The following is a 226929-nucleotide window of genomic DNA, read 5'->3' on the forward strand; positions in this document are numbered from 1 at the left end:
CGTCTCGAGCGTAGACCACAAACGGTCTGCATTAACGCGGATCATGCTTTGTCCTTCGTGCTGCGGTAGCGGAAGTCGCAGCATGCGCCGCCCTGCATAATGGTGGTGGTGCGGGTCAGCTCCACGTCCGGCGCGTAGCCGACGATGAATTTCTCATCCCGGGCGCACGACAGCAGATGGCCGATCTCGCCGAGGCCCATCTCGTGATACATCTCGGCATAGCGGCAGCGGGTCACGTTGTAGTTGTACTGCTGGTCGTCGGCGTCGATCACCTTCACGTCGAGAGCGTTATCCTTCTCCCACAGATACTGCAGAGCAATAAAGCTCTTCACGTCCGCGCCGTTTGGCTCCTTGCGGGCAAATTCTTTGCCCGCATTAATGGCGGCCTGCTCAATGGCCTCGCCAATCACCGCCTGGGCGCGGGACTTGCCGATCTCACGCACCAGGATTTCATAAATTGGTTTAATAATTTCTGCTTCAATTTTGCGGCGGGCAAGAATGCCCAGCTCATTATTATCACTCATCACATTGCCTCACTGCGTTACTTAGCTTTTGCGCCGCCGAGCACGGTCTGCGGCTGCCATTTGCCATCGACCACTTTATAGACGGTGAAGGACGGGGCCTTCAGGTTGCCCTGATCGTCAAAGGCGATCTGCCCGGTGACGCCGGAGTAGCTGATGGCGCGCAGGGCAGGCAGGTACTCTGCCGGATCAACCGAGTCGGCTTTTTCCATCGCGGCAACCAGTACGCGGGTGGCGTCATAGGCGAACGGGGCATGAAGTTCAATATGGGTGTGGTAGCGGGACTGGTATGCCTGCTCGAAGGTCTTGCCGCCCGGCATCTGATCCACCGGCAGGCCCGGCTCCAGCGCGACAACGCCTTCACCCTCTTTCTGCGCCAGCTGCAGGAAGGTCTGGCTGACAAAGCCGCCTGCGCCCATCAGGGTCGTCTTCATACCCAGCTGTTTGATACGACGTGCCAGCGGTGCCGCCTGGCTGTCCACGCCGCCGAAGAAGATCAGATCGGCGTTCTTACTGCGAATGGCGGTCAGTACGGCGCTAAAGTCGACGGTTTTGTCGTCAACGTACTGGCGGTCAACAATCTTCACGCCCTGGGCTTCCAGCGATTTAATAAACTCATCCGCCAGGCCCTGACCAAAGGCGGTACGATCGTCGATGACCGCGATGCGTTTGGCTTTAAGGGTATTTACCGCGTACTGTCCGGCAAACTGGCCACCGTCATCGTCGTGACCCATCACGCGGAAGCTGGTGTCGAACCCCTGTCTGGTATAGGCATGACCGGTAGCAACGGGGGCCACCTGAGCGATACCGGCATCGTGATAGACGCGGGCCGCCGGGATGCTGGTGCCGGTGTTCCAGTGGCCGACTACGCCTGCCACGCCGGTATCCACCAGACGCTGAGCCACAGCCACGGCGGTGCGCGGATCCGACTGGTCATCTTCCGACTGCAGCTTGAAAGTCACCGCCTTGCCGCCGATGCTCGGGTGCTGTTTGTTGATATCGTCAATCGCCAGCTGCGCGCCATTCTCCAGATCTTTACCGATACGGGCAGACGGGCCGGTCAGCGGACCCGCCAGGCCGATCACCACGGTTTCGCTGTCGGCGGCCCAGGCGCCGGTAGAGGCAAATCCGCTGAGCACAATGGCCGCGCTGAGCGCGCTGATTTTAATGGTTTTCATTATTTTTCCCTGATATTGGTTGGTGTGTTAAGCGGGCATTTCGCCCAAATAAATCTGTGCAATCTGGTCGTCGTCGAGCATCGCCCTGGACTCGCCGTGATGAACGATGCTGCCGCTGTCCATCACCCAGGCCTGATCGGTCACCTCCAGCGCCAGCCGGGCGTTTTGCTCGATCAGCAACAACGCCACGCCGCGCTCGCGCAGTCCGGCGATGACGGCGAAAATGTTCTCGACCATTTTGGGCGCCAGGCCCATCGAGGGTTCGTCGAGGATCAGCAGGCGCGGGCGGCTGAGCAGGGCGCGGTTCAGGGCTAAGAGCTGCTGTTCCCCGCCTGAGAGCAGTCCGGCCAGCTGGTGCTGGCGTTCGCCCAGACGCGGGAACCGTTCGAAAATCGCGTTCATCTCCTGCCGGACGGTGACAGTGTCACGGCGGAGCCAGGCGCCCATCTGCAGGTTTTCCAGCACCGTCATACGGGCGAAGATGCCCCGGCCTTCCGGGACCATCACCAGCCCGTCGCGCAGCAGCGCTTCGGCTTTCTGTTTGCGGATCGGTTTGCCATTAAATTCGATGTTACCGCCAAAACGCTCCAGTCCGGTGATGGCCCGCACGGTGGAACTTTTGCCTGCGCCGTTAGCCCCAATGAGCGTGGCCTGTTCGCCTTCACCCAGGCTAAAGGAGACATCCCGTACTGCCTGGATACCACCGTAATGCACGTCCAGACGTTCCACTTTCAGTAATTCAGACATGGGCATTGCCTCCAAGCCAGGCGGCGATCACCGCCGGGTCGCGACGCACGCTGTCAGGGGTACCGCTGGCCAGCGTTTTGCCGTAATCCAGCACCGTGAGCCGATCGCAAATCCCCATCACCAGCTTGACGTCGTGTTCAATCATTAGCAGGGTTTTGCCGTCGTCACGAATACGGGTCAGCAGCTCACCCAGCGCCACTTTTTCCGCCGCGTTCATCCCGGCGGCGGGTTCATCCAGCGCCAGCAGCAGCGGATCGGTCGCCAGCGCGCGAGCTATCTCCAACCGCCGCTGATGGCCGTAAGCCAGATCGCAGGCGCGGTAGTGGGCAAACTTCGCAATGCCGGTGTAGGCCAGCCAGTGCCAGGCCTGCTCGAGGGTCTGAGCTTCTTCTGCCCGGGCGCGTTTGTGACGGCTCAACGCCGCCCAGAGTCCGTTGTGGGTGCGCACGTGGCGACCCACCATCACGTTCTCCAGCACCGACATCTCGTTAAACAGACGCACGTTCTGGAAGGTACGGGCGATGCCCGCGGCAGTTACCTTTTCGATCTGGTTCGGGAAGTAGGGCTTATCGGCAATGGCGAACTCACCGCTGTCAGCGGGATACAGGCCGGTGATGAGGTTAAAGCAGGTGGTTTTTCCCGCGCCGTTGGGGCCAATCAGGCCGTAGATCTCGCCCTTATTAATCGACAGCGAGACGTTATCCACGGCGGTAAGGCCGCCAAAGCGTTTGGACATATTGCGCACGGTTAACAGGCTCATGCTTTTACCTCCTTGTGGCGCTTCGGCCAGATGCCCGACGGGCGAACCAGCATCACCAGCACCAGCGCCAGGCCGTAAAACAGCTGACGCAGGATCTCCGGATCAATCAGTACCGAACCAAACAGCGCCTGCTGCACCGGGGCCGCCTGGCTGCGCAGCAGCTCCGGCAGGGCGGTGAGCAGTACCGCGCCGAGGATCACCCCCGGGATATGGCCCATCCCACCCAGCACCACCATCGCCAGTACGGCTATGGACTCCTGCAGGGTGAAGGATTCCGGCGAGACAAAGCCCTGGAAGGCGCCGAACAGCGCCCCGGCCACACCGCCAAAGGAGGCACCCATGGCAAAGGCCAGCAGCTTAAAGTTGCGCACGTTGATACCCATTGCCCGGGCGACATCTTCGTCTTCACGGATAGCGTGCCACGCCCGGCCAATACGTGAGTGTTGCAGGCGAAGGCAGACAAAAATGATCCCGACAATCACCAGCATCAGCAGGTAGTACCAGAGCCACAGGGCGGGCACTTTGACGCCGAACCAGTGGTAAACGCCGCTGAACTTCAGGCCGAACAGGTTGAGGGTGTCAACGCCGGTAATGCCTTTTGCGCCGTTGGTGATGTTCACCGGGCGGTCGAGGTTACGCATCAGAATGCGGATGATCTCCCCGAAGCCGAGGGTCACAATCGCCAGGTAATCCCCGCGCAGCTTCAGCGTCGGGGCACCCAGCAGAATGCCGCATACCGCCGCGACCAGCGCTGCAATCGGGATAATCAGCAGGTACGAGGTGTGCAGCCCGTGCGGGAACCAGAGGTTCAGGATCGGGAACACCTCTGCGAGATGCGGTGACGCCATAAGCGCCGCCAGATAGGCGCCAACGGCATAGAAGGCGATAAAGCCCATATCCAGCAGGCCGGTGTAGCCGACAACGATATTCAGCCCCAGCGCCAGCATGATGTAGAGCAGGGCGAAGTCGATCACCCGCACCCAGTAGTTGCCGCCCAGCTGGGTAGCCACAACCGGCGCAAGCAGGAGGGCAAGCACGAAGAGGGTCATGCCGGACCAGAATTTACCGCTGGCCGCCGGGGTTTTGATTTCAATGGCAGTCATGATTTCTCCTTACGCCCTGTGCGCCACGCGCTCGCCCAACAGACCAGCCGGACGGAAGACCAGCACCAGAATCAGAACGATAAAGGCGAATACGTCCTGGTAGTTACTGCCGAACACGCCGTGAGTCAGTTCGCCGAGATAACCGGCGCCCAGCGCTTCGATAATCCCGAGCAGGATCCCGCCAATCATCGCCCCGCGAATGTTGCCGATGCCGCCGAGCACCGCCGCGGTAAAGGCTTTAATGCCGGGCAGGAAGCCCATCGAGAAGCTGGCGTTGCCGTAATTGCTGGCCATCATCACCCCGGCGAGTGCGGCAAAAACGCCGCCGATGGCAAAGGTCAGAGTGATGATGGCGTTCGGATTAACGCCCATCAGGGTGGCGACGCGTGGGTTTTCAGCCACCGCCCGCATACCCCGGCCAAGGCGGGTATACTCCACCAGCAGCCACAGGCCGGTCATGACGATCAGTGCCAGCGCCACGGTGACGATGCCGGTGACCGTGACAATCGCCGGGGGATGCGCCTCGCTGCCCGCCGTGATAGCAATCGGGTCCATCGGCAGGATCTGCGGGAACATCAGCGGATTACGCGACCAGATAATCATCGCCACGGTTTGCAGCAGCACCGATACGCCAATCCCGGAGATCAGCGGTGCCAGCCGCGGCGCATTTCGCAGGCGGCGGTAGGCAAAGCGCTCAACGGACATCGCCAGCAGGGCGCAGACCGTCATGGCGATCAGCAGCGCAAAGCCGAGCTGTAACAGCTGCGGCATGGCGGGGAAATAGCCGGTCAGGAGATTCAGCGCCGACAGAGTGGTCAGCGCGCCGACCATCAAAATATCGCCATGGGCGAAGTTAATAATGCGCAAAATGCCATACACCATGGTATAGCCCAGCGCGATCAGCGCGTAGATGCTGCCCAGCATCACGCCGTTGATCAGTTGTTGTATGAGTGTGTCCAACGTTGTTACCCGACAAATTGCTCTTTTCAGCGGCTAACATCTAATAATTGAATTAAATTGTGAAATACACATATATTCTTTCTTATGATTTTTGGAGCTTGCTTTATCTGATTGATTTTAATGATGATGATAAATGGCTGATTAACCGGATTATCCATAACAGATCAATATATGAATAAAACAGAACAATCCCTGGCGTTGTCGGCCTTTGCCGAGAGCCGACTGGCGAACGATCCGCCGCTGCGGGCGGTGCGGGCCTTCGAGGCGATAGCGCGGCTGGGAAGCGTGACGCAGGCGGCTCAGGAGCTGGACATATCGCCCTCGGCGGTGAGTCACCAGCTGAAAGTGCTGGAAGGATACTTACAGATGCCGCTCACCGAGCGTCAGGGGCGCGGGCTGATCCTGAGCCAGCAGGGGCGGGATTATTACCGTTCCATCCGCGCGGCCTTTAACGTGCTGCGCCAGGCCACCGGGCATCTGCTGGAGCAGGTGCAGACCCGCCAGGTGACCATCAGCCTGATCCCGCTTTTCGGCATGGGGTGGTTTATCCCGCGTCTGCCCGGGTTTATGCGCGCTAACCCACAGACCGAGATCAACGTGGTCTACGCCAACCACCGCAACTACCTGAGTGACGCGTCGGATATGTCCATCCGCTTCGGCAACGGCCAGTGGGCGGGCTACCAGAGTGAAAAGCTGATCTCCGGGCAGATGGTGCCAGTCTGTAGCCGGGCATTTTTGCGCCTTCACGGGCATGTTGATACTCCCGAACAGCTATTACAGATGCCGCTGTTGCATGATGAAGAGCGCGCCACCTGGCAGCAGTGGTTTATCCAGCAGGGGGTGAAACGCCCGCTGCGGCGCAGTGGCCCGATGTTTGAAGACGGGCTGTTAACCCTGGCGGGCGTGCAGGCAGGGCTGGGCTGCGCGTTGATGCGCGAACCGTTGATTGCGCCCTATCTGGAGAGCGGTGAGCTGGTGAAGATCTTCGATCTCCCTATCGACGATGGCCGGGATTACTACCTGTGCGTGCGTCAGGATGGAGAGATGAGTCAGGACGGGAAGTTGTTGCAGAGCTGGTTGCGGCGGGCGGCTGGGCAGGAATAGTCTTCGCCGGGTGGCGGCTTCGCCTTACCCGGCCTACAAAACTCACTCCCTACGTGCCCGGGTGGCGTACCAGCACAATAGCGATCCGGCGCACACCATCATCGCTCCCTGCCAGAAGCTGAACGACAGCGGCGCATTCAGCAGCACCGCTGCCAGTGCCGCTGACAGTACCGGGGTGAAATAGGATGCTGCCGCCAGCAGCGTCACGTTGCCGTGCAAGATACCGATATTCCACGACGCGTAGCCAAACCCCAGCGCCACGCCGCACATCAAAAGTTTGATCACCACCGGCACGCTAAACACCATCTCCGGCTGCGGGCTGAAAGCATATTTCAGCCACAGGGTCAGGGCGGTGAGCAATACAAACAGGGTGATCCCGTTCTGGCCGTTGGCGTATTTACTGGTCACGGTGCAGTAGGCTGCCCAGATGAAAGCGCCAACGAACGCCAGGCCGTAACTTAGCGGGTTGGAGGTGATGTTACGGGCGATATCCGTTGGGTTCAGCCCATTTTCGCCGCCTAATACCCAGCTTACCCCCAGCAGGGCGATGATCAGGCCCGGGATCACCCATAGGGTGGTTTTCTGGCTGTTGAACAGGATGGCGAACAGAATGGTCAGGCTCGGCCAGAGATAATTCACCATTCCCACCTCAATCGCCTGGTGGCGAGTGGCGGCATAGCCTAACGAGAGGGCAAGACAGATTTCATAGCTGACAAACAGCACGCTGCCGGCAATGAGATAGCGGGGCGAGAAACGTCGCAGCCTGGGGAAACCCACCGTTACCAGACAGAGTAAACCGCTTAGCGTATAGATTGCCGCCGCCCCCCCAACCGGACCTAATCCCTCGCTAACGCCCCTAATCAGACCCACCATCGTGCTCCAGAGCACGATCGCGGCCAGACCGACCAGGGTGGCTTTTTTTCTCTCCATCGCATTTCCACCGGCTATCAATTTAAGGGGCAAATTTATAGCACTGTTTCAGTACTTTCCGCGAATTTATCTGTGCCGAAGTAACCCTTTAGCATTAGCAAAAGCCGCCAGCGCTGACTATTAAGAGGGCGAAGATCGGCGATATTGATTTGCCGCAAAAAAAACAGGGGCTTTGCTGTTAGTTTTCTGCCGGATTTCTCAATGATCTAACGAGGACAACGATGGACGTCAGTCGCAGACAGTTTTTTAAAATCTGCGCGGGCGGTATGGCCGGGACAACAGTAGCCGCTCTGGGGTTTGCCCCCAAAATGGCGCTGGCTCAGGCGCGCAACTATAAGTTGCTGCGCGCCAAAGAGATCCGCAACACCTGCACATACTGCTCCGTGGGATGCGGGCTATTGATGTATAGCCTGGGTGATGGCGCGAAGAACGCTAAAGCGTCGATTTATCATATTGAAGGCGATGCGGATCATCCGGTCAGCCGCGGGGCACTCTGCCCGAAAGGGGCAGGTCTGCTGGACTATGTTCACAGCGACAACCGTCTGCGTTACCCGGAATACCGCGCGCCGGGCTCCAATAAATGGCAGCGCATCTCCTGGGATGAGGCTTTCACCCGCATTGCAAAATTGATGAAAGCCGACCGCGACGCCAACTTCGTTGAGACGAACGAACAGGGTGTAACGGTCAACCGCTGGCTCTCCACCGGGATGCTCTGCGCCTCGGCGGCGAGCAATGAAACCGGCATGCTGACGCAAAAATTTGTGCGCTCACTCGGCATGCTGGCGGTAGACAACCAGGCGCGCGTCTGACACGGACCAACGGTAGCAAGTCTTGCTCCAACATTTGGTCGCGGTGCGATGACCAACCACTGGGTTGATATCAAAAACGCTAACGTCGTGGTGGTGATGGGCGGTAACGCCGCTGAAGCCCATCCGGTGGGTTTCCGCTGGGCGATGGAAGCGAAAAATAACAACGATGCGACGCTGATCGTCGTCGATCCGCGCTTTACGCGGACGGCATCGGTGGCCGATATCTATGCGCCGATCCGCTCCGGTACGGACATTACGTTCCTCTCCGGCGTGCTGCTGTACCTGATCGAAAACAACAAAATTAACGCCGAGTACGTTAAGCACTACACCAACGCTAACCTGCTGGTGCGGGAAGACTTTGCCTTTGAAGACGGGCTGTTCAGCGGCTATGACGCCGAAAAACGCCAGTACGACAAATCCTCCTGGAACTATCAGTTCGATGAAAACGGCTATGCGAAGCGCGATGAAACCCTGACCGATCCGCGCTGCGTGTGGAACCTGCTGAAGCAGCACGTCTCCCGCTATACGCCGGAGGTGGTGGAGAACATCTGCGGTACGCCGAAAGCGGACTTCCTGAAAGTGTGTGAAGTGCTGGCCTCCACCAGTGCTGCGGACAGAACCACCACATTCCTCTACGCGCTGGGCTGGACGCAGCATACCGTCGGGGCGCAGAACATCCGTACCATGGCGATGATCCAGCTGCTGCTCGGCAACATGGGCATGGCCGGAGGCGGCGTAAACGCATTACGCGGTCACTCTAACATTCAGGGGCTCACCGATCTGGGGCTGCTCTCCACCAGTCTGCCGGGTTATCTGACCCTGCCGTCGGAAAAACAGACCGATCTGCAAACCTATCTGACGGCGAACACCCCAAAAGCGACCCTGCCGGACCAGGTGAACTACTGGAGCAACTATCCGAAGTTCTTCGTCAGCCTGATGAAATCGTTCTACGGCGATGCGGCGCAGGAGGAGAACGACTGGGGCTTTAACTGGCTGCCAAAATGGGACCAGGCTTACGACGTCATCAAGTATTTCAACATGATGGCGAAGGGCAAGGTCACGGGGTACATCTGCCAGGGCTTCAACCCGGTGGCGTCGTTCCCGGACAAAAACAAGATTGTCGCCAGCCTCAGCAAGCTGAAGTACATGGTGGTGATCGATCCGCTGGTGACCGAGACCTCTAACTTCTGGCAGAACCACGGCGAGATGAACGATGTGGATCCCGCCTCCATTCAGACCGAGGTGTTCCGCCTGCCGTCTACCTGTTTTGCAGAAGAAGACGGCTCCATCGCCAACTCCGGGCGCTGGTTACAGTGGCACTGGAAGGGGCAGGATGCGCCGGGTGAAGCGCGTAACGACGGTGAAATTCTGGCCGGGATTTACCATCGCCTGCGTGAGATGTACCGCACCGAAGGCGGGAAGGGCGTTGAGCCGCTGCTGCGGATGAACTGGCACTACAAACAGCCGGATCACCCGGAATCGGAAGAGGTGGCGAAAGAGAACAACGGCGTTGCACTGGCGGATCTCTATGACCCCAATGGCGTACTGATTGCGAAGAAAGGCCAACTGCTGAGCAGCTTTGCTCATCTGCGTGATGATGGCACCACGGCATCGTCGTGCTGGATCTATACCGGCAGCTGGACCGAGCAGGGCAACCAGATGGCTAACCGCGATAACGCCGATCCGTCGGGCCTTGGCAATACGCTGGGCTGGGCCTGGGCGTGGCCGCTTAACCGTCGCGTGCTTTACAACCGTGCCTCGGCGGACATCAACGGCAAGCCGTGGGATCCAAAACGGATGCTGATCCAGTGGAACGGCACGAAGTGGACCGGGAACGATATTCCGGACTTCAACACCGCCGCGCCGGGCAGCAACACCGGGCCGTTTATCATGCAGCCGGAGGGGCTGGGACGTCTGTTTGCCATCGACAAGCTGGCGGAAGGGCCATTCCCGGAACACTACGAACCGATGGAAACGCCGCTCGGCACCAACCCGCTGCACCCGAACGTGGTCTCCAGTCCGGTGGTGCGTGTCTATCAGGAAGATGTTGTGCGCATGGGCAAGAAAGACAAGTTCCCGTACGTCGGCACGACCTATCGCCTGACCGAGCATTTCCACACCTGGACCAAGCATGCGCGACTGAACGCCATCGCCCAGCCGGAGCAGTTTGTGGAGATCAGCGAAACCCTGGCGAAGGCCAAAGGGATTGCCAACGGCGATCGCGTTAAGGTCAGCAGCCAGCGCGGGTTCATTCGCGCCGTGGCGGTGGTCACCCGTCGTCTGCAGGCCCTGAACGTTCACGGTCAGCAGGTGGAAACCGTGGGTATTCCGCTGCACTGGGGCTTTGAAGGGGTGGCGCAGAAAGGCTATATCGCCAACACCCTGACGCCATCGGTGGGGGATTCCAACTCGCAAACGCCAGAGTACAAGGCGTTCCTGGTCAACATCGAGAAAGCATAAGGAGCGAATAAATGTCGATGGAAACACAAGACGTCATCAAACGCTCCGCCACTAACGGCTTTACCCCCGCGCCTCGTGCGCGGGACTACAAGGCGGAAGTGGCAAAGCTTATCGACGTCTCCTCCTGCGTGGGCTGCAAAGCCTGCCAGGTGGCCTGTTCCGAGTGGAACGATATCCGCGACGAGGTAGGGCATTGCGTTGGGGTTTACGATAACCCGGCGGATCTGAGCGCCAAATCCTGGACGGTGATGCGTTTTAGCGAAACCGATCAGAACGGCAAGCTGGAGTGGCTGATCCGTAAAGACGGCTGTATGCACTGCGAGGATCCGGGCTGTCTGAAGGCCTGTCCGTCTGCCGGGGCGATCATTCAGTACGCCAACGGTATCGTCGATTTTCAGCAAGAGAACTGCATCGGCTGCGGATACTGTATCGCCGGGTGTCCGTTCAACGTGCCGCGCCTCAATAAAGAGGATAACCGGGTCTACAAATGCACCCTGTGCGTGGATCGCGTCAGCGTCGGCCAGGAGCCCGCCTGCGTGAAGACCTGTCCGACCGGGGCCATCCACTTCGGCACCAAGAAGGAGATGCTGGAGGTGGCGCAGCAGCGGGTCGATAAGCTGAAAGCGCGCGGCTATCCCAACGCGGGCATTTACAACCCGCAAGGGGTGGGCGGGACGCACGTGATGTATGTTCTGCACCATCTCGACCAGCCGGAGCTGTATCGCAACCTGCCGAAGGACCCGGCGATCGATACCTCCATCAATCTCTGGAAAGGGGCGCTGAAGCCGCTCTCTGCGGCGGGCTTTATCGCCACCTTTGCCGGGTTGATTTATCACTACGTGGGTATCGGGCCGAATAAAGAGGTGGATGACGATGAGGAGGAACATCATGACTAAATCGAAAATGATTGTGCGCACGAAGTTTATCGACCGCGCCTGTCACTGGACGGTGGTGATCTGTTTCTTCCTGGTGTCATTGTCGGGGATTTCGTTCTTCTTCCCAACCCTGCAATGGCTGACGGAGACCTTCGGCACCCCGCAGATGGGCCGTATTCTGCATCCGTTCTTCGGGGTGCTGATCTTCGTGGCGCTGATGTTTATGTTTGTGCGTTTTGTGCATCACAACATCCCGGACAAGCAGGATATTCCCTGGCTGAAGGGTATTGTTGAGGTTCTGAAGGGCAACGAGCATAAAGTTGCGCGAGTGGGTAAATACAACGCCGGGCAGAAGATGATGTTCTGGACCATCATGAGCATGATTTTTGTGCTGCTGGTGACCGGCGTCATTATCTGGCGTCCGTACTTTGCCCAGTATTTCCCGATGCAGGTGGTGCGCTATAGCCTGCTGATCCATGCGACCTCGGCCATTATTTTGATCCACGCCATTCTGATCCATATGTATATGGCGTTCTGGGTTAAAGGCTCGATTAAAGGGATGATCGAAGGGAAGGTGAGCCGCCGCTGGGCGCAGCAACACCATCCCCGTTGGTATCGTGATGTGGAGCGTATGGAAGCGCAGCAAGAAAGTCGTGAAGGGATGAAGTAAGGTGCTCTGTTGCCCGGCGGCGCTGCGCTTGCACGGGCCTATGGAGTTATTCCCCGCTCCGGATGATTTTGGAGCGGGGAATTTGGCGAGTCAGGTGTTGGTGACTAGTGCATCTATTGCTGCAACCACCCGGGCTCTTGCCGCCTGCATATTACAGACGAAATACTTGCTGGTGAGTTTCCTTTTCTCCACGCTGGTTATACCGGGCGTATTCATAAATAACGTCTGAAAATCAATATTAATGACAGCGGATGCCGGATTAATATGCCCTGAAAGATGATTACGATAACTTAACGGCAGGATTAAACGGGTCGATAAATCATCATAATAATCATGTTGAATCACCATCAGGTAGGGGTGTAATTCACTGGTTCTGCCCGACGGATTACGGTAAATGTCAAACTGGAAGCACATTAAATCCCTCCGAAAAAGGGATCGTCAGACAGCAAACCGGCTTTCGCAACAAACTCATTCATAGCTTGCATGAATTCCTTATCACGTTTGCGTTGCTCGATACGCTCTTCTGTCGTTAATTCCGGGCGTGGTGCCACTCCGGTTAGATGTTCTTTAACTGCATTGTTCTGCAGGGTGTCCAGTTTCATTATTATTGTCTCCTGTATTGGTACTGCCATTATCAACCGCCAACCATAAAAAACAATACTGATTCACCTGGTTATTCAGGAATTGCGAGCAGGCTTCCAGACAAAAGCAACAGGGTGAAAATAACGGAATTATTGCGAGTCGGCCTCCCGATAAATAACCGGGAGGCCGATACTCAGAACTTCTCTTTAATATAACGGAACGGATAAGCGGTCGGCTTAATTTTGCCAATTTTTCGTTTCGGTAATTTCACCGGTTCTTCTGGAATATCTTTATAGGGAATCTGCGACAGCAGATGCGAGATAATATTCAGCCGCACGCGCTTTTTATCTTCGGAGCGGGCGACAAACCACGGGGCCCAGGCGGTGTCGGTGGCGGCGAACATCGCATCGCGCGCTTCGGTGTAATCATCCCAGCGGGTGAAGGATTTAATGTCCATTGGGGAGAGCTTCCAGGTTTTCCGCCCGTCGTTAATGCGGTCGCGCAGACGACGCTCCTGCTCTTTTGGCGTCACTTCCAGCCAGTATTTAATGAGAATAATGCCCGCATCGACCATCGCTTTTTCAATGATGGGCGCACCGTCGAGGAATTTCTCTACCTGCTCTTCCGTACAGAACCCCATTACCCGTTCCACCCCCGCGCGGTTGTACCAGCTGCGGTCGAAAATCACGATTTCCCCCGCCGAGGGCAGATGCGGGACGTAGCGCTGGAAGTAGAGCTGGCTTTTCTCTTTTTCCGTCGGGGCGGGCAGCGCCACCACCCGGAATACGCGCGGGCTGACGCGCTCTGTCAGAGCTTTGATCGTGCCCCCTTTGCCGGCGCCGTCGCGGCCTTCAAAGACGACGCACACCTTCAGGCCCTTACTCACTACCCAGCGCTGAAGCGTTACCAGCTCCTCATGCAGGCGATGCAGCTCTTTTTCATACTCCTTGCGTTTAAGGGGGACGGGAGGCGTGTTAGTCGCAACGGGTTTGCTTTTCTTTTTATCTGCCATGATGCGTTCCTTTCAGGGATTCTGCCGGGACGGTGTGACATAACACTTTGAAGTGTAATCACCGACACGGGGATTGGTGGAAAATATTCACACCCCACCCGAAATAATGGATGAAGCTGCCAGCGGCGCGATTTGAACTGGCTCACCATACAAGATTGTTCAATAATGTCTGTCGCAATTTTTTAACAAGTGGCTGTGGTATGAAAAAGACGGTGTTTTCGTTAGCGCTTGGCACGTTCGGTCTGGGGATGGCCGAATTTGGCATTATGGGTGTATTAACCGAGCTGGCGCGGGATGTGGGCATTACCATTCCCTCTGCCGGGAATATGATCTCATTTTATGCCTTCGGGGTAGTGATTGGCGCGCCGATTATCGCGCTCTTTTCCAGCAAGTTTTCGCTTAAAACCATTCTGTTGTTTCTGGTAACACTCTGTCTGATCGGCAATGCGATTTTTACTTTCTCCAGCTCATACACCATGCTGGCGATCGGACGGCTGGTCTCCGGCTTTCCACACGGTGCGTTCTTCGGCCTCGGCACCATTCTTCTCTCCCGCATTGCGCCCCCGGGCAAAGTGACGCTGGCGGTAGCGGGGATGATTGCCGGGATGACGGTCGCCAATCTTGCCGGCGTACCGCTTGGCACCTGGCTTGGGCACCAGTTCAGCTGGCGCTATACCTTCTTTCTGATTGCTGCATTCAATCTGCTGGTGCTGCTCTCTGTCGCCCTGTGGGTGCCGCAAACGTTCGATAAGACGCAGACCCGTCTACGAGAGCAGTTTCTCTTTCTGAAAAAGCCGGAGCCCTGGTTTATCTTTGCCGCCACCATGTTCGGCAACGCTGGGGTCTTCGCCTGGTTCAGCTTCGTTAAGCCGTTCATGATCAACGTGTCGGGCTTTTCCGAAGGGGTCATGACCGCGATCATGATGCTGATGGGGCTCGGCATGGTGCTGGGGAATCTCTTTAGCGGCAAACTGTCCGGGCGCTACAGCCCGCTGCGGATTGCAGCCTTCACCGATCTGGTCATTGTGCTCTCCCTGCTGCTGCTGTTTGCCTTCGGTGCGTTCCCTGCGGCCTCGCTGGTGATGGGCTTTATCTGCTGTGCCGGGCAGTTTGCGTTGTCGGCACCGTTGCAGATCCTCCTTCTGCAGAATGCGCAGGGCGGGGAGATGCTCGGTGCGGCAGGCGGGCAGGTGGCGTTTAATCTCGGTAGCGCCATTGGGGCTTACTTTGGCGGGATGATGATTACCCTGGGCTATAGCTGGAGTTACGTCACATTACCGGCGGCGCTGCTTTCATTCTGCGCCATGTCGTCGCTATTGATTTATGGCCGTCTGAAATCGCGGCGGGGAGAGGCTAACGCACAGGCGATAGCCTAAGCAACGTGCGCGCAGATGCCCGGCGGCGCTTCGCTTCCCCGGCCTACAAAAGCCAGACCGGGGAAAACGTAGGCCCGTGCAAGCGCAGCGCCGCCGGGCAAAAAGCACTCACATCACGCTTTCGAGGTTTTTCAGGAAATCTTCAACCTGCTCTGACGAGGCAGTGTCTGCCTCGTAAAGAATATCCAGCGTGACATCCTTCAGGCCGCAAAAACCGAAAACGCCTTCAACCAACTGGGTTCGTATCGCCGTCGAATAGCCGTGTTTATCAAAGCCCTTGAGATCGCTGCCCGCCGTCGCGACAAGGCGTACCGGTACATCACGTAAGTTACCCACAATCCGACCATCTTCCGCCACCTTGTACGCCCAGTTCAGGGTGAGTACCCGATCAAACCAGCCTTTCAGCAGACCCGGAACGGACCACCAGTAGATCGGGAAGACAAACACCAGCATATCTGCCCGCTCCACGCGCTGTTGTTCACGCCGGATATCGGCAGGCGGGGCGCTGGTCTCCCGGTGATACAGCGCAAGATCGGGACGCAGCATTGCCGGTGTAAAGGCTTCAGCGTGGAGATCGGCAATCTCGACCTGCGTACCTTGTTCACGTAAGCGGGCGGCAATTCGCGCCGCCAGTGTGTGGGATAACGAATTTTCGACAGGATGAGCCGTCACGATCAGCGCATTATCTATGACATGTGTTACAGACATAACCACCTCAGCACGCAGTTAACCTGTCACTTATCTTACTATTGGTAACTTACATGTCAATCCGGCAACACCACTCATTTTGTGCTGTCGGCACAGGTGTTCAGTACGCCAAACATCGCGCCGCAGAGCATATCTTCTGCGACGTTACGGGCCAGTGCCCCGTTGCTCGCGGCGGTACTAAGCGCCTCCGCCGCACCGATAATGGCCGTTAGCGCCGCTTCACCCTGCACCCCTTTCAGGGTGATATAGGGGGAGAGCGCCATGCGCAGGCAGTCTGCACATTCGGCAACGCAGGCTTCCCGAAATGTCAGCAGCGCCCGGGAGCCGGACAGGGCAGCAGCGATAGGGCCTGTCTCTGGCCCGGCGCTGATGGCGCAATCAATATAGGCGGCACTGAAAAAACTGACGGTGTTTTCCAGCGTTTTATTGTCGACATTCAGCGTTTCACGGAATTTTTTTAACTGCCGATCGCTGTAATCCTGATACAGCGCCATCAACAATCCTTCACGATCGCCGAAGTGATCGTAGGGAATGGGCTTGGTGACGTTTGCCCGCTCGGCCAGATAGCCCAGCGTCAGTGCCTCGGTGCCTTGCTGACGCACGATCCCACGTGCCACTTCCAGCAACTGTACCCGTCGATCCTCTTTTCTTAACCGTTTAACGACCATATTGTCCTCGCGCCAGTGTCTACTAAAGGTAGTTTACACGGTTTATTCGCGAGGCTGTATGCTTTGCAATAATATCGCCGTCTCGTTGCTCCATACCAAATGGTTCCCTGGATTAACATCAAACGGTTAACGCTCGCGAGGACCGCGGCGGCAGGATATGCTTCATATTACGGTGCAGAAGTGGATAGCGGGGTGTTGTGGCCGTAGGCCCGGCAAGCCGGGCATGCGAGAGTTATGAACGGAAATCAATCACCATACGGCCACGGATCTGGCCTTGCTCCATCTCTTTAAAGATGGCGTTGATATCCCCCAGCGGACGCAGCGCCACTTTCGGCACCACTTTGCCTTCGGCGGCGAACTGGAAGGCTTCGGTCAGATCCTGACGGGTGCCCACCAGCGAGCCCACCACCTGAATGCCATCCAGTACCAGACGTGGAATATCAAGGCTCATTGAATCCGGCGGCAGGCCAACGGCCACCACGCGACCACCGGCACGAACGGCATCTACCGCCGAGTTAAAGGCCACTTTCGCCACCGCCGTTACCACCGCAGCGTGGGCGCCGCCGGTTTTTTCCTGGATGAATTTCGCGGCATCCTCCGTGCGGGAGTTAACCACCAGATCGGCGCCCATGCTCTCGGCCAGTTTCAGCTGTTCATCATTGATATCAACCGCAATCACTTTGGCGTTGAACACATTTTTGGCGTACTGCAGCGCAAGGTTCCCCAGCCCGCCGAGGCCATAGATAGCGATCCACTGGCCAGGCTTAATCTCAGAGACTTTTACCGCTTTATAGGTGGTTACCCCGGCGCAGGTGATACTGCTGGCGGCGGCGGAGTCCAGGCCGTCCGGCACTTTTACCGCATAATCGGCGGTGACGATGCACTCTTCCGCCATCCCACCGTCCACAGAGTAACCGGCGTTCTTCACGTTTCGGCACAGGGTTTCGTTACCGGAGTTACAGTATTCGCAGTGGCCACAGCCTTCGAAAAACCATGCCACGCTGGCACGATCTCCCGGTTTGAGCGAGGTGACGCCCGGGCCAATCTCTTGTACCACACCAATGCCTTCATGCCCGAGGATCACCCCGGTTTTATCCCCAAAATCGCCGTTTTTGACGTGAAGATCGGTATGGCAGACGCCGCAGCAGTCCATCTTCAGCAGCGCTTCCCCATGTTTCAGCGGGCGCAGGGTTTTCTCGGTCACTTCTACCTGATGGTCTTTGGTCACGACAGCAGCTTTCATATGTTTCTCCATTTTCATATTGCGGATCTGCGGGGCAGGTTCGACAGAACGAAATACCCATTAAGGATTAGGTTATTTAATGATTGTGACAAGGCCATAGCAACATAATGTAATAATTTAATTGATTTTTTGCGGCCCGGGTCGCGCAAAATGAGTAATGGGCATGATAATAGAGGGGTTATTATTTCTGCAGTAAATGTGTAATGTTTCTGACATAACCAGACCGTAAGGTGTTGTCTTCTCAATAACCGAAGAGTTAAAAAGACAATGCATCTGGTAAAAAAACTTCTCGCAGTGAGCGTTCTTTTGTCCGCTTCCGTACAGGCGCAAAACATCCTCGAATTCCCTCAGCCTGACAACAACCCGGAAGAGTTCTACGCCGTCACCGAAATTCCGGCGGGCGGGATCATTAAGTATGAAACCGACGCCAAAACCGGCTTTATCATCGCCGACCGTTTCCAGTCGATGCCGGTGGCTTACCCGGCAAACTACGGCTCGCTGACCCAGTCGCTGGCGGGGGATGGCGATCCGCTGGATGTGATTTTCTACACCCGCGCGCCGATGGCCCCGGGCACCCTGATTAAACTCCGCGCCATTGGCGTGCTGAAGATGATCGATGGCGGCGAGAAAGACGATAAAATTGTGGCGGTGCCAGCCAGCAAAATTGACCCGACCTATGACGACATCAAAGAGTTGAGCGATCTGCCGAAGATTGAGCAGCAGCGTCTGGAGTCGTTCTTCCGCGTCTACAAGCAGTTGCCGGAAGGGCGCAAGTCGGTGGAACTGAACGGCTTTAACGATGCCGCCACCGCGAAGCAGGAGATCAAACAGGCATGGGATGCCTGGAAAACCCGTCAGCCGAAGTAAAAATTGCCCGGCGGCGGCTACCCGCCGGGCGATCTCCTACAGCTGCGCCGTCAGCGCGGCAATCTCCTCCAACCACTGCGCCTGAAGCTGCGGCTTCTGATGTTTAGGCTTACGCAGCCGATCCTCTTCCAGCAGTCTCTCCAGCATTATCAGCCGCTCCAACAGATCGTCAGCGGGTTCAGCCTGGCTGACGCACGGGGTAGCGGGGACCGGTTGGGCTTGTAATCCGCTCTCCTCACGCAGCCGGGCAAACACCGCGTCGGCATCGTGCCATTCGCTGAGTTTGCCCTTTTCAATCAGCCAGAAGCGGTTACAACTCTGACTAATTAACTGCCGATCGTGGCTGACCAGCAGCACGCCGCCTTCAAACTGTTGTAGCGTCTCCGCCAGCGCCTCTTTGCCTTCCATATCCAGATGGTTGGTTGGCTCATCAAGCATCAGCAGACTGAAGCGGGCCAGCGTCAGGCCAATAAAGAGCAGGCGAGAACGCTCTCCGCCGCTGAGGGTGCTGACCTTTTGTCCGTGGCGCGCCCAGGCGAACCCGGCGGAGATCAGCGCCATCTTGCGATCCTGGATGTTCGGTGCGAAGGGCTCCAGAGCATCAATCAGCGTGGCGTCATCCGCCAGCTGATGCAGGGTCTGGTCGTAATAGCCCAGCGTCACGCGCGGATGGATAGTCAATCCGGCGTGGCTTGCACTGGCGATAATCTGCTGCCAGATAAGCCGCATTAACGAGGATTTACCGCAGCCGTTACGCCCGACAATGGCGACCCGATCGCCGCTTTTTAAGCGGACGTTTTCTACCGAGAAGAGCGTCGGCAGCCCTGGAGCAGGCGCCACACCCAGCCTGTCGATCTCCAGCAGACGGTCGGCCCGCAGGGCATCGCCGCGCAGGGTTAAGGTCCAGGGGCTGCCCGAGGTCAGCGCCGTCTGGCTCTCCTTCAGCCGCTCTACCTGGCGCTCCATCTGTTTGGCTTTGCGAGCCAGATCTTCGTTGTCGTAGACCTTGCCCCAGGTCGCCAGCCGTTTCGCGCTGGCGGTGACCCGGTCGATCTCCTTTTGTTCCGCTTTATGGCGCAGGGCGTCGCTCTCGTCTTTCTCTGCCAGCGCCTGACGCGCGCGGGTGCAGGGAAGGGCGAAGTAGTGCAGCGTTTTGTCGCGCAGGATCCAACTGCCGTTGGTAACGGCATCCAGGAGCTGTCTGTCGTGAGACACCAGCACAAAGCTGCCGGACCAGCGCTGGAGGAACTGTTCCAGCCACAGCAGCGTAGGCAGATCCAGGTGGTTGCTGGGTTCATCGAGCAGGAGCAGATCCGGCTCGCTAATCAGCGCCCGCGCCAGCAGCAGACGGGTATGCTGGCCGCCGCTGAGGGTCGCCGAGGGCAACGCCATATCGTCCGGGGTAAAGCCCATGCTTGCCAGCAGCGTTTCTGCCCGCCAGCGCAGGCTTTCACGCTCGGCTACCGGCAGCTGCGCCAGCACCGCATCCAGCATGGTTAACGGATAGCTCGTCTCCGGAAGATGCTGTTCCACCCGCGCCATCAGGCAGTGGCCGGCCAGCGCCACCGTGCCGGAAAGCGGCGTTTCGGTGCCATCGAGGATCTTCAGCAGGGTACTTTTGCCGCAGCCGTTATCGCCCAGCAGACCAATGCGGTCGCCTTTTTTCAGGCTAAAGGTGAGGTCGTTAAACAGCGTGTCAAAGGCGGTATCAACACGAAGAGAAAGTGCAGTCAGTAATGTGCTCATTTGCTTACTCAAGAGTTACAGGCATGGAAATGCCTCGTCAATCAACGCTGACGATAACCCGGTAAGCCCGAGAGAAGGGATGTCTTAGGTGTCTTCGCTCAAGCCGAAGTTATCGCAGCACGAAACCGATAACGCTTGAGCAGGTGCGATCACCAAGGTGGAATGAAATATCAAAGATTTCATTGCACAGCATAATTAGCCTCCTTTTTATTCAGTGGGTTGATGGATGAAGCGAGTGTAGCGGGGAAGGTGTCTTTCAGCAAGGAATGTTAGTTGGTTGCATTTTAAAACCACATCATCTAGCCTTTATTTGGTTTTACTTTAAAACCAATTGAGAGGATGTGAGAGCATGAAAGTGGAAATGGCGTTATCGACAGGGGAGGCGAAACCTGCGGGTCTGTCGCGTAGCCTGGTATGGCTCTTCGCAATCGCCAGCGGAATGAGCGTGGCGAATGTCTATTTCGCACAACCGCTGCTGGATGCGCTGGCGCAGGATTTTGCTATCAGCCAGGCGGCGGTCGGCGGCGTTGTCACTGCTACCCAGGCCGGTTGTGCGCTGGCGCTGCTCTTTCTGGTGCCGTTGGGCGACGGGATGGATCGCCGTCGATTGATGATGATCCAGCTTCTGGCACTGGTGGCCGTGCTGGTGGCGGTGGGGATGGCACAATCCGCGCCTGTGCTGCTGACGGCGATGCTGGCTGTCGGCCTGCTCGGTACGGCGATGACCCAGGGGTTGATCGCTTATGCGGCGAATGCGGCTGCGTCTCACGAGCAGGGGCGTGTGGTGGGGGCGGCGCAGGGCGGAGTGTTTATTGGTTTACTGCTGGCGAGGGTTTTCGCCGGGAGCGTGAGTGATCTCGCGGGCTGGCGCGGGGTCTATTTCTGCGCAGCGGGCCTGATGCTAATGCTTGCGATCCCCCTGCTGCGAGGGCTACCTGCCACACCCGCGGTTAGCGGTACGCTCAGCTATCCGCGTCTGCTCGCCTCAATGGTGACGCTGCTTCGTCAGGAAAAGGTCTTACAGGTCAGGGGCATTCTGGCGCTGCTGATGTTTGCAGCGTTCAACATTTTCTGGAGCGCGTTGGTATTGCCCCTGAGCGCGCCACCCTTTAATTTCTCCCATACCGCCGTTGGCGCGTTTGGGCTGGTTGGGGTAATTGGTGCCCTTGCCGCAGCGCGGGCCGGGCAGTGGGCCGACCGGGGACTGGCGCAACGCACCAGCGCGATGGCGCTTCTGGCGCTGCTGCTTGCCTGGTGGCCGCTGTCGCTGATGGAGGTGTCGCTGTGGGCGCTGGTGATCGGCATCGTGTTGCTCGATCTGGGCGGTCAGGCATTGCATGTCACCAATCAGAGCCTGATCTTTCGCACCCGGCCAGAGGCGCACAGTCGGCTGGTTGGCCTCTATATGCTGTTTTACGCCGTCGGCAGCGGGCTGGGGGCGATTGGCACCACTTTTACCTGGGCTCATCTGGGCTGGCAGGGGGTCTGTTTGCTGGGGGCGATGGTCAGCCTGCTGGCGCTGGGGTTCTGGTGGGTGACGCGGGGCAGGTAAGGTGCGGTCGGTTCGCCGGGCAAGCGTAAGCGCCGCCCGGCGATGCAGGAGGTTAGATCGAAGTCCGACGGTAGCTGCGGTATTCCGGCTTCCAGAAGTTCTCGTCAATCGCCTGCTGCAGGGCGTCAGCAGAGGTTTTCACCGCCACCCCTTGCTGCTGCGCCATCTTACCCACCGCAAAAGCGATCGCTTTCGACACCACGTGAATATCCTTCAGTTCCGGCAGAACCAGCCCTTCACCGTTATTGACCAGCGGAGAGTGCTTCGCCAGGGTTTCGCTGGCGGACATCAGCATCTCATCGGTGATGCGCGAGGCACCCGAGGCGATAACGCCAAGGCCAATCCCCGGGAAGATATAGGAGTTGTTGCACTGGGCGATGGGGTAGATTTTGTCCTTCCAGACCACTGGCGCAAACGGGCTGCCGGTGGCGACCAGCGCATTGCCTTCGGTCCAGGCGATGATGTCCTGCGGGGTGGCTTCCACGCGCGAGGTCGGGTTCGACAGCGGCATCACGATTGGGCGGGCGCAGTATTTATGCATCTCGCGGATGATCTCTTCCGTGAAGAGCCCGGTCTGGCCGGAAACGCCGATCAGAATGTCCGGCTTCACGTTGCGGACCACATCCAGCAGTGAAAGCACTTCGTTATCGGTATCCCAGTTTTTGAGGTTCTCGCGCTTTTGCACCAGTTTGGTCTGGAACGGCAACAGGTTCGGCATGGCGTCGGTCAGCAGGCCGAAGCGGTCGACCATAAAGACGCGGGAACGCGCCAGCTCTTCGCTGAGCCCTTCGCGCTGGGTCTGGGCGATGATCTGCTCGGCAATGCCGCACCCGGCGGAACCGGCGCCGAGGAAGACGATCTTCTGGTAGCTGAGCTGGTTGCCCGCCGCGCGGCTGGCCGCAATCAGCGTGCCGACCGTTACCGCTGCGGTGCCCTGAATATCATCATTAAAGGAGCAGATTTCGTCGCGATAGCGATTCAGCAGCGGCATGGCGTTTTTCTGGGCGAAATCTTCAAATTGAAGCAATACGTCCGGCCAGCGGTGTTTTACCGCCTGGATGAAATCATCCACGAACTGATAGTACTCGTCGTCGGTGATGCGCGGGTGGCGCCAGCCCATATAGAGCGGATCGTTGAGCAACTGCTGGTTATTGGTACCCACATCCAGTACCACCGGCAGGGTGTAGGCCGGGCTGATGCCGCCGCAGGCGGTGTAGAGCGACAGCTTACCGATCGGAATGCCCATTCCGCCGATCCCCTGATCGCCGAGTCCCAGAATACGTTCCCCGTCGGTTACGACGATCACTTTGATGTTATGGTTGGAGACGTTCTGCAGAATGTCATCCATGTTGTGACGGTTCTGATAGGAGATAAACACGCCCCGTGAGCGGCGATAGATTTCCGAGAAACGTTCGCAGGCGGCGCCGACGGTTGGGGTGTAGATCACCGGCATCATCTCGTCGAGATGGTTTTGCACCAGGCGGTAGAAGAGGGTTTCGTTGGTGTCCTGGATATTGCGCAGGTAGATATGTTTATCGATCTCGGTTTTGAATCCCTGGTACTGGATCCACGCGCGTTCGGCCTGTTCTTCAATGGTTTCGACCACTTCCGGCAGCAGGCCCAGCAGGTTGAAGTTGCTGCGCTCTTCCATGCTGAAGGCGCTGCCCTTGTTCAGGAGGGGAAACTCCAGCAGTACCGGACCGGCGTAAGGAATATAGAGGGAGCGATTTTTTTTGGCTTTGTTGTCCATGTTACTCACTTAATTTTTTGGAAATCCGTCCCTGGCACTGGTGTTGATCATTGTCGCTGTCGTGCCCGCAGGGGATGTCAGGCGCATAGTATAGAGGAGGTGAATGTTAAAAACTGCAACATACAAATAAAAACACCATCGGTTTTGCCGATGGTGTCGGGGATCTTTAGGGAGAACTTACTTTGGTTGCTGGCGTTTTCTGCCGGTGGCGTGGGTGACCTGCGTTTCGCTGCCTCCCTCAATGACCACTTTGCGCTGGTTAGACACCTTGTAGTTCATTCCCAGAATATGGCGTGCCTGACGGTTCGATTTCATATTGACTCCTCCATCCTGTTGATAGTGATAAGGTGATCGAAATATAACCCTTAAGGTTGCCTCTCCAGCATAGCAGGTTTTCAGAAACTGTCGTGCTGGCCGCTTACGACGTAGTTAATGGTTTGCTGGTAGATATCACTGAGGATGTCATTGTCTGAGGCTTCTACCCACTTTGTCAGTTCCATTAAAATGTCATCTTCAGTGACCGCGCCCATTTCAGCGCGTAAACCCTGTGCGATAGCGTTAACCAATTCCGGCTGTGCGGATGTCGTATTTGCAGAATAATAATTAAACATGTTGCCTCCGTGTCGTTTTCTGTTTAATGGTCCGGCTCGCAAAAACATCGTGATATTCAGAATGACAAATATTTTTGCCGCTGTGTTTAAGAATCCTCTCAGAAATATTGCTGTCATAAAATCATGCTTTTTCATGATCTTAGAAAATAGAATATATTCTTTAGACTCCTTAAAAATAATCCTGTGTCAGTTGGCCCCGAATTAAATATTATTGAAGACAGATTTAAATTACACGGAAAAATCCTGGTTGCAATAGTCATAACCTCTCCGATTTCACAGATTAATCCTGATATATCACACTTTCGGGCTCTCTCTTCAGCGTGGTCTATACTGAAGGCTTTGTAAGCCAACAAGGAGAGCAAGAATGACAATTCATAAGCACGGTTCAGCACACTGGTCTGGTGATATTAAACGCGGCAAGGGGACGGTTTCGACTGAGAGCGGCGTTCTTAATCAGCAACCTTACGGCTTCAATACCCGCTTTGAAGGGGAAAAAGGCACCAACCCGGAAGAGTTGATTGGTGCTGCGCATGCGGCCTGTTTCTCTATGGCCCTGTCGTTGATGCTGGGTGAGGCGGGCTATACTGCGGATTCCATTGATACCAATGCAGATGTCTCTCTGGATAAAACCGACAGCGGTTTTACCATCAGCAAAGTCGCTCTGCAGAGCAAAGTAACCGTTCCGGGCATCGACCCGCAGCAGTTTGACGGCATTATCCAGAAAGCGAAAGCGGGATGCCCGGTTTCACAGCTGCTGAAAGCGGAAATCACCCTCGACTATCAGCTGAACTGATTGTCCTGCCGGGCGTTGCGCCCGGCTATCCCTTCACCGCGGCGGGAAAGACCTCCGCCAGCCACGCGATAAATATCCTCAGACGATGCGTCATATGCCGGTTTTGCGGATAAACCACGTAAAATGGGTAGTGCGGCGGGCGCCACCTGTCGAGGATCTCTACCAGCGTGCCCGCTTCCAGCAGTGCGCCTGCTGAGTAACGAAACGTCTGTATTATCCCCATCCCGGCCACCGCTGCCGCCAGATGACCGTTGCTCTCGTTCACACCTATATGATGCACCAGATTAATGTCGCGGATCTCATTCTCATGGGTAAAGCGAAACGGCACGGCGCGTCCGGTTACTGGCGACAGGTAACTTACCAGCTTATGGCCGTTGCGCAGCTCCTCCGGATAAGCGGGGATCCCGTACTGCTTCAGATAGCCCGGTGTGGCACAGGTGACCATCTCTGCATTGCCAATATGCCGGGCAATAAGCGAAGAGTCCTCCAGCGCGCCGCCGCGGATAACGCAGTCCACGTTGCCGCTGATCAGATCCACTGGCCGGTCGGCCACACCAAGATCGATACGGATAGCGGGGTAGCGGCGTATAAAATCCGGCAGCGCAGGGATCAGCACGTCTCGCGCCGTAGAGCCGCCCACATCGATGCGGAGGTGCCCCTGGGGCTGCTGTTTCGCCTGGCTGAAAGAAGTGTCTATCTCTTCGATATCAATCAGCACCCGGCGGGCTTTTTCGTAATAGTCCTGGCCCTCTGGCGTCGCCGTCACCCTGCGGGTTGTGCGTTGCAGCAGCCGCACGTCCAGATGGGCCTCCAGCGCTTTCACCAGCTTGCTGAGGCTGGCGATGGGCATATTCAGTGAGTCCGCCGCCCGGGTAAAGCTGCCGGTTTCCACTACGCGCGTAAAGGCGCGCATGGCCTGTAATTGATCCATAGAGGGGCGCTCCGCCACAGAGATTATTCCCACAGGGAAAAAGTGATTTCCATTTTTGCTAATTTTTCACTAATGCCGCAAGGGCTACAGTGCTTCCACACCAACAATGTGGAAGGAAAAGCAAAATGAACACAGCATTAACAGATAAAATCGCACTCGTCACCGGCGGCACCAGCGGCATCGGTCTGGCAACGGCAAAAGAGCTGCAAGCCCAGGGGGCGAAGGTCTATATCACCGGTCGCCGCCAGGCGGAGCTGGACAACGCCATCGCCACCCTCGGCGGGCAGGTCACCGGCATTCGCGCCGACGCCTCCGTACTCGCCGATCTTGATACCGTTTATGCCCAAATCGCCGAACAGTCCGGGCGGCTGGATGTGCTGTTCGCGAACGCCGGCGGGGGCGATATGCTGCCTCTGGGGGCGATAACCGAAGAACAGTTCGACCGCATTTTTGCCACCAACGTCCGCGGCGTACTGTTTACCGTTCAAAAAGCGCTGCCGCTGCTGGCCGACAAAGCCTCGGTGATCCTGACCGGCTCCACGGTCTCCATTAAAGGCACCGCTAACTTCAGCGTCTATAGCGCCAGCAAGGCGGCGGTAAGAAACTTCGCCCGCTCCTGGGCGCTGGATTTGCAGGGGCGCGGTATCCGGGTGAACGTGGTCAGCCCGGGCCCGATTAAAACCCCGGGGCTGGGAGAACTGGTGCCAGAAGATCAGCGGCAGGGGCTGTTTGATGCCTTAGCCGCTACGGTACCGATGGGGCGTATTGGCGAGCCGGAAGAGGTGGGGAAAGCGGTGGCGTTCCTCGCCTCCGATGCCGCCAGCTTCATCAACGCCGTCGAGCTGTTTGTGGACGGCGGGATGGCGCAAATCTGACGCAAACAGGACTGACTGAACGTGCCGCGGACGGCATGTCTGTCTGCAACAACAAGGATGTTTCTCTACTTTATAGCATCAATAAGCATTCACACTGATTATTTTTGAGCCGAATCGATCTTTTCTGAATATATCCTCGTAATACTATTAGGCCACGAATGTAATTTATGCTAAACAATAGCTTAAAAGCCCTAACATTCGAACAGGAACACTAGCTGTGCTGACGACTCTTATTTATAAAAGCCAGTTAAATCCATCCTGCCAATCATTATCTCTTATTTCACTTGTTGAAAAAGCCAGGCAGCGGAATTCCGCCCTGGATGTGACGGGCATTTTGCTGTTTAACGGCGTCGACTTTTTGCAGATCCTTGAAGGATCGGAAGAGGTCATTGAAAAACTGTTTTGTAAGATCCGTAGCGACAAACGCCATCACAGCGTGGTAGAGCTGATGCGCGATTATGGCCCGCACAGACGCTTCGAAAATGTCGGCATGCTACTCTTCGACCTGCTGGTTGATAGCCAGAAATCGGTGCTCTCATCGGTGCTGCGCTACAGCAAGCTGGACTACTATCTGGCAGCGCAGGATCGGGTGTTCAAGTTTATTCAGTCGTTTATTACCCGGGAACAGCCCACCCGCGACCGGACGGTCTTCCTGCCGGAGAGATGGAGACTGGCCCCGGAGCATGCCCCGTTTGGGCAAGGCATCAACGCGCTCATCGAAAATCAGGTCTGCCAGTTTGCCCTGCAACCCATTATTGAACCCACCGAGGGGAAAATCTCCTCGCTGGAGGCGTTAATTCGCGGTAACGACGGAGGAAGTCCGGAACGCTTCTTTAGCGCCATCGATCAGGACAAAATGTACGAAGTGGATCTCCAGACGAAGGCATATGCTTTTGCCCTGGCGGAGAAAATCGGCATCGGCAATCATAAAATCGCCGTCAATCTGCTGCCGATGTCGCTGGTGAATGTCCCTGGTGCTGTTGATTTTCTGATGGACCAGATCCTCATCCACGGCCTGCAGCCGGAGCAGGTGGTGATTGAAGTCACCGAAAACGAAATGATCTCCGGGTTCAACCAGTTTAACAGCGCCATTAAGCAGCTTCGGGCGGCAGGTATTGGCCTGGCGATCGATGATTTTGGCTCCGGGTATGCCGGGCTGTCGCTGTTAACCCGTTTCCAGCCGGATAAGCTCAAAATCGACCGTGAGATTGTCAGCGACATCCATTTGAGCGGCCCGAAGCAGGCAATTGTGAAGTCGATTATCAGCTTTTGTACAGACCTTGAAATTGCGCTGGTGGCCGAGGGCATTGAGAAGATCGACGAGTGGTGCTGGCTGGAGTCGGCTGGCATTAAGCGTTTTCAGGGCTTTCTCTTCTCCCGGCCAAAATTAAACGGGGTAGGAGAGATCCACTGGCCGCAGTTGTCCAGCCACCTTTCCTGAGCGATTAAATATTCAGCAATAAGGATTGGGTAAATAGTTGAATATTTACAATGCTTCGCAGGTTAAATTATTAGCAAATATTTTGTAATGCAGTGATTTTAATAAATTTAATGTTTTTTCGGCTTTTTTATTAATAAATAACTTTAACTCAATGTTAATTTTGCGCTGCCGATAATACCTCAGACCGTATTGTTTCTGAGGTATTTATGTCATTAAAAAAGTCGTCTCTTGCCATCCTGCTTGCCCTGCTGTTTTTCTTTGTCGCCAGTGCCGCAACTAACGTCTGGCTGGCCATTAAAAGCAACAACTCCCTGGATAACGTGAATAAAGAGATTCAGGTGGTGTTATCCATTATCGATCCCATTAACCATAGCCGTACCCTGCGCGTGCGGGTTATGGAGTATATGAAACAGGTGGAAAGTGGCGACACCACCGGTCTCGATGAGAAGCTGGCCTCCGTTAAGCTGGCTCTGACCAAAGCCGATGGCGCCTTCGCCGCGTTTAATGACGCCCCCCGCCTGGCGGACGAAGCGCCGCTGGTGAAAAACTATAATGACGGCTGGCTGGCCTACCGCGATCGTGGCCTGGTGCCGCTGATTGAGGCGGCTTCCGCCCATGACAAGGCAAAGTTTGATGCGCTGATCCCGCAGATTTCTGGCCTCGACCGTCAGTACGAAATTGTCCTCGATCAGGTGCTGTCGGTGCACCAGAAATACGCGAAACAGTTAAATGATGATGCGCGGACGCAGTTTTCATCCGGCTTAACCATCATTATTGCTTTTGCCGCCCTGTTTGTGGTGGTCATTGTCGGGGTGAGCGTGCTGATGAAGCGGTTTGTCTTAGCGCCGATTCATCTTGCCCGTGAGCACTGCAGCCAGATCGCCGCCGGTAAATTAACGGAAGCGGTACCGCAGAAAACCGGATCGAACAATGAGATCGACCTGCTGATGGGCTCGATGGAGGAGATGCGTCTGGCCCTGCTGGATACCGTCTCTCAGGTACGTGCCGCCTGCCATACCGTTAACCACGCCTCGCAGGAGATTGCCTCCGGCAATATCGACCTGGCTTCCCGCACCGAGCAGCAGGCTGCCGCCCTGACGGAAACGGCCGCCAGCATGGAGCAGCTGAGCGCGACGGTTGCCAATAATACCGAGAACGTCAACCAGGCAGGTAAGCTGGTGCAGGATGCGGTAAACAACGCCCGTACCGGGGAGGCCGTGACCCGCGAGGTGATCGAAACCATGAACACCATCGCCGCCAACTCTCAGCGCATCGAAGATATCACCAGCGTCATTAACAGCATCGCCTTCCAGACCAACATTCTGGCGCTGAATGCCGCCGTTGAAGCGGCGCGCGCCGGAACTCAGGGGCGTGGATTTGCGGTGGTGGCGACTGAAGTGCGCACTCTGGCGCAGAAAAGCGCCGTGGCGGCGAAGGATATTGAGAACCTCATCGCCCAGTCGGTTTCCAGCGTGAAAAACGGTTCGCAGCTGGTGAATCGCTCGGGTGAGGTCATTCATGCCATCATCACCTCGGTGAACAAAGTCAACGCGCTGATGGAACAGATTCAGGTGGCGTCCGAAGAGCAGAGCCGCGGCATTGGTCAGGTAGGGCAGGCCGTGACCGAAATGGATGGCGTGACTCAGCAGAACGCCGCGCTGGTGCAGGAGTCTGCGGCGGCAGCGGCTTCGCTGGAAGAGCAAGCCAGACACCTCACCCAAAGTATTGCCAGCTTCCGCCTTCCGGAACCAGCATAAGGCAATGTCTGATTGCCCGGCAGCGCTGCGCTTGCCGGGCCTGCAGTTTTATCGTTCGTAGGCCGGGTAAGGCGCAGCCGCCACCCGGCGATACCCTGACCACACCTTTTCCTGCCGCTTCGTCGTGACCCATCTCACATTAATTTCCTGGTCTATGCTTGATGTGCATGCGCGGCGGATTGCCGCCGCACTTTCTCTTTTTCCCTCTGCGTAACGATAAACGTTAAGCACCCTGAGGAACACGGGTCAAACGAGGTGGTGGAATGACAGCTAAATCTATTACGTATTGGGGTTGTGAACACATTGATGCTAACACGGTTCGCTTCCATCTATGGGCCAGCGGTCAGGAGCAGGTCTCCCTGCGCCTCAACGACGAAACGCTGGCGATGCACCCGACCGGTGACGGCGGATTTGAACTGACGGTTGACTACGTCAAACCCGGTTCAACCTACAGTTATATTCTGGCAGACGGCACTGCGGTGCCGGATCCCGCCTCCCGCGCCCAGCAAGGGGATGTCAACGGTCCTTCGCTGGTGTGCGATCCCGACAGCTATGTCTGGCGCAATACTGAATGGCAGGGCCGACGCTGGGAAGAGAGCGTGGTCTATGAGCTGCATATCGGTACCTTTACCCCGGAAGGCACCTTCCGCGCGGCAGCCGACAAGCTGCCGTATCTGGCCTCGCTGGGTATCACAATGATTGAACTGATGCCCGTATCGCAGGCCGGAGGCAATCGCAACTGGGGCTATGACGGAGTGCTGCTCTATGCCCCGCACAGCGCCTACGGTACGCCAGATGAGCTGAAAGCCTTTGTGGATACCGCTCACGGACTGGGACTGTCGGTGGTGCTGGATATTGTGCTGAACCATTTTGGTCCGGAGGGAAACTACCTCCCGCGCCTCTCCCCGGACTTTTTCCATCCGGAGCGAATGACCCCCTGGGGAAATGGCATCGCCTACGATGTGGCCCCCGTGCGCCAGTTTATGATCGGCGTGCCGCTGTACTGGCTGGAGGAGTTCCGCTTCGATGGATTGCGCTTCGACGCCATCGATCACATTGCAGATTCGTCTGAAAAACATATCCTGGTTGAAATTGCTGAACGCATCCGGGCGCAGATAACCGATCGCCCGATCCATCTCACCACCGAAGACAACCGCAACATTATCTCGTTGCATCCTTACGGTGAGGATGGCTCCCCGTCGCTTTATACCGCCGAATGGAATGACGATCTGCACAATGCCATTCACGTCCTGGCCAGCGGGGAAACCCACGCCTGGTACCGGGACTTTGCGCATCAGCCGGAAAAATGGGTCGCCCGGGCGCTGGCGGAAGGGTTTGCCTATCAGGGCGAAATCACTCCCCGGGACCGGGAGCCACGCGGGGTTAAAAGCATCGACCAGCCGCCGGTGGCCTTTGTCGACTTTATCCAGAATCACGACCAGGTGGGTAACCGGGCGCAGGGGGATCGTCTGCTCTCCCTTATCGGGGAGGATCGCACCCGGGTGCTGCTGGCCGCGCTGCTGCTGTCGCCGCATATCCCGCTCATGTTTATGGGCGAGGAGTTCGGCGAAACCCGGCCATTCCTTTTCTTTACCGATTTTCACGGTGATCTTGCGCGGGCGGTACGGGAAGGACGGGCGAAGGAGTTCGCCGACCATGCCAGCCACCAGGAGGAGGGCGTGCCCGATCCGAATGCGCTGGAGACCTTTACACGATCGAAACTCGACTGGGACAAAGTTAACCAGCCGGAGGGGGAAAGCTGGTTGAGCTTTACCCGTCACCTGTTGCAGCTGCGTCAGCAGGTGATTGTGCCGCTGCTGGCAACCGCCCGCAACGGTGGGGGCAAGGTGCTGGACCTGGCACCCGGCTGCGTGGCAGTCACCTGGACGTTTCCACGGGGAACCCTGTCGCTGGCGTTTAACGTCGGCGGCCATACGGAGGCGTTGCCCGATCTGCCGGGTGAAACCCTCTTTGCCTGGCCTGAGATCCATACCGAATTACGGCCCGACACCCTTATTGTCCGCTTTGCCCCTGGAGAACCAACCTGATGATCCCCACAGCGACCTGGCGTATCCAGTTTCGTAATGGCATGACGTTCGATCGTGCCGCCAGTCTGGTGCCCTATCTGCAACAACTTGGCATCAGCCATCTGTATGCCTCGCCGATTTTTACCGCTGCCCGTGATTCGACCCACGGTTATGACGTGACCGACGCCAATGAGATCGACCCGGCCATTGGTGGCCGCGCCGGATTTGAACGGCTGGTCAGTGCCCTTAAGGCGGCTGGCCTGGGGCTGATTCTCGATATCGTCCCGAACCATATGTCCACCTCGCTGGAAAACGCCTGGTGGCGTGATGTGATTGAACATGGCGAGAAGAGCCGCTATGCCCGTCACTTTGATATCGACTGGTCCCGCCGCCTGACGCTGCCGTTTCTGGGCGATGACTTTGACGTGGTACTGGCAAACGGGGAGATCAGCATCCAGCGCGATCCCAACACCGGTAAACCGGCGCTGGCCGTTTATGACAACTTCTATCCGCTCACCCCGGAGAGCTGGATGGGGCGCGAGGAAGAGGTTCTGAACCTGCGCGAGCCTGAGGCGATTGCACGCCTGCATGACCAGCAGCCGTGGCGGCTCAGCAGCTGGCGCGACGCCCCGCGGGATCTCTCCTGGCGGCGCTTCTTCGAGATCACCGGTCTGGTGGGTGTGCGCGTTGAGGACGACGCGGTCTTTGATGACAGCCATGCCCTGATCCTGGCCCTGGTGCGGTCGGGGGCGGTGGACGGGCTGCGCATCGATCATGTGGATGGTCTGGCCGACCCGCGCGCTTACCTGCAACGTTTGCGGCAGGAGGCGGGAGCCGATTGCTACATCACGGTAGAGAAGATCCTCAGTAAAGGGGAGAACCTCCCCGCAGACTGGCCCATCTCCGGCACGACCGGGTATGAATTCATCGCCTCGCTCTCGGAAGTGCTGGTGGATGACGACAAAATCGACAGCCTGCGTCAGGCCTACGACGCGGTGGTGGGTAGCCCGGTGGACATGCACGCTGAACTGCGTGCGGCGCGCCTGCTGATGGTGGATCGCAATTTCGCCGGGGAGTTCTCCACGCTGCTGACGCTGGCCAAAAAACTGGCGCAGGTGGAGGGGGTGGCGATTGATGAAGAGCTGCTGCGCCTGGCGCTGCGGGAGCTGCTGGTGGCCTTCCCGGTCTATCGCACCTATGGCACCGCGCAGGGGATGTCCGGCGCGGATATCCGGCTGCTACAAAACGTGCTGACCCACGTTAACGCCGACCCGGACGCGCTCACGCTGTTGACCCGTATCCTGACCGGCGAGGTCAGCGATGAGGCCCGCGATACCGCCAGCCAGTTCCGCACCCGTTTCCAGCAGCTGACCGGGCCGCTGATGGCGAAATCCGTTGAAGACACGCTCTTTTTCCGTCAGCACATGGATCTGGCGCTTAACGAAGTCGGGGCCGAACCGGTGCCGCGCGCCTTCTCACTGACACGTTTCCATACCGAAATGACGGCGCGGCGTGAACGCCAGCCGGATGCGCTCTCGGGCACCTCAACCCACGACACCAAGCGCGGGGAAGATGCCCGCGCCCGGCTCTATACCCTGACCGAAGCGCCGCAGGTATGGGCCGAGTGCGTGGCCCGCTGGCAGCAACTCAACCAGACCCATGTCCGCTTTCTGAACGATGGCACCGCGCCGCGAGCCGCTGACACCTGGATGTTATATCAGGCGCTGGCGGGGGTCTGGCCACCCGCACTCGATCCCCAGGATTCGGCGGGTCTGAATGCGCTGGAAGCGCGCTTCCTGGCTTTTGTGGAGAAAGCCCTGCGCGAGGCCAAGCTGCGTACCGACTGGGTAGACAGCAACGAAGCCTATGAGACGGTGGTGCTGGAGTATGCCCGCCATCTGCTCTCGCCGGACAATCAGGATTTTCTGCGCGACTTCAGCACCTCGTTACGCCCGTTTATCCGCGCCGGGCTGGTAAACAGCCTGAGCCAGACGGTGATCAAACTGACCGCTCCGGGCGTACCGGATGTTTATCAGGGCAGCGAGGGGCTTAACTTTAGCCTCGTCGACCCCGATAACCGCCGCGAGCCGGATTTCGCGCAGCTCAGCCAGCAGCTCAACAGCGCCGATCTGCATACCGCCTCCCGTGAGGCGAGCTGGCTCGACGGCCAGCTTAAGGTGTATGTCACCAGCACGCTGCTGAATCTGCGCCAGCGTAAACCGGCGCTGTTCCGCTTGGGCAGCTATGTCGCGTTGCTGACCCGGGGGGAAAGGGCGGATAAAGCCATCGCCTTTGCTCGCGTGGATGACGACGACGTATTGATCGTGGTCGCCCCACGGCTGGCGTTTGCCAGCGCCGCACAGACGTTTCCACTGACCGGCGCGGCACTGTGGGGCGATACGGAGGTTGTCTTGCCTGCTGAACTGGCCGGGCGTCGCTATCAGGACTGTTTCAGCGGTGAAATCGTTATACCGGGCGAAAGCCTGAAGTTACATGATGCACAGGATTGCTGGCGGGTGTTACTGGCCTGCGGCTAATGATGATGGTTCGAGGGAGAGATGTTATGGCAAATAATAAGATCTATCAGATTGAGGCGGGGCAGAGTTACCCGCTCGGCGCAAACTATGACGACAAAGGCGTCAATTTTGCGCTCTTTTCGGCCTGTGCCGAACGCGTTGAGCTATGTCTGTTTGATCCGACGGGCCAGCATGAAATTGCCCGCCTGGAGCTACCGGAATACACTCACGAAGTGTGGCACGGCTACGTTCCGGATCTGCAGCCGGGCGCGTTGTATGGCTATCGTGTGTATGGTCCTTACGATCCCGAAAATGGCCACCGCTTTAACCCGCATAAACTGCTGCTCGATCCCTATGCCCGGGCATTAACCGGCGAGCTGAACTGGAACGCCGCCCATTTTGGCTATGAGCTGGGGCATGACGATCTCGATCTCAGCTTTGATACCCGCGACAGCGCGCCGTTTACGCCGAAATGCCGGGTTATCGACCCCCGGGTATTTGACGGGCAGGATCCGCATCGCCCGGCGGTGCCGTGGTCTGAAACCATTCTGTACGAAACCCACGTGAAGGGCTTTACCCAGCTTCACCCGGCCGTTCCGCCTGAGCTGCGCGGCACCTTTGAAGGGATGGGGCATAAAGCGATTGTCGATTACATCAAAAGCCTCGGCATTACTTCGGTGGAGTTGCTGCCGGTGCACGCCTTCCCGGACGATCAACATCTGCTGGACAGGGGGCTGAAAAACTTCTGGGGTTATAACACCCTGAACTTCTTCTCCCCGGCATCCCGCTATTACGGTCCGAACGGCATCCAGGGATTCCGCGATATGGTGCGCGCCTTCCACGATGCGGGTATCGAAGTGATCCTGGATGTGGTCTATAACCACACCGCCGAGGGCAACGAGCTGGGCCCGACGCTCTCTTTCAAGGGGATCGACAACTTTTCCTACTACCGGACCATTGCAGGCCAGCATCGTTACTATGTGAATGACACGGGGACTGGCAACACGGTGAATACCTCCCATCCCCGTGTGCTGCAGATGATCATGGACTCTCTGCGCTACTGGGCCGAATCGATGCATATCGACGGTTTCCGTTTTGACCTCGGTACCATTCTGGGTCGCGAGCCGGAAGGGTTCGACCAGCGCGGGGGCTTTTTCGATGCCATGATGCAGGATCCGCTGCTCTCGCGGCTGAAACTGATTGGTGAGCCGTGGGATATCGGTCCTGGCGGGTATCAGGTAGGGGGATTCCCGCCAGGCTGGGGCGAGTGGAATGACAAGTATCGTGATACCGTGCGCGAATACTGGCGCGGGGATAACGTCTCCTCGGACTTTGCCGCACGTCTGCTCGGTTCCGGCGATCTCTACGACCAGCGCGGGCGCCGTCCGTGGGCGAGCATCAACTTTATCACTGCCCATGACGGCTTTACCCTGAACGACCTGGTCTCTTATAACGAGAAGCACAACGAGGCGAACGGGGAAGATAATAACGACGGCCACAATGATAACCGGTCATCGAATTATGGCGCCGAAGGGCCTACCGACGACGAGCAGATTAACGCCCTGCGCGAACAGCAGAAGCGCAACTTCCTCACCACGCTGCTCTTTTCTCACGGTACGCCGATGCTGCTGGCGGGGGATGAGTTTGGCCGCAGCCAGATGGGGAACAACAACGGCTACTGTCAGGACAGCGAGATCAGCTGGGTGCACTGGGAGGATCTGCCGGAAAGCGCCGAGATGCTGCGTAATTTTACCCGGCATCTTATTGAGCTGCGTACCCGCCAGCCGCTGTTACGCCGCGAGAGCTGGCGTGATGGGATGGAGATCCTGTGGTACAACGCGGGTGGCGGCCTGCAATTGCCAGAACACTGGGATGAAGGCACCACCCTTGGGCTCTATCTGACCCGGGCCGATTTAGAGGTTGCAAACGGGATCTGGCAGGAGGTGCTGCTGCTGATCAATCCATACGAGGCTGCGGTACCGTTCCGTATCCCGGATTGCGGCGAGGGTGGCTGGGTGCTGGAGCTAAGTACCGTACAGGATGACAACCTGGGCCAGGCTATCACCCCGGATAGTGACTTCCCGCTGGCGGGCCGCAGTATCGTGCTGTTGCGTCGACCTTAACGGTTAGCCCGGGCTCTCTCCCAGGGGCTGGAGGTATCGTCGTCGGCTTTGGCCGGCGCGGTATCTTCCAGCGAATCCAGATAGAGCGCTTCGACTTCGGCGCGAGCCCAGGGCGTGCGGCGCAAAAATTTGAGGCTGGATTTGACGCTGGGGTCGCTGTTAAAACAGTTGATTTTAATCAGCTTGCCCAGCTGCGCCCAGCCATAGCGCGCCACGAGGGCGTTAACCATCATCTCAAGGGTGACGCCGTGCAGCGGATCTCTGGAAGGGTGAGCGGTCATATGCGTCCGGTTATTATTAAAGGTCTGAAAGCGGGGAAGGGTACAAGAAAAGCGGGAAACCAGCAACGTTACCCGTCGACATTACAGGCCGATTATTGCCTCAATCTTACTGGAATTTATGCCAGTAAAAACTGGAGCAATAATGTGAAGAGATAAGCCATTGCTGCAATCTGAATTACCCGGAAGCCCCATATTAAATAACGCCATGCGTTGCGTTCTCTGGCATCTGCTTCTGCAATGGCAGGATCAGAATGCTGTTTTTTGGCTTTAGCCCTGAATTCACTCACAACCCACAGCACAAGAATAAAGGCAACGATCGCTTTCTGAAGTAAGGGATTATCCATAGTGCATTATTCCCGACGGGTTGTTATGACCTTCACAATAGACCAACGGTCGTTCTGTGGCTACTACCTGATATGAACTCTCCCCAAATCTAAGAGGTTGATCGCAAGGCGTAAAGTGGATAGCATCCACTCTTTCGGATAAACAACATGTCTGTCACCGATTCACTTCTCGCTTTCTCTTTCGCTGCGCTTTTACTTACCCTGACGCCTGGCCTGGATACGGCACTCATTCTGCGCACCGCCTGCGCGGAAGGCGGTAAAAAAGCCTTTCAGGCTGCGCTGGGTATTGATGTGGGTTGTTTCATCTGGGGTGCGCTTGTCGCATTCGGTCTGGGTGCGCTGCTGGCAGTGTCTGTGCTGGCTTATACCTTACTCAAATTCTGTGGCGCCGCGTACCTGTGCTGGCTGGGCGTACAGTTGCTGAGGCGTCCTCGCTCAACGTTCAGTCATGGCGAGAACAATATCGCTGCCAGTGGGAACTGGTTTATCAAAGGCATGCTGGGAAATGTGCTTAACCCCAAAATGGGCATTTTCTATCTCTCTTTCTTACCGCAATTTATTCCAGCCGGGCATTCTCCTGTAATATGGACCTTTATTCTTGTCACTATTTTTATTCTTGTCACTATTCACGTGGCAATCGGTACGCTCTGGTCGGTCACGCTGATTTTAACCACTCACTTTGCCTCTGCCATCCTGAGAAAAAGCGGCGTCGTTAAAGCGATGGACAGAGCGACAGGATGTCTGTTTTTAGCCTTCGCCGCTAAACTTGCGCTCAGCTCGCGATAGTGCCGTTACAGGCCGGGCAAGCGCAGCGTCCCCGGCATTATGTTCATAGGCGATTAAGAGGATTTTATGACCGCAGTTGATGAATTAACGGTGAAGTATCCAGGTGCGGCTGTCTGGCAGATGGGTGACAGCCCGGCACTGGCCAGCGAGCTTGCAGACCTGATCAGAAAGGGGATAAAAACAGCCACCTGTGGCTCCCTGGCCTCTTATCAGCAAGAAGGCGCGAGCTCCACCATTGGTGGTTACATCATTATCGTGGATGGGCAAGCGCGACCAGCCTGCGTTGTCAGGCTGGTTTCAGCGCGTCTGGTGCGTTTTTGTGATGTCACCGCTGAGTTTGCCTGTAAAGAGGGCGAAGGCGATTTAAGTCTCGAGTACTGGCGCAAAGAGCATCAGCGCTTCTTTACGCAGGAAGGTTCTTTTTCGGAGGATATGGCGCTGATTGCTGAAGAGTTTGAGGTTGTTGAACGCCTGTAACTTAAGCGCTCAGTCTCTTTGTAGCAGAGGCGGACAGCCGCCTCTGCATCACGATCCCCAACGCGTCCGCAAATACCGCACCGCATCCTGCGCCTGGGGCTGATTCAGATTGTCCTCGCGGAACAAAATCGTGCCGTCGATATTTGGCTCGGATTCATTCAAATCGAGCTGTTTTTTCAGCTCCGGCACGCCGCCTTTCACCGTCCAGTCGGGCTCTTTGCTCGAGGGTTCGCCCACTTTATAGAGCGCCACCCCAATATAGAGCCGCGTATGGGTCGGTTTCACCACGCCGGCCCACCACTTTGCCAGCACGTCATAACGCGCCGCATCCCGGGCAAAAGGCCAGTAGAGCTGGGGAGCGATGTAGTCCAGCAGACCCTGCTGCACCCAGCGGCGGGTGTCGGCGAAAGACTCGTCATAGGCTGCCGCACCCCGGGTGTCGGACCCGGCCGGATCGTGGGAGCGGTTACGCCATACGCCTGCCGGGCTGACGCCAAACTCCACGTTCGGGTTTAGCTGTTTAATGGTCCGCGACACCTGGGTAATCAGCTGCTGGGTATTGTTGCGCCGCCAGTCGGCTTTTGAGTCAAAGCCCTGACCATACTGGCGATAGGTCTGGCTGTCGTTCAGCTTCGAGCCTGCGGACTCGGCATAGAAGTAGTCATCAAACTGCACGCCGTCGACCGGATAGCGCGACACCACTTCCGCCACGATGCTGGTGATCCAGTCCCGGACTTCCGGGATGCCGGGGTCGAGGACAAAGCGATCGCCCGCGGTACGGATCCACTCCCGATGCAGGACAAAGACGCTGGGTGGATTCAGCTTCAGGGTTTGGTTCAACTCGGCGACCGTACCCGGGCGGATATTGGTCGAGACGCGGTAAGGGTTAAACCAGGCATGCACTTTCATCCCACGCTTGTGGGCTTCATCCAGCATAAACTGCAGGGGATCGTACCCGGGATCTTCACCTATTTTGCCGGTCAGCATATCTGACCACGGCAATATTTTAGAGGGCCACAGGGCTGTGCCGTCCGGTTTCACCTGGAAAAAAACGGTGTTGATCCCGAGGTTTTTCAGGTTATCCAGCTTATCGGTCAGGGCCTTCTGCTGCATGGCATTCCGCGACTCTGCGCTGCGGCCATTCACTGACGCCTGGGGCGGCCAGTCGAGACGGGAGACGGTAGCCAGCCAGACGCCGCGCACCGGCTCGTGGCGTGCGGTTTTATCGGGCAGGGGCTGTTTCGCCACCGGCGGTAGCGGCGTCACCAGAGATTTGGGGGGAGTTGAGCTGCAACTGACCAGTAAAAGCGCGGCGATGAGCGCGCCGGAGCGCTTAAGGTGAGTGGCAAGCTGAGAACGACGTGAACAGGCGATGATAAGCTCCAGTTATACGAATGTCGCCGGGTACGTTTATTGTCGTTCTATTCGGAGGGAAGTCAATGCTGTGACCCTGTTGTCTGTCCCCCTGGGTTTCAATTGTTCAGCGAAAAATGTGTTAGGGTTCAGTTGACTATAGCGTTCTTCTGTTGTCTGCAAGGTTGACCCATTTGTTACCAGGGGTATTATTTGTTCGCGTAAGTATTTTACTCTTGCTGCTTAGCAATGCGCCAAACAGCCGAACGATCACCTCCTACTCAGGTATTTCAACAGCAGATGCAGGCACAACACATTTTTCAGTTCTGGAAAGCGGTCGAGGCGCTCACGCCTCAGAAACTCGACAAAGATAATCCCGACGATCTGTTCCGGCCAGCCTATAAAGTTGCGCAAGGTGGCAATCTCCCCTGGCGTGATACCAGACACACCGATAAACCTCTTAAGGATGACAAAGTCTGGCTCTATACCGCGCAATGCGGTGTTTATGATGCCACGGCGCTTTCTCAGCAACTGGAAGAGAAGATCGGCGCGCATGATGATGTCGTTGAAGAGAGGGGACGAGTCAACAGTCGGCTTTTTGATATTAGCTTCAATGAGCAGGGCATACCGCTATCTCAGACATTTATGCTGTCGCTCTCCGCATGGGCTGCCGGTCAAATCCTGCACCATAAGGATGGCGTGGCGGCGCTTGAGAACAACGTTCCCGTGGATTTCTCCGACTTACCCCTTCCAGGCGATACTCTCCCTCTTGTTGATAGTGGGTTCGCCGGTTTCGATGCCTTAACCCTGCGTCTTATGCAATGGATAGCCGATGAAGCCTCGCTTTTAGAGGCTAACGGGTACAGCCCGGATATCGACTGGATCCAGAAGCTGGTGGCGCTGGTGGTTGATAAAACGCTTTTCCCGCACTCAACCCTGGAATCTGAGTTTGTCTGTCTTGTGAAATGTATCCAGGTTAAGGCACCGAAGCCCGCGGGGGAGGAGCCAACACCGGATAACAAAGATAAAGAAAAGAGGGTTGATCCCGTACAGGATGGTTTATTAAACAGTTTTTATATCAGCGAGCTGCGTAATCTTGGTCACGCCTGGCAGCAAAACGATGCAGGACCGGGATTCGTTGAGTATATGCGTGCTGTCTCTGAACCTGACAGAGCGCGTATCGATCTACGTTCTCCTGAGGGTCTACGGCTCGCCTTTCAGCGATTGCTTCCCACGCAACCGCCTGCGGGCGCCTGGCCTTCGCCTTATCCTCTGGCATTCAGCCAACAGTTGGCGGTTAACGAGATCTGGCGCCGCCACGCCGATCAAGCCGGTATCTTTGCCGTGAATGGTCCTCCCGGGACAGGGAAAACCACCTTATTGCGGGATGTGGTTGCCGCGGTGGTGACGCACCGGGCCGGGAGGTTGATTCGCCATGAAGATGAGGTCTTCGCGGGCAAAAATATGCTCATCCTTGGGGACGACAGATACCCTTACTATCCTCTGCATCCTGCAATAAAGGGGTCTTCGATTGTCGTTGCCTCCGCAAATAATGGCGCGGTGGAAAATATTTCACTTGAACTGCCCGGCGCAGACGCCGTGCCGGAAAGCGTGCATCGTGAAAGTGATTATTTTGCCGATCTGGTTTCTGAACTGATCGGTAAGCCGGGTTGGGGTTTGCTGGCGGCCAGACTGGGCAACAAAGGCAACAGGAACACCTTTATGAAGGTGTTCTGGTGGAGAAAACCGGAAGAGAATAAGAATACGCCGTTATTGCCTCCTGATACGTTCACGCCTCAGCGGGGAGAAGGGCTGGCTTACCATCTCAGACTGATAAAAGCCGGGAAAAGAAAACCGGCCATCTCCTGGGATAAGGCGAAATTGAATTATAAACAGGCGCAGGAGCGGGAAGAGGCCATACGTAAGCAGCTGATCGACTACGCAACGTTGGATCAACAGATCGATGAGATTCATCAGCGCATTCTGGAAAAGCGCGACGCCCGGACACTGTCGGCAGACCAACTGACTGAGGCTCAGGAGGCGCTGGCGAAGATCCAGGTTGAAAAAATCGAGCATCAGGCCAGTTTTGCATAATGGAGCGGGCAGCTTGAGGCTGCCGGCAAGCGCCTGGAACAGCATGGTTCCCATAAGCCTACATTCCTGGACTGGCTCTCCACATGGGGACGCGCCCATCGTGAATGGCGGGAGCGTTATCATCGTTTAACCCAGGAGAGCGATCACCTTCGCGCAAAGATGGGGGTTTACCAGACCGAACGGGATGCCCTCGAACACAAAGAGAAGGAGGCAGAGAAGAGCGTTACGGACCAGACGCGGCAGTTGCAGGAGATTGATCGTGCTCTGAGCGAGATGCACCTGGAGCTTATCTCAACGCAAGCGCGGTCAGAAGAGGCAAAATCGGCACTGGGTGATGTCTGGCCCGATCCGCATGCCAGCGATGAGGTGCGAGAGAAGTCCGCGCCCTGGGCGGACGGCGCGTGGCAAAAAGCCCGACAGGCGTTGTTCCTGGCCGCACTGGATGTTCACAGGGCCTTTATTGAGCATCACCCGGAGCCGTTTATCAGCAACATCAATCTGGTGAGCAACTGGCTACAAGGCAAGAATTTGTCAGAGGAGCAGGCTGAGCTGGCGCTTAATTCCCTCACGCTTGTCGTTCCCGTTATTTCAACGACCTTTGCTTCCGTCCCGCGCATGTTTAAACGGATCGGCAGGGAAGCGATTGGCTGGCTGCTTATTGATGAAGCGGGTCAGGCGTTACCCCAGCAGGCCGCAGGCGCCATCTGGCGTGCAACCCGAACGGTTGCCGTAGGCGATCCAAAGCAGCTGGAACCGGTTAGCGGGATCGCTAAAGTCGTGGAAGGGGCGCTGGCGCAGCATTATGGCGTTTCAGCGTGCTGGTGGCCGGGAATGGTGTCGGCACAAATCCTGGCCGATCACACGATGGATCTGGGCACGCTTTTACCTGACCCGGATAATGGGCAGGTCTGGGTTGGCTGTCCGCTTCGCGTTCATCGCCGCTGTGACGATCCGATGTTCACCGTCAGTAATGCGGTTGCTTATGACGGTCTCATGGTTCATGGGAAAAAGGCGGTACCCTTGCCCTTGCCGGAAAGTTGCTGGATTGATGTCGAAGGCAAGGCATGTGAAGGTAACTGGATTGCAGAGGAAGGTGAAGCGGTCAGAAGGTTGTTATCGGGCCTGCGGGATAGTCATGGCGTAAAGCCAGACAATATTTTCCTGGTTTCACCGTTTAAAGATTGTGCGCAGAAATTATCCCAGCTGGCGTCTGAACTTGGGTTTGACACTCAAAAGACCGGCACAGTGCATACCACTCAGGGTAAAGAGGCCAGCATTGTGATATTTGTCCTGGGGGGAAATGTTCAGCGGCCCGGCGCCAAATCATGGGCGGCCAGCCGGCCTAATCTGCTCAATGTTGCAGTCAGCCGGGCGAAACAACGCTTGTACGTCATCGGTAATCGTACGGAGTGGCAGAAACAGCGCTACTTCTCCACGCTGGCGAACGGTTTACCCGCTGAGTAAACGGAAAGAGGGCACATTTCGTGCCCTCTTATTACGCTGCGTGACACTGTCACCACTATGACACGGAGTGGCGGTACGCAGACTGGCGAACTTTCTCAACCGCCGCCTTTCCGGCGATAAACGCATGGTCCGAATTGTAGTATTCCCACTCGCTGTAACGTCCGGCCAGCGTGATGCCGTGCAGCAACAGCCATTTTCTGATCATCTCAACGTTCTCTTTACGCTGCTGGTCATAGATGACATAGGCGTAAGGAATATCGATTTGGTTGCTGGTGAGGATCTCATCGGTTTCCGAGATGATCCCCACCTCGATGCACTCCTGAATACATCTGTCGATCAGCGCCTGGCCGTCAGCGGGCAGTGGTTTGTCCGGGGAGTAGCTTATCTCACAGGTGAGGCCGCACGCACCCGGCGGACTGCAGAACGGGCTGGCGTTGCCCTGCACGAAAATACGGTGGAATACGGTTTTGCCAGCGTAGTAGATCCAGTGTTTATCCGTCAGGGTGTCACGATTAACGCCCAGATTGACGCAGCGGACGGAGACATGGCGCAGGGCTTTTGCGGCTTTACGAATTTCTGGCGGTACTTCGTCGCCCATCAGGCGGATAAGCTCCGGCAGTACCAGCGTGCTGATCATCTGCTCATAGCGGTACTGCCTGCCGTCAGAGAGCACGACAATATGCTGATTAACGTAGATTTTACTGACCTCGGCGCCGGTCTCAATGCGGCCCTTTATGTGCGGCACAAAGCCGGACATCAGCGCCTGAAAACCGCCTTTCAGGGGGTAGCCGAAACGCGCGTTGGGTCCCATAGGCTTCGCCGTTTCGCCCAGCGCACCTTCGATGATCTGGTCCAGATCGGGCAAGGGGACGCGTCCGCCCAGCCATGAGGTCTCCATCTCTGAGAGTGGCACCGTCCATAATTTTTTATTGTAGGGAATGGCAAAATGACGGGCGATCCCTTTGCCCCATGTTTCATAGATGAAGGCTTCAAAACTGCCTTCCGGCGGTAGGTTCTGGCCTGTGCTGGTGTAGTCCGGCACCGCGCCATCGGCGCAGCAGTCATGATGATGGCGGCGATGCGTCTCGGCATTATTGCCACAGGTCGAGGCCATGCTTTTCACCTCTGACCCGGTACCGTAACGCGCCTCGATGGCCCCCAGGATACACTCCTTGATCACCGGGGCCGGCAAGCCGTAAAGCGATCCCTGGAAGGGATAACGGGTATAGACGCCGTCGGTATAGACCCAGGCTTCGCGGATCTGCCAGTGAATATTGTCTCCCAGTAAGATGTTGTATAACGCCAGCACCTCTTCATCGGCGGAAAACATAATGTGTCCCGCATAATCGAAGGTAAATCCCTTGTCCTGAACCGAGCGGCACAAGCCTCCCACCGTCTCATTACGCTCCAGTAAGGTTGCCCCTTCGCCAAAATGATAGGCCGCGCTCAGGCCGGTTGGCCCGGCACCCAGAATTAAGCATGGCTCTACTTCTGAACCCGTTCTGGCAGGGGGGATGAGGCGTAAAACTGCCTGAGGTGAGACATCCTCGCCTCCGGCATCCGTTGTCACCGTCTCCTGCGCCTGATGACGAGAGAGCGCCTGCCCAATCAGCTCATGCATTTTTTGCACGGTTGTGTCCCAGGAGGTGCTGGCGACGATGTTTTGCATGATCTGCCGCTGCGAAGCGCGTTCTTCCTCAGACAATGCCAGCGCCTCTTCGCAGGCGGCCACAAAGGCGGCATGATCCCTGGCGACCGCCACAATGTGGCCATAAGGTTTTTCAACATCAGCGATGGCGGTACTCACCACAGGAAGCTGCGCGGCCATGTATTCCAGCACTTTCGTCGGACTGATAAAGCGGGTGGATTCATTCAGCGCAAACGGCATCAGGCAGACGTCCCACCCGGCAAGGAAATGGGGCAGGGCCTGATAAGGCTGCATGCCAGGGTAATGGATATTGCTTCGTTGCGGCAGGGTTGACGGGTCTATTTTCACCACCGGACCAACCATCACGATTTGCCACTCCGGGTGCGCATCGGCAAGGGCGGCGATCAGCGACAAATCCATACGTTCATCAATTACGCCGTAATAGCCCAGGCGCGGGTGCGGAATAGTGTCCTGCAGAGGATGGTGATTGGCCCGATCCAGCGCTTGTTCAAAATGCACCGCATCCACGCTACTGGCAAAGCAGTGAATGTTCGGGTGGCGTCCTTTTCTTGCCGCATACAGGCTTGGCCCGCCGGTAAAGACAATATCCGCCCGCGTCAGCAGGGCTGACTCACGTTGCAACAGCTGGCGGGGCGCTTTTTCAAAGGCGGCCAGTTCATCCATGCAGTCATACACCACAACGGCGGGGGCAAAGACCTTCAGCAGAGGGAGGGCCATCGGCGTGTAGAACCAGACGACCGGAGTTTCATCCTCTTCGCGTATCTCCGCCAGCAGTGTTTCCAGCCAGGCGATCTGTCCATCATGGAAACCCGGCTCTGTTGACGGTGTCTGCGGCTGAATAACCGTCACATTCGGCGCGGGTTGGGAAATCTTCAGCTCAGGTTTTCCAACGGAATGCAACGGCTCTTCGATAAAGACGATCTGATAGTGCTGAGCAAGCCGTGTCATCAGATGCTGCGGGCGCTGAAAAACAAAATCCCAGCGCAGATGACTAAAAACATAGATTTTTTTCATGCCTGATACCTCTGTGCTGGTGCAGGTAGTGACGCCAGTTAGTTGGTGAAAGTGTTCCAGCCGGGTCTGGACATGTTTAAGAGCCCGGGCGTAAACGGCATTCAGCTCTCGCTCTTTGTCGGGCCTCACATCCCATAAGCCAGAGTGATGCCAGTTTGCGTTATTCTCCCAGTCGGGGCGGTCGATAATCGGGTAAAGGCAAATGCCCGCAACCTCTACGCCGGCCAGCTGCGCCTGAGCCACCTCTGAGACGACATCGTTAATCCAGGCGCCGCGCCCGCTACCCACATGGCTGGTTTCAGCAAGCAGAATAGGGCGGCGATAACGCTCCCAGGTCTCCTGCAACATTCCGTGCAATCGCCGTCGCCGACCGTCACCCAGATGCCACGGCAGCCGCTGGTTGTTGCCCATCATCCATTGATTGTCGTGGTAGTAATTGGCGCCCAGCAGATCCAGATAGCGCGGATGGCCACCCAGCTCAGGCTCATGCTTGCCCGTCAGCATGTCCCACGCCTGAAACTGCGCGGTACGAAACGCTTCGGTTTGCTCAATATTTGCAGGATCGTCATCCGGTGAAATCAGATGGATTAACGGGTCGCAATGTAAAATTCGCGCTCTGGGATCGGCCGCCAGAATGGCGTCGCAGGCGGCTATGGCGGCACGAACGAGCTGTCGCTTGACCCGCTCGCTTTCGCCCACGCCTGGAGGGGAGGTAGGAAACAATCCTTCCGCAATGCCCCAGGCTGTGAATGAGATTTCGTTGACGGGTGAGTAGACCGGCGGCTCCTCATACCAGGGGCGCAAAAACGTCGCCAGCGAGCCACACAAGTGGGCGAAGCGAGAGACAAACTCTGTTGAGAAAAAATCGAGATGAGGGGGAAAGCCGTAATGACAGATTGTCCAGCAAATCTGGATACCGCTCTCTTTTGCCGACATCATTTTTTTTGCGACGGTAGTAAAGTCGTAACCACCTGATTTATCGACAAGTCGCCAGCCGACGCTCTCTCTTACCGTGTGCATGTTGAAGGGCTTAAGCGCGCGGTAATCCTCGGCATGCCGTACGTCATGCGCCGTTGCGTTATCCATTGAAAGGGGATGACCCGCCCGGGTGATAAAATCAGCGCCTTCGAATCCTGCCTGCCAGAATGACCTGAATATCGCCATATACATTGCTCCCTTATGGGCCTTTTTAAATATACCTGGCCAGCGCGTTTAAATTCATTGGCCTTTTTTTAATTACCCACACCTATGGCAGAAAATGAATTTTTAGAAAATAGCGAGTATTATTTTTTGTATAACATTCAACCATAACCATCCTCCCTACATATTTTGTAAGCAGCGGAACAGGGCAACAGGAATACCCCGGAGTTCACCCGTTATATTTTGACATCCTGGTCTTCAATGAGAAAAAATCACTGTCTTATTCATCAATGATAGCCTGAGTTTCCGGCGCTACGCGGCGTTTTTCAGCAATGTCCGGCTTCGGCAGTTAAAAAGATGAACAAAATCATTGTCTGCTGGTGGCGCTTTTTTTATGGGATTCGTTTCGGTTAAACGAAAATAATGCTTAACCGGGCCTTTAAATAAGCCTTGCCCGTTTCGTTAGTTTGCTGGATTACTCTCTTCATGATCTCTGTTGTTTTCTGGCACTTTTGTCTTAGCGTCCTTGGCCTGTTAATTAGTGATTCGGATATTTAATTCCGATAGCTTCTCGCTGCGGGAATATAAATAATGGAGTATTAGTTTCCTCTCCTAGGGTATATTGTAAACAGAACTCAATAGTTACAACATACAATGTGCCTTTACTTTTAAACAAACCTAAACATTGTGCCCTGAATCATCGCTTATCAGAAAAAAGAGGTAGCCGTCCCTTTTTTATCCCCTAAAGGGAGTAAATTGAATTTAACCGCCAGAGGGGTTATTCTTGTTTTATCCCCTGTAGGGGATTTTCCTTGAATATCCGCTATAGGGGGTAAGCATGAAAGTGACCTCGGCAGGCGCACTGGCGCAGGCTGTCAAAGATCAGCGTAAGGTCAATAAGTTAACGCAATCGGAGACCGCTGAACAGGTTGGCATTAAACAAACCACGGTATCGGATTTCGAGAACAAACCTGAATCCACCAAGCTGGAAACCCTGTTCAAAATTCTCTCAGCGCTGGATCTGGAACTTCATGTGGTGAAAAGAGGCTCGACGCTGCCCGATCATGCCAACTGGACAAAGGAGTGGTAAACGATGCGCGCTCAACGTCTGACTGTTGCCATGAATGGCGAAGTGGTGGGTACGCTGCATCGTGATGGCAGCGGCGCGATGTCATTTCAGTATGCGCCCGAGTGGCTGGCAGAGCCTGGCGCACGTGCCATTTCGCTCTCTTTGCCGCTCCAGCACGGGAGGATCCGCGGAAAGCAGGTCTTCAATTTTTTCAGCAACCTGTTGCCAGACTCAGAGGCGATAATCGCCCGCATGCAGGCCCGTTTTCAGGTTGAGACGGCACATCCCTTTGATCTGCTCGCCAGTGTCGGACGAGACTGCGTGGGTGCCATTCAGCTCTATCCACCGGGGCTGGAGATCCCATCGGTGATGGATATCGTCGCCGAACCGCTGGATGACGAGCAGATTGCTTCCTTGCTGGAGGGTTACCAGATGGCCCCGTTAGGGATGAGCGAAGAGGGGGCTGATTTTCGCATTTCGCTGGCCGGGGCGCAGGAGAAAACGGCGTTGCTATGGTATCAGGATCGCTGGCAGCGGCCTCAGGGTAGTACACCAACCAGCCATATATTCAAATTGCCGATCGGCAGAATAGAGCAGAACAATATCGATCTCAGCGAGAGCTGTGAAAACGAGTGGCTCTGCTTACGGATCGCAAAAGCCTTTGGATTTCCGGTAGCGCATGCCGAAATGGCCACCTTTAGTCGCAAAAAAGTGCTGATTATTGAACGCTTCGATCGCCGTTGGGCCCGCAGCGGGTGGCTGATGCGCCTGCCGCAGGAAGATTTTTGTCAGGCGCTGGGCATCGCTCCGGCACTGAAGTATGAGTCCCACGGCGGGCCGGGCATCGCCGATGCCATGAAACTGCTGCTCGGTTCCCGCCTGGCAGCGCAGGATCGGGAGATGTTCTTCAAAGCGCAGATCCTGTTCTGGATGCTGGCCGCGATTGATGGTCACGGTAAGAATTTCAGCCTGTTTATCGAAGCGGACTCTTCGTTTCGCATGGCCCCGTTATACGATGTGATTTCGGCCTTTCCGCTGTTTGAGGCAGGGAGTATCCCGGCCAAAAAAGCGAAGATGGCCATGGCATTACAGGGCAAAAACCGCCAGTACCATTTCGCGATGATCCAGCCGCGTCACTTTATCAGTACCGCTGCGCACGCAGGCTTTTCGCAGGAGATCGCCCGGAGGCTGATGAAAGAGATGGCCGACCGCACGGATGAGGCGATCGCCACCGTCAGGGCGGAATTGCCAGCGGATTTTCCGGAACAGATAAGCGAGGCGATTTTCCGCGGTCTGGTAAGCCAGGCGGCGAGAATAAGCCGCTTTGATTAAATCGGTACAAAAATTGGTAGGGTAGCAAACCCCATTTGCAATTGTTAATGATATTTATTTTCATTATCATTTGTCTTTACGTAAGCAACTGTAAAGAAAAATGACATGCATATTCCCTCTGCCCTAATACAGCAAACTCTGTGTGCCGTCGCCATTTCCCTGGCAACGCACTCTGGCGTTGTACTCGCTAAAACCTTTACCGAGAAAGATTTCGTCACCCAGCCACTTGGGCACGGCGTGTACGAGCTGGCCTACGATAAGGGCCAGCAGGCCCTTTATGCCGCGTCAGCGCCTTCCTTTGATAAAGACAAATCGGACGGACTGGTCTTTAAGCTGGCGGCGCAGACGCTGCAAATTGAAGCGAAGATCCCCACGGAACGTCGCACATTCGCCGTCGCGCTGGACGAAGAAAATCATCGCCTTTATCTGGGTAATTCGCTGGAAGGGTCGGTCACGCTGCTCGATACCCGTACTGATAAAGCCATTAAAACAATTCAGCTGAGCGACACGTCAGATCCAGAAAATCGCGTGCACCTGCGTGAAGTGGTGCTGGATAAGAAGCATCAGCGTCTTTATGTCTCCGGGATAGGGCGTAAGGATAAAGGATTACTCTGGGTTGTGGATACCCAGAAGCAGGCCCTGGCCCAAACCCTTGAAAAACTTGAGCCGGTCGGGTTTGCAGTAGATGAAGCGGGCGACAAGGTGTATGTCGTGTCTGGCGTCGGGGAACTGATCGCGCTGGATGCAAAAACATCCAGGCTGCTCAGCCGCGTGAAGGTCGATCCTGCCGATCCGAAGCACTATTTCCTGAATATCGCGCTAAACAGTGGCAAAGGGGTGGGGTATATCGCCGACACCAACACCAAAGATCTACTGGTTGTGCAGTTGGACACCGGCAAGCTGCTTCATCGCGTGCCGACCCCTAATTCCGTTGGCGTGCTGTATAACCCGGCGCGGGAAGAGGTCTACGTCACCCATCGTAACGATCGCCAGATTAGCGTGATTGATGCGACCACTTATCACCTGAAACACACCATTAAAACCACGGCGATGCCAAACAGCCTGGTGCTGTCTGCCGATGCCAGCACGCTCTATGCCAGCGTCAAGCAGGATGAGAAAGCTAACAAAGCTGACTACGTGCTCAAGATTGATTTAACCCAGCTCTAAGGATCCTGTTGTGATAAAGCAGACACGCATGGCCGTGGCGGTTTCGCTCGCCCTGGCAAATCTTCCTGCGGCCGTTTTCGCCGCGGAATCCACCGCCGTTAACGAAGATGAGCTGGTCGTGACCGCGACAGGCTTCAGCCAGGAGCGTCGCGAGGCACCAGCAACCATCTCGGTGGTGAATGAAAAGGAGCTGAACACCCGCTCTAACCAGAACGTCACCGAAGCCCTGCGCGAGATGCCGGGTCTCCTGGTGGGTAACGGCCACGGCAGCCTGGCGACTGGCGATGTCCAGATGCGCGGGATGGACTCCACCTATACCTCCTACATGGTGAACGGCATCAAACAGGCCACCCGCGAATCCCGCCCGTACGGCCACCATATCGGTACCGAGGCCGCCTTTATGCCACCGCTGGCCGCCATCGAGCGCATCGAAGTGATCCGCGGGCCGATGTCATCCCTGTATGGTTCTGACGCCATCGGCGGCGTGGTCAACGTCATCACTAAAAAAGCGTACAACCTGGAGAAGTGGACCGGCGTACTGGAGGATAACTACTTCCTGCAGGAGAAGAGCGAGTACGGCAACACCAACCAGACCAATGCCTTTGTGCTGGGCCCGGTGATCCCCGGTAAACTGGGGGTGAGCGTGGCCGCGGATTATCTCGACCGTCGCGACGATGACAGCGTCAACGACGAGCGTTTTGTGAAGCATCAGTCCGGCAACCTGGACGCGACGATCGCCCTGTCGCCAACGGAGACCCAGCTCTGGGATCTGAACGCTACGAAAGGGAATCAGGAGAAAACGCATAACGATAAACAGTGGTACTGGGGCTTCGACCGCGACGCGGCTTCGCTGTCGCAGCACGCCTGGTATGGCGACATACTGGAGGTGAAGAACTTCGTCAGCTACGAGAAAGCGAAAACCGAGTACCGCGTGCCGGGAATGGCATCACAGTTTATTACCCAGAAAAACTACGAGGCGAACAGCGCCAACACCTTTACCCTCGGCGACCACAAGCTGACGCTGGGCATCAACTTTACCCGTAATGAGCTGGACGATGAGTTCGGCATTAAAGATAAAGAGGCGCCGGGCGTAACGCCGGTAAGCGAAATATCGCGCAACGGCTGGGCGGTATTCGCCGAAGATGCATGGATGATCGTCCCGGATTTCACCTTAACGACCTCGGCGCGTCTGGATCACGACAGCTACTTTGGTTATCACGTCACGCCTAAGCTCTACGGCAACTGGACCCTTGATGAAAACTGGGCGCTGAAGGGCGGTGTGTCGGCGGGCTATAAAAAACCGGATCTGCGCCAGAATAATGCCGGCTTTACCAGCGTGTATGGGGCTTATCCTTATTCGGAAATAGGCATCGGTAATGACGATCTCAAACCGGAGGAGAGCGTCAACACCGAGCTTGGCGTCTACTGGCAGCAGGATGCGCTGGCGCTGGACGCGACCGTCTTCTACACCAAATTCAAGGACAAAATCAGCGACCGGGTCATTTGCACCACGTCGGCCTCGCAGCAGTGCAGGTATAATGGTTACGTCGCTGACTCTGTCTTCCAGTATTTCAACGTCAGCGATGCCGAAATCTACGGTGTGGAGCTGAACGGCGACTGGCAGGTCACCTCATCGTTGAGAGCCAATGCCAACTATACCTGGACTCACAGCGAACAACAGAGCGGCGAGTATAAGGGTTACGCCCTGAGCGACTTTCCGGAAAGCATGGCTAACGTCTCTCTGACATGGCATGCGCTAAACGACCTGGAGTTATGGACCAAAGCGAGCTGGCGCAGCACCTCACCGGACATCGGTAAATCCAGCGAAACAGAAGCCTACGCGCTGGTTGATTTAGGGGCACGTTACCATCTGAACAAGAACGTTACGTTAATGACCGGCATCTATAACCTGTTTGACGCAAACCCGATTTACCGCACCTCGTACAACCAGTCTTCGATGCTGGAAGGCCGCCGCTATAACTTCGGCGCCCGTATCGAGTTCTGAACCTTACTGCCGGAGCCGTCGTGCTCCGGCTTCTGCAATTGTTATTCCTCGCTTTTCTGCCACAGAAAGTGATTATCAAACCCGCCGACATGTGATACTTAGATTGGGAGACAACAAACCAGGATAACGAGAGATGTCGCAGAACAAAATTGCCCACAAAGTACAAAACCTCCAGTCATCGGCGATCAGAGAACTATTAAAACACAGCAAGATGGAAGGGGTGATTTCACTCGGCGGGGGCATTCCCAATCCGGATCTTTTCGATCGCGAAGGGCTGGAAATGGCAATGGAAAAGGTGCTCTCCAGCACCTGGAAGGATGCTTTTCAGTACGGTCTGAGCGAAGGTAGCCCGGAGCTGCGCGGCGAAATCTGCCAGCTGCTGTGCGGCAGGGGGATCCGCTGCGGTATCGACGAGGTGGTCGTCACATCCGGTTCCCAGCAGTCACTGGATATTCTGGCGCGCGCGCTGATCAATCCGGGCGACATTGTTGTCGTTGAACGTCCAACCTATCTCGCGGCCCTGCAGGTTCTGCAGCTCGCAGAGGCTAACCTGTTGTCGGTGGGTACCGACGGCGAAGGGATGATCGTTGATGAGCTCGAAGCGCTGGTTAAGACTACGCCGATCAAAGCGGTCTACATCGTACCGACGTTTGGCAACCCAGGCGGGGTTACGTTGACAGAGCAGCGCCGCAGGCAGTTGGTGGAATTAGCGCAGCGCTACGATTTTGTGATTATCGAAGACGATCCCTACGGCGAAATCAATTTTACCGACAACACCTTCACGCCATTAAAAGCCTGGGCGGCAGAGATGGGGTGCAGCGATAACGTGATTTACACCTCGACCTTTTCAAAAATCCTCGCGCCAGGGGCAAGGGTAGGCTGGTTAGTGCTGCCAGACTGGGTGAAGCGTCAGGTGGTGATCCTCAAGCAAGCCACCGATTTACACACCAGCACATTGTCGCAGTCGCTCACTTATCACTATCTCACCACGGGACGACTGGCGGGACAAATCGCGCTGATCCGTGACGCCTATAAACATAAATGCGAGATCCTCTGCCAGGCGGTGGAGCGCGACCTGGGCGATCACCTGACGTTCCACAAACCGATGGGTGGCATGTTCCTGTGGGCGAAATTCAAATATGAGATGAATACTACCGAGTGGCTGAAAAAGACCCTCAACAACGGCGTGGTCTACGTGCCAGGGGAGTTCTTCTACTGTAACGAGCCGGATCACAACACGCTGCGCATGTCCTACGTCAGCGTCACGGATGAAAATCTGCAAGAGGCGGTCGCACGGTTGAAAGCCTCCTTATAAGGGGCGCGGAAGTAAAACGGGTGGCGAAGGCCACCCGAATCATTGACTTAGCTGCGGATAAAATCGAGTAAGTCTTTGTTGATCGTATCAGGGTGCGTGGTGTGCATCCCGTGAGGATAGCCTGGATAAACTTTCAGCGTGCTGTTGCTGATAAGTTCATCCTGAAGCAGGCTGGCATTCTTATAAGGCACCACCTGATCGTCATCACCCTGCAAAATAAGCACCGGCACGGTGATCGCTTTCAGATCGTCGGTCTGGTCCGTCTCGGAAAAGGCTTTAATGCCTTCATAGTGCGCTTTCGCACTGCCAATCATCCCTTGCCGCCACCAGTTCTGAATAGTCCCTTGGGATATTTCAGCCCCCGTTCGGTTGAAGCCGTAGAAGGGGCCCGTCGCCACGTCGAGATAAAATTGCGCCCGGTTTGCGGCCAGCGCTTTACGGAATCCATCAAAAACCTCCAACGGTGTACCGCCTGGATTTTCCGGCGTTTTCACCATTAATGGCGGTACGGCGCTGATTAATACCGCTTTCGCCACGCGCCCCTGCGGTTGACCGTATTTCGCCACATAGCGCGCAACCTGTCCGCCGCCGGTGGAGTGACCAACATGGACAACGTTACGCAGATCCAGATGTTCCACAACGGCAGACACATCGGCGGCGTAGTGATCCATATCGTGTCCATCGCTGACCTGACTTGAGCGGCCATGACCACGACGGTCGGAGGCAATAACGCGGAAACCTTCAGCTAAAAAGAACAACAGCTGGTTATCCCAGTCGTCAGCGCTTAATGGCCAGCCGTGGTGGAAGAAAATGGGCTGTGCATCTTTAGGACCCCAATCTTTATAGAAGATACTGACATCATCGTTGGTGGTAACAAATGACATGATAGACCTCTCGGGGAATAAAAGAACCTGAGTGAAGTGGGCTGCGTCCGCAGTTAAAGACGTACAGCCGCTAAGAAGTCTAGTTGAGAAGATTAACGATTGCTTCCTCCTAACGAAAACGCATGCGTTCTGCGCAGTCGGCTGAGGCTAAACAACACTGAAGCGACAGACGCAGCAACTGCGACCCACAGGGCGAAATGGACAGCCCGTTCATTTAACGTCTGGCCGGCTACCGGCGATATGAGGGTCAGCAGGATACCTACAACAGCGGCGCCCAGGCACTGCCCGAAAGTTCGGGCAATGGATAATACCCCGGATGCATAGCTTGCCTGTTCGCGAGCAACATTCGACAACATTTCCCGGTTGTTAGGACTTTGAAAACATCCAAATCCGATTCCGCAAACCAGGCTACGCAGGCAGATATCCCATACGGAAGGCGAGGCGGGCAGCATCGCCAGCAGGATCAACCCCACAACAAAGATGGCCAGCCCAAGAGTCGAGATCAGCGGCGCAGAAACCGTGTCTGCCCAGCGGCCGGCGTGGGGCGCGATCAGCACAATACCTATCGGCCAGGGCACGAACAGCAGCGCGGATACAACAGGGCTGTAGCCATATACGCTCTGAAACAGGAAAGGCAACGCAACAAAGGTGATCCCCTGGCTGACAAAAGAGGCCAGTGACGTTAATGCCGCGAGGGTGAAACGTCCGTTCTTGAATATAACGGGCGGCAGTATGGGCGCCCTGGCGCGGCGAATATGCCAGATAAACAGCATCGTGCTGAACAGGGCGAGAAGTCCCCAGCAGACCGCCACCTGGTGAAGGCTGTTCGCCGCCATAATCATTGCTCCCAAAAGGGTCGCTGACAGCAGCGCGCCAGGAAGGTCAAACGCAGTTTTGCCGGACGTTGTTTTTCCGGGTAGCGCCCTGAAAGCCAGCAACAGGGCTAAGGTTCCCGGAAGTATGTTAATGGCAAACAACCATTGCCAGCTCAGGGTATCCAGTATCGTGCCGCCCAGCACCGGGCCAATGGCGGTGCTGGATGCTATAAGCAGGGCATGCAGACCCAGCACGCGGCCAAGCAGTCGTCCCGGGAAAACGCCGCGCAGGATCGCCGGAGCAATACTTAACGTCGCCGCGCCGCCGATCCCCTGCATAATACGCATTGCCACAAGCATTTCTGGGGTAGTTGCCAGTGCGCAGCCCAGTGAGGTCAGCGTAAAGGTGGCGAGCCCCGACAGAAAAATGGGGCGAGTGCCATAGATCGTCGCGAGGGAGGCGAAAATCATCAACGTCATTGCCGCAGAGAGCAGATAACCGTTGGCGAACCAGACCGCGTAGCTTGCAGGCACCTGCATCGCTTGCGCCATAGAGGGCAGGGCAATGTTGATCATGGTGCCATCAAACACCCCCATCAGGGTGGTCACCATTACGGCGATCATCACCCGGGCGCGCGCCGGGCCAGGCAGCCCCTCATCACCGGGTTGGTTTGAAAATAGCGTCATCATCTGAACTCCTTAAGGGGGTTTTAATGACGAAACTATAAGCACGAGGTATATAAGGCGGAAGACGCATGGTTTACACTTAATCATTGCACCGAACGCCTTATCTGAGGTTTATTATGTCCGATCCCGATTTTAACCTGTTGGTCGCCCTCGACATTCTGCTGGCAGAAGCGAGCGTGGCCGGTGCTGCACGGCGCTTAAACCTGAGTGCATCTGCCATGAGCCGCACGCTCAACAGGCTGCGCGAGGTGACAGGCGATCCGATTCTGGTGCGGGCCGGACGAAATATGGTGCTGACCCCCTGGGCAGAAGCCTCCCGGGATCGCGCCAGAAATGCGGTTCAGGAGGCGAGGGCAGTGTTGCAGCCGTCAATGGAGACGCTCAGGCTGGAAAGTCTGGCGCGCCTGTTCACTATCCGGGCCAACGATGGATTTGTCGTCGCGTTTGGCCCGGCGCTGATTGCCGCGGTGGCGGAGGCCGCCCCGGATGTCTGTCTCCGTTTTGCGCCCAAGCCTGAAAAAACGTCGCGCTATCTGCGCGAGGGTCTGGTCGATCTGGAGATTGGCGTCCAGGGCAATATGGGGCCGGAAATTCGCCTGCAGCGACTTTTTCAGGACCGGTTTGTCGGCGCCGTGCGGAAGACGCATCCGCTGGCATCGTTACCGGAAATCAGCGTAAAGGATTATGTTGCCTGGGGCCATGTGGTGGCCGCGCCCAATGGATCATTACATGGGTTTGTGGATGATGCACTGGCGGAGTCAGGTTTGTCCCGTAAGGTGGCAAGCGTGGTGCCTGGCTTTCCGACGGCGTTGTCCGTGGCGCTGGCATCGGATCTTATCGCCATGGTTCCGGCGTTGTATTTGCAAAACCCGCAGATGACAGAGCAACTGCATGTATTCGAACTGCCGTTCAAGACCCGTGCCATCACGGTGTCGCAGATGTGGCATCCGAGAATGGAAAGAGATCCCGGTCATCGATGGCTGAGAGAAAAAGTGCTTGAGGTGTGTCGGAGTGTACGGTGATGAATGAGAAGTTGAGGCGAGGGGATAAAGCTGGGCGCGTAATACGAGGCCCGGTACGTCTGCGTTGCTGCCATAGATCGCATTTAACATAATATACATTATGCGCACTAACATGGTGATAGCAAAATTATAATGTCCGGTCTGGGCAGTTCACAGTAAGATTCAGCATCGATGGATTCCGATGATGGCACATTCAGCTGTGTTTTTCGTTTTGGATTTTGTCGACCGGCGTTTGACCACTCAGATGGTCGCGCAGCGGCTGGGTATCTCCGATCGTCAGTGCAGATGCCTTCTGTCGCGTTACCGTGAAACTGGCCCACCAGGTATGGCTAACGCCTGATGGTCTTGCCCGGTACGCACTCAATATTATCCGAGAACGCTATACCGACTTCGGGCCGACGCTTGCAGGTGAAAAACTCGCAGAACTGCACGATGTTCACCTGTCCAAAGAAACGGTCCGGTCGCTATTCAGGGTTTATCCCCCGGATGAATACCAGAAGATATCCCCCTACAACTTCATGTTATACAGGACCCTATTGCCTTTATCGCATCATCAGTTGTCCGGTCTCTGTGCCCGGTGTATCCGATCGCGGATCTTATCGACTGATGCTTTGATGTCAGCAACTGCATCCGCATCCATTCCAAGGGTATCCACAATACAGCGCGTGATATTGCTGGCCTCAATTTTCAGTGTGTCCCCCTTCTCTGTCAGATGAATAAGCACTTCACGTTCATCCTTCGGATTGCGTGTCCGTGTGATCAACCCCGCGCTCTCCAGCCGCTTAAGTAAAGGCGTGAGCGTGCTGGACTCAAGGAAGAGTATTCCACTCAGCTCCTTCACGGTGCGTCCATCCTGATTCCACAACGTGATCATCACCAGGTACTGGGGATAGGTTAATCCCAGCTTATCGAGCATTGGGCGATAGAGCTGCGTAAACGCATGTCCCGCGGAGTATAGCGAGAAGCAGAGCATGCCGTGCACATCCGGGAGTAAATCCCCGGTATTTATCTCTTTAGTCATATGTCCTCCAGTCCCTCTAAAATAATTTGTGTACGATTTAATTGCAAGCGATTGACAACAACAAAAATCAGTGCCAGATTAATTCATACACAAACAAATCGTGCACAAATCAATTGCGCAGCAACATACAACCCATAACAGGAGAACAATATGTCCACATTCACAACGACAGACGGGACTGGCATTTTTTATAAAGACTGGGGTTCAGGTCAGCCAGTCCTCTTTGCTCACGGATGGCCGTTATCGTCAGACGCCTGGGATCAGCAGATGCTCTTCTTCAGCCAGAATGGCTTCAGAGTCATCGCTCATGACCGGCGCAGCCACGGGCGTTCGGACCAGACATTCCATGGCAACAATATGGATCGGTATGCTGACGATCTGGCCGAACTTATTGAAGCACTGGATCTGAAGGACCTGATTTTAGTAGGCCATTCCACAGGGGGTGGCGAAGTTGCACATTATATCGGTCGTCATGGTACTTCCCGTGTAGCTAAAGTTGTTTTGGTTGGCGCAGTACCTCCTCAGATGCTCCGGACGGATGCTAACCCCGACGGCACTCCGCTGGAGGTATTTGATGCCATTCGCGAAGGAACGGCTAAAAACCGTGCTCAGTTCTTCTTCGACCTGACCATTCCATTCTATGGCTTCAATCGCGACCATGTACCAACCAATGACGGGCTGCGGGAAAACTTTCGCAGGATCGGGCTGCAGGGAGGTATTAAAGGACAATATGACTGCATCCATGAGTTCTCCGAGGTCGACTACACACGCGATCTGCAGCAGATTGATCGCCCTACTCTGATTATTCATGGTGACGATGACCAGATTGTGCCCATTAAGGCATCAGCACACCGCGCCGCTGAGATCGTTGCGCACGCCACACTGAAGATATATGCCGGCGGCTCACATGGTCTGGCTGAGACAGAGGCCGACCGCTTTAATGCTGACGTACTGGGCTTTATTCGCGGCTAACGAGGTGGCCTGTTCCATACAGGCCACATCCATCATACGCATACCTCATCAACTGAGTTAAAGGGAAACTATCATGTCTAAATTTGCTGCCTCCCTCGCTATTGCTACCGCTCTGCTGTCTGCCAGTGCTTTCGCCGAAACCGCAAAGCCGACTGTTGTCCTGGTTCATGGAGCCTTTGCTGACTCATCTAGCTGGAATGATGTCACCCGTATCCTGCAAAAAGATGGGTATAACGTCGTTGCAGCGGCTAATCCGCTGCGCAGTGTTTCGACTGATGCGGCTTACGTCTCTTCTGTTGTGAGCAATATTAAAGGACCTGTGGTACTTGTCGGACATTCCTATGGCGGCCAGGTAATAACGAACGCAGCCCGGGAAACGAAAAATGTTAAATCACTGGTTTATGTCGCCGCATTTGCTCCTGACGCGGGTGAAGCTGCCGCTGAACTGGCGGGGAAATTCCCCGGAGGCACGCTTGGCGAGGCGCTTTCCACGCCGGTTAAGCTGGCTGATGGTAATGTCGATCTGTCCATTGAGCAGTCGAAGTTCCACCAGCAATTCGCTCATGACGTGTCAGCTGAAAAAGCTGCGCTGATGGCGGCAGGACAACGACCCGTGACCGAAGCAGCATTAACTGAAAAATCGGGAGCCCCCGCCTGGAAAACAGTGCCCTCTTACTTCATTTATGGTGATGGCGACAAAAATATCCCTGCCCAAAGTTTGCGTTTTATGGCTGAACGCGCGGGATCAAAGCACACCGTGGTGATCAAAGGGGCATCTCATGTCGTGATGGTTTCTCATCCTCAGGACGTAGCCACACTTATTGAGGAAGCCGCGAAATAAATGTCTCTGTCCTCTCTTTGACGCCCTTCCCCGTCAGAGGCACTGTCCCGGACTTTTTACTGCGGTGCAACCGCCGGGGTATACAGTGTCTGCTGCCTTCGAAATAAACAGAAGAGAGATCGTCCGCCTGCGGTAAAGGCGGGCGTTTTCTCTATCTTCGCGAACGAGTCCCCATTTTTAAAAATGGATACGGTTCTTTATCTGACAAGCCCCGACAGAAACAGATATCAGTGTCCAGACAGGCGGGTAATTTCTGCTTATCCTATACTCAGCTAAAGAATATTGTGGTGTAGATGAAAATATCAAAAACGCGCATAAGTCGTTGAGGTTCTATGAAATTCCCCGGCATACCGGAAAATGAAGAAGAAAGACTAAAGTCGCTTTATCTCGCAGACCTGCTTGATACCAGAGACGATGAGCGTTTTGATCGTCTTACCCGGCTTGCCAGGCGAATCTTTCAGGTACCTGTGGTCCTGATAAGCCTGCTGGATCGCGAGCGACAATGGTTGATTGCATGCGAGGGTCTCGGTGTCCGGGAAACGCCACGTAATATCTCATTCTGTGGGCATGCCATTTTGCAGGATGGCGCTTTTATCGTTAACGATGCATCTGTTGATGAGCGTTTTCATGATAATCCCCTGGTCACCGGTGAACCTTACATCAGATTTTACGCTGGCTATCCGGTGCATCTCCCTGACGGAGAAGTGGCAGGTACGCTTTGCCTCATTCATACCATCCCCCGCAGCTTTAACGACGAGGATATTGCTTCACTCAAGGATCTGGCTTTCATTGTTGAGGATGAATTTCAGGTCATCGGCATGGCGATGACCGACAGTCTGACCGGAATAGCGAATCGGCGGGGTTTTTACCGGACAGGAGAAAAACGGTTTCGCACCCTCACTGAGCGTAATACACCGTTCAGTCTTATCTTTTTTGATCTGGATAAATTCAAACCTATCAATGATCTTTGGGGGCATGCTGAAGGCGATGAGGTTCTGAAAGTCTTCTCAGGACTGTTGTTTCAGTTCCTCAATCCCGGCGATATTGCCGGCCGGCTGGGTGGGGACGAATTCGCCGTGCTCATTACCACCCGGAGTTCTACGGAAGCTTTTTTGCATGCGCTTCGTAGGGGGGTGGACAATTACAACGAAAAATCATGTAAACCCTATAACATCAATTACTCTTCTGGCGTTCTGCACAATGATCAGGGCCACTATTCGTCGCTTGACGAAATGATCAAAAAGAGTGACGAAGTGATGTACTCAGTGAAGCGCAGAAGACAGCTTTAAAAGGAGCGCTTTGCGCAGCAATCTTTAAGGTACCGTCGCAGCCACCGCTCTTCTTAACGTAACTGGCAATCAGCCTCACTTTACCGATGCATATCAGAGTGATAATGAGATATGCTGGTTTATCATGGAAAAATCTTAGCTGAACGCTGAATTACATCGCTAATCAAAGGGTTAAAAATGAAAAAAACAATCCCAGAATATACGCCTGTTGACTTATCTCGTTGGGCCAGGAAGGAACATTTTGCAGTATTTCAGTCTTTTGCTCAGAGCACCATCAACCAGACTGTTAATTTAGACATCACCGATCTGCTGAAACATATTAAAGATGTTGGCTGGAAGTTTTACCCTACTATCATCTCCATCATTTCTGAGGTGGTAAACAGGCATACCGAGTTTCGTATGGCTATGAAGGACGATGAGCTGGTTATATGGAAGGAAGTTTATCCGAGCTACACCATTTTCCATAATGAAACGGAGACATTCTCATCAATATGGAGTTATTACGATGGCAATATGGCGCACTTCCAAAAAACCTATTCTGAGGACGTTGCACGCTATGGAAATAACCTTTCTTACTGGCCTAAGGGCGAGTCACCGGACAATATATTTTTCGTATCGGCTATTCCCTGGGCAACGTTTACCAGTTTCAATGTCAACGTTGCAAACATGAAGAACTTTTTCGCGCCCATGTTCACCTTTGGCAAATACTACGAACAGGATGGAAAGACCTTGTTGCCGCTCGCCGTTCAGGTCCATCATTCCGTTTGCGATGGTTTCCATCTGGCAAGACTGTTCAATGAAATACAAGAGATAATGAGCGACTTACCGCACCGCGCTTAAACGGGCCGCTTCTGTAGTTAAGCGAGGAACGGGTCCAGGCGATGACGATTATGTTAATGCTCTGCCCGCTTCCTGCCTTCCTCACCACAATCAACCATCTGCGCCTGGCATATGACAAAAAAAACCGCAAGCAGTTACCCGCTTGCGGCGACAGGCTCAGCAATGATGTGTTGATCAGGCAGCTTTAACTGCTCTGATTTTTTTACTGCCACCTTCATCTGACGCTGCTTTCTCTGCTGCTGTTGCGGCATTAAGATCGGGAAGTTTGCTGGTACGCAGAATATGCTGCACGGCCTCTTTCTGCTCGGCGAAATAGAGCCCCAGATTTTCAGCCTGCGTTTCATCCATCTGCATGTCACTTTGCAACAGCCAGTCGGTGAACGCTTCTGCGAGGTCGAGCAGTTTGTCGTGAGCGTCAGCCTCTTTCTTACTGGCAAATGTCATTTTCTCTTCACCTTTTCTTACGACAACATATTTTGTTTCAACAGCCATTATGCACCCCCTATACTGTAATTATATACAGTATAACACTTCCCGGTTTGTGTTGCAGCCAAAAATGCGCTGGGTAAACCTGCTTAATATGTTCGGGGGCGGCCCCCCTTCAATTACAACGCCTTATCGGTAAAGAGCGGTACGTTACAGGACGTCGCAACGTGGTCCAGATAGCCGCTCAGGTAGTCCGGATACGGGAACGCTTTCACAATTGTCAGCGAGTTCAGCACCGGGAAAAGGTAAAAATCGGTGATGCTTATCGGGTGTCTGGCACGCAGATAAGGCTCGATTTTAGCCAGTTCATCCACCAGCGTATCGATACAGGCCTGACTATTGGCCAGTAATGCCTCCAGATCGCCAAACGCTTTTATCTCACGCTGGGTATAGGCTTCGCGTGCGGCTGGGGTGGACAACTCTTGAAAATCTGCCCGCGTAAAACGTGGGATCGCCAGGTTAAAGACGGTGCGCGTGTTCTCTTTGCACCAGGCCTCAATCAGGGGATCGCATTCACCTTTAATCACCGGCTTGCCGTCAAGCTGATCGACATAATGGACGATATCCATGCTTTCCGGCATGTAAGCGCCCTCTTCTTTTTGCAGGATCGGCACGACCTTTCTGCCCACCATACAGGTTGGCGTTTCGACATCCCCTTCCATTATTACGCCCAGCTCGAAGGGCACCTTTTTAAGACCAAAGATCATTCTCGCGCGGATACAGAACGGGCAATGCTCATATACATAGAGTTTCATAGCGCTCTCTTTCTTTATACAGTTGTATGAGGGAGGAATGACCTGACAGGATCGGGCAAATCGGGTCAGGGTTACCAGTCTAACTTTAGTAGGTTGAAGTCAGCTGAAAATCAATCTTGTAATCAGTACAATAGATGTAACCACAATGTTAATGAGATATACATATGAAGTTATTTTCCACTCAACGTACAGATGTCTGGCTGCTGACGCCCGACCTGGCAGAAAGATTCCAGCTTTTCCTGCTGGAAAATCGCTCACATTTCGCGCCCTTTGAACCATTGCGTAATGAAGACTATTTCACACTGGATAGCGTGTCCCAACGGATTGCGAGTGCGCAGAAAGATTATGAAGCAAGAAAATGTCTGCAAATCGTTTTCACGTTAAAAGGTGAAAATAACATCATCGGCAGCATTAATTTCACCAATTTTATCTTTGGGGTTTTCCAGGCGTGCTATCTCGGTTTCTCTCTCGATCACGCTCATCAGGGGAAAGGACTCATGCAAGAGGCGCTTAAAGACTCTCTGGATTATGTACAGATGCATTACGGCTTTCACCGGATTATGGCAAACCATCTTCCTGATAACGCGCGCAGCAGTAAAACGCTTGCCAGCCTCGGGTTTGTCAAAGAGGGCTATGCCCACTCCTACCTCAAGATAAACGGGATCTGGCAGGACCATGTCCTCAATTCCCTTGTTCTGCCAGAAGCGGAGTCAATGTCCTGAATCGCGGTGTTACGCTGGCCGGACCTTGTTCACGAACCACATTCCGGCCAGCATCGACAACACAAACAGCACTCCCTTCCCTGCGCCCGCACCCAGTAAGACCAGCGCCGGTCCGGGACAAATACCCGCCAGCCCCCAACCCAGACCGAACAGAACAGCGCCCATCAGCAGCGCGCGGTCTACGGTGTTATTCTCCGGCAGCCGGATCGGCGCCCCGCAAAACGACGTTTGTTTGCCTTTAGCTAACCTGAAGCCGACTGTCCCCACCGCAATCGCCCCGAGCATCACGAAGGCAAGAGAGGGATCCCAGGGCTGAGAGAGATCCAGAAAGCCAAGCACCTTCTCCGGATTTGCCATCCCGCTTATCAGCAAACCCACGCCAAAAATCAGGCCACACAGAAACGCGGCAATGACCATTAACATATCTCCTCCTTAACCGAGCCAGAAACCGGTCAGCGTTGCGGTAATAATACCGACCGCCATAAAGGTCAGCGTGGCCGCCAGGGAACGTCTGGAAAAACGCGACAGTCCGCAGACGCCGTGCCCACTGGTACACCCGGATCCCAGACGCGTCCCGGCGCCCACCAGCAGGCCCGCCACAATAATCAGTGGCCACGAGGTTTGAACCGTTATCTCAGGTAAGGGAAAGAAAAGGCTGAACAGCAGAGGTGAACCGATAAGACCGGCTAAAAAGGCTATCCGCCACCCCTCGTTACGGGTCTGTTTCGTCAGCATCCCCGCCATAATGCCGCTGATCCCGGCGATTCGTCCGCAGAAATGAATCAGCAGTATGGCGGCAAGCCCGATTAACATCCCCCCCGCGAGGCTACTCAACGGCGTAAAGTGAGCGAAATCAACGATCATGATCGGTACCTTTCTGTGGGCAATAGAGGTCATATAAGGTGTTGAGCAGCGTGAAGATCCGCGGATCCTCAATCCGGTAGAAAATCTGTTTACCTGTACGTCGGGTCTCCACCAGCTTTAAACGCCGCAATACGCCCAGCTGCTGGGACAGGGTGGGCTGACGGATCCCCACCGCCTCTTCAAGCTGCGCGACGTTCGCTTCCCCCTGGCTTAACTGACACATCAACAACAGTCTGTCCGCATTGGACAAACCGCGCAAAAGCTCCGCAGCCCCCAGTGCCGCCTGTTTCATTGCATCCTGAATATCGCTATTCGTAGTCACGATATGCACCCATAAATATACATATTTATATAATGTATTTTAGTATATTGTAAGCCGGGCCGCATAGCAAAAAAAACCGGCAGATGGCTGCCGGCATTTTTTTCTCCCCCATCTGGCCTGACCTTATAATTTCAGCTCAGGCACCAGCGCTTTTTTATCCGACATACAGCTTTGCCACGCTCTGCCCGGTTCGCCATTATCCAGCACCGACGAGGTACGATATTCTACGGTGCGGGTACGCTGATCGGGCCCCACATAGTCGAGGGTCGTCCAGCGGGTGTCGGCGTCTTTGCCCTCGGCGGTGAGTTCGATAGTCTGGTTTTTCACAATCTCGGCGCACTCTTTCGCCGCGGCCTCGACTTTACGAAACTTCTTCTCTTCGGGTGAAGTGCCCTCACCGGACATGGACATACAGCCGGTGAAGAGTAAACAGGCAAGGGTTAGAAGGCTGATTTTTTGCAGCATCACGCAGTCCTTAGTCATGAACAGGTTACTGCAAAAGCGTAGCTTATACGGCTACGCTCTTCCTGCGATCAGCATTTCCGTATCACGCTTTAACAACCGACACGCCCTGCCCAACCACGGCCTCAACCCAGCGACTGTCGGTATCCGGTTCAACTACTACGGTGTTAATGAGTGAAAGCTCGCCAATCAGGAAGGGTGAAGCGGTATTTATCTTCTCCGGCGACGCCAGCACCACCGTTTCGGCGGCCCTGCCGGAAAATGCACGCTTGATGCACGCTTCTTCATAATCACCGGTGGTTAACCCTGCTTCCGGGTGAATACCGGTTACTCCCATGAAAAAGAGATCTGCATGGATACGTTCGATACCCTCAATCGCGGCGGCTCCCACCGTGACGATAGAGTGGCGAAACAAACGCCCGCCAATCAGGATCACCTCAACCCGGGGATGGTCCACCAGCGCCAGCGCAATACCGGGACTGTGGGTGACCGCCGTAAAGGAGAGATCCGCCGGCAAGCAGCGAACCAGCTCGGTCGTGGTCGTCCCGCCATCAATCATCACCACCTGTCCCGGCAAGATAAGCTCAACCCCCTTCTGCGCCACCCGCTTTTTGGCGTCGATGCCAAGGTGGCTGCGCTCGGCAAAGCTGGATACCGCCTTAGATGCCGGCAGCGCGCCGCCATGCACCCGCTGTAAACGCCCCTCGGCTGCCAGCTCGCGCAGATCCCGGCGAATGGTATCTTCGGACACCTGAAATTCGATGCTGAGGGTTTTAGAGAGCACCTCCCCTTCGGTATTCAGTTTTTCAAGGATCAGTTGTTTGCGTTGACGGGTGAGCATGAGAGATTCCTGAGGCTGCATGTTTGATCTTGATATTGCACGAATGTGCAGACTATGATGGTCAATCTACCTATTCAGGAGGCATCGTGCAATCAACTCGTGCAGAAGTACGCATTCTCGACAGCAAAACGCTGTCAGATGACTGGTACACACTCAAAAAATATACCTTCGATTTGCGTCGTCGCAACGGGGAGTGGCAGCGTCAGAACCGCGAAGCCTACGACCGGGGAAACGGCGCAACCATCCTGCTCTATAACCGCGAAAAAAAAACGGTGATCCTCACCCGCCAGTTTCGCTTTCCGGTCTATATAAATGGTCACGACGGTTATCTGATCGAAACCGCCGCAGGCCTGCTTGATAACATGGCCCCGGAAAAGCGCATCAAAGCCGAAGTGGAAGAAGAGACTGGCTACCAGATTGACCAGGTGGAGAAGGTGTTCGAAGCCTTTATGAGCCCCGGCTCCGTCACCGAGAAGCTCTACTTCTACATCGCGGAATATCACTCTGGGGATCGCACCGGCGCAGGGGGCGGTATCGAGGCCGAAGGTGAAGATATCGAAGTGCTGGAATGGCCGATAGAACAGGCGCTCCAGGCCATTGATGATGGCACTATCGTCGACGGCAAAACCATCATGCTGCTCTACCACGTCGCTCTGAAGAAGATCGTCTAACATCCGCGCACCGACAGAAAGGGATTTCTGTCATGTCTGAAACCTAATCATCTACACTTCAGAAAAGAGCAAACTGGAGATGCCCGCATGACCGACTGGAACCCTGGCCTGTATCTGCAATATGGCGCGGAACGCACCCGCCCCGCCTTAGAGTTGCTGTCCCGGATTGCGCTGGATAACGTTACCGATGTGGTCGATCTCGGCTGCGGACCGGGCAACAGCACGGCGCTGTTGCAGCAGCGCTGGCCCACGGCGCAGATAACCGGCGTCGATACCTCGCCCGCCATGCTCGCAGAAGCCAGAGCCACCCTGCCAGGCTGTCGGTTTATTGAGGCGGATATTCGCCACTACCGTCCCGAACGCACCCTGAGCGTGGTTTACGCCAATGCTTCCTTACAGTGGGTAGAGAATCACTATGAGCTGCTGCCGCATCTGGTCTCAATGCTGAAACTGCACGGCGTACTGGCTATCCAGATGCCGGATAACGACCTGGAGCCCACCCACGTGCTGATGCGTGAGGTGGCGTTTGAACAGGATTATCCGGATCGCGGCCGGACAGCGCTCCCCGGCGTCCATGCCTATTACGATATCCTGACCGAGGCAGGCTGCGAGGTGGATATCTGGCGTACGACCTATTATCACCAGATGGCCTCCCACCAGGCGATCGTCGACTGGGTAAGCGCCACCGGCCTGCGTCCGTGGCTTCAGGATCTCAATGAGAGTGAGCAGCAGCGCTATCTGCATCGCTATCATCAGCTGCTGGAGGAGCAGTATCCACTCCAGGAAAACGGGCAGATACTGCTGGCCTTTCCGCGGCTGTTTATCATCGCCCGACGCGCACCGTAGCTACGCTTTTGCCTCTTTCAGTAGCTGCTGGATCACCTGCTCCTGCTTGTCAGTATTCCCTTCGCCGAAAGAGGCGTAACGCAGTTGCCCTTTGGCATCGAAGAAGTAGTGTGCAGGCCAGTAGCGATTGCCAAAGGCGGTCCAGATTTTATAGTTATTGTCAGTCACCACCCGGTACGGCAGCTGCCATTTGTTAATGGCTTTTTGCACCGAGGCCAGCGGTTTCTCCCACGGATACTCCGGGGTATGGACGCCGATCACCACCAGACCCTGTGACGAATATTTGTTGGCCCAGTCGCGAACGTACGGCAGCGAGTGCTGACAGTTAATGCAGTCCCAGGTCCAGAAGTCGATCAGCACCACTTTGCCTTTTAACGACGCCGGGCTGACCGGCTCGCCGTTGAGCCATCCGGTACCACCTTCCAGAGAGGGCATCGCGCTGGTGGTGACCGGCTGTGCCACCGGCTGAAGGGTCGGCGGAGTCTGGCTCCCTGGCGCCAGTTGCAGCAGCGTTTTCTCCAGCCGGTCGGCCAGCCCGTTTGCCCCCTGAAAGAGGCTGTTCAGACCAAACGCCGTAAACGCAACGGACATCAGCATCATCACCCCCGCGGTTTTTCGCAGCCCCTCCATCAGACCCGATTTGGCTTTCAGGCGGGCGATAAGCGCCTGCCCACTGAAGCCAAGCAGCGCGAGCATTACTGCACAGCCGCTGCCATACGCTGCCAGCAGGCTGTCGGTGGCAATCGGGCTATGACCCGCGAGACTCAGGCTGAGAATGGCCCCTAACACCGGTCCGGCGCAGGGCGACCACAGCAGCCCGACCGCCAGCCCGGCGAGCACCGCCGAGGCTAAGCCGCGGGTAGAGTTGCTCCGGGAATTGATCATATTGCCGAGGCGTAACGCTGGCCCGGCGATACGCTGCGCTAAAGATGGGAAGATCAACGCCAGGGCGGCGAGACTCAGCAGCACCAGCGCCACCCAGCGTCCCACGATGGTGGCGCTCACCACCCAGTCGCTGGCGACGGCGATCAGGCTGGCGACCAGGGTAAACATCATCACCATACCGCACAGCATAGCGACAAGCTGACGCCGCTGGCCGCGGAATCCGGCGAACAGCAGAGGAATAACGGGAAGCGTGCAGGGGCTGAGCAGACTGACCATGCCGCCTAAAAATGCGATCACAAGAAACATAAACACCTCACTTACCAGTTGATAGTGAGGCCATTACAGCGTGGGGATGTGTTTGCGGTGTGTTGAGGGATAGGGTTTTTTGTCAGGTGATGTATGGGCGTTGAGCGGAGATACATTGCGGTACAATTGGCGTGATGAAGGGTACGGGTATACATATGGCTACCGAGGTGGTTCCGTTCACCTTACGTTCCTTGCTCCTCTGGTACAAAGGAACCGGTGAACGTGCCAGGGGGGCTCGCCGCCTCCCCCCTGGCTACCCCGGCTCCCGGCAAAGAAAATCGCCGCGTTGCGGTGCCTTCGGCTTATTCCCTCCGGCTTTCGGGTCGGGGGCGATCCTACATCCATGTAGGTCGCCCCCTCTCGGCGCGTCCATGCGTCTCGCCCCGGCCTGCGGTCAACGCCTCAGCGATTTTCAGCCGGACACGGGCGTCGCTGTATGTCTTTTAACCTACTGTAATGATTCGATTGCTTTAGCATCGCTATGTTGTAGGCCGGGTAAGGCAACGCCGCCACCCGGCGATAGGGTACAAAATCAAACCATCGGCAACGTTATCCGTGCGCAAAGCCCCCCTTCAGCCCGGTTCACCAACTGCAACTCCCCGTTCAACTGCCCCGTAAGCTGTGCCGCTATCGCCAGCCCCAGCCCCGTCCCCCCGGTTTCCCGGTTACGGGAAGACTCCACCCGGTAAAAGGGCTGCAACACCGCCGCCAGCTCATGCTCCGGAATACCCGGCCCGTTATCCTCCACGGCAATCTGCACTCTGTTATCATCTGTCGTCAGCGTCACCACTGCCTTATCGCCAAACTTCAGGGCATTATCCAGCACATTGGTGAGGATCCGGTGCAGCGCCTGCGGACGGGTTGCAAAGGGCATGTGGTTTCTCACCGCCGAGAACTGCACGTTTTTGCCGGTATCGCTGTAGTCACAGACCAGCGTATCAATAAAGGTATAAAGATCGACATTACGAACCGGTTCAGGCGCCACGCCGGACGAGCGCGCGTAGTCTATTCCCTCGCGCACCAGGCGCGTCATGCTGTCCAGGTCCTGGGTGAGCTTGTCGCGCAGATCCGGCTGATCGGCCATCTCCACGCGCAGCCGCATACGGGTAATGGGCGTCTGGAGATCGTGCGAAATAGCCGCCAGAATCTGCGCCCTCTCCTTGAGCGACGCCTGGATCCGCGCCTGCATGGCATTAAAGGCGCGCGCCGCCTGACGTACCTCCAGCGGCCCCTGTTCGGTGAGCGTCAGCGGATTGGGGCTGGTGGGTTCGAGCGTGTCCACTGCCCGGGTAAAGTGGGTAAAGGGCCGCACCACCTGGCGCACCGCCAGCCAGGCGCAGATCACCACTAATAAAAGCTGGATCACAAAGACCACCGGCAGCCAGCGGGCGACCGGGGGCATGCGGGGGGTGAGATCCAGCGTCAGCGGCGAGCCGTCGCTTAGCGTCAGGTGGGCCTGAATGTGCGAAACCGGCCCCGGCACCGCCGTGAAGCGCAGCGGATAGTGGGTTGCGAGCGTCTCCGTCAGGGTCCGGACTGCATCCCGTGAACGGGCATCGGCCGGAGGTGCCCCCGGCTCACCTGGCCCCAACAGATAACGATAGTTGCCCCTCTCAAGACGCGGCAGCCACTGCGCCCGTTCATTGGCCGGCAGCCTGTCCAGAATCGCCACGCTGGTGGAAACATCATCTTCCAGATTGCCGAGCATCACGTGCCGGGCGCTGCTCATCCGCTCGGCCAGCACCAGCGTCAGGCTCAGACCATTGGCGAGCAGCAACCCCAGCAGGACAATCAGCAGCAGGCGGTAATGAAGCGAGCGCGGCCAGAGCCTCATTCTTTGGCCTCAATAATGCTGACGGGCATCGAAAAGACATAGCCTTCACTACGTACTGTTTTTATATACAGTGGTGTGCGCGCATCCTCATTTAAGCGCTGGCGCACCCGGCTGACCAGGAGATCGATTGAACGTTCAAACAGCTCTGCATCCCGCCCCTGGGTGAAGTTAAGCAGCTGATCGCGGGTTAATACGCGCTGAGGATGATCGACAAATACCCGCAGCAGACGGTACTCCGCCCCGCTCAACGCCACGATGGTGCCGGTAGCGTCCAGCAGATGACGGGCGCTGGTGTCGAGCTGCCAGTCGCCAAAGGCGATGATCCGTCCGGCTTCGGTCACCTGCAGATTGGGCGGCAGCGTGCGAAACCGGCGCAGTATCGCTTTGATCCGCGCCAGCAGCTCACGCGCCACAAAGGGTTTAACCACATAGTCGTCTGCGCCCATCTCGAGGCCCAGAATGCGATCCATATCGTCATGGCGCGCGGTCAGCATCAAAATCGGCAGATCCTTATGTTGACCGCTGCGCAGCTGGCGACAGAGCGTGAGGCCATCGTCCCCCGGCATCATGATATCCAGCACCACCATATCCACGGCCTGCCTGTCGAGCACGGCGCGCATCTCCTTGCCGTTGGCCGCACCCGTGGCGCGATAGCCGGACTTCACCAGGTAATCGACGATCAGCTCGCGTATATCTCTGTCATCATCCACGACAAGAATGTGATCGGTTGTCTCCACCCTAAGCTCCTGTTTTTCAGCGATGGGCAAAAAAATAGCATAGCTGGCTTATAACTTGTCCGCATCCACCACCGCTTTGACGAAATCCTGCGGATCTTCCTGGGCCGGATTGTGGCCGATATTGCCGGTAAAGGTGCGATGCTGATATTTGCCGGTGAATTTTGCCGCATACGCCGCAGGCTCCGGATGCGGTGCGCCATTGTTGTCACCTTCGATGGTGATGGTGGGCACGCTGATGGTCGGTGCGGCCGCCAGCTTCTGCTCATCGCTGTCGTAACGGCTTTCACCCCGCTCCAGCCCAAGACGCCAGCGATAGTTGCTGATGGTCACCGCCACGTGATCCGGGTTATCCAGCGCTTTGGCGCTGACGTTAAAGGTCGCATCGCTGAATTTCCAGCCGGGGGATGCCAGGGTCCAGATCAGTTTCGCAAAGTCGTGGGTGTTGGCCGCATACCCCTTCTCACCGCGCTCGGTGGCGAAGTAGAACTGATACCACCACTGCAGTTCGGCCTTCGGCGGCAACGGTTTCGCCCCCGCCTGCTGATTGCCAATCAGATACCCGCTCACCGAAACCAGCGATTTCACGCGCTCCGGCCACAGCGCCGCCACAATATCCGCCGTTCTCGCGCCCCAGTCGTAACCGGCAAAGACCGCGCGTTTGATTTTCAGGGCGTCCATCAGGTTAATCACATCTTTCGCCATGGCCGCCGGTTGGCCATTACGTGGGGTGGTAGAGGAGAGGAAACGCGTGGTGCCAAAACCGCGGTTGTACGGGACGATCACTCTGTAGCCTTTTGCCGCCAGCGCGGGAGCCACCTGGGCATAGCTCTGAATATCGTACGGCCATCCGTGCAGCAGGATCACCGGTTCGCCGTTTTTCGGCCCGATATCGACATAGCCAATATTCAGATCGCCTGCGTCAATCTGGTGGATCTGCTTAAAGGCCGCGTGATAATCGCTGCCTGCCGCCTCGGCCTGACAGGCGGATACGGTGGCAAATGAGAGGGTTAAGGCCAGGGTTGAGTAAGCCAGTTTGTTCATCATGGTGATTTCTCCGGGTCAGCTATTCGACCCGCTTATCTCATCACCCTGATGTATGGCGAATATGTGCAGATTTGGCCGTTTTGCAAGGCGGTGTATCGCGCTCGCGCGCAGATACACTGCGATACAAAAGGCGGCCCGATGACCCGGGAAATTACGTCAGCTGGTAATACTTGTCCGGCAGTTTGCGCGCCGGGATCTCCTGCTCGTCGTTCATCTGTAGCAAATCAATCTCCATCGCATTGCAGATGGCATCCAGCGGCAGGTCATTATTCTCGACGCCGAACGGCTCTTCCAGCTCTTCCGCCAGGGTATCGAGCGAGATAAAGGTATAGGAAATCAATACCGAGACGAACGGCGTCATGTAGTGCAGATCGCTGACCAGCGCGAACGGCAGCATGATGCAGAACAGGTAGACCGTACGGTGCAGGATCAGCGTGTAGGCGAACGGCACCGGGGTATTGGCGATCCGCTCGCAGCCCGCCAGCACCGTGGACATATCATTCAGGCGAATATTCAGGCTGTGAAACAGGATATCCGACAGTTCACCATTGCGGCGTCTTACCGCCAGCCACTCCCCCATGATCAGCAGGATGCGGTTCGCCGGGGAGCTGGAGTCCATCGCGGCCCGCAGGTTCTCTGCTGACAGGTATTTTGAGAGCTGCCCGGCCTGGGGCTGTTTGCGCAGGGTCATGCGCAGACAGTGGGCAAAGGCGATCTGCAGGCGGACAAACTCCCCTAACGCCGGATCGTCCGGCAGCGTGTTCTTCACTTCCCGGAACAGGGAGCGCGAGGCAATCATCAGCTGCCCCCACAGCTGTCGCGCCTCAACATAGCGGGCGTAACAGGCGTTGTTTCGAAAACCGAGGAAGATTGCGATGGCGACCCCAAGAATGCTGAACGGCGCGACCGTCAGCCGGATGCCCAGCGAGGTATACCAGGGCAACATCAGGATCACCACGATGGAGAGCAGAAAATTGAGGAACAGGCGGGAAAAGATTTTGGTCAGCACGGAACCGTGCCAGACAAAAATAAGACGTAACCAGTGCTGTTGGGGTCGAACGATCATAGTCAGCTTCATCGGGAAAAAAGAGCGGTGACTATTAAACGTGATCGTTATCACGGTTGCAAGTTTGTTAAAAAATGCTGTCGTTTTGCTAAGCCTGTTCAGACCGCACGGTGTTTCATCCTGCTCGAATAAAAAGAGATTAAAGTATGTTGTAACTAAAAAAGGTAACCGGTCAGGATAACCTATGCGGGCGCTCCCCCTCTCCCGTCAGGAGAGAGGGAGGCTCCATGGCTTAGCAGAGCGGTTTGACGGCGGCGCGCATGCCCTGATGCAGAATGGCATCCAGATCCTGCGCAACCTGTTCTACCAGCCCGCTCACCTGGGTCAGGTCCTGCTCCCAATGCTCGCTGACGCTCAGCACCGCGGTCACCAGCTCGCGGGTGTTGATCTGCTGGTCATGATGCTGGGTCCACAGCTGCTGGAAACGGGTTAACCAGTGCGCGTCATCCTGCACCGGATAGCTTTCGCCGTTACGTTCCGCACGGTAAAAGGCGATCAGAGCTGCCAGCGCAAAGGTCAGACGCGCCGGGAGTTTGCCGCTGGCCTGCTGCCCCGCCAGAAGCTGCGGCAGAATGCGGGTGCGGTACTTGGTCATGCCGTTCAGGGCAATCGACAGCAGCTGATGCTTGATATACGGATTGCGGAAACGGCCCGTTACCGCGCTGGCAAACGAGGCCAGCTCATCGCGCGGCAGATCCAGCACCGGAATAATCTCTGCATGAATCGCTTTTTCGACAAAGGCGCAGATTTCGGTGTCGTTCATCGCTTCACCCACGGTATCCAGCCCCGCCTGGAATGCCACCGGCACCAGCGCGGTATGTGCGCCGTTGAGGATCGCCACTTTGCGCTCTTTGTATGGCTTGATGTCGTCAACAATCAGCACGTTCAGCGCCAGCTTATCGAGACGCAGCTCCTGTGCCAGCGATTTTGGCCCCTGGATCACAAACAGATAGAAGTGTTCAGCGGTATCGAGGAAGGCATCGTGATAGCCCAGAGAGGCTTCAAGCTCTGCCACTTCATCGCGCGGATAGCCAGTGACGATACGGTCAACCAGGGTGGAACAGAAGGTATTGGCGTCGTTGATCCACTGGATAAAGGCCGCAGGCAGCGCCCACTCCTGAGCATAGCGCAGTACCAGCTCACGCAGGGCGTCACCGTTGTAGTCAATTAATTCGCACGGCACGATAACCCAGCCTTTATCGGCGGCCCCGTTGAAATGGCTGAAACGCTCGAACAGCAGGCGGGTCAGTTTTGCCGGATAGCTGACCGCAGGCGCATCCTCAAACTTATCCCCGGCGTGATAGCTGATCCCCGCTTCCGTGGTGTTAGAGAAGACAAAGCGCATCTCCGGGTTATGCGCCAGCTTCAGGAATTCATCGTACTGATCGTAAACGCTGATCTCACGGTTCACCGAGCGGATAAGACGCGCGTCGCTGACCGCTTCGCCCTGCTCGTTCAGGCCGCGAATGATGGTGGTATACAGGCCGTCCTGGGTGCTCAGCGAAGGCGGAAAATCGCTTTTGATGGGGCGCACAATCGCAATACCGGCGTTCAGGTCGGTATGCTCGTTAAGCAGATCGATCTGCCAGTCAACAAACGCACGCAGGAAGTTGCCCTCACCAAACTGGATGATACGTTCAGGATAGAGAGCACCGGGAAAATCACGACGGTTTAGTGTGTTCACAATGGGGTCCTTGTAATGATTAGTCATACAGCCTGATAAGATTGGTACGATAACTTATCAAACTTTACGACCACGAACCCCGGTTTTGATCAATTCCAGTGTGAATTGTGACAGGATCTATATGAATTTGTAGACCAGAACGCCTGCGGGGTTTACTTCTCCCTTCTCAACATCCGGTACCTCGCTGCTGTTTCATGGAGTACATCATCTGGTCGGCAGTGGTCAGCCAGCTCTTGAGATCGTCGCGGTCGTGATCGAACTCGCGCACGCCCCAGGAAAAGGATAGCGCCCACGGATATTCGGCATGCTCGTTCCAGTTCGCCGCCTGTTCGGTTAAAAACTGCATGGCGATCCATGCCCCCTTTTCGTCGCTGTTCGCAAACAAGATGGCAAACTCATCCCCGCCGTAGCGCGACAGCACGTCGGCTTCACGAAAGGTGGAGCTCAGCAGACCGGCCATCGCCTTCAGGGCGTTGTCGCCATCTGTGCGGCCATACCGGGCGTTTATCTGCTTAAAACGATCGAGATCCAGCCAGGCCAGGGTTAAAGGCTCAGCCCGACGGCGGGCAGCGCGAATGGCATAGGTCGCCAGATGATGAAAGCCCCGGCGGTTGTAGAGCCCGGTCAGCGGGTCGGTGATACTGGCGCTGGCGGCGGCAAACTCCGCTTCCACCAGTGCCGCCAGGTCGGCCAGCGCCTCAATGTCAGAAGGCGAAAAAGGGCGTGGATAGTGATCGATAATGCAGAGCGATCCCACCGCGGCCCCACCGGGCAGACGCAGCGGATAACCCGCGTAAAAGCGGATAGGATCATCGTCGGTGACCAGGGGGTTATCGGCAAAGCGGGTATCGTCAAGGGTATCGGGGATCACCAGTGGTGCATCGCTAAGGACGGTATGGCCGCAAAAAGAGAGATTTCGCGGCAGGCTGGTCGGGTCGCCACCATCGGTGGATTTAACGACCACAACGTGCTCGTCAACCAGATTGATCATCGCCACCGGCACGCCAAACACGCGTCTTGCCAGCCGGGTTATACGCGCGTAGGTCGGGTGATCTTCTGGTTCAAGCAGCCCGGATTCACGCAAGGCACTGAGACGCTTTGCTTCATTGTTGGGTAGTGAGGGTGATTTCATACAGACTCCGGACGTCAGGCTTTTTAAAAGCTTAGCGCATACTGAGGCCAGTTAGTGGGCAAATATGCGGTTTTTACCATCGCGTTTCGCCTGATACAGTGCGGCGTCGGCAGCCTGTAACCAGTCCGTAACATTTCCCATCTCCCGGGTGGCGCAGGCAATGCCAATACTCATTGTGCAATGGACCGCCTCTTCCGCGACGTCACTGATAATCGCTGCCGCATCCATAATGCGGGTAGCGACTATCCGCGCTTCGTCGAGGGTGGTATCGGGCAGCAGGATCACAAACTCGTCCCCACCCAGTCGCGCCGGGGTGTCGCTCTGACGGCTGGCGATATGCAAAATCTGTGACACTGTCACCAACAGCATATCTCCCACCTTGTGGCCGTAGCGATCGTTGACCTCTTTAAAGTTATCGATATCGATAAACATCAGCGCCGAATCGTGGCAGGTTTGCTGCAATTTATGCAGCTCATGATCGATACGCTCCTCCAGCAGACGCCGGTTGGCAATGTCCAGCAGCGGATCCATCATCGCAATACGCTCCAGCTCGCGTGATTTAAAGCGCAGCCGCACGGCGATAGTGTTGGTGAGCACGCTGAGCGCCACGGTATAGATAGCAATCAACGGCAGCGTGGCATAGAGAGTGCGCTGCGACACCCACGGCACCAGCGCCATTCCCTGCGCCAGCCAGCTCCCCATAAAGACCGCCACCATCACCGCCCCGGCCTTTTTCATCAACGGGAAGCCACCCGCCGCCAGCCGGTCGGCAAGTAAGATAGTGGCAATGGCGACGGAAGGCAGCGGATTGACCGCCATCATGGCGATCCAGAAGCCGCCTGCCCCGGCGTCTAAAACCAGGTTCTGATGTTCGGTAAAGAGCGGCGTCGGAGAACGCCGGGCGCGCCACCAGGCCAGGGTTGGCCAGACAAAGGCGTTATAGCCAGCAATCCCATAAGCCAGACGGAACGTTGCTGTTCCAGCAGGACGGAGAGAACAGGGATAAAGCAGAGGAAGGTTCCAAGCATTCGCATCAGATACATGCGTTTGATAAACCGACTGCCAGGCACGCGAGGGGATTTACTGAGTCTGTCAGTTCCGTTCATCACACGATTTTTCCGATATAATCACCCTTTTATATTATTGACGTTGAAATTTTGTATCAAGGCATTTATCAGTTTCGTGAATATATTGTGAAGGGCGTGGTCGCGCCCTGGCAAACGATTACAGCTGTTCCGAAGGCGCTGCCGCCTGTTCGGTAGTTTTTATCTCTGTCATTCGGGCGCTGGTACGATTTCGACCTGCTTTTTTCGAGCGATACAGATAATCATCCGCTTCTGTCATCAGACGATTAAACACCTCTGTGAGCTGTGACGGCTCCGACCTTCCGCTGCCCAGACCAATACTGACGGTTAAAAACAGCGTCTGCCCCCGCCAGTTAAAGGGATGTTGTTCAACCGTGGTACGAATACGCTCCGCCAGAGCATATGCCTGCCCGGCTGAAGCGGAGTTCACCACCACGGCAAACTCTTCGCCGCCCATTCGCGCCACCAGCCCTGCGTTGCCCACCGTCTCCTGCACTTTGCGCGCAAAAGCGGCCAGGACGGTATCGCCACATTCGTGACCATAGTTGTCGTTGATGCTTTTGAAATAGTCGATATCCAGCAGCATGACGGTCAGCCGCGGGCTTTTGCGCTTCCCTTCAACATTTTTAAGCGCCTCATACAGCCCGGAGCGGGAGTAAACCTGAGTCAGATAGTCGTAATCGGCACGCAGGGAAACCTGGCGGATCAGGGAATTGATCGCCGCCATGCTGACCGAGACCATAACCGGGCAGATTGCGAGGGTAGCGATCCCCAGACGGGCAGAGAACATCATCGGGGTGGTGAGCGGCGTGGTTGCCACGATGGTGATGATGGAGTTGCCAATCAGGGTGATCTCCACTGTCCCGGTGACAAAGGTCAACAGGCAGGTTGCCGGCAGCGAATAGCGCACCGCACACCAGATCAGCGCCGGCAGCGGAAACGCCAGCGCACCGGCCCCGCCGATTGCGACCGAGGCCATCACCGAGATAATCAGCAACACCACCGGCATCAAATGGCTGGCACCTATGGCCCGGTTGAACGTGGGCCAGGTCATGGTCAGCATACAGGGAACAATTAATACCCCGGTAGAAAACTGTTCGCTAAACCAGTCGGCGACCAGCGGCCAGAAGGCGCGACTGTCCACCCCGCCCGCCACCGCCGCTCCGAGCAGGGCGCTCAGCAGCGCAGCCACCAGACAATAGTTAAACAGCCGCAGGGCATTCACCGGATCCGGGGTGCGATTTTTCAGTCGCTTGTCGCGCTGGACCAACAGGGCTACGGTGACAATAAACACCATATTCGAGAGGTTAATACCCAGCGAGGAGATGCCCCAGTCGGTGGTGATGGCGTCGTATACCAGCATGGCGATATAGGACATCACGTAATAGCGAGGCCGGTTCAGGTAAGCGTAGCGGGCAAACACCCCTGCCATCACGCCATTCAGCGGCCAGAACATCGACAGCGACTCCATCAGACGAAGCTGCGCGCCGATAAAATAGAACAGCGTGGTCAATACCACTATTCCCGCCGCGTTTCGGAACGGACTGTGCGGCTGAAAAAGTGTGAATGTTCTGGCGTAAGCAGAAGACATGCAATATCAATCCATAGGGTTGCTTTTAACATTGAATACACATCCACGCGGATGAATGTTAAAAGTTTAGTATTAATGTATATCACATTAAGGGGATAACTATCATCATCCAGTTAGCAGTGCTTATCAGTTGTGCCGTCAGCCAGACGGCACAGGCAGTGCTTAATAGACTGAACGCCCCAGCTGCTGAGTCAGGTGTTCCAGCGCCGTGACGCCCGCCAGGGAGTTCCCCGCGTCGTCCAGTTCAGGGCTCCAGACCGCAATCGCCATCTCGTGAGGCACGATCGCCACTACCCCGCCNCCAACCCCCGATTTCGCAGGCAGCCCCACCCGCCAGGCAAACTCACCGGCATTCTGATACATCCCGCTTGTCGCCATCAACGCATTGACCTGCCGGGCCTGCATCGGCGTGACAACGGGCTCGGACAGATGCGGGGCATAACCCTGAGCAGCCAGAAAAAGAAACGTATTTGCCAGTTCGACACAGCTCATCTTCAGGGCGCAGTAGTGGAAGTAGTTTTGCAGCACCGTTGACACATCGTTATGGAAATTGCCGAACGACTTCATCAGCCAGGCGATCGCCGCATTGCGCGCCGAGTGTTCAAACTCCGAGCGGGCAACGGCGGAATCGTAGCCGATATCACTGACGCCGGAGAGCTGACGCACGATCTCCAGCATTCTCTGGCGCGGTGCGCTCAGGCGGCTTTGCAGCATGTCGCATACCACCAGCGCCCCGGCGTTAATAAACGGATTACGCGGTTTGCCCTGTTCGATCTCCAGCTGCAACAGCGAATTGAACGGCTGACCGGAGGGATCTTTCCCCACCCGCTGCCAGATCTCATCCTCGTCATACTGACGCATCGCCGCCACCAGGCTCAGGACTTTCGAAATCGACTGAATGGAGAAACGCTCTGTGGCATCACCGGCCTGAAAGTGCTGCCCGTCCACCGTAGTGATGGCAATGCCGAGTTTGTTGCCATTGACCGAGGCCAGCGCCGGGATGTAATCGGCGACTTTACCCTTGCCCAACAGGGGACGTACTTGCGCCAGAATGGCGTCCAGCATCTGATTATTGATGTTCGCAGCCATCGGTTGCTCCTTGCTCACAGGCCTAAAACGGCCTGCGAGTATAACAGAGGCTGATGGATGGCGTCAGGCAGGCAGTCGGAACCGCGAGACAGCCTGCAACAGCAGGCCCGATTCATCATGGAGCCGTTGGGAGGCTTCGGAGGCGGTGTTGACGAGCGCATCGGTCTGGCGAGCCACCTGGTTCAGCGCCTGGAGCTGGCTGGTCATACGGTGAATACTCTCGCCCTGGCTGAGGGTGGCAACGGAGATCTCATTCAGCAGACTGCAGAGATTACCCACCAGGCCAATCACCTGCTGGAGGTTATCCTCCAGCCGGGTGACGGCTTTCGAGCCATCCTCAATGCCCTGCAACGAGTGGTTAATTAACTGCTGGATGGTCTGGGTCGAGTGACTGCTTTTACGCGCCAGCAGCCCCACCTCCCGCGCCACCACGGCGAATCCACGCCCCTGGTTGCCGGCGTGGGCCGCTTCAATGGCCGCGTTCAGCGCCAGAATATTGGTCTGGAACGCCACATTATCGATGATCGCCACAATGCCGCGCATCTCCGAAGAGCGCTCCACGATGGCCGCCATCGAGGCATTGACCGTCTCCATCATCCGGTCTCCCCCTGCCGCCATCTCCCGCGCCTCGTCCGCCCGTGAGCTTGCCAGTTTTGCATAGCCGCTGTTTCCCTCGACGTGGGTTTCCAGCGCGGCAATATGCGCGGTCACCTCTTTCAACTCCTGCGCCTGACGCGCAGACTGCTGATAGAGATCCTGATTGCCCTGCGCCAGCGAGCCAATATTGGTCACCATCGAGGTGGTCGCCTCGCTGACCTGGGTCACCAGCTGTTGCAGGCCCTGTTGCAGCGTCTCCACGCTACCGCCTAGTTGCGCAATCTCGCGGTTAAACCGGGTCACGGTGGGTAGCGGTGAAGAGAGATCCCCCGCCGCCAGCAGATTAATATGGGCGATAAGACGACGCAGCGGGACGATCACCCAGCGGGACATGGCAAACCACACCGCAACCGCAATCCCCAGCAGAACAACCGGGGCCAGCAGAAAGAGTGATTGCAGACCGGAGAGACTGGCCGTCAGCCGCTGCCGCCCCTCCGTGGCGCGCTGGGCGCTGGCCTGCTGATAGCGGGCATAGTTGTCATTAAAATCGGCCTGAAACGCCTGGGCAGGTACGGCAAAGAAGGCATCGATCGATTGACCGTTGACCAGTCCGTCGGCCTGCTCACGGATAGCGTCGAAAAACAACTGGTAGCTGTTGAGCAGTGCTTCATCCCGTGGCGGATGCATCGCCTGCCACGCCTGCCAGGCCTGCTGAGAATCACGTAGCGCCTGTTGCGCCTCATCCATCAGGCTGTGCCAGCTGCCGTCGGATCCGGTCTCTTTATCCTGCATAAAATAAACTCCCGCACGGTTAAGCAGATCGCTTGCTGCCAGCAACGAGATGCGGGCCTGATCGACCTTTGCCTGTTGCAGCCAGGCCATCTGGTTGCGCTGTTCGTTGCGCTGGGCATCGCGCAGGGAGACGGAAAGTAAGACCGATGAAGAGATTTGCAGCGCGGAAAAGAGGCCGATGATACAGAAGATCCCCGCCAGCAAACCAAACTTCCGGGGAGTAATGCGGCGAAAAATTTGCATTAAGTTCATGATTTCTTCATTAACAAGGACTTAGACGTGGGCGAGTCTACGCAGTGAAAATGACAGAACTATTTCAGAATGATGACAGGCGCCAGGCAGCGCTTTGCTTGCACGGGCCTGCGGGTTTTGTAGGCCGGGTAAGCGCAGCGCCACCCGGCGGAACAATGGAAGCAAAGTTAAACCCGGTCTTTCCACACCGTCTGCACATTACAGAACTCATGCAGGCCAAAGTGCGACAGCTCCCGGCCAAATCCGCTTTTCTTCACCCCGCCGAACGCCACGCGGGCGTCGCTGGCACTGTAGCCGTTGATAAACACCCCGCCGCACTCAAGCTGGCGGGCAAAGCGGTCGGCCAGCTCTGGATTGGCGGTAAAGAGTGTCGCCGAAAGCCCAAAATCGCTGTCGTTAGCCAGGGCAAGCGCGTGATCGGCATCGGTTGCTACGCTAATCGCCGCTACCGGGCCAAACAGCTCCTGACGAAACGCGGTCATCGTTGGAGTCACATTCCCCAGCACGGTCGGCGCATAGTAGTTCCCTGCCCCGGCAATCTTCTCGCCGCCCAGCAGCAGGGTCGCCCCTTCGGCCAGCGTCGCCTGCACCTGCTGATGCAGCTCGTCTCGCAGATCGAAACGCGCCATCGGACCAAGGTAGTTCTCTTCGTTTTCAGGCGCGCCCATCTTCAGGGCCGCGGTGGCCTCGACAAAGCGACGGCTAAACGCATCGGCAATACCCGCCTCGACGATAAAGCGCTTGGCTGCCGCGCACACCTGCCCGGTATTCTGATAGCGTCCGGTCACCGCCGCTTTTACCGCCAGATCCAGGTCGGCATCGTTGAGGACAATAAAGGGATCGGAACCGCCCAGTTCAAGCACGCATTTTTTCAGCGCCGCCCCGGCCTGGGCGCCAATGGCGGCCCCGGCACGCAGGCTGCCGGTCACGGTGACCGCGGCGATGCGCGGATCGGCGATCATCTGGCTTACCCCGTCATTAGTGGCGTTCAACTGACCAAACACCCCCTGCGGGAATCCGGCATCGGTAAAAATTGCCGCGATCAGGTTCGCGGCACCCTGCACGTTCGGAGCATGTTTCAGCAGATAGCTGTTACCCGCCAGAATAATCGGCACCGCACCGCGCAGCACCTGCCACAGCGGGAAGTTCCACGGCATCACCGCCAGCACCGGCCCCAGCGGACGATACTCAATCACCGCGTCCGCTACCTGGGTTGCCTCGGTATTGAGCATGGCCGGGCCATGTTCAGCATACCAGTCGCACAGCCCGGCAGATTTCGCCACCTCCCCACGCGCCTGGGCGATGGGTTTGCCCATCTCCCGGCTGATCATCTGCGCCATCTCTTCGCCACGATTGCGCAGCGCGGCGCCCAGATCGCGTAGCTTTTGCGCACGCGTCGCCACCGGCACGTTGCGCCACAGGCGAAAGGCGGTATCGGTCTGTGCAAGGGCATGTTCAACCTCGGTGACGGTCGCCCACGGCCAGACAGCCAGGGTTTCGCCGTTTGCCGGGTTAATGGACAGGGCATGGGTAGCAGAAGGTGTAGTCATGATCGGCTCCGTGTATTAACAGTTGCTACAGTGTGGCGCGATCTGCTATTTCTTAAAAATGAATAATAATAACCACCTTATTCACGAAACGAGAACGATATGGATCTGACCCAGCTGGAGATGTTTAACGCCGTCGCCCAGACCGGCAGCATTACCCAGGCCGCGCAGAAAGTGCATCGCGTGCCCTCAAACCTGACCACCCGCATCAAACAGCTGGAGGCCGATCTTGGTGTGGCGCTATTCATCCGCGAGAACCAGCGGCTGCGCCTCTCACCCGCAGGGCATAATTTTTTACGCTACAGCCGACAGATCCTCGCCCTGGTGGATGAGGCGCGGATGGTGGTGGCCGGTGATGAACCCCAGGGACTGTTTACCCTCGGGTCGCTGGAGAGCACCGCGGCGGTGCGCATCCCGGCCTCGCTGGCGCAGTTTAACCAGCGTTACCCGCGCATTCAGTTTGCGCTGGCGACCGGCCCTTCCGGGACAATGATTGACGGGGTACTGGAAGGGACGCTGAGCGCGGCCTTTGTGGACGGGCCATTAAACCACCCGGAACTGGAGGGCATGCCGGTCTACCGGGAGGAGATGATGCTGGTGGTGCCTGCCGGTCATCCAGAGGTTGCGCGGGCCGCCGACATCAGCGGGCACGATATCTATGCCTTTCGCGCCAACTGCTCCTATCGCCGCCATTTCGAGAGCTGGTTTCACGCGGATCGCGCCACGCCAGGGCGCATCCACGAAATGGAGTCCTATCACGGGATGCTGGCCTGCGTCATTGCCGGGGCGGGCATTGCGCTGATGCCCCGTTCAATGCTGGAAAGTATGCCCGGACATCACCAGGTGGCTGCCTGGCCGCTGGCGGAAAACTGGCGCTGGCTCACCACCTGGCTGGTATGGCGCCGGGGCGCGATGACCCGGCAACTGGAAGCGTTTATAGCGCTGCTAAACGAAGGTCAGCCACCAGCAGCTTCTCCATAAACAGGCTCAGGGGATCGGGGGCATAGGGAGGAAACGCCTCGCACAGCTGGTAGCCACAGCGTTCATAGAGCCGGATGGCCGGAAGCTGCTTGATCCCCGTCTCCAGCCGCAGGCTGTGGCAGCTCCGGCTTTGCGCTTCATCTTCCAGCGCCGCCAGCAGCGTTTCACCCAGCCGCTGTCCGCGATGGGTCGGATCGATATAGACCCGCTTTATCTCGCCGCTGCCATCGCCGTTCAGCACGATCGCCCCGCAGCCGACGGCGTTAAGCTGGCGATCGCGGATCACCATCATTATCAGGGCGTGGTCGGGCAACCCGGTCAGATCCAGCAGATGGTTGCTCTCTGCCGGATAGAGCGCGCTCTGGTAACGGTCCAGGGCGGCAATCAGGTTAATGATGTCGGGATGGGCGGGGGATTCAGAGGTAATGGAATACATGGCAGGCTCCTTTTGTCGTTTTTCTCCACCATAACGCTGGCCGACAAACGCAACGGCATATTTTTAACTTATAGCTGCGCCTGACCATTGCGCCACCTGCCCCGGCAGCGTTAGTTTGGTGCTTATTGCCGGTTTAAATTTCAGGAAAAACAATGAACACCAAAGCCCGTAAAGTGATGATTATCGGTGCCGGAAATGTCGGTACCTCTGCGGCGTATGCCCTGCTCAATCAAAATATCTGCGAAGAGCTGCTGCTGGTGGATATTAACCACGCCCGCAGTGAAGGCCACGCCTGGGATCTGGCGGATGCTGCCGCTTATATGCCCGGCATGATGAGCATCTCCACCCGCGAGGTGAGCGACTGTGCCGATGTGGATATCGCGGTGATCACCGTCTCCGGCGGCGCCCTGAAGCCAGGACAGACGCGGCTGGATGAATTAACCGCCACGGCCAGCATTGTGAAGAACATTGTCCCGCAGATGATGGCGGGCGGCTTTAACGGCATCTTTCTGATTGCCACCAACCCGTGCGACATCATCACCTGGCAGGTGTGGCAGCTCTCCGGCCTGCCGCGTAATCAGGTAATCGGCACCGGCGTCTGGCTGGATACCACCCGTCTGCGTCGTACCCTCGCGCAGGCGCTGGATATCGGCGCCCAGAGCATCGATGCCTTTATCCTGGGCGAGCATGGCGATACGCAGTTCCCGGTCTGGTCCCATTCGTCGGTATATGGCTCACCCATTGCCGAGGTGTATCAACGCCATACCGGCCAGACGCTGGATTTTGACGAGCTGGCCGAACGCGTGCGCAAACAGGGCTTTGAGATCTACGCCCGCAAGGGCTGCACGGAGTACGGCATCGCCGCCACTATCGCTGAAATCTGCCGCAATATCTTCACCGGCAGCCACCGGGCGCTGGCGATCTCCTGCATTCTGGAGGGTGAGTATGGCGTTGATGGGGTAGCGATTGGCGTGCCCGCGGTGCTGGCCCAGAGCGGCGTCCAGCAGATCATTGAATTAAAACTGGCGGAAGAGGAGCAGCAGAAGTTCCGCCATTCAGTAGAGGTGATTAAGGCCAATATCGCCCGCCTGCCCTGAGCCTTAAGGGGCTAAGGTCAGCGTGGCATCCAGCTGGCTTAAGGTCTGCTGCACATTCTCATCCAGACGTTTATCGGTGACGATATCGGTCAGGGAGTTGAGGTGCGCCACATTAAACAGCGACCAGGCGCCATATTTCGTGCTGTCGGCGAGCAGTACGCGGCGTCGGGCGTTGGCAATCAGATCGCGCTTCAGCGCCGCTTTCTCTTCCGTCGGAGAGGTAATGCCGCGCTCCAGATCCCAGCCGTTACAGCTGACAAAGGCGATATCCGGCCAGATATTTTGCAGTAGGCGGCGGCCATGCTCGCCAATGCAGGACTGGCTGGAATCGTCGATGCGCCCGCCAATGATCGTCACCTCAATCTGCTTAAACTCTGACAGAAACAGGGCGATATGCAGATCGCTGGTGATGACGCGCAGCGGCAGATGGGTCAGCTGGCGCGCGAGTTCAATCATGGTGGTGCCCGCATCGAGCACCACCGCGTCACCGGCTTTAACAAAACTGGCGGCGGCGCAGGCGATGGCGTGTTTCTCCGCCAGGCTGCGCTGCATCTTTTCACTGGTGGTGGGCTGGGAGGGGATAAACCGGTTCAGGGTCACGCCACCATGGGTGCGGCTGATGACCCCCTCCTGATCGAGCTTAATCAGATCCCGGCGAATGGTCGCAGGCGAGGCATCCGTTGCCGCCACCAGCTGATCCACTGTCACCAGATTGTGCCCTTTCAGGTAGTCCATTATCTGTTCTAACCGGCTATATCCCTTCATATTATTCCCGTGTGATTTGCATCGCTAACTGGATAGAAACCGTCATGCTCTCAGACTTCGCTTTACCTGTCCACGCAATGTCAAATGCGGTGCCGTGGTCAGCTGAAGTACGGATAAACGGCAGCCCGGCGGTGATGTTCACCCCGTCATAAAAACCGAGTAATTTTAACGGAATATGGCCCTGATCGTGATACATCGCCACCACTATGTCGTACATGCCTTCGTGGCACTGCATAAACACCGTATCCGGCGGACACGGCCCGAACACATTCAGCCCCTTCGCCTTCATCGCCTCAACGGCCGGGCCGACAATCTTGATCTCTTCGTCACCAAACAGACCGTTCTCCCCGGCGTGCGGGTTAACCCCGGCCACCGCAATACGCGGATTGGTGTAGCCCACCCGCTTAAGGAAGGTATCGGCAATGCCAATCACGGTTTTTACCCGATCCTGGTTGAGGGTATCAAGGAATTTGCGCAACGCGATATGGGTGGTGATGTGGATCACCTTCAGCTGATCGGTATAGAGCACCATCGCGTAATCTTTGCTGTCGGTCAGGTGCGCCAGCAGTTCGGTATGGCCCGGATAGTGGTGGCCCGCCAGATGCAGCGCCTCTTTGTTCAGCGGCGCGGTGGCAATGGCTTTCACTTCCCCCGCCATCGCCAGCTCGGTGGCGCGACGCACGCAGCGGTAGGCCAGATCCCCCGCCTGCGCCTGCACGACGCCTGGCTGTAACGCCTCGGGCTCCGCCAGCGGCTCATCCAGCACGTTAACGATCGCCGGGCCAAACTGCGCCTCGCTGACGCGGGTAATCACACGTAACTCTGCCGGGGCGGTAATGCCTTTCTCCAGCACCCGTTGCAGAGTGCGGGCGCACCCCACCACCACGACGGGCGCACCGGAGAGCTCACCCTCGGTCAGGGATTTGATAATAATTTCCGGGCCGATGCCCGCCGGGTCACCCATCGTTACAGCAATGATATTAGTCACTCATCTTCTCCTCGATAAAATGCAAAACCTCAAGCAGCGTGGTTTCAGTACCAAAACCGCCCGCTTTGGTCATAACCGGCCCCTGCCAGCGACAACCCAAAAAACGACCGAACGGCACGCACTGCGCCACTTGTCCGCGAATGGCAAAACCTTGTGCGTTGAGCGCGCTGGCAACCGCCATCGCCACATCGCCTCCGGAGACATAGAGCGCCGCCGGGCGGCGGGTCTCCAGCGCATTACGCGTCAGCGCACCCAGAAAGGCGCTGATGGTCTCCCCCAGCGCCGCGCGGCTTAATCCGCGCTGCTGGCAGAGCGTCTCTATCTGATGCCGCGCCTGGGTGTCGGCGCAGGTATGCACCACGCAGTGCTGGCCTGCCGCAAGCGCCCGGGCGATCTGCTGCTGGTATCCCGCCATCGTCCCGTTAAACACATCATTGATATCAATTAATACCGTGCTGACATTGTGCTGCCCGCGCACGCGCTGGATCTGCTTTTGCGCAATTTCGCTCATCGAACCGATAACCGCCAGCAGCTGGCGCGGCGTGGCAAGACGGCGCGCCAGGGCATCGCACAGCCCGGCAGAGCCCACCAGCAGCGGCTTTTCATCGCAGGCAAACGCCGTGTTGATAATCTGATCCAGCTCCGCGTCGGTCTGCGCATCCACAATCACCAGACGCGCATCGCTCGTGAGCGCCGTGGCAAGTTCCACCGGCGTGACCACCCTGCTTTTAAGCCGGGTTTGCTCCGCCAGCACCTTCGCTACCTGCGCGTGGCGCACCGGGGTTTTCGGGTCGCTGGCAAACTCGGTCTCCGTCACCGGCACGCCGTTCACCAGGCAGAGGCCCTCTTCGGTGGTGCGCCCGGCGGCCGGAAATGCCGGGGCGATAATCGCCTGGCCCTTACCGCTAAGCCTCAGCAGCGCTTCCACTTCAGCGCCCGGGTTGCCGCGAAGCGTTGAGTCAATTTTCTTAATCAGCCATTTGGCCGCGTGAACGTCGGTCGCATACCGCGTCAGTTTTTCAGCCGCCTCTGATGCCTTCATCGCCCGGCTATCGCTATTAATAACCAGCGCATCGGTGTCGTCGGTAAAAGGCGTCTGAAACGCCACGCTGACTTTTTTGCCGCTTAGCGCCAGGCTCACCCCCGCATCGTTGGCACCGGTAAAGTCGTCAGCGATCACCACGATCTCTCTGTTCAGGTTGTTCACGTTCATCCCCAAAGGTTCGTCGTTCCTGTTAATGATTATATTCAATCATGATTGATTATATGTGAGCAAGATCAAGTTATTCAGTTTGCGAATAAATTATAAATTTAGAGACACGATGACTGTGATTGCCTGTTTTGAGCGAAATCAATCACAGACACAGCAACAGGAGAGCAATGTGTTAACCATTAACAGTACGATAATCAGCGGTGCGGGTGCGATCCCGGCCCTCGCGCCCCTGCTGGCAGGCAAGTCGCGCCTTTTACTGGTCACCGACGGTAATATCGCCCGTCTGGAGGCCGCCCGCGCTATCCGCGCCCTGCTGGAAGCCGATAACCGCAGCGTCAGCGTGATTGAGCGCGTGCCGCCAGAGCCCACGCATCACGACGTTCACGCTCTGCTGGCTGACATCAACGATACCGCTTTTGATCTGGTGGTGGGCGTAGGCGGCGGCAGCGTACTGGATGTAGCGAAACTGCTCTCCGTGCTGTGCCATCCGGCCTCGCCGGGTCTGGATGCGCTGCTGGCGGGTGAAAAACCCAACACGCGCCTTGCATCGCTGCTGATCCCGGCCAGCGCCGGTACCGGCTCCGAAGCTACGCCGAACGCGATCCTCGCCATACCCGAGCAGAGCACCAAAATCGGCATCATCTCCCCGGTACTGCTGCCCGATTACGTGGCGCTGCTGCCGGAACTGACCACCAGCATGCCGCCGCACATCGCCTCCTCGACCGGGATCGACGCCCTGTGCCACCTGATCGAGTGCTTTACCGCCACCGTCGCGAACCCGGTGAGCGATAACGCAGCGCTGATAGGTCTGCGCAAGCTGGTCAATAACATCGAAACCGCCTGCGCCGAGCCGCACAACCTGGCGGCGAAGCTCGAAATGCTGTGGGCATCCTACTACGGCGGCGTGGCCATCGCCCATGCCGGAACCCATCTGGTGCATGCCCTTTCCTATCCGCTGGGCGGGAAATATCACCTGCCGCATGGGGTGGCGAACGCCATCCTGTTAGCGCCCTGCATGCGCGTGGTGCGCCCGGACGCGGTAGAAAAATTTGCCCAGGTGTGGGATCTGGTGCCTGGCGCCGATACCTCCCTGTCGGTGGAAGCGAAATCCCACGCGCTGGTGGAGTGGTTTGCTGCCCTGGTGCGCCGCCTCAACCTCCCGGACAACCTCGAGACGCTGGGCGTCCCGCGGGATGATATCGCTTCGCTGAGCGATGCCGCCCTGAACGTAAAACGCCTGATGAACAATGCCCCGCGTCAGGTCAGCCATGCCGAGGTGCAGGGTATTTACCAGACCCTGTTCCCCGAACGTTAATATCGAAGGAGTGAACAATGCGTAACAAGATTGAAGGCGTGCTGACGGCGATCGTCACCCCCTTTACCGAGGATGGCGCCCTGCATCTGCCGGGGCTGAAACGCCAGATCCAGCGTCAGCTGGCGGCGGGTAATGGCATTTTCTGTGGCGGCACCAACGGGGAGTTTTTCGTGCTGACCGAAGAGGAAAAAGTGGCCGTCACCCGCGCCTGCGTGGAGGAGGTCGCCGGGCGTGCGCCGGTGGTGGCGCATATCGGGGAGATCTCCACCCGCGCCACTATTCGTCTCGGTAAGCAGATCGAATCCCTGGGGGTGGATGCCGTCTCGGTTATCACCCCGTGGTTTGTACCTTTAACCCAGGCGGAACTGATCGCCCACTACACCGCTATCGCCGATGCCCTGACAGTGCCGGTATTTCTCTACAACATTCCGGCGCGCACCGGCAATACCATTGAGCCGCAGACCGCGCGGGTGCTGGCTTCACACCCGAATATCATCGGCATTAAGGATAGCGCAGGCAGCTACGAGAGCCTGAGCGGATTCCTGAAAGCCGTAGCGGATATCGACGATTTCGACGTGCTCAACGGCCCCGACTCGCTCATCCATCAGGGCTATGTTGAAGGTTGTTCGGCCTGTATTTCCGGGCTGGCGAACGTGGCGCCGGAGGCGATCAACGCCATCTGGACGCGTTTCCATGCGGGCGATGTTGAGGGCTCGCGTCGGGCGCAGGATGGCGTGACCGAACTGCGCACGAATCTGTATAAAGTGGCCTTCTCTCCGGCGGCGGTAAAAAAAGCGCTGCAGGTGATGGGCGAAGAGGTGGGTGAAAGCCGCTACGCGGTGGCTTTCGATGCGCAACAGACTGAACAGATCCGCCAGATAGTGACGAAGTCACTGCAGTAACCGGCGTTTGATTTCGTCCATAAGAATACCGGGCACCAGGTGTGCCCAGGTTTCCTACGCCCTGAAGAGAGGCAAAGATGAACAATTTTACCGCTGAAGATACCCTGATCATCGTAGGCATCGTGATTGTCTACATTCTGTTTACCACCTGGCTGACCTTCCGGTTACGCAGTAAAAACACCGGTGATTTTATGGAAGGCTCCCGGGCGATGCCGGCCTTTATCGTCGGGATCCTGCTGATGTCTGAATATATCGGCGCCAAGTCCACCATCGGGACCGCCCAGGCGGCGTTCGAGGATGGTTTTGCCGCCTCCTGGTCAGTGATTGGCGCAGCCATCGGCTTCCCACTGTTCGGCCTGCTGCTGGTGAAGCGCATCTATAACACCGGCAAAATCACCATCTCCGGGGCGATTGCCGAGAAGTACGGCACCAGCACCAAAAACATCATCTCCATCATCATGATCTACGCCCTGCTGCTGGTAAACGTCGGCAACTATGTCTCCGGCGCGGCGGCGATCTCCACCGTGTTGAAGGTCAACCTGCCGGTGGCAGCCTTTATTACCGCGGTTGTCAGTACCTTCTACTTCGCCTTTGGCGGCATGAAGGGGGTGGCGTGGGTGACGCTGCTGCACAGCGCCCTGAAATATTTCGGCATCCTGATCATCATGGGCTTCGCGCTCTCTAAAACCGGCGGCTTTACGCCAATGATTGAGCAGATGCCGAGCTACTACTGGACCTGGGACGGCAACATCGGCGCCAGCACCATCTTTGCCTGGCTGATTGGCACCATCGGCTCCATCTTCTGTACCCAGTTTGTTATCCAGGCGATTTCATCCACTAAAGATGTGAAGTCGGCCAAACGCTCCACCTGGGTCGCCTTCTTCTTCTGCCTGCCGATTGCCCTGGCGATTGCGGTGATTGGCGTGGCGGCGAAGTATCTGCACCCGGAGATCGACAGCCTCTACGCCATGCCGATCTTCCTGCAGGATATGAATCCGTGGCTGGCCGGTCTGGTGACAACGTCACTTGTGGCTTCGATTTTCGTCAGCGTAAGTACCGTGGCGCTGGCTATCGCTTCGCTGGTGGTGAAAGATTTCTATGTACCCTACCGCAACCCGACCCCGGAGCAGGAGTTTAAAGCGACCCGCTGGCTGTCGCTGCTGATTGGCTTCCTGCCGCTGATCTTCGTCCTGCTGGTACCGGAAGTGCTGAAGCTGTCGTTCTTCACCCGCGCCATTCGTCTGTCGATTTCGGTGGTGGCGGTGATCGCCTTCTACGCTCCGTTCTTCAAAAGCACCCGCGGTGCCAACGCCGGCCTGATTGGCGCCTGCGTGATGACCTCGCTGTGGTATCTGCTGGGCGACCCGTTTGGTATTAACAATATGTACATCGCGCTGATCACCCCGGCGGTGATTATGGTTCTCGACCGCATCATCCCGAATAAAGCGGATCGCAAAGCGCATGCCCCTGTTCAACATAATGGAGTTTGATATGTCTGTAACCGTAACCCGTGACGGGATTGTTCGCCCGCAGCCAGAGGATGCCCGCGTGGAAACGGCGATGCTGCCCTCTTCCTGCCCGCAGAACCACGCAGCCAATCTGCTGCCGCTGCCGGATGGCACCCTGATGTGCGTCTGGTTCGGCGGCACCCAGGAAGGGATCGCTGATATTTCGGTGTGGGGGTCGCGCCTGGCCCCCGGCAGCAATCAGTGGAGCGCGGCGGTGAAGCTCTCCGACGACGCCAGCCGCTCAGAGCAGAACCCGGTCCTGTTCCTCGCCCCGGACAACGTGCTGTGGCTGCTGTGGACCGCGCAGATCTCCGGCAACCAGGATACCGCCATCGTGCGCTACCGCAAGTCTGAGGATCTGGGCAAAAGCTGGGGGGAGATCGCCACCCTGCTCGATAAGCCCGGCACCTTTATTCGCCAGCCGATCGTGGTGCTGGATAACGGCAACTGGCTGCTGCCGGTCTTTTACTGCCGCACCCGTCCGGGTGAGAAATGGGTGGGTAATGACGACATCAGCGCGGTGAAAATCTCTGAAGATCAGGGGAAAAGCTGGCGCGATGTCGAGGTGCCGGAGAGCCTGGGCTGCGTGCACATGAACATTACGGCGCTGAAAAACGGCAATCTGGTGGCGCTCTACCGCAGCCGCTGGGCGGATAATATCTACATCAGCCAGTCGCTGGACAACGGCGAAAGCTGGTCGGTGCCGGAGCCGGCTGAGCTGCCGAACAACAACTCGTCGATTCAGGTCACCACCCTTGCCAGCGGCGAGCTGGCGCTGGTGTTTAACCACATGAGCGCCGCGGGAGCGCTGGAACGCCGCGCCTCGCTGTATGACGAGATCGACGACGGCGACGGGCGTAAAGAGCCGGAAGTGACCGATGGCCGCGCCGCGTTCTGGGGCGCACCGCGCGCGCCGATGACGGTGGCGATCTCCAACGACGGCGGGAAAAGCTGGCCCTGGCAGCGTAATCTCGATGAAGGCGACGGCTACTGCATGACCAACAACTCGCTGGAGAAGCTCAATCGTGAGTTCTCCTATCCCAGCATCAAGCAGAGCTCCGACGGTACGCTGCATATCGCCTACACATATTTCCGTCAGGCGATCAAATATGTACGCGTATCGCCGGAATGGGTGAAGGAGTCGCAACAATGATTATCGGTCACCTTAACGCCCTGCCGCTGGCAGGGCTGCCCTGCGCTCTCAGTGAGATCCTCCGTCGCCCCGAGTGCACCCTGGCGGCACTTGCTGCCCGGGATGATGGACGCTGGCAGCCGGAAGGCTGCCCGTGGTTCTGCCATATCGGCCCGGCGCAGACCCAGCCGCAGGCGCAGCGCCATACCGAATATCACCATCAGTGGGCCGATATTCAGGTGGTGCTGGACGGCGAAGAGATCATTAACGCCGGCATGCAGTCGCTGGCCCAGGCAAACGACGAGGAGCGCAAGCCGGATCTCTTTATCGCTCCCGGTGCGGTGCATCCGGTGAGTATCACCCTGCGCGCCGGTGATTTTGCGGTGTTTCTGCCCGGGGAACCCCATCAGGCGCTGTGTGCCGTGGATGAACCCATGACCGTGCGTAAGGCGGTGTTTAAAGTGCCGCGCGCGCTGCTGGAGGGGTGATATGCGTTCAGCCATCGTCACGGGAGCCAGCTCCGGCATCGGCGAAACGATCGTAAACCGCCTGCTGGCCGAGGGCTGGCAGGTAACGGGGATCAGTCGTCGCGGTGTGGATAACCCCCATCCGCACTTCACCAGCCTGAGCGTCGATATAAGTGACACTGTCACATTTACTGCCGCGCTCAACGCCCTTCCGGTGCCACAGGCGATTGTTCATGCCGCAGGGATGATGGCTGCCGCCCCGCTCGGTGAGCTGGATCCGGCAGTCAGCGCCCGCCTGTGGGGGCTGCATATTCACGCCGCCGAGATCCTGTTCAACCACTTTGCCCCACGGATGAGCGCCGGTGGGCGGCTGGTGGCTATCGGCAGCCGTACCTCACGCGGCGCCGCGGGCCGGTCGCAGTATGTCGCCACCAAAGCGGCGCTGGTAGGCATGGTGCGCAGCTGGGCGGCAGAGCTGGCGCCGCGGGGGATCACCGCCAACGTGGTCGCGCCGGGGGCAACCCAGACGCCGATGCTGAGCGCGCCAGGTCGGGAAGCATCGCCGCCAAAAGTGCCGCCGATGGGGAGGCTGATCGCCCCGGAAGAGGTAGCGGCAATGGTAAGCTATCTGCTGAGCGCCGAGGCTGCGCCCGTCACCGGGCAGGAGCTGGTGCTGTGCGGGGGGGCGTCGCTGGCGTGATTGGTGCGGCCTGTTTGCCGGGTGGCGGCTGCGCCTTACCCGGCCTACGGCGAGTGCGGCATGGAATTTGCCGGGTGGCGGCTACGCCTTACCCGGCCTACGGCGAGTGCGGCATGGAATTTGCCGGGTGGCGACTGCGCCTTACCCGGCCTACGGCGAGTGCGGCATGGAATTTGCCGGGTGGCGGCTGCGCCTTACCCGGCCTGCGGGGTTTTGTAGGCCCGTGCAAGCGCAGCGCCGCCGGGCTTATGATGCTAACGCAGGAACACGGTGCCCTTCAGATAGAGCGCCGCCTGGCCACCAATCAATACCCGGTCGCCCTTCAGCTCGCAGCGCAGATCGCCCCCGCGGGCGGAGACCTGGCGAGCCTGCATCGCGGTTTTCCCCAGCTTCTCGCTCCAGTAAGGGATCAACATGCTGTGGGCGGAGCCAGTAACCGGATCTTCCGCCACCCCTTCGCCCGGGCAGAAGAAGCGGCTGACAAAGTCATACTCATCCCCCGGGGCGGTGACGCAGACCATCTTACCCAGCGGCATCATGCCGTCGATATCCGGGGTTAGGGCCTCAACCTGCTGCTGGTTTTCCAGCACTACCATATAATCGCGCCCTGCCCGCACCTCTTTCGCCTCGCGGATACCCAGGGTGCTGAACAGCCGTTCGGGAGGATTTTCCACCGCCTCACAACCCCATGCCGGGAAGTCCAGCGTCAGCCAGTCGCCGCTGCGCTTAACCCGCAGTTCGCCGACAAAGCGGGTGGAGAAGACGATCTCCGTGTGCGGGTAGTCGAGATACTCAAAAATCACGTGGGCGCTGGCAAGCGTGGCGTGACCGCACAGGTTAATTTCATGCAGCGTGGTAAACCAGCGCAGCTCAAAACCGCTATCGGTGCGCACGAAAAAAGCGGTCTCCGACTGGTTATGCTGCTGTGCCATCTTTAACAGAACCTCATCCGGCAGCCACGCCTCCAGAGGGCAAACGGCTGCAGGATTCCCACCAAATGCGCGGTCGCTAAACGCATCGACCAGATAGAATTGTATTTCTTTCATTGGGTTAACCCTTGTTATTAGCGTAAAAACAGATGACCTTTCATGTAGAGCGATGCCTTCCCGCTCATCAGCACCCGGTCGCCCTTCAGTTCACAACGCACATCGCCGCCCCTGGCAGAGACCTGGCGGGCAAACAGCGAGGTTTTGTTCAGCTTTTCACTCCAGTAGGGGATCAGCATGGTATGCGCCGAGCCGGTGACCGGATCTTCCCACAATGCCACGCCCGGCGAGAAAAAGCGGCTGACAAAATCGTATTCGCCCTCGCCCCGGGCGGTAATCGACACTTTGTGCTCGCCGGGAGTCATGGCCTGAATATCAGGCGTAACCGCCTCAACCTGCTGACGGTTTTCCAGCACCAGCACCCAGGCACGTCCCTTACGGGCCTCGACGTAGCGGTCGATCCCAAGCGCATGGAGCATCTCTGGCGGTGGAGTCTGGGCCTCCGTCGGACAGGCCGGGAAATCGAGGGTTAACCAGTCACCGTCGCGGCTGACGGTGAGCCTGCCGGAGGCGGTATCAAAATGGACCCGGGCATCGGGATAGTCCATCTCGTTGAACAACACCCAGGCGGTGGCAAGCGTCGCGTGACCGCAGAGGTTAACCTCGCCGTGGGTGGTAAACCAGCGCAGTTCGATGCCACCTTTATGGCGCACGAAAAAGGCGGTCTCCGACTGGTTATGCTCCTGCGTCATCTTCAGCAGCGTCTCGTCCGGTAACCACTCCGCAAGCGGGCACACTGCCGCCGGATTACCGCCAAATGCGCTATCGCTAAACGCATCAACGAGATAAAACTCAATTTCCTGCATCGCTCTACCTACTGTTAACTTAATGTTGCATCCTATATTCATGGAAATTAACCGATTCCACCAGCGATTACTTTGCCACCATAGTGAGATCTGCATCACAAAATGATTGTATTTCTACCAATGTTGGTTTTAAGATCAAAACACCTCATATACGTAACCAATCCCTGACATTCCTATGACAACCAACACAGTTTCCCGCCGGGTCGCATGGCTACGGGTGGTGACCCTGGCCGTCGCCGCGTTTATCTTTAACACCACGGAGTTCGTCCCGGTCGGGTTGCTCTCGGACATCGCCAGCAGCTTCGGCATGGAGACGGCGCAGGTGGGGATCATGCTCACCATCTACGCCTGGGTGGTGGCGCTGATGTCGCTCCCCTTTATGCTGCTCACCAGCCAGATTGAGCGCCGTGCGTTGCTGATCGGCCTGTTTGTGCTGTTTATCGCCAGCCATGTGCTGTCGTTCCTGGCCTGGAACTTCACGGTGCTGGTGATTAGCCGGATCGGGATTGCCTTTGCCCACGCCATTTTCTGGTCGATTACCGCCTCGCTGGCCATCCGCCTGGCCCCGGCCGGGAAGCGCGCCCAGGCGCTGAGCCTGCTGGCGACCGGCACCGCGCTGGCAATGGTGCTCGGGCTCCCGCTGGGCCGCATCGTCGGGCAATATTTTGGCTGGCGTACCACCTTTTTCATTATCGGCCTCGGGGCGCTGTTCACTCTGCTGTGTCTGATCAAACTGTTGCCGAAACTGCCGAGCGAGCACTCCGGCTCCCTGAAAAGCCTGCCGCTGCTGGTGCGTCGCCCTGCGCTGATGAGCCTCTATCTGCTGACGGTCGTGGTGGTGACGGCCCACTACACCGCCTACAGCTATATCGAGCCGTTTGTGCAGTCGGTTGCCGGATTCAGCGCCCGCTTTGCCACGGTACTGCTGTTGCTGTTGGGTGGCGCGGGCATTATTGGCAGTCTGCTGTTCGGTAAGCTCGGCAATCGTCACGCCTCTACGCTTGTGAGCAGCGCCATTGGCCTGCTGCTGGTCTGTCTGCTGCTTCTGCTCCCCGCCTCCGGAAGCGAAATGCATCTGGCGCTGCTGAGCCTGGTCTGGGGCGTGGCGATCATGATTATCGGACTTGGGATGCAGGTTAAAGTGCTGGCGCTGGCGCCCGATGCCACCGATGTGGCGATGGCGCTCTTTTCCGGCATTTTCAATCTGGGGATTGGCGCAGGTGCGCTGGTGGGGAATCAGATAAGCCTGCATCTGTCGATGGCATCAATTGGCTATCTGGGGGCGATACCGGCGCTGGCGGCGTTAATCTGGTCGGTACTGATTTTCCGCAAATGGCCCGTCACGCTGGAAGAGCAGCCCCATCACGGCTAGCGAGGCGACCGGGTGGCGGAATGCCACCCGGTTCAATGATTAAGGGTAGGTCTGGATAATTTCCAGCACGCCGTTAATGATAAACTGCACGCCCATGCAGACCAGCAGGAAGCCCATCAGACGGGAGATCGCTTCGATACCGTCTTTACCCACCCAGCGCATAATGGCGCCGGAGCTGCGCAGACAGCCCCACAGGATCACGCCGATAAGGGCGAAGATCAGCGGCGGCGCAAGCATAATTACCCACTCCGGGAAGGCGCTGCCACTGCGCACCGTTGAGGCGGAGCTGATGATCATCGCAATGGTCCCCGGCCCTGCGGTGCTTGGCATCGCCAGCGGTACAAAGGCGATATTCGGCACCTCTTTACCCGACCTCTCCTCAAGCGCGTCCTGCGCGTCGGTGGTATCCGTCGCTTTTTGCGCCGGGAACAGCATTCGAAATCCGATAAAAGCAACGATCAGCCCACCCGCGATACGCAGGCCGGGAATAGAGATCCCGAAGGTGTTCATCACCAGTTGCCCGGCGTAGTACGCCACCATCATGATCGCGAAGACATACACGGACGCCATGAGCGACTGGTGATTACGTTGCTCACGGTTCATATCCCCCGCCAGACCCAGGAACAGCGCAACGGTAGTTAACGGGTTAGCCAGCGGCAGCAGTACCACCAGCCCAAGCCCAATTGCTTTAATTAAATCAACCATTTTACTGAGTTGTCCTTATCCAAATATAACCGGGCAAGTATAAGGTTAAACCGCCTGTTTCAGCCACGCACACATCGTAAGTAATATTTTCGTTACGAAATCAATTTATTCTGGTGATAGATAGAACGGCAAAACGGGCAAAAACGTGAGCTGAATCACTTTAGCAAATCGTGTCATAAGCAAATGCATTCAGTTGACTTATAGTTGCCTGAGCAATAATATCTGCCGTGATTAAACTACTTGCCAGGGCAACCATTGTGAAAAGCACCAGTGACCTCTTCAACGAAATCATTCCGCTGGGTCGCCTTATCTATATGGTTAACCAGAAGAAAGATCGCCTGCTCAATGACTATCTGTCGCCGCTGGATATCACCGCAACGCAGTTTAAAGTGCTCTGCTCTGTGCGCTGCGAAGTGTGTATTACCCCGGTTGAGCTGAAGAAAATCTTATCTGTGGACCTCGGCGCGCTGACCCGAATGATCGATCGGCTGGTCTGCAAAGGGTGGATTGAACGCCGCCCGAATCCGAATGACAAACGTGGCGTGCTGTTGCAACTGACCAGCAACGGCGCGGACATGTGTGAACAATGTCATCAATTAGTAGGACAAGAGCTGCACCAGGAACTAACAAAAAACTTAACGGCGGACGAAGTGGCAACTCTTGAGCATTTGCTTAAGAAAATCCTGCCGTAAACAGAAAGAGGTATGACGATGTCCAGACGCAATACTGACGCCATCACTATTCATAGCATTTTGGACTGGATCGAAGATAACCTGGAGTCACCGCTCTCGCTTGAAAAAGTGTCTGAGCGCTCAGGTTACTCAAAATGGCACCTGCAACGGATGTTTAAAAAAGAGACCGGCCACTCATTAGGCCAGTACATCCGCAGCCGCAAATTAACGGAAATCGCACAGAAGCTGAAGGAAAGTAACGAGCCGATCCTCTATCTGGCTGAGCGTTACGGGTTTGAATCGCAACAGACCCTGACCCGCACGTTCAAGAACTACTTCGATGTGCCGCCGCATAAATACCGTATTACCAATATGCATGGGGAATCCCGGTATCTGCTTCCGATCAATCACTGTAACTGCTAATCGCCTGTATTAAGAGCCTGGTGGGTTAGGCTCTAAGACGTATCGAGGAAATCATGAAACTATTCGCTTCCGCCGCCTTTACCGCTTTGGTGCTGGTCTCAGGCCAGAGTTTTGCGGAGCAAACGCCATCCGTGCCGCAGCCACACAGCCGTGACACGATGATTCTGCCGACCGCTAACGGTCAGTCGCCCCACGATTTTAACCATATGGGTGCAGGCAGCGACAAATCAGACGAATTAGGGGTGCCGTACTACAATCAGCACAATTAATTCGTTTTGCCCCGCCCCGCGCGGGGCTTTTTTTAGCTTCTCACCCGCGCCGTCCGGCGCACACGAAAACCAAAGACATTAATATAGAGCCCTGCCATCACCAGAACCGCCCCTGCAAGCTGCAATGCGCCGAGCTTTTCATCCAACAGCAGCGCCGCGCTGGCGATCCCCACCACCGGCACTAACAGCGACAGCGGCGCCACCCGCCAGGTTTCGTAGCGTCCGAGCAGCGAGCCCCAGATGCCATAGCCGATAATGGTGGCGACAAAGGCCAGGTAGAAAAGCGACAAAATGGTGGTGACATCGAGAGTGACCAGGCTGTTAAGCATGACCGTCGGGCCATCCATCAGCCAGGAGGCCAGCATAAAGGGGACAATCGGGATGAGCGCGCTCCACACCACCAGCGACATCACCGCCGGACGCGTCTCCAGCTGCATGATCTTTTTGTTGAAAATGTTGCCGCAGGCCCAGCTGAACGCTGCCGCCAGGGTCAGTAAAAAGCCCAGCAGCGCGACGTGCTGCCCGTTGAGGCTGGCTTCGGCAAGCACCAGCACCCCGACCACCGCCAGGACAATACCTGCCAGCTGCTTGCCCTGCAGCCGCTCGCCAAACGCCAGCGCCCCCAGGATAATGGTGAAGAACGCCTGAGCCTGTAACACCAGGGAAGCCAGCCCGGCGGGCATGCCGAAGTTGATGGCGCAAAACAGAAAGGCAAACTGACCAAAGCTGATGGTCAGACCGTAGCCCAGCAACAGACGAAACGGGATTTTCGGGCGCGCGATAAAAAAGAGCGCCGGGAAGGCTACCAGCAGAAAGCGTAAACCGGCCAGCATCAGCGGGGGCATATTGTGCAGCCCGACTTTGATCACTACAAAATTCAGTCCCCAGACCACCACGACCAGCAACGCCAGCAGCCCATCTTTGCGCGTCATACCCTGCCCCTGTTTATTAAATTTTTGTAAACACTTATCAAAGTAACGAAAAAAACGGGCGAGGAACAGATCATTAATTCTGACAGGCAGGCAAAGCACTTAGGGATAAATTGGGTGCTATACAAGATGCTTATGGCGTGATAATCCTGATAGATATTACAAAAATTTACATGCATTTGTCGGGCAGGAAAATGAAACAGTCTCTCAGGCGTTCAACCGCAGCGCTGCTGGCCTCATCGCTATTACTCACCATTGGCCGCGGCGCTACGCTGCCGTTTATGACCATCTATTTAACCCGCGTCTTCAACATGAGCGTGGAAAATATTGGTTATGCCCTGACGGTGGCCCTGACGATTGGCGTGGTCTTCAGCTTAGGGTTTGGCATTCTGGCCGACAAATTCGATAAAAACCGCTATATGCTGATCGCCATTACAGCAGTGGCGTTGGGCTTTCTGGCGATCCCGCTGGTAGATAATGCAGTCATGGTGGTGCTGGCATTCTCGCTGATCAACTGCGCCTATTCGGTCTTTTCCACGGTGCTGAAAGCCTGGTTTTCCGATGTGCTGAGCCCGGCAGAAAAGGCGCGCGTTTTCTCGCTAAACTACAGTTTTCTGAACATTGGCTGGACCATTGGACCGCCGCTGAGCACGCTGCTGGTGATGTACAGCCTGCAACTGCCGTTCTGGGTTGCCGCCTTCTGCGCTGCGCTGCCGCTGGTTTTAGTTCAGCGCTATGTGCAAAAAAGCGTGGCGGCCGACGGTGAAAACGCCCCGGTGCCGTGGCAGCCGTCAGTGCTGCTTCGTGACCGGGCGCTGTTCTGGTATACCCTCTCCGGGCTGCTGGCCTCCTATGTGGGCGGCTCATTCGCCAGCTGTATCTCTCAGTACGTGCTGGCGGCCGATTACGACAGCGATTTTGCCCAAAAGGTGGTGGCCGTGGTGCTGCCGGTGAATGCCGCGCTGGTGGTCTCCCTGCAATACATCATTGGTCGCAAACTGTCGGCACGTAATATTCGCCCGCTGATGACCCTGGGTACCCTATTTTTCGTCCTGGGTCTGGCTGGGTTTATGCTCTCCGGCGAGAATCTGGTCTACTGGGGGATTGCCGCGGCGGTGTTTACCATCGGCGAAATTATATATGCGCCAGGTGAATATATGTTGATCGATAATATCGCCCCGCCGGGCATGAAAGCGAGCTACTTCTCCGCCCAGGCCCTTGGCTGGCTGGGTGCGGCGTTTAACCCGATGATCACCGGCCTAATTTTGACCCATCTCCCGCACTGGTCGCTGTTTGTGATAATGATGATCGCCATCGTGCTGGCGTGGATGATGATTTTACGCGGGATGCGGGTGAAGGCGTGGGTTGAATTACCTCGTGTAGCTTGAGAGCAGCGCCCGGCGACGCGGCGCTTGCCGGGCCAGTCTGAATAACACTGGAGCTTAATGTTCACATTTTACGCGAATACACGATGGTTCCAGCTATCTTCGTAGAGAATATTTCCATCGATGTACTTCCACAGAATCTTTTCATACCGTAATTCAATATCTTCAAGGTGCGTGCTTGTCATACCACTGGGATGCAAATTCGGCGTAATGGCACAAATTTTGACGTTTTCCATGACAATATTGAAATACTCTACCTCAATACCAGCGTCGTTGGTTTGATACATCTTAAGCGTTGCTGTTTTTAATGTACGGCCTTTGCAAAGTGCCCGAAACAGCAATGGCGTCGTTCTATCAAACTCTTTCTGGACTTTTACAGGAGTATGAAGTCTGGTCCCACTTAGTTTACCCGTATTTGGATCCGAGGGTAACCAAACATGATGACTAACAGACCGCAGTTCAATAGAACCAAGTCGGGCAGGCATAAGACAAGGACCAACTATGGGTGAACCGTTGTCATCCGTAAGCCATAAATGTGCGGGGTTAGACATATTTTATATCCTCTCTATCACTTTTTAAATTTAAACCAGAGAAAAACGTGAAAACCAATAAGAAATAAAATGAATAATCCTGTTAACTCGATGGCAACATCAGGAAAGTGAGAGACAGCGAACATAGCAAATACAACAATTGATAAACAACATCCCCATCCCCATAGAAACAGGATAAACTCTTCTTTCAACCATTTTTTTAAGAACCGCATAATTTACCTCATTAGCCTGACGATTAAATCAACAAGCTCATCATCTGATATAATCATGGGGTTTAGATAGGGGCTACGGGTAATTAATGGCTCGATAATGAAATACATCATCTCAAGTTTACGCGTATAGAGCGCTTGATAATAAAATGCATTAAAAATCTTAAGATTATCAGCACAAAGCGCTGCTTCATGAACTAAACCATAAACGCTGAGCGAAACTGCTGTAGCTTTTACGCTTCCTTTTAGAATCAGCGATCTGGCTTGACTTAGTCGCCCGTGTACTATGGCATGAAAACTGTAGCTTTGGCAGATCGCAGTTGCTACAGAAATAGTGAGCAGCCGGTTCGTCGTGCCTGTTGTTGATAGATAAACACCAGCTTTAACAAGTTTGCGAAGGATATGTTGAATACGCCCTTCTGTTTTATTTTTAAAATGAATTTCTATATACAGTCTAATCATTTCAAAAATAACATCTCGATCTTTATATAACTGAATAAGACCAGAGATAAACCTTACATCCTCATGCTTAAGTTTCGCACATACATCCTGATAATTCTCTAAAAAGCAAGATATATAATACGATGCACGGGTTACACCACCTTCCATTTGCTTAAGAGTGGAGGTGACGTTATCCTTGACGCCTGCTACCGCCTTATCAAACTTAAGAGCAAGGATTTTATCAGCTTGCACAGAAGTAATGATTGCATCATTGAAATACATACCCCTCCCATCAGTAATTTTTTATTAGCATTACAGGATGAGATATAAGCACACATAACTTGAAGAAAGTATTAATGAATTCCGAAATATTCGTAGGCCGGGTAAGGCGCAGCCGCCACCCGGCACACATCTCGCACCGAAATTAATGGTGCAACATCTCCTCAACGACCTGCTCTTTATACATTTCGTTTGGATAGTAGGTTGGCCAGTTGTCCATCTCTTTTAATAACGCCTCGTGGGAGGTGTTGCCCATAAAGATATGGAAATGGCTGGACTGGCGCGGGCCGATAATATGGTCGCTGAACTGGACAAATTTCGGCGCCTGGCTGCTGGCGTCCTTACATTCAAACAGGTAGCGCACCCCTTTCTTACCGGAAGCGTAGGTCAGGATCTTGTAGCCGCTAGAGACATATTCGCAGCTGGCGACCTTTTTCCCGCGATGAAATTCCATCACATTATTTTCGATGCCGATGCTCTCTACGTCGGTGGCGTAACCGGTGCGGTAGTAGGCTTTTACCTGATCAAAAGTTTTACTCTTGTCTTTCTCCGCCTTCTTTTTGAATACCGGGTCGAGATCGCCGCTCAGCAGAAACGGGTAGACCGACTGCCAGACGCCATCCCAGTTTGAGAGCGGGCGATCCTTTACATCTTTATCGTCAAACACGCCGTTAGCCGCTTTTTGTTCCGCCTCGGTCATCTGATGTCCGTGGGAATGGGCATACAGCTGGCCGCTGACCAGCAGCGCCCCCAGAGTTATTGCAAACTTACCAATATGTCCTGCCAAGATAATATCCTCACTCCGTTTAAGTGAGTGAGGATGTTATAGTATAACATTGCGCAAAACAACCCTGTTAAATTGCGACCAGACCGCGGACACCCTCCTGCTCCATATTCTCCCCGCGCCCGCGCTGGATAATGCTTCCCCGGGACATGAGCAGATAACTGTCAGCCAGCTCGGCGGCAAAATCATAGAACTGTTCCACCAGCAGGATCGCCATATCTCCCCGGCTGGCGAGCTGGCGGATCACCTGGCCGATCTCCTTGATAACTGACGGCTGAATCCCCTCTGTCGGCTCATCCAGAATCAGCAGCTGCGGACGGCTGGCCAGCGCCCGGCCAATTGCCAGCTGTTGCTGCTGTCCGCCTGAAAGATCCCCGCCCCGACGCTGCTTCATCTCCTGTAATACCGGAAACAGCCGCCAGATCTCGTCGGGCACCTGCTTCGCCTCGCGAGCCGGAAAGCGCGATAAGCCGAGCAGCAGGTTCTCCTCCACCGTCAGGCGGGGAAAAATGTCCCGCCCCTGCGGCACATAGGCGACGCCCGCCTGCACCCGCTGGTGCGGTTTTGCCTGGGTGAGATTTTTTCCCTGCCAGAGGATCTCCCCGTTGCGCGCCGGGATCAGCCCCATCAGACACTTCAGCAGCGTAGTTTTACCTACACCGTTGCGCCCGAGCAGGCAGGTGACTTCGCCGGGCAGCGCCTCAAAGCTGACCCCGCGCAGGATATGGCTCCCGCCGTAATACTGATTGAGTTCATTAACCTTAAGCATCCGCGCTCCTTAGCGTCCAAGATAGACTTCAATCACCTGTTCGTTGGCCTGCACGTCGCGCAGCGACCCCTCCGCCAGCACCCGGCCCTGATGGAGCACCGTCACGTGATCGGCAATGGTTTCAACAAAACCCATGTCATGCTCCACCACCATCAGGGAGTGTTTACCCGCCAGGGTGCGGAACAGCTCGGCGGTATACTCGGTTTCGGCGTCGGTCATCCCCGCGGCCGGCTCATCGAGCAGCAGGAGATGCGGCTCCTGCACCAGCAGCATGCCGATCTCCAGAAACTGCTTCTGGCCGTGGGACAGCAGCCCCGCCCGGCGATGCCGCTCCCCGCCGAGGCGCAGCAGGCTCAGCATCTCGTTGATCCGGTCCCCCTGCTCGCTGCTCAGCCGGGCGCGCAGGCTGGCCCACACCGACTTATCCCCTTTCATCGCCAGCTCAAGGTTTTCCCATACCGTCAGGGCCTCAAACACTGTTGGCTTCTGGAATTTGCGCCCGATGCCCTGGCGGGCAATGGCTATCGGGTCGAGGGTGGTGAGATCCGTTGTCTGATCGTAAATCGCCCGCCCGCTCTGGGGCCGCGTTTTACCGGTGATAACATCCATCAGGGTGGTTTTCCCGGCGCCGTTGGGACCAATCACGCAGCGCAGCTCCCCCACGCCAATATTAAGCGACAGATCGGTAAGTGCTTTAAACCCGTCAAAGCTGACGTTGATTCCCTCCAGCTGCAACACCGGGTCGGTTTGATCGCGGTAACGATCTCCGGGAAGCTGGCGGGTAAATAACGCTTCGGCTGGCTGCATTATTTATCTCCTTTGCGTAACAGGCCCGTGACCCCGCGCGGTAAAAACAGCGTGACGGCAATAAAGATCAGCCCCAGAAACAGCTGCCAGTACTCCGGCATCACCACGGTAAAGAGGCTTTTTGCGCCGTTGACCAATGCCGCGCCAATTACCGGGCCGATCAGGGTTCCGCGTCCGCCGAGGGCCACCCAGATCGCCGCTTCGATGGAGTTGGTAGGCGACATCTCGCCGGGGTTGATAATGCCCACCTGCGGAACGTAGAGCGCCCCGGCCAGTCCGCACAGCACGGCGGACAGGGTCCAGACCAGCAGTTTGAAACCGCGGGGATCGTAGCCGCAGAAGGTGAGCCGGTTTTCCGCATCCCGCACCGCCGTCAGAATGCGACCAAACTTGCTTTTCGCCAGCGCATAGCCCACCGCCAGCGAGGCGGCCAGCAGTAGCACGGTGGCAATAAACAATCCGATACGCGTGGTGGTGGCGGTCACGGAAAAGCCCAGCAGCGTGGTAAATCCGGTAAACCCGTTGTTGCCGCCAAAGCCCGTTTCATTGCGGAAGAACAGCAACATTCCGGCGAAGGTCAGCGCCTGGGTCATGATCGAAAAGTAGACCCCCTTAATCTTCGAGCGGAAGGCAAACCAGCCGAACAGCAGCGCCAGCAGGCCCGGAACCAGCACAATCAGCACCAGCGCCCAGGCGAAATGTTGGGTGCCCCACCAGTACCAGGGCAATTCGCTCCAGGAGAGGAACGACATAAACGCCGGTAATCCGTCGCCTGCGGCCTGACGCATCAGGTACATTCCCATGGCGTAGCCGCCGAGGGCAAAAAAGAGACCGTGGCCGAGCGAGAGCATCCCGGCGTAGCCCCACACCAGATCAAGGGCCACGGCGACAACGGCGTAACAGAGAATTTTGCCTACCAGGGTCAGCATCCAGGTCGAAACGGCCAGCGGATGGCTGGCGGGCAGCAGCGCCAGAAACGGCAGCACCAGCAGTGCCGCCAGAATCACGGCGCCGAGTATCGGTACGCTGCGCGGCGCCTTGCGCGCCAGCGTTAAGGTCAGTGGCTGGCTCATCAGTCAATTACCCTCCCTTTCAGTGCAAATAACCCCTGCGGGCGCTTCTGAATAAACAGAACGATCGCCACCAGAATCACGATTTTGCCGAGCACGGCACCCATCTGCGGCTCAAGGATCTTGTTGAAAATCCCCAATCCAAAGGCGGCCGCCACGCTGCCAGCCAGTTGACCCACACCGCCGAGTACCACCACGAGGAAGGAGTCAATAATGTAGCCCTGACCCAGCTCCGGCCCGACGTTCCCCAGTTGCGACAGCGCCACGCCGCCGAGCCCGGCAATCCCGGAGCCGAGCCCAAAAGCCAGCATATCGACGCGCCCGGTGGGCACTCCGCAGCAGGCGGCCATGCTGCGGTTCTGCGTTACCGCCCGCACGTTCAGCCCCAGACGGGTTTTGTTGAGGATGAGCCAGGTGAAAAACAGCACCAGCAGTACAAAGCCCAGCACCACCAGTCGGTTCCACGGCAGGATCAGGCCGGCATAGACCTGCACGCCGCCGGAGAGCCATGCCGGGTTCGCCACTTCGAGGTTCTGGGCCCCGAAGAGCATGCGCACCAGCTGGATCAGCATCAGGCTGATACCCCAGGTGGCGAGCAGCGTCTCCAGCGGACGGCCATACAGATGACGGATCACCGTGCGCTCAAGGGCCATACCTACCGTCGCCGTCAGCATGAACGCCACCGGCAGCGCCACCAGCGGATAAAAGGTAAGCCACTGTGGGGTAAACTGCGCCATCGCCTGCTGCACCAGCCAGGTGGCGTAAGCCCCGAGCATCAGCATCTCCCCGTGCGCCATATTGATCACCCCCAGCAAGCCATAGGTGATCGCCAGCCCGAGCGCGGCCAGCAGCAGAATGGAGCCCAGCGACAGCCCCATAAACGCCTGCCCCAGCAGGTCGCTTATCGTCTGACGATGCTGGATCTGGCGCAGGCTTTCCGCCGCGGCCTCGCGTACTTCACCATCCGGCTCCGTCTGGGCGTGGGTATAGGGCAGCAGGCGGGCCTGCACTTCCGGATCGCTCGATTCTCCCAGCAGCGTCACCGCCTGCTTGCGCACCGCGGCCTGCGGGCTGGTCAGTTGCAGACTGGCGACGGCGAGGCTCAGCACCTCCCGCACCCCATCGTCCTTTTCACTTGCCAGCTGGCGTTGTAAAAACGGCAGCATCTGCGGCTGGGGATCGCGCTGAAGCTGGCGCGCCGCCGCCAGCCTTTCGGTGACACTGTCACCTGTCAGCTGATGGGTAGCGAGCGCGGTGGCGGCCAGCACCCTCAGGCGGTTAGTCAGACGCACCGCTTTAGGTGAGCCCTGCGCCTGAGCCGCATCACCGAGGGCGATTAACCCGCCCGCCTGGCGGGTAAAAGCGTGTTTGTTGTCGTCGACAACGACATTCTCTTGCTTGAGAGCCCGCAGCAGCGGCAGCCTGGCCGGATCCGGCGCGGCGGCCCACTGCTCCAGCAGAACGGCCTGCTGGCTGCGGCTGGCGGCAACAAAGTTATCGGCGTCCGTTGCCTGCGCCATCCCTGGCAGCAGTCCGGCAAGCCATACGAGAGCGAAGATCGTGCGCATGACGTTCATGGCTTTACCTCTCTGATCCGGATTCAGTTGCTGGCGGTTTTAATCGGCGTATCGGGTTTTTTGTCGTTTCCGGCGATGAACGGGCTCCACGGCTGGGCGCGTACCGGCGCTTCGGTCTGCCACACCACGTTAAACTGGCCATTGCCTTCGATTTCACCGATCATCACCGGCTTATGCAGATGGTGGTTGGTGGCATCCATGGTCAGGGTGAAGCCCGACGGGGCTTTAAAGGACTGGCCCGCCATCGCCGCACGCACTTTATCCACGTCGGTGGTGCCCGCTTTTTCTACCGCCTGGGCCCACATGTGGATGCCTACGTAGGTGGCTTCCATCGGATCGTTGGTCACGACCGTATCGGCGTTTGGCAGCTTCTGCGTTTTGGCCCAGTTTTTGTACGCCGCAACGAAGGTCTGGTTGGCCGGGTTATCCACCGATTCGAAGTAGTTCCACGCCGCCAGGTTGCCCACCAGCGGTTTGGTGTCGATGCCGCGCAGCTCCTCTTCCCCCACCGAGAAGGCGACAACCGGTACCTCGGTAGCTTTTACGCCCTGGTTCGCCAGCTCTTTGTAGAACGGCACGTTGGAGTCGCCGTTGATGGTGGAGACCACCGCGGTTTTGCCAGCGGCGGAGAATTTCTTGATGCTGGCGACGATGGTCTGGTAATCGCTGTGGCCGAACGGGGTGTAGACCTCTTCGATATCTTTATCCTGGACCCCTTTAGAGTGCAGGAAGGCGCGCAGAATTTTGTTGGTGGTGCGCGGGTAGACGTAGTCGGTGCCGAGCAGGAAGAAGCGCTTCGCCGCCCCGCCGTCTTCGCTCATCAGGTACTCCACCGCCGGGATAGCCTGTTGGTTAGGCGCTGCCCCGGTGTAGAAGACGTTCGGCGACATCTCTTCCCCTTCGTACTGCACCGGGTAGAACAGCAGACCGTTCAGCTCCTCAAATACCGGCAGGACCGATTTACGCGACACCGAGGTCCAGCAGCCAAACACCGCCGCCACTTTATCCTGGCTTAACAGCTGGCGAGCCTTCTCGGCAAACAGCGGCCAGTTGGAGGCGGGGTCCACCACCACCGGCTCCAGTTTTTTACCCAGCACGCCGCCTTTGGCGTTGATTTCGTCGATGGTCATCAGCGCCACGTCCTTAAGCGGCGTTTCGGAAATCGCCATCGTTCCGGAGAGGGAGTGCATGATGCCAATTTTAATGGTGTCGGCGGCCTGCACGCTGAAACTCATCCCCATGGCCACCACAGAGGCCGACAAAGCAAAAGCTTTTAACAAGGTACGACGATGCATAATTTTCACTCCTGAAAAGAAACGCTGTGCGAAATCGTCCGTTACGGCGTGGACGCAGAAAAAGCATTCAGGATGAGACAGAGCAAAAAGGATGCCAGATCGAATAGAGAACAGAATCAGTGGGCTGGAGAGGATTTTTGAAGCAGGCGCGGATCAGAATGGCACAGCGTTGCACTTTATTAATGCAACGCTGTGAGAAGCGGTTACCAGACTTCGCTGGCGATTTGCGTGACCAGACGCACCTTGTCCCACTGCTGCGCTTCGGTCAGGGCGTTCCCCTCTTCGGTGGAGGCAAAGCCGCACTGCGGGCTGAGGCAGATCTGATCTTTCGCGACATACTTCGCCGCCTCTTCCAGACGCGCTTTCACCCCTTCCGGGTTCTCCAGCTCGCCGCTTTTGGTGGTGATCAGACCCAGCACCACCTGCTGCTTGCCCGGACGGATAAAGCGTAACGGGGCAAAGTCGCCGCTGCGATCGTTGTCATATTCGAGGAAGAAAGCATCGACGTTGACGGTACCAAACAGAATCTCGGCCACCGGCTCGTAGCCCCCTTCTGAAATCCAGGTCGAGCGGAAGTTGCCGCGGCAGACGTGCAGCCCGATGGTCAGATCGTCCGGCTTGCCCTCCAGCGCCTTGTTCAGCACACGGGCATAGGTACGCGCCAGCTGGTCCGGGTCATCGCCCCGCTCACGGATCTGACGGCGCTGATCGTCCGAGCAGAGGTAGGCCCAGACGGTGTCGTCCAGCTGTAGATTACGGCAACCCGCGTCGTAGAAGGCGTGGATAGCATCGCGCCAGGTCTGCGCCAGATCGTCGAAGTAGACCTCCAGATCCGGGTAGACCGTAGCGTCGATGACCTTACGCCCACCGCGGAAATGCAGCACGCTCGGGCTTGGGATGGTCATCTTCGGCTGGGCATTACCGCTGATGCTTTGCAGATAGCGGAAGTCGTCGAGCATCGGATGGCTGCCGAAGCCCAGTTTGCCGGTGACGCGCACGCCGTGGGCTTTGGTCTGCACGCCGTTAAACTGAATGCCTTGCTCAGATTCGTAGCGCTCCACCCCCTGCAGGCCGTCGAAGAAATCAAAGTGCCACCAGGCGCGACGAAACTCGCCGTCGGTCACCACCTGCAGGCCGCAGGCGCACTGCTGTTCAACCACGTGGCGAATCGCCTCGTCTTCTACCGCACGCAGCTGCTGCGCGTTAATCTCACCGCTGGCGAACTGGATCCGCGCCTGCTTGATGGCGTCGGGACGTAAGAAGCTGCCTACCACATCGGCACGGTACGGGGCGTGTTGTCGCTGCATGATTTTCTCCTTTAACTGCCGCCAGGTAGTTGCCGACAGTGATAATTCATCTCTTGAAGTTTTAGCCTTCTGGACGGCTAAATGTCTAAAAAAGATGTCACAGCGCCGGACTGACGGCAAACGAGAAAAATTCACTGGTATTGAAAAAAATTCATGTTGCGGCTGAAAAGCAAAAAAAACCGCCAGAGACTGGCGGTAAATGCTTGCATGGATAGATTTGTATTTTGCTATCTACGGACCCGGTATTCCATACCAGGCTGCGGATCGTAAATAAGCTAGCATGGGGAAGATAAATAAAGACTAAACAACGTTGCGCTATAGCTGCGGGCTGTTTGCTCTTTTAAATTGCCAGGCGCGGGATAAAAGCCAGAGAAGGGTGCAGGCAACCACCGGCACCAGCCAGTCGAGCAGGCTGGCGACGTTCCAGACCTGCCAGTCAAACCCGCCCCACCACGGCATATTGGCGCGCTTGCCGTGACCAAACAGGGCAATCCAGCGGTATTCAGCCTGAGTCTGTTCCCGGGCGACAAACCACAGCGAACCCAACGCCCCGCCCGTGCCCCACCGATTCCATTTCAGACCGCACAGACACTGGACAATAAGTGCCGCTAATGCGTGCATAAAAGGGGAAAAATCCATTACGTCTCCAGCCACTCCCGTTGTGCATTGTTTTCCAGTTTAATCTTTTACCTTTAGACAACATAGCTGTGCACGCTTTACATAAAAAACCGCCCGAAGGCGGTTATTAAATTTTTATAGCGGTCTCCTGGTGATATCAGGGTCATCCTCGACCAGCGGGTCATTCACATCAGGTGTGTCAGGAATATCATCATCAGGAAGCGGTTCATCATCAGGAAGAGGATCAACGTAATCTGGACGATCGGTCATAAAACCTCCGTCAAACTTGGTTATGAGAGTCTACTTAGACTTACCCGGTTTCTGTTTGGACTGGTCATCTTTCGGGTTCTTTTGAGACTGCTTAGATTGATCTCTGTTTGAACCTTGCTCATTGGATTTCATTTTGAACTCCTGTTGGCATATGCGGCAAATCGCCACCTTTAAAATATAAGGCATGCTTATGGTTATATCGAGCGAGGCGGGAGGATAAACAGAAGGTTCAACTGAGCTGGCAGATGCATCTTTCAGGTGAAAAAGCCGGGCACTGCGCCCGGTTCTGTTTTCAGCCTGAAAAAGCGCTTACGCACTCAACCCGCGATTCCCCACCACTGTTCAATCTGCGGATCGTGCCCCCGCCACTGGCGATAAAGTTCAGCTAAATCAGTACGATTCCTGCGGGACAAAGTCGCCCTACGGAATCACAAGCATATTGCTTACCTTCAGACGTTGTCCGGGTGCTGCGTTGCGCTATGCGCTTATAGTCCCAGGTATGGGGATTTCAGATGCGAAAAAGCCCCGGCTAAATGCCGGGGATTAAAGGGGTTGGCCTGACCTCGCGGATAATTCCAACTTACCGCCGTCCATTGGCGACGAGGCCAGTGGCGCGGGATGTTATAGATAACAGTTAATTGGAAATTAGCTCTTAGTGCTCATATTGGTGGTGGTAATGGATCACTGATTACTTTTGCCTCACCGTTGTCGCAAATATCATCGCCCTGGGTCAGATTCCAGATACGAGTAATGATTTGGCCCATTTCCAGACCTTCGGTTTCACCATGGGTATAATAGTCGCCAGCGGGTCAATATCGTGGGCTATCGCGAATCATAACGACGACTGGGTGTAAGTGGACAAAAAAACCGGGCATCGCGCCCGGTTCTGTTTTCAGCCTTAAAAAGCCCTTACGAACTCAACCCGCGATTAACCAGCATCGGTTCAATCTTCGGATCGTGCCCGCGCCACGCGCGATAAAGTTCAGCTAAATCAGTGCTGTTCCCACGGGATAAAATCGCCTCGCGGAATTTATCCCCATTTTCACGGGTCAGACCGCCCTCTTCCACGAACCACTGATAGCCGTCGTCGGCCAGCATTTGCGTCCAGAGATAGGCGTAATAGCCGGCCGCGTAGCCACCACCGAAGATATGGGCGAAGTAGCTGCTGCGATAGCGCGGCGGCACGGCAGGGAGATCCAGCTGTTCGCGCTCCAGCGCCGCGGCTTCGAACGCCTCCACATCTGCTGGCGCTTCGCTGGCGGTTATTCCGTGCCAGTTCATGTCCAGCAGCGCGGCGCTGAGCAGCTCGGTCATGTCATAGCCTTTATTAAACTGGGTGGCGCTGACTATTTTCTCCCGCAGGTCGTCGGGCATCGGCTCCCCGGTTTCGTAATGGCGGGCATAGTGGGCAAAGACCTCGGGGTGGCTGGCCCAGTGTTCGTTTATTTGCGACGGGAACTCTACGAAATCCCGCGGCGTATTAGTGCCAGAGAGCGTGGCGTAACGCTGGCTGGCAAACAAACCGTGCAGGGTGTGGCCAAATTCGTGGAACAGGGTGATCACATCATCCCACGAGATTAGCGCTGGCTGGCCTTCAGCTGGTTTTTGATAGTTGCAGACGTTGTAGATTACCGGCCGCGACCCGGCTTCATGGGATTGCTCGATAAAGTTACCCATCCACGCCCCGCCGCCTTTCGAGTCGCGGGCGAAGAAGTCACCGTAAAAGAGCGCCATCCCTTCTCCGTGGTGATCGAAGATCTCCCAGACTCTCACGTCAGGGTGGTAGACAGGGATATCCCTGCGCTCGGCAAACGTAATGCCGAAAAGGCGGGTCGCCGCCCAGAAGACGCCGTCTGTCAGCACCGTATTGAGGGCAAAATAGGGTTTGACCTGCGACTCGTCCAGGGCGTACTTCGCCAGGCGCACACGTTCGGCATAGAAGGCCCAGTCCCAGGCCTGAACCTGAAAATGGCCCTGCTCTTCATCAATCACTTTCTGAATGTCGGCCTGCTCCTGCAGGGCGCGACCGCGCGCGGCAGGAACGATACCCCGCATAAACTGCAGCGCGGCGCCGGGGGTTTTCGCCATCTGATCGGCAATTTTCCAGCTGGCGTAGCTACCATAGCCCAGCAGTTCAGCCTGACGCGCCCGGAGCGCCACCAGTCGTGCGACCACCCTGCGGGTATCGTTGGCATCATTTTTTTGCGTGCGCAGCCAGCCCGCTTTGAAGAGGTTTTCTCTGGTCTGACGATCGCGTAGCTGTTGCAGAGCCGGCTGTTGCGTGGTGTTCAGCAGCGGAATGAGCCAGCGATCGCTGAGTCCCTTCTCCGCTGCGGCCTCGGCAGCCGCGGCCTGTTCCGCCGGGCTCAGGCCATCCAGTTGATGCTGATAATCCACCACCAGCCCACCCGCCTTGTCTGCCGCCAGCAGACGCTGGTTAAACTGGCTGGTCAGGCTGGCTGATTCGGTATTGAGCGTTTTAAGCTCCTGCTTTTGCGCCTCCTCCAGCCGGGCCCCGGCCAGAATAAAGCGCTGATGAAGCACCTCAATCAGCCGCAGGGACTCGGCATCCGGCGCCATCGCCTGGCGGTCATTATAGATGGCATCCACCCGGGCAAAGAGCGCGTCATTCAGCCAGATATCGTTAGAGAGCGCCGCCAGTTCGGTTGAGATCGCCTCTTCCAGTTGCTGCAGATAATCATTGGTGTGCGCCGAAGTCATGGCAAAGAAGACGCTGCTTACCCGGCTCAGCAGCTCGCCGCTTTTCTCCAGCGCCAGTACGGTATTGGCAAAATCGGGGGCGTCTGCGGAACCGGCAATCGCCGCGATCTCCCTGCGCTTCTGACGAATGGCTTCGTCAAAGACCGGACGATAGTGTTCCTCGCGGATCAGATCAAAATGTGGCGCCTGGTACGGCAGCAGGCTGCTTGTGAAAAACGGATTAGTGCCAGACATAACAGACTCCTGAATAAGGTGAATTTCACCAGAGTAGGCCAGCCCGGCATGGGCTGCAATCTCTGTGGCCTTGAGGGCACGAAAAGTAACCTTACTCTGCGTCAGATCACATGCTATGGTAGTACTACACAAAAAGCGTTGAGGAACAGTGACATGATTATTTTAGTTACCGGGGCGACAGCAGGATTTGGTGAAAGCATTACGCGTCGCTTCGTCGCAAACGGCCATAAAGTGATTGCCACAGGCCGCCGTCAGGAGCGTCTGCAGGAGCTGAAAGAGGAGCTTGGCGACAGCATTCTGACCGCCCAGCTTGACGTGCGTAACCGTGCATCTATTGAAGAGATGATTGCCAATCTGCCGGCACAATGGCGTGACATCGACGTACTGGTCAACAACGCCGGGCTGGCGCTGGGTCTTGAGCCTGCGCACAAAGCCAGTGTGGAAGACTGGGAAACGATGATCGACACCAACAACAAAGGCCTGATCTATATGACACGCGCCGTGCTGCCTGGCATGGTGGAGCGCAACCGTGGTCACGTGATCAACATCGGCTCGACCGCCGGTAGCTGGCCTTATGCGGGCGGCAACGTCTATGGCGCGACCAAAGCCTTTGTACGTCAGTTCAGCCTGAACCTGCGCACCGATCTGCACGGCACCGCTATCCGCGTGACGGATATCGAGCCGGGTCTGGTCGGCGGAACGGAGTTCTCCAACGTTCGCTTTAAAGGCGATGATGACAAAGCCGGTAAAACCTACGAAAACACCACCGCCCTCACCCCGGATGATGTCACTGAAGCCGTCTGGTGGGTGGCGACGTTGCCGAAGCACGTCAACATCAACACCGTTGAAATGATGCCGGTGACGCAGAGCTTTGCTGGCCTGAGCGTTCATCGCGGATGATCTTTCCCCGCCCGGCTTGCGGGCCGGGTCTGGGATACCGGGTAAAAGAATGGTAGTATTTCCGGGTTAACCCTCTGAGAAATCACATCGAATGGCCGCTGAATCGCAACTTAATCCGACACAACCCGTAAATCAGCAAATTTATCGTATTTTGCGCAGCGATATTGTGCATTGCCTGATCCCGCCGGGCACCCCTTTATCAGAAAAAGAGGTGTCGGTACGCTTTGATGTCTCCCGTCAGCCGGTTCGCGAAGCCTTTATCAAGCTGGCGGAAAATGGCCTGATTCAGATCCGCCCCCAGCGCGGCAGTTACGTTAACAAGATCTCCCTCAGTCAGGTACAGAACGGCTGTTTTGTCCGCCAGGCCATCGAGTGCGCCGTGGTCCGTCGTGCGGCAACCCTGGTCGACGATCATCAGTGCTATCAGCTGGAGCAGAATCTGCATCAGCAGCGTATCGCCATTGAACGTAAACAGCTGAATGACTTCTTCCTGCTCGACGACGAATTTCATCAGAAGCTGGCGCAAATTGCTGGCTGTCAGCTGGCGTGGGATACCATCGAGAACATCAAGGCGACCATGGACCGGGTGCGTTACATGAGCCTTAATCACGTATCACCGCCAGAGATGCTGCTGCGCCAGCATCTGGATATTTTCCATGCCCTGGAAAAGCGTGACGCCGATGCGGTAGAAAAAGCGATGACCCTGCATCTGCAGGAAATTGGCGAGTCAGTGCAGTTAATTCGTCAGGAAAATAGTGACTGGTTTAGCGAAGAGTAACGAAAATGAATGCCGCCATAGCGGCGGCATTCGGCATAATAATTAGCCCGCGATATAGTGGGCCACAGCGGCTTTCGCCCCCTTCTCCAGCAACATTTGATACGCCCCGGTTACCGCCTCGACAAAAGTCGCATCCTGCGGCAGTTCATTACCAAAGATCGCCTCAATACCCATCAGCGCCTTCACGCGGGATACCCCTTCAGCACTGCCGTTTACCGCCGCCTGGATCACCGGCAACAGCGGATCGCACACCTCGATGGCTTCGCCGCGCTCATCCACGCCGCCGACATAGCGCATCCAGCCGGCAATACCCAGCGCCAGTAGCGGGAATGGTTTCTGGTGCACACGGTGCCAGCGCACTGAATCAAGCATACGCTGCGGCAGCTTCTGGCTGCCATCCATCGCGATCTGCCAGGTCCGGTGGCGCAGCGCCGGGTTACTGTAACGGTCGATCAGCAGATCGGCATAACGCTCCAGGTCTACACCGGTCACTTTCAGCGTCGGCGCCTGCTCGTTTAACATCAGCGCACGGGCGGCGCGCTTGTAGTTCGCATCCTCCATGCAGTCGTTGATGTGTTGATAGCCCGCCAGATAGCCCAGATACGCCAGGAAGGAGTGGCTGCCGTTCAGCATGCGCAGCTTCATCTCTTCAAACGGAATAACATCCGCCACCAGTTCGGCCCCGGCTTTTTCCCACGCCGGACGACCCGCAACAAAGTTGTCTTCAATCACCCACTGGCGGAACGGCTCGCAGGCCACACCTGCCGGATCGCGCACACCGGTAATCTCTTCAATTTTATTCAGCGTGTCGGCAGTCACGGCGGGCACGATACGGTCGACCATGGTTGACGGGAAGGTGACGTTGGCTTCGATCCACTCCGCCAGCTCAGCGCTGACCGCGCGGGCATAGGCGCAGGTAACGTTGCGCATGACGTGGCCGTTCTCCGGCATATTGTCGCAGGACATCACGGTGAAAGCGGGCAGCCCGGCGTTTTTACGTCGCGCCAGCGCTTCCACCACCACGCCTACAGCCGAAACAGGCTGATGAGGACTCTGCAGATCGGCTGCGATCAATGGATGATCCAGCATCAGCTGCCCGGTCGCCGGGGCGTGACAGTACCCTTTTTCAGTAATGGTTAACGAGACGATCGCCACCTGCGGTTCACAGAGGGCGGACAGCACCGCTTCAAGACCATCCACCTGGGCATGCAGCGCCTTTTTGACCACGCCCACCACTCGCGCTGTCCACGCATCAGCGGACATTTCAGCAACGGTGAAGAGATTATCCTGCGCCTTAAGATCGGCTATCTGCTGCTCGCCGCCAATCAGATTGACCTCGCAATAGCCCCAGTCACTGCCATGTTCGGCAGCGAGGATATCGGTATAAACCGCCTGATGCGCGCGGTGGAAGGCGCCAAAGCCCAGATGCACGATGCGCGTTTGCAGAGTATCCCGGTTGTAGTGAGGAAGCGTAGCTTGCGCCTGTAATAACGGATTTTTCATGATAGTACTCGTTAATGTATTTAAGCGATAAATCCGGGCCGGCTTGACTCCGTGACCCGGCTTACTAACCCAACTAGAATGGTAGATGGCATAAAAAAAATCTCTGCCGTTAACCATACTGATTGTTGATATAGCGATATTGATTTACGTTAACTTTTCGCCATCTGGTGTGACATCAATTAAAAGTTGTGTGACAGCATTTGAAAAAAAAACGTAATGCTATGAACCATTGATGCGAAGGAGACAGCGGGATAGTCATTAACGCAGGCTTTGACAGGGTTAAAAAAGACTCCCCTGCGTATAACAGAGGAGTCGTCAGCAACTACGAGATGGCGCGGTGTTTACCGTTGATCTTTAGCGCAGCAGCTTTATCGTCCGCAGCATCGTCCAGCGCGCTCAGCTCGCGATCGCAGACTTCAGGCATCAGCAGGGCCGAGATCAGGCTGATGAAGGAGTAAACCATCACCATCACCACGATTGGCCACCAGGAGCCGGTCATGTTGCAGAAGATCCCCGCCAGTACCGGACCAAAACCAACTGCAATCAGACCACCCGCCTCTTTGGAAATCGCCATCCGGGTGAAGCGGTTACGGGAACCAAACATCTCGGCCATGGTGATGTTCTCCAGAGCAAAGAGCCCCAGCACCGCGAAGTTATGGATCACGATAATCGAGGTCATGATCACGCCAGGGGTGTACGATTTGTCGACAATAATCGACAGCATCGGGTAGGCCAGAATAATGGCGGAAATGCTCAGCAAAATATAAGGCAGACGACGACCAAATTTATCTGACAACCAGCCCAACAGCGGGATAGTAATAAAGCCGAGAATAGAGCTTATCATCAGGGCGTCGGTCGGGATGGCCTTATCAAACAAGAGCGTCTGGACCAGATACCCGGCGAGGAACGTCTGGATCAGGCCAGAGTTACCCGCCTGGCCGAAACGCAGACCGGTCGCCAGCCAGAATGATTTGCTTTTCAGCATCCCACCCAGGGTATTTTCTTCAACCGCAGCCTGCACAGACGCCTCGTCGGTATTAACCTGCTCAAATACCGGGCTTTCCTTGAGGTTCAAACGCAGCCAGATGGCAAAGATCATCACCACCACGCTGGCAAGGAAAGGCACACGCCATCCCCAGGCCAGCAGCTGTTCACGGTCGAGGGCAAAGAACATGACTGCCCAGATCGCCGTGGCGCTCAGGGTCCCGCAGTTAGTCCCCATCGCCACCAGAGAAGAGATGATGCCGCGTTTCCCTTTCGGCGCATATTCCGCCAGCATCGTGCCCGCACCGGAGATCTCCGCCCCTGCGCCCAGCCCCTGGATAATACGCAGCGTCACCAGCAGCACCGGCGCGAAAATACCAATTTGCGCATAGGTCGGCAGCGCACCAATCAGCGTGGTACAGATCCCCATCATGGTGATGGTGATAAACAGCACCTTCTTGCGTCCCACGCGGTCGCCCATTTTGCCGAAAACAAAAGCGCCAATGATACGGGCAATATAGCCTGCCCCATAGGTACCCATCGCCAGAATCAGCGCCATTGCCGCGGACTGTTCAGGGAAGAAGATTTCGTGAAAGACTAAGGCCGCGCCCAGCGAATAAAGCTGGAAGTCCATAAACTCTAACGCGGTACCCAGCCATCCGGAGACGGCGGCTCTTATCAGGTCAGATGTGGATCTTTCATGTTGTACTTGAGTCATATTGGCAATCTCAAAAGGGTAAGATGCGTACCGCTAAACCGCATTCAGTATTATTATTCAGAGAACGTCAGTAATACCTTGCAGCACTGCCGCTGGTCTTTCTCAAACAGTTCAATGGCGTCTTTAACGTGGTGATACGCAAAGCGATGCGTAATGAGTTTGTCAGGGTCGATAAGCCCTTTCTCCAGCCAGTCGATGACCACCGGGAATTTATTGGCGTTCAGACGTGACGAGAATATAGAAAGCTCTTTACCGGTGATCCCCTGCTGCGCAACCTGGCTCGGCTCGCTGGAGAAGCCCATAAGCACAATGCGCGCGCCCGGCGAAGCCAGATTGACCGCTTCCTGCAAAATAGAAGGGTGGCAGGCCGCATCAATAATCAGCGTGGGTTTAATGCCCTTCTCTTCCAGCACCGCCTGCAGAGACTGGTTGCCGTTGTTAATCACCCAGTCCGCCCCGCTACGCTGGGCCATCGCCAGACGCTCGTCGATGCGATCGACCACAATGACCTGTTTCACCTTGTAGACGCCCTTCAGCGCCTGGACGGTGACCAGCCCCATCGGTCCGGCGCCGTAAATGAGCGCCACATCCTGCCCGGTCGGGCTGACATGGCCGGTGACGTTGGCCGCGATAGTGAATGGCTCAACCATCACCGCATGTTCATCGCTGATGGCATCCGGAATGACCCAGGCATTTTTAGCGGGTACCACGGCGTATTCACTGAAGCCGCCGTCGCGATGCACACCCAGCACCACCAGCGAAGTGCAGACGTTCGGTTTGCCTACCGAGCATGGGTAGCAGTGGCCGCAGCTGATCACCGGATCAACCGAGACGCGCTGGCCCAGGCGTGCGGTGTCGACGCCCTCGCCGACAGCATCGATGACGCCGAAGAACTCATGGCCGATCACCCGGGGATATTTGGCGAACGGATTGTGGCCGCGATAGATATGGCTGTCGGAACCGCAGATCCCGGCCAGCTTCACTTTGACGCGTACTTCGCCTGCCGCAGGGGCGGGTAACGGACGCTCTTCGAGAGCCAGAGAATTCGGTTGTTGAATAACGATACTTTTCATTTTTTGCTCCTTTACCAGTTCCACAGCGTGCCATCTTCAAGACGTGCAACGGGCAGATAAGCGGGATCGTAGGGATATTTCGCTGCCCGTTTTTCATCAAACTCAATGCCCAGGCCCGGCTTATCGCCCGGATGCATATAGCCGTCTTCAAAGGTCCAGTTGGTGTTAAAAACCTCCAGCATCTGCTCGGAATAGCCCATGTACTCTTGTACGCCAAAGTTGGGTACCCACAGGTCGAAGTGCAGCGCCGCCGCGTGGCAAATCGGCGACAGATCGGAAGGACCGTGAGAGCCGGTGCGTACCTGATAGAGCGAGGCAAAATCGGCGATCCGACGCATTCCGGTAATACCGCCCGCATGGGTGATGGTGGTGCGGATATAGTCGATCAGCTGCTCTTCGATCAGCTGCTTGCAGTCCCAGATGCTGTTGAACACTTCGCCCACCGCAATCGGAGTGACGGTGTGCTGACGAATCAGACGGAAGCACTCCTGGTTCTCTGCCGGGGTTGGGTCTTCCATCCAGAACATGCGGTACTGCTCAATGCTCTTACCGAAACGCGCGGCTTCGATCGGCGTCAGGCGGTGGTGCATGTCGTGCAGCAGATGTTCATTAAAACCATATTTGTTGCGCACGGCGTCAAACAGTTTTGGCGTAAAATCGAGGTACTTTTCTGTTGACCAGAGCTGCTCTTCCGGCCAGTTGCCTTTGGTGGCGGGTTCATACGCCAGCCCCTTCCCTTTTGACATGCCGTAGGTGGTTTTCATTCCCGGCACGCCGCACTGTACGCGGATGGCCTTGAATCCCATCTCTTTATGGCGGGCGTAATCTTCCAGTACATCATCAATGGTGTGACCGGTGGTATGGCAATAGACCATCACCCCTTCACGGGAGGCGCCGCCCAGCAGCTGATACAGCGGCATATTGGCGGCTTTGGCTTTGATGTCCCACAGCGCCATGTCGATGGCTGAAATCGCCGACATGGTGACCGGACCGCGACGCCAGTACGCGCCTTTATAGAAGAACTGCCAGATATCTTCGATACGATGGGCATCCCGGCCAATCAGCTGCGGACAGAGATGATCTTTCAGATATGACGCGACAGAAAGCTCGCGGCCATTGAGGGTAGCGTCACCCAGGCCGACAATCCCCTCGTCGGTGGTAATTTTCAGCGTGACAAAGTTACGCCCTGGACAGGTGACAAATACTTCAGCCCCTACAATCTTCATTTTCCGGTTCCTTACATCTTTTACTGTGATGCCGGAAATCTACGCAATTACCCTACTACCATACAAGTATAAAGATCAAAAAACCTTCGCTGGATCACATATTGGGCGCTCATGCGCGCCCCCAACCTGCCACGATAATGAGCATGCCGCACAGCGCCACCAGCGCCCCAACCCAGTCGTAGAGGCTTAGTTTTACGCCATCGACCACCCGCAACCACAACAGCGCTGTGCAGACATAGACGCCGCCATAAGCGGCATAGACGCGCCCGCTTGCTGCGGGATGCAGGGTGAGTAACCAGACAAACAGCACCAAGGCAGCGCCCGCGGGAATCAACAGCAGCACCGAGGCGCCTTTCTTCAGCCAGAGCCACGGCAGAAAACAGCCGAGAATTTCGCAGAGCGCGGTGGCAAAAAAGAGCAAAGTTGTTTTAAACATATTTAACGTTGTCTGATGTGTGATGAGGTATCATACCCGAATGTGAAAGGAACCCTTCCACACGCCTGATGTGGGTATGCCCTCAAAATGGACTGATGTAAAAACTCCGGTGGAGTCGTCGAACGTCCACCGTCTACAAGGAAATCGCTATGCGTAAAATGAGCACACGCCTCTGCCTGGCTGCCCTGCTGGCTGCTGTTTTCATCGCGCCAGTATCCGCCAACACCAGCAAACTGATTATTGAATCCGGCGACAGCGCCCAGAGCCGTCAAAATGCCGCCATGGATAAAGAGCAGTGGAACGATACCCGCAGCCTGCGCCATAAGGTGAACAGCCGCGTGGAAAAAGAGTGGGATAAAGAGGATGTCGCTTTTGACGCCCGGGATAAATGCCAGCAGAGCGCCAATGTGAACGCCTACTGGGAGCCCAACACCCTGCGCTGCCTTGACCGCCGCACTGGCCGTGCCCTGGCCCCCTGATTCTGCCTGAAAGCACCGCGCAGCCTCCTGCGCGGTGCTTAATAGTACTCAATCGTGTTTTTGATGGTGTACTTGCGCGAGACTGCCGGCTTCACGCTCTCATCGGTGACCACCAGCTCGCACGCCACCGGGTTGTCGTGGCGATCGTAATCGCAGGTCTGTTTCACCTTGCCCAGCCGCTTATCATTTAGCTGGCTCACCGAGGTGTAGTCCAGTTTCTTGCGCTTGTCCGCCGCCGGTGTGGCCGTAATGGAGAGCTGCTGCTCCCCGGAGACGGTGGTTTTACCGAGTGGATAACCCTCTGCATCATAGCGATAGTTCACTTCCATATCTTTGCCGTGGGCGCTGACGATAAAACCGTTGTCATCGGTATCCCATGAAATCCCCGATGCGGGCAGTTCCGCCAGCTGGCATTTGCCCTGTAGCCGCAGCTTTTTCTGCTGGGTTTGCGCATCCAGATAGTAGTTGGCGTCCAGCACCAGGGCGATGCCGGTGTTCGCCTCCAGATCGTGCAGCTCCAGGCTGTCGAAGCAGCCCTCCGTAGAGAGCGTGCCGCTGACGCGCTTGGCCACTTCCCCTTTATCATTGAAGAGCGTCTGGCTGAAATCTTTCACCGGCCCGCGCAGGGGATCAAAATCAAATTCGTTAGAAAAACTGGCCATCTCTGGCGTAAACGACAGCGGCGCGGCGGTGTTATCACACCCCGTCAACAGAGCCGCCAGGAGAACCATAAGCGCGTGTTTATTCACATGACCTACCAATAGCAGAAGAGGATCCCGGGCAGTGTAGCAAATACAAACGTTTACACTATCCCTGCTACTATTATAGTCACACATAGTCGTAAGGAGGCAGATATGAAACGGTTACCCTGGATTACTGCACTTTTGCTGGCGGGCATTGCCCCGGCCGCGCTGGCGGCACCCGATAACTGCGAGCGCATCAAAAGCGATATTCAGCAGCGGATCATCAATAATGGCGTGCCGGAGAGCGGTTTTATGCTGAACATTGTGCCAAACGATCAGGCCGACAAACCCGACGCCGAAGTGGTAGGCCACTGCGCCAATGACACCCTTAAAATCCTCTATACCCGCACCAGCAGCGGCAACTATCCGGTAAGCGGAGGCGGTAATCAGGCCCCTGCACCGCGCGAGCCACAGTGAATATTCCCCCCCGTTTGCGCGGGGGAATTTCGTTTGTTTTGATGTACATTAATATTACCTCCCCCTTAATGGGTAACACTCACTTTCATTAGCCCGATCGTCATCACGGCTGAAATCAGTTTTCAAACGACGAACGTAATGGAGTGAGTCATGTCAGATAGTGAGCATAGCGGCGGGATCAGCCGCCGTACCCTCGTCAAATCGACCGCCATCGGATCCCTTGCGCTTGCCGCAGGCGGCCTGTCATTACCCTTTGGTTTACGCCCCGCAGCCGCGGCAGTACAGCAGACACGCGCAGATAAAGTGGTCTGGGGCGCTTGCTCAGTCAACTGCGGCAGCCGCTGCGCGCTGCGGCTGCACGTGCGTGACGATGAAGTGTACTGGGTTGAAACGGACAACACCGGCGACGACACTTATGGCAACCATCAGGTGCGCGCCTGCCTGCGCGGACGCTCGATTCGTCGACGCATCAATCATCCCGATCGCCTGAACTATCCCATGAAACGCGTGGGCAAACGCGGTGAAGGGAAATTTGAACGCATCTCCTGGGATGACGCTCTGGATCTGCTCACCACCAGCCTGCGCGACGTGGTCGCTAAATACGGCAACGAAGCGGTCTACATTAATTACTCTTCCGGTATTGTCGGCGGCAATATCACCCGCTCCTCGCCTTACGCCTCTCTGGTGGCCCGACTGATGAACTGCTATGGCGGTTTTTTGAGCCATTATGGTACCTACAGCACGGCGCAGATCGCCTGCGCGATGCCCTACACCTACGGCAGCAACGAGGGCAACAGCACCTCGGATATCGAAAACAGCAAGCTGGTGGTGATGTTTGGCAATAACCCGGCGGAAACGCGCATGAGCGGCGGCGGTATCACCTATTACCTTGAACAGGCGCGCGAACGCTCGAATGCGCGCATGATCGTCATCGATCCTCGTTATACCGACACCGCCGCCGGGCGTGAGGATGAGTGGATCCCGATTCGTCCGGGAACCGATGCCGCGCTGGTGGCGGGCATCGCCTGGGTGCTGATTAACGAAAACCTCGTCGACCAGCCCTTCCTCGATAAATATTGCGTCGGTTACGACGAAACCACGCTGCCGGAAGGCGCGCCTGCCAACGGCCACTATAAGGCCTATATCCTTGGTGAGGGCGACGATGCCACCGCCAAAACCCCGGAGTGGGCCTCGCGCATCACCGGCATTCCCGCCGATCGTATCATTAAGCTGGCCCGGGAAATTGGCACCGCGAAACCGGCATATATCTGCCAGGGCTGGGGGCCGCAGCGCCAGGCCAACGGCGAGCTTACCTCCCGGGCCATCGCCATGCTCCCTATCCTCACCGGCAACGTCGGCATAAATGGCGGCAACAGCGGCGCGCGTGAATCCACCTACACCATCACCATTGAGCGGATGCCGCTCCCGGAGAATCCGGTCAAAACGCAAATCTCCTGCTTCAGCTGGACCGACGCCATCGCCCGCGGGCCGGAGATGACCGCCACCCGCGACGGGGTGCGCGGCAAAGATAAGCTCGACGTGCCGATCAAGTTCATCTGGAACTATGCCGGTAACACCCTCATTAACCAGCATTCGGACATCAATAAAACCCACGACATTTTGCAGGATGAAAGTAAATGCGAAATGATTGTAGTCATTGACAATTTTATGACCTCGTCGGCGAAATATGCCGATCTGCTGCTGCCGGATCTGATGACCGTCGAGCAGGAGGATATCATTCCCAACGACTATGCCGGGAACATGGGTTATCTCATCTTCCTCCAGCCGGTGACCGCGCCAAAATTCGAACGTAAGCCTATCTACTGGATCATGAGCGAGGTGGCGAAACGCCTCGGTCCGGATGTCTATCAGCGCTTTACCGAAGGCCGGACCCAGGCCGAATGGTTACAATATCTCTACGCGAAGATGGTGGCGAAAGATCCGCAGCTTCCCTCTTATGAGGAATTAAAAGCGATGGGCATCTACAAGCGTAAAGATCCGAACGGGCATTTCGTCGCCTATAAAAAATTCCGCGACGATCCGGCGGCTAATCCGCTTAAAACGCCGTCAGGCAAAATCGAGATCTACTCCAGCAGGCTGGCCGATATTGCCCGCACCTGGCAGCTGGAAAAAGATGAAATCATCAGCCCGCTGCCGGTCTACGCCTCCACCTTCGAAGGCTGGGACGATCCTGACCGCAGCCAATTTCCGTTACAGCTGTTTGGCTTCCACTTCAAAGCCCGCACCCACTCCAGCTACGGCAACGTCGATGTGCTGCAGGCCGCCTGCCGTCAGGAGGTGTGGCTCAATCCGGTGGATGCCAAAACGCGTGGGATCAAAAACGGCGACATGGTGCGGGTTTATAATGCCCGCGGTGAGTTGCGTATTCCGGCGAAAGTCACGCCGCGCATTATACCGGGCGTCAGCGCAATGGGCCAGGGTGCCTGGCACGATGCCAACATGACCGGGGATCGCATTGACCACGGCTCATGCATTAACACGCTGACCACCCATCGTCCGTCTCCTCTGGCGAAGGGCAATCCGCAGCACACCAATCTGGTGCAAATTGAAAAGGCGTAGCCAATTACTGTGTCAGCGCGGGGCAACCCGCGCAAATGAAGGATGAAGTCATGAGAGAGTCGTTTGCCTTTACTGCCCGTGTGTTGGGCGCGCTGTTTTACTACGCTCCGGATAGCCCCGAAGCCGCGCCGCTGGTCACGGCCTTAACCCACAACGACTGGCAGCAGGACTGGCCGCTGGATGAGTGCCTGTTGGCCCCCATTGCCGACGAGCTTTGCCAGCCTGCCGATGAACCCTAGCGTACCGCCTGGCAACGGCTGTTTCTGGGTCCGTGGGCGCTGCCCGCGCCGCCTTGGGGCTCGGTCTGGCTGGATCGAGAGAGCGTGCTGTTCGGGGATTCCACCCTGGCGCTGCGCCAGTGGATGCGGGAAAACGGCATCGTGTTTGAGATGGCGAACAACGAGCCGGAAGATCACTTTGGCACCCTGCTGCTGATGGCGGCATGGCTGGCAGAAACGGGCCGGGATGCAGAGCTCGACCAACTGCTGGCCTGGCATCTGCTGCCCTGGAGCACGCGCTTTCTTTCCGTGTTTGTCGAAAACGCAGGCCACCCGTTCTACCGCGCGCTGGGCAAACTGGCACAGTTGACGCTGGCTGAGTGGCAATCCGGCCTGCTGACCCCGATCGCCGAAAAACCACTTTTCCGTTAATCCTCCCCTGGCTTACTGCTGGTGAGTAAGCCAGGCTCTCCAGCCGCCGAAAGCGGTAATATCCTCTGCCCCCTGCAAGCCGTACTCCTCACAGATAAACCCGGTTAACCAGCGCCCGTCCTCCAGCTCTACTTTCCCCAGTCCCAGCGGAGCCGGGATGCCCGCCAGAAACGATCCCACCTCGGCATGGGGCAGATCCCACACTTCCAAGGCAATCGCTGCCCCCTGTTCGCGGTCGCGCACCATGCCAGGCCGTTTCCCGTCGGCGAGGGCAAAAAGGCGATAGTGCGGTGCGCTGCGGGTGGTTTCACGTAAGGTTCCCCCGCGCTGGCGCAGCTGGTGATTCAGCGCCAGCCCGTCCAGATGAGCCCCGCAAACCACCACCGGCAGGCGATCGTGGCTGGCCGTGGTCGTGGGTGCCGTCGCCTGTAACGCACGATCGCCGGGTAACAGCAGATTCTGGTAACGTTGTAACGCCCCGGCAAGGCTCAGCAGATACTGGTCGGTAAAGGCCCGGCCAAACAGCGTCACGCCTGAGGGCAGGCCATTCGCCATGAACCCGGCAGGCACCGCCACGGCGGCATAGTCCAGCAGGTTCATAAAGTTGGTATAAATCCCCAGCTCGGAATTGCGCTTTACCGGCTCCTCCGCCAGCTCGGCCAGCGTCACCGGGCGTGGATAGGTGGGCGTGAGCACGCAGTCAAGCGTCGCCATGACCTCATCGCACAAGCGTTTGAAATGCTGAAGCTGATACTGCGCGTCAAAGGCCGCGACCGCATCGGTACCGGGCGCTTTGCTCAGCACATCGCGGATCACCGGCAGCACTGCATTCGGTTGCTGCGCAATCAGCGCCCCCGCCACGTGATAGCGCTCCGCCACCCACGGGCCGTTATAGAGCAGCGTCGCTGCCGCCAGAAACGGCGAAAAGTCGATGGTCACCGGCACGCCACCGAGGGCGATCAACCGCGCTTTTGCGGCGTGATACAGCGCTTCGCTCTCGGTGCAGCCAAGGAACTCCAGCCGATCCGGTACGCCGAAGCGGAACCCGGCCTCAGGCAGACCAAACGCCTGGGCGCCGTTCCAGGCTGGATTGGCGCGGCTGTAGTCGTCCCGCGGATCTTTCACCGCCGTCAGCGCCAGCAGCTGGCTGGCCTCTTCCGCCGTGGCGGTAAAGAAGGTCACGCAGTCCAGGGTGCGGCAGGCAGGCACCACCCCGGCGGTGGAGAGTAACCCTTTGGTGGCCTTAAGCCCGACCAGATTATTCAGCGCGGCGGGCACGCGCCCGCTCCCGGCCGTGTCGGTGCCGAGAGCAAAACTCGCCAGCCCCAGCGCCACCGCCAGCGACGACCCCGCGCTGGAGCCCCCGGATGGATAATCCGCATTGACACTGTTACGACATGGGCCATACGGCGAGCGAGTGCCGTTTAAGCCGGTAGCGAACTGATCGAGGTTGGTTTTCCCCAGCGGGATTGCCCCCAGGGCGATCAGCTGGCCGACGATAGTGGCATCCTGCTCAGCCCGGTATGCAAACGCCGGGCAGGCAGCGGTGGTGACGATGCCCGCCAGATCGATATTGTCTTTAATGGCAAAGGGCACGCCGTAGAGGGGCAGCGTCTGCGGTGAGTGGCCCTCAAGCGCCGCCAGATACGGCTCCAGCTCCTCGGAGGTGAGCAGATAGATAAAGGCGTTGAACTCAGGGTTTAGCGCCAGCGCCCGCTCGCGCAGGGTGTTAATCACCTCCCGCGGAGTGAGGCGGCCCTCGCGGTAAGCCTGCGTCAGTACATCGAGACGTAAATCAAATGGATGTGTCATGCTGTTTTCTCCAGGACCACCACACACTGACCCGCCCGTACCGGGGAGCCCGGCTGGACGCGCACCTGACTGACAATTCCGTCCTGGGTGGCAAGGAGCGGGATCTCCATCTTCATCGACTCCAGCACCACCAGCACATCCCCCTCGCGGACCGCTTTGCCCACCTCCACGCTCACCTGCCACAGGTTGCCGGAGACCGGGCTGTCGATGCCCGCCTGACCCGGCTGCAGCGGGGCATCATCGCCCTCATCCGCCAGCAGATCGCTGCTGTCGAAATGCGCCTGGCCGTTGGCAATCCAGCGCTCGCGCTCGGCGTTAAAGGCTTCCTGCTGATGGGCGCGAAATGCGTCAATTTCCTGCGCTTCGTCGGCGAGAAACTGCTGATACTCCGCCAGCTTCAGGCTGGTGTGCTCAATGCGCAGCGGGTAGCGCCCCAGCGGGAAATCGCGGCGAATAGTGAGCAGCTCGTCGGCAGAGACCGGATAGAAGCGGATCTGGTCAAAGAAGCGCAGCAGCCAGGGCTTGCCGCCGAAATCCTCTACGGCGTGATAGCGGCTCCACATCTGCAAGGTGCGCCCGACAAACTGATATCCGCCCGGCCCCTCCATGCCGTAGACACAGAGATAGGCCCCGCCGATCCCCACCGAGTTTTCCGCCGTCCAGGTGCGGGCCGGGTTGTACTTGGTGGTGACCAGACGATGACGCGGATCGAGCGGGGTCGCCACCGGGGCGCCGAGATAGACATCCCCCAGGCCCATCACCAGATAGCTGGCGTCGAATACCGTTTTATAGACCTCATCGACGTTCGCCAGATCGTTAATGCGGCGGATAAACTCCAGGTTACTTGGACACCAGGGCGCATCCCGGCGCACGGTGGTCATGTATTTGTCGATGGCTTTCTGACAGGCCGGATCGTCCCAGGAGAGCGGCAGCCAGACGATGCGCGACGGCACCTCAAGCGCATCCTGCTCGCACACCGCCTGCCACAGCCCGGCCACGGTATCCAGCAGGCTCGCCAGGCTCAGCGCCTCCGGCTGGTAGTGAATTTGCAGGGAGCGGATGCCTGGCGTCAGGTCGATAACCCCATCCAGCGCCTGCGCCTCCAGAGCCTGCATCAGGGCGTGGGCCCGAAAACGCAGGACCAGATCCAGCTCCGGATCGCCAATCTCCAGCAGCAGGTGTGTATCACCGGAGAGCCGCGCCACCAGCCGTTTATCAGCCTGCCCCTGCTCCAGCACCACTGGCGAGGCGGGTTCGGAGGGCTGCCATGCCACGTCCAGCGGGTGCAGGCTGGCGATCTGGGCCGCCTGCGCCTGGGCAAGCTGCCGGGCGGTGGCGATATCCACGGGAACAAAGCGCACCTTATCCCCCGCTTTCAGCTGCCCGATGGCGTGCAGATCGGCTTCGATGATGGTGACCGGGCAGACAAACCCGCCCAGGCTTGGGCCATCCGGGCCGAGGATCACCGGCATATCCCCGGTAAAGTCCACCGCGCCGATAGCATAGGGGTTGTCGTGGATGTTCGACGGATGCAGTCCCGCCTCGCCGCCGCTCTCGCGCACCCACTCAGGCTTAGGCCCGATCAGGCGCACCCCGGTACGGCTGGAGTTGAAGTGCACTTCCCAGTCGGTGGCGAAGAAGGTGGTCATGTAAGCCGGGGTGAAATACTCCGGCGCGCCGTGCGGGCCGTAGATCACCCGCAGGGTACGCACAGGCTCAAGCGTGGTGCAGAGCGCCGGGGGCAGCGTCTGCGCCGGGCATGGGGCGGTTAAGGGCGAAATGTGCAGCACGTCACCGGTACGCAGCGCGCGCCCGGCGTGGCCGCCAAACTGCCCCAGGGTAAAGGTGCTTTTGCTGCCAAGATAGTCCGGCACGTTAAATCCGCCGCGCAGGCAGAGATAGCTGCGCACGCCGTCACCGCGAATATCCCCCATCCGCAGGGTCATGCCGCTCTGCACCCGGTAGACCCGGTTGGTCTCAAGAGATTCGCCATCCAGGGTAAGGGCGATCTCCGCCCCGGTCACCGCCAGCTGGGCATCGCAGTTGAACTTCAGCGTCGGGCCGCTGAGGGTGATCTCCAGCCCGGCGGCCCCTTCGTCGTTGCCGAGCAGCCGGTTGCCAAGACGCAGCGCGCGACTGTCCATCGGTCCTGATGGCGGTACCCCTACCGCCCAGTAGCCGGTACGCCCCGGATAGTCCTGCACCGTGGTTTGCGTCCCGGCGCTGAGTACCTCAAGCGTGGCGGCGTGATAGTCCAGCCCTTCCAGGCAGCGGGTCCAGGGCTCGCCGCTGGCGAACGGCGTGAAGGTTAAAATTTGCTGCAGGTAGCTGCGGTTGGTTTCCACCCCATACAGCCGGGTCTCTCCCAGCGCCGTGTGCAGGGCCTCAATGGCGGCGTCACGCGTCGGCTGCCAGGCGATAATTTTTGCCAGCATCGGATCAAAAAAGGGCGGCACCTCGCAGCCGGATTCCACCCAGCTGTCGATGCGCAGCGTGCGGCGGTTATCTTCCGGAAAAACCACTTCGGTAAGCAGGCCGGGCGATGGCTGGAACTGACGGCCCGGATTTTCGGCATAAACCCGCGCCTGGATGGCGTGCCCTTCAGGAGTCAGGCCATCACGCAGAGCCGCCAGCGGAGGCAGGGTGCCTGCCGCCAGTTCAATCATCCAGCGTACCAGATCGACACCCCACACCTGCTCGGTGACGCCGTGCTCCACCTGCAAACGGGTATTCACTTCAAGGAAGTAGAACCGGGCGGCGTCGCTGTCGTAGACGAACTCCACCGTGCCCGCGCTGCGGTAGTTGACCGCTTTGCCCAGCTTAATCGCCGCCTCACACAGCGCATCCGCCATGCCCTCCGGCAGGTTGGGCGCCGGGGTCTCCTCCAGCACCTTCTGGTTACGCCGCTGCACCGAGCAGTCGCGCACGCCGAGGGCGATCACCTCCCCCCTGCCGTCGCCGAAGAGCTGGACTTCCAGATGACGCGCCCGCTCAATGTATTTCTCAATAAAGACGCCCGCATCGCTGAAGTTATTTTTCCCCAGCCGCACCACCGCGTCGAAGGCCTCAAAAAGTTCCGCTGCGGTATAGCAGACGCGCATCCCGATCCCGCCCCCGCCAGCGGTGCTTTTCAGCATCACCGGGTAGCCGACCTGCTCCGCCGCCTCCAGCGCCGCGTTCACATCCGCCAGCAGTTCGGTGCCTTCCAGCATCGGCACACCATGTTCTTTCGCCAGGGCGCGGGCAGTATGTTTCAGGCCAAAGAGGCGCAGCTGCTCCGGCGTAGGGCCGACAAAAGCAATGCCCGCCGCTTCGCAGGCCTCGGCAAAGGCGGCGTTCTCTGAGAGAAAACCGTAGCCCGGATGGATCGCCTGGGCACCGCTCGCTTTCGCCGCCGCGATGATTTTTTCGCTCACCAGATAGGTATTCGCCGCCGGGCCATCGCCCAGGCTCAGGGCTTCGTCGGCCTCGCGGATATGCAGGCTGCTGATATCCGCCTCGGAATAGACCGCCACGCCGCCGATCTTCATGGCGCGCAGCGTGCGCAGAATGCGGCAGGCAATCGCCCCGCGGTTGGCAATCAGGAGTTTCGTCAACATAGTAAAGACTCAATGGTGGCGGGTCGTCCCGCCGAAAACTGGCTCACCGCATGGTCGTCCACGGGGAAAAAGGTTTACGGCAGGATCCGTCCGGCACGCAGTTCAAACAGGCGATAGATCGTCTGGCGCAGGCGCTGCCAGCGTGTCGGCGTCAGTTCCATATCAGTACCTCCGCAGGGGTCGGGTTCCAGCCGTTGCAGGGGTTGTTCAGCTGCGGGCAGTTGGAGATCAGCACGATGACGTTGCACTCCGCCTTCAGCTCAACATATTTACCCGGTGCGGAGATGCCATCGGCAAAGGTCAGCCCGCCCTCGGGGGTCACCGGCACGTTCATAAAGAAGTTGATGTTGGCCCCGATATCGCGCTTTTGCAGGCGGCCATCGTGCAGACAGGCGCAGAGGAAGTTATCCCGGCAGCTGTGCATATGGCGCTTGTCGAGGGCGTAACGCACGGTGTTGCTCTCCTGGGCGCAGGCGCCGCCGAGGGTGTCGTGCCGTCCGCAGGTATCCGCCACGATGGTCAGCAGCGGGTTGCCGAGGTTGGAGTAGAGTACGCTCCCGGTGGTCAGATACGCGTTGTTCTGCCGGCGCAGGGTGCGCTGGGCATCGTAGCGCTCCCGCGGGTTATCGGCGTTATAGAACAGCGTATCCACCGCCTGGTTGCCCTCCAGATCCAGCAGGCGCAGGGTCTGGCCTTTTTTCACTTCAAACAGGTAGGGCTCCCCCGCCGGGATCACATGGCGGAAGCTGGCATGTTGCACATCTTTTTCGCTGGCGACTGTCATCATGAGGCTCCTTACAGGGCGAAAAGTTGGGTATTGGTGATGGCGCGGCCGTTTTCAGGGCGCGTCAGCAGCGCGTTTATCGCCGCGTCTTCATCTTCCGCCTGCCGCCAGCTCAGCTGCACCGGACGCGGGGCGTACTCTCTGGACGGGTCCATCGGATGTTGCAGCGCGGTCATCACCACCAGGGTGTCCATCGGGGCGAACAGCTCCACGTAGCTGCCCGGCTGTGAATGGCCGCTGTGGAAGCTGAACCGGCCCCGTTCGTCCACCGTCACTTTGCTGAAGAAGTTGACCACCATCAGCAGATCTTCGAGATTGAGATCCCATTTGCCCATCTCCACCAGCAGGTTATCGGTGCCGTTGCGGAAGAAGCCGTTGCGCAGCTCCTGATAGCGCCCCTGGCCATATTTCTCGGTGGCTTCGGCGGCATTGAGTACGCCGCCAAACGGGTCGTGCCAGCCGCTGGTATCGGCAATGATGCCCGCCAGCACGCGGCCCATGTCGGAGTAGAAGCAGTGCCCGGCGGTCAGGCGCGCGGTGTGCTGGCCTTTCAGGGTGTCCGGCAGGTTCAGGCGCTCGCTCTTCTCATGGGCGTTGAGCATCATCAGGCTGACGTTCGCCCCGCCGTCGGGGTCGGTCATGCGCAGGATCTGCCCGCGCTTAAGCACAAAGGAGAGGTGGCCGCCGCCCGGCAGGATCTCTTCACGTAAAGTCGTCGTCATAGCGTTAACCCCTTAAGGCATAAACGTTGTCGGGAGCCGTTCCGCTCAGGCTTGAGAGCCGTGTTTCGTTGAGCGGAATATCGTAGGTAATGCGCGCCCCGTAGGCATTCGGGGCCTGCGGATCGAGGCGCACTTTGTCGAATACCAGCAGACGGGTGCCGAGGTTGAAACCTTCGGAGAGATCGTGGGTGACCATAAAGACCGTCATGCGGGTTTCGCCCCACAGCTGCAGCAGCAGCGCATGCATCTCTTTGCGTATGCCGGGATCGAGCGCGCCAAAGGGCTCATCCAGCAGCAACACCCGGGGCTGCATAATGAAGGCCTGAGCGATGGCAAGACGCTGTTGCATCCCGCCGGAGAGCTGCGCCGGATATTTATCCAGCGCATGACCAAGCCCCACTTTTTTCAGCATCTCTGCCGCCTGTTCCCGTGCAGCGCGTTTTTTCGCACCAAACAGCCGTCCGAGCAGCGGAGATTGCGGCAGTTCGAGGCCGATGGCGACATTATCAAGCACGCTGAGGTGCGGAAAGACGGAGTAACGCTGGAACACCACGCCCCGGTGACTGTCCGGCTCGGCGACCAGGCGTTTACCGTCGAGGGTGATAGTGCCCCGGCTCGGTTTTTCCTGGCCGAGGAGCAGGCGCAGAAAGGTCGATTTCCCGCAGCCGGACGCGCCGACCATCGAGCAGAACTCGCCCTCTTTGATCTGCAGATTCAGACGCTCCAGCACCACGTGGTCGCCATACTCCTGCCAGATATTGTTGATGGTGATAAAACTCATGCTTTGCCTCCTTCTGCCCACGGGAAACAGCGCTTGTGCAGCTGGCGCAGGGCCAGATCCATCAGCCAGGCCAGCAGCGTGATCCACAGGACGTAAGGGATAATCACATCCATGGCCATATAGCGGCGCACGAGGAAAATGCGGTATCCCAGCCCGGCAGTCGAAGAGATGGCCTCCGCTGAGATAAGGAATAACCACGCGGAACCGAGCAGCAGGCGCAGGGAGGTGAGCAGGCGCGAGAGCAGCTGCGGCAGTACCACCCGCAGCACCAGGGTCCAGCTGTTGGCCCCCAGCGTCTGGGCTTTAATCAGAATTTCCGGGGGGATTTCACAGGCGCGGTGCTCCAGATCCCGGGCCAGCATCGGGGTAATGCCGATCACAATCAGCATGATTTTCGACAGCTCATCCAGGCCGAAGACGATAAACAGCACCGGCAAAATCGCCAGAGGCGGGATCATCGACAGCACCGTCATCAGCGGCGAGAGCGAGGCGCGCCACATGGGGAAGACCCCGGCGGTCACGCCAATGCAGAGGCCAATAAGCGACGCAATCGCCAGCCCCACCAGCAGCCGGGCCAGGCTCACCAGGGTATCGACCCAGAACAGGTACTCGCCGCTGCGCTTGTCCGGGGTGAAGGCCATCCGGGAGATCGCATCCAGCATCTGTTGCAGGCCGGGCAGCAGCTTGTCGTGTGGGTTAGCGTCCAGCCGCACCGCCGAGCCGAAAAAGTAGGCCGCCAGCAGCAGGACAAACGGCAACATCACAAGCATCAGCCGCATGCCGGAGGTGGGATGACGATTAATCTGTCGCATGGAGACTCCGTCCGTCATCACAGCTGGCCTGCGGCGGCCATTTTCACGAAGCTGTCATCAAAGCGCAGCTTTACGTTGCCCGCATCGCCCTGGGTAACGTCACCCGGAAAACGCATGCCGATGAAGTCGGCGCTCTGCGCCCCCTCACCCAGCAGCCCTTTATCAAAGGAGAAGGCCGCCACGCGTTGCATGGTTTTTGCCAGCTCCGGTGAGGTGACAAACGCCATGTTCTCCTGCGGGGTGTAGAACAGATGGGTGGTTTTCAGCTGCGCCTGATAGCCCGTCAGATCGGTGCCGGACGCTGCCGCCATCGCATTAAGGGCAGTGGCATCCTGGGCTTTCATCAGGCCCATCATTTCGTACCATGCCCCGGTAAGGGCTTTGCCCAGCGCCGGATTATCCTTCAGGGTTTCGCTGTTAACCACCATCATGTCAATCAGCTCACCCGGCACCTGGGAGGAGCTGAACACCTCGGTGGTTTTTGGCGTGCCTCTAATAACGGAGAGCTGCGGATTCCAGGCGACGGCGGCCTGCACGCTGTCGGTGCCGAAGGCGGAGACGATATCCGCATCCGAGGTGTTGACCACGGTGACATCTTTCTCTGCCAGACCGGCCTTCTCCAGCCCGCGCACCAGCAGATAGTGGGAAACGGAGAGCTCCGGCAGGTAGATTTTCATCCCTTTCAGGTCATTAAGGGTTTTGCCCTCGCCCTTCATCACCACGCCGTCGTTGCCTTCCGAGTAGCTGCCGAGGATCAGTGCCGTGGTGTCCACGCCGCCCGCCGCCGGAATGGTCAGGGCGTCCATGTTGGTCATGGTGCAGCCGTCAAACTGGCCGGCGGTGTACTGGTTGATGGACTCGATGTAGTCGTTGAGCTGTACGACGTTGATCTTGATGCCGTATTTATCGGCCCATTTATCGATGATTTTGCTGGTGCTGATAGTGCCCCAGGGCATCCACCCGGCGTAGATGGTCCAGCAGACGTTGAACTCTTTTTTGACGGCGGCAAAGGTGGGGAGACTGACCAGCATCGCCAGCGACAATACAAGGGAGCGGAGTAATGGCGTTTTCTTCATGCTTGACCTCTGAGTGGCACAAAATTAGGGGGCAGCGCGACACCGTGGGTGCTGCTGTCTCCCGGGCTTTTGTCCCGCCGTGTAACCTCTCAGAGGTCGCCAGCTCTTGGACCAGTCATCCACATACGTGAACCGGAACCCTAGCCAGCTATTTTTCAGATTGTGTGGTGCACTGCCCTTTCACATTGGTTAAAGCAAAGGATGTGCCAGAAATTATTTATGTGGTTTATCATGAGGTTGATGTTTTAACAGCGTCAGGATTCACCGATTTGGGGAGAGAGCACAGGGAGGGTGCACCGCGATGGTGCCATGGTGGGCGGGGGAATCCCGCGCCCACCGGACAATCGGGTTACATGTTTTATTTCTTGTCTGAGTCCATCTTCATTTGCTCGGCTGACTTGAGGTGCTGCTCCACCACCGGGGTGTGCTCGTCGGCCAGGGCCTTCACATCGGGATCCTTGATGTTTTTGGCATCACTTTGCAGCTTAGAGAGCACCATCTTGTGATCCCTGGTGCCGGCATTTTCCATATACATCTTGTCAAAGTCGTCGCCGCTCGCTTTTTCCAGCTTATCCGCCATCGCCTTATGCTGCGCGTCCGGCTCGGTCGGCAGGGTCACCCCTTTTTTCTCGGCGACCGCCTGTACTTTAGTCAGGGCATTACCGTGGTCGTCGACCATCTTCTGGGCGAAGGCTTTAACGTCGCTGCTCTGCGCCTTGCTCAGCGCGATTTTAGCGGCGGCAACCTCATTGATATTGGCCTGGGCCATATCCTTCAACGCTTTTTCGTCACCCGAGCTGAGCTTTTCGCCCGCTGCAGTCTGGCTTGTGGCGCTGCTCTGGGCGGCGCTTGTCGACTGGGCCTGCACACCGACGGTGCAGAACATCGCGGCTACTGCCGATGCGGTCAGCAGCATTTTCAGGTTATTACGTTTCTGCATAGAGTTCTCCTGATGGTCATAGGTAAAATTGATGTCAGGTCATTAACCGCGCGTCGCCTCCTGTGGAAATGACAACCGCAGTTGTCAGTATAGGGGATGATTCTCCTCCCCCTGATTTAATGGGAATATTTACCGCAGCCGGGTTTACGGGTGTATAGCAACGATTACGCTACTGGCTCAAGCTGCTTCCGGCCTTACTGACGGTGTACGATAAGGTGCAACGTAATACTTATGCCGCTGTAATCAGCTCCATTTAACCTCTTGGAGAGAAAGTCTTAATTCGGCTGATCACTTTTTCCTCTTCTTCTGGCGCAGTACTGTGCTCCTGAACCCGACGTGACAAAACCATTACGTTCTGTCACCTGACAATTACCGCAATAAAATCAGGAGCAAATGATGAGCCGCTTACATACCATCACCGAAGGCGAAGCCACCGGTAAAACCGCACAGCTGTTCAGCGCCATCAAAGGCAGCATGGGTAAAGTGCCGAACGCCTATCTGACCATTGGCACGCAATCCCCGGAAATACTGGGCCAGATGTTGCAACTGAACGCCGCACTGCATAAGGGGAGTCTCAGTGCGCGCGAACTGGAAGCCATTAACCTTGCGGTAAGCGAAGAGTCTGGCTGTGACTACTGCCTGGCGGCACATACGCTGATGGCAAAAAAGGCCGGATACACTGACGATCAGACGCGTGAATTACGTGAAGCCCGCTTCAGCGAGGATGCGCACATTGATGCGCTGGTGAAGTTCGTTCAGTACCTGGTTTCATCCCGCGGTACCGTGGCGGCTGAGCATGTCGAGACCTTCCGTCAGGCGGGGTTCAGCGACCAGCAGGTCGTGGAAACTATCGGTGCCGTTAGCGCCATCCTGTTTACCAATATGGTGAACCGCGTGAACGACACCGTTGTCGATTTTCCCAAAGTGAGCTGAGGGTCATAACGTCAGCGACGCAGGAGAGCGTAACCCTACGCCTCTCCTGATTTTTTACTTTTTAACGGGCCCGGTGCGTGAAGCGCCGGGCCTTTTTTCGTTAACGAAGATGTGGCGGGTGCGCCCCCTGCAACAGGTTTTGCCAGGCCCGGCGCGGCCTTGCTCAACAAGCAAGGAATTTAAAACCGATCGGTTTTTTTTATTTTCCGCAGTCTGGCTTTTTTGACGCGCAGAACGCATATTAAAACGATTGGTTTTTGCTGCAAAAACAACCGCATGGCTGGGACTACATTGAGGCCTTCCTTCTGGCTGCGCCCTTCAACAACCCCCGCCTTTGACGGCTGTTTTCTGGTTAACGCTTGCCGCGAGCCTGTCGAAGCGCTGACCCTTGTGCGCAACTTCCGCAGCGCAGTTGTGGCACAGCCAGGGCTGAACATTCCTGAAGAGGACGCCAGAGAGAATCGCGACGTGATGGCTGACATTATCTGGTCTACCCTGGCTGAAGCCTGCCCGCTAACGATAAGCCCGCTGTCAGCGTGAAACAGAAAGCCTTTCGTACTCTGGAGCCTGCATGATACGTCTTGAAGATGTGACCTTGTTCGTCCGTTCCGCCGCGCTGGGCAGTTTTTCCAGCGCCGCGCGCGAAGCCGATATTCTCCCCGGCCAGGTCAGCGCGGCGGTCAATCGCCTTGAGCGGGATCTGAATAAACGGCTGTTTGCCCGCTCAACCCGCAGCCTGCGTCTCACCGCCGAAGGGGAAGCCTGGCTGCCCTATGCGCAGGAGATGCTGAATATTCTGCAAGCGGGCGCGGAGCGACTTCAGAGCGGAGAAAATGAAATCCAGGGTGAGCTAAAAATTTCCGTCCCCTCAGATCTCGGGCGCAACGTTTTACTGCCCGTAATCACTGCGTTCTGCGAGAAGCATCCCGGAGTATCGCTGCGTATCTTCATATCCGATAACGTCAGCGATGTGTTTCGCGATCCGGTGGACGTGGCTATCCGCTACGGGGTTCTGGAAAACAGCAGCTACGTTGCTTTGCCTCTGGCGGAAGATAACCGGCGTGTGCTGGTCGCCTCTCCCGCCTATCTGAATAAGAAGGGCCGCCCACGACAGCTCGACGATCTGGCTCTGCATCACTGTCTGCTTTATACGCTGAACGGTCATGTTTATGACAAATGGACCTTCCCGGAAAAGGGCGGCAGACGCCAGCTGACGGTGAGCAGCCGGATGCTGTGTGACGATGCGGATCTTGCCCGTCGCTGGGCCGTGGCGGGAATGGGTATTGCCTATAAATCATGGATCGATGTTAGCGCAGACGTGCTGGCAGGCCGGCTTGAGGTGTTGCTGCCGGAACAGCCTGGGGAGGGGGTGCCACTTAACCTTATCTGCCCTCACCGTAAACAGTTCTCGCCTGCGATACGCGAGCTACATGCGCAGCTGCGTGAAAAACTCAAAGCTGTCACGGCGCTGATGCACACTCATCCTGCTTTTTTGCCAGGTGCTCAGGATGCGCAACCCGCGGACAGCGCCTGATAAAAGGCCATTTCAGGGAAATGGCCTTACCGGGCTTATTTTGACAGCGTTGCGGTCATATCAACCTGATTGCCGCTAGCGCTTGCGGTGATTTTATATTCTGCCCCCGCCTGCTGTGCCTGGCGGGCAATGTGTGCTTCCGCATCATCCAGAAACACGCAGTCAACGTCTGTGTTCATCCTGGTTTCGTCCAGACTGACCGCAGATGCGTATTGGTCAAAGAAGTATCAGGAGACAATGATGCACCGGGTAGGCTTACTGATTTCCGATCATTTTCAGGTTCTGGGGTTGTCCACGCTGAGTATCTTTGAGTTTGCGAATCAGGTGGCTGGCGAACCTTTTTATGACTGTAACGTTTATTCAGAGCGCGGCGGTTCTGTGAAAACCTCTTACGGCTTCGGCGTTGACAGCCAGCCTGTTGCTGCAAATATGGAGATCGATACCTGGCTGGTGGCGGGCGTGTTGACGCCCCTGGAGCTGCCCGCATCGCAGGGCATTGTTGATTTTCTGCAGACGCACGCGCCCCGGGCGCGTCGGGTGGCAGGGATCTGTACCGGGGCATTCGTGCTGGGTCAGGCGGGCCTGTTATCTGACCGTCGCGCCACTACCCACTGGATGCATGCGCAGAGTCTCAAGTCCCTGCATCCCACCACCCGGGTAGAAGAAGATCGCATCTTTATTATTGACGACGCAATCTGGACATCAGCGGGGCTTACCGCCGGGCTGGATATGGCGCTGGGCATGGTTGAGAAAGATCTCGGTGCCGAAGTGGCCCGCTCCGTGGCCCATCTGCTGGTGATGCACCACCGTCGCTCCGGCGGGCAGACGCAGCACTCTGAGATGCTGATGCTCGCTCCCCGCAGCGACCGCCTGCAGTCAGCCCTGGAGTATGCGCGCAACAACCTCAGCAAACCCCTGACCATCGAGAGCATTGCGGATGCGGTCCACGTCAGCGCGCGGCAGCTCAGCCGCCTGTTCCGCACTGAAACGGGAAAATCGCCAGCCAAAGCGATTGAAGGACTGCGGCTGGAAAATGCCCGGCTGCTGATCGAGCAGAGCAAGCTGTCGATGGAGGTCATTGCCCGTGAATCCGGCTTCCGCGATCGCCGTCATATGCGCGAGGTCTTTATCCGGGGTTACGGCATTCCCCCCCAGTCGCTGCGCACCGGCAAAGCCTGACCCTCCTCTTTTTCTGGCTCCTCACCCTCCTGACTCATGATGACCGGCATCCGGCCATCATGATGTCCGAAATCACGACCTTTCTCGTCAGCCGCGCCGGCACCTGACTGCGTACTATGTATTCACCGACCCGATAACTGACAAGGTGAACAACATGACGCAGCATACCCACCTGGTCCGCGCCACCGCCACGCCGTGCTGTGACAATGACGGTCTGTCGGTTGACCCGCGCGATCCAACTATCGTCATGAGCGCACGGGAGAGGGTTGACGCGGTGCTCATCGGATTTGCTCGCGACCCACGTATTACCATTCCGTCCCTTAACGATTCTGCGAAGGAGTAAGACCATGAAACTGACCAATAACACCATCTTTATCACTGGCGGCACCTCTGGCATCGGCCGCGCAATGGCAGAAAAATTCCATCAGTTAGGTAACCAGGTGATCATTTCCGGGCGCCGGGAGGCGCTGCTGAAGGATGTCACCGCCGCCAGTCCGGGCATGGATTATGTGGTGCTGGATGTGACCCGCGCCGACAGCATTCAGGCCGCCGCAGAGCAGGTGCTGAAGCGCTATCCGGCCCTGAATGTGGTCATCAATAACGCCGGTATCATGCCGTTTGACAACGCGGCAGGCGAGCTGGATGACGCCCAGGCGGTTACGCTGCTGAACACCAATATTCTGGGGCCGGTGCGCGTCAGCGCGGCGTTTATTGAGCACCTCAAACAGCAGCCAGACGCCGTACTGATCAACAACAGCTCGGTGCTGGCCTTCCTGCCGCTGGCCACCAACGCGCTCTATTCGGCGACGAAAGCCGCGATTCACTCCTACACCCTTTCCCAGCGCTTCCTGCTGCGCGACACCAGCGTGCAGGTCATCGAAATTTCCCCGCCGTGGGTGGATACGGATCTGATTTACAAGAGCGGTGACCCGCGCGCCATGCCGCTGGAGGCGTTCATCAGCGAGACGTTTGACAAGCTCGGTACAGACACCATTGAAGCTATCGTCGATCGCGTGCTGCCTGTGCGCGATAACCCGGGGGCAAACGAGCATACCCTGGTAAACCAGTTCAACCAGTCGGTCGCGGATAACCCAATCCCTGTTCAGTAAGCTCTGCAGGGGCCTCGCGCCCCTGTTCTTTTCCGGAGATGGATCATGAACGCTGTTATCACCGCTTCCCAGCGCCGTGCCCTGCGCGCGCTGAGCATCGCCTATTTTGTCCAGGCGACCGGTGCGCTCTCTGTCGCGGGTAGCCTGCCCGCTATTTCCGCCGCCTGGCAGCTGACCGATGCACAGAGCGCACGCTTGCTAAGTATTTTCGGCCTGACCTTTGCCCTGGCCGCCCCACTGGTTCAGGTGATGTTTGGTCACTGGCGCCGTCGCCAGCTGGTGCTCACGGGCATCGGGCTTTTTGGCTCTGGCGCCTTCGCGTTTGCGCTGTCACCCTCCTACGATGCGCTACTCGCCTCCCGCATACTGATGGGCGCAGGGGCAGGATTTATCGGCCCGGTGCTGGTTGCGCTGGGTTCAGAGCTGGTTCATGAAGAGCAACGCGGTCGCGCTATCGGCATGGTACTCCTGGGGGTATCGATGGCGAGCCTCGCCGGTATTCCCCTCGCCGCGTGGATTGCCAGCCTGTGGGGAGCAAAAGCGCTTTTTGCCCTGGTGGGCGGCGTAAGCCTTTTGAGCGGGCTGAACATCCTCCTGACGGTGCCGGATGAGCGCACAGGGTCGCGCATCCGGCTTACTGAAATGATCAGCGTCCTGTCACAAGGAAAATACCTGACGGCATTCCTGGTAGTGTTTTTCATTACCTCCGGTGTTTACAGCTTTTATTCGTTCATCGCCCCGCTCATACGCGATACCTACACCGGCGGGACGCAGGCTCTCTCCGCGGCGCTTGCGGTACTGGGTATCGCTGGGGTACTGGGCAACCTCTGGGTGACCCGAGCCGCCGCGCGCTTTACGTCTGAAAGGTTGCTGATGGCGGGCATGACGCTGCTGATTGTGGACACCGCGCTGATTGCCCTGCTGCCGAAAATGTTGGTCGTGTTGCTGGTGATGCTCGTTGTCTGGGCCTTTGCCACCGACCTGCTCTGGCCCAGTCAGCAACGCAGGATCGTTGAACTGTCGTCTGTCCGGCACCGTGGTATCGCTCTGGCGCTGACCAGCGCCTTTATGTTCGGCGGCATTGGATTTGGCTCTGCGGTAGCCTCGTGGGTTTATCCCCTGGCGGGATTTTACGGGCTGGCCGGCATATCGGTGACCTTTATTTTGCTGGCGCTGATCAGCCTGCGGCTGTCAGAAAAGCTCGGAAAACCTGTGGTAATCGCTGAGCCCTGTAAAAATGAAGCCTGAGCGCTGTATCAGCGATGCTGAGATCCCTGCCAGATAATGGCGGGGATGATTCATCACCGAAGCAAGCGGTTACTGTCGTGACGACAGCGACGCACGTGGGGCAACCTCTGGTATTTCCCCACTTAAGCGGCGGTGCAACCCCCAAAAACCCCATAAATATCATGCCATTATAGAAACAATTTTTAACATTACCTGTTTACATTGAAATGATTATTCATATCATCTTGATAATCACTATCACCTCTGCGGTGATGTTTTTGCGCTACGGGGCGTCCATGCCTCCGGCTCGTTGAAAAATCAGGATGATCACAATAATGAAATCGCACAGTTATCGCGCGCTAAGCTCATGTTTATTCATGACATTAGCCGCTAATGCCTCTGCCGAAGTACAAAAAGATGAGACGCTGGTGGTCGCTGCCAGCCGTACCAATCACAGCATCACCGACATGGCGCAGACCACCTGGGTTGTGGAACAGGCTGAAATTGAACAGCAGGTTCAGGGGGGTAAGGAGCTGAAAGAGGTGCTGGCGCAGTTAATTCCCGGCATGGACGTCAGCAGCCAGGGGCGCACCAACTACGGGATGAATATGCGTGGTCGATCCATGATGGTGATGGTGGACGGCGTGCGTTTAAACTCCTCGCGCAGCGACAGCCGCCAGCTGGACTCAATCGATCCGTTTAATATTTCCCGCATTGAGGTCATCTCCGGCGCCACCTCCCTCTACGGCGGCGGCAGTACCGGCGGCTTAATCAATATCGTCACCAAAAAGGGCCAGCCGGAAACGGAAGTCGAGTTCCAGACCGGCCTGAAAACCGGCTTCAACAGCCATAACGATAATGACGAGAACGTCGCAGCGGCGGTGAGCGGTGGCAACGATAACGCTTCCGGGCGCCTGTCAGTGGCCTATCAGCGCTTTGGTGGCTGGTACGATGGCAATGGCGATGAGGTGATCATCGATAACACCCAGACCGGTTTGCAATACTCTGACCGTCTGGACGTGATGGGCACCGGCACGCTGAATATCGACGATCATCAGCAGTTGCAGCTCACCACGCAGTATTACAAAAGTGAATCTGACGGTAAGCACGGCCTTTATCTGGGCGAGAACTTCTCGGCAGTAACGGGCGCGGGCAACGCCTATAACAAAAACAATCTCGACTCCGACCGTATCCCCGGTACTGAACGTCACCTGATTAACCTGCAATATTCCAACACCGATTTCTGGGGCCAGGATCTGCTCGCCCAGATTTACTACCGCGATGAGAGCCTGACCTATTACCCCTTCCCTACGCTTTCCGGCGGTCGGGTCACCAGCATTGGCGCATCGCAGCAAAAAACCGATTTCTACGGCGGCAAGCTCACCATCAACAGCAAGCCGGTGGAGGCATTGACGCTGACATGGGGTGTGGATGCCGAGCATGAAACCTTCGACGCCAACCAGCAATTTTTCGACCTCAGCAAGGCGGCGGCCAGCGGGGGCATGAAGCTGGATAATGCCTATAACGTTGGACGCTATCCGGGCTACAGCATTACTAACCTCGCCCCGTTCCTGCAAAGTAGCTACGACTTCTCCGCGATCACCCTGAGCGGCGGCGTGCGCTATCAGTACACGGAAAACAAGGTCGATGATTTTATTGGCTATACGCAGCAGCAGGCCATTGCCACGGGCAGAGCGACCTCCGCAGACGCCGTGCCGGGCGGAAAGACGGATTACAACAACCTGCTGTTTAACGCCGGTATTCTCGGTCATCTGACCGAACGCCAGCAGCTGTGGTTTAACTTCTCCCAGGGCTTTGAGATCCCGGATCTGGCGAAATATTATGGCTCCGGCACCTATCAGCTGGTGAACGGCCATTATCGCCTGGTCAACAGCGTGAACGTGAACGACTCAAAACTCGACGGGATCAAAGTTGATGCCTACGAGCTGGGCTGGCGTTACACCGGGGATAATCTGCGCACGCAGATTGCCGGGTATTACTCTCTGTCTGACAAAACCATCAACATTAATAAAAGCGACATGACCATCAACGTTGAAGATGACGAACGTCGTATCTACGGTGTTGAAGGCCAAATCGACTATTTCTTCACTGACAGCGAGTGGAGCACCGGTACAAACTTCAACGTCATCAAATCGGAAACCCGCGTCGACGGAAAGTGGGAAAAGCTGACGGTAGACAGCGCCAGCCCGTCTAAAATGAGCGCATGGGTTACCTGGGCGCCGGGCGACTGGACGTTGCGTATGCAAAGCACCCAGACGTTCGACCTCTCTGATGAAGCCGGTAAGAAGATCGATGGCTATAACACCGTGGACTTCTTAGGCAGTTATCTTCTGCCGGTCGGTAAGCTGAGCTTCAGCGTCGAAAACCTGCTGGATGAAGACTACACCACCGCATGGGGCCAGCGCGCACCGGGTCTCTACAGCCCAACCTACGGCGCTGAAAACCTCTATACCTACAAAGGCCGTGGCCGTACATTTGGTCTGAACTACTCGGTTCTGTTCTGACAGTGGCTGCCGCCTGCAACGCGGGCGGCAGTTTTTAGCGCAACGGCCCATTTACGTTACACTCTGGATCCTGAGCAACCCACCCGCTACTGCTGAGAGGATCGTCTATGCCTGCACGGGATTTATCCAGAATGGGGGCCGCCAATGTAGCGCTAACGGTCAGTCATAGCGGTCAGGCCGTTATTGAAAAGTCTCCTGTTGGCGCGGTGGAGTTTGGTTTTTATCAGAACGCTGCGACGTCGCTTAACGAGGCGGGCATTGCGACCCCGGCACTCTTTTCCGCCGATGCCACCCTGCGCAAATTATGCATGGAGTATATTCCTTACCCGGTTGAACAGTCTGATGTCGCCAGTGATGAGGTTCTCACGATGCTGGCACGTCTGCACCGTTATCCGGTGAATACCGCATGGCATTACCACCCGCACTCATGGTCAGAGAGGGCGCTCGAAAAAACGCTCATCCTGCTGGCGTTACCTGAAAAAAGCGCACGGCAGCTTCAGCAATTTCAGCAGCGTAGTGATGTGCTGTTTAGCGGCCACCGTCTCATTTCAGGGGACAGCAATGCGGGTAACTGGGGAAGAAGAGAAAACGGTGAGGTCGTGCTGTTCGACTGGGAACGGTTTGGAAAAGGGAGTCCTGCTATCGACCTTGCCCCACTTATAAAGGGAATGGGGACGATGCGAGCGTATACGGACCTCGCTGAACGCTACTGCACGTTAACTTATCACCATAGTGTCAATGAATTAACGAGAGAAATTGCCATCGCTAAGGCATGGATTGTCACCGAAGTCATTGTGTTACTTTACGAGCGGCAAAAGAGCGCGTTCTCCTTGTATCAAACCTGGTATCAATCACACCTCCCTGACTGGTTAGAGGACACCGCACGACGATTATGAATACAGTCATACTGGCGACCTTGACAGGCATCATTACCCCGGTGAAAATGCTGTACATTAAAACAGTATTTATAAGGGGTATGTAATGTTCGTTGAACTGGTGTACGACAAACGAAATGTTGCCGGGCTTCCGGGCGCCAGAGAGATCATCCTGGCTGAACTGACGAAGCGAGTGCATCGGATCTTTCCGGATGCCGAGGTAAAGGTTAAGCCGATGCAGGCGAACGGCCTGAATAGCGATGCCAGTAAAAGCGATCGGGAAAAGCTGAACCGTATGCTCGAAGAGATGTTTGAAGAAGCCGATATGTGGCTGGTTGCGGATTAAGCTCAGAAAGCCGCGCATAATCATAGTAGGTGCCGCAGACCGCTTCGTGCCAGAAGCCGTTACTGACCCCTTCATTATGACCTGCCAGGATCAACCTTTTAAGAGTGAGAACGTTTAAAGACGTTTTGGCCGTGTTGCGAAGTAGACTACCGCTGCGCCGATAGCGACGATGAGCGTATCTTCAATTATGCCGCTTCTGGTCTGCCCAATTTCTGCCATGGCTTTTTTGCGTGCCGCCAGTGTGGCATAGGCAAGTGGCACAGCGGCAGAGATAGCGATTGCTGCCCCGGTTTTTTCTTCTCCCTTGGGTGCCAACGCGGCGCCCGCAATTCCTGCACTGGCCACACGCGCTGACAAGCCTAAAAACACGGTGCGGTCTGGCGCTGACTTCATCTTATCGCCAAACAGCTCACCTGCCCCCATCGCTAATGCGCCAAATTTGAATAACGGACGGTCCAGCAGCATGAGGCTCCCCGGAGTGTCGCGTCTGGCAAGGCGTGCTGCTGCGAGGGCCGCCATCGGCGTCATAGAACGGCAGCTGGCGACAACACCAATTAGAGCGGAATATACAAATCTGATTATTTTCATAATTAATCTCCCGGAGAAACAGAATTTTATTAATTATTGAGTGTTATTAGGGGGCAAGGCAGTCACTCCCGGCCTGATTCACGCATGTGTATGGCCACGTTTTTTAAGCGCTTTCATCTGAGTAATCAGTTGCATCCTGCACTGCCATAAGCCTGTCTTACTGTGTCGGCAGAATGAAAACGTTGACCAGGGTGCAGCTTCCTGTGCAATTTCAACTGCAATAGTCATTATAGATGAATAGCCTGATATAGCTGATGACCTGGAGATATCAGATCTGATTGAAGTCTGACTCGTGAAGGCTGCAACAGAAGCCCTGTGCCAGAGCATTATGCTCAGCATTGGCTCCATGCCCGGCATCGGATAACCGTACTGGGCCCACATAGAAAACGGCCAGCCTGTCGGCTGCTCCGCCCGCGCCACCGTGATAGTAATGAGATAAGCGCTGCCCTTGCCCGGCTAACAAAACGTCCGCTCAGATTTTCAGCGTATCGATCACCGCTCTCAGGGCCGGTGAGACGTTGCGATGGGGATAATAGAGGAACAGCCCGTCCATGCGCAGGCTGAAGCGCTGCAACACCCGGATCAGCGTCCCACGCTCCAGATCGTTCGCCACCAGCTCGACCGGCACATAAGCCAGCCCCAGGCCCAGCCGGGCGGCTTCGGCTTCCATATAGCTGTCAGAAAATGCCCACTGCCCCTCGGGGCGATGGGTGACGCTTTTACCGTCCTGAATGAGCTCCCACTGATAAAGGCCCCCATCGGCAAACTGATAGCCAATACAGGGGTGGGCAACTAAATCCGCAGGCGTCTGGGGAAAGCCGTAGCGGCGCAAATGTTCAGGTGTACCGACCACGGCCATCTCCATGTCAGGCGTAATGCGCACCGCGACCATCCCCTGACCCACCTCCGGCCCCAGTCTGACACCTGCGTCGAAGCGTTCGGTAATGATGTTCACAAACCGGCTCTCATTCATCAGCTCCAGCCGGATATCCGGGTAGCGCTGTTTAAATATCGCCAGCTTCGGCAACAGACATTTATCAATGGCATGCTGACTGGCGTTAATGCGCACCGTACCGGAAGGCGTTTCACGGTAGTGCGCCAGCGTGGCAAGCCCGCTATCCAGAGCATCGAAGGCGGATTCTGTCGCCTGATAAAGTTGCTCCCCCGCCTGGGTCAGGGATAGCCTGCGCGTGGTGCGCACCAGCAGCTGCACGCCCAACCGCTCTTCCAGCTCGCGAACAGAGCGGCTGATCCCCGACTGGGCCAACCCAAGCCGCCGGGCTGCGGCGGTGAAGCTCCCATCCCGCGCCACCTGCATAAAGAGATAGAGCTCGTTGTAATTTTCCCGCTTCGCCATAACGCCACCGATTCATAACAATATGATATGAATCTTAGCACCCTTCCCCCTCTAATCATCACTATTACTGCTAACTATACTGGCCTCAACATCACAACACAGCCCGGTACCTCTTATGAAAACATTCACCCAAAAACTGACGGCAGCCATGCCTGCAATGCTGCTATGCGCCTCTTTAAGTGGAGTAACAACCATGAGTTATGCAGAGACAACCAATCCGAACGCCCCGGTGTCGATGGTCACCACATGGGACAAGACATTTGCTGAAAGCAAAAAGGTCGATCACCGTAAAGTCACCTTCCAGACCCGCTACGGCATTACGCTCGTGGGCGATCTCTATCTGCCGAAAGACCGGGGCGATCGCAAGCTGGCGGCCATCGCGGTCAGCGGACCGTTCGGCGCAGTGAAAGAGCAGTCCAGCGGTCTCTATGCCCAGACCCTGGCGGAGAAGGGCTTTGTCACCCTGGCATTCGATCCCTCTTACACCGGTGAAAGCGGCGGGCAGCCGCGCAATGTCGCTTCTCCCGACATCAACACCGAAGATTTCAGTGCGGCGGTGGACTTTCTTGGACTACAAAAAGAGGTGGATCGCAACCGCATCGGTATCCTTGGCATCTGCGGCTGGGGCGGTATGGCGCTGAATGCGGCCTCGATGGATACCCGCGTGAAAGCGGTCGCCACCAGCGTGATGTACGACATGAGCCGGGCGATGGGCCACGGCGTGGGTGACGGTAAAGACCGCTACTCGGCAGCCGATCGCCATGCTGTGCTCGAGTATCTGAACGAGCAGCGCTGGAAAGACGCAGAGAGCGGCACCTTTGCCCATGCCGGACATGATATTTATGTCGAAAACGGCAAAGCGACCGCCGCTGAACGTATTCTGCCGGAAGCGTTACCAGCCGATCCGTATCCGGTACTGAAAGAGTTCTTTGATTACTACCGGGTGCCGCGCGGTTTACACGAGCGCGCCGTAAACTCCACCGGCGCATGGACCGCGACCATGCCGCTGTCGTTTATGAACATGCCGCTGTTGAGCTATGCCAAAGAGATCGCTATCCCGACACTTATCGTCACCGGTGAAAAGGCGCACTCGCGCTACTTTGCTGAAGATGCCTACAAAGCTGTCGGCAGCAAGCAGAAAGAGCTGGTGGTTGTCCCGGGCGCTAACCATGTCGATCTTTACGACAACGTCGCCGGTAAGATCCCGTTTGCGCAGTTCGAGCAGTTCTTCAAAACCAGCCTGAAGTAATCCTCTCCGCCACCTGTCCCTGGCAGGTGGCGTTGTTTTTCCCCTTCGTGAAATCTGATTATGTCCACACTGAGCCAAACCACACAGAGTAACGAACGCGCGTACTGGGGCGCTATTTTTGCCATGACCCTGTGCGTATTTGTCCTGATTGCCTCGGAGTTTATGCCGGTCAGCCTGCTGACGCCCATTGCCCGCGATTTAGGGGTCACCGAGGGTCTGGCCGGCCAGGGGATTGCCATCTCCGGCGCGCTGGCGGTCCTGACCAGCCTGAGCCTGACCCGTATTGCCGGGAATATGAACCGTAAAACGCTTCTGCTGGGTATGACGGCGCTGATGGCGGCGTCCGGGCTGCTTATTGCCTTTGCGTCCAGCTACCTGGTCTATATGGTCGGACGGGCCCTGATTGGGATCGCCATCGGTGGCTTCTGGTCCATGTCTGCCGCAACGGCCATCCGCCTGGTGCCGCAACATCAGGTCTCCCGTGCGCTGGCGATTTTCAACGGCGGTAATGCCCTGGCAACGGTGGTAGCCGCCCCGCTCGGCAGCTATCTCGGAGCCACCATCGGCTGGCGCGGAGCCTTTCTGTGCCTGGTTCCGGTGGCAATCATCGCGTTCATCTGGCAGTGCTTTAGCCTGCCGAAGATGGAGAATGACCGGGCGACACAGGGTACGGTATTGCGCCTTTTCCGCCAGCCTGTGGTGCGCGTGGGCCTGTTAGCCTGCGGTCTGTTCTTTATGGGACAGTTCGCGTTATTCACCTACGTGCGCCCATTCCTGGAAACCGTCACCCACGTCAGCGCCTCCGGCTTGTCGCTGATCCTGCTTACCATCGGTATCGCGGGATTTGTTGGCACGCTGATTATCGCCGGCTTTTTAAATGCACGTTTTTACCCGACGTTAATGGCGATTCCCCTGCTGATGGCCACCATTGCCGGAATGTTGATCCTGACCGGACACAGCGTCTGGATCGTCGCCCTGCTGTTGGGACTCTGGGGTCTGCTGGCAACCGCAGCACCCACGGGATGGTGGACGTGGCTCGCCCGTACTCTGCCCGAGGATGCAGAGGCCGGTGGCGGACTGATGGTGGCGGTGATTCAGCTCTCTATCGCCCTGGGTTCCACGGCGGGCGGCATGGTGTTCGATAACCTTGGCTGGCAAAGCACCTTTGGCGTGAGTGCTATTTTGCTGCTGAGCGCGGGGGCGCTGACATTTTTGACGGCATCTAAAAACCAGTAGAATCAAGAAAATACCCCGGAGCACGCGCCGGGGCAGGAGGATCAGAGAGAAAGCTCAGAATCTTTAATATTGGCAATGGGGCCCAGGATTGAGCTGTCAAATTCGCGTAAGGTTCGGCCTGCGGCAACACGCTCAGGCCAGTCGTGATTTGCCAGCGCGCCGCGCCCAAGTGCAATGAAATCGGCTCCCTTCTCCATGACCTGTATTGCCCGCGCCTCATCGTGGAGACTGCCATTAGCCATAATCGTCAGCTGTGGCGCATATTTACGGGCCAGTTCGACAAGTGAGAGCGGGTTATCAGCAAATGCTGGCTGCCAGGCTTCATACTCCGTCAGGTGCAGATAATCGATACCGGATTGCGCAAGCAGCGAAAATACCACCCGGGCATCGTCTTCCCCATTAGCCCATTTATGGAAGAAGTCGTTCACTTTCCCCTGCGAGATACGGATCCCTACCGGAATATCATGACCTACCCGCTGTCTGACAGACTGAATGACGTCAAGGCTGAGTTGAAGGCGGCCAGCGATGTCCCCGCCCCAGCGGTCAGATCGCGGGTTGGTGTAATCCGTGAAGAACTGATCGAGAAGATAGCCATTGGCACCATGGATCTCCACACCATCAAAGCCAGCGTCGAAAACGGCAGCCGCAGCCGCATCGGCAAAGCTTGTGATAATCTTCTGGATCTCCTCTTCACTGAGTTCACGTGGTACAGGATACTCACCTTTTCCACGATAAAATGACATCTGTTGGCCCACTGGACGAACGGCGCCTGGTGCCACTGTTCCCGTCCTGAAATAGTTCCCCTGCGACAATGCGCCAGCGTGCTGGATTTGGGCAAAAATGTGGCCGTTATGCTTGTGGACTGCGTCGGTGACGTTGCGCCATCCCGCAATCTGTTCCGGGCTGGTTAAGCCAGCCTGAAAAGCATAGGTCTGTGACCATTCCTTATCAATGTAAATACCTTCTGATATCACCAGGCCGAATCCACCCCGGGCGAAGTCTTCGTAGTAAATCGTCATACGATCGCTGGCGATGCCCTCCACTGAGGCGGTGACACGGGTCATGGGCGCCACCACCAGACGGTTTTTTAAGACAACCTTTCCAATATGCCCCGGGGTAAAAAGGGATGATTTGTTCATACGTTACTCCTGATTAATTAAATCGTAAACGCACTATAATCATTGTTTAATCAGGCTTAAACGGGGCAAAATGATAAGGCTGTATAACGTTTATCGTTATAATCACGATGGCCGTTAGATAACTTTTGCGCTGATTCTGATACCGGAGCCGCTATGAACTTGCAGGATGTTTCACTCTTTCTCGTTATCACCGAAACGCGCAGTCTGACGCAGGCAGCGAAACGACAGGGTCTTTCCGCCATGGCCGTTTCAAGACGCCTCGCCTCCCTTGAACACGAGCTGGGAACGCGCCTTTTACAGAGAACGACGCGCTCTGTCTCTTTAACTCAGGAAGGAATGGAATTTCTGCCTTACGCACGGGCGCTTATTGATGCAGAGGCAGGTGCCCGCGCGCTATTCTCTCCCTCAACCCAGGGCGCGTCCGGATTACTGAGGATCACTGCCCCATCAGGCTTTGGAAGACGAAATATTTTGCCTCTGGTTTCTGAACTGTTAGCGGACAATTCAAAGCTGAATATTGACCTTCAACTCAGCGAGAATGTAGTTGATATTGTTGGGAAAGGATTCGATGTCGCCATCCGCATCGCGCCATTAAAAGACTCCACGCTCATTGCCCGCAAAATTACTGATAATCCGCGGATCGTCTGCGCTTCACCCGATTACCTGAAGGCGAATGGCGTACCTCATTTTGTTGAAGATTTACTGCAGCACAGTTGCCTCAGACTCAGCAGCGTGCCTCAATGGCTGTTTGAACGTGATGGTGACGTTATCAGGATCGGTGTTGATGGGCGTTTCAGCTCCGATAACGTCGAAGGAATAAGAGAACTCTGTTCTCACGGACTGGGCATTGCGCAGCTTACCCGCTGGGATGTCATGAAAGAGCTCCACGAAGGCACGCTTGTTGAGATTAATTTTTCTGATGTCAGGCCGCAGGCGTTATCGGTCTGGGCCGTACTGCCAACAACACGTTATCTTCCTCTGCGGGTCAGTATGTTTATCGATAAATTGAAGTCATCGCTGATCTCAACCGCTACGGGCTGAAATATGTCACGACAGATCTCTCTTTTTCAGTCCGGAGATGGCCCCCGCTCAATGCCATATTGCCTTGATTGACGTCCTGACGGGTATGTAAGGCGTTGTTCCGACCGCCGGGCTGATGGCGAAACAAGCCCGTCTCCAGGGGCTGGTGGTCGGCAGCAATCGTATGCGGCAGGACGTTGTCAGAGCGCAGAATCAGACCGGGATCCGCCCCGCCATTTCCGACAGGTTTGAAGGGCTGGCCTCTGTCAGCGAAGCATTCAGCCTCCTTGCGGGCGGAAAGCACTTCGGGAAAATCACAGTTGAATGGTAAGCCATGGATTGCGGCACCTGCATTAATATCGGCTGTACCATGAGCGAATCGCTGAACGATCTGTTTGCTCTGGTGAAATAGGCGCTATATCTCAGACAGGCTGACCTGACGTGGTTGCGTCAGCCTGTTTTATACGCCACCCACTCTTGCCAGACATTTTCTGGGTCAATATCGCGGTAGCCGCGCTCTCTGATCATATCGTTGGCCGCCTCGTCCGGCAGCCGGATGGCCGTAGCACCATCGCGGATTGCCTCTACCTCTTCCTGTGTTAACGCCCGCCCCAGCTCCTGCTCTTTATCAATCAGGACGACGATTAAGGCGGGCACAAAAACAATCTGCATATTTATAATCCCTTAATATGTTTGCCTGCCACTTTATCACTGGCTGTTAAGGCATAGTGCCTGAATCGTGAATTTCATCAGGACGGCAGCTTATGACGCTATAAATCCGGCAAGCCACTCTGGCAGATGTGGTGCTACTCAGTGCGCTGGGATGCAGTACCTATCGTGCTCACTTTACTCATGTGGGTGTCAGAGGAATAATTGAATGCCTTTTTAAATGAAACAGGCATGCCCGGCATGCCATCTCTCTCTATCTACCTGAAGTGGACATTATTCATTTACGCTGACGTTCAGCCTTTTAGCTTCCATCGTTATTAACTTTTGGGCAACCGTCATATCGCCGCCGTGAACACGATCTATCAGGTTCTGGATGAGCGTAACCATCAAAAAACTCTTATTAGCAGGAGAGAAATCAGTCATATCGATCCCGCTCTCCTGGAGTTCATGATGTGCTGCCCTCTCTGTTTCTTCAACAATTTCAGCCGCTTTCTCGTTCATCCGATCAATGTGTGCAAAGACAATACGATTGATCATTTCTATCTGTTCTGGCGTGAAATTTTTTTCCATTATTGTCCCTCGAGAAGGTTAGAAACTCTAAAAATCGGTCATATTGCAACAAATTTAATAAATGAATACAGCACCACTTAAATAGTAAGACATTCTTAAGTTTAAAACGGTCAGAGCCTGCTTACGCATCTGTTGCAGTTCATACTTCATGCAACCCCTGACGCCGCGCAGGTTTACCGCCGTGACGCGGTCGAAATCCTCTGCTGTTGCGTCTGCGATCTCTGCCAGCACATTCTGGATCCCGGCGTTGTGGAAGGCGATAACGAGGCGGCCAAAGATAGTTATATAGACCCAGCATTCAATTTCTGATGGACCCGGAAATTATCCTTGGTAGGGTTTATGTAAACCAAAAAGGAAAGGGAATATCAGATGCCATCTCAATACACACTCAATGACCTGCTCGGGTTGCTTGTTTTTTCACAGAAATATCCCTTTCTTCATGACGATCTGGACGGCCTGATCATTGCATGGGCTGAAGATCAAATCACCGCAGGAAATGAGTCGGAGACCCTTTTGATCCTCGCTTCACTGGCGCTTGATAATCAACCTGTACGGGCTGAAGTTGAATTATATCTGTCACGGTACATGGCAGAGCAGCGGATAGATCTGCCCCCGCTAAAAACGGCAGCACTGGTCTGGATCAAGCTATTTATGCGTCAACTTTCCAGGTGCGCGTCCATCCATGATGCCGAACAGAAATTGTCTTTTCTGGTGTGTTATTGGCTTGAACCTGGCGTAAAGATTTTCTCTGCGGTGGTCGATACCCTGAAATCGCTTTACTGGCATCTCTTTGATGAATGGGAGGGACCTGGCACAAGCGAAGCAGTCAGGATGGGGGAGTCCGAATTCTTTGCGCTGATTAATCGTGCGATGCTGCCCTATTCCCGTAAAATTGAGAACCCAGACTGGCTGGATCTGCTTGTGCGGTAATGTTTACCTATGAACCTGGACACAAAAGTTAACTTAACTGAATAACTGCCCTGTGCCAGGAGCGGCCCCAGATCCTATGAATTAAAACGCTATGTGAAGCGTAATACAGCTATCAAAACAGATCGCAATCTGCTTTTCGGCATATACGCAAACCGTAAGCTGACGCAAAAAGGCGCATGACGTCTTCAGCTAAACGTCATGCGCCGCCTGTGAAGGCATCATCCATATTTTAAGGTGAAGGTCATCCCTGATATTTAACTGCTGCCCTCATTCAATTATTGCGTTGCAGCGGCTCACCCTTGCCAGCGTGACTGCCGGATAATATTGCAGAAGTTAAAAGGAGTGAAACCGGGTTCCTTATCCTTAATAACGTCAGCCTTTACGTTACCGAATGTCGTCTGCGGCTTGTGTTTTATACCGTCATAAAATGCCTGAATAATATCCTCTTTAAATGTTGGCGTACGGGGATACTGCTGCGTAACCGCTTTAATATCTGCTTCTGAAAATTTTTCATAATCGATTCCCAGCACATCCATTTCCACGCCTGCGGTAACCAGGGCTATTTCTGGTGCCATGAACTCAGGTATGCCTGGTGTGGTATGGAGTGCAATGGCTGTCCATACCTTATCAATGTCGGCAGGAGCGATACCATATCCCTCCAGAAAGGTACGTGCCGCATTGGCGCCGTCTACTTCAAAACGTTTGTCACAGCTGCAATGCTCATGGGTGAGTCCAATGTCATGAAACATACAGCCAATGTACAGCAGCTCACTGTCTACTTTCAGGCCTCTTTCCTGCCCAGCCAGGGCCGCCCAGTAATAAACCCGGCTTGAATGATTAAACAGCAGCTCTGTTTCGGTGTCCCTGATAAATTCCGTGGCTTCTCTGGCCATACGGCTGTCCGGGACGCTGATACCTTTAATGGCAGAACTCATGAATAACTCCTTAGATGGCTATGGTGTGCCTCTAAATTAGGGTTTATCATTCATGTCTGCCACCGTACTTTTACGACGAATAAGGACATCTGGATTTATTCAGACGCCGGGAGGAGAAAATGAGTCATACCACAGCCATACTGGCGGTGCCGGGCGTGCAGTTGCTTGATGTAGGCGGGCCTATAGATGTTTTTGCTGAGGCTAACAGAATCCTGGGACGTCAATTTTATCGTCTGTATGTCGTTTCCGTCAGTGGCTCTGCTGTGCAGGCCTCGTCCGGCGTCAGGCTGGCGGCAGATTTTTCACTCGCGGATATTTCAGAACTCGTTCCTGATACGTTTCTCATTGCGGGCGCACCAGGTATGTCTGGTTATACGCCAGAGAGCAATGTCCTGGCGGGTATTACCGCCTTATGCGAAAAAAGTGAGCGGTTTGGATCCGTATGTACTGGCGCGCTGCTGCTGGCGCTTACCGGAAAACTCAGCGGTAAGCAGGTCACCACCCACTGGAATTGTGCGGAACTGCTTTCTATCAGACATCCTGAAATAGTCGTGGAAAGCGATGCGCTGTTTATCGCCGATGGTAGGGTGCGTACTGCCGCCGGTGTGACATCCGGCCTAGATCTGGCATTGAGGTTGGTGGAGGAAGATCTGGGGCGGGAAATTGCGGCCGAGGTTGCGGATCAGTTAGTGATGTTCTTTCGTCGGCCTGTTAATCAGTCGCACTTTGTCAGACGAAGCCAACTTTCCCTGAACGGACGCTCAGCACTCCAGGATCTTCAGCGTTGGGCAATTCAGAATATTAAAGAGATTGGCTCGGTTGCCATGTTGGCGCAACACATCAACCTTAGTGAGAGGCACCTTACGCGTATTTTTCGCCAGGAGATCGGTTTGACCCCGGCTCAATGGCTGGAGCGTGAGCGCGTGTCAAAAGCGCGCTTGCTGATTGAAAAAGAGAAGCTGCCCGCGAAAAAAATAGCCGCAGAATGCGGTTTCTCAGGTCCGGATGTCATGCGGCGTGTGTTCAGTCGACTCACAGGCATGACGCCTGCCGCCTATCGGAAGATGGTAGGCCAACAGGAAGACTTCCCCACCCAAGTTTGCCCTAAACTCACTGAATAACGGCTCTGTTGTTGTTAACTCACCCGACAAAGGACACCTGCACCATGCTAAAAATCCTTGGCAAAACCACCTCCATTAACGTGCGCAAAGTGCTCTGGACCTGTGAAGAAGTGGGTCTGGACTATCTGCAGGAAGATTACGGCAGCGGCTTTGCCTCTACAGAAACCGATGCCTTTCGCGCGCTGAACCCGAATGCGATGGTGCCGGTGCTGATCGACAATGATTTCGTGATCTGGGAATCCAACGCCATTTGCCGCTATCTGGTTCGCAAAACCGGGCGGGACGACCTTCTCCCGACAGATCCACAAGCCTGCGCCAACGTCGAACGCTGGATGGACTGGCAGGCGACGGAATTTAATAACGCCTGGCGCTATGTCTTTCCGGCCCTGGGGCGTAAAAACCCGGACTTTAACGATCCGGCGCGAATTGCAGCCGGGATTAAGGAGTGGAACCACCATATCGCGATCCTTGAGCAGCAGCTGCAACGCACCGGGGCATGGGTGGCGGGCGACACTTTTACCCTGGCCGATGTGGTGCTGGGGCTGTCGGTGAACCGCTGGAAGATGACCCCTTTTGAGCATCCACCGGTGCCCGCTATCGAGGCCTGGTTTGAACGCTTAAATCTGCGCCCGGCGTTTTTGCGCCACGGAAATAATGGCATGCTTTGAGCATAATGCGCCGAGGTAAATAAACACTTTGTTATCAAGGTTATTTTATTTAATTACTTAATTCTCGCCCACCTCCGGTGCCTTAATAATTAAGTACTATCCTGGACAATCCATGACCAGGCTTTGCTAGCCTGATTATTCAGGCAAAGCTCAAACCGGAGGTATTCTTTGCTGATTAAACTTAAGAAAGAACGAACCCATCAGGAGGATCGTCGTCTTGCCCTCTGGCTGGCGACCTCCGCAGGATTGCTGAATGCCATTGCGCTGGGGGCTTTTGGCTTCTTTCCTTCCCATATGACAGGCAATACCTCACAATTTTCCAGCGAAGTCTCCTCAACGGATCTGAACGATATTATTTTCTTCGCCACCATTATTCTGTCTTTTGTGACCGGGGCAATTATTGCGCGGATCATTGTTTTATGGGGCATCATGCACAATGTGCGGCTCATTTTTTGTCAGGTTTTGTTTATTGAAGGGTTATTACTGGCCGGCGTCTCTCTGCATGAAATCTATTTTCATACCTTCACGACTAACAGGGAAATTATTGTTTTTCTCTGCGGGCTGATGGGTATTCATAATTCCACCTCCACCCAACTTTCCGGCGGACGGGTACGCTCCACCCATATTACTGGCACGTTAACCGACGCAGGCATTTCGCTGGCCTCTGTGGTGGTGGCGATGCTACGCCGGGATTACTCCAAAGATACCGCCGCACAAACCAGCCAGCTTACAACCCACCTCACCACCCTTTTCTCGTTTATCACGGGAGGGATTGCCGGGCTGGTCCTGTTCAGGTGGTTTGGGTTTAATGCGATGCTGGCCCTGGGCTTAATGCTGGTTTTCGTCGCCACCTTCTCTATCATTAGCACCTCGCTGCGGGTGCGAAAGGTTCGCGCTGCACTCAGCAAATAACAATCTCTACTTCTTCATTAAGTGACGGTGTCACTTAATGAAATTATCTTTAAGACTATTCTGCCTGCCGGTATCCAGCCCTTACCCCGTAAGGCTTAACCTCATATTTCCGCAGTATTCATAAGGTTAGGAATAATACCGCTTCGCTGGAACCCTTCCCAAACCCTTGCTATAGCTCAAATACCCCTGCCAAAACATGGCTTAACAACAGGCAATCGATGGTTGCTATAACGAACGCATGCGCACAGGGAGACACACCGCAATGCATACTTTATTAAAACGCTCGCTGCTTTTTGTCGGCGCCATTATTGTGGTCGTCGCCCTCCTCGTCTGGGGAATTGGGCTGGAGACGATCAAAGCGCGCCAGGTTGACCTGGTTTATCTCGGGCGACAGCATCTGATTTTAGTCTTCTCATCCATGTTCTTCGCCCTGCTGGTCGGTATCCCCAGCGGTATCTTGCTGAGCCGTCCGGCCGCGCGCGGTATCGCCGAATACGTTATGCAGATTTTTAACGTCGGCAACACCCTGCCACCGCTCGCAGTTCTGGCCCTGGCGATGGTGGTGATTGGCATCGGCGATACGCCCGCCATTATCGCCCTGTTCCTCGCCTCGCTGCTGCCGATAGTGCGTAACACCTACGCTGGTCTGTGCTCGGTTCCGGCATCATTACTGGAAGCGGCAAACGGCATCGGGATGACCAAATGGCAGCGTCTGCGCCAGGTGGAGCTGCCTAACGCCTGGCCGGTAATGCTCTCCGGTATTCGTATTGCCACCGCCATTAACGTCGGTACCGCACCGCTGGCCTTCCTGATTGGCGCCAGCAGCTACGGCGAGCTGATTTTCCCCGGCATCTACCTGAATGATTTCCCGACGCTGATCCTGGGCGCGGCGGCCACCGCCCTGTTCGCCCTGATTCTGGATACGTTGCTGGCGGCGCTGGGCCGTCTGATGAGCCCGCATCTCGCGCGATAACAATAATAAGGAGCTTCTATGAGACTATTTACCGGCCTGGCGGCGCTCTGTACCGCCGCGCTCTTTACCAGCCAGGCGCTCGCGGCGCCGTTGATCCTGGCGACCAAGAGTTTTACCGAACAGCATATTCTCTCGGCGATGACCGTGAAGTATCTGCAAAAGAAAGGGTTTGAAGTTAAGCCTCAGACCAACATTGCCACCGTCATTTCCCGTAATGCGATGATCAACAAGCAGATCGATATGACCTGGGAGTATACCGGCACCTCGCTGATCATCTTTAACCACATCAACAAACGCATGTCGCCAGAGGAGTCTTACGAGACGGTGAAACGTCTGGATGCGAAGCACGGCCTGGTGTGGCTCAAACCTGCTGACATGAACAACACCTACGCCTTTGCCATGCAGCGTAAGCGCGCCGAGGCTGAAAATATCAATACCATGTCAGAGCTGGTGGCGAAGATTGAGCAGGTGCGCAAAACCGATCCGGATAATAACTGGATGCTGGGTCTCGATCTTGAATTCTCCGGGCGCAGCGATGGCATGAAGCCGCTGCAGGCGGCCTACAACATGGAGCTCGATCGCCCGCAAATTCGCCAGATGGACCCGGGCCTGGTCTATAACGCGGTGCGCGACGGCTTTGTCGATGCCGGGCTGGTTTACACCACTGACGGACGCGTTAAAGGCTTCGATCTGAAGGTGCTGGAAGATGACAAAGGTTTCTTCCCGAGCTACGCGGTGACCCCGGTAGTGCGCAAGGATACGCTGGAAGCCAACCCGGGGCTGGAAGAGGCGCTGAACACCCTCTCTGCCCAGCTCAATAACGACGTCATCACCGAGCTGAACAAGAAGGTGGATATCGATCATCAGTCACCGCAGCAGGTCGCCCGTGATTTCCTGCGTAGTAAGCAGCTGCTGTAAGGAGGCGCTATGGATACCGTTCACTACATTCTTGATAACTGGGGTTACATCATGACCCTGACCTTCCAGCACCTGTGGCTGGTGGCGCTGGCGGTGGGCTTAGCCATTATTATCGGCGTGCCGCTGGGCATTCTGATCGTGCGTCACAAATGGCTGGCGACGCCGGTGCTGGGGATTGCCACCATCGTGCTGACCATCCCGTCCATTGCTCTGTTCGGCCTGATGATCCCCCTCTTTTCCATGATCGGTCAGGGTATTGGCGCCCTGCCCGCCATTACCGCCGTGTTTCTCTACTCGCTGCTGCCGATTGTGCGTAACACCCATACGGCGCTGGACAGCCTGCCGCCCGGCCTGCGCGAAGCGGGTCGCGGCATCGGCATGACCTTCTGGCAACGCCTGCGCTGGGTAGAAATTCCGATGGCGCTGCCGGTGATTTTCGGCGGCATCCGTACCGCGGTCGTAATGAATATCGGCGTGATGGCCATTGCCGCCGTCATCGGCGCGGGCGGGCTTGGCCTGTTGCTGCTAAACGGCATTGGCGGGAGTGATATTCGTATGCTGATTGCCGGCGCGCTGATGATTTGTCTTTTAGCGATTGTGCTCGACTGGTTACTGCACCGTCTGCAGATCGTTCTGACTCCAAAGGGGATTCGATAATGATAAAACTGGAAAACCTCACCAAACAATTTTCACAGAAGCACGGCCAGACTTTTAAGGCCGTAGATAACGTCAACCTGAACGTGCCCGAAGGGGAGATGTGCGTCCTGCTCGGCCCATCCGGCTGCGGCAAAACCACCACCCTGAAGATGATTAACCGGCTGATTACCCCGAGCAGCGGCACCATCCAGATCAACGGCCAGGACACCAGCGAGATGGATACCGTGACCCTGCGCCGCAACATCGGCTACGTGATCCAGCAGATTGGCCTGTTCCCGAACATGACCATCGAAGAGAACATCACCGTGGTGCCGCGCATGCTGGGCTGGGATAAAGCCCGCTGTAAAACCCGCGCCGAAGAGCTGATGGATATGGTAGCGATGGATCCGCATAAGTTCCTTAACCGCTATCCGCGGGAGATGTCCGGTGGTCAGCAACAGCGTATCGGCGTGATTCGCGCCCTGGCGGCGGATCCTCCGGTACTGCTGATGGATGAACCTTTCGGTGCGGTGGACCCGATTAACCGCGAGGTGATCCAGAACCAGTTCCTCGAGATGCAGCGCAAGCTGAAAAAAACGGTGATGCTGGTGAGCCACGATATCGACGAGGCGCTGAAGCTAGGGGATCGTATCGCCGTCTTCCGCCAGGGGCGCATTGTCCAGTGCGCCAGCCCGGACGAACTGCTGGCGAAACCGGCCAATGAATTTGTCGGCTCGTTCGTTGGCCAGGACCGCACCCTGAAGCGTCTGCTGCTGGTCTCCGCGGGCGATGTCACGGATCAACAGCCAACTCTGACCGTGCGCCCGGTCACGCCGCTGCCGGAAGCCTTCGCCATCATGGACGACAACGACATTCGCGCCGTCACCGTGGTGGATGAAAACGGCAAACCGCTGGGCTTTGTGAAGCGCCGGGAAGCGCGCAATGCCACTGGCACCTGCGCCGATCTGCTCCACCCGTTCCGCATGACCGGCAAAGCGGAGGACAACCTGCGTGTGGTGCTGTCACGGCTGTATGAGAGCAACACCAGCTGGATGCCGATTGTTGATGAAGAGGGGCGCTATAACGGCGAAATTTCTCAGGACTATATTGCGGAATACTTAAGCTCCGGCCGCACGCGCCGGGCGCTGAATATTCACAGCGACAGTTGATATTGTAAGCCGGGCCTTGCCCGGCTCTTCGCATTGCTAACCCCGCGTTTTCCCGTCAAAATATTGTATCTTCCTCATATACGCGTAACCCATGCATCGACTCCATGCTTACCCTGACATCCGCGCGATGTTTCGCCGGTTGCTGATCGCCAGCGTGATTGGCGTGCTGGCGGCCCTGGCCGTGGCCCTGTTCCGCCATGCTCTCTATTTACTGGAGTGGCTGTTTCTGAGTAACGAAAGCGGCAGTCTGGTGAATGCCGCCAGCGCCCTGTCGCCCTGGCGACGCGCACTGACCCCTGCCCTCGGCGGGCTGGCTGCCGGGCTGCTGCTGTGGGGATGGCAAAAAAAGACCGCGCAGCGGCCCCATGCGCCCACCGACTATATGGAGGCGCTGGAAACGGGTGACGGACAGTTTGACTACGCCGCCAGCCTGGTCAAATCCCTGGCGTCGCTGCTGGTCGTCGCCAGCGGCAGCGCCATTGGCCGGGAAGGGGCAATGATCCTGCTGGCCGCCCTCGCCGCCTCCTTTTTTGCCCAGCGCTTTACCCCCAAAACGGAATGGAAACTGTGGATTGCCTGCGGTGCCGCCGCCGGGATGGCCAGCGCCTACCATGCCCCGTTAGCCGGAAGCCTGTTTATTGCTGAGATCCTGTTTGGCACCCTGATGCTGGCCTCGCTCGGCCCGGTGGTGATTGCCGCCGTGGTCGCCCTGCTCACTACACGCCTGCTCAGCCCCGGCGCGAATACGCTCTATGAGGTACACCTCAGCGAAACGCTGACCGGGGTGGATTATTCATTGATCGTGGGAATGGGCCTACTGGCCGGCATCTGCGGCCCGGCGCTAATGTGGCTCATGGCCTTCAGCCATTCCCTGTTTCTCCGCCTTAAGCTCTCTCCGCCCTGGCAGCTTGCGCTGGGTGGTCTCATCGTCGGCCTGCTGTCGCTGCTGACCCCTAAGGTCTGGGGAAATGGCTACAGCGTGGTGCAGGGGTTCCTGCTGGCGCCGCCGCTGCTGTCGGTCATTGTGGGGATATTTATCTGCAAGTTGCTGGCAGTGCTTGCCAGCAGCGGCTCTGGCGCACCAGGTGGGGTTTTCACCCCAACGCTGTTTGTCGGCATGGCGACCGGTATGCTGTTTGCCCAGTTGTTTATGCTGTGGTTGCCCGGCGATGAAACCGCGATTTTACTGGGGCTGGCAGGAATGGCGACGCTGCTCGCCGCCACGACGCACGCGCCAATCATGTCGGCGCTGATGGTTTGTGAAATGACCGGGCAGTACGTTCTGCTGCCCGGTTTGCTGATCGCCTGTGTGGTGGCGTCGGTTTTATCGCGAACGTTACGCCACGACTCGATCTACGGCCATCACCCCGCCGAAGGCAGAGAGGTCGATATAGTGCGCTAAGTCGCGCTGCTCGGCGCGCGGCAGGTACGGCAGTTCACCCACCAGTGGCGCCGGCAGCTTTTTGCTTAACACATCGATAATTTCGGCGTAGTGCGCCAGGCCCGGATTGATGCGGTTCGCCACCCACCCCACCAGCGGCAGGCCATCATTGGCGATGGCCTGGGCGGTCAGCAGGGCGTGGTTGATACAGCCCTCCTGAATGCCGACCACCAACAGCACCGGTAATTGCTCTTGTACCACCCATTCGGACAGCGGACGCAGATCGTTCATCAGGCTGCGCCATCCGCCGGTCCCTTCAACGACCACGTGATCCACTTGCTCGCCCAGGCTGGCAAGCCCGTTCGATAACAGGGTGTAATTCACCAGCCCACTGTGCGCCACGCTGCTCTCATCTTCGCTAAGCGCAATGGGGTTAATGGCATGATAAGGCAGTTCTAAAGAGGAGACACTTTGTAGCACCAGCGCATCTTTATTGCGCAATCCCTCTGGCGTCTCTTTACTCCCTTTGGCTACCGGCTTGTACCCTGCAACACGCTTTCCGCTGGCCATCATGGCTTGCAGCAAGGCGCGGGACACCACCGTCTTGCCGACAGAGGTATCAGTACCCGTTACAAAGAAACGCTTAAGCATCACTGACTCCACCGTTATGCTCTGAAAATATAAATGAAGGAAATAATTCAGTGGAGGAAGTCTAAGGTATGCGCTATCCGCCCGGTTTGAGATAGCGCAATTTTTGGTAAGACTGTAAAAAACAGTTAACCCTGCAACAGACGAATCAATAGTGAACCGTTATACATCGCATCCTTCACCAGCGCCGCACCGGCCATCGTCCCCTGATTGGTGAACTGAGTACTTTCCACCACGATGTGTTGGCTGTAGGCCGGCAAGGACTGCTGGCGAATGGAGTCGGCGATTGCCGGGAAGAGCACATCCGACGCCTGGCTCAGGGGCGAGCCAATCAGGATTTTCTGCGGGTTAAAGAGGTTAACCATAATGGCAATAATCCGCCCGACGTTAGTGCCGACGCCAGTGATGATATCTTTTGCCAGCAGATCGCCCTGCTGCGCGGCGGCGCAGAGCGACTCCACCGTCAGAGGCTGGCCGTGGAGCGCCGAGCTCATCGACTGGCCGAGCCGGAGCTGGGCCAGCTCCAGCACGCTGTCAACGCTGGCGATAGTCTCCAGACAGCCGTGGTTACCGCAATAACAGCGCTTGCCATAAGGATCGACCTGGGTGTGACCAATCTCCACCAGGCTGCTGCTGCCCGCATGCAGCAGGCGCCCATCGGTGATCACCCCGGCTCCCACGTTGTGGTCGATCACCACCTGAATCACGTCGCGCGCGCCGCGAGAGGCACCGAACAGTGCCTCGGCCATCGTCCAGGCGCTGATATCATGCTGAATATAGACCGGCACGCCGGTGTGATTTTTCAGCACCTCGCCCAGCGGCATCTCTTTGACGTCGTCGTAAAATGGCATCCGGTGGACAATCCCATTTTCCGTATCAATGATACCGGGCATGGTGATGGCAATGGCGGTGAGGCGCTCCAGCTTCTGCTGATGATGAATGAAGAACTGATCGATCAGGGCGGTGATCCGCACCTCCAGCGGCTCGGCAGCGTGCAGTTCAAGCGGCAGCCGGTCTTCCACTACCAGCTTGCTGCTGAGATCGCGCAGCGCAAGGTAAATTTCACCGCGGCTGATGCGCAATGAGAGGTAGTGCCAGGCTTCGGTTTCCACCACCAGCCCAACGGCCGGACGGCCACGACTGCCCGGCTCCTGAATTTCTGTTTCCTGTACCAGGTGAGCTTCGAGCATCTCACGCACAATCTTGGTGATACTGGCGGGTGCCAGTTGCGCAAGACGAGAAAGATCGATGCGCGAGACCGGCCCAAGCTGATCAATCAGGCGATATACTGCACCTGCATTGGTCTGCTTAATCTGATCAATATGCCCTGGCTGACTATCAGCAACCACCACGTACTCCCTTATTTTCGCGCTTCGAAATAAACTGTGGGCTATGGTGAAGCACTTCTACAGTAATCGTCAAATTTTTACTTAGCCTTGTGATTTACAGCACATTTTTACCCGCATTTTTTGCCGGTCAGCGCCCTGACGAGGCAGCGATCAGCAGATCTTTGAACCGCTGTGCCGCCGCGCTGAGTTCATGGTGTTTTGACCATACCAGCCACATCTCTGAAACCGCGTCCGGTTCGGCGAGCGCCACCCAGCGCATCTCATGGAGCTGAAGCCGCCTGAACGAGGCAGGCAGGATCGAGACCCCCAACCCCGCCGCCACCAGTCCGATAATGGTCATCGCCTCGCCCACCTCCTGGGTAATCATCGGGTTTACCCCATAGCGCCGCAGTAATCCCAGAATGTCGTCGTACAGACCGGTGCCAACGTGCGGGTCAAAAAAGACAAACGGCTCCTGCGCCAGCTCCGTCACCGAGATTTCAGCTCTTGCCGCCAGAGGGTGACCGCGGTGGACCATCGCCAGCAGCGGCTCCCGCAGCACCCGCTGCCAGGCCAGCGTCTCCGGCAGACGGGTATTGCGCATCAGGCCAAGATCGAGCGAGCCTTCGCTGAGGGGAACAATCTGCTCCCGGGTGTTGATCTCCCGGGTCTGGATATGCACATCCGGCGACAGGCGGCGAAACGACGAAAGGGTATGAGAGATGGCGCTAATAAAGGGCGCGGAAGAGGTAAACCCGATGCGTAGCTCGCCGGTTTCGCCATGGTGAAGGCGTTCTGCCCGGGCGGCCGCTTCCTCCACCATGCTCAGGATCTGGCGGCTGTCCGCCAGAAATTGTCGCCCTGCGGGGGTCAGCCCGACGCTGCGGTTGGTGCGCGCCAGCAGGCGAGCGCCTACCTGCTGCTCAAGAACCTGGATTTGCTGGCTGAGGGGCGGTTGGGAGATATTGAGCCGCGCCGCCGCGCGCCCAAAATGGAGCTCCTCCGCGACGGCGACAAAATAGCGCAGATGACGCAGTTCGATATTCATATTTTAAATGTATCATTTGAGATTATTAATATATTAGACAGAATATTTACAATTTCCTACCCTGATCCTTGTGGTCATACCCGTCACCAGAAATCACGGGGATGTTGAAGCAAGGAACTTACGTGAGTCGGACTACAACGGCTGATATCGCCCCGAACAATGATATCGATCTCCTCCCCAACAACGCGCAACCGGTTCGGTTTATCAAACGCGGCACCCCGCAGTTTATGCGCGTCACGCTGGCACTTTTCTCCGCGGGGCTAGCCACCTTTGCCCTGCTCTACTGCGTGCAGCCGATCCTGCCGGTGCTATCCCAGGAGTTTGGCGTCTCCCCGGCCAGCAGCAGTATTTCCCTCTCAATCTCGACCGGGATGCTGGCGGTCGGCCTGCTCTTTACCGGCCCGCTTTCGGACGCTATCGGACGTAAGCCGGTGATGGTCACCGCACTGCTGCTGGCGTCGGTCTGTACCTTGTTGTCGACGATGATGACCAGCTGGCACGGGATTTTAATCATGCGCGCGCTGATCGGGCTTTCGCTCAGCGGCGTGGCCGCGGTGGGTATGACCTACCTCAGCGAGGAGATCCACCCCAGCTTTGTCGCCTTCTCGATGGGGCTCTACATCAGCGGTAACTCCATCGGCGGCATGAGCGGGCGGTTGCTGAGCGGGGTCTTTACCGATTTCTTCAGCTGGCGGGTAGCGCTGGCGGCGATCGGCTGCTTTGCCCTGGCCTCCGCGCTGATGTTCTGGAAAATTCTGCCGGAGTCGCGCCATTTTCGCCCCACCGCGCTGCGGCCCAAAACGTTGCTGATTAACTTCCGCCTGCACTGGCGCGATCGGGGTCTGCCCCTGCTGTTTCTCACCGGTTTTCTGCTGATGGGCTCGTTTGTCACCCTCTTTAACTACATCGGCTACCGGCTGATGCTCTCGCCGTGGCATCTGAGCCAGGCGCTGGTGGGCCTGCTTTCGGTGGCCTACCTGACCGGCACATGGAGCTCACCGAAAGCCGGGGCGATGACCACCCGCTTCGGGCGTGGGCCGGTAATGATCGTTTCCACCGGCGTGATGCTGGCCGGGGTTCTGCTGACGTTGCTCGCTAACCTGTGGGTGATTTTCGCCGGGATGTTGCTCTTCTCCGCCGGTTTCTTCGCCGCTCACTCGGTCGCCAGTAGCTGGATCGGCCCGCGCGCCCGTCGCGCCAAGGGCCAGGCCTCGTCGCTGTATCTGTTCAGCTACTATCTGGGCTCCAGCATCGCCGGGACGCTCGGCGGCGTGTTCTGGCACCAGTATGGCTGGAACGGCGTGGGCGGGTTTATTGCGCTGATGTTGTGTGGGGCGCTGGTAGTGGGCAGGCGTCTTCATTGCCGTTTGAAATGAGATCACAATCTGGTTAATACCAGGAGCAAATCTAATCTTGCCGTTAGTGGCAACCCCGTCCTGGTGCGAAACAAGTTCGGGGTTTTTCGTTTTTAATCATTCTAAATTCTATATCAAGCATTAATAAACAATGGCTTAAAGCATGTTGTTCATTTACTCATCATTGCTTATAAGTTAGGCTCCCAATGGATTACCCATACACATGATAAGGAAAATCAATTATGGCAATACCGGCTTATCTTTGGCTAAAAGACGATGGCGGCGCTCTCATCAAAGGGTCTGTAGATGTAAGGCACCGTGAGCAATCTATAGAAATCACATCATTCAGCCATAATCTGTATATCCCGACCGATAGCAATACGGGAAAACTTACAGGGACACGCGTACACGGTGCCCTGATGTTCGAAAAGGAGTTTGATAGTTCATCCCCTTATCTCATGAAAGCTGTAGCCACCGGGCAAACTCTTCAGAGTGCCGAATTTAAATGGTATCGCATCAATGATGCAGGCCAGGAAGTTGAGTATTACAACATGTTCCTGGAAGGGTGAAGATTGTATCAGTCACACCAATGATGCATGACACAAAAACTGTGATAAATGCAGGTCACCTTGAGCAGGTACATTTACGCTACGCTAAAATCACGTGGACGTTCAAGGACGGAAATATTCAGTATTCCGACGCATGGGCAGAACGTGTAACCGGGTAACTATGCATGGATAGTGTTGAAGAACTTAACGGGACGTATTTCTATAAGGGATACTCCAACCTTTCTGCCGGAGAGTTGCTCTTTTGGATTTTCCTTGATGAAGCGGCTGAACAGTTCGGAACAAGCGATCTTTTAACAGTTGGGCTAATTTTGCCTGGTCAGCCTGAAATAGTGACAAGAGGCAAACCTGGAGGGACAACCCCAGGAACATCACTACTCAGTTCACAGTTACGTCATTGGCTAAATATTGAAACCAGACGCTTACCCACCCTGACTAACTCAAGTATCAGAAGAATGAAGTTTGCCTATGTTACTAATCTCGGGGCATTTGTAGGAAGATGGATTCCAGTCCTTGGGATTTTTGTTATTGCTGCCGATATCTCAGCCATCGCTTATAAGGCGACAATGAAATACAACACCATAGCCAGAGGAAACGACAAGTTATGGTGACAAATGAAGATGTGATTACTTGGTACTGTGAAAAGTTCAACAAGCCTGCCTTGTTCACCAGGAAGTCATGGCCCGTAACTCTTGATACCAGCCTCTCCACAGGTGATTACGTTTGGGCGAGTGAAACAGGGGCAGACATCATGAGGGAATATTTTCAACGTTTTGATGTGGACCCTGCAAACTTCGACTTTTACCGATACTGGCCTGAGGAGACATTTATCCTTTACTCTTTATTCACTAGTGGAAAGGACGACGATGAACCCGAACCGTTAACACTTCGTATGCTTTCTGAGTCTGCAAAGGCAGGCAGATGGTTATATGACTGACAAGCTAAAGGGCTATTTATTCTCCTTTGTCATATTCGCTCTGCGCTATTGCCTGGCCCCCTTCTTTGACGTGCATAAGTTGAATGCATGACAAGCGCATGAATCGCGTTACACTCCCCTGATTACTTCCTACTGAACGAGAACAACAACTATGCAGAAAAACGATTCTTATCAGCAACTCACCCGCACCTTCCAGCGTCTCTCCCGCTTCTCGCACCTCTCCGCCATCGCCAGTTGGGACATGTTCACCATGATGCCTCCCGGCGGCAGCGCCGCACGAGGTGAAGCCCTGGCGGAGCTGAGCGTCCTGCAACATCAAATCCTGACCGATAAAAACGTGGCCGACTGGCTGCGTAACGCCGAAAGCGAAGATCTTAACGACGTTGAACAGGCCAACCTGCGGGAGATGAAACGCCACTATCAGCAGGCTGCGCTGCTGCCGGAATCGCTGGTTGAAGCAAAATCGCTGGCGGGCAGCAAATGCGAGCATGCCTGGCGCACCCAGCGTCCGGCGAACGACTGGCAGGGTTTTGCCGTCAACCTGAAAGAGGTGGTGAAACTGAGCCGGGAAGAGGCCCGTCTGCGTGCCGAAGCCAAAGGCTGCACCCCTTACGACGCGCTGCTGGATATCTTCGAGCCGGATATGACCAGCGCCCGGCTGGATGAGCTGTTTGGCGATCTCAAAACCTGGCTGCCGGATCTGCTGGCGCAGGTGGTCGAGAAGCAGGCGCACCACGCCTTCGTGCCGCCGCAGGGTCCATTCCCCACCGCCATTCAGCGTGAGCTGGGGCTGGAGGCGATGAAGAGCCTTGGATTCGACTTTAATGCGGGCCGTCTGGACGTCAGCGCTCACCCATTCTGTGGCGGCGTGCCGGAAGATGTGCGCATCACCACCCGCTACAACGAAGACGAACTGTTAAGCGCCCTGTTTGGCGTGATCCACGAAACCGGCCATGCGCGCTATGAACAGAACCTGCCGCGCAACTGGCTCGGTCAGCCTATCGCCCTGGCGCGTTCTACCGCTATCCACGAATCCCAGAGCCTGTTCTTTGAAATGCAGCTCGGACGCAGCAAGGCATTCCTCAACCACCTGCTCCCGGCCGTCCATGAACGTTTCGGCACCCAGGCGGCCTTTACGCCTGAGAATTTTGTCGCCTGGAACCAGCGGGTGAAGCCTGGCTATATCCGCGTGGATGCCGATGAAGTGAGCTATCCGGCACACGTCGTGCTGCGCTATGAAATTGAGCGGGCGCTGATTAACGGTGAAATCGAGGTGGAGGACATTCCGGCGCTGTGGGATGAAAAAATGCAGGCCTGGCTGGGCTTATCAACAAAAGATAATTACCGCAACGGCTGTATGCAGGATATCCACTGGACCGACGGTGGCTTTGGCTACTTCCCGTCATACACTTTAGGCGCTATGTACGCCGCTCAGTTGTTCAGTGCGGCCAAAACCGCGCTACCGGGACTGGACGCATCCATCGCCGCCGGGGATTTCAGCGCCCTGTTCGACTGGCTGCGCCAGAACATCTGGCAGCACGGCAGCCGTTTCACCACCGCCCAGCTGATTGAGCAGGCGACCGGGGAAGATCTCAACGTCCGTTATTTCCGCGAACATCTTACCTCCCGCTATCTGTAACCTTCCTCGCCGGGTCATCGACCCGGCGTTGTACATACCGTTACACGCCGATACCAAACACTCACGGAAGCCCCGAAATTTCAGGGATATAGTTCTTTCAACGGCCCCGCAGTGGGGTTAAATGAAAAAACCAATTCGAGGGTAAGATGATGAAAAAAGTATTAGCTCTGGTTGTTGCCGCTGCTATGGGTCTCTCTTCTGCTGCATTCGCCGCTGACGCTGTTGCCAACACCGCGGCTCCGGCTGCCACCTCTACTGCGGCACCGGCTGCGAAAACCGTGCAGCATAAAAAACACAAAAAAGTCGCAGTACAGAAAGCGCAGGCGGCTAAAAAGCACCACAAAAAAGCCGTGAAAAAAGAAGAGGCCGCACCTGTAGCCCAGAAAGCGCAGGCAGCAAAAAAACACCATAAAAAAGCAGTGAAACACGAAGCTGCTGCTCAAACCGCAAAACCGGCTGCATAAGCCCGCTTAGCTTAACGTGTCCGCGACGGGCACGTTGGTCATCGGCGCTGTACCGGCAAGGTGGCAGCGCCGTTTTTTTATCCGGAGGGCGTTATGTTGCAGCGCTATCGGTTTGAGGTAATTCTTGTCACGCTTATTTTATGCGCACTTGTCGCGGGTGTGTTTTATATTTCCTGACTGTAGTACGCTGATTTTACTCCCACTTTCGCGCTGTCCCGTCTATAGTTAATTACCAGGGTTCATATTTAATAATCATAATTAATCCCTTTAGAGTGTGATATGCGTAAATCTGTTGCGATTGTGCTGGGAACATTTTTTCTCTTTTCTGGATTAAGTCATGCGGACGATGGCGACAACGAGGCCGCGAACGCCAAAGAGATTCAAACGCTCTTTTTTGGTCATGACGATCGCACGCGTGTCGCCGATCCCTCCCGCGCGCCGTGGGAGGCCATTGGCCAGCTGGAGACGGCCAGCGGAAACCTCTGTACCGCCACCCTCATCACCCCTCGACTGGCGCTGACCGCCGGACACTGTCTGCTGGTGCCGCCGAAAGGTAAACCGGATAGGGCCGTTGCCCTGCGCTTCATCTCGCAAAAGGGGAGCTGGCGTTATGAGATCCACGGCATTGAAGGCCGCGTCGATGCCTCATTAGGCAGACGGCTGAAAGCCGATGGCGATGGCTGGATTGTGCCGCCCTCTGCCGCCTCGTGGGATTTTGGTCTGGTAGTGTTGCGCAACCCGCCGTCGGGGATCACCCCGCTACCGCTGTTTGCCGGGGATAAAGCGGAGCTGACCGCCGCCCTGAAAGAGGCCGATCGCAAGGTGAGCCAGGCGGGATACCCGGAAGATCATCTGGATGTGCTGTACACCCATCAGGACTGTATCGTCACCGGCTGGGCGCAAAACAGCGTGCTGTCCCATCAGTGTGATACCCTGCCCGGCGACAGCGGTTCGCCGCTGATGCTGAATACCGCCGCAGGCTGGCAGCTTATTGGCGTTCAGAGCTCGGCCCCGGCGGCAAAAGATCGCTGGCGGGCCGATAACCGCGCCCTGTCGATCACCGGTTTTCGCGACAAGCTGGCAGAGCTGGCCCAGCAGTGACTTAACACTGGCGCTGCTGCCGTAGCGCCATAATCGCCTCTATCGGCATCGGCTGACTGTACCAGTAACCCTGCAGCTGATCGCAGCCCGCCAGACGCAGCAGCTTCATCTGTTTTTCGTTCTCCACCCCTTCTGCGACTACCGTCATCCCCAGCGCGGTGGCAATGCGCACCGTACCGCTCACCAGCGCCGAGGCCTGTTCGTCGTGATCCACCAGCCCGGCCAGGGATTTATCTATCTTGATGGTATTGAAGTTAAAGCGGCGCAAATAGCCGATACTGGAGTAGCCGGTACCGAAATCGTCCAGTGCCACCGCGATACCCTGCGCCTTGAGATTATTGATGGCTGAGCGTGCCCGCTCGGGATTTTCCAGCACGTAGGTTTCGGTTACTTCCAGCTGCAGGCGCGTAGGGGGAAAGTGGCTGAGGGCCAGCGCGCCTTCCACTTTGGCTTCAAATTCGGGATCACGAAACTGCGCCGGGGAGATGTTGACCGAGAGTTTTAAATCCGTGTATGGCTCCAGATCCTGACAGGCCCGGCTGAGGACAAACTGCCCCAGGCCGTAAATCAGACCGCTGGTTTCGGCGACGGTAATAAACTCATCCGGCGCCAGCGGCCCCTGGGGACGCCGCGGCCAGCGCACCAGCGCTTCCACGCCGACCATTTTCTGGCTGCGGGCATCGATGATCGGCTGATACCAGACGTCAAACTCATTGTGTTCCAGACCATGACGGATCTGCCCCTCAATGGCCAGCCGACGCTCGCGAACGTTGTTCAGCTCGGCATCATAGTACGTCACCCGCCCCTTGCCGGTAATTTTCGAGTGGTACATAGCAATATCGGCGCGACGGAACAGCTCGGTGCTGGTGCACTCCACCAGCGTGCCGCTGGCGATGCCGATACTGGCGCCAATGTGGATGGAACGCTCACCAACAATGATGGGCGAGTGGAGATAATAAAGCACAAAGCCGGCAAACGCCGAGGCCAGCGCTTCGGCGTTGTCGCCCCCGATGGTCATGGCAAACTCATCGCCGCCCATGCGGGCCAGCATGCCGTCTTTGGGCACATTGTCACGCAGCGCGCCCGCGATGATGACGATCAGCGCATCGCCCACCTCATGGCCGTAGATATCATTGACGTCCTTAAAGCCGTCGAGATCGATAAACACCACGCTTTTGCGATCGGTATCGCCGCGCTGGCTCACCCGCTCCAGCTCTTCAATCAGCGCCCGGCGATTGGGTAGATGACTCAGCCAGTCGGTGCGCGCCACCGACCGCGCCAGCGTCTCCCCCCGCGCCAGTTTATACAGCCCCACGCAGCTGAAGAGGATAAACAGCAAAATCAGCGTCGCGGTGAGCAAGACGATCTGCGTGATGTCGAGGGAGGCCGCTTTCGCCGCTGCGGCCCCCGGCAGGCGCGGCTGCCACGAGAGATAGCCCAGCACTTCGCCGGAGGAGCTTTTTAGCGGCACACTGACATCGCTCACCCGCTCTGGCGTAAAGGTCAGGTTGTCGATCTGAAACGTATTCCCGAGATCGCGCAGAATTTGCGGGTTGATATGGCGGGTAATCACCAGAAAACGACGGGTATTGTCCCCCACCCGCAGGCTGCCAATCGTCGGGCGTATCAGGCCAACGCCAACAAAAGCAATCCCCGCCCGGGTACGGGTGATCCCGGCGTAGATGTTTTTATCCGAGCGCAGGGCGTTGGTATGCATCAGGATCAGCGATTTCAAACCGTCGCCAAAGAAGTCGAGGTTTTTTTCGGCAAAAGGCTGGCCTTTGAACGATCCCCACAGCACCCGAAACCGTTCGTCGAGTACAAAGGTGCCGTCATAGAGGTTATTCACCTTGTAGCCTGCGCCCCAGGTGTTGTAGAGCCAGTCGATGTCGAGCGCCGGGCGATAGGCCTCCCGCACGGCATCGTCCCAGACCGCGTTATCAATCACCAGCGACCAGACCCGGTTCACCGATGTCTGAATGGCGCCCTCTACCGAGAGCGCGGTGCGCTGCTCGTCGATTTCGTTGGCTTTACTGCTGATAAGGTTGAGGGAGAGGTAGAGCAAGGCGACCACAGAGAAAATTAAGCCGACCCCTGCCATGAAGATCATGGCAAACAAGGTCCTGGCAGAAGGAATTTTATGCCAGCTTAAAGGGTTACGCATTCAGTCACCGTCCTTTTTTATGCCCTCCGTCTAAGCGTAATACAGGAGATAAATTTCGCTGCCCGTAATGACAGGCAGCGACGTTATCAGGCCAGTTTTATCATGATCATTCCGGCGAGGAGCAGCACCAGGCCAATCCACCCTTTTTGATTCAACCGCTGCCCAAACAGGATCCAGCCTGCGGCAAGCGTTGCCGCAATACCAAACCCGCCCCACAGGGCATAGGCGACCGACAGATCAATCCCCTTTACCGCCTGCGACAGGGCGCTGAAGGCGCCCAGTACCGCGGCAATCGACAGCAGGCCGTAGGTTTTGCGGCGAAAACCGTCTGAGAATTTCAGCAGAACGTTGGCAATAATTTCGAGCGCGGTAGCCAGGGCTAACCAGGCGGCATGGATCCACTCAAACTGCTGCATGGGTCACCTCCGCACGCGATTTTGCCGGTTTTCGGGTGCCGGATTTAATTAATATGATGCCTGCCACCAGCGTCGTCAGCCCGGCCATTTTCATCAGGGAAAGCGACTCATCAAACAGCAGCACGCTGAACAGCGTAATTAACAAAATACCAATACCTTCCCATAACGCGTAGGCCACGCCCAGTGCGATTTTTTTAACCGCAAAACTGAGGAAAATATAGGACAGCGCAATCATCGACAGCATTAAAATATAGCCGCTGTGACTGCCGGTGACGCTGGCCCATTTCATGGAGAGGGTGCCGGTTATTTCAGCAACGATAGCAAGACCTAAGAGGATCCAGTAAAACATGTTTTTCTCCTGCTTGAGAATATAATCCTTCGCGGCTCGCCAGTAACGGCAGCCGGATAAAAAAACGTAACAGATTAGCCGGACGCAATGCGCCAGCTCAGGCAGAGAGAGGGTCTACAGCGCGTTGCGCCAGTGTTGCTCGCCAGACGTAAGGCAAAAAGAGGAGAACAGAGCGGGAGTGATTTTTGATAAAACGGTGCTGAACAGATTGTCCATAAAATTACAATTATCTGCGGTGTTGCTTCTCGTCAGTGCAGATGAAAATTGTCTCCAGTAGTTAAACACAGCTGATTTCTACCATAAGCCAGGATTTTACTCAAAGCATTTTCATTTCTTTACCCTCATCGTTTGCGTTTGGTTAATTTATTAAGCGTGCTGCGCCGCTAGAATAAATATAAAGGACATTATCAGGAGCCAGCATGGCGAAACCCATTATTACCCTCAACGGATTAAAAATAGTCATTATGCTTGGCATGCTGGTGATTGTACTTACCGGGATCCGTTTCGCGGCAGATATTATCGTGCCCTTTATCCTGGCGCTGTTTATCGCCGTGGTGCTTCAGCCTGTTGTGCGAAGACTGGTGCGGCTTCGTCTGCCACGCGTGCTGGCTATCACCCTGCCGATTGTGCTTATCGTGGTGCTGATGGCTTTGCTGGTGGCTTATCTCGGCACCTCGCTGAATGAACTGGCCCGCACCCTGCCGCACTATCGCACCTCGCTGGCCGTTCCGCTGCTGCATCTTGAGCCCTGGCTGCAGCGGGCCGGAATTGAGGTGTCGATGGAAGAGCTGCTGAAATATATTGACCCCAATGCCGCCATGACGCTGGTGACCGCCCTGCTGGCCCAGCTCTCCAGCGCCATGACCTCCATTTTTCTTTTACTGCTGACCGTGGTCTTTATGCTGCTGGAGGTGCCGCAGCTGCCGGCGAAACTCCAGCCTCTGATGACCCGCCCGGTGGAAGGCATGGCTGCCATCCAGCGCGCCCTTGACAGCGTGTCGCACTATCTGGTGCTGAAGACCGCCATTAGTCTGGTGACCGGGCTGGTGGTGTGGGGGATGCTGGCGGTGCTGGAGGTACGGTTTGCCTTCGTCTGGGCGCTGCTGGCCTTTGCGCTGAACTATATCCCCAACATCGGTTCGGTGCTGGCCGCCGTTCCCCCGATTGCCCAGGTGCTGGTCTTCAGCGGCTTTTACGCTGCGCTGGTGCTGCTGGCAGGTTATCTGCTGGTGAACCTGATCTTCGGCAATATCCTCGAGCCCCGCGTGATGGGCCGCGGGCTGGGTCTCTCCACCCTGGTGGTCTTTTTGTCGCTGATCTTCTGGGGCTGGCTGTTGGGTCCGGTTGGCATGCTGCTGTCGGTGCCCCTGACCATTATTGCGAAGATTGCGCTGGAGCAGACCCAGGGCGGCAAAAGCATTGCCCTGCTGCTCAGCGATATGAGCCGGGAAACGTGACGGTTAGCCAATCTCCAGCAGCGGCTTGCGGGTTCGTCCCGCCTGGCGGTAATGGGCAAGCGCTGATTGCCAGTCGGTAAAGGGCAACAGCGTCGTGTCACTGTAGTGGCTGGCGGCAAGCCATGACCAGATATCGCAAAATGCCGCCTGCCACGCCTCAGGTGTGAGCGCATCCAGATAGTTGCGGATATGAAACCAGTGCACCGCCGGAAAGTGACGCTGTAATGCAAAGGGCTGACCGGAGAGCAAACCGTAGCAGACAAAGACGGCGCTTTTGTCCATCGCCCCCAGGATCGCCAGCGCCAGCTCGCCGCCGGTGGCGTCATAGACGATATCGCTGGCCGCAGCGAGGGCACGCACGCTGTCAATGTCTTGCTGGGCAACGGGGATAATCCCCATCGCCCGCAGCCGGTCGGCATGTACCGGCGAGCGGTGAATGCCGTAAACCTCGGTTGCGTCCTGCCGCAGCGCCCACTGCCCCAGCAAAATGGCGCAGTCCGAACCGGCGGCAGTCAACAGCACCCGTTTCCCCTTAGGGGGATAGAGGCTGAGCATCAGCCAGGCCGCCAGTGGATTGATGAACGCCCGCGCCGCCAGCGAGTCAGGAATGGTATCCGGAACCGGGATCGCAAGCGTCGCCGGGCAATCCACATACTCTTGCCAGGTGCCTTCCCCACGCAGGGGCAGAACCCGCGTGCCGATAAGCGCCGCCGCGCTGTCCGGCGCGGCAATCACTCGCCCTACGCCTTCGTATCCGGCGACGGCAGGCAGGGTAATGCGATGGCGGTAAGCGCCCGTAATGGGGATAAGATCCGAAGCGTTGATCGGCGCCATCAGCATCTGCACCCGAATATCTCCCGATTTCAGCGGCGCTTTTATCGCCGTTTCCCGCCGCAGAACAGACTCAGGCTCACCAAACTGGCGGTAGCATAATACGGTGTTTTCCATACTCTAACGGCTGCGCTTGGCGTGACGCTCAAAGTTTTCCTGCTTCGCCTCACCTGATTTACGCAGCGCGACGTAACAGGCGCCACTGCCGCCGTGGTGCGGCTGGGCGACGCAAAAGGCCTGCACCGCCTCAAACTCGGTCAACCAGCGCGCCAGATAGCTGCGCACGATGTTGGCGTGAGAATTGTCGTCGCGCCCTTTACCATGAATGATAATCAGGTTACGCAGGCCGTCACGCTCCGCCTGACGAATAAAGGTATACAGCTGCTGGCGGCACTGCTCAACGGGCTGACGCAGCAAAGTAAGGCTCGCCTGACGCGGATATTTGCCCGAGCGCAGCTTGTCGATAACCCCCTGTTGTACCCCTTCACGCTGGAAAGCCAACTGCTCCGCAAGGGGGATGACATCCAGAAAGCCGGTGGTCAGAAAGTTATCGAGCTGGGTGATATCCACGGGCTGGCGGGTACGCGAGGCGCGCGTTGGCTGCCAGTGGACCTCGGTACAGCGCTTGAGGGGCTGGACATCCTCCATCGCATCAAGAAAAAGCGATTTATCTTCTGGGTTCATGGCATCCTCCTGCTTAGCTGACAGGCTACTATACCTGCCCCCTCACCCTGGCTCAATGCGGCGTTACCCTGTCTGCACGGCCAAAAAACAACCAGTAAGAAAATAATAATAAATACAGTTATTTTAATTAATAATTAAAGCGCACTTAAGTTTATTTTTATTAATGATAAACTTTATGACTTAGGTAAAACTTTTAAAAACCAGGCGCTTTCTTATCTGTATTATTGTCAAAAAAATGATATATACAAAGGTATCTGCACTATGGAAACAATAAGCAGAGTCGCATGTGGAGCAATGCTGTGTGTACTGTGGGGTCTGTTGGATGTCGACAGGCTCCATTTTTTTAAGGTGAATGTGGTTAAGAAATAACCTGCCGGGCATGGCGCCTGAATTGTGTGATTAATGAATCGGTCAACGGCGTCTGTCGGGAATCTCTTCTTTGAATCAGGTAATAGGTGGCTTTTGGTAAAGGTTCTTTTACCGGGATCATGACCAGACGCTGTGCCAGCAGCGGGTCGCAACCCAGTTCCTGCGGCAAAATGCTGAGAAAATCACTGTGGGCCACCAGGCTAATACTTGATGAAAACGTTTCGCATACCACGCCAATATGCGGGATTTGTTGGCGATGAGAAAACATCTCTTCCAGCTGCTTATAATAACTGCCGCGCGGCGTTGGCATTGTCCAGCTGTATTTCAGTAACTCATTAATTGATTTAGCGCCAGTCGCCGGATGACCTTCACGACAAAATATCGCAAACGGTTTCTCAAACAATTTTTCAAACGTGAACTCATGATCATAAGGGCCCTGATAATAGGTATTTATGGTGAAATCGAGTTCGCCCTGGCGTAATTCATTAATCATCGACACTAATTGCCCTTCCATAATCCGCACCTTCACCTGCGGATGCTGCTGATGGAAGCGTTTGATAACCGCGGGCATTAACAAACGAGCAATACTGGCGCCCATGCCGATATTAATTTGCCCCGCCTGCTGGCCTTGTCGCTGACGAATATCATCCTGGGCGCTGCGTAACTCTTCGAGGATCAGGCTGGCATGCTGATAAAAACTCTCTCCGCACTCGGTGAGAGTCACCCCTTTACTGCGGCGGATGAACAGCTGCGCCGCGATGCCCTCCTCCAGCTCTTTAATCGATTTGGTCAGCGCCGGTTGCGACAGGTTCAGTACCCGGCTGGCTCCCCGAATGCTTCCCTGTTTTGCAACTTCCACGAACGCCCGCAGCTGGTGAAATTTTACCTGAAATGTCATGTCGGCACCGATAACCGTTGTTTATCAGAGAAAAGAAACTGTCATCTACTGTAATGGAATTGATTGTGCGAGGGTAAGCCACGAACGGTTAAATCTGTGAAAAAACGGTTAGTGATAAGTAAAAACTATCACAGTGTGAAGCAGTTCACATATTCTTATGATAGAGGAAACGAAATGCAGAGACTGGCGCAGGACCTGAAGGCCCTCTTCCCCCAACTCACCGCGTGGCGACGCGATTTTCACCATTTTGCTGAATCCGGATGGGTCGAGTTCCGTACCGCGGCAAAGGTCGCAGAGATACTGGATCAGCTAGGCTATGACCTGGCGATGGGCCGGGATGTGGTCGATGCCGACACCCGGATGGGCCTGCCAGACGACGCCACCCTGGCAGAGGCCTTTGCCCGCGCGCGTCAGCAAGGCGCGCCTGAAAAATGGCTTAGCGCCTTTGAAGGCGGTTTTACCGGTATTGTCGCCACGCTGCAAACGGGCCGCCCCGGGCCGACGCTGGCGTTTCGCGTGGACATGGACGCGCTGGAGCTTGATGAAGCCCGCGACAACGACCATCTTCCCTTCCGGGAAGGTTTTGCCTCCTGTAACGGCGGCATGATGCACGCCTGCGCCCACGATGGGCATACCACCATTGGTCTTGGACTGGCGCATCTGCTGATGCAGTACCGCGAGCAGCTCAACGGCACCATCAAACTGATCTTCCAGCCTGCCGAAGAGGGTACCCGCGGCGCACGGGCGATGGTGGCGGCTGGCGCGCTCGACGGCGTGGACTATTTCACCGCCATCCACATTGGCACCGGCGTGCCTGCGGGCACCGTCATCTGCGGCAGCGATAATTTTATGGCCACCACTAAATTCGACGTGCGCTTTACCGGCGTGGCGGCGCATGCGGGTGGCAAGCCTGAAGAGGGACGCAACGCCCTGCTGGCCGCTGCCCAGGCGGCGATCGGCCTGCACAGCATCGCCCCGCACAGCGAAGGTGCGTCGCGGGTTAACGTCGGCGTGATGCAGGCGGGCAGCGGCCGTAACGTCGTGCCCGCCAGCGCCCTGCTGAAAGTGGAGACCCGCGGCGAGAGCGAAGCGATTAACAACTACGTCTTTGCGCGCGCCAAAGCGGTGATTGACGGTGCGGCGGCGATGCATGGCGTCAGCAGCGAGTTGCGCCTGATGGGTGCAGCCACCTCCAGTACGCCGTCCCCGGCGTGGGTCAACTACTTACGCGAACAGGCGCAACAGGTGGCAGGCGTTGAGCAGTCCATCGATAAGGTGAAAGCCCCTGCCGGCTCGGAAGATGCCACCCTGATGATGGCCCGGGTCCAGCAAAACGGCGGGCTTGCCTCCTATATGGTATTTGGCACTACCCTCAGCGCCGGACACCACAACGAAAAATTCGACTTCGATGAGACGGTGATGTTGATTGCCATCGAAACCCTGGCGCGTACCGCGCTTAATTTCCCGTGGACGCGAGGTGTGTAATGTCGTCAATTTACCGTTTTGTTGAGGATGCCATCGACACCCGCGCGCAGCAGTTTACCGCCATTGCCGATGCGATCTGGGATCACCCGGAGACCCGCTTCGAAGAGTTCTGGTCTGCCGAACGGCTTGCCAGCGCCCTGGAAGAGACGGGCTTTACCCTGTCCCGGGAGGCCGGTGGCATACCGAACGCCTTTATTGCCAGCTACGGCGAGGGGAAACCGGTTATCGCCGTTCTGGGGGAGTATGACGCCCTGGCAGGATTAAGCCAGCAGGCGCACTGCGCCACCCCGCAAAGCGATACCCCGGGAGCCAACGGCCACGGCTGCGGGCATAACCTGCTCGGCACCGCCGGGCTGGCAGCCGCGGTGGCGGTAAAAAGCTGGCTGGAGCAGCAGGGTGGCAGCGGTACTGTGCGCTTTTACGGCTGCCCCGGCGAAGAAGGCGGATCGGGCAAAACCTTTATGGTGCGCGAGGGGTTGTTCGACGATGTGGATGCCGCCGTTACCTGGCACCCCGAAGCGTTCGCCGGGATGTTTAACGTCAGCACCCTGGCCAACATCCAGGTAGCATGGCGTTTTCACGGCACCGCGGCCCATGCGGCGAACTCCCCGCATCTTGGCCGTAGCGCGCTGGATGCCGTCACCCTGATGACCACCGGCACCAATTTTCTCAATGAACATATTATTGAAAAAGCCCGGGTCCATTACGCCATCACCGATACCGGCGGCATCTCACCGAATGTGGTGCAGGCTCAGGCGGAAGTCCTCTATCTGATCCGCGCCCCGGAGATGGCTGACGCGCAGCAGATCTATGAGCGTATCGAAAAGATTGCCCAGGGTGCGGCGCTGATGACCGAAACCACCGTGGAGCGACGCTTTGAAAAGGCCTGTTCCAGCTACCTGCCTAACCGCACCCTGGAGGCCGCCATGTACCGCGCCGTTCAGCATTACGGTACGCCAGAGTGGAGCGACGAGGAGCGCGGCTTCGCGGCGGAGATCCGCGCCACGCTGAGCGACAACGATCTGCAGAACAGCCTGAAAAATATCGCTGCCACCGGGGGTGAAGAGGGTAAGCAGTTTGCCCGCCGCCATCAGCAGACCCTGCTGATTGACGAGGTGGCCCCTTATGCCATCACCGATAACGTACTGGCGGGCTCTACTGACGTGGGTGATGTGAGCTGGAAAATGCCGGTTGCCCAGTGCTTCACCCCCTGCTTTACCGTGGGCACGCCGCTCCATACCTGGCAGCTGGTTGCCCAGGGCCGCACCTCCATCGCCCATAAAGGCATGCTCCAGGCGGGCAAAGTGATGGGCGCAACAGCCCTGGCGCTTCTTCAGGATCCGGCGCTGCTGGCCACCTGCCGCGAGGAGTTTACTCAACAAATCACTGAAAAACCGTACGTTTGCCCGATTCCAGAAAACGTGACACCGTCACCTTTAAAATAATAAAACACAACAACACAACACTCCCGAGGAACGCCCATGAGTATGTCATCCATACCTTCGCATTCCCCATCCGGCAAGCTCTATGGTTGGGTTGAAAGGATCGGTAATAAAGTGCCCCATCCTTTCCTGCTATTTATCTATTTGATTGTGATTTTGATGGTCGCTACCGCCATATTGTCGGCCTTTGACGTCAGCGCCCGTAATCCGGCTGACGGCAGCATGGTGGCGGTAAAGAATCTGCTCAGCGTTGAAGGTCTGCACTGGTTTTTACCGAACGTGGTTAAAAACTTCAGCGGCTTCGCGCCGTTGGGGGCCATCCTGGCGCTGGTGCTGGGAGCGGGTCTGGCTGAACGTTCCGGCCTGCTGCCTGCGCTGATGGTCAAGATGGCCTCCCACGTCAGCGCGCGTTACGCCAGCTATATGGTGCTGTTTATCGCTTTCTTCAGCCATATCTCATCGGATGCCGCGCTGGTGATCATGCCCCCGATGGGAGCGCTGATCTTCCTTGCGGTGGGAAGGCACCCGGTGGCGGGTCTGCTGGCGGCCATCGCCGGGGTCGGCTGTGGCTTTACCGCCAATCTGCTGATCGTCACCACCGACGTGTTGCTTTCCGGTATCAGCACCGAAGCGGCAAAATCCATCGATGCTGCGATGCACGTCAGCGTGATCGACAACTGGTACTTTATGGCCAGCTCGGTGATTGTGCTGACCCTTGTCGGGGGGCTGATCACCGATAAGATCGTGGAGCCGCGTCTGGGCAAGTGGCAGGGCAACAGCGATGAAAAGCTGGATGCATTAACGCCAGAGCAGCGCCGGGGGCTGCGGGTGGCTGGGGTGGTGTCGCTGCTCTTTATCGCCGCCATTGCGCTGATGGTGGTGCCGGAGAGCGGTATCCTGCGCGATCCGGTGAAACATACCGTTCTGCCTTCGCCGTTTATCAAAGGCATCGTGCCGCTGATTATCCTCTTCTTCTTTGTCGTCTCGCTGGCCTACGGTATCGCTACCGGGAAAGTGCGTCGTCAGGGCGATCTGCCGCAGCTGATGATCGAGCCGATGAAGGAGATGGCCGGGTTTATCGTGATGGTGTTCCCGCTGGCGCAGTTTGTCGCCATGTTTAACTGGAGCAACATGGGCAAATTTATGGCGGTGGGGCTGACCGATATTCTGGAGAGTGCCGGGCTGAGCGGCGTGCCGGCGTTTGTGGGCCTGGCGCTGCTGTCGTCCCTGCTCTGCATGTTTATCGCCAGCGGCTCGGCCATCTGGTCGATCCTGGCCCCTATTTTCGTGCCGATGTTCATGCTGCTGGGTTTCCATCCGGCGTTTGCGCAGATCCTCTTTCGCGTGGCGGATTCATCGGTCATCCCGCTGGCGCCGGTCTCCCCCTTTGTGCCGCTGTTTTTAGGCTTCCTGCAGCGCTACAAGCCCGAGGCGAAACTGGGTACCTACTATTCGCTGGTGCTGCCGTATCCGCTTATCTTTTTAGGGGTATGGTTGCTGATGCTGGTGGCGTGGTATCTTGTCGGCCTGCCTATCGGGCCAGGGGTCTACCCGCGACTGAACTAAGGAATGTGCCAGATGCTGAGATTACTCGAAGACAAAATTGCTACGCCCCTTGGGCCGCTGTGGGTCATTGCCGATGAGCAATTCAACCTGCGCGCCGTTGAGTGGGAGGAGCACAGCAACCGGATGGTGGAGCTGCTGAATATCCACTACCGGGCGCAGGGCTACGAGCGCATCAGCACCAGCAATCCGGGCGGGCTGAGCGAAAAGCTCACCGCCTGGTTCGAGGGCGATCTCAGCATTATCGATACCCTGCCAACCGCCACCGCGGGTACCCCTTTTCAGCGTGAGGTGTGGCAGGCGTTGCGTTCCATTCCCTGCGGCCAGGTGATGCACTACGGGCAGCTGGCAGCACAGCTTGGCCGCCCGGGTGCGGCGCGTGCCGTCGGGGCAGCTAACGGCTCCAATCCGGTCAGTATTGTGGTGCCCTGCCATCGCGTTATCGGACGTAACGGCACCCTCACCGGGTATGCTGGCGGGGTGCAGCGCAAAGAGTGGTTACTGCGTCATGAAGGCTATTTACTGCTGTAGTTCCAGGCTTTTAGTGCTTAATATTCCTTAAGTTAATTGAAATATCCGCAACCAAGTTGTGGAATTTCAAGAAGATGCTGACACATTCACGCTTCTTGACCTTATTGATGGTTTAGCAGGCTTACGCAGGGTCAAAAAAGATGTTAAAATTGACCAATATCAATTAAGGCTTGAGCATACCTATGATCCCGGAAAAGCGAATTATTCGACGCATTCAGTCTGGCGGTTGTGCTATCCATTGTCAGGACTGCAGCATCAGCCAGCTCTGTATCCCGTTTACCCTGAATGAGCACGAGCTTGATCAGCTTGATAATATTATCGAGCGTAAAAAGCCGATTCAGAAAGGGCAGACGCTGTTTAAAGCGGGAGACGAACTGAAGTCGCTGTACGCTATCCGCTCTGGCACTATTAAAAGCTATACCATCACCGAACAGGGCGACGAGCAAATCACCGGCTTCCACCTGGCGGGCGACCTGGTCGGCTTTGACGCCATCGGCACCGGTAACCACCCGAGCTTCGCCCAGGCGCTGGAAACCTCAATGGTTTGCGAAATCCCGTTTGAAACGCTGGACGATCTGTCAGGCAAAATGCCTAACCTGCGCCAGCAGATGATGCGTCTGATGAGCGGTGAGATCAAAGGGGATCAGGATATGATTCTGCTGCTTTCCAAAAAGAATGCAGAAGAACGCCTGGCCGCGTTTATTTACAACCTCTCCCGTCGTTTCGCCGAGCGCGGCTTCTCTCCTCGTGAGTTCCGTCTGACCATGACCCGTGGCGATATCGGTAACTACCTGGGCCTGACCGTTGAGACCATCAGCCGTCTGCTGGGGCGTTTCCAGAAAAGCGGCATGCTGGCGGTAAAAGGGAAATACATCACCATTGAGAATGGTGAAGCGCTGGCAGTGCTGGCGGGCCACTCGCGTAACGTCGCATAAATTCATCTGACTTCTGTTTGCCAGATCGGTAATTTTACTGATTTATTGATCTGGCAAAACTTCCCCTCTGTTTCATTTCAGATATATAGGTTACTCTTTTACTTACAGACTGTGGTGACAGTAGTAAGGAGACCTGTATGGCAAAGTATCAAAACATGCTGGTGGCCATCGATCCTAATCAGGACGATCAACCGGCGTTACGACGAGCTGTCTATTTACATCAACGGATTGGTGGCAGAATCAAAGCGTTTCTGCCGATATATGACTTTTCTTACGAAATGACCACCCTTCTGTCGCCTGACGAACGCACCGCCATGCGTCAGGGCGTGATCAGCCAGCGTACGGCCTGGATCCGCGAACAGGCAAAATTCTATCTTGATGCCGGTGTACCCATTGAGATTAAGGTGGTGTGGCATAACCGTCCGTTTGAAGCCATCATCCAGGAAGTGGTGAGCGGCGAACACGATCTGCTCCTGAAAATGGCCCATCAGCACGACAAGCTCGAGGCGGTGATTTTCACGCCGACCGACTGGCACCTGCTGCGCAAATGCCCGTGCCCGGTGTGGATGGTTAAAGACCAGCCGTGGCCGGAAGGCGGCAAAGCGGTGGTGGCGGTCAATCTCGCCAGCGAAGAGAACTACCACAACGCCCTCAACGAGAAGCTGATCAAAGAGACGCTCTATCTCGCCGAGAAGGTCAACCATACCGAAGTCCACCTTGTGGGCGCCTACCCGGTTACGCCCATCAACATCGCCATCGAACTCCCGGAATTTGACCCGACCGTTTATAACGACGCCATCCGCGGCCAGCATCTGCTGGCGATGAAATCCCTGCGGCAAAAATTTGGTATCGATGAAAAACTGACCCATGTCGAAAAAGGGCTGCCTGAAGAGGTGATCCCCGATCTGTCCGAGCATCTGCAGGCCGGTATCGTGGTGTTAGGCACTATTGGCCGCACCGGTATTTCAGCCGCCTTCCTCGGCAACACCGCCGAACAGGTGATCGACCATCTGCGCTGTGATCTGCTGGTCATCAAGCCCGATCAGTATCAAACCCCGGTTGAGCTCGACGACGACGAAGACGACTAAACATAAAAAAGCCCGCCAATTGGCGGGCTTTTTTTCTAGCTCTCGGTGACAGGCTGTGTCGAAGGCTGTGCCCTCTCGCCCTCTTTCATCCACGGTGCATGCAGCACCATGCTTGGCAGAGCCAGTTTTACCCCTTCATCATTCAGGCTCTCCAGGATACGGATATTGATCTCCTGCTGGATATCCATGTATTTGTTGTAATCTGCGGTGTTCACGATATGCACCACCTCAAAGGTGAGACGGTCTTTGTCAAAACCGAGCAGATGGGCACGGTCGAAACGCGTTTCGCCGATATCGGTGATGATTTTTTTCACGTTATCGCCAATGATGCGCAGCTTCTCAGGCGGCGTGTCGCTGGCGACGCCGAAGGTAAAGACGATTCGGCGCGTCTGCATACGCTTATAGTTGTGCAGCGTTTGCTGAAGCAGGATCGCATTACCGCAGACAATCTGCTCCCCGCTCAGGCTGCGAATACGCGTCGTTTTAAGACCGATATGCTCCACCGTCCCGGCCACGTCGTTAAACACCACGAAATCGCCAATTTCGAAGGGTTTATCGAACCCAATTGAGAGCGAAGCGAAGACGTCGCTCAGGATGGTTTGCACCGCCAGGGCAATGGCGATACCCCCGACCCCCAGGCTTGCTACCAGCGCCGTGATGTTGACGCCGGCGTTGGCAAGAATAGAGAGCAGCATCACTGACCAGACAATCGCCCGCAGGATCAGGCCGGTGATCACCAGAGTCACCGGGTTTTTATGGTTTCCCGGCGCCAGCATAACGTGTCGCAGCCAGGAGACCACCCCCTGATCCATCCACAGCGCCACCTGAATCGCCAGCACGAGGAACCAGGCGTGGCTGAGGGTGCCGGAGAGGCGGTCAGGAAGTTCCACGAAGCGCAGGCTGATAAGAAAAGCGACCACAAAGAGCATGACCCGGCTGGTTCTGTTCAGCATCTCGGTGAGGATCAGCTGCATCCGGCGTGTGGTGGGATGTTTATCGCCCCAGTTGGTGATCCCCTTGTGTACAAAGGTGATGATGCGCTTTAACAGCCAGTAAACCAGAAGCGTCACCACCACCACGGTACCGAAGCCAATCCAAAACGTGGGGGTCATCATGAGCGCCAGAAAATCGAAGTGGGACAAAAACCGCATTATCTCTCCTCCCTTCACACAAAGTTAAAAGTATAGACAGATGGAATACGTTGGCGGCAGAAATAAGAAAACCGCCCTGTTGGGCGGTTTATTCACTGTGGATAAGAGAGGCTTAGAGCGCTTTTAAGATCGCATCCACGCTGGCTTTGGCATCGCCAAACAGCATGTGGGTGTTCTCTTTAAAGAACAGCGGGTTCTGTACACCAGCGTAACCGGTGTTCATGGAGCGCTTGAAGACGATAACATTCTGCGCCTTCCACACTTCCAGAACCGGCATACCGGCGATCGGGCTCTTCGGATCGTCCTGTGCCGCCGGATTGACGGTATCGTTGGCGCCGATAACCAGCACGGTATCGGTGTCGGAGAAGTCGTCGTTGATCTCATCCATCTCCAGCACGATATCGTAAGGCACTTTCGCCTCTGCCAGCAGCACGTTCATGTGGCCCGGCAGACGCCCGGCAACCGGGTGAATACCGAAGCGCACCTTAATGCCGCGAGCACGCAGACGTTCGGTGATTTCCGCAACCGGATACTGCGCCTGCGCCACCGCCATGCCGTAGCCTGGGGTGATGATGACCGTATGCGAGTTTTTCAGCATGTCGGCAGTCTCTTCGGCGCTGATTTCACGATGCTCACCCACCTCTTCGTCACCGCCGGAGGTCTGTCCGTCGGTACCAAAGCCCCCGGCGATCACGCTGATAAACGAGCGGTTCATCGCCTTACACATGATGTAGGAGAGGATCGCACCGCTTGAACCCACCAGCGCACCGGTGACGATCAGCAGGTCGTTGCTCAGCATAAAGCCCGCCGCCGCCGCCGCCCAACCGGAGTAGGAGTTCAGCATGGAAACCACCACCGGCATATCGGCCCCCCCGATAGAGGCCACCAGGTGCCAGCCAAATGCCAGCGCGATGATGGTCATCACCAGCAGCGCCAGTACCTGCAAGCCCACGCTGTCGGTGCGCACGAAGACCACCATCAGCAGAAACGACACCACCAGCGCGGCGAGGTTCAGCTTATGACGGTTTGGCAGCATCAGCGGTTTAGAGGAGATCTTGCCGCGCAGCTTACCGAAGGCCACGATAGAACCGGTAAAGGTTACCGCCCCGATGAAGATGCCAAGGAACACTTCAGTCAGGTGGATATTAACCAGAATCGGCTCCATACCCGGTTCGTGATAGAGGTAGCTGTTAAAGCCAACCAGCACCGCGGCCAGACCGACGAAACTGTGCAGGATCGCCACCAGTTCCGGCATCTCGGTCATTTCAACGCGTTTGGCAAGACGAATACCAATCGCACCACCGATGATCATCGCCACCAGGATCCACGCGACGTTGCCGGTGTCCGGTCCGAAAATCGTGGCAATCAGCGCAATCGCCATCCCGGCGATACCAAAGTTATTGCCCTGCTGCGACGTTTCATGTTTTGAAAGCCCCGCGAGGCTGAAAATAAACAGGACCGCGGCAACAATGTATGCAGCGGTAACTAATCCTCCAGACATAGGTTACCCCTTATCCCTTACGAAACATTTTCAGCATGCGCTGAGTCACGGTGAAACCACCGAAAATATTGATACTGGCGATCAGTACCGCGATAAAGCTCAGGAAACTGACCCAGCCGCCGTGACCAATCTGCAATAATGCTCCGACCACGATGATCCCGGAGATGGCGTTGGTAACCGACATCAGCGGCGTATGCAGCGCATGGGAAACGTTCCACACCACGTAGTAACCTACCACGCAGGAGAGCGCAAAGACGGTGAAATGGCCGAGGAACTCTTTCGGCGCAACGTCTGCCAGCCAGCCAAAGAGGATAATGGCCAGCGCCATCAAGGCGTACTTACGCCACGGCGAAGCAGGTTTTTCAGGCTCTTTCGGGGCTGGAGCAGCCTTGGCGGCGGCCTGCGGCTGCGCGGAAACCTGAATCGGCGGTGCCGGCCAGGTGATCTCACCCTCGCGGACCACGGTGACGCCACGCACGACGACGTCCTCGAAATCAACGGTGATCGTGCCGTCTTTCTCTTTGCAGAGCAGCTTCAGCAGGTTCACCAGGTTGGTGCCGTAGAGCTGGGAGGACTGGGTTGGCAGACGGCCCGGCAGATCGGTATAGCCGATCACCTTCACGCCGTTAGCGGTGGTGGTGACCACACCCGGAACGGTGTATTCGCAGTTGCCGCCGTTTTGCGCGGCCAGATCGACGATCACGCTACCGGCCTTCATGGAGTCGACCATTTCGCGGGTGATCAGTTTCGGTGCCGGTTTGCCCGGAATGAGCGCAGTGGTGACAATGATGTCCACCTCTTTCGCCTGGGCAGCGAACAGCGCCATCTCGGCTTTAATAAAGGCTTCGGACATCACTTTGGCGTAGCCGTCGCCGCTGCCCGCCTCTTCTTTGAAGTCCAGTTCCAGGAACTCGGCGCCCATACTCTGCACCTGTTCTTTTACTTCCGGACGGGTATCAAAAGCACGAACGATTGCGCCGAGGCTGTTCGCCGCACCAATGGCGGCCAGACCGGCAACGCCTGCGCCAATCACCATAACTTTCGCGGGTGGGACTTTACCCGCAGCGGTGATCTGGCCGGTAAAGAAGCGACCAAACTCATGCGCCGCCTCGACGATGGCGCGGTAGCCGGCGATGTTCGCCATTGAGCTCAGGGCATCCAGCGACTGCGCACGCGAGATACGCGGCACAGAGTCCATCGCCATGACGGTGACGCCGCGCGCCGCCAGCTTCTCCATCAGCTCCGGATTCTGGGCTGGCCAGACGAAGCTCACCAGCGTGGTGCCCGGATTGAGCAGCGCAATTTCATCCTCTTCTGGTGCATTGACCTTCAGAATGACGTCCGAATGCCAGACGTTTGCGCCGTCTACAATCTCTGCGCCCGCCTGAACAAACGCCTCGTCATCGAAACTTGCCAGCTTGCCTGCGCCGCTTTCAACCGCGACGGTAAAACCCAGTTTCAGCAGCTGTTCCACCGTTTTTGGTGTCGCTGCTACACGGGTTTCATTGGCAAACCGTTCTCTTGGTACCCCAATACGCATAGTAATCCCTTCCATCGGTTTTTGATGATGGTTTGTCGAATATTCATCACGGATATATAACGACGGTAACAGGCGTTAACCTGCTACTCACGCATATCCGCAGAAAATAAAACAGTAACAAACTTTCTATAACCTACTGAAAATACCGCCTGTGATCCACAGCAAGAAAACACTTTTTATGTCTTTAACTGTCAAAAATAAGTGATCTGCATCTCTGACAGGCATATCTGCCTTTATTTCTTCGTCAGGGCCGATGTTTAGCTCAGTCGAAGCGGTAAAAACACGATATAGCGCCAGCCAGAAACAACTTATTAACATTAAATCAACTTGTGAAAGTTATATGCTTTATTAGTTTTAGTGGTCAAACGGGTATTTTTTCAACATATCTCTAAAGGTTATGGAAATTGATCGTCACCTTGCCGGGTACCGCAAAAAATGGCGCAGACAGCAGAGGGTGTTAAATGCAATAATCGTCAACGTTTTCAAATTAACAACTACACCAGTACCTGGTTTGCGTAAGGCGAAGGATTATTTTTATGAAGCTTAAGAACACTCTCCTGGCGTCCGCACTCCTTGCTGCGACCGCTCTGTCTGCCAATGCCGCGACAGAGTTAACGCCGGAGCAAGCGGCTGCAACGAAACCTTACGATCACGTTACGATCGTAGGTCGTTTTAACGCAATTGGCGATGCAGTTAATGCCGCCTCCAAACGTGCCGATAAAGAGGGCGCCGCCGCATTCTACGTCGTGGATAACTCCGAATACGGCAGCAGCGGCAACCAGCGCGTCACCGTTGCGCTCTATAAAGCCGATGCCCCGAAAGCGGAAGAGGTGAAAAACCGTGTCATTAACGGTGTGATGGAACTGCCTAAAGATCAGGCCGTTCTGCTTGAGCCGTATGATACCGTCACCATTCAGGGCTTCTACCGCAGCCAGCCGGAAGTGAACGACGCCATCACCAAAGCCGCTAAAGCGAAAGGGGCTGACGCCTACTACATCGTTCGCCAGATCGATGCTAACCAGGGCGGTAACCAGCGCATCACTGCTTACATCTATAAAAAAGACGCGAAAAAACGTGTCCTGCAGAGTCCGGATGCTATCCCGGCTGACTCTGATGCCGGTCGCGCAGCCATTGCCAAAGGCGGCGAAGAAGCGAAGAAAGTTGAAATCCCGGGCGTGGCAACCAGCGCTGCACCAGGCGCCAGCGTTGCTGGTGTGGGTCGTTTCTTTGAAACCCAAACCACCAAAGGCGGTCGTTACAGCGTTACTCTCAACGACGGCACCAAAATTGAAGAGCTGAACAACGCCACTGCCGCGCAGATGATTCCGTTCGACAGCATCAAATTCACCGGTAACTACGGCAACATGACCGAAATTTCTTACCAGGTGGCGAAGCGTGCGGCGAAGAAAGGGGCCAAGTATTACCACATCACCCGCCAGTGGCAGGAGCGCGGTAATAACATGACCATCAGCGCTGACCTGTACAAATAAGTAACCTGTTTCACTCAGGCGGCGTTATGCCGCCTTTTTTTTCGCTTTACCGCCACAATTCGGCCCTTCCTCATTGCATGCGTTCGTAACACTCCGTAAAATCCCGCGCCTTAGCGTTATTCACCATTTTTATGCGCTTCGACGAAATAATTATTCTGGAACCGACCCCTTTTTAAACAGGATGCCAATGGAAAAGAAACTTGGCCTGAGCGCTTTGACTGCGCTTGTTTTAAGCTCCATGCTCGGTGCGGGTGTATTCAGTCTGCCGCAGAATATGGCGGCCGTCGCCAGCCCGTCTGCGCTGCTTATCGGCTGGGGGATCACCGGCATCGGGATCCTGCTGCTGGCCTTCGCCATGCTGCTGCTGACGCGCATTCGTCCCGACCTCGACGGCGGTATTTTTACCTACGCCCGTGAAGGCTTTGGTGAGCTGGTGGGTTTCTGTTCCGCCTGGGGCTACTGGCTGTGCGCGGTGATCGCTAACGTCTCTTATCTGGTGATCGTCTTCTCTGCGCTGAGTTTCTTTACCGACTCCCCTGAACTGCGCCTGTTTGGCGATGGCAATACCTGGCAATCCATTGTCGGCTCCTCGGTGCTGCTGTGGATCGTGCATTTCCTGGTACTGCGCGGCGTCCAGACCGCGGCCAGCATCAACCTGGTCGCAACGCTTGCGAAGCTGGTGCCGCTGGGGCTCTTTATCGTGCTGGCGTTTATTGCGTTTCGTCTCGATCTCTTCAGCATGGACTTTTCCGGCGTGGCGCTGGGTGTCCCGGTCTGGGAGCAGGTGAAAAACACCATGCTGATCACCCTGTGGGTCTTTATCGGGGTGGAAGGCGCGGTGGTTGTCTCGGCCAGGGCGCGCAATAAGCACGATGTTGGCCGCGCCACGCTGCTGGCCGTACTGGCCGCATTAGGGGTCTATCTACTGGTCACCCTGCTCTCACTGGGCGTGGTGGCGCGTCCGGAGCTGGCGGAGATGCGTAACCCCTCGATGGCGGGCCTGATGGTGAAAATGATGGGTTCCTGGGGCGAGGTAGTGATTGCCGCCGGTCTGATCGTCTCCGTATGCGGCGCCTATCTGAGCTGGACCATTATGGCGGCAGAAGTGCCGTTCCTGGCCGCAACCCATAAAGCCTTCCCGCGTCTGTTTGCGCAGCAGAACAAAAACAATGCGCCGTCCGCGTCGCTATGGTTGACCAACATCAGCGTGCAGATCTGTCTGGTGCTGATCTGGCTCACAGGTTCAGACTATAACACGTTGTTAACCATCGCCTCCGAGATGATTCTGGTACCCTATTTCCTGGTGGGCGCATATTTGTTAAAAATAGCTACCCGACCGATGCATACCGTCGTGGGGATGGGCGCCTGTATTTACGGCTTATGGCTGCTGTATGCCTCCGGACCGATGCATCTGCTGCTCTCCGTCGTGCTCTATGCGCCGGGACTGCTGGTGTTTATTTATGCCCGTCGCACGCATCAGCTCCAGCACGCGCTGAAGCGCCGTGAAATCGTGCTGATTGGCTTATTACTGGTTGCCGCATTACCGGCAACGTGGATGTTGATGGGATAAGCAACCGCGTCCCATCGTCGAACGGATAAGGAGAAAACGATGGGACAGGCAAAACCGCTCCCGATCCTGATTACTGGCGGAGGTCGTCGTATCGGCCTCGCGCTTGCCCACCATTTCTTGAATCTTCACCAGCCTGTCATTGTCAGCTATCGCACAAAATACCCGGCGATTGAGACCCTGTGCGAGGCGGGTGCAACCTGTATTCAGGCAGATTTTTCCTCTGACGAGGGCATTCTGGCCTTTGCCGACCAGGTAAAAGCGGAAACCACCGGGTTACGCGCCATTATCCATAATGCCAGCGCATGGATGGCGGAATCCCCGGAGCACTCGCTCAGCGACACGCTCTCCTGCATGTTGCAGATCCACGTCCATGCCCCTTACCTGCTCAACCACGCTCTACAAGGGCTGTTGCGCGGCCACGGCCATGCCGCCAGCGACATCATCCACTTTACCGACTACGTGGTTGAGCGCGGCAGCGATAAACACATTGCTTACGCCGCCAGCAAAGCCGCGCTGGATAACATGACCCGCTCGTTTGCCCGCAAGCTGGCCCCGGAGGTGAAAGTCAACGCCATCGCCCCGTCGCTGATCATGTTTAATGAACATGACGATGCCGACTATCGTCAGAAGGCGCTGAATAAGTCCCTGATGAAAATCGCCCCGGGGGAAAAAGAGGTGATTGATTTAATCGACTATATTCTGACCAGCTGCTACGTCACGGGCCGATCCTTTGGCGTGGATGGCGGGCGTCCTTTACGTTAGTGAAAGCGGCTCCAGCAGAAAATTAACACCCAGGCGCTGAGGCTCCAGCAGAGTACCGCCCCGCCCAGCGCCAGGGGCAAACGCATCATGCCGGTGAAGTACCAGAGCGAAAGCAGATAGAGAAAATAGGGAATAATCGACCACATGCCAAACACGATGGTCGCCCGCAGCGCCTCGATCCCGCGCTCCGAGGCGACGATATAGTGGGCAATGAGGGCAAAGGTGGGAAACAGCGGAATCAACCCGGCAATGTAATAATTTTTGCTTTTCGCCAGTACCCCAATCAGTAACACCACCAGCGCACCCAACGCCGCTTTTATTACCAGCCCCATCCATCTCCCCTTAACAAGACAATAACAATGTCGGGCAGCATAACGGAACGGCAACATTTTGCGAATGATTAATGGAAGGTTAAGGTTGCGCGGTGTATGTTGGCGTTTTCCGCAGACACAGCCTTGCTATGAATAAGATCGTATACGTTGAGGATGAACCCGAAGTCGGTCAGTTGATCGCCGCTTATCTGGGTAAACATGATATTGAGGTCATCGTCGAACCACGCGGCGACCGCGCAGAAGAGGTGGTGGCGCGGGAAAAACCCGATCTGGTGCTGCTGGATATTATGCTACCGGGTAAAGATGGCATGACCCTGTGCCGGGATCTGCGCGCCCGCTGGAACGGGCCGATTGTGCTGCTTACTTCCCTCGACAGCGACATGAACCACATATTGTCCCTGGAGATGGGGGCAAACGACTACATCCTCAAAACCACCCCTCCGGCTGTACTCCTGGCACGCGTGCGCCTGCATCTGCGCCAGCACGTTGCTGCATCCAGCGACACCCCGGCCCCGCAGCTCACCCCGCACAAGGCGCTGCGTTTTGGCACACTCTCCATCGATCCGGTCAATCGCCAGGTGCTGCTTTCCGGCGAGCAGGTGGCGCTGTCGACGGCCGATTTCGACCTGCTGTGGGAGCTGGCAACCCATGCCGGGCAGATTATGGATCGGGACGCGCTGTTGAAAAACCTGCGCGGCGTCAGCTACGATGGCCTGGACCGCAGCGTGGACGTGGCCATCTCCCGCCTGCGCAAGAAGCTGCTGGATAACGCTACCGAACCGTTCCGCATTAAAACCGTGCGTAACAAAGGCTACCTTTTCGCGCCCCACGCCTGGGACGTATAACAGGGGCGACAGCCGCCCATTTTTACCCCTGATGATTAACCTTTTGCGCCCGCCCGCATAATATGTATTATGTTATAACATAACACTTATGAGGGTGAGAACGTGTTTAATCAAAACAGGGCGCTGGCTTTTGTCCTAACTTTATTCGTGCAGCCGGTAGTCGCCGCCACGGTTTATCCGCTGACGGTAGAGAACTGCGGCATTAAGGAGACCTTTACTCAGGCCCCGCAGCGGGTAGTGACGGTGGGGCAACACGAGACGGAATTGCTCCTGGCGCTGGGGCTCGAAAAGAAGATCGGCGCAACGTCAGTCTGGTTTGGCCCTCTGCCCGATGCGCTGGCAAAACAGGGTAACGGGCTGAAAAAGCTGGCGGATAACGCCCCCTCCTTTGAAGCGGTCACCGCGGAGCGTCCTGATCTGGTGCTGGCCCAGTATCACTGGCATATCGGGCCGCAGGGGGAAACGGGCACCCGGGAACAGTTCGCCACACTGGGGATCCCGACCTGGATCTCCCCTGCCGACTGCATCGGCAAAAGCGTCACCGACAGCTCGAACGGTGACGGGGCGCGGAGCACACCGTTTTCCATCGCCGAAATCGAACGCGAAATCGATGAACTGGCGACCATTTTCGACGTCCAGCCGCAGGGTAAAGCGCTTAACGAGGCGCTGAAACAGCGTATTCAGCAGGCGCAGGCCCGTGCTGCCGCGCAACAGACTCGTCCCCTGAAAGTGGTGTTCTGGTTCTCCAGCAGCCGTCTGAAAGGCGATCCCTGGGTGGCTGGCGATTACGGCGCGCCGGGGTGGATAAGCCACACGCTTGGGCTGAAAAACATCATTGATTCCCATGACGAATGGCCTGCCGTGACCTGGGAGCATATCGCCCAGGCACAGCCTGACGTGATCGTCATCGCTGAGATGTCCCGCCGTCTCTACCCTGCGGATGATGTGGCGGTTAAAAAGGGCTTTTTAAACGACGATCCGGTGACCCGAAACATCCCCGCCGTGAAAAAGGGGCAGATCGTGGTGGTGCCCGCAATGTCACTTAACCCCTCCCTGCGTAATGTCGATGCCGTTGAGGCGATCGGCGAAAAACTGGCAACGTTCCAGGCTGAACAATGAGTATCATGATTCTCCGCGCCCCCTTTAGCCTGCCGCGCTGGCGGCAGCATAGCCTGATGGCCGTCGGGATAGTGACGCTGCCGTTGATGCTGGTTTTCGCTGCCACCGTCGGGGATATGCCGGTGTCGTATGCGAACGCAGGTAAAGCCATTCTCAACGGTCTGGGTCTGGGTAGCTATGTGCTGCCCCAGGTTGAGGAGGGCATTGTCTGGCAGTACCGCATGAGCCGGGCCCTGATGGCCGCCTGCAGCGGAGGGGGTCTGGCGCTTTGCGGCCTGGTAATGCAGGCCATCCTGCGAAACCCGCTGGCGGAGCCCTATCTGCTGGGGATCTCCTCCGGTGCGTCGCTGGGGGCCGTCTGTGTGATGTTGCTGGGTATTGGCGGCAGCTCGCTGGGCATCAGCGGCGGCGCCTTTATCGGCGCCTGCTGCGCGTTCGGGCTTATCATGCTCATCACCCACGGCATGACCGACAGCCCGCCACGAATATTGCTGGCGGGCATCGCCGGGACGCAGCTCTTTAACGCCCTGACCGCCTACATTGTCAGTACCTCCGCCAATGCCGAGCAGTCGCGCAGCGTGATGTTCTGGCTGCTGGGCAGCCTGAGCGGGGTTCGCTGGCCGGATGCTATCCTGGCTCTGGTGGTCGTGCTGGCCGGATTTAGGGTGATCTTCGCCTTTTCACGAGCGCTGGATACCTTCACCTTTGGCGATGAAGTCTCCACTACCCTCGGCGTGCCGGTCACCCTGGTGCGCATTATCCTGCTGCTCACCTGCGCGCTGGTGACGGCGGTAATGGTCAGTATCATTGGCGCGGTGGGGTTTGTCGGGCTGGTGATCCCGCACGTTACCCGGATGCTGTGCGGCCCCGGGCATCGCCGCTCAATTCCCCTGACCTTCCTGATCGGGAGTCATTTCATGATCCTCGCCGATGTGGTTTCCCGCACGCTTATCACCCATCAGGTCCTGCCCATTGGCGTGGTCACCGCGTTAGTCGGCGCGCCTGCCTTTGTGGTTCTGCTCTATCGCAGCCGGGAGAAAAACGTATGACCCTTTCATTAAGCGGATTGCAGGTCACCTTCCAGTCCCGCCAGGTGCTGAACAACATCAATCTGCACCTGGAGGCGGGTGAAATTGTCGGCCTGTTAGGCCCGAACGGCTCGGGAAAATCGACGCTGCTGCGCTGTCTGGCCGGGTTACTCCCTCGTCATGCGCACCATATTCAGTTGAACGGCACCCCGCTCAATAAAATCTCCGTGAGAGATCGGGCCAAACAGCTGGCCTTTGTTCCCCAGCATGCCGGAGTGGATGGCGATCTCTGCGTGGAGCAGATTGTCCGGCTGGGGCGCACGCCGCACCGCAGGGGGCTTTTTGGCTGGAGTGAAAAGGACGACCAGGCGGTTGAGCACGCTATCCGCCTGATGAAACTTGCCGGGCTGCGTCACCGGCTGTGGCGGCAGCTTTCCGGCGGAGAGAGACAGCGCTGCCAGATCGCCCGCGCCCTGGCCCAGCAGCCACGGCTGCTGATCCTCGATGAGCCGACCAACCATCTGGATATTGAGTATCAGCTGGAGCTGATGACGCTGATTACGCAGCTGCCTATTACGGTGGTGGTGGCCCTTCACGATTTGAATCTCGCCGCCAACTACTGCCACCGGCTGGTACTGCTGAAATCCGGCAGCGTGATAGCCAGCGGTCCGCCTGATGCGGTGCTGACCCCTGCTCTGATAGAAGACGCCTGGCATGTGCAAGCGGACGTCATGAAACAAGGCAAAACCTTCAACATTCGCTATGCCATGCGGCAGCCCATTGCGTAAAGTAGGCGATGCCCGCTCTTAGCGAGTCAATCTTACGTTCGGGCAGCCTCTTTAACGCGTTGTAGCTGGGTGATATTTCATGAAAAAACTGTTTGTGCAGTTTTACCTTCTGTTGTTCGTCTGCTTCCTGGTGATGACCATGCTGGTTGGGCTGGTCTATAAGTTCACCGCCGAGCGGGCAGGCAGACAGTCGCTGGATGATTTGATGAAAAGCTCGCTCTATCTGATGCGCAGTGAACTGCGTGAGATCCCCCCTCACGACTGGGCGCGCACCATCAAAGAGCTGGATCTGAACCTCTCATTCAAACTGCGCATCGAGCCACTGAAGAAATACACCCTGGATGCCCCGACCATGCAGCGGCTTCGCGAAGGCGATATCGTGGCGCTGGACGATCAGTACACCTTTATTCAGCGTATTCCGCGCAGCCATTACGTCCTGGCGGTCGGCCCGGTGCCGTATCTCTACTTCCTGCATCAGATGCGCCTGCTGGATATCGCCCTGCTGGCCTTTATCGCCATTTCGCTCGCCTTCCCGGTGTTTATCTGGATGCGCCCCCACTGGCAGGACATGCTGCGCCTCGAGGCCGCCGCCCAGCGTTTCGGCGACGGGCATCTGACCGAGCGGATCCACTTCGACAGCGGCTCCAGCTTTGAGCGGCTGGGGGTGGCCTTTAACCAGATGGCTGACAATATCAACGCCCTCATCGCCAGCAAAAAACAGCTGATCGACGGTATCGCCCACGAGCTGCGCACCCCCCTGGTACGGTTGCGCTACCGGCTGGAGATGAGTGAAAACCTGACCGAAACAGAGTCGCAGGCGCTGAATCGCGATATCAGCCAGCTCGAGGCGCTGATTGAGGAGCTGCTGACCTATGCCCGCCTCGACCGACCGCAGAACGAACTTAAGCTCACCACCCCGGATCTGCCTGCATGGCTGCGCAGCTACGTGGAGGATGTGCAGAGCGTCAACCCGCAGCGCACGTTGCTGATCAGCAGCGTGGACGGCGATTACGGCGCGCTGGATATGCGTTTGATGGAGCGGGTGCTGGATAACCTGGTCAACAACGCCCTGCGCTACAGCGATAACCAGCTGCGGATCGCATTGACGCTAAACGGCAGCCGCGCCAGTTTGTCGGTGGAAGATGATGGTCCGGGCATTGCGCCAGAGGCCCGCCAGCGGGTATTTGAGCCTTTTGTCCGACTCGACCCGAGCCGGGACCGCGCCACCGGCGGCTGCGGCCTGGGGCTGGCGATCGTCCACTCTATCGCCCAGGCGCTAGGGGGGGACGTCAGCTGCGAAGCCAGCGACCTCGGCGGCGCCCGTTTCTGCTTCAACTGGCCCGTCTGGCATCATATCGCCCTGCCCATCCCTGACTGACCTAAACCGCACGCTGGCCTGACCCGGCGTGCTGTGCTATAAATTAAGTATGTTGTAACTAATGTGGTGTACTATGGCAACTTACGATCTTATCGAACGCTTAAACTCAACCTTTCGCCAGATGGAGCACGAGCTGGCGCAGTTACCCCCCGAACTCCAGGCCTGTCGCCTGCTCGCCGGGCGCGTCTTCTCCCTGCCGGACGTCGCCAAAGGCGCCGAACACGATCCGCTCAACGCTATTATGGTTAAGCAGCACCTCGGCCAGGAGGCGCTGACGATGGCGCTGCAACACTATCGTCACCTCTTTATCCAGCAGCAATCCGAGAATCGCAGCAGCAAGGCCGCCGTGCGCCTGCCGGGGGTGATCTGCCTGCAGAGCGACGCCGCGCACCGGGAACAAATCACCGCCCGCATTGCGACTATTAATGCCTTAAAGGCGGAATTTGAAAAAATCGTCACCGAGGAGTCAGGCCTCGCCCCCGCCGCCCGTTTTGAGTGGGTGCACCACCAGTTACCAGGTTTGATCACCCTCAACGCCTATCGCACGTTAACGGTGATTAACCACCCCGCCACCCTGCGCTTCGGCTGGGCCAATAAGCACATCATCAAAAATTTCACCCGCGATGAGGTGCTGGCGATGCTGGAGAAAAGCCTCAAGTCGCCGCGCGCCGTAGCGCCCTGGTCACGGGATCAGTGGGTGGAGCGGCTGGAGGCAGAATATACGGCCATTCACTCTCTGCCTGCAGAGGCGCGGCTGAAGATCAAGCGGCCGGTAAAAGTGCAGCCAATCGCCCGCGTCTGGTATGCCGGGCAGCAAAAGCAGGTGCAATACGCCTGCCCGACGCCGCTGATCGCCCTTTACGATGCCGATCAGGGGGCGGTGATACCCGATATTGGTGAGCTGCTCAATTACGATGCGGATAACGTTCAGCACCGTTATAAGCCGCAGGCACAGCCGCTGCGCTTGATTATCCCGCGGCTGCACCTCTACGTGGCGGAGTAACTATTTCAGGCTGCCGACCATCTCTTCCGGGCGGACCCAGCTGTCGAACTCGGCCTCGGTGAGATACCCCAGCGCCAGGGCGGAGGCTTTCAGGGTCAGCCCCTCCTTGTGCGCTTTTTTGGCGATTTCCGCCGCCTTGTCATAGCCGATATGGGTATTGAGCGCCGTCACCAGCATTAACGACTCGTTGAGCAGCTGGCTGATGCGCTCGCGATTCGGCTCAATGCCTACCGCGCAGTGCTCGTTAAAGCTCTCCATCCCGTCCGCCAGCAGACGCACCGACTGGAGGAAGTTATGGATCACCATCGGACGGTAGACGTTCAGCTCAAAGTTGCCCGAGGCCCCGCCCATGTTCACCGCCACGTCATTGCCCATCACCTGACAGCAGAGCATGGTCATGGCTTCGCACTGGGTCGGGTTGACTTTACCCGGCATGATGGAGCTGCCCGGCTCGTTCTCCGGGATGCTGATTTCGCCGATGCCGCAGCGCGGCCCGGAAGCCAGCCAGCGCACGTCGTTGGCGATTTTCATCAGCGAGGCCGCCAGCCCTTTCAGCGCCCCGTGGGCATGCACCAGCGCATCACAGGTCGCCAGCGCCTCGAACTTGTTCGGCGCGGTGACAAACGGCTGTCCGGTGATGTTTGCCAGCTCTTCCGCCACCCGCACCGCATATTCCGGATGGGTATTGAGGCCGGTACCCACTGCGGTGCCACCCAGCGCCAGCTCCGCCAGGTGCGGCAGGCTGTGTTCGATATGGCGCAGGTTGTGGTCAAGCATCGCCACCCAGCCGGAGATCTCCTGGCCCAGGGTCAGGGGCGTGGCGTCCTGCAGATGGGTACGACCAATTTTGACGATATCGGCAAAGGCCAGGGCTTTGTCATTGAGGGTCTGCTTCAGCACGTTCAGCTGCGGGATGAGCTGTTCGCGCAGGGCGATGAGCGCCGCCACATGCATCGCCGTCGGGAAGACATCGTTGGAGCTCTGGCTTTTGTTGACGTCGTCGTTGGGGTGGATCTTACGCTCCATGCCGCGCACCCCGCCGAGCAGTTCGCTGCCGCGGTTCGCCAGTACCTCGTTCATGTTCATGTTGCTCTGGGTACCGGAGCCGGTCTGCCAGATGGCGAGCGGGAATTCATCGGGATGTTTCCCCGCCAGCACTTCATCGGCGGCGGCGATAATGGCGTTAGCTTTCTCCCCGGAGAGCAGGCCTAAATCCTGGTTGACCTTCGCCGCGGCGCGTTTGGTCAGCGCCAGGGCCTGGGTCAACGAGACCGGCATCTTTTCAGTGGAGATACGGAAATGTTCCAGTGAACGCTGGGTTTGTGCGCCCCAGAGTTTGTCCTCAGGAACGTCGATGGCACCCATCGAATCTTTCTCACTGCGTGAGGTGGTCATACTTTCTCCTTGATAACACTGAAGTGGATTGCTCACAGCTCAAAGAAACAAGTATTGATGAGATAAGAAAAAGGGTATGGCGCTTTGTGCGCTCTTTTTTGCCGGGCTTTGCCGGGTGGCGCTGCGCCACCCGGCAGGGTTTTCAAACTACTTCACACAGGCCGAACACTGGGAGGACTGGATCTGTTTGAAGAAGTCGTTGCCTTTGTCATCCACGAGGATAAACGCCGGGAAGTCTTCCACTTCGATTTTCCAGATCGCTTCCATACCCAGCTCCGGGTACTCCACGCACTCGAGGCTCTTGATGCTGCCCTGCGCCAGTACCGCGGCCGGGCCGCCGATGCTGCCGAGGTAGAAGCCGCCGTGCTTGTGGCAGGCGTCCGTCACCTGCTGGCTGCGGTTGCCCTTCGCCAGCATGATCATGCTGCCGCCGTTGGCCTGGAGCTGATCGACGTAGGAGTCCATACGCCCGGCAGTGGTTGGCCCTAAGGAGCCGGAGGCATAGCCGGTCGGGGTTTTTGCCGGGCCCGCATAGTAGATCGGGTGATCTTTAATGTACTGCGGCAGCCCTTCGCCATTATCCAGACGCTCTTTCAGCTTCGCGTGGGCGATATCGCGGCCCACGATAATGGTGCCGTTCAGCGACAGACGGGTGGAGACCGGGTATTGAGAAAGCTGGGCCAGGATCTCACTCATCGGACGGTTCAGGTCAACGCGTACCGCCTCGCCCTCGCCCGCTTTCCGCAGCGCTTCCGGAATGTACTTACCTGGGTTGTTTTCCAGTTTCTCAATCCAGATGCCGTCGCGGTTAATCTTAGCTTTAATGTTGCGGTCCGCCGAACAGGAGACGCCCATCCCCACCGGGCAGGACGCGCCGTGGCGCGGCAGACGGATCACGCGGATGTCGTGGGCGAAATATTTGCCGCCAAACTGGGCGCCAAGGCCGAGGTTCTGGGCTTCCACCAGCAATTCCTGCTCAAGCTGGACGTCGCGGAACGCCTGGCCGTGCTCGTTACCTTCGGTCGGCAGATTGTCGTAGTATTTGGTCGAGGCCAGCTTGACGGTTTTGAGGGTGCTTTCCGCCGAGGTGCCACCGATCACAAAGGCGATGTGGTACGGCGGACACGCCGCGGTGCCGAGAGTACGCATCTTCTCCACCAGGTAGTTTTTCAGCTTGCCCGGCGTGAGCAGCGCTTTGGTCTCCTGATAGAGATACGTTTTGTTCGCTGAACCGCCGCCTTTGGCGATGCAGAGGAATTTGTATTCGTCGCCATCCACGCTGTAGAGGTCAATTTGCGCCGGCAGGTTGGTGCCGGTATTGACCTCTTTATACATATCCAGCGGGGCGTTTTGTGAATAGCGCAGGTTGTCTTCGATATAGGTGTTATACACGCCGTGCGCCAGGGCCGCTTCGTCGCCGCCACCGGTCCAGACACGCTGGCCTTTTTTACCCATGATGATGGCGGTGCCGGTGTCCTGACAGGTCGGCAGAATGCCTTTTGCCGCGATATCGGAGTTACGCAGGAACTGCAGGGCGACGTACTTGTCGTTCTCGCTGGCCTGCGGGTCGCTGAGGATATCGGCCACCTGCTGCTGATGTGCCGGGCGAAGCATGAACGAGGCATCGTGGAACGCCTGTTGCGCCAGTAAGGTCAGGGCCTGCGGGTCAACTTTCAGGATCTCCTGTCCTTCAAATTCAGAGACAGAAACGTGGTCGCGGGTTAACAGGTAATATTCGGTCTGATCCTTGGCCAGCGGGAAAGGATCCTGGTAATGGAAGGGTTTATTCGACATTGATCTCTCACTTACTGCTTCGGTCTGTTTATTTAGAGCAGATGTTCCGCTGCCCTGCTTAAAAGCGAGTCAGCCTATCCTACACAATTTTTTAACAAAAACTGAGACTAGTACGACTTTTTCCGCGCGCAGGTTACATCCGCCCGGTTTATTGCTTTAATACGGGCAGATAATTCCACATATGAAACAGGGCTTGATAATGCAAAAACTCATCAACTCAGTGCAGCACTACGCCTGGGGAAGTAAAACTGCGTTAACGGATCTCTACGGTATCGCCAACCCGGACAATCTGCCGATGGCAGAGTTGTGGATGGGGGCACACCCGAAGAGCAGCTCAAAAATTACCGATGCCCAGGGCGAACATTCCCTGCGTGACGTTATCGAGGGTGATAAAGCCACGCTGTTGGGCAGCGCCGTCGCCGAACGCTTTGGCGAACTCCCTTTCCTCTTCAAGGTACTTTGCGCCGATCAGCCGCTCTCCATTCAGGTTCACCCGAACAAGCAGGCCTCCGAAGCGGGTTTTGCGAAAGAGAACGCAGCAGGCATTCCGCTGGACGCCGCCGAGCGTAACTATAAAGATCCGAACCACAAACCGGAACTGGTCTTTGCCCTGACGCCGTTCCTGGCGATGAACGCCTTCCGCGAGTTCTCCGAGATCGTTTCGCTGCTGCAGCCGGTTGCCGGGGCGCACAGCGCCATTGCCCACTTCCTCGAGCAACCGGATGCCGATCGCCTGAGCCACCTCTTCGCCAGCCTGCTGAATATGCAGGGGGACGAAAAATCCCGTGCGCTGGCGGTACTTAAAGCGGCCCTGAACAGCCAGCAGGGTGAGCCGTGGGAGACCATCCGCGTCATTTCAGAATTTTACCCGGACGACAGCGGCCTCTTCTCCCCGCTGCTGCTGAACGTGGTGAAACTGGAGCCGGGCGAAGCGATGTTCCTGTTTGCCGAAACGCCGCATGCCTACCTGCAAGGGGTGGCGCTGGAGGTAATGGCTAACTCCGATAACGTACTTCGTGCGGGACTGACGCCGAAATACATCGACATCCCTGAACTGGTGGCCAACGTCAAATTCGTCGCGAAACCGGCGGCTGAGCTGCTCACCCAGCCGGTGAAAAACGGCGCAGAGCTGGACTTCCCCATCCCGGTGGAGGATTTTGCGTTTTCCCTGCACGATCTCAGCAGCGAAGAGACCCGTATTGCCCAGCAGAGCGCGGCTATTCTCTTCTGCGTTGAGGGTGAAGCGGTACTGAGCAAGGGCGAGGAGCGCCTGGTGCTGAAGCCTGGTGAGTCGGCCTTTATTGCCGCGAATGATTCCCCGGTTAGCGTCAGCGGCGTCGGGCGTCTGGCGCGGGTATTCAACAAGCTCCAGTGACTTGCTGAATTTTTTAACAATTTTTGCTAAGCTATTGCTAACCTTATGACCTCACCGGGCGGTTTTCACCGCTCGGTTTCATTTTATGGATAATCACGATGAAAAAATCGGTTATAGCTGCAGGCGTTATTGTTGCATTAGGGCTGGTCTGGACTGGCGCGGCCTGGTACACCGGGAAACAGCTGGAGAGCCGTCTGGGCGAGATGGTGGCCCAGGCGAACAGTGAACTTAAGCGTACCGCGCCGGAAGCCGGGCTGGAGCTGAGCTATCAGGATTATCAGCGCGGCGTGTTTAGCAGCCATCTGCAGATGGTCGTTAAGCCGGTAGCAGGAACCACTAATCCGTGGCTGCAACCGGGACAAAGCCTGGTGCTGAACGAAGATGTCGACCACGGTCCGTTCCCGCTGGCCCAGCTGAAATCCTTCAACCTCATCCCCTCTATGGCCTCGGTCAAATCGACCCTGGTCAATAACGAAGCCTCTAAGCCGCTGTTCGATCTGGCGAAGAATGAGTCACCTTTTGAGGTCAATACGCGCATCAGCTATGCCGGTGATACCCGTTCCGATATCGCCCTGAAAGCCCTGAATTACGAGAATGGCGACGAGCAGGTAGCGTTCAGCGGCGGTAACTTCCAGCTTGATGCCGATCGCGACGGCAAAAACGTCTCGCTCAAAGGTGAAGCGGCAAGCGGCCGGGTCAACGCGGTGAACGAGTACGATCAGAAAGTCCAGCTGACCTTCAATAACCTGAACATTGATGGCAACAGCCGTCTGACCAGTTTTGACGAGCGCATCGGCGATCAGAAACTGACCCTCGAAAAAATGGCTATCGCCATTGAAGGCAAAGAGATGGCGGTGCTGGAAGGCACAGATCTGAAAGCCACCGCGGATCTCTCCAAAGATGGCAAGAGCATCAACAGCCAGCTGGATTACAACCTGAAGAGCCTGAAAGTGCAGAATCAGGATCTGGGTACCGGCAAGCTGACCCTGAAGATCGGCAATATTGACGGTCAGGCATGGCACCAGTTCAGCCAGCAGTATCGCGCTCAAAGCCAGGCCCTGCTGGCGGATAAAGAGCTGATGACCAACAATCCGGCGCTCTATCAGCAGAAAGCGGCGGAAGCCTTCTTCGGTAATCTGCCGATCCTGCTCAAAGGCGAGCCGGTGGTCACTATCGCGCCGCTGAGCTGGAAAAACAGCAAAGGCGAAACCAACTTCAACCTGTCGTTGTTCATGAAGGATCCCGCCACCGCCACCGGTGAAGCGCAGACCCTGGCGCAGGAAGTGGATCGCAGCGTGAAATCGCTGGAGAGCAAGCTGACCATCCCGATGGACATGGCGACCGAGTTCATGACCCAGATTGCGAAGCTGGAAGGGTATAACGAAGATGACGCCGGCAAGCTGGCCAGCCAGCAGGTGAAAGGCCTGGCGGCGATGGGACAGATGTTCCGCATCACCACCGTGGAAGATAACGTGATCGGCACCAGCCTGCAGTACAGCAATGGTCAGGTGACCCTGAATGGCCAGAAGATGCCGCTGGAGGAGTTCGTCGGCATGTTTGGCGTACCGGCGCTGAACCTGGCGGTACCGGATGAACCTGCGGCTCCGCCAGCACCGGCTGCTCCGCCAGCGCCTGCGGTTCCTCAGCAGTAAACAGCAAAACCCCTCTGCGGAGGGGTTTTTTATTGCCAGTCATCCTTTCCAGCCGGTCAGGAAATCCATCAGCAGGGCGTTCACTTTCTCCGGTTGCTCTTCCTGGGGCAGATGCCCGCACTCTTCAATACCATACGCCCTCAGATCGTCCGCCATTTCCGCCCAGACGCTCTGCATATCGAACAGCTTGCCGACAGCGTGAAAATCATTGCCCCACAGCGACATCACCGGGCAGGCAATTTTGATCTCCGCGTCCGCCAGATCTTGCGCCACATCCTCTGCATTGGCGCGATAATCGGCCATCGCCCCCCGCACGGCACCGGGTGCCTGATAGGCCCGGACGTAGGTATCAAACGCCTCGCCGCTGATGGTAGAAGGATCGTAAGTCCAGTCCGAGAAGAAGTGGCGTAGCCAGATATGCTCCCGTCCGGCAATCAGGGCTTCCGGCAGATCGGGCACCAGGTGGAACAGAAAGAACCAGTACGCCCGGGCAATAGAGGCGTTCAAATCCCGCGCCACGATACGCGTCGGGACATTATCCATCACCACCAGACGATCCACCCGTTCCGGATAATCTTTCGCAAAGCGGGTGGCGACACGCGCGCCGCGGTCGTGCCCCACTAGCACCACTTTCTTCAGGCCCAGGGCATTCATCAGTTCCAGGATATCCCGCGCCATAGTGCGTTTATCGTAGCCGGAGGCCGGCTTATCCGTTTCTCCATACCCGCGCAAGTCCGGAGCAATCACCCGGTAGTGCTTCGACAGAACCGGAATTTGATAGCGCCAGGCATAGTTCGTTTCCGGAAAGCCATGGAGCAGGATCACCGGCGCCCCTTCCCCCTCTTCAACCACAAACTGACGGATACCATTCGCTGTTACGGTGTAACTTTTCATTGCGATCGCCTCGTCTTATTTCAGCAATGGCACGTCGGCCGCACGTTGATACGGGCCGTAAATCGCCGGGTTCCAGTTGTAACCCTGAGCGTTGGCGGTAATGTGCCCGATGCCCGGGAACGCCAGGTGCGCTGCCGCCAGCCATTCGCCCTCTTTTGCCAGGGCGTTGAACTCTTGCCCACGTGATGAGGTGGCTTTTTTCGCATCCACGTCAAAGCGAATCGACACTTCCTGGTGCGGGAACTGCACCGCAGGGGCGTGGATCAGGTCGCCGATAAAGTTGATGCCTTTCCCCTCAGAGGCAAAACGATAGACCGTGCTGCCGGGCGTATGGCCGGGAGCGTAGGCCGTCTGGACTTCAGGGATCGGCGAGGCGGGCGGCACGAAGGTTTTCAGGCGTCCCGCCGCTTTATAGGAGGCCAGAGCGTGTTGGGCGATAGCGAAATACTCTTTTGCATTGGCGGGGGCGCTGGCCTCTTTCGCCGGATCCAGCCAGTAGTCAGCTTCCGCCTGCGGCACGTAAACCGTGGCATTAGGGAATAGCGCCTTACCCGCGGCATCGCTCAGGCCGCAGACGTGGTCCAGGTGGAGGTGGGTCAGGAAGAGGGTATCAACCTGCTCAGGACGATACCCGGAGGCTTGCATGTTGGGAATTAATTGCCCTGCGGTTTGCGGCACGCAGTGGCCCGCGCCGCTGTCTATCATCACCAGATGTTTTCCGGTATTCACCAGAAAGGCGTTAAAGGAGGTGGGCATGCGCTCGGCATCAATCTTATGCTGCGCCAGCAGGTCGCGAATTTTGTCGGCCGAGAGCCCTTTTAACAGCGACGGCGAGAGATCGTTGTAGCCATCAAAAAGCGCCGTCACCTCATATTGCCCCACCGCCAGGCGATAGTAACCCGGCACCTGCTGTTTAATCTGCGCGGGTGCGTCAGCCCAAACGGATCCTGCCAAAAACAGGCCGCTGAGCGCTAAAACCGTTGTCCTCTTTTTCATCTTCACTCCGAATTCACTCTTTATCAGGATGTGGAGTGACTATGGCGCTATAACGCTAATTAGTGTAGATATGTAATTTGATAGGCCAGTACAACGAGAATCGAGATAATGAAACTGGAAGATGTGGAAGTATTCGTGGAAGCCATCAAAGCGGGAAGTCTCGCGGGTGCCGCGCGTCGGCTCTCTATGAGCGCCATGGCGGCGTCGCGATGCCTGAATAATCTGGAAGCGGAGCTGGGGGTCCGGCTGGTACACCGCACCACGCGCTCCCTTTCACCCACCAGCGACGGCACCATCTTTTTACCCCATGCCCAGGCGCTGCTGGAAGATAAGACCAACGCCCTGGCCGACCTTTTTCCTGATGGCGCCTCCCTTTCCGGGCGGCTTCGCATCACCGCCTCGGCGGCGTTTGGCCGTAAAATCATCGCCCCGATGCTGCCCGACTTTATGCGCCAGCATCCCGCCCTGCAGGTCGATTTACTCGCCACCGATGAGCAGGTTGATATTGTCGGCAGAGGAATAGACGTGGCGTTACGTATCGCCCCGCTGCGGGACAACCGTCTGGTGGCGCATCGCCTCTGTGATAACCCCCGAGACCTCTGCGCCAGCGCAGCGTATCTGACGGAGCATGGCTATCCAAAAACGCTCAGCGATCTTGCGGCGCACAGCTGCTTAACCACCTCTGATACCACCCATTGGACGTTCGACCAGGGGGGACAGCGAAGCAAACAGAAAGTATCGGGGCGGTTTTCGGCGAATTCTATCGAGGCGATCTTTGAGGCCTGCCTGGGCGGCATGGGCATTGCCAACCTGTCCCGCTGGTACCTTGAGCCCGCCTTTGCACAAGGCCTGGTGGAGCGGATCGCGCTGGAGGATGCCAGGCCGGAAGCGCTGGCTGTCTGGGCCGTTTACCCGACGTCGCGGTTGATTCCGGTTAAGGTGCGCAAGTTTGTCGAGGCTCTGGAGGCGCGGCTGGAACGTAACCCGCTCACGCCGCATGGATAATGTTATTTCACCGTCACCAGGCGGGCCGACACAATCTGATGCCCCGCCTGCACGTCGGCTTTATCGATCCGCTGCATAATTCTCTCGGCCAGGGTATAGCCCATTTCCCGCGCCGGGGTGGTGGCCCAGACAATCGGTAGATCGTCCAGCGCGTTCTCTGACACATCCGCAAAGGCGCCCAGCGCCACCTGATGACCAAAGAAGGTTTCAACCCCACCTTCCCCGCTCTGGCGCCCGGCACGGATTAAGCCGAACCAGGCGCCCATGGCGATAACGTCGTTATAGCAAATCACGGCGCTGATGGTGGGGCTGGCGCGCAGCAAGCTACCGATCGCCTCCGCCGCCTGCTTGTGGCGGGATTCACACTCCACCACCCACTCGCTGTGGAACGGCAGGCCATATTTGATCAGCGTCGCGCAGTAGCCACCCACCCGTTCGGCGCGCGTCAGGGAGGAGCTTTTACCGCCCAGCCAGGCAATTCGCTGATGGCCGCGGCGAATAAGATGTTCGGTCAGCATTTGTGCTGCCTGCATGTTGTCCGGGCGCAGGGTATCCGCTTCGTCGAGATAGCTGGCGCGGGAGGCAAACACCAGCGGAACCCCTTTGGCTGCCGCCCGCTCGCACAGCTCATTGCTTACCCCGGAGGCCCCGGCAACGATCACCCCATCCACCCCCTGCGTCAGCAGCATATCGAGGCGCTGGAGCAGCTGATCCGCTTCCCGGCCGCCATGGAGTAAAAATACCATCCTCCCCTGGGCTTCCAGCGCCTCCGTCAGGCCCGCCGTCAGTTCGGCATAGAACGGCGACGTCAGGTCGCGGACGATCAGGCCAATCACCCCGCTTTGCCCACCCCTCAGCGCCGATGCCTGGCGGTTGCGAACGAACCCCAGTTGCTCCACCGCCTCGTTGACGCGCTGGCCCGTCGCAGGGGAGATGCGCCCTTTCCCGCTCAGAACCAGTGAAACCGTGCTCACAGAGACACCCGCCGCCAGCGCAACGTCGTTGATAGTAATTTTTTTCGCTACAGCCATGTGTGGGGTGTCTCCCTGATAATGAGATCGGTAAAACGTTTTATCAATACGTTATCTTTATACCCTCTGCCAAAGCCTGAGAATGTGATTTAGCGCGCACTAAACTTTGATAAAACGTTTTATCTTCTCGCAGCACTGAGGCAGGTAAATCTATTTTAACAATAAAGGAGTCGTTTTATGACGGCGAAAGCAGCACAAAAAATCTCGCTGTGGGAGTTTTTCCAGCAACTGGGTAAAACTTTTATGCTGCCCGTGGCACTGCTCTCCTTCTGTGGGATCATGCTGGGCATCGGCAGCTCGCTCAGCAGTAACGATGTCATTACCCTGATCCCTTTTCTGGGCAACCCGGTCTTGCAGGCAATTTTTATCTGGATGAGTAAGGTCGGCTCCTTCGCCTTTAGCTTCCTGCCAGTGATGTTCTGTATCGCCATTCCGCTGGGCCTGGCCCGCGAAAACAAAGGCGTGGCGGCATTTTCCGGGTTTGTGGGGTACGCGGTGATGAATCTGGCGGTCAACTTCTGGCTGACTACGAAGGGGATCCTGCCCACTACCGACGCGGCGGTGCTCAAAGCCAATAACATCCAGAGCGTACTGGGGATCCAGTCGATCGACACCGGGATCCTCGGCGCGGTGATCGCAGGGGTGATCATCTGGCTGCTGCATGAGCGTTTTCACAATATCCGCCTGCCGGATGCGCTGGCCTTCTTCGGCGGTACGCGCTTTGTGCCGATTATTACCACCGTCGCCATGGGCCTGTTTGGCCTGGTGATCCCGCTGGTGTGGCCGATTTTCGCCCTGGGTATTACCGGTATCGGGCATATCATCAACAGCGCGGGCGATTTTGGCCCGATGATTTTCGGCACCGGTGAGCGTCTGCTGCTGCCTTTCGGCTTACAACATATCCTGGTGGCGCTGATCCGCTTCACCGAAGCCGGTGGCACCATGGAGGTCTGCGGCCACTCGGTAAGCGGCGCACTGACCATCTTCCAGGCGCAGTTAAGCTGCCCGACCACCCACGGCTTCTCGGAGAGTGCCACCCGCTTCCTCTCCCAGGGGAAAATGCCAGCCTTCCTCGGCGGCCTGCCGGGTGCGGCGCTGGCGATGTACCACTGCGCCCGTCCGGAAAACCGTCATAAGATTAAGGGCCTGTTGATCTCCGGCGTTATCGCCTGCGTGGTCGGCGGTACCACTGAACCGATCGAGTTCCTGTTCCTGTTCGTGGCACCGGTACTGTACCTTATTCACGCCGTGCTGACCGGCCTGGGCTTTACCACCATGGCGGTGCTGGGTGTCACCATCGGTAATACCGACGGCAACGTGATTGACTTTGTGGTGTTCGGCATTCTGCACGGCCTGTCGACCAAGTGGTATCTGGTTCCGGTGGTGGCCGCGATCTGGTTTGCGGTTTACTACGGCATCTTCCGCTTCGCCATCACCCGCTTTAACCTGAAAACGCCGGGTCGCGATATTGAGAGCGCGGCGAGCGTGGAGCAGGCAGTGGCGGGCGTAACTGGCAAATCCGGCTACAATACGCCGGCGATCCTCGCGGCGCTGGGCGGTGCGGATAACATCACCTCTCTGGACAACTGCATTACCCGTCTGCGCCTGTCGGTGGCAGATATGTCCAAAGTGGACACCAACGCCCTGAAGGCCAATCGCGCCATCGGCGTGGTTCAGCTCAACCAGCACAATTTGCAGGTGGTCATCGGCCCGCAGGTGCAGTCGGTGAAAGATGAGCTGGCGACCCTGATGCGAACAGTAGAAGCCTGATGCCCCAGCCCCCTCCCCAGGAGGGGGTTCTCTTTTAAGGAGACGTTATGTTTGATTTTTCTGCCGTCGTGGATCGTCACGGCACCTGGTGTACCCAATGGGACTATGTTGCCGACCGCTTCGGCGCCGCCGATCTGCTGCCGTTTACTATCTCGGACATGGATTTTGCCACTGCCCCCTGCATCATCGAGGCTCTGCAAGCTCGCATCAGCCACGGAGTGTTTGGCTACAGCCGCTGGAAAAACGACGAGTTCCTTGGGGCGGTAGGGCACTGGTTCCGGCAGCGCTTCAACAGCTCCATCGATACCAGCGCCATCGTCTATGGCCCCTCGGTGATCTATATGGTGTCGGAGCTGATTCGCCAGTGGTCCAACGCAGGGGACGGGGTGGTGATCCACACCCCGGCCTACGACGCGTTTTACAATGCCATTGCGGGCAATAACCGTCAGGTGGTGCCTGTTGGCCTGCATAAGACGGCGGCGGGCTGGCAGTGCGATATGGCCGAACTGGAAGCGGTATTGGCACAGCCGCAGAACACCATTTTATTGCTCTGCAGCCCGCACAACCCGACGGGCAAGGTCTGGACCCGGGACGAGTTAGCGACCATGGCTGAACTTTCTGCGCGTCACGGCGTGGCGGTGGTAAGCGATGAAATTCATATGGATATGGTCTGGGGCAACCATCAGCATATCCCCTGGTGCGAAGTGGCGCAGGGAAAATGGGCGCTTCTCACCTCCGGCTCCAAGAGCTTTAATATTCCTGCTCTTACCGGCGCATACGGTTTGATCGGTGATGAAGCCAGCCGCATGGACTATTTGCAGGCGCTAAAGGGGCGCGACGGCCTCTCTTCGCCCTCGGTGCTGGCGCTGGTGGCGCATATTGCCGCCTACCAACAGGGTGAAGCCTGGCTGGATGCGCTGCGCAGTTATCTGGAGGCCAACCTGCACTATGTAGCCGACAGGCTCAATGGTGCCTTTCCGGCGTTAAACTGGCAACCGCCAGAGGCGACCTATCTGGCGTGGATCGATCTACGACCGCTAAATATCGACGACCGGAAGCTGCAAAAGGTGCTGATTGAGCAGCAAAAAGTGGCGATTATGCCGGGATATACCTATGGCGAAGAGGGTAACGGTTTTATCCGCCTCAATGCCGGTTGCCCGCGCAGTAAACTGGAGCAAGGGGTGGAACGACTGATTGCCGGGATTCACGCCCTGCGGTAATAGCGTTGCGCAATGGATATTTACCTTGCGCAAATAGCTTTTTGCCCCGTTTTATTTTTATAATATGTCGCACTTTACCTAATAAAGAGTGCGACCATGATTGATACCACCCTCCCGCTAACTGACGTTCATCGCCACCTTGATGGCAACATCCGTGCCCAGACCATTCTGGATCTTGGTCGCCAGTATAATTTGGCTCTGCCCGCACAAAACCTTGAGTCGCTGATCCCGCATGTGCAGGTAACAGAAAACGAACCGGATCTGGTGAGCTTTTTAAGCAAACTCGACTGGGGGGTAAAAGTCCTCGCCTCGCTGGAAGCCTGCCGTCGCGTTGCCTTCGAGAATATTGAGGACGCCGCGCGCAACGGTCTGCATTACGTAGAACTGCGTTTCTCGCCGGGCTATATGGCCATGTCCCACAACCTGCCGGTTGACGGTGTGGTAGAGGCGGTGATCGCTGGCGTTCGCGAAGGCTGTAAAGCCTTTGATGTTGAAGCCCGCCTGATTGGGATCATGAGCCGTACCTTTGGCGAAGCCGCCTGCCTTCAGGAACTCGAAGCCCTGCTGGCTCACCGCGAACATATCACTGCGGTCGATCTGGCGGGCGACGAGCTGGGCTTCCCGGGCAGTCTGTTCCTCTCCCACTTCAATCGCGCCCGCGACGCAGGCTGGCACATCACCGTCCATGCCGGTGAAGCGGCAGGCCCGGAGAGCATCTGGCAGGCGATCCGCGAGCTGGGCGCCGAGCGTATTGGTCATGGGGTGAAGGCGGTGGAAGACCGCGCCCTGATGGACTTCCTGGCGGCGCAACGCATCGGAATCGAATCCTGTCTGACCTCCAATATTCAGACCAGTACCGTGGCGACGCTGGCGCACCACCCGCTGAAAACTTTCCTTGAGCATGGCGTGATAGCGTCGCTGAATACTGACGATCCGGCGGTTCAGGGGGTCGATATTATTCACGAATACACGGTGGCCGCCCCGCAGGCCGGACTGAGCCGCGAGCAGATTCGCCAGGCGCAGATCAATGGTCTGGAGATGGCATTCTTAACATCTGCCGAGAAGCAGGCGCTGCGCGACAAGGTCGCACGCGGGTAAGAAAAAGCCCGGCATTGCCGGGCTTTGTTTTCAGGCCAGACAGAGGGTCGCGCGATGTTTCGCGGACTCGATACCCAGCTCAATCAGTTCCATAATCTGAATCGCCTGGCTTGCCGGGACCGGGTTTTCACCCTGGCCGTTCAGCGCATCGCGAATACCGGCATAATAGGCCGGGTAGTTGCCCGGCAGAGTCAGCCAGGTCTCTTCCACACGCTCTTCCCCTTCCACGCGGGTCAGCACGCCGTCACGCATGTCATAGCCCCAGTCTTCCTGCGGCAGGCGCTCCCCGTTTTTCAGACGTTCTTCCTGCGGATCGAGACCGAACTTCACATAGCTGCCGCGGGAGCCATGCACGATGTAACGTGCAGATTCCGCCGCCGCCATCATCGTGCCATGCAGTACCACGCGACGCTGCGGATAGCTCAACACCGCATGGAAGTAGTCCGTGGCCTGCGCGCCAGGGCGCAGCTGGGCCAGATCGACGTTCAGGCTCACCGGCAGACCAAACAGGTTAACGGCCTGGTCAAGCAGATGCGGGGCCAGATCGTACCAGATGCCGCTGCCCGGACCCGCCAGCTCACGCCAGCGATTACGCACCTGCGGACGGAAGCGGTCGAAATGTGATTCGAAGAATGCCACTTCCCCCAGAGAGCCGTCGGCAATGAGGGCTTTAACGGTGAGGAAGTCGCTGTCCCAGCGGCGGTTGTGGAAGACGGAGAGCAGTTTACCCAGGCTTTTTGCCAGCGCGTCCAGTTCGCGAGCCTGTGACAGTGTCACGGTAAAGGGTTTATCCACCACCACATGCTTGCCCGCTTCAAGGGCCGCTTTCGCCAGCGGGAAATGGGTGTCGTTTGGTGTCGGGATAACAATCAGGTCGATATTGGGATCGTTAAACAGATGCTTCGGCTCAGAAACCACCGGCACGGTTGGCCAGTCGGCATGAACTTTCGTCGCATCGCTGCTGGAAATGGCTGCCAGCGCCATCCCCGGGGTGCCATCAATCAGCGGGGCATGAAATGTTTTACTCGCATAACCATAACCTATTAATCCAACACGGATTTTGTCGCTCATGAAATCGCCTCTCATCTTTTGACCTGCATATTTCACACTATCTCCTCTCCCGTCACAATAGATTAATCTGGCGTACCTTGCCCTATAGCAACAGAAGCAATCAGTAATTTCTGATTAACATTTATAACTCGCTGAATACAATCGCAAAACATCCTTGTAAAGCGCTTGCCCGAAGGCATATCGCACTGTAAAATTCTGGATCTGTATTTATGGATAAAACATCACCAAGAATCATGACGACAATAATTAATCGAATTATCGAGTTAGCGGGATGGATCGTGCTGGGCGTGTCGGTGATACTGCTCGCCGTTGCCAGTCATATTGATAACTACCAGCCACCCGAGCCGGTAAATACCCTCAATCAAGCCAAGCCTCATACGCTCACCAAAAATAGTGACATATGATGTCAGTTGCTTATTGCCAGCCGTCATGAACAGCGTTAACCTTCTTCGCCAGGCGTCGGCCGACGCCTGATTTCATCAATCAAGAAAACTCTTATTTTTGCCGGTGCGCTTTGGCAAACCGTTTACGTCTTATTTGAACCGTTTATTATTCGACCTAATTACTCCTTTGGCATTACTCACTCATATGGAAAATTATTAAAATGACAGTTCAGGACTATTTATTAAAATTTCGCAAAATTAATTCCCTTGAAAGTCTGGAAAAGCTCTTTGACCATCTGAACTACACCCTGAGTGACAATCAGGACATTATCAGCATGTACCGCGCCGCTGACCATCGCCGCGCTGAGCTGGTTTCTGGTGGACGCCTGTTCAACATTGGCGAAGTGCCTAAGTCGGTGTGGCGTTACGTGCTCTAAAAGGGTACTCATTGCCCGGAAATGTTATATACTCTCGCCCTGCTAATTTGCAGTTCGCGCTTTTCGCTGACTATCGGGAGAGAACATGACCACAACGGCTGGAGAAAAAATTGGCGGCTGGTTACTTGCTCCGCTCGCCTGGCTGCTGGTTGCATTATTAAGTGCGTCGCTGGCACTGGTACTTTATTCCACTGCATTAATTACGCCGCACGCGCTTAAAACGCTGGGCGCGCAAAATACCTCTGCTATCGTCATGTGGTTTATTTCTTTCGCCTTTGCGATTGCCATGTGGTACTACACGCTGTGGCTGACCATCGCGTTTTTTAAACGCCGCCGGAGCGTGCCTAAGCACTATATTATCTGGCTGCTGGTCTCTGTCTTGCTGGCCGTGAAAGCCTTCGCCTTTTCGCCGGTTTCCGATGCGCTGGCAGTGCGTCAACTCCTCTTCCCACTGCTGGTGACCGCGCTTTTCGTGCCGTACTTTAAGCGCTCGGCCCGCGTAAAGAACACCTTTGTGAACCCGTAATAACCTTACAGTTAACCTGTTGTCGCCTGCGCCGGTTTATCCGATAATAGGCGGCTTTTTTATGTCAGGCTGAATAATGACCGATTACTTACTGCTCTTTGTCGGCACGGTGCTGGTAAACAACTTCGTTCTCGTGAAGTTCCTTGGCCTGTGCCCATTTATGGGCGTATCCAAAAAGCTCGAAACGGCAATGGGGATGGGGTTGGCCACCACCTTCGTGTTGACCCTCGCCTCGATCTGCGCCTGGTGGGTAGATACCTGGATTTTAATCCCCCTTGGCCTGACCTATCTGCGCACGCTGGCCTTTATTCTGGTTATCGCTGTGGTGGTGCAGTTCACCGAAATGGTGGTGCGTAAAACCAGCCCGGCGTTATACCGCCTGCTCGGCATCTTCCTACCGCTGATCACCACCAACTGTGCGGTGCTCGGCGTGGCGCTGCTCAACATTAACCTTGGGCACAATTTCCTGCAGTCGGCGCTGTACGGTTTTTCCGCCGCGGTCGGCTTCTCGCTGGTGATGGTGCTGTTTGCAGCGATCCGCGAACGCCTGGTCGCGGCTGATATCCCGGCACCGTTTCGCGGTAACGCCATCGCGCTGGTTACCGCCGGTCTTATGTCTCTGGCCTTTATGGGCTTTAGTGGTCTGGTGAAGTTGTAATGAATGCAATCTGGATTGCCATTGCTGCCCTCAGTGTTCTGGGGCTGCTGTTTGGCATCATTCTCGGTTACGCCTCACGCCGCTTCGCGGTGGAGGATGACCCGATTGTCGAAAAAATTGATGAGCTACTGCCGCAAAGCCAGTGCGGGCAGTGCGGCTACCCTGGTTGTCGCCCCTACGCAGAGGCGGTGGGCAGCGGCGGCGAAAAAATTAACCGCTGTGCGCCTGGCGGCGAAGCGGTGATGCTGAAGATTGCCGAACTGCTGAACGTCGACCCCCAGCCGGTCGATGGTGATGAAAGCGCGCAGGAGCCGGTGCGCATGCTGGCGGTGATCGATGAGCCTAACTGCATCGGCTGCACCAAATGTATTCAGGCCTGCCCGGTAGATGCCATTGTGGGCGCCACGCGCGCCATGCATACCGTGATGGAAGACCTGTGTACCGGCTGTAACCTCTGTGTCGCCCCCTGCCCGACCCAGTGCATTGAGTTACGCCCGGTAGCCACCACGACCGATAGCTGGAAATGGGATCTTCAGACCATTCCGGTGCGCATTATTCCTGTGGAACAACATGCTTAAGTTATTTTCTGCCTTCAGAAAAGAGAAGATCTGGGATTTCGATGGCGGTATTCATCCGCCAGAGATGAAAACCCAGTCCAGCGGTACGCCGCTGCGCCAGATCCCGCTGGCCAACCGTTTTGTTATCCCCCTGAAGCAGCACATCGGTGCTGAGGGTGAGCTGTGCGTTAAACCTGGCGACAGCGTGTTACGCGGCCAGCCGCTGACCTTTGGACGCGGACGTATGCTGCCTGTGCACGCCCCTACCTCCGGCACCGTGGTGGCGATTGCGCCCCATACCGTTGCCCACCCTTCCGCCCTCTCTGAGCTGTGCGTCATCATCGACGCCGATGGCGAAGATCGCTGGATTGAGCGCGACGGCTGGAGCGACTACCGCAACCACAGCCGCGAGGCGCTGATCGAGCGCATTCATCAGTCTGGCGTCGCCGGTCTGGGCGGCGCGGGCTTCCCAACCGGTAACAAACTGCAGGGCGGCGGCGACAAGATCAAAACCCTGATTATCAACGCCGCCGAGTGCGAGCCGTACATCACCGCGGACGATCGTCTGATGCAGGACTGCGCCGCGCAGATCGTCGAGGGCATTCGTATTCTCGCGCACATTCTGCAGCCGCAAGAGGTGCTGATCGGCATTGAAGATAACAAACCGCAGGCCATCTCCATGCTGCGTGCGGTGCTGGCGGGCAGCCATGATATCAGCCTGCGCGTTATTCCCACCAAGTACCCCTCCGGTGGCGCAAAGCAGCTGACCCAGATTTTAACCGGCAAGCAGGTCCCGCACGGCGGTCGTTCGTCTGACATTGGCGTCCTGATGCAGAACGTCGGCACCGCCTATGCCGTTAAACGTGCCGTTGTTGACGGCGAGCCGCTTACCGAGCGCGTCGTTACCCTTACCGGGGAATCGGTTAGCCGTCCCGGCAACGTCTGGGCGCGTCTGGGCACGCCGGTTCGTCATCTGCTGGATCAGGCCGGGTTCTGCCCGAGCGCCGAGCAAATGGTAATTATGGGCGGGCCGCTGATGGGCTTTACCCTGCCCTGGCTGGATGTCCCGGTGGTAAAAATCACCAACTGCCTGCTGGCGCCGTCCGTCAGCGAGATGGGCGAAACGCAGGAAGAGAAAGGCTGCATTCGCTGCAGCGCCTGTGCCGATGCCTGCCCGGCGGATCTGCTGCCTCAGCAGCTCTACTGGTACAGCAAAGGGCAGATCCACGATAAAGCGAAATCCCACAACCTGGCCGACTGCATTGAGTGTGGCGCCTGCGCCTGGGTCTGCCCGAGCAATATTCCGCTGGTGCAATATTTCCGCGTCGAGAAAGCCGAAATTTACGCGATTGCCCAGGAAGAGAAACGCGCAGCCGAAGCCAAAGCACGGTTTGAAGCGCGCCAGCAGCGCCTTGAACGCGAGAAAGCCGCCCGAGAAGCGCGCCATAAGAAAGCGGCAGTTCAGCCTGCGGCAAAAGACCAGGATGCCATTAATGCTGCCCTGGCGCGTGTGCGCGAGAAGAAAGCCACCGCGACAGAAGATGTGGTGATCCCGGCGGGTCAGCGCCCGGATAACAGCGAGATGATTGCCGCCCGCGAAGCGCGCAAAGCAGAGGCCCGCGCCCGTCAGGCGGAAAAAGCGCAGGCTGCCGCCGCATCAACAGAAACCGATCCGCGTAAAGCGGCGGTCGAAGCGGCCATCGCCCGCGCAAAAGCCCGCAAAGCGGCGCCACCGGAAGAGACTCAGGCCGAGCCAGCGCCGGTGGATCCGCGTAAAGCCGCTGTCGAAGCGGCCATTGCCCGTGCAAAAGCCCGCAAAACCGCGCCACCGGAAGAGAGCCAGAGCGAGCCAGCGCCAGTCGATCCGCGTAAAGCGGCGGTCGAAGCGGCCATCGCCCGGGCCAAAGCCCGCAAAGCGGCGCAGCCGGACGATATTCAGGTTGAACAGGCTCCGGTCGACCCGCGTAAAGCGGCCGTCGAAGCGGCGATTGCCCGGGCCAAAGCCCGGAAAGCCACGCCGCCGGAAGCAAAACAGGAAGAACCCGTACCCGTCGACCCGCGTAAAGCCGCGGTCGAAGCCGCTATTGCCCGGGCAAAAGCGCGCAAGGCGGCGCAACAGGAAGAAGAGCCGGCAGCCAATGACGATCCACGCAAAGCGGCAGTGGCTGCCGCCATCGCGCGGGTACAGGCGAAGAGAGCCGCACAGCAGGCAGTTAACGAGGATTAAATGGTTTTCAGAATCGCAAGCTCCCCTTATACCCATAACCAGCGCCAGACATCGCGCATTATGATGCTGGTCTGCCTGGCCGCACTGCCGGGCATTGCCGTACAGCTCTGGTTCTTCGGCTGGGGTACGTTGCTGCAGATCATCCTTGGCTGTGTGAGCGCGCTGGCGGCCGAAGCGCTGGTACTCAAACTGCGAAAAATCGCGGTGGGCAAAATTCTGGCGGACAATTCCGCCCTGCTCACCGGCCTGCTGCTGGCCATCAGTATTCCGCCCTTCGCCCCCTGGTGGATGGTGGTGCTCGGCACCGTATTTGCGGTAATCATCGCCAAGCAGCTCTATGGCGGCCTCGGGCATAACCCGTTTAACCCGGCGATGATTGGCTATGTGGTGCTGCTGATCTCCTTCCCGGTGCAGATGACCAGCTGGCTGCCGCCGCATGAGATTGCCGCGACGGTGCCAGGCTTTATGGATGCCGTGCAGGTGATCTTCTCCGGCCATACCGCCAGCGGCGCGGATATGAACACCCTGCGTCTGGGGGTGGATGGCATCAGCCAGGCGACGCCGCTCGATACCTTCAAAACCTCTCTGCATGCGGGTCACAGCGTAGAGCAGATCCTCCAGTCGCCCATTTACAGCGGCGTGCTGGCAGGCGCGGGCTGGCAGTGGGTTAACCTGGCGTACCTGGCCGGTGGCCTGTTCCTGCTGTGGCAGAAAGCGATCCGCTGGCATATCCCGGTGAGCTTCCTGGTAACGCTTGCGGTCTGTTCCGGGCTGGGCTGGTTCTTCTCGCCGGCGTCGCTGGCGTCGCCGCAGATCCATCTGCTCTCCGGCGCGACCATGCTGGGTGCCTTCTTTATTCTGACCGACCCGGTAACGGCCTCTACCACCAACCGTGGGCGCCTGATTTTTGGCGCGCTGGCCGGTTTGCTGGTGTGGCTGATCCGCAGCTTTGGCGGTTACCCGGACGGCGTGGCCTTTGCCGTGCTGCTGGCGAACATCACCGTTCCGCTCATCGACTACTACACGCGTCCGCGCGTGTACGGCCATCGCTAAGGATCTCGCCATGTTAAAAACGATGCAAAAACACGGCGTGACGCTGGCGCTCTTTGCCGCCGTGCTCACCGGCATGACCGCGCTGGTCAACGGCTTAACCAAATCCACCATTGATGAACAGGCGGCCCGTCAGCAAAAAGCGCTGTTTGACCAGGTGATCCCGGCAGATATCTACGATAACGATCTGCAGAAGAGCTGTTATCTTGTCCAGACGCCAGCGCTTGGCAAAGGCACCCACCGTATTTTTATCGCCCGTAAAGGCGATACGCCGACCGGCGTGGTGATGGAAGCCACCGCCCCGGATGGATACTCCGGCGCTATCAGGCTGCTGGTGGGCACCGATTTTTCCGGCACCGTGCTGGGTACGCGCGTGACCGAGCACCACGAAACGCCAGGCCTTGGAGATAAGATTGAAACCCGCTTAAGCGACTGGATTTTGCATTTCGCTGGTAGAGTGATCCACGGTATTGACGATCCGGCGTTCGCGGTGAAAAAAGATGGTGGTGATATCGATCAGTTTACCGGTGCGACCATCACCCCACGTGCGGTAGTGAACGCCGTTAAACGTGCGGGGGTTTATGCACAATCGCTGCCTGCGCAACTTAACAATCTGCCCGCCTGTGAGGAGCCTTCATGAGCCAGGTAAAAGAGGTTTTTGTTCAGGGGCTGTGGAAAAACAACTCCGCGCTGGTACAGCTGCTGGGGATGTGTCCGCTGCTGGCCGTCACCTCCACCGTTACCAACGCGTTGGGCCTTGGCCTTGCCACCACCCTGGTATTGATCCTGACCAACCTGTCGATCTCTGCCCTGCGCCGCTGGACGCCGTCAGAGATTCGTATTCCGATCTACGTGATGATTATCGCCTCGGTGGTGAGCGTCGTGCAGATGCTGATCAACGCCTGGGCCTTTGGCCTCTATCAGTCGCTGGGGATTTTTATCCCGCTGATCGTCACCAACTGTATCGTGGTGGGCCGCGCCGAAGCCTTTGCGGTGAAAAACGATCCGCTGATTTCGGCCCTTGATGGCTTTGCCATCGGCATGGGGGCGACCGGGGCGATGTTTGTCCTGGGCGCCATGCGTGAAATCCTTGGCAACGGTACCCTGTTCGATGGCGCAGATGCGCTGCTGGGCAGCTGGGCCAAAGTTCTGCGCATTGAGGTGTTCCACACCGATACGCCGTTCCTGCTGGCGATGCTGCCCCCTGGCGCGTTTATTGGCCTGGGGATGATGCTGGCAGTAAAATATCTCATTGATGAGAAACGTAAACGCCGCGCTGCCACGCGCAGCGCAGAGGAAGGGATCCCTGAGAAGGCCTCATGAACAAAGAGAAACGTTTAACCATTTTGCAGCGCCTGCGTGAGAATAACCCGCACCCGACCACCGAGCTGAATTTTACCTCGCCCTTTGAACTGTTGATCGCGGTGTTGCTCTCCGCGCAGGCGACCGACGTGAGCGTCAATAAAGCCACCGCGAAGCTCTACCCCGTCGCCAACACGCCTCAGGCGATGCTGGAGCTGGGCGTTGAGGGGGTAAAGTCGTACA

The 226929-nt window shown here is 56.8% G+C and carries 217 protein-coding genes, 6 pseudogenes and 1 riboswitch (2 of these 224 running past the window's edge); of the genes and pseudogenes, 113 read left to right on the top strand and 110 right to left on the bottom strand.

The window, feature by feature from the left end:
* The 7 genes in view from ACOKCT_RS10160 to ACOKCT_RS10190 are tightly spaced (at most 27 nt apart) and all read right to left on the bottom strand, a layout consistent with a single transcriptional unit that may run on beyond the window.
* Window positions 1-45 carry the start of a Zn-dependent hydrolase gene (locus ACOKCT_RS10160; protein WP_420193427.1) on the bottom strand. Its footprint begins 1182 nt before the window's first position, so only the first 45 of its 1227 coding nucleotides appear in the window; the start codon lies at window positions 43-45; the stop codon falls past the left edge of the window.
* Window positions 42-524 (bottom strand): L-2-amino-thiazoline-4-carboxylic acid hydrolase, encoded by a 483-nt coding sequence (locus tag ACOKCT_RS10165; protein ID WP_103179637.1) that lies wholly within the window; start codon window positions 522-524, stop codon window positions 42-44. The genes ACOKCT_RS10160 and ACOKCT_RS10165 overlap by 4 nt, the downstream gene beginning before the upstream one ends.
* Before the next feature lie 17 nt (window positions 525-541).
* Entirely contained in the window at window positions 542-1699 is a 1158-nt protein-coding gene (locus tag ACOKCT_RS10170) for a branched-chain amino acid ABC transporter substrate-binding protein (RefSeq protein WP_103179636.1), read from the bottom strand.
* Window positions 1700-1726: 27 nt separating this feature from the next.
* Entirely contained in the window at window positions 1727-2446 is a 720-nt protein-coding gene (locus tag ACOKCT_RS10175) for an ABC transporter ATP-binding protein (RefSeq protein WP_156654504.1), read from the bottom strand.
* Window positions 2439-3206: an ABC transporter ATP-binding protein gene (locus ACOKCT_RS10180; RefSeq protein WP_103179634.1), complete on the bottom strand. Its 768-nt coding sequence runs from the start codon at window positions 3204-3206 to the stop codon at window positions 2439-2441. The genes ACOKCT_RS10175 and ACOKCT_RS10180 overlap by 8 nt, the downstream gene beginning before the upstream one ends.
* Window positions 3203-4309, bottom strand: a complete 1107-nt coding sequence (locus tag ACOKCT_RS10185) for a branched-chain amino acid ABC transporter permease (RefSeq protein ID WP_420193428.1) — start codon at window positions 4307-4309, stop codon at window positions 3203-3205. Before ACOKCT_RS10185 ends, ACOKCT_RS10180 begins: the two co-directional genes overlap by 4 nt.
* Before the next feature lie 9 nt (window positions 4310-4318).
* Window positions 4319-5269, bottom strand: a complete 951-nt coding sequence (locus tag ACOKCT_RS10190; RefSeq protein WP_103179632.1) for a branched-chain amino acid ABC transporter permease — start codon at window positions 5267-5269, stop codon at window positions 4319-4321.
* Between the two features lie 171 nt (window positions 5270-5440).
* Here ACOKCT_RS10190 and ACOKCT_RS10195 point away from each other — a divergent pair, with 171 nt between their 5' ends.
* On the top strand, window positions 5441-6373 hold the full coding sequence (locus ACOKCT_RS10195) for a LysR substrate-binding domain-containing protein (RefSeq protein ID WP_103179631.1): 933 nt from the start codon (window positions 5441-5443) through the stop codon (window positions 6371-6373).
* Window positions 6374-6415: 42 nt separating this feature from the next.
* Here ACOKCT_RS10195 and yddG read toward each other — a convergent pair whose 3' ends face one another.
* Window positions 6416-7303, bottom strand: a complete 888-nt coding sequence (yddG, locus tag ACOKCT_RS10200) for an aromatic amino acid DMT transporter YddG (protein WP_420193429.1) — start codon at window positions 7301-7303, stop codon at window positions 6416-6418.
* Window positions 7304-7524: 221 nt separating this feature from the next.
* On the opposite strand from yddG, the gene fdnG reads away from it, so the two are divergent.
* From fdnG to fdnI, 3 genes are read left to right on the top strand one after another with little or no spacing between them, the layout of a single operon-like run.
* Window positions 7525-10572, top strand: a complete 3048-nt coding sequence (gene fdnG, locus ACOKCT_RS10205; protein WP_420193430.1) for a formate dehydrogenase-N subunit alpha — start codon at window positions 7525-7527, stop codon at window positions 10570-10572.
* An 11-nt stretch (window positions 10573-10583) separates the two neighbouring features.
* Window positions 10584-11468: a formate dehydrogenase subunit beta gene (fdxH, locus tag ACOKCT_RS10210; protein WP_420193431.1), complete on the top strand. Its 885-nt coding sequence runs from the start codon at window positions 10584-10586 to the stop codon at window positions 11466-11468.
* On the top strand, window positions 11461-12117 hold the full coding sequence (gene fdnI / locus ACOKCT_RS10215; RefSeq protein ID WP_420193432.1) for a formate dehydrogenase-N subunit gamma: 657 nt from the start codon (window positions 11461-11463) through the stop codon (window positions 12115-12117). The genes fdxH and fdnI overlap by 8 nt, the downstream gene beginning before the upstream one ends.
* A gap of 90 nt (window positions 12118-12207) precedes the next feature.
* Here fdnI and ACOKCT_RS10220 read toward each other — a convergent pair whose 3' ends face one another.
* From ACOKCT_RS10220 to ppk2, 3 genes are all read right to left on the bottom strand, one after another.
* Window positions 12208-12531, bottom strand: a complete 324-nt coding sequence (locus ACOKCT_RS10220) for a CcdB family protein (RefSeq protein ID WP_420193433.1) — start codon at window positions 12529-12531, stop codon at window positions 12208-12210.
* Entirely contained in the window at window positions 12531-12719 is a 189-nt protein-coding gene (locus tag ACOKCT_RS10225; protein WP_420193434.1) for a hypothetical protein, read from the bottom strand. Before ACOKCT_RS10225 ends, ACOKCT_RS10220 begins: the two co-directional genes overlap by 1 nt.
* A gap of 173 nt (window positions 12720-12892) precedes the next feature.
* Complete coding sequence (ppk2, locus tag ACOKCT_RS10230; RefSeq protein WP_156654500.1) at window positions 12893-13711, bottom strand: polyphosphate kinase 2; 819 nt, start codon at window positions 13709-13711, stop codon at window positions 12893-12895.
* A 200-nt stretch (window positions 13712-13911) separates the two neighbouring features.
* Here ppk2 and araJ point away from each other — a divergent pair, with 200 nt between their 5' ends.
* Entirely contained in the window at window positions 13912-15087 is a 1176-nt protein-coding gene (gene araJ / locus ACOKCT_RS10235; RefSeq protein WP_420193435.1) for an MFS transporter AraJ, read from the top strand.
* A gap of 108 nt (window positions 15088-15195) precedes the next feature.
* Here the strand turns inward: araJ and ACOKCT_RS10240 are convergent, their stop codons facing one another.
* The 3 genes from ACOKCT_RS10240 to adhP form a co-directional block, all read right to left on the bottom strand.
* The gene (locus tag ACOKCT_RS10240) at window positions 15196-15795 is read right to left on the bottom strand and encodes an NAD(P)H-dependent oxidoreductase (RefSeq protein WP_420193436.1); all 600 of its coding nucleotides are present in this window, start codon (window positions 15793-15795) and stop codon (window positions 15196-15198) included.
* Between the two features lie 74 nt (window positions 15796-15869).
* Window positions 15870-16463, bottom strand: coding sequence for a TetR/AcrR family transcriptional regulator (locus ACOKCT_RS10245; protein ID WP_103179623.1), 594 nt, complete (start codon window positions 16461-16463; stop codon window positions 15870-15872).
* Between the two features lie 232 nt (window positions 16464-16695).
* A complete protein-coding gene (gene adhP / locus ACOKCT_RS10250; protein ID WP_420193437.1) occupies window positions 16696-17706 on the bottom strand; it encodes an alcohol dehydrogenase AdhP in 1011 nt (336 codons plus the stop codon).
* A gap of 267 nt (window positions 17707-17973) precedes the next feature.
* Here adhP and ACOKCT_RS10255 point away from each other — a divergent pair, with 267 nt between their 5' ends.
* A complete protein-coding gene (locus ACOKCT_RS10255) occupies window positions 17974-18573 on the top strand; it encodes an inorganic diphosphatase (RefSeq protein ID WP_159338881.1) in 600 nt (199 codons plus the stop codon).
* Window positions 18574-18609: 36 nt separating this feature from the next.
* On the opposite strand, the gene ACOKCT_RS10260 is transcribed toward ACOKCT_RS10255, so the two are convergent.
* Window positions 18610-20319: an ABC-F family ATP-binding cassette domain-containing protein gene (locus ACOKCT_RS10260; protein WP_420193438.1), complete on the bottom strand. Its 1710-nt coding sequence runs from the start codon at window positions 20317-20319 to the stop codon at window positions 18610-18612.
* Between the two features lie 349 nt (window positions 20320-20668).
* Here ACOKCT_RS10260 and ACOKCT_RS10265 point away from each other — a divergent pair, with 349 nt between their 5' ends.
* Window positions 20669-21871: an MFS transporter gene (locus tag ACOKCT_RS10265; protein WP_420193439.1), complete on the top strand. Its 1203-nt coding sequence runs from the start codon at window positions 20669-20671 to the stop codon at window positions 21869-21871.
* A 52-nt stretch (window positions 21872-21923) separates the two neighbouring features.
* Here ACOKCT_RS10265 and ACOKCT_RS10270 read toward each other — a convergent pair whose 3' ends face one another.
* From ACOKCT_RS10270 to bdm, 3 genes are all read right to left on the bottom strand, one after another.
* The gene (locus tag ACOKCT_RS10270; protein WP_103179618.1) at window positions 21924-23621 is read right to left on the bottom strand and encodes an NAD-dependent malic enzyme; all 1698 of its coding nucleotides are present in this window, start codon (window positions 23619-23621) and stop codon (window positions 21924-21926) included.
* A 177-nt stretch (window positions 23622-23798) separates the two neighbouring features.
* A complete protein-coding gene (gene sra / locus ACOKCT_RS10275) occupies window positions 23799-23936 on the bottom strand; it encodes a stationary-phase-induced ribosome-associated protein (protein WP_103179617.1) in 138 nt (45 codons plus the stop codon).
* 80 nt (window positions 23937-24016) lie between these two features.
* Window positions 24017-24232 carry a biofilm-dependent modulation protein gene (gene bdm, locus ACOKCT_RS10280; RefSeq protein ID WP_139565102.1) on the bottom strand — a complete coding sequence of 72 codons (216 nt, stop codon included), beginning with the start codon at window positions 24230-24232 and terminating at the stop codon, window positions 24017-24019.
* 364 nt (window positions 24233-24596) lie between these two features.
* Here bdm and ACOKCT_RS10285 point away from each other — a divergent pair, with 364 nt between their 5' ends.
* The gene (locus ACOKCT_RS10285) at window positions 24597-25025 is read left to right on the top strand and encodes an OsmC family protein (protein ID WP_103179616.1); all 429 of its coding nucleotides are present in this window, start codon (window positions 24597-24599) and stop codon (window positions 25023-25025) included.
* A gap of 25 nt (window positions 25026-25050) precedes the next feature.
* Here ACOKCT_RS10285 and ACOKCT_RS10290 read toward each other — a convergent pair whose 3' ends face one another.
* On the bottom strand, window positions 25051-25956 hold the full coding sequence (locus tag ACOKCT_RS10290) for a LysR family transcriptional regulator (protein WP_159338886.1): 906 nt from the start codon (window positions 25954-25956) through the stop codon (window positions 25051-25053).
* Window positions 25957-26081: 125 nt separating this feature from the next.
* Here ACOKCT_RS10290 and ACOKCT_RS10295 point away from each other — a divergent pair, with 125 nt between their 5' ends.
* The 6 genes from ACOKCT_RS10295 to glgX all read left to right on the top strand — a co-directional run bounded on the left by ACOKCT_RS10295 (window position 26082) and on the right by glgX (window position 36695).
* A complete protein-coding gene (locus ACOKCT_RS10295; RefSeq protein WP_156654490.1) occupies window positions 26082-26831 on the top strand; it encodes an SDR family oxidoreductase in 750 nt (249 codons plus the stop codon).
* Window positions 26832-27048: 217 nt separating this feature from the next.
* The gene (locus ACOKCT_RS10300) at window positions 27049-28272 is read left to right on the top strand and encodes a diguanylate phosphodiesterase (RefSeq protein WP_420193440.1); all 1224 of its coding nucleotides are present in this window, start codon (window positions 27049-27051) and stop codon (window positions 28270-28272) included.
* A 206-nt stretch (window positions 28273-28478) separates the two neighbouring features.
* Window positions 28479-30029, top strand: coding sequence for a methyl-accepting chemotaxis protein (locus ACOKCT_RS10305; RefSeq protein ID WP_420193441.1), 1551 nt, complete (start codon window positions 28479-28481; stop codon window positions 30027-30029).
* A 263-nt stretch (window positions 30030-30292) separates the two neighbouring features.
* The gene (treZ, locus tag ACOKCT_RS10310) at window positions 30293-32077 is read left to right on the top strand and encodes a malto-oligosyltrehalose trehalohydrolase (protein ID WP_420193442.1); all 1785 of its coding nucleotides are present in this window, start codon (window positions 30293-30295) and stop codon (window positions 32075-32077) included.
* On the top strand, window positions 32077-34593 hold the full coding sequence (gene treY, locus ACOKCT_RS10315; RefSeq protein WP_156654486.1) for a malto-oligosyltrehalose synthase: 2517 nt from the start codon (window positions 32077-32079) through the stop codon (window positions 34591-34593). Before treZ ends, treY begins: the two co-directional genes overlap by 1 nt.
* Window positions 34594-34619: 26 nt before the next feature.
* Window positions 34620-36695, top strand: coding sequence for a glycogen debranching protein GlgX (gene glgX / locus ACOKCT_RS10320; protein ID WP_420193443.1), 2076 nt, complete (start codon window positions 34620-34622; stop codon window positions 36693-36695).
* On the opposite strand, the gene ACOKCT_RS10325 is transcribed toward glgX, so the two are convergent.
* Window positions 36692-36976 carry a VF530 family DNA-binding protein gene (locus ACOKCT_RS10325; RefSeq protein ID WP_103179608.1) on the bottom strand — a complete coding sequence of 95 codons (285 nt, stop codon included), beginning with the start codon at window positions 36974-36976 and terminating at the stop codon, window positions 36692-36694. The two genes, glgX and ACOKCT_RS10325, sit on opposite strands and share 4 nt — an antisense overlap.
* Window positions 36977-37092: 116 nt before the next feature.
* A complete protein-coding gene (locus ACOKCT_RS10330; protein WP_420193444.1) occupies window positions 37093-37320 on the bottom strand; it encodes a hypothetical protein in 228 nt (75 codons plus the stop codon).
* Window positions 37321-37467: 147 nt separating this feature from the next.
* On the opposite strand from ACOKCT_RS10330, the gene ACOKCT_RS10335 reads away from it, so the two are divergent.
* Window positions 37468-38106, top strand: a complete 639-nt coding sequence (locus ACOKCT_RS10335) for a LysE family translocator (protein WP_420193445.1) — start codon at window positions 37468-37470, stop codon at window positions 38104-38106.
* 66 nt (window positions 38107-38172) lie between these two features.
* Complete coding sequence (locus tag ACOKCT_RS10340) at window positions 38173-38583, top strand: ASCH domain-containing protein (protein WP_214421964.1); 411 nt, start codon at window positions 38173-38175, stop codon at window positions 38581-38583.
* 48 nt (window positions 38584-38631) lie between these two features.
* Here ACOKCT_RS10340 and ACOKCT_RS10345 read toward each other — a convergent pair whose 3' ends face one another.
* Entirely contained in the window at window positions 38632-39969 is a 1338-nt protein-coding gene (locus ACOKCT_RS10345) for a glycoside hydrolase family 10 protein (RefSeq protein ID WP_103179604.1), read from the bottom strand.
* A gap of 267 nt (window positions 39970-40236) precedes the next feature.
* Between ACOKCT_RS10345 and ACOKCT_RS10350 the strand changes: the two genes are divergently transcribed.
* Window positions 40237-42030 carry a hypothetical protein gene (locus tag ACOKCT_RS10350; RefSeq protein WP_420193446.1) on the top strand — a complete coding sequence of 598 codons (1794 nt, stop codon included), beginning with the start codon at window positions 40237-40239 and terminating at the stop codon, window positions 42028-42030.
* 159 nt (window positions 42031-42189) lie between these two features.
* A complete protein-coding gene (locus ACOKCT_RS10355; RefSeq protein WP_420193447.1) occupies window positions 42190-43494 on the top strand; it encodes a DEAD/DEAH box helicase in 1305 nt (434 codons plus the stop codon).
* Between the two features lie 55 nt (window positions 43495-43549).
* Here ACOKCT_RS10355 and ACOKCT_RS10360 read toward each other — a convergent pair whose 3' ends face one another.
* Window positions 43550-47341, bottom strand: coding sequence for an NAD(P)-binding protein (locus tag ACOKCT_RS10360; protein WP_420193448.1), 3792 nt, complete (start codon window positions 47339-47341; stop codon window positions 43550-43552).
* Window positions 47342-48155: 814 nt separating this feature from the next.
* On the opposite strand from ACOKCT_RS10360, the gene ACOKCT_RS10365 reads away from it, so the two are divergent.
* From ACOKCT_RS10365 to ACOKCT_RS10385, 5 genes are all read left to right on the top strand, one after another.
* The gene (locus tag ACOKCT_RS10365) at window positions 48156-48407 is read left to right on the top strand and encodes a helix-turn-helix domain-containing protein (RefSeq protein WP_103179602.1); all 252 of its coding nucleotides are present in this window, start codon (window positions 48156-48158) and stop codon (window positions 48405-48407) included.
* Window positions 48408-48410: 3 nt separating this feature from the next.
* Complete coding sequence (locus ACOKCT_RS10370) at window positions 48411-49718, top strand: type II toxin-antitoxin system HipA family toxin (RefSeq protein ID WP_103179601.1); 1308 nt, start codon at window positions 48411-48413, stop codon at window positions 49716-49718.
* 105 nt (window positions 49719-49823) lie between these two features.
* Complete coding sequence (locus ACOKCT_RS10375) at window positions 49824-50885, top strand: YncE family protein (protein WP_420193449.1); 1062 nt, start codon at window positions 49824-49826, stop codon at window positions 50883-50885.
* A 10-nt stretch (window positions 50886-50895) separates the two neighbouring features.
* Window positions 50896-52890, top strand: a complete 1995-nt coding sequence (locus ACOKCT_RS10380) for a TonB-dependent receptor domain-containing protein (RefSeq protein ID WP_420193450.1) — start codon at window positions 50896-50898, stop codon at window positions 52888-52890.
* Window positions 52891-53023: 133 nt separating this feature from the next.
* Complete coding sequence (locus ACOKCT_RS10385) at window positions 53024-54205, top strand: PLP-dependent aminotransferase family protein (RefSeq protein WP_214421960.1); 1182 nt, start codon at window positions 53024-53026, stop codon at window positions 54203-54205.
* Between the two features lie 47 nt (window positions 54206-54252).
* Here the strand turns inward: ACOKCT_RS10385 and ACOKCT_RS10390 are convergent, their stop codons facing one another.
* Both ACOKCT_RS10390 and ACOKCT_RS10395 read right to left on the bottom strand, forming a co-directional pair.
* A complete protein-coding gene (locus tag ACOKCT_RS10390) occupies window positions 54253-55089 on the bottom strand; it encodes an alpha/beta fold hydrolase (protein ID WP_156654477.1) in 837 nt (278 codons plus the stop codon).
* A gap of 92 nt (window positions 55090-55181) precedes the next feature.
* Window positions 55182-56591, bottom strand: a complete 1410-nt coding sequence (locus ACOKCT_RS10395) for an MFS transporter (RefSeq protein ID WP_420193513.1) — start codon at window positions 56589-56591, stop codon at window positions 55182-55184.
* A 116-nt stretch (window positions 56592-56707) separates the two neighbouring features.
* Between ACOKCT_RS10395 and ACOKCT_RS10400 the strand changes: the two genes are divergently transcribed.
* Together ACOKCT_RS10400 and ACOKCT_RS10405 are read left to right on the top strand one after the other, a co-directional pair.
* Entirely contained in the window at window positions 56708-57613 is a 906-nt protein-coding gene (locus ACOKCT_RS10400) for a LysR family transcriptional regulator (RefSeq protein WP_420193451.1), read from the top strand.
* A gap of 181 nt (window positions 57614-57794) precedes the next feature.
* Window positions 57795-58077 (top strand): annotated as a pseudogene (locus ACOKCT_RS10405) (helix-turn-helix domain-containing protein); the annotation flags it as partial.
* 89 nt (window positions 58078-58166) lie between these two features.
* Here ACOKCT_RS10405 and ACOKCT_RS10410 read toward each other — a convergent pair.
* Complete coding sequence (locus ACOKCT_RS10410; RefSeq protein WP_159338911.1) at window positions 58167-58634, bottom strand: MarR family winged helix-turn-helix transcriptional regulator; 468 nt, start codon at window positions 58632-58634, stop codon at window positions 58167-58169.
* A 150-nt stretch (window positions 58635-58784) separates the two neighbouring features.
* On the opposite strand from ACOKCT_RS10410, the gene ACOKCT_RS10415 reads away from it, so the two are divergent.
* From ACOKCT_RS10415 to catA, 4 genes are all read left to right on the top strand, one after another.
* Complete coding sequence (locus ACOKCT_RS10415; RefSeq protein ID WP_156654474.1) at window positions 58785-59606, top strand: alpha/beta fold hydrolase; 822 nt, start codon at window positions 58785-58787, stop codon at window positions 59604-59606.
* 73 nt (window positions 59607-59679) lie between these two features.
* Window positions 59680-60447, top strand: a complete 768-nt coding sequence (locus ACOKCT_RS10420; RefSeq protein WP_159338912.1) for an alpha/beta fold hydrolase — start codon at window positions 59680-59682, stop codon at window positions 60445-60447.
* 332 nt (window positions 60448-60779) lie between these two features.
* On the top strand, window positions 60780-61736 hold the full coding sequence (locus tag ACOKCT_RS10425) for a sensor domain-containing diguanylate cyclase (protein WP_420193452.1): 957 nt from the start codon (window positions 60780-60782) through the stop codon (window positions 61734-61736).
* Window positions 61737-61913: 177 nt separating this feature from the next.
* Entirely contained in the window at window positions 61914-62576 is a 663-nt protein-coding gene (gene catA / locus ACOKCT_RS10430; RefSeq protein WP_103179593.1) for a type A chloramphenicol O-acetyltransferase, read from the top strand.
* Window positions 62577-62750: 174 nt separating this feature from the next.
* Here catA and ACOKCT_RS10435 read toward each other — a convergent pair whose 3' ends face one another.
* Complete coding sequence (locus ACOKCT_RS10435) at window positions 62751-63068, bottom strand: YebG family protein (RefSeq protein WP_420193453.1); 318 nt, start codon at window positions 63066-63068, stop codon at window positions 62751-62753.
* 113 nt (window positions 63069-63181) lie between these two features.
* The gene (gene grxB / locus ACOKCT_RS10440; protein ID WP_420193454.1) at window positions 63182-63817 is read right to left on the bottom strand and encodes a glutaredoxin 2; all 636 of its coding nucleotides are present in this window, start codon (window positions 63815-63817) and stop codon (window positions 63182-63184) included.
* 164 nt (window positions 63818-63981) lie between these two features.
* On the opposite strand from grxB, the gene ACOKCT_RS10445 reads away from it, so the two are divergent.
* Entirely contained in the window at window positions 63982-64539 is a 558-nt protein-coding gene (locus ACOKCT_RS10445) for a GNAT family N-acetyltransferase (protein WP_420193455.1), read from the top strand.
* Between the two features lie 9 nt (window positions 64540-64548).
* Here the strand turns inward: ACOKCT_RS10445 and ACOKCT_RS10450 are convergent, their stop codons facing one another.
* From ACOKCT_RS10450 to ACOKCT_RS10470, 5 genes are all read right to left on the bottom strand, one after another.
* Window positions 64549-64962 carry a DUF6691 family protein gene (locus ACOKCT_RS10450; RefSeq protein WP_420193456.1) on the bottom strand — a complete coding sequence of 138 codons (414 nt, stop codon included), beginning with the start codon at window positions 64960-64962 and terminating at the stop codon, window positions 64549-64551.
* Window positions 64963-64971: 9 nt separating this feature from the next.
* Window positions 64972-65403 carry a YeeE/YedE family protein gene (locus ACOKCT_RS10455; RefSeq protein WP_420193457.1) on the bottom strand — a complete coding sequence of 144 codons (432 nt, stop codon included), beginning with the start codon at window positions 65401-65403 and terminating at the stop codon, window positions 64972-64974.
* A complete protein-coding gene (locus tag ACOKCT_RS10460) occupies window positions 65393-65695 on the bottom strand; it encodes a metalloregulator ArsR/SmtB family transcription factor (protein WP_420193514.1) in 303 nt (100 codons plus the stop codon). The genes ACOKCT_RS10455 and ACOKCT_RS10460 overlap by 11 nt, the downstream gene beginning before the upstream one ends.
* 153 nt (window positions 65696-65848) lie before the next feature.
* The gene (locus tag ACOKCT_RS10465) at window positions 65849-66208 is read right to left on the bottom strand and encodes a hypothetical protein (protein ID WP_139156342.1); all 360 of its coding nucleotides are present in this window, start codon (window positions 66206-66208) and stop codon (window positions 65849-65851) included.
* 64 nt (window positions 66209-66272) lie between these two features.
* A complete protein-coding gene (locus ACOKCT_RS10470) occupies window positions 66273-67028 on the bottom strand; it encodes a DeoR/GlpR family DNA-binding transcription regulator (protein WP_420193458.1) in 756 nt (251 codons plus the stop codon).
* A gap of 86 nt (window positions 67029-67114) precedes the next feature.
* Between ACOKCT_RS10470 and ACOKCT_RS10475 the strand changes: the two genes are divergently transcribed.
* Together ACOKCT_RS10475 and tam are read left to right on the top strand one after the other, a co-directional pair.
* Window positions 67115-67699 (top strand): NUDIX domain-containing protein, encoded by a 585-nt coding sequence (locus ACOKCT_RS10475; RefSeq protein WP_420193459.1) that lies wholly within the window; start codon window positions 67115-67117, stop codon window positions 67697-67699.
* Window positions 67700-67786: 87 nt separating this feature from the next.
* The gene (tam, locus tag ACOKCT_RS10480; protein ID WP_156654468.1) at window positions 67787-68545 is read left to right on the top strand and encodes a trans-aconitate 2-methyltransferase; all 759 of its coding nucleotides are present in this window, start codon (window positions 67787-67789) and stop codon (window positions 68543-68545) included.
* Here the strand turns inward: tam and ACOKCT_RS10485 are convergent, their stop codons facing one another.
* The 13 genes and pseudogenes from ACOKCT_RS10485 to sad form a co-directional block, all read right to left on the bottom strand.
* Window positions 68546-69736 (bottom strand): cytochrome c biogenesis protein/redoxin, encoded by a 1191-nt coding sequence (locus ACOKCT_RS10485; protein ID WP_420193460.1) that lies wholly within the window; start codon window positions 69734-69736, stop codon window positions 68546-68548.
* 532 nt (window positions 69737-70268) lie between these two features.
* Complete coding sequence (locus tag ACOKCT_RS10490; protein ID WP_420193461.1) at window positions 70269-71570, bottom strand: ATP-binding protein; 1302 nt, start codon at window positions 71568-71570, stop codon at window positions 70269-70271.
* Window positions 71567-72307, bottom strand: a complete 741-nt coding sequence (locus ACOKCT_RS10495) for a response regulator (RefSeq protein WP_114387091.1) — start codon at window positions 72305-72307, stop codon at window positions 71567-71569. Before ACOKCT_RS10495 ends, ACOKCT_RS10490 begins: the two co-directional genes overlap by 4 nt.
* A 48-nt stretch (window positions 72308-72355) precedes the next feature.
* The gene (locus tag ACOKCT_RS10500) at window positions 72356-73351 is read right to left on the bottom strand and encodes an alpha/beta fold hydrolase (RefSeq protein ID WP_103179580.1); all 996 of its coding nucleotides are present in this window, start codon (window positions 73349-73351) and stop codon (window positions 72356-72358) included.
* Window positions 73352-73502: 151 nt separating this feature from the next.
* Window positions 73503-74417: a bestrophin family protein gene (locus ACOKCT_RS10505; RefSeq protein WP_103179579.1), complete on the bottom strand. Its 915-nt coding sequence runs from the start codon at window positions 74415-74417 to the stop codon at window positions 73503-73505.
* Between the two features lie 232 nt (window positions 74418-74649).
* Complete coding sequence (locus tag ACOKCT_RS10510; RefSeq protein ID WP_420193462.1) at window positions 74650-76101, bottom strand: tagaturonate reductase; 1452 nt, start codon at window positions 76099-76101, stop codon at window positions 74650-74652.
* Between the two features lie 166 nt (window positions 76102-76267).
* Window positions 76268-77233, bottom strand: a complete 966-nt coding sequence (locus ACOKCT_RS10515) for a sensor domain-containing diguanylate cyclase (RefSeq protein ID WP_103179577.1) — start codon at window positions 77231-77233, stop codon at window positions 76268-76270.
* 51 nt (window positions 77234-77284) lie between these two features.
* Window positions 77285-78276, bottom strand: a pseudogene (locus tag ACOKCT_RS10520) (diguanylate cyclase).
* A 181-nt stretch (window positions 78277-78457) separates the two neighbouring features.
* Window positions 78458-79909 (bottom strand): GGDEF domain-containing protein, encoded by a 1452-nt coding sequence (locus ACOKCT_RS10525; protein ID WP_180209973.1) that lies wholly within the window; start codon window positions 79907-79909, stop codon window positions 78458-78460.
* A 162-nt stretch (window positions 79910-80071) separates the two neighbouring features.
* Window positions 80072-80209: glutaminase (locus tag ACOKCT_RS10530; RefSeq protein ID WP_420193515.1), on the bottom strand; the 138-nt coding region annotated here is incomplete at its 5' end.
* A 1-nt stretch (window position 80210) separates the two neighbouring features.
* Window positions 80211-80998: pseudogene (gene glsB / locus ACOKCT_RS10535) on the bottom strand (glutaminase B); the annotation flags it as partial.
* 63 nt (window positions 80999-81061) lie between these two features.
* Complete coding sequence (locus ACOKCT_RS10540) at window positions 81062-82639, bottom strand: methyl-accepting chemotaxis protein (protein ID WP_103179573.1); 1578 nt, start codon at window positions 82637-82639, stop codon at window positions 81062-81064.
* 167 nt (window positions 82640-82806) lie between these two features.
* Window positions 82807-84189 (bottom strand): succinate-semialdehyde dehydrogenase, encoded by a 1383-nt coding sequence (gene sad / locus ACOKCT_RS10545; protein ID WP_420193463.1) that lies wholly within the window; start codon window positions 84187-84189, stop codon window positions 82807-82809.
* 99 nt (window positions 84190-84288) lie between these two features.
* On the opposite strand from sad, the gene ptrR reads away from it, so the two are divergent.
* Window positions 84289-85167: a putrescine utilization regulator PtrR gene (gene ptrR, locus ACOKCT_RS10550; protein WP_103179571.1), complete on the top strand. Its 879-nt coding sequence runs from the start codon at window positions 84289-84291 to the stop codon at window positions 85165-85167.
* On the opposite strand, the gene ACOKCT_RS10555 is transcribed toward ptrR, so the two are convergent.
* Window positions 85121-85603 carry a GNAT family N-acetyltransferase gene (locus tag ACOKCT_RS10555; protein ID WP_156654461.1) on the bottom strand — a complete coding sequence of 161 codons (483 nt, stop codon included), beginning with the start codon at window positions 85601-85603 and terminating at the stop codon, window positions 85121-85123. The two genes, ptrR and ACOKCT_RS10555, sit on opposite strands and share 47 nt — an antisense overlap.
* A 152-nt stretch (window positions 85604-85755) precedes the next feature.
* Between ACOKCT_RS10555 and ACOKCT_RS10560 the strand changes: the two genes are divergently transcribed.
* Window positions 85756-86700, top strand: coding sequence for an L-lactate dehydrogenase (locus tag ACOKCT_RS10560; RefSeq protein WP_103179570.1), 945 nt, complete (start codon window positions 85756-85758; stop codon window positions 86698-86700).
* A gap of 3 nt (window positions 86701-86703) precedes the next feature.
* Here ACOKCT_RS10560 and ACOKCT_RS10565 read toward each other — a convergent pair whose 3' ends face one another.
* From ACOKCT_RS10565 to dtnK, 3 genes are read right to left on the bottom strand one after another with little or no spacing between them, the layout of a single operon-like run.
* Window positions 86704-87465: a DeoR/GlpR family DNA-binding transcription regulator gene (locus ACOKCT_RS10565; protein WP_103179569.1), complete on the bottom strand. Its 762-nt coding sequence runs from the start codon at window positions 87463-87465 to the stop codon at window positions 86704-86706.
* A 1-nt stretch (window position 87466) separates the two neighbouring features.
* Window positions 87467-88453: a D-threonate 4-phosphate dehydrogenase gene (locus ACOKCT_RS10570; RefSeq protein ID WP_103179568.1), complete on the bottom strand. Its 987-nt coding sequence runs from the start codon at window positions 88451-88453 to the stop codon at window positions 87467-87469.
* Window positions 88446-89666 (bottom strand): D-threonate kinase, encoded by a 1221-nt coding sequence (gene dtnK, locus ACOKCT_RS10575; protein WP_420193464.1) that lies wholly within the window; start codon window positions 89664-89666, stop codon window positions 88446-88448. The genes ACOKCT_RS10570 and dtnK overlap by 8 nt, the downstream gene beginning before the upstream one ends.
* Before the next feature lie 169 nt (window positions 89667-89835).
* On the opposite strand from dtnK, the gene ACOKCT_RS10580 reads away from it, so the two are divergent.
* The 6 genes from ACOKCT_RS10580 to ACOKCT_RS10605 all read left to right on the top strand — a co-directional run bounded on the left by ACOKCT_RS10580 (window position 89836) and on the right by ACOKCT_RS10605 (window position 95690).
* On the top strand, window positions 89836-90981 hold the full coding sequence (locus ACOKCT_RS10580) for an iron-containing alcohol dehydrogenase (protein ID WP_103179566.1): 1146 nt from the start codon (window positions 89836-89838) through the stop codon (window positions 90979-90981).
* Window positions 90982-90998: 17 nt separating this feature from the next.
* Window positions 90999-91883 (top strand): dihydrodipicolinate synthase family protein, encoded by an 885-nt coding sequence (locus tag ACOKCT_RS10585; protein WP_156654460.1) that lies wholly within the window; start codon window positions 90999-91001, stop codon window positions 91881-91883.
* A 77-nt stretch (window positions 91884-91960) separates the two neighbouring features.
* A complete protein-coding gene (locus ACOKCT_RS10590) occupies window positions 91961-93373 on the top strand; it encodes a sodium:solute symporter family protein (protein WP_103179564.1) in 1413 nt (470 codons plus the stop codon).
* Between the two features lies 1 nt (window position 93374).
* A complete protein-coding gene (locus ACOKCT_RS10595) occupies window positions 93375-94544 on the top strand; it encodes a sialidase family protein (RefSeq protein ID WP_420193465.1) in 1170 nt (389 codons plus the stop codon).
* Entirely contained in the window at window positions 94541-95011 is a 471-nt protein-coding gene (locus tag ACOKCT_RS10600) for a YhcH/YjgK/YiaL family protein (RefSeq protein WP_103179562.1), read from the top strand. Before ACOKCT_RS10595 ends, ACOKCT_RS10600 begins: the two co-directional genes overlap by 4 nt.
* A gap of 1 nt (window position 95012) precedes the next feature.
* A complete protein-coding gene (locus tag ACOKCT_RS10605) occupies window positions 95013-95690 on the top strand; it encodes an SDR family NAD(P)-dependent oxidoreductase (RefSeq protein ID WP_103179561.1) in 678 nt (225 codons plus the stop codon).
* Between the two features lie 254 nt (window positions 95691-95944).
* Here the strand turns inward: ACOKCT_RS10605 and ACOKCT_RS10610 are convergent, their stop codons facing one another.
* Together ACOKCT_RS10610 and ACOKCT_RS10615 are read right to left on the bottom strand one after the other, a co-directional pair.
* Entirely contained in the window at window positions 95945-96736 is a 792-nt protein-coding gene (locus ACOKCT_RS10610; RefSeq protein WP_156654458.1) for a PhzF family phenazine biosynthesis protein, read from the bottom strand.
* 17 nt (window positions 96737-96753) lie between these two features.
* A complete protein-coding gene (locus ACOKCT_RS10615) occupies window positions 96754-97542 on the bottom strand; it encodes a PhzF family phenazine biosynthesis protein (RefSeq protein ID WP_156654457.1) in 789 nt (262 codons plus the stop codon).
* A 175-nt stretch (window positions 97543-97717) separates the two neighbouring features.
* On the opposite strand from ACOKCT_RS10615, the gene ACOKCT_RS10620 reads away from it, so the two are divergent.
* Window positions 97718-98914 carry a sugar transporter gene (locus tag ACOKCT_RS10620; RefSeq protein ID WP_325939855.1) on the top strand — a complete coding sequence of 399 codons (1197 nt, stop codon included), beginning with the start codon at window positions 97718-97720 and terminating at the stop codon, window positions 98912-98914.
* Window positions 98915-98953: 39 nt separating this feature from the next.
* Here ACOKCT_RS10620 and ACOKCT_RS10625 read toward each other — a convergent pair whose 3' ends face one another.
* Entirely contained in the window at window positions 98954-99619 is a 666-nt protein-coding gene (locus ACOKCT_RS10625) for a MarC family NAAT transporter (protein ID WP_103179557.1), read from the bottom strand.
* A 257-nt stretch (window positions 99620-99876) separates the two neighbouring features.
* On the opposite strand from ACOKCT_RS10625, the gene marR reads away from it, so the two are divergent.
* Genes marR through marB form a run of 3 tightly spaced genes read left to right on the top strand, consistent with a single transcriptional unit; the run spans window position 99877 to window position 100982 of the window.
* Complete coding sequence (gene marR / locus ACOKCT_RS10630; RefSeq protein WP_103179556.1) at window positions 99877-100311, top strand: multiple antibiotic resistance transcriptional regulator MarR; 435 nt, start codon at window positions 99877-99879, stop codon at window positions 100309-100311.
* Between the two features lie 18 nt (window positions 100312-100329).
* Window positions 100330-100713, top strand: coding sequence for an MDR efflux pump AcrAB transcriptional activator MarA (marA, locus tag ACOKCT_RS10635; RefSeq protein ID WP_139156372.1), 384 nt, complete (start codon window positions 100330-100332; stop codon window positions 100711-100713).
* 53 nt (window positions 100714-100766) lie between these two features.
* Complete coding sequence (gene marB / locus ACOKCT_RS10640) at window positions 100767-100982, top strand: multiple antibiotic resistance protein MarB (protein ID WP_103179554.1); 216 nt, start codon at window positions 100767-100769, stop codon at window positions 100980-100982.
* A 32-nt stretch (window positions 100983-101014) separates the two neighbouring features.
* On the opposite strand, the gene eamA is transcribed toward marB, so the two are convergent.
* The gene (eamA, locus tag ACOKCT_RS10645; protein ID WP_156654455.1) at window positions 101015-101914 is read right to left on the bottom strand and encodes an O-acetylserine/cysteine exporter; all 900 of its coding nucleotides are present in this window, start codon (window positions 101912-101914) and stop codon (window positions 101015-101017) included.
* 191 nt (window positions 101915-102105) lie between these two features.
* Here eamA and ydeE point away from each other — a divergent pair, with 191 nt between their 5' ends.
* Complete coding sequence (gene ydeE / locus ACOKCT_RS10650) at window positions 102106-103299, top strand: efflux MFS transporter YdeE (protein ID WP_214421946.1); 1194 nt, start codon at window positions 102106-102108, stop codon at window positions 103297-103299.
* 68 nt (window positions 103300-103367) lie between these two features.
* On the opposite strand, the gene ACOKCT_RS10655 is transcribed toward ydeE, so the two are convergent.
* The 14 genes and pseudogenes from ACOKCT_RS10655 to dcp form a co-directional block, all read right to left on the bottom strand.
* On the bottom strand, window positions 103368-103847 hold the full coding sequence (locus ACOKCT_RS10655; RefSeq protein ID WP_156654453.1) for an Hcp family type VI secretion system effector: 480 nt from the start codon (window positions 103845-103847) through the stop codon (window positions 103368-103370).
* A gap of 17 nt (window positions 103848-103864) precedes the next feature.
* Entirely contained in the window at window positions 103865-104059 is a 195-nt protein-coding gene (locus ACOKCT_RS10660) for a hypothetical protein (protein ID WP_214422593.1), read from the bottom strand.
* 3 nt (window positions 104060-104062) lie between these two features.
* Entirely contained in the window at window positions 104063-104779 is a 717-nt protein-coding gene (locus tag ACOKCT_RS10665) for a hypothetical protein (protein WP_420193466.1), read from the bottom strand.
* A 142-nt stretch (window positions 104780-104921) separates the two neighbouring features.
* The gene (zinT, locus tag ACOKCT_RS10670; protein ID WP_103179548.1) at window positions 104922-105563 is read right to left on the bottom strand and encodes a metal-binding protein ZinT; all 642 of its coding nucleotides are present in this window, start codon (window positions 105561-105563) and stop codon (window positions 104922-104924) included.
* Window positions 105564-105630: 67 nt separating this feature from the next.
* Window positions 105631-106329: an urea ABC transporter ATP-binding subunit UrtE gene (gene urtE, locus ACOKCT_RS10675; RefSeq protein WP_103179547.1), complete on the bottom strand. Its 699-nt coding sequence runs from the start codon at window positions 106327-106329 to the stop codon at window positions 105631-105633.
* Between the two features lie 9 nt (window positions 106330-106338).
* Complete coding sequence (gene urtD, locus ACOKCT_RS10680) at window positions 106339-107136, bottom strand: urea ABC transporter ATP-binding protein UrtD (RefSeq protein WP_103179546.1); 798 nt, start codon at window positions 107134-107136, stop codon at window positions 106339-106341.
* Window positions 107136-108209, bottom strand: coding sequence for an urea ABC transporter permease subunit UrtC (urtC, locus tag ACOKCT_RS10685; protein WP_103179545.1), 1074 nt, complete (start codon window positions 108207-108209; stop codon window positions 107136-107138). Before urtC ends, urtD begins: the two co-directional genes overlap by 1 nt.
* Complete coding sequence (urtB, locus tag ACOKCT_RS10690) at window positions 108209-109783, bottom strand: urea ABC transporter permease subunit UrtB (protein WP_156654449.1); 1575 nt, start codon at window positions 109781-109783, stop codon at window positions 108209-108211. The genes urtC and urtB overlap by 1 nt, the downstream gene beginning before the upstream one ends.
* A 23-nt stretch (window positions 109784-109806) precedes the next feature.
* Window positions 109807-111078, bottom strand: coding sequence for an urea ABC transporter substrate-binding protein (urtA, locus tag ACOKCT_RS10695; protein WP_103824459.1), 1272 nt, complete (start codon window positions 111076-111078; stop codon window positions 109807-109809).
* Between the two features lie 203 nt (window positions 111079-111281).
* On the bottom strand, window positions 111282-112385 hold the full coding sequence (locus ACOKCT_RS10700; RefSeq protein WP_103179542.1) for a cobalamin-independent methionine synthase II family protein: 1104 nt from the start codon (window positions 112383-112385) through the stop codon (window positions 111282-111284).
* 315 nt (window positions 112386-112700) lie between these two features.
* Complete coding sequence (locus tag ACOKCT_RS10705; protein WP_103179541.1) at window positions 112701-113024, bottom strand: hypothetical protein; 324 nt, start codon at window positions 113022-113024, stop codon at window positions 112701-112703.
* A gap of 114 nt (window positions 113025-113138) precedes the next feature.
* Complete coding sequence (locus ACOKCT_RS10710) at window positions 113139-113273, bottom strand: hypothetical protein (RefSeq protein WP_231736623.1); 135 nt, start codon at window positions 113271-113273, stop codon at window positions 113139-113141.
* Window positions 113274-113582: 309 nt separating this feature from the next.
* Window positions 113583-113701: pseudogene (locus ACOKCT_RS10715) on the bottom strand (hypothetical protein); the annotation flags it as partial.
* 481 nt (window positions 113702-114182) lie between these two features.
* On the bottom strand, window positions 114183-116228 hold the full coding sequence (dcp, locus tag ACOKCT_RS10720; RefSeq protein WP_420193467.1) for a peptidyl-dipeptidase Dcp: 2046 nt from the start codon (window positions 116226-116228) through the stop codon (window positions 114183-114185).
* A 153-nt stretch (window positions 116229-116381) separates the two neighbouring features.
* On the opposite strand from dcp, the gene ydfG reads away from it, so the two are divergent.
* Together ydfG and ACOKCT_RS10730 are read left to right on the top strand one after the other, a co-directional pair.
* Window positions 116382-117128, top strand: coding sequence for a bifunctional NADP-dependent 3-hydroxy acid dehydrogenase/3-hydroxypropionate dehydrogenase YdfG (gene ydfG / locus ACOKCT_RS10725; protein ID WP_103179539.1), 747 nt, complete (start codon window positions 116382-116384; stop codon window positions 117126-117128).
* A gap of 91 nt (window positions 117129-117219) precedes the next feature.
* Complete coding sequence (locus ACOKCT_RS10730) at window positions 117220-117906, top strand: GntR family transcriptional regulator (protein WP_103179538.1); 687 nt, start codon at window positions 117220-117222, stop codon at window positions 117904-117906.
* Window positions 117907-117948: 42 nt separating this feature from the next.
* On the opposite strand, the gene ACOKCT_RS10735 is transcribed toward ACOKCT_RS10730, so the two are convergent.
* The 5 genes from ACOKCT_RS10735 to ACOKCT_RS10755 form a co-directional block, all read right to left on the bottom strand.
* Window positions 117949-119409 carry a mannitol dehydrogenase family protein gene (locus ACOKCT_RS10735; protein ID WP_103179537.1) on the bottom strand — a complete coding sequence of 487 codons (1461 nt, stop codon included), beginning with the start codon at window positions 119407-119409 and terminating at the stop codon, window positions 117949-117951.
* Window positions 119410-119731: 322 nt separating this feature from the next.
* Window positions 119732-121111, bottom strand: a complete 1380-nt coding sequence (locus ACOKCT_RS10740) for an MFS transporter (RefSeq protein WP_420193468.1) — start codon at window positions 121109-121111, stop codon at window positions 119732-119734.
* A 53-nt stretch (window positions 121112-121164) separates the two neighbouring features.
* Complete coding sequence (locus ACOKCT_RS10745) at window positions 121165-122184, bottom strand: Zn-dependent oxidoreductase (protein ID WP_420193469.1); 1020 nt, start codon at window positions 122182-122184, stop codon at window positions 121165-121167.
* Window positions 122185-122195: 11 nt separating this feature from the next.
* Entirely contained in the window at window positions 122196-123410 is a 1215-nt protein-coding gene (manD, locus tag ACOKCT_RS10750; RefSeq protein WP_103179481.1) for a D-mannonate dehydratase ManD, read from the bottom strand.
* A gap of 109 nt (window positions 123411-123519) precedes the next feature.
* Complete coding sequence (locus ACOKCT_RS10755) at window positions 123520-123846, bottom strand: YnfA family protein (protein ID WP_103179480.1); 327 nt, start codon at window positions 123844-123846, stop codon at window positions 123520-123522.
* A gap of 149 nt (window positions 123847-123995) precedes the next feature.
* On the opposite strand from ACOKCT_RS10755, the gene ACOKCT_RS10760 reads away from it, so the two are divergent.
* Window positions 123996-124325 carry a DUF1283 family protein gene (locus ACOKCT_RS10760; protein ID WP_103179479.1) on the top strand — a complete coding sequence of 110 codons (330 nt, stop codon included), beginning with the start codon at window positions 123996-123998 and terminating at the stop codon, window positions 124323-124325.
* Window positions 124326-124363: 38 nt separating this feature from the next.
* On the opposite strand, the gene ACOKCT_RS10765 is transcribed toward ACOKCT_RS10760, so the two are convergent.
* Window positions 124364-125074, bottom strand: coding sequence for a YnfC family lipoprotein (locus tag ACOKCT_RS10765; protein ID WP_180210832.1), 711 nt, complete (start codon window positions 125072-125074; stop codon window positions 124364-124366).
* A gap of 105 nt (window positions 125075-125179) precedes the next feature.
* On the opposite strand from ACOKCT_RS10765, the gene ACOKCT_RS10770 reads away from it, so the two are divergent.
* The 3 genes and pseudogenes from ACOKCT_RS10770 (at window position 125180) to dmsD (ending at window position 128715) form a co-directional block, all read left to right on the top strand.
* Entirely contained in the window at window positions 125180-125485 is a 306-nt protein-coding gene (locus tag ACOKCT_RS10770; RefSeq protein WP_103824474.1) for a DUF1161 domain-containing protein, read from the top strand.
* A 150-nt stretch (window positions 125486-125635) separates the two neighbouring features.
* A complete protein-coding gene (gene ynfE / locus ACOKCT_RS10775; protein WP_420193470.1) occupies window positions 125636-128065 on the top strand; it encodes a selenate/tellurate reductase subunit YnfE in 2430 nt (809 codons plus the stop codon).
* A gap of 35 nt (window positions 128066-128100) precedes the next feature.
* Window positions 128101-128715: pseudogene (dmsD, locus tag ACOKCT_RS10780) on the top strand (Tat proofreading chaperone DmsD).
* A gap of 12 nt (window positions 128716-128727) precedes the next feature.
* On the opposite strand, the gene atzF reads toward dmsD, so the two are convergent.
* The 8 genes from atzF to ACOKCT_RS10820 all read right to left on the bottom strand — a co-directional run bounded on the left by atzF (window position 128728) and on the right by ACOKCT_RS10820 (window position 139241).
* Window positions 128728-130527, bottom strand: coding sequence for an allophanate hydrolase (atzF, locus tag ACOKCT_RS10785; RefSeq protein WP_420193471.1), 1800 nt, complete (start codon window positions 130525-130527; stop codon window positions 128728-128730).
* Window positions 130524-134126 carry an urea carboxylase gene (gene uca / locus ACOKCT_RS10790; protein WP_420193472.1) on the bottom strand — a complete coding sequence of 1201 codons (3603 nt, stop codon included), beginning with the start codon at window positions 134124-134126 and terminating at the stop codon, window positions 130524-130526. Before uca ends, atzF begins: the two co-directional genes overlap by 4 nt.
* 151 nt (window positions 134127-134277) lie before the next feature.
* Window positions 134278-134913 carry an urea amidolyase associated protein UAAP2 gene (locus ACOKCT_RS10795; protein ID WP_156654441.1) on the bottom strand — a complete coding sequence of 212 codons (636 nt, stop codon included), beginning with the start codon at window positions 134911-134913 and terminating at the stop codon, window positions 134278-134280.
* Between the two features lie 8 nt (window positions 134914-134921).
* Complete coding sequence (locus tag ACOKCT_RS10800; protein WP_156654440.1) at window positions 134922-135632, bottom strand: urea amidolyase associated protein UAAP1; 711 nt, start codon at window positions 135630-135632, stop codon at window positions 134922-134924.
* Window positions 135633-135636: 4 nt separating this feature from the next.
* Window positions 135637-136413: an ABC transporter ATP-binding protein gene (locus ACOKCT_RS10805; RefSeq protein WP_156654439.1), complete on the bottom strand. Its 777-nt coding sequence runs from the start codon at window positions 136411-136413 to the stop codon at window positions 135637-135639.
* Complete coding sequence (locus ACOKCT_RS10810) at window positions 136410-137225, bottom strand: ABC transporter permease (protein ID WP_103179469.1); 816 nt, start codon at window positions 137223-137225, stop codon at window positions 136410-136412. Before ACOKCT_RS10810 ends, ACOKCT_RS10805 begins: the two co-directional genes overlap by 4 nt.
* Before the next feature lie 17 nt (window positions 137226-137242).
* On the bottom strand, window positions 137243-138301 hold the full coding sequence (locus ACOKCT_RS10815; RefSeq protein WP_420193473.1) for a putative urea ABC transporter substrate-binding protein: 1059 nt from the start codon (window positions 138299-138301) through the stop codon (window positions 137243-137245).
* 56 nt (window positions 138302-138357) lie between these two features.
* Window positions 138358-138456: riboswitch (guanidine-I (ykkC/yxkD leader) on the bottom strand.
* A 203-nt stretch (window positions 138457-138659) separates the two neighbouring features.
* On the bottom strand, window positions 138660-139241 hold the full coding sequence (locus ACOKCT_RS10820) for a DUF4142 domain-containing protein (RefSeq protein WP_103179467.1): 582 nt from the start codon (window positions 139239-139241) through the stop codon (window positions 138660-138662).
* A 396-nt stretch (window positions 139242-139637) separates the two neighbouring features.
* Between ACOKCT_RS10820 and ACOKCT_RS10825 the strand changes: the two genes are divergently transcribed.
* From ACOKCT_RS10825 to ACOKCT_RS10835, 3 genes are all read left to right on the top strand, one after another.
* The gene (locus ACOKCT_RS10825; protein ID WP_103179466.1) at window positions 139638-140174 is read left to right on the top strand and encodes a carboxymuconolactone decarboxylase family protein; all 537 of its coding nucleotides are present in this window, start codon (window positions 139638-139640) and stop codon (window positions 140172-140174) included.
* Between the two features lie 276 nt (window positions 140175-140450).
* Window positions 140451-140714: a hypothetical protein gene (locus ACOKCT_RS10830; protein ID WP_250366155.1), complete on the top strand. Its 264-nt coding sequence runs from the start codon at window positions 140451-140453 to the stop codon at window positions 140712-140714.
* 31 nt (window positions 140715-140745) lie between these two features.
* Complete coding sequence (locus tag ACOKCT_RS10835; protein ID WP_156654436.1) at window positions 140746-141708, top strand: LysR family transcriptional regulator; 963 nt, start codon at window positions 140746-140748, stop codon at window positions 141706-141708.
* A 35-nt stretch (window positions 141709-141743) separates the two neighbouring features.
* On the opposite strand, the gene ACOKCT_RS10840 is transcribed toward ACOKCT_RS10835, so the two are convergent.
* Window positions 141744-141887, bottom strand: a complete 144-nt coding sequence (locus ACOKCT_RS10840) for a DUF1471 domain-containing protein (RefSeq protein ID WP_139156337.1) — start codon at window positions 141885-141887, stop codon at window positions 141744-141746.
* Between the two features lie 61 nt (window positions 141888-141948).
* Here ACOKCT_RS10840 and ACOKCT_RS10845 point away from each other — a divergent pair, with 61 nt between their 5' ends.
* The 7 genes from ACOKCT_RS10845 to ACOKCT_RS10875 all read left to right on the top strand — a co-directional run bounded on the left by ACOKCT_RS10845 (window position 141949) and on the right by ACOKCT_RS10875 (window position 148969).
* Window positions 141949-142887: a GlxA family transcriptional regulator gene (locus tag ACOKCT_RS10845; RefSeq protein ID WP_159339323.1), complete on the top strand. Its 939-nt coding sequence runs from the start codon at window positions 141949-141951 to the stop codon at window positions 142885-142887.
* Window positions 142888-143041: 154 nt separating this feature from the next.
* On the top strand, window positions 143042-143230 hold the full coding sequence (locus ACOKCT_RS10850; RefSeq protein ID WP_103179462.1) for a hypothetical protein: 189 nt from the start codon (window positions 143042-143044) through the stop codon (window positions 143228-143230).
* A gap of 4 nt (window positions 143231-143234) precedes the next feature.
* Window positions 143235-143996 (top strand): SDR family oxidoreductase, encoded by a 762-nt coding sequence (locus ACOKCT_RS10855; RefSeq protein ID WP_103179461.1) that lies wholly within the window; start codon window positions 143235-143237, stop codon window positions 143994-143996.
* A gap of 45 nt (window positions 143997-144041) precedes the next feature.
* A complete protein-coding gene (locus ACOKCT_RS10860) occupies window positions 144042-145244 on the top strand; it encodes an MFS transporter (protein ID WP_159338973.1) in 1203 nt (400 codons plus the stop codon).
* 314 nt (window positions 145245-145558) lie between these two features.
* Window positions 145559-147748 carry a TonB-dependent siderophore receptor gene (locus ACOKCT_RS10865; RefSeq protein WP_103179459.1) on the top strand — a complete coding sequence of 730 codons (2190 nt, stop codon included), beginning with the start codon at window positions 145559-145561 and terminating at the stop codon, window positions 147746-147748.
* Between the two features lie 107 nt (window positions 147749-147855).
* A complete protein-coding gene (locus tag ACOKCT_RS10870) occupies window positions 147856-148644 on the top strand; it encodes a phosphotransferase family protein (protein ID WP_420193474.1) in 789 nt (262 codons plus the stop codon).
* A gap of 85 nt (window positions 148645-148729) precedes the next feature.
* Window positions 148730-148969: a DinI family protein gene (locus ACOKCT_RS10875; RefSeq protein WP_103179457.1), complete on the top strand. Its 240-nt coding sequence runs from the start codon at window positions 148730-148732 to the stop codon at window positions 148967-148969.
* 114 nt (window positions 148970-149083) lie between these two features.
* On the opposite strand, the gene ACOKCT_RS10880 is transcribed toward ACOKCT_RS10875, so the two are convergent.
* Together ACOKCT_RS10880 and ACOKCT_RS10885 are read right to left on the bottom strand one after the other, a co-directional pair.
* On the bottom strand, window positions 149084-149557 hold the full coding sequence (locus ACOKCT_RS10880) for a hypothetical protein (protein ID WP_420193475.1): 474 nt from the start codon (window positions 149555-149557) through the stop codon (window positions 149084-149086).
* Window positions 149558-150029: 472 nt separating this feature from the next.
* Window positions 150030-150914: a LysR family transcriptional regulator gene (locus ACOKCT_RS10885; RefSeq protein WP_420193476.1), complete on the bottom strand. Its 885-nt coding sequence runs from the start codon at window positions 150912-150914 to the stop codon at window positions 150030-150032.
* Window positions 150915-151029: 115 nt separating this feature from the next.
* On the opposite strand from ACOKCT_RS10885, the gene ACOKCT_RS10890 reads away from it, so the two are divergent.
* Window positions 151030-152163, top strand: a complete 1134-nt coding sequence (locus tag ACOKCT_RS10890; protein ID WP_420193477.1) for an alpha/beta hydrolase — start codon at window positions 151030-151032, stop codon at window positions 152161-152163.
* Window positions 152164-152223: 60 nt separating this feature from the next.
* The gene (locus ACOKCT_RS10895) at window positions 152224-153399 is read left to right on the top strand and encodes an MFS transporter (protein ID WP_420193478.1); all 1176 of its coding nucleotides are present in this window, start codon (window positions 152224-152226) and stop codon (window positions 153397-153399) included.
* Between the two features lie 41 nt (window positions 153400-153440).
* Here ACOKCT_RS10895 and ACOKCT_RS10900 read toward each other — a convergent pair whose 3' ends face one another.
* On the bottom strand, window positions 153441-154538 hold the full coding sequence (locus ACOKCT_RS10900) for an NADH:flavin oxidoreductase (RefSeq protein WP_156654428.1): 1098 nt from the start codon (window positions 154536-154538) through the stop codon (window positions 153441-153443).
* Between the two features lie 153 nt (window positions 154539-154691).
* On the opposite strand from ACOKCT_RS10900, the gene ACOKCT_RS10905 reads away from it, so the two are divergent.
* Both ACOKCT_RS10905 and ACOKCT_RS10910 read left to right on the top strand, forming a co-directional pair.
* Window positions 154692-155579 (top strand): LysR family transcriptional regulator, encoded by an 888-nt coding sequence (locus ACOKCT_RS10905; RefSeq protein WP_103179451.1) that lies wholly within the window; start codon window positions 154692-154694, stop codon window positions 155577-155579.
* 115 nt (window positions 155580-155694) lie between these two features.
* Window positions 155695-155889, top strand: coding sequence for a hypothetical protein (locus ACOKCT_RS10910; protein WP_180210315.1), 195 nt, complete (start codon window positions 155695-155697; stop codon window positions 155887-155889).
* Between the two features lie 119 nt (window positions 155890-156008).
* Here ACOKCT_RS10910 and ACOKCT_RS10915 read toward each other — a convergent pair whose 3' ends face one another.
* The 3 genes from ACOKCT_RS10915 to ACOKCT_RS10925 form a co-directional block, all read right to left on the bottom strand.
* The gene (locus ACOKCT_RS10915) at window positions 156009-156230 is read right to left on the bottom strand and encodes a hypothetical protein (protein WP_420193479.1); all 222 of its coding nucleotides are present in this window, start codon (window positions 156228-156230) and stop codon (window positions 156009-156011) included.
* A gap of 270 nt (window positions 156231-156500) precedes the next feature.
* Window positions 156501-156797, bottom strand: a complete 297-nt coding sequence (locus ACOKCT_RS10920) for a nitroreductase (RefSeq protein ID WP_103179448.1) — start codon at window positions 156795-156797, stop codon at window positions 156501-156503.
* Window positions 156798-156851: 54 nt separating this feature from the next.
* Entirely contained in the window at window positions 156852-157100 is a 249-nt protein-coding gene (locus ACOKCT_RS10925) for an SDR family oxidoreductase (RefSeq protein ID WP_159339324.1), read from the bottom strand.
* A 66-nt stretch (window positions 157101-157166) separates the two neighbouring features.
* On the opposite strand from ACOKCT_RS10925, the gene ACOKCT_RS10930 reads away from it, so the two are divergent.
* Window positions 157167-157727 carry a hypothetical protein gene (locus ACOKCT_RS10930; protein ID WP_159338985.1) on the top strand — a complete coding sequence of 187 codons (561 nt, stop codon included), beginning with the start codon at window positions 157167-157169 and terminating at the stop codon, window positions 157725-157727.
* 293 nt (window positions 157728-158020) lie between these two features.
* Here ACOKCT_RS10930 and ACOKCT_RS10935 read toward each other — a convergent pair whose 3' ends face one another.
* Window positions 158021-158662 carry an HD domain-containing protein gene (locus ACOKCT_RS10935; protein ID WP_159338987.1) on the bottom strand — a complete coding sequence of 214 codons (642 nt, stop codon included), beginning with the start codon at window positions 158660-158662 and terminating at the stop codon, window positions 158021-158023.
* A 119-nt stretch (window positions 158663-158781) separates the two neighbouring features.
* On the opposite strand from ACOKCT_RS10935, the gene ACOKCT_RS10940 reads away from it, so the two are divergent.
* The 8 genes from ACOKCT_RS10940 to clcB all read left to right on the top strand — a co-directional run bounded on the left by ACOKCT_RS10940 (window position 158782) and on the right by clcB (window position 166461).
* Complete coding sequence (locus ACOKCT_RS10940) at window positions 158782-159783, top strand: GlxA family transcriptional regulator (RefSeq protein WP_420193480.1); 1002 nt, start codon at window positions 158782-158784, stop codon at window positions 159781-159783.
* A 44-nt stretch (window positions 159784-159827) separates the two neighbouring features.
* On the top strand, window positions 159828-160451 hold the full coding sequence (locus ACOKCT_RS10945; protein WP_103179444.1) for a glutathione S-transferase family protein: 624 nt from the start codon (window positions 159828-159830) through the stop codon (window positions 160449-160451).
* Window positions 160452-160619: 168 nt separating this feature from the next.
* A complete protein-coding gene (locus ACOKCT_RS10950; RefSeq protein WP_156654421.1) occupies window positions 160620-161363 on the top strand; it encodes a YoaK family protein in 744 nt (247 codons plus the stop codon).
* Window positions 161364-161625: 262 nt separating this feature from the next.
* Window positions 161626-162336, top strand: coding sequence for an osmoprotectant ABC transporter permease OsmY (osmY, locus tag ACOKCT_RS10955; protein ID WP_180210318.1), 711 nt, complete (start codon window positions 161626-161628; stop codon window positions 162334-162336).
* A gap of 18 nt (window positions 162337-162354) precedes the next feature.
* A complete protein-coding gene (osmX, locus tag ACOKCT_RS10960; protein ID WP_420193481.1) occupies window positions 162355-163254 on the top strand; it encodes an osmoprotectant ABC transporter substrate-binding protein OsmX in 900 nt (299 codons plus the stop codon).
* Window positions 163255-163263: 9 nt separating this feature from the next.
* Window positions 163264-163911: an osmoprotectant ABC transporter permease OsmW gene (gene osmW / locus ACOKCT_RS10965; RefSeq protein WP_103179440.1), complete on the top strand. Its 648-nt coding sequence runs from the start codon at window positions 163264-163266 to the stop codon at window positions 163909-163911.
* Window positions 163911-165059, top strand: a complete 1149-nt coding sequence (gene osmV, locus ACOKCT_RS10970) for an osmoprotectant ABC transporter ATP-binding protein OsmV (protein ID WP_103179439.1) — start codon at window positions 163911-163913, stop codon at window positions 165057-165059. Before osmW ends, osmV begins: the two co-directional genes overlap by 1 nt.
* A gap of 91 nt (window positions 165060-165150) precedes the next feature.
* On the top strand, window positions 165151-166461 hold the full coding sequence (gene clcB, locus ACOKCT_RS10975) for a voltage-gated ClC-type chloride channel ClcB (RefSeq protein ID WP_159338991.1): 1311 nt from the start codon (window positions 165151-165153) through the stop codon (window positions 166459-166461).
* On the opposite strand, the gene bioD is transcribed toward clcB, so the two are convergent.
* From bioD to ACOKCT_RS10990, 3 genes are all read right to left on the bottom strand, one after another.
* Window positions 166396-167091, bottom strand: a complete 696-nt coding sequence (bioD, locus tag ACOKCT_RS10980; protein WP_103179437.1) for a dethiobiotin synthase — start codon at window positions 167089-167091, stop codon at window positions 166396-166398. The two genes, clcB and bioD, sit on opposite strands and share 66 nt — an antisense overlap.
* Before the next feature lie 125 nt (window positions 167092-167216).
* Complete coding sequence (gene mlc / locus ACOKCT_RS10985; protein ID WP_103179436.1) at window positions 167217-168437, bottom strand: sugar metabolism global transcriptional regulator Mlc; 1221 nt, start codon at window positions 168435-168437, stop codon at window positions 167217-167219.
* 127 nt (window positions 168438-168564) lie between these two features.
* Window positions 168565-169464, bottom strand: a complete 900-nt coding sequence (locus ACOKCT_RS10990; protein ID WP_103179435.1) for a LysR family transcriptional regulator — start codon at window positions 169462-169464, stop codon at window positions 168565-168567.
* A gap of 122 nt (window positions 169465-169586) precedes the next feature.
* On the opposite strand from ACOKCT_RS10990, the gene ACOKCT_RS10995 reads away from it, so the two are divergent.
* From ACOKCT_RS10995 to ACOKCT_RS11025, 7 genes and pseudogenes are all read left to right on the top strand, one after another.
* Window positions 169587-170840, top strand: coding sequence for an MFS transporter (locus ACOKCT_RS10995; protein ID WP_159338996.1), 1254 nt, complete (start codon window positions 169587-169589; stop codon window positions 170838-170840).
* A gap of 221 nt (window positions 170841-171061) precedes the next feature.
* Window positions 171062-171546 (top strand): annotated as a pseudogene (locus ACOKCT_RS11000) (Hcp family type VI secretion system effector).
* A gap of 6 nt (window positions 171547-171552) precedes the next feature.
* Complete coding sequence (locus ACOKCT_RS11005) at window positions 171553-171996, top strand: STM2901 family protein (protein ID WP_159338998.1); 444 nt, start codon at window positions 171553-171555, stop codon at window positions 171994-171996.
* Entirely contained in the window at window positions 171990-172322 is a 333-nt protein-coding gene (locus ACOKCT_RS11010; protein WP_103179431.1) for a DUF1493 family protein, read from the top strand. Before ACOKCT_RS11005 ends, ACOKCT_RS11010 begins: the two co-directional genes overlap by 7 nt.
* A gap of 151 nt (window positions 172323-172473) precedes the next feature.
* On the top strand, window positions 172474-173961 hold the full coding sequence (locus tag ACOKCT_RS11015; protein ID WP_159339000.1) for a carboxypeptidase M32: 1488 nt from the start codon (window positions 172474-172476) through the stop codon (window positions 173959-173961).
* Window positions 173962-174110: 149 nt separating this feature from the next.
* Window positions 174111-174425, top strand: coding sequence for an acid resistance repetitive basic protein Asr (gene asr, locus ACOKCT_RS11020; RefSeq protein ID WP_420193516.1), 315 nt, complete (start codon window positions 174111-174113; stop codon window positions 174423-174425).
* A 279-nt stretch (window positions 174426-174704) separates the two neighbouring features.
* Window positions 174705-175526 (top strand): trypsin-like serine peptidase, encoded by an 822-nt coding sequence (locus ACOKCT_RS11025; protein WP_103179428.1) that lies wholly within the window; start codon window positions 174705-174707, stop codon window positions 175524-175526.
* A gap of 1 nt (window position 175527) precedes the next feature.
* On the opposite strand, the gene ACOKCT_RS11030 is transcribed toward ACOKCT_RS11025, so the two are convergent.
* The 4 genes from ACOKCT_RS11030 to ACOKCT_RS11045 all read right to left on the bottom strand — a co-directional run bounded on the left by ACOKCT_RS11030 (window position 175528) and on the right by ACOKCT_RS11045 (window position 178740).
* Window positions 175528-177690, bottom strand: coding sequence for a bifunctional diguanylate cyclase/phosphodiesterase (locus ACOKCT_RS11030; protein ID WP_420193482.1), 2163 nt, complete (start codon window positions 177688-177690; stop codon window positions 175528-175530).
* Window positions 177691-177776: 86 nt separating this feature from the next.
* Window positions 177777-178106 (bottom strand): multidrug/spermidine efflux SMR transporter subunit MdtI, encoded by a 330-nt coding sequence (mdtI, locus tag ACOKCT_RS11035; RefSeq protein ID WP_420193483.1) that lies wholly within the window; start codon window positions 178104-178106, stop codon window positions 177777-177779.
* The gene (mdtJ, locus tag ACOKCT_RS11040; protein ID WP_156654412.1) at window positions 178093-178455 is read right to left on the bottom strand and encodes a multidrug/spermidine efflux SMR transporter subunit MdtJ; all 363 of its coding nucleotides are present in this window, start codon (window positions 178453-178455) and stop codon (window positions 178093-178095) included. Before mdtJ ends, mdtI begins: the two co-directional genes overlap by 14 nt.
* Before the next feature lie 114 nt (window positions 178456-178569).
* On the bottom strand, window positions 178570-178740 hold the full coding sequence (locus ACOKCT_RS11045) for a hypothetical protein (protein ID WP_419196031.1): 171 nt from the start codon (window positions 178738-178740) through the stop codon (window positions 178570-178572).
* 134 nt (window positions 178741-178874) lie between these two features.
* On the opposite strand from ACOKCT_RS11045, the gene ACOKCT_RS11050 reads away from it, so the two are divergent.
* On the top strand, window positions 178875-179912 hold the full coding sequence (locus tag ACOKCT_RS11050) for an AI-2E family transporter (RefSeq protein ID WP_103179424.1): 1038 nt from the start codon (window positions 178875-178877) through the stop codon (window positions 179910-179912).
* Window positions 179913-179915: 3 nt separating this feature from the next.
* On the opposite strand, the gene ACOKCT_RS11055 is transcribed toward ACOKCT_RS11050, so the two are convergent.
* The 3 genes from ACOKCT_RS11055 to ACOKCT_RS11065 form a co-directional block, all read right to left on the bottom strand.
* Window positions 179916-180860 (bottom strand): zinc-dependent alcohol dehydrogenase family protein, encoded by a 945-nt coding sequence (locus ACOKCT_RS11055; protein ID WP_420193484.1) that lies wholly within the window; start codon window positions 180858-180860, stop codon window positions 179916-179918.
* A 3-nt stretch (window positions 180861-180863) separates the two neighbouring features.
* Window positions 180864-181427: a DNA endonuclease SmrA gene (gene smrA / locus ACOKCT_RS11060; RefSeq protein WP_103179422.1), complete on the bottom strand. Its 564-nt coding sequence runs from the start codon at window positions 181425-181427 to the stop codon at window positions 180864-180866.
* A gap of 358 nt (window positions 181428-181785) precedes the next feature.
* Entirely contained in the window at window positions 181786-182694 is a 909-nt protein-coding gene (locus ACOKCT_RS11065; RefSeq protein WP_103179421.1) for a LysR family transcriptional regulator, read from the bottom strand.
* A 174-nt stretch (window positions 182695-182868) separates the two neighbouring features.
* On the opposite strand from ACOKCT_RS11065, the gene ACOKCT_RS11070 reads away from it, so the two are divergent.
* From ACOKCT_RS11070 to uspE, 6 genes are all read left to right on the top strand, one after another.
* The gene (locus ACOKCT_RS11070; protein ID WP_420193485.1) at window positions 182869-184179 is read left to right on the top strand and encodes a M20 family metallo-hydrolase; all 1311 of its coding nucleotides are present in this window, start codon (window positions 182869-182871) and stop codon (window positions 184177-184179) included.
* Window positions 184179-185624, top strand: a complete 1446-nt coding sequence (locus ACOKCT_RS11075) for a M20 family metallopeptidase (protein ID WP_420193486.1) — start codon at window positions 184179-184181, stop codon at window positions 185622-185624. Before ACOKCT_RS11070 ends, ACOKCT_RS11075 begins: the two co-directional genes overlap by 1 nt.
* A gap of 36 nt (window positions 185625-185660) precedes the next feature.
* The gene (abgT, locus tag ACOKCT_RS11080) at window positions 185661-187187 is read left to right on the top strand and encodes a p-aminobenzoyl-glutamate transporter (RefSeq protein ID WP_103179418.1); all 1527 of its coding nucleotides are present in this window, start codon (window positions 185661-185663) and stop codon (window positions 187185-187187) included.
* A 12-nt stretch (window positions 187188-187199) separates the two neighbouring features.
* A complete protein-coding gene (ogt, locus tag ACOKCT_RS11085) occupies window positions 187200-187715 on the top strand; it encodes a methylated-DNA--[protein]-cysteine S-methyltransferase (RefSeq protein WP_103179417.1) in 516 nt (171 codons plus the stop codon).
* A 182-nt stretch (window positions 187716-187897) separates the two neighbouring features.
* The gene (gene fnr, locus ACOKCT_RS11090) at window positions 187898-188650 is read left to right on the top strand and encodes a fumarate/nitrate reduction transcriptional regulator Fnr (protein WP_032617879.1); all 753 of its coding nucleotides are present in this window, start codon (window positions 187898-187900) and stop codon (window positions 188648-188650) included.
* 137 nt (window positions 188651-188787) lie between these two features.
* Window positions 188788-189738 carry a universal stress protein UspE gene (uspE, locus tag ACOKCT_RS11095; protein ID WP_103179416.1) on the top strand — a complete coding sequence of 317 codons (951 nt, stop codon included), beginning with the start codon at window positions 188788-188790 and terminating at the stop codon, window positions 189736-189738.
* 35 nt (window positions 189739-189773) lie between these two features.
* Here uspE and ACOKCT_RS11100 read toward each other — a convergent pair whose 3' ends face one another.
* The 3 genes from ACOKCT_RS11100 to pntA form a co-directional block, all read right to left on the bottom strand.
* A complete protein-coding gene (locus ACOKCT_RS11100; RefSeq protein ID WP_103179415.1) occupies window positions 189774-190889 on the bottom strand; it encodes a mechanosensitive ion channel family protein in 1116 nt (371 codons plus the stop codon).
* A gap of 112 nt (window positions 190890-191001) precedes the next feature.
* Complete coding sequence (gene pntB, locus ACOKCT_RS11105) at window positions 191002-192390, bottom strand: Re/Si-specific NAD(P)(+) transhydrogenase subunit beta (protein WP_103179414.1); 1389 nt, start codon at window positions 192388-192390, stop codon at window positions 191002-191004.
* Window positions 192391-192400: 10 nt separating this feature from the next.
* Window positions 192401-193930, bottom strand: coding sequence for a Re/Si-specific NAD(P)(+) transhydrogenase subunit alpha (gene pntA / locus ACOKCT_RS11110; protein WP_103179413.1), 1530 nt, complete (start codon window positions 193928-193930; stop codon window positions 192401-192403).
* 536 nt (window positions 193931-194466) lie between these two features.
* On the opposite strand from pntA, the gene ydgH reads away from it, so the two are divergent.
* From ydgH to folM, 3 genes are all read left to right on the top strand, one after another.
* Entirely contained in the window at window positions 194467-195420 is a 954-nt protein-coding gene (gene ydgH, locus ACOKCT_RS11115; RefSeq protein ID WP_103179411.1) for a DUF1471 family protein YdgH, read from the top strand.
* A gap of 187 nt (window positions 195421-195607) precedes the next feature.
* Complete coding sequence (locus ACOKCT_RS11120) at window positions 195608-196990, top strand: amino acid permease (RefSeq protein ID WP_103179410.1); 1383 nt, start codon at window positions 195608-195610, stop codon at window positions 196988-196990.
* Window positions 196991-197029: 39 nt separating this feature from the next.
* Window positions 197030-197752 carry a dihydromonapterin reductase gene (gene folM, locus ACOKCT_RS11125; protein WP_103179409.1) on the top strand — a complete coding sequence of 241 codons (723 nt, stop codon included), beginning with the start codon at window positions 197030-197032 and terminating at the stop codon, window positions 197750-197752.
* On the opposite strand, the gene ACOKCT_RS11130 is transcribed toward folM, so the two are convergent.
* The gene (locus ACOKCT_RS11130; protein ID WP_103179408.1) at window positions 197749-198084 is read right to left on the bottom strand and encodes a GlpM family protein; all 336 of its coding nucleotides are present in this window, start codon (window positions 198082-198084) and stop codon (window positions 197749-197751) included. The two genes, folM and ACOKCT_RS11130, sit on opposite strands and share 4 nt — an antisense overlap.
* 128 nt (window positions 198085-198212) lie before the next feature.
* Here ACOKCT_RS11130 and rstA point away from each other — a divergent pair, with 128 nt between their 5' ends.
* The 6 genes from rstA to tus all read left to right on the top strand — a co-directional run bounded on the left by rstA (window position 198213) and on the right by tus (window position 204245).
* A complete protein-coding gene (rstA, locus tag ACOKCT_RS11135; protein WP_103179407.1) occupies window positions 198213-198929 on the top strand; it encodes a two-component system response regulator RstA in 717 nt (238 codons plus the stop codon).
* A 102-nt stretch (window positions 198930-199031) separates the two neighbouring features.
* Window positions 199032-200048, top strand: a complete 1017-nt coding sequence (locus ACOKCT_RS11140) for an ABC transporter substrate-binding protein (protein ID WP_420193487.1) — start codon at window positions 199032-199034, stop codon at window positions 200046-200048.
* 5 nt (window positions 200049-200053) lie between these two features.
* Complete coding sequence (locus tag ACOKCT_RS11145) at window positions 200054-201097, top strand: FecCD family ABC transporter permease (protein WP_420193517.1); 1044 nt, start codon at window positions 200054-200056, stop codon at window positions 201095-201097.
* The gene (locus ACOKCT_RS11150) at window positions 201094-201864 is read left to right on the top strand and encodes an ABC transporter ATP-binding protein (RefSeq protein ID WP_159339016.1); all 771 of its coding nucleotides are present in this window, start codon (window positions 201094-201096) and stop codon (window positions 201862-201864) included. Before ACOKCT_RS11145 ends, ACOKCT_RS11150 begins: the two co-directional genes overlap by 4 nt.
* 79 nt (window positions 201865-201943) lie before the next feature.
* Entirely contained in the window at window positions 201944-203242 is a 1299-nt protein-coding gene (rstB, locus tag ACOKCT_RS11155) for a two-component system sensor histidine kinase RstB (RefSeq protein ID WP_103179404.1), read from the top strand.
* Window positions 203243-203315: 73 nt separating this feature from the next.
* The gene (gene tus, locus ACOKCT_RS11160; protein ID WP_420193488.1) at window positions 203316-204245 is read left to right on the top strand and encodes a DNA replication terminus site-binding protein; all 930 of its coding nucleotides are present in this window, start codon (window positions 203316-203318) and stop codon (window positions 204243-204245) included.
* Here the strand turns inward: tus and fumC are convergent, their stop codons facing one another.
* Window positions 204246-205640 carry a class II fumarate hydratase gene (fumC, locus tag ACOKCT_RS11165; RefSeq protein WP_420193489.1) on the bottom strand — a complete coding sequence of 465 codons (1395 nt, stop codon included), beginning with the start codon at window positions 205638-205640 and terminating at the stop codon, window positions 204246-204248.
* Between the two features lie 147 nt (window positions 205641-205787).
* A complete protein-coding gene (gene fumA / locus ACOKCT_RS11170; protein ID WP_103179401.1) occupies window positions 205788-207434 on the bottom strand; it encodes a class I fumarate hydratase FumA in 1647 nt (548 codons plus the stop codon).
* A gap of 199 nt (window positions 207435-207633) precedes the next feature.
* On the opposite strand from fumA, the gene manA reads away from it, so the two are divergent.
* A complete protein-coding gene (manA, locus tag ACOKCT_RS11175) occupies window positions 207634-208809 on the top strand; it encodes a mannose-6-phosphate isomerase (protein WP_159339018.1) in 1176 nt (391 codons plus the stop codon).
* A 98-nt stretch (window positions 208810-208907) separates the two neighbouring features.
* Complete coding sequence (locus ACOKCT_RS11180) at window positions 208908-210461, top strand: YdgA family protein (protein ID WP_103179399.1); 1554 nt, start codon at window positions 208908-208910, stop codon at window positions 210459-210461.
* 39 nt (window positions 210462-210500) lie between these two features.
* Here ACOKCT_RS11180 and ACOKCT_RS11185 read toward each other — a convergent pair whose 3' ends face one another.
* Window positions 210501-211355, bottom strand: a complete 855-nt coding sequence (locus ACOKCT_RS11185) for an alpha/beta fold hydrolase (protein WP_156654398.1) — start codon at window positions 211353-211355, stop codon at window positions 210501-210503.
* A 15-nt stretch (window positions 211356-211370) separates the two neighbouring features.
* Window positions 211371-212309 (bottom strand): MBL fold metallo-hydrolase, encoded by a 939-nt coding sequence (locus ACOKCT_RS11190; protein ID WP_236560441.1) that lies wholly within the window; start codon window positions 212307-212309, stop codon window positions 211371-211373.
* A 150-nt stretch (window positions 212310-212459) separates the two neighbouring features.
* Here ACOKCT_RS11190 and ACOKCT_RS11195 point away from each other — a divergent pair, with 150 nt between their 5' ends.
* The gene (locus ACOKCT_RS11195) at window positions 212460-213356 is read left to right on the top strand and encodes a LysR family transcriptional regulator (RefSeq protein ID WP_103179396.1); all 897 of its coding nucleotides are present in this window, start codon (window positions 212460-212462) and stop codon (window positions 213354-213356) included.
* Between the two features lie 2 nt (window positions 213357-213358).
* Here ACOKCT_RS11195 and ACOKCT_RS11200 read toward each other — a convergent pair whose 3' ends face one another.
* A complete protein-coding gene (locus tag ACOKCT_RS11200) occupies window positions 213359-214387 on the bottom strand; it encodes a Mal regulon transcriptional regulator MalI (RefSeq protein WP_103179395.1) in 1029 nt (342 codons plus the stop codon).
* A gap of 177 nt (window positions 214388-214564) precedes the next feature.
* On the opposite strand from ACOKCT_RS11200, the gene malX reads away from it, so the two are divergent.
* From malX to add, 3 genes are all read left to right on the top strand, one after another.
* Window positions 214565-216157 carry a maltose/glucose-specific PTS transporter subunit IIBC gene (malX, locus tag ACOKCT_RS11205; RefSeq protein ID WP_159339022.1) on the top strand — a complete coding sequence of 531 codons (1593 nt, stop codon included), beginning with the start codon at window positions 214565-214567 and terminating at the stop codon, window positions 216155-216157.
* A 47-nt stretch (window positions 216158-216204) separates the two neighbouring features.
* Entirely contained in the window at window positions 216205-217377 is a 1173-nt protein-coding gene (locus tag ACOKCT_RS11210; protein WP_263950898.1) for a MalY/PatB family protein, read from the top strand.
* 96 nt (window positions 217378-217473) lie between these two features.
* On the top strand, window positions 217474-218475 hold the full coding sequence (gene add, locus ACOKCT_RS11215; protein ID WP_159339027.1) for an adenosine deaminase: 1002 nt from the start codon (window positions 217474-217476) through the stop codon (window positions 218473-218475).
* Between the two features lie 30 nt (window positions 218476-218505).
* On the opposite strand, the gene ACOKCT_RS11220 is transcribed toward add, so the two are convergent.
* Entirely contained in the window at window positions 218506-219546 is a 1041-nt protein-coding gene (locus ACOKCT_RS11220; protein ID WP_156654393.1) for an oxidoreductase, read from the bottom strand.
* A gap of 233 nt (window positions 219547-219779) precedes the next feature.
* On the opposite strand from ACOKCT_RS11220, the gene blr reads away from it, so the two are divergent.
* From blr to nth, 10 genes are all read left to right on the top strand, one after another.
* Window positions 219780-219950 (top strand): division septum protein Blr, encoded by a 171-nt coding sequence (gene blr / locus ACOKCT_RS11225; protein WP_168192053.1) that lies wholly within the window; start codon window positions 219780-219782, stop codon window positions 219948-219950.
* Between the two features lie 200 nt (window positions 219951-220150).
* Complete coding sequence (gene ydgT, locus ACOKCT_RS11230; protein ID WP_103179389.1) at window positions 220151-220366, top strand: transcription modulator YdgT; 216 nt, start codon at window positions 220151-220153, stop codon at window positions 220364-220366.
* A gap of 85 nt (window positions 220367-220451) precedes the next feature.
* Window positions 220452-220892, top strand: a complete 441-nt coding sequence (locus ACOKCT_RS11235) for a DUF2569 domain-containing protein (protein ID WP_103179388.1) — start codon at window positions 220452-220454, stop codon at window positions 220890-220892.
* Window positions 220893-220968: 76 nt separating this feature from the next.
* Complete coding sequence (gene rsxA, locus ACOKCT_RS11240; RefSeq protein WP_039029166.1) at window positions 220969-221550, top strand: electron transport complex subunit RsxA; 582 nt, start codon at window positions 220969-220971, stop codon at window positions 221548-221550.
* Window positions 221550-222128, top strand: coding sequence for an electron transport complex subunit RsxB (gene rsxB, locus ACOKCT_RS11245; RefSeq protein WP_103179387.1), 579 nt, complete (start codon window positions 221550-221552; stop codon window positions 222126-222128). The genes rsxA and rsxB overlap by 1 nt, the downstream gene beginning before the upstream one ends.
* Window positions 222121-224334: an electron transport complex subunit RsxC gene (gene rsxC, locus ACOKCT_RS11250; RefSeq protein WP_420193490.1), complete on the top strand. Its 2214-nt coding sequence runs from the start codon at window positions 222121-222123 to the stop codon at window positions 224332-224334. Before rsxB ends, rsxC begins: the two co-directional genes overlap by 8 nt.
* A complete protein-coding gene (gene rsxD / locus ACOKCT_RS11255; protein ID WP_103179385.1) occupies window positions 224335-225387 on the top strand; it encodes an electron transport complex subunit RsxD in 1053 nt (350 codons plus the stop codon).
* A gap of 10 nt (window positions 225388-225397) precedes the next feature.
* Window positions 225398-226024, top strand: a complete 627-nt coding sequence (rsxG, locus tag ACOKCT_RS11260; protein WP_420193491.1) for an electron transport complex subunit RsxG — start codon at window positions 225398-225400, stop codon at window positions 226022-226024.
* The gene (locus tag ACOKCT_RS11265; RefSeq protein ID WP_103179383.1) at window positions 226021-226707 is read left to right on the top strand and encodes an electron transport complex subunit E; all 687 of its coding nucleotides are present in this window, start codon (window positions 226021-226023) and stop codon (window positions 226705-226707) included. Before rsxG ends, ACOKCT_RS11265 begins: the two co-directional genes overlap by 4 nt.
* On the top strand, window positions 226704-226929 hold the start of the coding sequence (gene nth, locus ACOKCT_RS11270) for an endonuclease III (protein ID WP_103179382.1). The gene runs 410 nt beyond the window's last position; 226 of the gene's 636 nt are visible here — the first part of the coding sequence; the start codon lies at window positions 226704-226706; its stop codon lies off the right edge, out of view. Before ACOKCT_RS11265 ends, nth begins: the two co-directional genes overlap by 4 nt.

The organism is Leclercia sp. M-A074-M (genome assembly GCF_965195605.1).
In the GTDB taxonomy this organism is placed as follows: Bacteria; Pseudomonadota; Gammaproteobacteria; order Enterobacterales; family Enterobacteriaceae; genus Enterobacter.

What these genes read in the sequence shown, in the direction of transcription:
- osmX (WP_420193481.1), top strand. Translation starts at nt 162,355, where the DNA reads ATGAGACTATTTACCGGCCTGGCGGCGCTCTGTACCGCCGCGCTCTTT.
- ACOKCT_RS10270 (WP_103179618.1), bottom strand. Translation starts at nt 23,621, where the DNA reads ATGGACAACAAAGCCAAAAAAAATCGCTCCCTCTATATTCCTTACGCC.
- ACOKCT_RS10460 (WP_420193514.1), bottom strand. Translation starts at nt 65,695, where the DNA reads ATGAAACAGGCGGCACTGGGGGCTGCGGAGCTTTTGCGCGGTTTGTCC.
- bioD (WP_103179437.1), bottom strand. Translation starts at nt 167,091, where the DNA reads ATGCTTAAGCGTTTCTTTGTAACGGGTACTGATACCTCTGTCGGCAAG.
- ACOKCT_RS11005 (WP_159338998.1), top strand. Translation starts at nt 171,553, where the DNA reads ATGGATAGTGTTGAAGAACTTAACGGGACGTATTTCTATAAGGGATAC.
- ACOKCT_RS10915 (WP_420193479.1), bottom strand. Translation starts at nt 156,230, where the DNA reads ATGCAGATTGTTTTTGTGCCCGCCTTAATCGTCGTCCTGATTGATAAA.
- ACOKCT_RS10195 (WP_103179631.1), top strand. Translation starts at nt 5,441, where the DNA reads ATGAATAAAACAGAACAATCCCTGGCGTTGTCGGCCTTTGCCGAGAGC.
- ACOKCT_RS10450 (WP_420193456.1), bottom strand. Translation starts at nt 64,962, where the DNA reads ATGTTAATGGTCATTGCCGCGTTTCTGTGTGGCCTGATTTTTGGCGTG.
- ACOKCT_RS10245 (WP_103179623.1), bottom strand. Translation starts at nt 16,463, where the DNA reads ATGGTCGTTAAACGGTTAAGAAAAGAGGATCGACGGGTACAGTTGCTG.
- ACOKCT_RS11150 (WP_159339016.1), top strand. Translation starts at nt 201,094, where the DNA reads ATGACCCTTTCATTAAGCGGATTGCAGGTCACCTTCCAGTCCCGCCAG.
- ACOKCT_RS10610 (WP_156654458.1), bottom strand. Translation starts at nt 96,736, where the DNA reads ATGAAAGAAATACAATTCTATCTGGTCGATGCGTTTAGCGACCGCGCA.
- urtC (WP_103179545.1), bottom strand. Translation starts at nt 108,209, where the DNA reads ATGAGCCAGCCACTGACCTTAACGCTGGCGCGCAAGGCGCCGCGCAGC.
- ACOKCT_RS10620 (WP_325939855.1), top strand. Translation starts at nt 97,718, where the DNA reads ATGACAACCAACACAGTTTCCCGCCGGGTCGCATGGCTACGGGTGGTG.
- ACOKCT_RS10500 (WP_103179580.1), bottom strand. Translation starts at nt 73,351, where the DNA reads ATGATGAACAAACTGGCTTACTCAACCCTGGCCTTAACCCTCTCATTT.
- ACOKCT_RS10800 (WP_156654440.1), bottom strand. Translation starts at nt 135,632, where the DNA reads ATGACGACGACTTTACGTGAAGAGATCCTGCCGGGCGGCGGCCACCTC.
- rsxA (WP_039029166.1), top strand. Translation starts at nt 220,969, where the DNA reads ATGACCGATTACTTACTGCTCTTTGTCGGCACGGTGCTGGTAAACAAC.
- malX (WP_159339022.1), top strand. Translation starts at nt 214,565, where the DNA reads ATGACGGCGAAAGCAGCACAAAAAATCTCGCTGTGGGAGTTTTTCCAG.
- ACOKCT_RS10700 (WP_103179542.1), bottom strand. Translation starts at nt 112,385, where the DNA reads ATGCAGCGACAACACGCCCCGTACCGTGCCGATGTGGTAGGCAGCTTC.
- ACOKCT_RS10220 (WP_420193433.1), bottom strand. Translation starts at nt 12,531, where the DNA reads ATGTGCTTCCAGTTTGACATTTACCGTAATCCGTCGGGCAGAACCAGT.
- yddG (WP_420193429.1), bottom strand. Translation starts at nt 7,303, where the DNA reads ATGGAGAGAAAAAAAGCCACCCTGGTCGGTCTGGCCGCGATCGTGCTC.
- ACOKCT_RS10240 (WP_420193436.1), bottom strand. Translation starts at nt 15,795, where the DNA reads ATGTCTGTAACACATGTCATAGATAATGCGCTGATCGTGACGGCTCAT.
- ACOKCT_RS10375 (WP_420193449.1), top strand. Translation starts at nt 49,824, where the DNA reads ATGCATATTCCCTCTGCCCTAATACAGCAAACTCTGTGTGCCGTCGCC.
- ACOKCT_RS11075 (WP_420193486.1), top strand. Translation starts at nt 184,179, where the DNA reads ATGTCGTCAATTTACCGTTTTGTTGAGGATGCCATCGACACCCGCGCG.
- ACOKCT_RS11195 (WP_103179396.1), top strand. Translation starts at nt 212,460, where the DNA reads ATGAAACTGGAAGATGTGGAAGTATTCGTGGAAGCCATCAAAGCGGGA.
- pntB (WP_103179414.1), bottom strand. Translation starts at nt 192,390, where the DNA reads ATGTCTGGAGGATTAGTTACCGCTGCATACATTGTTGCCGCGGTCCTG.
- uca (WP_420193472.1), bottom strand. Translation starts at nt 134,126, where the DNA reads ATGTTGACGAAACTCCTGATTGCCAACCGCGGGGCGATTGCCTGCCGC.
- marB (WP_103179554.1), top strand. Translation starts at nt 100,767, where the DNA reads ATGAAACTATTCGCTTCCGCCGCCTTTACCGCTTTGGTGCTGGTCTCA.
- ACOKCT_RS10850 (WP_103179462.1), top strand. Translation starts at nt 143,042, where the DNA reads ATGACGCAGCATACCCACCTGGTCCGCGCCACCGCCACGCCGTGCTGT.
- rstA (WP_103179407.1), top strand. Translation starts at nt 198,213, where the DNA reads ATGAATAAGATCGTATACGTTGAGGATGAACCCGAAGTCGGTCAGTTG.
- ACOKCT_RS10465 (WP_139156342.1), bottom strand. Translation starts at nt 66,208, where the DNA reads ATGACTAAGGACTGCGTGATGCTGCAAAAAATCAGCCTTCTAACCCTT.
- ACOKCT_RS10420 (WP_159338912.1), top strand. Translation starts at nt 59,680, where the DNA reads ATGTCTAAATTTGCTGCCTCCCTCGCTATTGCTACCGCTCTGCTGTCT.
- ACOKCT_RS10340 (WP_214421964.1), top strand. Translation starts at nt 38,173, where the DNA reads ATGACCGCAGTTGATGAATTAACGGTGAAGTATCCAGGTGCGGCTGTC.
- ACOKCT_RS11120 (WP_103179410.1), top strand. Translation starts at nt 195,608, where the DNA reads ATGGAAAAGAAACTTGGCCTGAGCGCTTTGACTGCGCTTGTTTTAAGC.
- ACOKCT_RS10305 (WP_420193441.1), top strand. Translation starts at nt 28,479, where the DNA reads ATGTCATTAAAAAAGTCGTCTCTTGCCATCCTGCTTGCCCTGCTGTTT.
- osmW (WP_103179440.1), top strand. Translation starts at nt 163,264, where the DNA reads ATGGATACCGTTCACTACATTCTTGATAACTGGGGTTACATCATGACC.
- ACOKCT_RS11070 (WP_420193485.1), top strand. Translation starts at nt 182,869, where the DNA reads ATGCAGAGACTGGCGCAGGACCTGAAGGCCCTCTTCCCCCAACTCACC.
- uspE (WP_103179416.1), top strand. Translation starts at nt 188,788, where the DNA reads ATGGCAAAGTATCAAAACATGCTGGTGGCCATCGATCCTAATCAGGAC.
- manA (WP_159339018.1), top strand. Translation starts at nt 207,634, where the DNA reads ATGCAAAAACTCATCAACTCAGTGCAGCACTACGCCTGGGGAAGTAAA.
- ACOKCT_RS10990 (WP_103179435.1), bottom strand. Translation starts at nt 169,464, where the DNA reads ATGAATATCGAACTGCGTCATCTGCGCTATTTTGTCGCCGTCGCGGAG.
- ACOKCT_RS10945 (WP_103179444.1), top strand. Translation starts at nt 159,828, where the DNA reads ATGCTAAAAATCCTTGGCAAAACCACCTCCATTAACGTGCGCAAAGTG.
- rstB (WP_103179404.1), top strand. Translation starts at nt 201,944, where the DNA reads ATGAAAAAACTGTTTGTGCAGTTTTACCTTCTGTTGTTCGTCTGCTTC.
- ydgT (WP_103179389.1), top strand. Translation starts at nt 220,151, where the DNA reads ATGACAGTTCAGGACTATTTATTAAAATTTCGCAAAATTAATTCCCTT.
- ACOKCT_RS10350 (WP_420193446.1), top strand. Translation starts at nt 40,237, where the DNA reads ATGCAGGCACAACACATTTTTCAGTTCTGGAAAGCGGTCGAGGCGCTC.
- sad (WP_420193463.1), bottom strand. Translation starts at nt 84,189, where the DNA reads ATGACTACACCTTCTGCTACCCATGCCCTGTCCATTAACCCGGCAAAC.
- ACOKCT_RS10285 (WP_103179616.1), top strand. Translation starts at nt 24,597, where the DNA reads ATGACAATTCATAAGCACGGTTCAGCACACTGGTCTGGTGATATTAAA.
- ACOKCT_RS10665 (WP_420193466.1), bottom strand. Translation starts at nt 104,779, where the DNA reads ATGTATTTCAATGATGCAATCATTACTTCTGTGCAAGCTGATAAAATC.
- ACOKCT_RS10490 (WP_420193461.1), bottom strand. Translation starts at nt 71,570, where the DNA reads ATGAGGCTCTGGCCGCGCTCGCTTCATTACCGCCTGCTGCTGATTGTC.
- ACOKCT_RS10820 (WP_103179467.1), bottom strand. Translation starts at nt 139,241, where the DNA reads ATGCAGAAACGTAATAACCTGAAAATGCTGCTGACCGCATCGGCAGTA.
- fdxH (WP_420193431.1), top strand. Translation starts at nt 10,584, where the DNA reads ATGTCGATGGAAACACAAGACGTCATCAAACGCTCCGCCACTAACGGC.
- ACOKCT_RS10735 (WP_103179537.1), bottom strand. Translation starts at nt 119,409, where the DNA reads ATGAAAAATCCGTTATTACAGGCGCAAGCTACGCTTCCTCACTACAAC.
- ACOKCT_RS10815 (WP_420193473.1), bottom strand. Translation starts at nt 138,301, where the DNA reads ATGAAGAAAACGCCATTACTCCGCTCCCTTGTATTGTCGCTGGCGATG.
- ACOKCT_RS11220 (WP_156654393.1), bottom strand. Translation starts at nt 219,546, where the DNA reads ATGAGCGACAAAATCCGTGTTGGATTAATAGGTTATGGTTATGCGAGT.
- ACOKCT_RS10435 (WP_420193453.1), bottom strand. Translation starts at nt 63,068, where the DNA reads ATGGCTGTTGAAACAAAATATGTTGTCGTAAGAAAAGGTGAAGAGAAA.
- ACOKCT_RS11025 (WP_103179428.1), top strand. Translation starts at nt 174,705, where the DNA reads ATGCGTAAATCTGTTGCGATTGTGCTGGGAACATTTTTTCTCTTTTCT.
- fdnI (WP_420193432.1), top strand. Translation starts at nt 11,461, where the DNA reads ATGACTAAATCGAAAATGATTGTGCGCACGAAGTTTATCGACCGCGCC.
- ACOKCT_RS10335 (WP_420193445.1), top strand. Translation starts at nt 37,468, where the DNA reads ATGTCTGTCACCGATTCACTTCTCGCTTTCTCTTTCGCTGCGCTTTTA.
- catA (WP_103179593.1), top strand. Translation starts at nt 61,914, where the DNA reads ATGAAAAAAACAATCCCAGAATATACGCCTGTTGACTTATCTCGTTGG.
- rsxC (WP_420193490.1), top strand. Translation starts at nt 222,121, where the DNA reads ATGCTTAAGTTATTTTCTGCCTTCAGAAAAGAGAAGATCTGGGATTTC.
- ACOKCT_RS10830 (WP_250366155.1), top strand. Translation starts at nt 140,451, where the DNA reads ATGGCTGGGACTACATTGAGGCCTTCCTTCTGGCTGCGCCCTTCAACA.
- dcp (WP_420193467.1), bottom strand. Translation starts at nt 116,228, where the DNA reads ATGTCTGGCACTAATCCGTTTTTCACAAGCAGCCTGCTGCCGTACCAG.
- ACOKCT_RS10840 (WP_139156337.1), bottom strand. Translation starts at nt 141,887, where the DNA reads ATGAACACAGACGTTGACTGCGTGTTTCTGGATGATGCGGAAGCACAC.
- ACOKCT_RS10865 (WP_103179459.1), top strand. Translation starts at nt 145,559, where the DNA reads ATGAAATCGCACAGTTATCGCGCGCTAAGCTCATGTTTATTCATGACA.
- treZ (WP_420193442.1), top strand. Translation starts at nt 30,293, where the DNA reads ATGACAGCTAAATCTATTACGTATTGGGGTTGTGAACACATTGATGCT.
- urtE (WP_103179547.1), bottom strand. Translation starts at nt 106,329, where the DNA reads ATGCTTAAGGTTAATGAACTCAATCAGTATTACGGCGGGAGCCATATC.
- ACOKCT_RS10565 (WP_103179569.1), bottom strand. Translation starts at nt 87,465, where the DNA reads ATGAAGGGATATAGCCGGTTAGAACAGATAATGGACTACCTGAAAGGG.
- ACOKCT_RS10885 (WP_420193476.1), bottom strand. Translation starts at nt 150,914, where the DNA reads ATGGCGAAGCGGGAAAATTACAACGAGCTCTATCTCTTTATGCAGGTG.
- ACOKCT_RS10810 (WP_103179469.1), bottom strand. Translation starts at nt 137,225, where the DNA reads ATGCGACAGATTAATCGTCATCCCACCTCCGGCATGCGGCTGATGCTT.
- araJ (WP_420193435.1), top strand. Translation starts at nt 13,912, where the DNA reads ATGAAAAAGACGGTGTTTTCGTTAGCGCTTGGCACGTTCGGTCTGGGG.
- ACOKCT_RS10920 (WP_103179448.1), bottom strand. Translation starts at nt 156,797, where the DNA reads ATGGAAAAAAATTTCACGCCAGAACAGATAGAAATGATCAATCGTATT.
- ACOKCT_RS11010 (WP_103179431.1), top strand. Translation starts at nt 171,990, where the DNA reads ATGGTGACAAATGAAGATGTGATTACTTGGTACTGTGAAAAGTTCAAC.
- dtnK (WP_420193464.1), bottom strand. Translation starts at nt 89,666, where the DNA reads ATGAACGTGAACAACCTGAACAGAGAGATCGTGGTGATCGCTGACGAC.
- ACOKCT_RS10805 (WP_156654439.1), bottom strand. Translation starts at nt 136,413, where the DNA reads ATGAGTTTTATCACCATCAACAATATCTGGCAGGAGTATGGCGACCAC.
- ACOKCT_RS10875 (WP_103179457.1), top strand. Translation starts at nt 148,730, where the DNA reads ATGTTCGTTGAACTGGTGTACGACAAACGAAATGTTGCCGGGCTTCCG.
- ACOKCT_RS10425 (WP_420193452.1), top strand. Translation starts at nt 60,780, where the DNA reads ATGAAATTCCCCGGCATACCGGAAAATGAAGAAGAAAGACTAAAGTCG.
- ACOKCT_RS10415 (WP_156654474.1), top strand. Translation starts at nt 58,785, where the DNA reads ATGTCCACATTCACAACGACAGACGGGACTGGCATTTTTTATAAAGAC.
- ACOKCT_RS11185 (WP_156654398.1), bottom strand. Translation starts at nt 211,355, where the DNA reads ATGAAAAGTTACACCGTAACAGCGAATGGTATCCGTCAGTTTGTGGTT.
- smrA (WP_103179422.1), bottom strand. Translation starts at nt 181,427, where the DNA reads ATGAACCCAGAAGATAAATCGCTTTTTCTTGATGCGATGGAGGATGTC.
- ACOKCT_RS10325 (WP_103179608.1), bottom strand. Translation starts at nt 36,976, where the DNA reads ATGACCGCTCACCCTTCCAGAGATCCGCTGCACGGCGTCACCCTTGAG.
- ACOKCT_RS10615 (WP_156654457.1), bottom strand. Translation starts at nt 97,542, where the DNA reads ATGCAGGAAATTGAGTTTTATCTCGTTGATGCGTTTAGCGATAGCGCA.
- ACOKCT_RS10730 (WP_103179538.1), top strand. Translation starts at nt 117,220, where the DNA reads ATGGCCGCTGAATCGCAACTTAATCCGACACAACCCGTAAATCAGCAA.
- ACOKCT_RS10175 (WP_156654504.1), bottom strand. Translation starts at nt 2,446, where the DNA reads ATGTCTGAATTACTGAAAGTGGAACGTCTGGACGTGCATTACGGTGGT.
- ACOKCT_RS10935 (WP_159338987.1), bottom strand. Translation starts at nt 158,662, where the DNA reads ATGAGTTCTGCCATTAAAGGTATCAGCGTCCCGGACAGCCGTATGGCC.
- ACOKCT_RS10655 (WP_156654453.1), bottom strand. Translation starts at nt 103,847, where the DNA reads ATGTCTAACCCCGCACATTTATGGCTTACGGATGACAACGGTTCACCC.
- adhP (WP_420193437.1), bottom strand. Translation starts at nt 17,706, where the DNA reads ATGAAAGCTGCTGTCGTGACCAAAGACCATCAGGTAGAAGTGACCGAG.
- ACOKCT_RS10395 (WP_420193513.1), bottom strand. Translation starts at nt 56,591, where the DNA reads ATGACGCTATTTTCAAACCAACCCGGTGATGAGGGGCTGCCTGGCCCG.
- tus (WP_420193488.1), top strand. Translation starts at nt 203,316, where the DNA reads ATGGCAACTTACGATCTTATCGAACGCTTAAACTCAACCTTTCGCCAG.
- ACOKCT_RS10540 (WP_103179573.1), bottom strand. Translation starts at nt 82,639, where the DNA reads ATGAACTTAATGCAAATTTTTCGCCGCATTACTCCCCGGAAGTTTGGT.
- ydeE (WP_214421946.1), top strand. Translation starts at nt 102,106, where the DNA reads ATGAAACAGTCTCTCAGGCGTTCAACCGCAGCGCTGCTGGCCTCATCG.
- ACOKCT_RS10295 (WP_156654490.1), top strand. Translation starts at nt 26,082, where the DNA reads ATGAACACAGCATTAACAGATAAAATCGCACTCGTCACCGGCGGCACC.
- marA (WP_139156372.1), top strand. Translation starts at nt 100,330, where the DNA reads ATGTCCAGACGCAATACTGACGCCATCACTATTCATAGCATTTTGGAC.
- ACOKCT_RS10595 (WP_420193465.1), top strand. Translation starts at nt 93,375, where the DNA reads ATGTCTGTAACCGTAACCCGTGACGGGATTGTTCGCCCGCAGCCAGAG.
- ACOKCT_RS11210 (WP_263950898.1), top strand. Translation starts at nt 216,205, where the DNA reads ATGTTTGATTTTTCTGCCGTCGTGGATCGTCACGGCACCTGGTGTACC.
- ACOKCT_RS10260 (WP_420193438.1), bottom strand. Translation starts at nt 20,319, where the DNA reads ATGAGCACATTACTGACTGCACTTTCTCTTCGTGTTGATACCGCCTTT.
- ACOKCT_RS11180 (WP_103179399.1), top strand. Translation starts at nt 208,908, where the DNA reads ATGAAAAAATCGGTTATAGCTGCAGGCGTTATTGTTGCATTAGGGCTG.
- ACOKCT_RS11065 (WP_103179421.1), bottom strand. Translation starts at nt 182,694, where the DNA reads ATGACATTTCAGGTAAAATTTCACCAGCTGCGGGCGTTCGTGGAAGTT.
- folM (WP_103179409.1), top strand. Translation starts at nt 197,030, where the DNA reads ATGGGACAGGCAAAACCGCTCCCGATCCTGATTACTGGCGGAGGTCGT.
- urtA (WP_103824459.1), bottom strand. Translation starts at nt 111,078, where the DNA reads ATGCATCGTCGTACCTTGTTAAAAGCTTTTGCTTTGTCGGCCTCTGTG.
- osmY (WP_180210318.1), top strand. Translation starts at nt 161,626, where the DNA reads ATGCATACTTTATTAAAACGCTCGCTGCTTTTTGTCGGCGCCATTATT.
- ACOKCT_RS10360 (WP_420193448.1), bottom strand. Translation starts at nt 47,341, where the DNA reads ATGGCGATATTCAGGTCATTCTGGCAGGCAGGATTCGAAGGCGCTGAT.
- grxB (WP_420193454.1), bottom strand. Translation starts at nt 63,817, where the DNA reads ATGAAACTCTATGTATATGAGCATTGCCCGTTCTGTATCCGCGCGAGA.
- ACOKCT_RS11200 (WP_103179395.1), bottom strand. Translation starts at nt 214,387, where the DNA reads ATGGCTGTAGCGAAAAAAATTACTATCAACGACGTTGCGCTGGCGGCG.
- ACOKCT_RS11100 (WP_103179415.1), bottom strand. Translation starts at nt 190,889, where the DNA reads ATGCGGTTTTTGTCCCACTTCGATTTTCTGGCGCTCATGATGACCCCC.
- ACOKCT_RS10385 (WP_214421960.1), top strand. Translation starts at nt 53,024, where the DNA reads ATGTCGCAGAACAAAATTGCCCACAAAGTACAAAACCTCCAGTCATCG.
- sra (WP_103179617.1), bottom strand. Translation starts at nt 23,936, where the DNA reads ATGAAATCGAACCGTCAGGCACGCCATATTCTGGGAATGAACTACAAG.
- clcB (WP_159338991.1), top strand. Translation starts at nt 165,151, where the DNA reads ATGCATCGACTCCATGCTTACCCTGACATCCGCGCGATGTTTCGCCGG.
- eamA (WP_156654455.1), bottom strand. Translation starts at nt 101,914, where the DNA reads ATGACGCGCAAAGATGGGCTGCTGGCGTTGCTGGTCGTGGTGGTCTGG.
- ACOKCT_RS10355 (WP_420193447.1), top strand. Translation starts at nt 42,190, where the DNA reads ATGGGGGTTTACCAGACCGAACGGGATGCCCTCGAACACAAAGAGAAG.
- ACOKCT_RS10365 (WP_103179602.1), top strand. Translation starts at nt 48,156, where the DNA reads ATGAAAGTGACCTCGGCAGGCGCACTGGCGCAGGCTGTCAAAGATCAG.
- ACOKCT_RS10895 (WP_420193478.1), top strand. Translation starts at nt 152,224, where the DNA reads ATGTCCACACTGAGCCAAACCACACAGAGTAACGAACGCGCGTACTGG.
- ACOKCT_RS10890 (WP_420193477.1), top strand. Translation starts at nt 151,030, where the DNA reads ATGAAAACATTCACCCAAAAACTGACGGCAGCCATGCCTGCAATGCTG.
- ACOKCT_RS10525 (WP_180209973.1), bottom strand. Translation starts at nt 79,909, where the DNA reads ATGTCTTCTGCTTACGCCAGAACATTCACACTTTTTCAGCCGCACAGT.
- treY (WP_156654486.1), top strand. Translation starts at nt 32,077, where the DNA reads ATGATCCCCACAGCGACCTGGCGTATCCAGTTTCGTAATGGCATGACG.
- ACOKCT_RS10910 (WP_180210315.1), top strand. Translation starts at nt 155,695, where the DNA reads ATGGCGAAACAAGCCCGTCTCCAGGGGCTGGTGGTCGGCAGCAATCGT.
- urtB (WP_156654449.1), bottom strand. Translation starts at nt 109,783, where the DNA reads ATGAACGTCATGCGCACGATCTTCGCTCTCGTATGGCTTGCCGGACTG.
- ACOKCT_RS11235 (WP_103179388.1), top strand. Translation starts at nt 220,452, where the DNA reads ATGACCACAACGGCTGGAGAAAAAATTGGCGGCTGGTTACTTGCTCCG.
- ACOKCT_RS10225 (WP_420193434.1), bottom strand. Translation starts at nt 12,719, where the DNA reads ATGAAACTGGACACCCTGCAGAACAATGCAGTTAAAGAACATCTAACC.
- ACOKCT_RS11145 (WP_420193517.1), top strand. Translation starts at nt 200,054, where the DNA reads ATGATTCTCCGCGCCCCCTTTAGCCTGCCGCGCTGGCGGCAGCATAGC.
- ACOKCT_RS10755 (WP_103179480.1), bottom strand. Translation starts at nt 123,846, where the DNA reads ATGTTTAAAACAACTTTGCTCTTTTTTGCCACCGCGCTCTGCGAAATT.
- ACOKCT_RS10660 (WP_214422593.1), bottom strand. Translation starts at nt 104,059, where the DNA reads ATGCGGTTCTTAAAAAAATGGTTGAAAGAAGAGTTTATCCTGTTTCTA.
- ACOKCT_RS11055 (WP_420193484.1), bottom strand. Translation starts at nt 180,860, where the DNA reads ATGGAAAACACCGTATTATGCTACCGCCAGTTTGGTGAGCCTGAGTCT.
- ACOKCT_RS10710 (WP_231736623.1), bottom strand. Translation starts at nt 113,273, where the DNA reads ATGACCGATCGTCCAGATTACGTTGATCCTCTTCCTGATGATGAACCG.
- ACOKCT_RS10265 (WP_420193439.1), top strand. Translation starts at nt 20,669, where the DNA reads ATGAAAGTGGAAATGGCGTTATCGACAGGGGAGGCGAAACCTGCGGGT.
- ACOKCT_RS10290 (WP_159338886.1), bottom strand. Translation starts at nt 25,956, where the DNA reads ATGGATCAATTACAGGCCATGCGCGCCTTTACGCGCGTAGTGGAAACC.
- urtD (WP_103179546.1), bottom strand. Translation starts at nt 107,136, where the DNA reads ATGCAGCCAGCCGAAGCGTTATTTACCCGCCAGCTTCCCGGAGATCGT.
- ACOKCT_RS10625 (WP_103179557.1), bottom strand. Translation starts at nt 99,619, where the DNA reads ATGGTTGATTTAATTAAAGCAATTGGGCTTGGGCTGGTGGTACTGCTG.
- ACOKCT_RS10455 (WP_420193457.1), bottom strand. Translation starts at nt 65,403, where the DNA reads ATGATCGTTGATTTCGCTCACTTTACGCCGTTGAGTAGCCTCGCGGGG.
- ACOKCT_RS10855 (WP_103179461.1), top strand. Translation starts at nt 143,235, where the DNA reads ATGAAACTGACCAATAACACCATCTTTATCACTGGCGGCACCTCTGGC.
- ACOKCT_RS10605 (WP_103179561.1), top strand. Translation starts at nt 95,013, where the DNA reads ATGCGTTCAGCCATCGTCACGGGAGCCAGCTCCGGCATCGGCGAAACG.
- ACOKCT_RS10485 (WP_420193460.1), bottom strand. Translation starts at nt 69,736, where the DNA reads ATGTTTCTTGTGATCGCATTTTTAGGCGGCATGGTCAGTCTGCTCAGC.
- ACOKCT_RS10835 (WP_156654436.1), top strand. Translation starts at nt 140,746, where the DNA reads ATGATACGTCTTGAAGATGTGACCTTGTTCGTCCGTTCCGCCGCGCTG.
- ACOKCT_RS11050 (WP_103179424.1), top strand. Translation starts at nt 178,875, where the DNA reads ATGGCGAAACCCATTATTACCCTCAACGGATTAAAAATAGTCATTATG.
- ACOKCT_RS10180 (WP_103179634.1), bottom strand. Translation starts at nt 3,206, where the DNA reads ATGAGCCTGTTAACCGTGCGCAATATGTCCAAACGCTTTGGCGGCCTT.
- ACOKCT_RS10740 (WP_420193468.1), bottom strand. Translation starts at nt 121,111, where the DNA reads ATGACTCAAGTACAACATGAAAGATCCACATCTGACCTGATAAGAGCC.
- ACOKCT_RS10745 (WP_420193469.1), bottom strand. Translation starts at nt 122,184, where the DNA reads ATGAAAAGTATCGTTATTCAACAACCGAATTCTCTGGCTCTCGAAGAG.
- ACOKCT_RS10940 (WP_420193480.1), top strand. Translation starts at nt 158,782, where the DNA reads ATGAGTCATACCACAGCCATACTGGCGGTGCCGGGCGTGCAGTTGCTT.
- ptrR (WP_103179571.1), top strand. Translation starts at nt 84,289, where the DNA reads ATGGATCTGACCCAGCTGGAGATGTTTAACGCCGTCGCCCAGACCGGC.
- ACOKCT_RS10590 (WP_103179564.1), top strand. Translation starts at nt 91,961, where the DNA reads ATGAACAATTTTACCGCTGAAGATACCCTGATCATCGTAGGCATCGTG.
- ACOKCT_RS10400 (WP_420193451.1), top strand. Translation starts at nt 56,708, where the DNA reads ATGTCCGATCCCGATTTTAACCTGTTGGTCGCCCTCGACATTCTGCTG.
- mdtI (WP_420193483.1), bottom strand. Translation starts at nt 178,106, where the DNA reads ATGCAGCAGTTTGAGTGGATCCATGCCGCCTGGTTAGCCCTGGCTACC.
- ynfE (WP_420193470.1), top strand. Translation starts at nt 125,636, where the DNA reads ATGTCAGATAGTGAGCATAGCGGCGGGATCAGCCGCCGTACCCTCGTC.
- ydgH (WP_103179411.1), top strand. Translation starts at nt 194,467, where the DNA reads ATGAAGCTTAAGAACACTCTCCTGGCGTCCGCACTCCTTGCTGCGACC.
- ACOKCT_RS10560 (WP_103179570.1), top strand. Translation starts at nt 85,756, where the DNA reads ATGAACACCAAAGCCCGTAAAGTGATGATTATCGGTGCCGGAAATGTC.
- atzF (WP_420193471.1), bottom strand. Translation starts at nt 130,527, where the DNA reads ATGACACATCCATTTGATTTACGTCTCGATGTACTGACGCAGGCTTAC.
- ACOKCT_RS10845 (WP_159339323.1), top strand. Translation starts at nt 141,949, where the DNA reads ATGCACCGGGTAGGCTTACTGATTTCCGATCATTTTCAGGTTCTGGGG.
- ACOKCT_RS10515 (WP_103179577.1), bottom strand. Translation starts at nt 77,233, where the DNA reads ATGAAATCACCCTCACTACCCAACAATGAAGCAAAGCGTCTCAGTGCC.
- glgX (WP_420193443.1), top strand. Translation starts at nt 34,620, where the DNA reads ATGGCAAATAATAAGATCTATCAGATTGAGGCGGGGCAGAGTTACCCG.
- ACOKCT_RS10505 (WP_103179579.1), bottom strand. Translation starts at nt 74,417, where the DNA reads ATGATCGTTCGACCCCAACAGCACTGGTTACGTCTTATTTTTGTCTGG.
- ACOKCT_RS10330 (WP_420193444.1), bottom strand. Translation starts at nt 37,320, where the DNA reads ATGGATAATCCCTTACTTCAGAAAGCGATCGTTGCCTTTATTCTTGTG.
- ACOKCT_RS10185 (WP_420193428.1), bottom strand. Translation starts at nt 4,309, where the DNA reads ATGACTGCCATTGAAATCAAAACCCCGGCGGCCAGCGGTAAATTCTGG.
- ACOKCT_RS10825 (WP_103179466.1), top strand. Translation starts at nt 139,638, where the DNA reads ATGAGCCGCTTACATACCATCACCGAAGGCGAAGCCACCGGTAAAACC.
- pntA (WP_103179413.1), bottom strand. Translation starts at nt 193,930, where the DNA reads ATGCGTATTGGGGTACCAAGAGAACGGTTTGCCAATGAAACCCGTGTA.
- ACOKCT_RS10165 (WP_103179637.1), bottom strand. Translation starts at nt 524, where the DNA reads ATGAGTGATAATAATGAGCTGGGCATTCTTGCCCGCCGCAAAATTGAA.
- asr (WP_420193516.1), top strand. Translation starts at nt 174,111, where the DNA reads ATGAAAAAAGTATTAGCTCTGGTTGTTGCCGCTGCTATGGGTCTCTCT.
- ACOKCT_RS10930 (WP_159338985.1), top strand. Translation starts at nt 157,167, where the DNA reads ATGCCATCTCAATACACACTCAATGACCTGCTCGGGTTGCTTGTTTTT.
- rsxD (WP_103179385.1), top strand. Translation starts at nt 224,335, where the DNA reads ATGGTTTTCAGAATCGCAAGCTCCCCTTATACCCATAACCAGCGCCAG.
- fumA (WP_103179401.1), bottom strand. Translation starts at nt 207,434, where the DNA reads ATGTCGAATAAACCCTTCCATTACCAGGATCCTTTCCCGCTGGCCAAG.
- mdtJ (WP_156654412.1), bottom strand. Translation starts at nt 178,455, where the DNA reads ATGTTTTACTGGATCCTCTTAGGTCTTGCTATCGTTGCTGAAATAACC.
- blr (WP_168192053.1), top strand. Translation starts at nt 219,780, where the DNA reads ATGACGACAATAATTAATCGAATTATCGAGTTAGCGGGATGGATCGTG.
- ACOKCT_RS10470 (WP_420193458.1), bottom strand. Translation starts at nt 67,028, where the DNA reads ATGCTCACCCGTCAACGCAAACAACTGATCCTTGAAAAACTGAATACC.
- manD (WP_103179481.1), bottom strand. Translation starts at nt 123,410, where the DNA reads ATGAAGATTGTAGGGGCTGAAGTATTTGTCACCTGTCCAGGGCGTAAC.
- ACOKCT_RS11130 (WP_103179408.1), bottom strand. Translation starts at nt 198,084, where the DNA reads ATGGGGCTGGTAATAAAAGCGGCGTTGGGTGCGCTGGTGGTGTTACTG.
- rsxG (WP_420193491.1), top strand. Translation starts at nt 225,398, where the DNA reads ATGTTAAAAACGATGCAAAAACACGGCGTGACGCTGGCGCTCTTTGCC.
- ACOKCT_RS11030 (WP_420193482.1), bottom strand. Translation starts at nt 177,690, where the DNA reads ATGCGTAACCCTTTAAGCTGGCATAAAATTCCTTCTGCCAGGACCTTG.
- ACOKCT_RS10410 (WP_159338911.1), bottom strand. Translation starts at nt 58,634, where the DNA reads ATGACTAAAGAGATAAATACCGGGGATTTACTCCCGGATGTGCACGGC.
- osmV (WP_103179439.1), top strand. Translation starts at nt 163,911, where the DNA reads ATGATAAAACTGGAAAACCTCACCAAACAATTTTCACAGAAGCACGGC.
- ACOKCT_RS11265 (WP_103179383.1), top strand. Translation starts at nt 226,021, where the DNA reads ATGAGCCAGGTAAAAGAGGTTTTTGTTCAGGGGCTGTGGAAAAACAAC.
- ACOKCT_RS10705 (WP_103179541.1), bottom strand. Translation starts at nt 113,024, where the DNA reads ATGGATTTTTCCCCTTTTATGCACGCATTAGCGGCACTTATTGTCCAG.
- ACOKCT_RS10585 (WP_156654460.1), top strand. Translation starts at nt 90,999, where the DNA reads ATGCGTAACAAGATTGAAGGCGTGCTGACGGCGATCGTCACCCCCTTT.
- abgT (WP_103179418.1), top strand. Translation starts at nt 185,661, where the DNA reads ATGAGTATGTCATCCATACCTTCGCATTCCCCATCCGGCAAGCTCTAT.
- ACOKCT_RS10870 (WP_420193474.1), top strand. Translation starts at nt 147,856, where the DNA reads ATGCCTGCACGGGATTTATCCAGAATGGGGGCCGCCAATGTAGCGCTA.
- bdm (WP_139565102.1), bottom strand. Translation starts at nt 24,232, where the DNA reads ATGTTTAATTATTATTCTGCAAATACGACATCCGCACAGCCGGAATTG.
- ydfG (WP_103179539.1), top strand. Translation starts at nt 116,382, where the DNA reads ATGATTATTTTAGTTACCGGGGCGACAGCAGGATTTGGTGAAAGCATT.
- ppk2 (WP_156654500.1), bottom strand. Translation starts at nt 13,711, where the DNA reads ATGGCAGATAAAAAGAAAAGCAAACCCGTTGCGACTAACACGCCTCCC.
- tam (WP_156654468.1), top strand. Translation starts at nt 67,787, where the DNA reads ATGACCGACTGGAACCCTGGCCTGTATCTGCAATATGGCGCGGAACGC.
- ACOKCT_RS10170 (WP_103179636.1), bottom strand. Translation starts at nt 1,699, where the DNA reads ATGAAAACCATTAAAATCAGCGCGCTCAGCGCGGCCATTGTGCTCAGC.
- fumC (WP_420193489.1), bottom strand. Translation starts at nt 205,640, where the DNA reads ATGACCACCTCACGCAGTGAGAAAGATTCGATGGGTGCCATCGACGTT.
- ogt (WP_103179417.1), top strand. Translation starts at nt 187,200, where the DNA reads ATGCTGAGATTACTCGAAGACAAAATTGCTACGCCCCTTGGGCCGCTG.
- ACOKCT_RS10390 (WP_156654477.1), bottom strand. Translation starts at nt 55,089, where the DNA reads ATGTCATTTGTTACCACCAACGATGATGTCAGTATCTTCTATAAAGAT.
- ACOKCT_RS11015 (WP_159339000.1), top strand. Translation starts at nt 172,474, where the DNA reads ATGCAGAAAAACGATTCTTATCAGCAACTCACCCGCACCTTCCAGCGT.
- ACOKCT_RS10555 (WP_156654461.1), bottom strand. Translation starts at nt 85,603, where the DNA reads ATGTATTCCATTACCTCTGAATCCCCCGCCCATCCCGACATCATTAAC.
- ACOKCT_RS10795 (WP_156654441.1), bottom strand. Translation starts at nt 134,913, where the DNA reads ATGATGACAGTCGCCAGCGAAAAAGATGTGCAACATGCCAGCTTCCGC.
- ACOKCT_RS10900 (WP_156654428.1), bottom strand. Translation starts at nt 154,538, where the DNA reads ATGAACAAATCATCCCTTTTTACCCCGGGGCATATTGGAAAGGTTGTC.
- ACOKCT_RS10860 (WP_159338973.1), top strand. Translation starts at nt 144,042, where the DNA reads ATGAACGCTGTTATCACCGCTTCCCAGCGCCGTGCCCTGCGCGCGCTG.
- add (WP_159339027.1), top strand. Translation starts at nt 217,474, where the DNA reads ATGATTGATACCACCCTCCCGCTAACTGACGTTCATCGCCACCTTGAT.
- ACOKCT_RS10370 (WP_103179601.1), top strand. Translation starts at nt 48,411, where the DNA reads ATGCGCGCTCAACGTCTGACTGTTGCCATGAATGGCGAAGTGGTGGGT.
- ACOKCT_RS10770 (WP_103824474.1), top strand. Translation starts at nt 125,180, where the DNA reads ATGAAACGGTTACCCTGGATTACTGCACTTTTGCTGGCGGGCATTGCC.
- ACOKCT_RS10255 (WP_159338881.1), top strand. Translation starts at nt 17,974, where the DNA reads ATGCATCTGGTAAAAAAACTTCTCGCAGTGAGCGTTCTTTTGTCCGCT.
- ACOKCT_RS10760 (WP_103179479.1), top strand. Translation starts at nt 123,996, where the DNA reads ATGCGTAAAATGAGCACACGCCTCTGCCTGGCTGCCCTGCTGGCTGCT.
- ACOKCT_RS10445 (WP_420193455.1), top strand. Translation starts at nt 63,982, where the DNA reads ATGAAGTTATTTTCCACTCAACGTACAGATGTCTGGCTGCTGACGCCC.
- ACOKCT_RS10600 (WP_103179562.1), top strand. Translation starts at nt 94,541, where the DNA reads ATGATTATCGGTCACCTTAACGCCCTGCCGCTGGCAGGGCTGCCCTGC.
- ACOKCT_RS10905 (WP_103179451.1), top strand. Translation starts at nt 154,692, where the DNA reads ATGAACTTGCAGGATGTTTCACTCTTTCTCGTTATCACCGAAACGCGC.
- rsxB (WP_103179387.1), top strand. Translation starts at nt 221,550, where the DNA reads ATGAATGCAATCTGGATTGCCATTGCTGCCCTCAGTGTTCTGGGGCTG.
- fnr (WP_032617879.1), top strand. Translation starts at nt 187,898, where the DNA reads ATGATCCCGGAAAAGCGAATTATTCGACGCATTCAGTCTGGCGGTTGT.
- ACOKCT_RS10880 (WP_420193475.1), bottom strand. Translation starts at nt 149,557, where the DNA reads ATGAAAATAATCAGATTTGTATATTCCGCTCTAATTGGTGTTGTCGCC.